Below are 176969 nucleotides of genomic sequence, written 5' to 3'. Positions count from 1 at the left end.
GCGGCAGGGCCCACCGGATCGGGCGGGCCCTGCCGCACACCCATGCGCTCCTCAGCCCCGGAATACGTCCTTGGCCTTCTCCTTCGCCTGACGGGCGTCTCCCTTCGACTTCTCGGCCTGCCCCTTGGCAGCCATCGTCTCGTTGCCCACCGCGCGGCCGACCGTCTCCTTCGCCTTGCCCTTGAGCTGCTCCTTCTTGGCCTTGGCCTTCTGTTCTCGAGCCACTGTCACTCACCTCAAACCGCTGTCGACAAGCGATTCCACAGCACCGGGTGACCCTTGTCGCGGCGCCTAAACCCGAAGATCCGCTGTCCCAGGAGTCGGCCGACGGCGACTGTCAGTGCTTGGCCCTAGAGTGCTCGGCATGACCACCTGGATACAGGGATCCTTCCCCGGCCACGAGGTGAATGTCGTCTTCGCCCGGGGCCTGCCCCTCGAAGTTCTCACCCAAGGGCTCCGCGAGCGGCTTCGGGAACCCCTCGCGTTCGGCGAGGCGGACGGCTGGGCGTGGGCGGTGCACGACATGCTCAACTGGGAGGCCGACGACTACGACACCGTCAACTACAACAGCATGTGCGCGGACGGCGCGGAGATCGTCGTGTTCGTCACCGAGCCGTGCAGCGCGAAGGCTTTCCCGCCCGACTTCGCGTACCACCGTGGTGGCCGCATGATCCTGGGCTTCAGCTTCGATGGCCCCCAGTATCGGGTCGGCGAGAACCCCGACTACCTGTCCCCTGAACTCCTGGCCGCCCGCCTCATCGGCCCCGACGCGGCCTGCCCACAAGAAGGGGCCGACACCCACGACTGTTTCGACCACCACTACGACGATCACGAACGTCTCGTGAAGGCGATCGCCGACTTCTTCGCCCTGCCCTCACCACCGCTGTCTGTGCCGCTGTCTCCGTCCCCGGAGGTGACGGCGAAATGACCTGGCTCGCACCGAACACGTTCGTCACCTTCTGCAAGGGCATGACCCTGTCCACCCTGACCGCCGTCTTCACCGAAGCGGGGCGCCCTCCCCGTACCGCCGGTGAACTGTCCGGCTGGACCTGGGCAACACAGGACGCGTACACGGCCGACCACGGGCACAGTGCCTGGGAGCTGGCGCGCAACATCACGGGTTTCCGGTACGCGGACCGCGTGAGCGATCCGGATCATGTCGAGACCGTGTTCCTGGCCTCCACTCCCGCATGCACGTGCCCGCACGGTCAGAACTACATGGTCCCGCACTGCGCCGAGCACCCGTTCCAGTTCGCGTACAACCGCGGCGGGTTCGAGAAGTCGTACTTCAACTTCGGTGCACGACGCGAGTCACGGCGCAGCGGAAGCATGGCCGACCTGCTGGTACGCGAACTCCTGGACGCGGGGATCGTCGGCCGGGACACCCCGGCGTACGACACCGATCCCCACTTCAACGCCGACGGCGCCCACACCGTACGGATCATCGCCGACCATTTCGGCCTTCCGTCACCGCCGCTCGGCCGCCCCGGTGGCCGGCCGTCCGCGCCCTTTGCGGAGCGCTGACGGCCGACCGCTCGGCTCAGCCGCCCAGCGCCGCCAGAACCACGAGCTTGGCCTCGTCCTGGACCTGGCTGAGGTGGTCGGGGCCGAGGAACGACTCCCCGTAGATCTTGTAGACGTCCTCGGTGCCCGAGGGGCGGGCCGCGAACCAGGCGTTCTCCGTGGTCACCTTGATGCCGCCGATGGGCGCGCCGTTGCCGGGCGCCTGGGTGAGCACCGAGGTGACCGGCTCCCCGGCGAGGGTGTCAGCGCGGACCTGCGCCGGGGACAGCTTGGCGAGCAGGGCCTTCTCCTCACGGGTCGCCGGGGCGTCGATGCGTGCGTACGCGGGTTCGCCGAAGCGGGCGGTCAGCGCGGCGTAGTGCTCCGACGGCGTCAGTTCCGTGACCGCGGTGATCTCGGAGGCCAGCAGGGCCAGGATGATCCCGTCCTTGTCGGTGGTCCACACCGAGCCGTCCCGGCGCAGGAAGGACGCGCCGGCCGACTCCTCGCCGCCGAAGCCGAGCGATCCGCCGACCAGCCCGTCGACGAACCACTTGAACCCCACGGGAACCTCGACCAGTTGACGGCCACTGTCTGCTGCGACCCGGTCGATCATCCCGGACGACACCAGCGTCTTGCCCACCCCTGCGGCGGCGGGCCACTGCTCGCGGTGGGAGAACAGGTAGGAGATGGCGACGGCGAGGTAGTGGTTGGGGTTCATCAGCCCGGCGTCCGGGGTGACGATGCCGTGCCGGTCCGCGTCGGCGTCGTTGCCCGTGGCGATCTGGAAGCGGTCGCGGCGCTCGATGAGCGAGGCCATCGCGTACGGCGACGAGCAGTCCATACGGATCTTGCCGTCCCAGTCCAGTGTCATGAACCGCCACGTGGGGTCGGTGAGCGGGTTCACCACGGTCAGATCGAGCCCGTGCTGCTCGGCGATGCGGCCCCAGTAGGCGACCGAGGCCCCGCCCAACGGGTCGGCGCCGATGCGCACGCCGGCCGCGCGGATCGCGTCCAGGTCCAGCACGCTGGGCAGATCGGCGACGTAGGTGCCCAGGAAGTCGTAGCGGCCGGTGCCGGGGGCAGCGAGCGCCTTGGTGTAGGGAACGCGCCGTACGTCCTTGAGACCGCCGGCGATGATCTCGTTGGCCCGGTCCTGGATCCAGGAGGTCGCGTCGGAGCCTGCCGGGCCGCCGCTGGGCGGGTTGTACTTGAAGCCGCCGTCGGCGGGCGGGTTGTGCGAGGGGGTGACCACGACCCCGTCCGCGAGGCCGGAGGTGCGGCCCCGGTTGTGGGTGAGGATGGCGTGCGAGACCGCCGGAGTGGGCGTGTAGCCGTCTCCGCTGTCGATGAGCACGGTGACGTCGTTCGCCGCGAACACCTCGAGGGCGGTGACCCTGGCGGGCTCCGACAGGGCGTGGGTGTCGGCGCCCAGGAACAGGGGACCGTCGGTGCCCTGGGAGTCGCGGTACTCGCAGATGGCCTGGCTGGTGGCGGCGATGTGGTCCTCGTTGAACGCCGTCGACAGTGAGGATCCGCGGTGCCCGGAGGTACCGAACGCCACGCGTTGCCCCGGGTCGGCCGGGTCGGGGTGCAGCGCGTAGTACGCCGTGACCAGCCGGGCGACGTCGATGAGGTCCTCGGGTCCGGCCGGCCTGCCCGCTCGCTCGTGCGGCATCTGCCCGTTCCTCCGTATCGGTTGACCATGGGTTACGGGCCTCATCTTCCCCCGGCACGGCAGTGGTCCGCGAGTGCCGCACCGGCCGCGGGTGGGACGCCGCTGCCCGCCTTCGCTGACCCGGACGGCTCGGCTTCGGGCCCGTCCCGGTGTGGGAGCGTGTCATAAGTGGACATCGGAGAGTATCTGAGGGTCCTCAGGCGTCCCGGAGGGCTCGCGGCGTGGCACACGCACGCGAACCGACCTCACCTCACCGAGGTCACCTCTTGAACCAGCCGAAGGAGAGCCGGTCATGAGTACATTCCGCACCGCGCAGGCCGTCAGGACGACCCCGGAGGGCCTGCTGTGGGAGCCCAGCGAGCGCTGGGTGCGCGGCCGCAAGGGCAGCGTCACCGTTGTCGACAGCCGCCACCCCGTCCTCGTCTGGGAGCCCGAACTACCCGTCCCGCAGTACGCCTTCCCCCGCGAGGAGGTCCGCGAGGACCTCCTCCGCCCCGCGAAGAGCCCTCCGACGGGCCGGCACACCGGGTCGCGGATCTTCTACGACCTCGAGGTGGGTGGCGAACTCCTGGAGAACGCCGCCTGGACGTACCCCGCCGCCGACCTGGCCGGTCACATCGCCTTCGAGTGGTTCCGGCGATCGGGCCACGGCCTCGACCACTGGTACGAGGAGGAGGAAGAGATCTTCGTCCACCCCCGTGACCCGCACAAGCGGGTGGACGCCCTGCCCAGCAGCCGGCACGTCCAGGTGGAGATCGACGGCACGGTCGTCGCGGACTCCCGCCGTCCGGTGCTGCTGTTCGAGACCGGTCTGCCGGTGCGCTACTACCTGCCGCGCGAGGACGTCCGCCTGGACCTGTTCGAGGCCACCGACCACAGCACCGGCTGCCCGTACAAGGGCACCGCCCAGTACTGGTCGTGGCGTTCCGGCGGCGACGTACCGCCGAACATCGTCTGGAGCTACCCGCAGCCGCTGCCCGCGGTGGCGGCCGTCGCGGGACTTCTCGCCTTCTTCAACGAGGCGGTGGACATCACGGTGGACGGCGCACGCCTGGAGCGCCCGGTCACCCCGTTCACGGCGACTCTCGGCCCGCGCTCGTCGACGTAGCGAAGGGACTGGGCGGCTTGCGGACCGGTCCGCGGCACAGCGCCCGGCCAGGTCGCGAGACTCGGCCGGGCGTCGTCGGACGATGCGCAGGTCAGTCCGCGGACCGCACGGTGGGCAGGGCGAGGTCGACGGGACCGGTGGCCGAGCCGCTCTTGCAGGAGTCGTGGCAGTCCTTCTCCAGGCTGCAGCACAGCGAGCAGATCGCACCCGCGTGGAACGGGCAGTTCGCCATGTCGGGCCGCTCGAAGGTGTCCGCGCACACCGAGCAGGTCAGGGTGGCCGCCGACGGCAGGCCGTCCGCGGCGAGCAGCGGCTCTTCGAGGTCGTCGATGCGGGCGATGTAGTACTTGCCCTTGGTGAGCACCGCGAACAGCGGGGAGAGCACCATGGCCAGGACGAGCGCGATGAACGGCGAGTAGGCCTTGCCGTAGTCGCCGAACGCCTCGAAGTAGGCGGCGATGGAGACCGCCGAGGCGATGAGCATCGAGCCGAAGCCGACCGGGTTGAAGTTGTACAGGTGGGCCCGCTTGAACTCGATGTACGAGGGGCTGAGCTTCAGCGGCTTGTTGATGACCAGGTCGGCGACGACCGCGCCGATCCAGGCGATGGCGACGTTGGAGTAGAAGCCGAGGACCGTGTTGAGGAAGCCGAACACGCCGCCTTCCATCAGGGCCAGCGCGATGCCGACGTTGAGGAAGATGTAGACGACCCGGCCGGGGTGATGGTGGGTCAGGCGGGAGAAGAAGTTCGACCAGGACAGCGAACCGGAGTACGCGTTCGTCGAGTTGATCTTTATTTGGGAGAGGATGACGAAGAAGGTGGCCAGGCCCAGCGCGACAGGGGCGGCGAAGGTCTTGAACCCGGAGACGTACTGCTGAATCGGCTCGTTCGCCTTCGCGAGCCCCACGCTGCCCGCGATGTAGAAGGCGAGGAACGCGCCGCCGATCTGCTTCGCCGCGCCCAGCACCACCCAGCCGGGGCCCGCGGAAAGTACCGCGCCCCACCACTTCCTGGCGTTCTGCGGCGTCTTGTCCGGCATGAAGCGCAGGTAGTCGACCTGCTCACCGATCTGCGCGATCAGCGACAGGGCCACGCCCGCGCCCGCCCCGACGCCGAGCATGCTGATGCTCGACCCGGTCGGCGAGTTGCCCGCGAAGTGGGTGAACTCCGAGAACTTCCCGGGCTCCTGGATCGCGATGGACACGAACGGGGCGACCATCAGGACCAGCCAGATCGGCTGGGTCCACACCTGCATCTTCGACAGCGCCGTCATGCCGTAGACCACCAGCGGCAGGATGATCAGCGAGCAGATGATGTAGCCCACGGCCAGCGGTATGTGCAGGCCCAGCTCCAGGGCCTGGGCCATGATCGAACCTTCGAGGGCGAAGAAGATGAAGGTGAAGCTGGCGTAGATGACCGAGGTCAGCGTCGAGCCGAGATAGCCGAAGCCCGCGCCCCGGGTCAGCAGGTCCATGTCGATGGAGTACTTCGCCGAGTAGTACGAGATCGGGATGCCGGTCAGGAAGATGGTCACGGCGGCGGCGAGGATGGCCACCAGGGCGCTGGAGAACCCGTTGGATATGGCGATCGAGCCGCCGATGGCGAAGTCCGCCAGATAGGCGATGCCGCCCAGGGCCGTGGTCGCCACGACGTAGGGCGTCCAGCGGCGGAAGGACTTGGGCGCGTAGCGCAGCGAGTAGTCCTCCAGGGTGTCGTTCTGCGTCCAGCCGTTGTACTTCCGGCCGCTCGTACCGGACTCCCGGACGGATGCGTCCGCCACTCCCGGCGGTGCCTGGTTGTCGACAATCTCCGTCACGGTGCTTCCCTCTTCCGTAGACAGGGCCGCCGCCCCGGACGACCCGGGGCGGTCCACGGAAGATTCCAGCCGCATTGTTTCTCGACGGTTTCGCGTTCTTTAAATGGAGACTTCTTTTCAAACCCTTCCATGACGCGCGTAGAAAAGTGGCTGAGCTGGACTTTTGACGAATTGGACGGGCGATTCCTTCATTTCTGGAAGCCAGTCCGGCCACACTCGATCCGCCTCCAATACTTCCCCTGGAAAATATTTCTGCGGCGGGTTAATGTCAACGGGTGTGTGGGAGGGGAGGTCAGAGTTGGGCCACGATGTCGAACGCGAAGGCGTCCGCCCGCGCCAGATAGAGCCGCTGGTCGAGATGGTTGCCGCGCAGCCGCAGCGCTCCCCGCGGCCCCTCGTAGGAGACCGTGTCGCCGGCCGCGCACATCGCCCGTACGTCCAGCGACCGGGCCCCTTCCACCAGCGCCGCGAGCAGCCGCAGGCCCTCGAAACACGACTCGCCGAGACTGCCCACGACGGGCGCCTCGATCCCGAACCGCGCCGCGTACCGACCGCCGAAGTCCAGGCTCTCGGCGGTGGCCAGCGTCTCGAAGAACCCGGCCGTCGCCCAGAGTCCGTCAGTCGCCTCCGCGCCGGTGGCCAGCAGGATGTTCTCGTCCATGTGCGTACTCAGCCGCAGGCACCGCTGGTGCAGTCCGCACGCGGCGAACGCCCGGTTGAAGCGCACGGCGTCGTCCCCGACCAGCAGCATCAGCACGGCGTCCGCCTCGCACCGTTCGATCCGCCGCAGCACCGGCCCGAACTCGTGCGTCCCCAGCGGCACGAACACCTCGTCGCGCACCCGGCCACCGCAGGCGCGGGCGTACCGGCGGGCCGCGTGTGCGGTGACTCGTGGCCAGACGTAGTCGTTGCCGACCGTGCACCAGCGCCGCACGCCGGCGGACTCGGCCAACAGCCGCATCGCCGGGAGCAGTTGCGCCGCGTCGGTCTCCCCGGTGAGGAACACGCCCGGAGCGTGCTCGCCGCCCTCGTACTGGGCGGTGTACACGTACGGCACCCGGCCCGCGAGGCGCGGGACCAGCGCCTGGCGCACCGCCGAGGTGTGCCAGCCCACCACCGCGTCCACCGCGCCCAGCGACACCAGGGCCGTGACCTCGGCCGCCACCCGCTCCGGCGGCGCCCCGCCGTCGACCACCGCCAGCCGGACCTCGCGCCCCAGTACCCCGCCCGCGGCGTTGAGCTCCTCCGCCGCCAACTGCGCGGCCAGCTCACAGGCCGGCCCGAAGACCCCCGCCGGGCCCTGCAAGGGCACGACCAGGGCCACGGCCAGCGTCTCGCCCGCGCTGCCGTTGCGTACGGGCGGCCCCAGATGCACAGCCCACCTCCATGAGGGCAAGGGGGACGCGGATCCCGCTCTCGGCCCCGGCGCCCTCGCGGAGGCCCTTTAACCTGTCGGACAGTAGACCTACCGGAAGGACACCGGCAATGCGGTCCGTACCGTCGCAGGATCTCGCCCACCTCCTCAGCCACGCCGAGCGGCGCCTTGTCCAGCGCCTCGCCGCCGTGCTGGCCGAAGAGGGATGCTCCGTCGAGCAGTGGCGCGTCCTGTCGATCACGTCCGACGGCCGGGGCCACCCGATGACCGAGATCGCCGACTACGCGCTCATGCCCGCGCCGAGCCTCACCAAGCTCGTCGACCGCATGGTCGCCGGCAACCTCGTCTACCGCCGCCCCGATCCCGCCGACCGCCGCCGTGTCCTGCTCTACCTCTCCGCCCGCGGCCGCACCCTGCACGAGCGCGCCGCCGACCGCGTCCACGCCGAACAGACCGGCCTCCTCGAGGCCATCGACGACCACGGCGAACTCGCCCGGGCACTGCCCTTGCTGGCCGCCACCCTCGATGTGCGGACCGCGGCAGCGAACGCCCGGGGAGCCGCCCGGCCGACATCGGCCTGAGGGCCCCGGGCAACCTCGGCGCAGTCGGTCCCCCGCCTTGTAGTAGGCAGCATGGTGGCCAACACCTGCGCACCATCGAGCGCCTCCTCGACCGCGGCCTCGAGGCCAGTGAGCAGCGCACGACGCTGGACGTGACGCTCACCGCTCTCGACGTGCCGCGAGCCCGCTGACCGCACCCGTGGTCAGTCGTCCGTCTCGCGGCGCACGAACCAGCAGCCGAGGAGCAGCAACGCGCCCCAGACGGCTCCCACGATGACCGGTCCGCCGGACGTGGAGCCGTAGGCGACTGCCGGGATCGCGGCGACCATGGCGAACCATGTCATCAGTCCCCACATGGTGAGCGACTCGGGCAACTCCTCGCGCGCCCGGCGCAGGACGACGACGCCCACGCACACGCCGTAGACACCCGGCGCCAGCAAGGCGAGCGCGACTCCCACGGACAGCTCCGGATTGTCCCCCGGCGCGCGCAGTGTCATCGCCCCGAACACCATGAGTACGACGCCGAGGAGCGCGGCGAGCGATCCCCACACCCGCCGCCTCAGGGCACGACTGCGGCGGCGGACTTCCGCAGACGTTCCCGGCGTACGGCGCCTGCGCTCCGCCCGTTTCCGAGAGCGGCGGGCGGCCCGCACCCGAGCGTCTCGCCTGCGAACCTCACGCCGCCGGTCCACGCCGCGCGGCCCTTCCCTGGTACCGGTCATCACCGTGGCCCCCGGCCTCTTGGACAAGTCCCCCTCTGCTTGGACGCGGCGACGGCGTCGGTGATGCAGGTCGACCGCCCCGTACATCGCGATGTCCTCGTCGCGGATGTTCTGTTCGCCGGTGCCGCCGGGGTGCCGCTTGTGGACTGGACGATGCCGATGCCGGGTCCGACGAGTTCCAGGAACCGCAGCGGATAGGGTCGGGTGCCGTGAAGATACAACTGTGCGTGCTGCTGTGGGCGCGGCCGGGCGCGGCCGAGGCCCTGGTCGCCTATGAGGACAAGGTTCTGGCGCTCCTGAGCGAGCACGGCGGCCGGATTGTGCAGCGGGCCCGCACCGACGGCCAGGATCCGGCCCCGACCGAGATCCAGTTGATCGAGTTCGCCTCACAGGCCGGCTACGACGGCTACATGTGCGACGAGCGCCGCACGGCACTGGCCGCCGAGCGTGACGCGGCCGTCGCGCGCACGGACATCCATCCCGTCAGGTTGGTGTGAAAGACCGGAGTCGTCACCGTCTTCGCCCCTGCCTGCCCGTGGATCGGCATGCTCGCGATGGTCCTGGCCCCTGCCGCCATCGGCCTCGACGGTCACCTCGTTCCTGGACTCTCCGACCTGATCAGGTGAGATGGGCGAAGACCACCAGGTTCTCGGTGTAGTCCTTCACCTCACGGTCGTAGTCCCCCGCACAGGTGATGAGCCGCACCTGGGCCTGCGGGGTGTCGGCGTAGACACGCCGGTCGGGGAAGTCGTCCTTCTCGAACGTCTCGACGTCGTCGACCACGAACGACGCCCTGCGCCCATCTGCCCGTGCGATGTAGAACTTGTCACCCTTCTCCAGTTCGGAGAGGTCCGCGAACACGGCCGCGGACGTCGCCGTGTCGACGTGCCCGGCGATGATCGCGGTGCCCGCCTCTCCGGGGGACGCCCCCTCGGCGTACCAGCCGACGAGGTTGACGTCGGCGGCGGCCGGGGGTTGCAGGTGCCCCGAACTCCCGATGGCAAGATCGGTGAAGGGGGCGTCGACAGAGATCTTGGGGATGAGCAGGCGTTTCGGTCTGGATCTCGGCAGATGCTTTCCCACCGGATGCGCGGCCGACGAGGCCGACGCGCCGGCTTGTGTGGTGCGCGGTGGGTAAGCGGGATCGGACGACTCGTTCCGGCCGCTGATCATGAGCACCGCCAGGACCATGACAGCCGCGCCCCACAGCCACGTGGTGGTGGAACGGGTTCCCTCATCGGACAGCGCCGGCTGGGTTCCGGTAGGGGGAGGAGGACTGGCTGCCATGGGGACCACCTCACTCTGGCTCGGCAGCTGAGCGGGCACGACATGCGGAAAGCAGGCCGGGCCACCACGGAAGGCAACCGGTGGCGACCCGGCTGCTATCACGTCAGGCATGGTCAGGCCACACCCTCGCCCGCCTTCTTTCGACGCAACGCGTACACGCCGGTCGCTGCGACACCCAGGACGGCCAGCCCGCCGGCGGTGACGCCCGGTGCGGCCAGCGCGCCCCCTCCGGTGTGCATGCCGCCGCTGGGCTTGTCGCGCTCGTCGCTCCCGTCGTCCTTGCCGTACCCGCTGTCCTTCTCCTCGTCGTACCCGCTGTCCTTGTCCTGGTCCTTGCCGTACCCGCTGTCCTTGTCCTGGTCCTTGTCCTGGTCCTTGTCCTTGGAGGTCTCCGAGTCCTGCTTCGAGTCCGACCCGGAGCCCCAGTCGTCGCTGCTCAGCGCGGTCAGCGCACCGCCACCGGCGTGAATTCCACCGCGCGGCGAGTCGTCGCTGCTGTCCTTGTCCTGCTCCTTGCTGTAGGACGAGTCTTGGTCACTGTCCTTGTCCTGCTCCTTGCTGTAAGACGAGTCCTCGTTGTCCCAGTCGTCGCCGGCCGCGTGAGCCCCGGGTGTGGCGACCGCTAGGGCAGCCGTGGCCGCTGCCGTGGCGAGCAGCATGCGGGCAGATCGCATGTGAGGGTCCTTCCATCGCAGCCGGGCAGCTGGCGCTTCATCAGCTGACTTGACCCGGCCTTGACGTGATCTACCGTCAGTCACGCCGGTCGATCCCACCATTCAGGGCGCTCAGTCGGGTTACGCACCTGCCGCCCTGGTACTCGACCGCCTCCTCGCCCGATCCGTCGGGCCGGCCGGGTCAAAAAGCGCCGCCGTCGGCCTGCGCGGCGTACAGGAGTTTCGCCGTCAGGGCTGGGATCCGGGTGTGGTCGGTGGCCGTGAATGACGAGGTCAGCGCGATGATCTGACGATCGGCCTCGGCAGCGCACCCGTCGGTGAGCTGCCGTCCGAGCAGGGTGAGGCCGACCAGCACGCCGCGGCCGTCATGGGGCGAGGGAAGCCGCTGGACCAGCTCGCGTTTCTCGGCGCGGGCGACCAGGCCGGTCATGGACGACTCGTCAGGCCCAGGTGGCGGGCGAGGTCGCCGACCGGCGCCGCGCCATCACCCTGCCGGACGGCACCGACCCGGTCACGGTGGCCGCCGCGACGAACCCGGGGATATCCTCCTGGGTCGCCCTGCGCCGCCGTGTCGTCCTGCGGACCGCGGCGAGCGTGTTGGTCCTGCGCGCGACCGGCAGCGCCGGCCGGCTCGCCGTGCAGATCGCCAAGCACCTCGGTGCCGCCCATGTGGTGACCGCCGGCCGCGATCCCGAGCGCCTGCACCTCCTGCCCGGCCCGGGGCACGGACGAGACCGTCTCCTTGCCGGGCGAGCCGAAGCGCAGCTTGGAGCGCTCCCGTCACTCCCGGCCGGCGCGTCGTACTGACGCCCCGATAGCCGGTCCGCCCTCTCCCCTCCTCCTCCCTGGTTCCAAGCGAGCCGGATCCGCCGTCGCGTCACCACGGCGGATCCGGCAGGCGGGCCCGACTGCCCGGATTCCCCCGGCAGGAGTCAGCGGGCCGCCAGCAGCGCCTCCAGCGCTGTCGCCGTAGCTGGATGACGGGCCACCAGCGCCACGCCCTGCGGGCCGGGATCCGCCGTCTCCCAGGTCCCGTCGCAGCCCAGCAGGCTCGCCACGGCCTCGCACGTCGCGGGGTGGGCGGCGAGGAGCGCGACGCCCCGGCCAAAGTCCGCGCGCCGAGCCGACCGCACGGCTCGCGGCTCCTGCCGGTCCCGCCACGGCGGCACCCACTCGTCCAGCGCCGCGAGCCGGCCGGGGAAGATCCGGCCCGCCTCACGGATCAGCAGCGGGGCCAGCTCGGCGCCGCCGGACCGCAGGGTGGTGATCAGGGTCGGCAGCCACGGCAGGAGCACGGGATCCGGCAACCGTGCGAACGCGTTGGACACTGCTTCCACGACGAAGTCCGTAAGGCCCGGCACCGGCTCCAGGGCGTGCACGAAGCCGCTGAGGTAGCGCGGATAGGCCGGCACCACCAGGGGGTTGCCCAGCAGTTCGTCGCACCGTGTCCGCAGGTCCGCGCGAGACAGGTGCCCGAGCTGCGCCTGGGCCGCCCACAGCAGCGCCGTCTTCGACGGGTCCTGCGGATGCGACTGCGCGACCGCCAGCTCCAGCTGGGTCCGGTCGCAGCCCAGCGACAGCGCCAGGCTCTCCATGCTGAACAGGAAGCCGAGCATCGCGGCGACCTGCCGGACAGTCGCGTCCTCGTCGGTGAACGCCGTCGGCAACAGGGTGCAGTAGTGCGCGTATCCCGCCTTGACGAAGGACTCGATCCACGGCGGCAGCACGGGCTCGCTGGTGCGGTAGTACGCCAGCAGTCGGCGTACCCGGCGCAGCACCTCCGGCGCGCCGTCGACACTGCGTTCGGCCCCCAGGACCTCCAGGGCGCGGGTGCCCAGCTCGTCGGCGAGGCGGCGGCTGCGCAGGTACAGCGTCGCGTCCTCGACGGCCTCCAGGACGGTCGCCGCGGTCGCCTGCGGGCCGTACGCCGTGCGCCGAAGGCGCTGCTCCAGCACCTGCTCGATGCTCACGCCCTCATAGCCGAGTTCGATGAGGGCACGCTGATGGGTGCCCAGCGCCAGGTCCCACGACTCCTGGATCGGCCGCTCGCCGAGGCGCCGCTCCCCCATGATCGGGCGTGCGGCGCCCTGTGGCATCAGGTACCGCAGCATCCACAGCACGTCGGAGCACCGCTCCAGTTCCGGCCGGGAGGCGATGTCCAGCAACGCCCGCTGCACGCCGCGCTGCTGGAGCTTCAGATTCAGCGCCGTGAGCCGGTCGTGCACGTCGCGGGCCAGGGGTGGCAGCGCGTCGTAGCCGACCTGGCCGATCCGGTCGCCACCCATCATGATCTCCACGAGGCGGCGTACGTCGCGCCGGCCCGGCACGGTGTCCTTCTCGATGCAGGTGACGGCCGCGTCCTGGAAGTCGTACGGCGTGGGCTTGGCCCGGTCACGCATCCCCGCGAGCAGGATCGACGTCTCGAACACCGCGATGGCGTCGGCGGTGGAGGCGAGGTAACCGTTGCGGCGCGCGGCACGCACGATCTCCACCGACCAGCCGAGCAGCTCGGTCTCGTCGAGGCGGTCGAGGACGGGCGGTCTCTGCAGGAAGCCTGACAACCGGTCCGAGGGCGGAGCCATCGGCACCAAAGCGGCGACGGCCTTCTTGGCCCTGGACTTCTTCGTGCCCGCCTGTCCCGCCAGGCGGAACGGCTCCACGCGCGTGCGCCGCACGTTCTTCGCCCACACCGTGGCGGCGATGGAGACCGAGCCGGCGGCGAGGCCGAACTGCGCCTCGATCGCGGCGTGGCTGGACGGGATCAGGCCGTGCTGCCACTTGGTCGCGGTGCGAGGGCCGATCTCGAAGGTGTCGGCGCCCTGGACGCCGAACTCCGCGACGCGGCTGGCCGCGTGGAACGCGCCGCAGACGTAGAGGCAGTCCGCCGGATCCGTGCCGGTCGCGGTCAGGTGCTCGCGCATCCTGGTCCACATGAAGCGCTCGCGGTCCTCATCCACTCGCACTCGATGGTCGTCACCGGGAGCGAGGCGCCGGAAGAGGCTGCCGATCAGGAGCATGACCTGGCGGTAGGTGTCGTGGTCACTGTCGCCGAGCGGCAGCTCGACGTACTGGTGCCACCATTCCGACCAGTGCCGCACCCGGCCGTGGCGCAGCAGGTGCTCCTCCAGTTCGGCGAAGCGCGGCCGCAGGTCGCCGATCTCCACGCCGACCGCGTCGCCGTGCAGCGCGGCCTCCTCCTCGGCCGGCGGGGCGTCCGACCCCCCTGGATCGGCGCCGAGCTCGGCGGACTGCGTTCCGCGTGCGTCCCACTGGAACACGTGGTCCGAGGAGCGGTCGACGAGGACCAGCTCCACGCCCGGCGTGTCGAGTGCGTAGGCGATCGCCTGGTATTCGGCCGACGCCTCGGTGATCGGCGCGACCACCGACAGCGGCGACCACTCGGCCGGGAAGCCGTCGGTCTCGGTGGCGAACGCCTGCACCGCCACCGGGAGCCGGCAGTTGCGCAGTTCGGTGAGCAGCGGTGCCATGTCCTCGCACAGTTCGAGGTACACGACCTTCGGCTGCTTCTCGCGCAGTCTGCGGGCCATCGCTATCGCCGAGGCGGGCGAGTGGTGACAGACCGGGAAGATCTCCAGCGGCTCGCGCACCGCGCGGTCGACGTCGTCGACGATGCCGAGGAGGATGCCTTCCAGCGCGCCGGGCCCGTCGGCGAACGCCGTGGCAGCTTCTTGGAGTTGGGTGCGCAGCGCGGTGAACGTCCCCTCGTTCGGGCCGCTCATGACAGGGTGGCGATCGCGTCGCGGCCGCCCTCCAGGAACTCCGGCCAGGACCCGCCCTCCTCCTTGCTGCGCGGCTCGACGACGCCGTGCAGGTATTTGTTCAGGATGGCCAGGTCCTCCGGCTCGCGGCGCGCCAGCGACCCCACGAGCGAGGAGGCGAGCGTGTGGGCGGTCAGCGCGCGCTCGCCGAAGAAGTTGCTGTGCAGGATCGCGTCCTCGAGCACGCCGATCTGCTCGGCAGTGGACAGCGCGGACTCGAGCTTCTCGTCGTCGCTGCCGGCCGCGGCCGCGGAGGCGCGCAGGTCGGCGAAGCTCTGCAGCAACACGTCCAGCAGCGTCGGCGGCACGTCCAGCTCGATCTGGTGACGGCGCAGCAGCTCCTCGGTGCGGAACCGGACGATCTCCGCCTCGCTCTTCTTGTTGGTCACCACCGGGATGCGTACGAAGTTGAAGCGTCGCTTGAGCGCCGAGGACAGGTCGTTGACACCCCGGTCGCGGCTGTTGGCAGTGGCGATGACGGAGAACCCGGGCTTGGCGAAGACGATGTTGTCGCTGTCCAGCTCCGGGACGGAGATGTACTTCTCGGACAGGATCGAGATCAGCGCGTCCTGGACATCGCTGGTGGAGCGGGTGAGTTCCTCGAAGCGGCCGATCGCGCCGGATTCCATCGCGGTCATGATCGGTGAGGGGATCATCGACTCCCTCGACTGCCCCTTGGCGATCACCATGGACACGTTCCACGAGTACTTGATGTGGTCCTCGGTGGTGCCGGCCGTGCCCTGCACGACGAGCGTGGAGTTGCGGCTGATCGCGGCGGACAGCAGCTCGGCCAGCCAGCTCTTGCCGGTGCCGGGGTCACCGATGAGCAGCAGGCCGCGGTCGGAGGCCAGGGTGACGATGGAACGCTCGACGAAGCTGCGGTCGCCGAACCACTTCTGCGAGATCTCCCGGTCGAGGCCGTCCGAGCGCTCGGAGCCGAGGACGAACAGGCGGACCATCTTCGGGGACAGGCGCCAGGAGAAGGGCTTGGGGCCGTCGTCGACCGACTCCAGCCAGTCCAGTTCCTCGGCGTACTTGAGCTCGGCGGGGGCGCGCAACAGGTCGGACATGTCAGTGCCTTTCTGAAAAATTCTTAAGCGAGGAACGTCTTGAGCTCGTGGACGAGCTTGCGGATGTGGCCGGAGATGACGGGTGTGCCGAGGTCCTTGAAGCGCTCCCGGAACCACGGGTTGACGCTGGCGCGGCCGGAGCTGGTCACCGAGCCGACAGGGATGAACTTGGCCCCGGAGCGGTGAATGGCGGCCATGCTTTCGAACAGCGGCTCGGTCCGCCATTCGTAGAAGTCGGAGATCCACACCACGACGGTGTTGCGTGGCTCGGCGATCTTCGGCTGGGCCAGCGCCATGGCAACCGTGCCGTCGGTGCCGCCGCCGAGGTTGGTGCGCAGCAGGGTCTCGAAGGGGTCGTGCACCCACGGCGTGAGGTCGAGGGCCTGGGTGTCGTACGCGATGAGGTGGACGTCCACCTTCGGCAGCCCGGCGAAGATCGACGCCAGGATGGTGCAGTTCACCATCGAGTCGACCATCGAGCCCGACTGGTCCACGACCACGATCAGCCGCTGGGGTGTGGTCTTGCGGGCGGTGTGCCGGTAGTAGAGGCGGTCGACGTACAACCGCTCCTCCTCCGGGCTCCAGTTGGTGAGGTTCTTCCAGATCGTGCGGTCGAGGTCGAGGTTGCGGAACACCCGCTTGGGCGGGACCGAGCGGTCCAGGGCGCCGACCGACGCCTTCTCCACCTGGGTGCGCAGCACGTCGGCGACTTCGTCGACGAAGCGGCGGATCAGGTCCTTGGCGTTGGCCAGGGCCACGCCGGACAGGTTGTTCTTGTCCCGCAGCAACTGCTCTATCAGCGACATGCTGGGCGTCAGCTGAGCCGCCAGCTTGGGATCGGCGAGCACCTCGCGCAGGTGCATCCGCTTGACGAGGTCGGCCTCGATGGCGCCGAGTTCCGGCCCGATCGCCGGAATCAACCGGCTGAGGTCGGGCGTCGTACCGCCACCGCCGGAGCCGGTCGGGCTCACGCCCGAACCCCTGCCCCCTCCCCCGGGGCGGCCGCCGCGCAGCTCGCCGGGCTTGCAGCCGAGGGCACGCTCCAGCCAGCCCGCGTCGGACTGCCAGCGCGACAACTGCCCCGCGGTGACCGTCCCGGAGGCGGAGGCGAAGACGTTGAGCAACACCTTCGACACCAGCGCGGCGCGCCGCACCTCGGCGGCACGATCGCGTGAGCCGTCACCTTCTTCCGTCTCGGTCTCAGGCTCGGTCTCGGGGACCATCAGGCCGTCGAACTCGGCGGCCAGTTCCGGGTGGCGCTGCACGATCGAGTCGACGGAGGCCTGCGGGTCGAGGACCGCGGGCGGCAGGCCGATGTCCTCGACGACGGCGAGGCTCGACGACTCCAGGGTCGCCTGCTCCTCGTGGTCGAAGAGACGGGCGAGCAGCCGCCAGTACAGGACTTGACGGCGGTTGTCGTGCGGGGCCGCTTCCGAATTCTGTTCGCTCGTCCGCTCGGTCATTTCCGCAGCAGCCTTCCGGCGCGCTCGCGCAGCACCACCACGGCGTCGGCGGCGGCCTTCTCCGCCTTGGCGCCGGCCTTGTCCGTCGTGCCGCCGGCCCATCCCCCGGCGTGGATCGCGACGGCCTTCTTCCGTACGGTCGTCTCGACGGCGAGGGGCTGGACGCCGAACGTCCCGGCGTCCCAGCGGAGCAGCCCGATGCACGCGCTCGAAGCCGCGACGGCCTCGGGTGTGAGCGGGCCGGCGGTCGGGATGCGGTCGGTGTCGACAGCGAGAGGGCGCCCAGCGACAGTGAACGTCAGTACGCCGTCGGCCTGTTGGCCGTCCGGTGCGGCGTGCTTCTGCTCGGTCTTGTGGACTGTGTAGCCCTCCAGGAACACGGGGACGGCGATGCGCGCCGGGTGCCGGTCCAGCGGTGCGGTCGCCGAGGCCGCCGCGGTGGGCAGGGCGACACGAGCGGCGGCGAAGGCGTCGGTGGGCTCGCCCGGACGCGCGTGCTCGTCGCTCCAGATCAGGTCTCCCTCGGCGGTGATCGGCATGTCGGCGATGTCCATCGAGCGGCCTTCGCCGGCGGCGGCCAGCAACGACATGTGTGTGCGGAGCAGTTGCCACACGCCCGCGCCGACGACCGTGTCCGGCTTCGGCACCGCGACACCAGCGCGCACCAGACGGGGCGGGGCGCCGTCGGCGGGCTCGAACACGGCGTGGACCTGCGCCTGTGCGGCGGTCGCGTGTTCGTGCACGTCGACGCCGAGGGGCAGCAGGCGGCCGGTGGCCGTACCGACGGCGGGCGCGTCAGCGGCACCGGGCAGCGTCAGGAGCATCGCCCGTGACCACAGGTCGGCCCAGCGGCGTACCGGGATCCGTTCCAGGGCCGCGCCGGGACAGGATGCGGCGAGTTCGGCGGCGAACCCGTCGAGGAGGGTCGCCAGGCGGCGCAGGGACGGGTCCGGGAGCATGGCGGAGACGACCTGTGCCGATCCGGAGACCACGTCGTGGTCGATTGCCTGCCATCCGGTGCGTGCCAGGTCGGAGAGCCAGGAGCGGGCGGCGGCAAGCAGGTTCGCGGCCTGCTGCTCGCCGAAGGTCGGGGCTGACTCCTCACCACGCGGCCGGCCGGTCGCCTCCTCGACGCGGGTCACCAGGGCGTCGTGGACGGAGCCCAGGAGTGCGGTGCGCGCGGCGGCGAGGGCGACGAAGTGGTCCTCGCCCGCGGCTCCGGTCGCCGCCTTCTCGGCGGCTTCGGCGACCCTGGAGGCCAGGGGCGTGCCCGCGACCGCCTGCGCGAGTTCCGTCAGTTCGGCGGCCTGGGCGGGCCGGGGGCGGAGCAGACCGCCGACGAGAGCCCGGTCGAAGGCGTCGACGGCGGCCAGGGCTTCGTCGACCCCTGGGATCGGTTCGGCGAGCAGGTCCGTGTGCTCCCCCACGCTCGCACCGAGCTCGCGCGGGGACACCCCCATCGCCACCGCCCTGGTCGGCGGGAACCACTGCATCTCCGGCAACGGGGCGGTGGTCGGCACGAGTTCCAGGTAGGCCAGGTGGCGCAGGAACCGGCTGAAGACGGGGGCGGCGGCCGTGCTGTCCGCCTGTGCGGGGCGGGTGCCGATCATGTCGGCGGCGAGGCTCTGTGCGCTGGGCTCCCCGTCCACGGACTCGACCCGCAGATAGCGGGCGACGCGCTCGGCGCCGTACTGCAGCACCGCCTCGTTGATCAGGGCGCGGATGTGGTTGCAGAACGAGCCGCGCGCTCCGCCACAGGGCCGGTTGTTGTTGGTGCTGCAGGCGAACGCGTACGTCCGGGCCGCGACCGACGAGACGTAGACCCGCTCGATGTCCGAGCCGCTGGACACCACGCCCTGCAGGCGTCCGTCGGCCAGTTCGACGAACGGGACCTTGGCGAGCTTGCGCGGCCGGGCGGGTGGGATCACCCGTGCCGTGCTGGACCTCTCCCAATCTGACAACGCGCCATCTCCTTTGCGCCCAGGGGACTGTCACCCCGGATCGGCGGGACACGGCTGAACATACTTGCGACCACTGACAATGCCGATCACGGACCGGATCGGGGCCACTGGGAAGGAGTTCGAAAGCGTCGGTACGAGACCGGAGCCGCCGCTGGTGGGCCCGCCCCCTCATGCCTCCGGATACAGGGCCTGCGCGATCCGTTGGTGGAGGTCGTGCTGCCCGTGCCCGGGAGGCGTGGGTGTGGCCTCGACGACCGCGTGGGCGAGCGCTCGGAGTTTCACGTTCGTCTGCTGGGAGTGACGACGCAGCACGCGCAGGGCGACGTCCTCGTTCACGCCGTACAGCGCCATCAGGACACCGCGCGCCACGTCCACGTCCTCCTGCGAGGCGCGGGCGCGCGCGATGTCCGCGTCGGCCGACTTCTGGGCCTGTTTCTGGACCGGTTCGGTGACGTCCACGACGAACCCCCGCAGCACGACCACCGAGCCGTCGTCGACGCGGCCGTCGCCCACCAGCACGGCGTGCCGTTCCTCCCCGTCACGGGTCAGGAGCCGGTAGTACGTGCTGAACGGCAGCCCCGTGCTCAGCCCCTGGTCCCACACCCGGCGGATGCTCTTCCGGTCGTCGGGGTGCACGTGCCGGTCCAGCATGTCGCCGGTCGCCGTCACCTCGTCGGGGTCGTAGCCGAGCATGCGGTACATCTCGTCGGACCACCACCAGGCGCTCTCGGGCACGCGGAAGAGGAACACGCCGGTGAGAGCCTCGGCCTCGTCCGGCGCGTCGTCCGGTTCCTCCATCACCGCGAAACCTCCTCCAGGGCGGCGGTCCGGCCCAGCCGCGTTCCGAGACCGGAACTCCGGACCGTACGGGGAGTCTCGCATCACCGCTCCTCGGACGCCGCCGGAACACGACGCCGGCCGACGCGAAGGGGAAGCCATGAACCTGCCATGATTGGCGCATGACACGGATACGGCCCCGGCTCGTCGCCGCCCCGCTCCTTGTACTGATCGCCGTCGCGGCCACCGGATGCGCCGATCCGTCGGCGGATCCCCGCGCGAATGGTCCGGGGGCTTCGGCATCGTCGTCGACTGCGGCGAAGGGCTACTGTCCGCTTCCCGAGGAAAAAGGGCCGACGCCGACCCCGTGCATCACGTTCGACTGGAACCAGCGGGTGGCGGAGAACCACGCGTACCGCTCGCCGATGCCCATCACCACCCAGCAGAAGGCGCAGGCCGCACCGCGTGCCGAGCGGCTGGCCTCGGCCCTGAAGAAGCTCGCGGCCACCGGGACCACGAAGGAAGGCCTGCGCACCGCGGCCGCCGACGCCCTCGGGATGCGGTCGGAGGAGATCGAGGTGCAGGGCGACAAGTTCGACCCGCTGCGGGACATGCTCGTCGGCGGCGGCGAAGGCCGAGTGTGCGTCAACGGCACGGTCGACAGCGCGGGCCAGGCAACCGCGGAGGTCATCGGCCGCACAGCCGACGGGACCTGCCTGCCGGGCCTGGGCGGACACTGACCTGCGGGGGCTCGACGGCCGGTAGCCGACCCGCCCGCAACCACCGCCCGGGCCGGCGCCGACCGACCCCCGGAAGCCGGTGGCCGGTAGACCGCCCGCCATCTCCCCCTGCACGGGCACCCACCCGCGACGGCTCGGTGGCCGGCAGCCGGTCCGGTCGTCACCGACTCCCGCTCGAAAACTGCCCCCGGGAGTCGGGCGGGTCCCGGCCTCGGTGGCGTGGTGGACGAGATGCAGGGCGGCTGCCGTAGCCGTGCGGGTCAGGTGTGGTGGGGCGTGGCGGGTGGCCAGTGGGTGGCGAGCCAGGTGGCCAGTGCGTCCGGCTCCGGCGGTTCTCCCAGGGCACGCAGTCGCCGGTGGACGGCCTGGACGAGGGCCGGACGCCGGAGCTCCGCGCCCGGCGTAGGGCCGAGCGAGGACCAGGCGAGGGCGAAGCCGGTCCAGGAAGCCGTGGAGTCGGGGGTGGCCGCGAGTTCGGAGCGGTACACGGTGCCGTACGTCAACACCCCGGATGCGCCTGTCACCACCGCCGCGTCGTTCGTGACCGAGGTGGGCGATCAGGGGCTCAAGCCGGCGTAGAACGGGACGGACTCTCAGCGCCTTGGAGGGGCGGATCGAGCGCCGACTGCCCCCGCCCTTCCGGGCGTTCCTCGAGGTGAGCCACGGGTGGCGGCACGCGGGCGGTCGCCGCCAGGTGGCACGAGGAGATGCGCCCGGTGATGAAGGACGTCAGTCCATCAGTCCGGCGGCCAGCGTCGCTCCGAGCTCCCAGCACGCCTCCACGTCGGCCTTGCCCGGCTCCCCGGTCACGGTCACCGGTTCGGCGGCGCGCCGCCAGCCGAGGCCCGTCGTGATCGACTCGATGCCGCGCACCGCTCCCGTGACGTCGTTGCCGCCGTGCACGTAGAAGCCGAACGGCCGGCCCCGGGTAGCGTCCAGGCAGGGGTAGTAGACCTGGTCGAAGAAATGCTTCAGGGCGCCGGACATGTAGCCGAGGTTCGCCGGGGTGCCCAGCAGATATGCGTCGGCGGACAGCACGTCCGACGCCGTGGCGGACAGCGCCGCCCTGCGTACGACGTCGACGTTCTCGATCTCCGGGTCCGTCGCGCCGGAGACGACGGCTTCGAACATGGCCTGGCAGTTGGGCGAGGGTGTGTGATGCACGATCAGCAGAGTGGGCACATCCCCGAACCCTGCCGTCCCGGCCTCCCGACCGCAAGCCGAGCCGGAAGACCGGACGCCGCGCCACGATCGCAACCGACGACGCGACAGTGCCCGGCGGGCCCGGCGTAAGGGCGGGCCAGGACGCAAAGGCCTCCTTCGGCTCCCCGTGCCGGCCCGAACGCGGACCGCCGGGCCGGTCCTTGACGGTCCTGGTGACGGCATGGCTCGCCATGTCGAGTCGTAGCGCGGGTTGTCGGGGCGAGGCGGGGCGTCCGGCGTGACGAACTCGCGCGCCGTCACTGCGTGCAGGCCCCTCGCGTCTCGCCGTCCACCACGATGTGGACGACGCCCCGGTGCCTCAGTCGCCGCCCACCCTGCCCATCTGTGACACCGGGATCCGTTCCAGGACGCCGCCCGCGAACACGTCGTACAACGGCAGCGTCTCCAGGTGGACGTAGCCGATGTGGCAGTCGCAGACGGTGAGGGGGCAGGGGCGCGGGCGGAGGGCCGTACGGTAGGAGCCGTCGTAGAGGTTGCCCAGTTCGGCTCGGACGAAGTGGCAGCGGCGGACCGTGCCGTCGCCGTCGACGGAGATCACGGACTCGCCGGTGCGGCAGGGCAGGCCCGCGCTGGCGTGCGGGTGGCGGCTGTAGGGAAAGAGCGGGTCCAGGGCGGTCCAGAGGTCGGCCTGTGCGTCGTCGTAGGTGTGGCCTTCCGCGGCGTTGACCCACAGGTACACGTGCTCGGGCAGCTCGGCGCGCAGGCGCCGGGCCGACTCCAGGTGTTCGGGCAGCCCGACGATGCCGACGCTGAAGCGGACCCCGTGGCGGACCAGTTCGTGGCACTTGGCCAGGAAGCGGTCGTACGGCGTCTGGCCCGGGTGGTACGTGCACCACAGGGCCAGCGTGTCCGGATCGGCGTCCGCCAGCCAGTCGGTGCGGCAGCTGAGGTTGGTCTGGATGGCCACGCGGCGGATGTGGGGCTGGTGGGAGAGTTCGGTCAGGGTGCGCCGGTACCAGGAGCGCACCAGTCCCTCGCCCCAGGGGGTGAAGAGGACCGAGAGGCGGTCGGTGGACTGGGCCATGGCCCAGTCGGCGAACCGTTCGAGGCAGGCGCGGTCCGCGCGGAGCTGCTCCCGGCTGTCGCGGCGCTTGGCGAAGGGGCAGTACGGGCAGTCGTAGTCGCAGGAGGACAGCGGGCCGCGGTAGAGGAGGGTCAGGTCCATCGGGTGCGGGCTCACTTCCTCTCGTAGGCGGCCATGGCGGCCCGCACGGCCGGTGAGAACAGCTCGGGGCCGATGGCGTCGGAGTGGGCCAGGCCCTCCGGGGTCAGGCGCAGGGTCGCCTGCGCCCGCGGGTCGCCGTGTTCCAGCCAGCTCAGGGCTGCGAATCGCTCCAGTTCGGTCGCGAAGTCGTCCGCGGGGGTGCGGCCGCCGAAACGGGCACGGTAGTCGGCGATCTGGAGTCCCTCGGCCTGCAGGAGCGACTGCAGCAGGTGGCGTCGGCGGGCCTCGTCGGAGTCGATGGGGCGGCCGTACTCGGCGTAGGCGAAGTCGGCGGCGGGGCGGGAGACGTAGTCGTCGATGATCGAGCGGATCTCGTGCATGCCGACGGCGTAGTCGAAGGAATAGTGCAGGCCCGCGGTGTAGGAGCGGGCCCCGCAGCCCAGTCCGATCATGCCGTCGGTCTGGCAGGCGTAGTCGTCCGCGCCCTGGGGCGGTGCGTCCGCGCGGCGGAACATGCGCATCGACTGCTGTTCGTAGCCGTGGGCGAGGAGGTGGTCGCGACCGAGGCGGTACAGGCGCAGGCGCTGCTCGTCCCAGGCGGGGTCGGCGTCGCCGACGCGGCGGCCCAGGCCGGTCAACGGGCGGATGTAGAGCGGGTAGAGGTAGAGCTCCTCGGGGCGCCAGGCCAGGGCCGCGTTCAGGGAGCGCAGCCAGGTCTCGTCCGTCTGCCCGTCGATGCCGTAGATCAGGTCGATGTTGAGCACCGGTATCCGGGCGTCGCGGACACGGCCGAGTGCCGTCTCGACGTCGGCCCGGCGCTGCGGGCGTACGGCCGCCCGGGCCTCGGTGTCGTCGAAGCTCTGCACGCCCAGGCTCAGGCGGGTGGTGCCGCGCGCGGCCAGGACCTCCAGTCGGTCGGCGGTCGCCGTGGCGGGCGAGGCCTCCACCGAGAGCGGTACGGCCCGCAGGTCGGCGCCCATGCGGCATTCGGCGATGTCGCACAGCCGCTCCAGCTCGGCGGCGGTGAGGAAGGTGGGGGTGCCACCGCCGAAGGCCGCGGTGGCGAACCTGACGGGTTCCTTCTCCCCCAGCGCTTCCCGCACGGCGGTCGCCTGCCGGTCGAGGGCGTCGAGATAGGCACCGGTCAGGCCGTCCGGGGCGCCGATGCGGGTGAACAGGTTGCAGAAGCCGCAACGGACCTCGCAGAAGGGGATGTGGAGGTAGAGGGAGAGGGTGTCCTTCGGTTCCGCTTCCCACAGCGTGCGCAGTCGGGGGCGGTCCTTCAGTCTTCTGTAGGCCGTCTTGTGCGGGTAGGCGTAGACGTAGCTCTGGTACGGGCTCACGTGGTGCGGGCGCTCGCTGCGGGGGCGCGGGCCGGTCACGGGGGTCACGGTCGTCATCGAGCGGCCTCCGCGGGGGCGGGCGTGGAGTCGAGCAGGAAGTGGGCGTAAGGCACGGTCCACACGGACTCGTGGCCGATGCGGTGACCGGTGTAGCCGTCGTCGCCGTACGCGGTGCCATGGTCGGAGCAGACGATCGCGAAGCAGGGGCGCCTGCTGCTCACGGCGGCGAACAGGCGGCCGATGTGCCGGTCCACGTACTCCAGGGCGGCGGCATGCGTCTCGCGGGTGTCCCCCGCCTCCCGGGTGGCGCCGGGCAGGTGGAACCAGTTGGGCTGGTGCAGGGCGGCCACGTTGACGAAGAGGAACAGACGCTTTTCGTGGGGCAGTTGGCAGATCAGCTGCTCAGCACGGGCCACCTGTGACTCGAACGATGTGGGTGAGGTGACCCCGAACTCCGGCTCCCAGTGGGACTCCTGGAACAGTCCCGGCAGCACCGAGCCGAGCGGGCCCTGCTTGTTGAAGAAGCCGACTCCCCCGATGCACACCGTGTGGTAGCCCGCCTTGGCGAGGCCGGACACGAGGTCCGGGGTGTCGTAGACGAAGGTGCGCTGCGCGGTGGTCTCGCTGCCCGCGAAGCTCGCCGCGAACAGGCGCGGGTGCGGTCCGGGGGCGGCAGGCGTCGGCAGGAAGCCGGCGAAGATCGCCTGGTGGGAGGCGTAGGTGAAGCTGCCCGGGGCGTGCCGCTGCTGCCAGCGGCCGTCGGGGAGGTGGCGGACCAGGTTGGGCATGCGGCCGGCCGCGGCCAGTTCGGCGGCGACGTCGTAGCGCAGGGTGTCGAGCGTGACGAGCAGGATGTCGTGGCTGCCGACGATCTCATTCATGTCGGGTTCGTCCGGGGCGGCAGCGGGGTTCGGCGGGGGTGCGCCGGGCCCGGTGGGCGGGTCGTGCGGGTCGTGCGGGTCGTGCGGGTCGTGCGGGTCGTGCGGTGCGGGCTTCGGTTCAGGCGCTGGCATGGGTGTTTCCTGTTCTGTGCTGGAGGTGCGGGCCGGCCTGCCGCGTGTGCGGGACGTCGGTATGCGAGACGTCGGTGTGCGGGGCGGACGGCGGGCGGCGCAGGACCGCGGCCACCTGGGCCGCATAAGTGTCGCGGCCCTCCGCTCCGCTCCCCGGCAGCCCCGTCAGCCGTGGCAGCAGGTCGCCGAAGGCGTTGACCTCGCCGACCGCGAACCGGCGCCAGCCGACGGCCGGCAGGAGGTCGACGCCCACGCACAGGGTGTTCGGGAAGCAGGCGGCGGCCCGTTCACAGACGGCCAGGGCCTCGGACCAGCGGGCTCCGGCCGCCTCGACGGCCTGCCGGGCCGCGTCGAGGTCGCCACGGCTGCCGCCGAGGTGCAGGTTGGTCAGGGGCGAGGTGCTGGTGCGCACCACGGCGTGGGTGGCCCGGCCGTCCACGACGACGACCCTGAGGTCGGCGGCGCGGCCCTGCTGGGATGCCTTGGGCAGCCAGCGTTCGAGGTGCAGTCCGTCAGGGGCCAGCGCGTCCACAATGGCGGCGATGTCCGGCTCCCGTTCGTAGCGGCGCACTTTGAGGGAGTTGAACAACCGTCCGTCCGGGGTGAGTTCGACGGATGTGGTGGCCCTGATCCGGCCGGTGCCCGACGCCTCGACGGCGAGGACACCGGACGCCGACGAGCCGTGCGCGGGCTTGATGAAGAGCCGCTGCATCCGGTGCTCGCGCATCAGCGCCCGTACGTCGCGCCAGCCGCGCACCGCCGCACCGGCCGCGCCTGCGGGTCCCGACGTGGGTGAGGGGGGAACCGGGACTCCCGCCGCGGCGAGGACAGCGTGGCAGCGCCGCTTGTCGAACAGGACCGCAAGCTCGTCCGGGTCGTCGAGGCGGATGCCGCCCCGCAGGCTGCGCACCGCGGTCATGAAGTGCGCGTACCAACGCGCCGAGCCCTCGACCCGGGTGGGGTCCTCGGTGCCTCGCAGCAGACGGTCGACGGCCGTGTTCTCACCGGGTGAGTCGATCCGTACGATTTCGTCGACGGCGAAGTCGGCTCCGCCCGAGCGCAGCACCTCCTCCCAGGACACGATGCGCGGGCCGGACAGCCCGGCCGCGCGCACCGCCTCGCCGAACAGCGTGACCCGGCGGTTCTCGGGGTTGCCGACGACCGCGAAGCGTGGCCGCGTGGCCTTCGCCGGGATCGCCTCATTCGCCGACGGCGACATAGCGCCCCTCCGCGCTGTGCGTTCGGCGCCGGGCCGGGGTGAGGTCGAGGTCCACTCCGTGCGGCTCCAGTGCCTCGCGCACGCGCTGGACCAGTTCGTCGCTCATGAAGTGGTGCCGGAGGTTCAGCGAGCGAAGGTGGGTGAGTGGTTGTCCCGACAGGAGTGCGGCGCCTCCCTCGTCGCTCAGCGCGCCCATGCTGAGGTCGAGGGACTCCAGTCCCGCGACGACGGGAGCGGCGGCCACCGCTGCGGCGATCTCGTCCTGGATGTCGCTGTTCTGCAGTCCCAGGTGGCGTAGTTCGGGGCAGCGTCCCAGGGCGCCGAGGAGCGGTTCGATGTCCTCCACGGTGCAGTCGCCGCCGTACCAGGTGGTACCGAGCCAGAGTTCCAGGCGGCGCAGGGCCGGGAACTCGCAGGCACTCAGGGCGCGTACGGGGGCCGGGGCCAGGCCGCCGGACTCGATCCGCAGGGTACGCAGCCCGTCGTGGCGCAGCGGCTCGATCACCAGGTCCTCGGAACCGCGCACGCCCAGCTCTTCCAGCTGGGGCCAGGCGCGCAGCACGCGGGTGACATCGCCCTGCTTGATCCAGGAGATCTCCGACTCCTCGGACTCCAGGTCCGCGAGGAACACCGCCCGCAGCCGCGGGAACCGGTGTGCCTCGGCCGTGAGCAGTTCCAGGACCGGGTCGATGCCGCGCTCGTCCCGCTTCCCCCACCAGGCTCCGACGACGAGCGCGGTGACCTCGTCGGTGCGGACCTCGTCGAGGAAGCGGCGCCAGAGCTGTTCGAAGGGCTCCTCCCAGTCGGCGATGAACTTCCAGGCGACGGATGCGGGTTCCGGCAATGGGGTGCGTCGGTCGTCCGTGGCGAAGGGAAAGACGTGCACGGGCAGACCGTGAAAACGTGTCAGGTGCGAGGGGTAGTAGCTCATGGGCGTGCGTCCTCACTCACCGACGGCGACATAGCGGTACACCGTGCCGTCGTCGTCCCGTTCCTCGTCGGCGTCGTCGCTGTCCAGGTTCAGCTCGACGCCCGCCGGTTCGAGCGTCTCCCGTATCCGCTGCTGGACGGGCTCGCTGATGTAGTGGTGGTGCAGGTCGAGTTTCTTCAGATGGGTGAGCGGCTGGCCGCCGAGCAGCGCGGCGGCGCCGTCGTCGCTCAGGGTGCCCATGGACAGGTCCAGCACCTCCAGTTGGGCGACCACCGGGGCGGACGCCACGGCCGCGGCGACCTCGTCCTGGATCTCGCTGTTGTGCACGGCCAGGTGACGCAGGCGCGGCAGGCGTGCCCCGGACAGGATCGGCTCCAGGTCGGAGGCCTCGCTGTCAGCGCCGTACCAGGACGTGCCCAGCCACACGTCGAGGTGCTCCAGCGCGGGCAGTTCGCTGCCGCCGATACCGCGCACGACGTCGACGGGAAGTCCGCCGGTCTCCACGTTCAGTTTGCGCAGCCCGGTGTGGCGCAGTGCCTCGAAGCGCAGGCCCGTTCCGCCCCGTACGCCGAACTCCTCCAGATCGGGGAAGCCGGTCAGCAGTCCGGTGACGTCCGTCTGGTGGATCCAGGAGATCTCGCACTCCTCGAAGACGATGTCACCCAGGAACAGCGCGCGCAGGGCGGGCAGCCGGTCGCGGGCGGCCAGCAGTGCCTCGACGACGGCGGTGGGGGCGCAGTCGTAGGCGTCCTCCCAGGCGCCGACGATCAGGGCGCGTACGCGGGTCGTGTCCACCGCGGAGCAGAAGCGGGCGAAGACCGATTCCCACTCCTCGTCGGCGTCGTAGGCGCCGCTGGTGATCCGCCAGGCGACGGACTCGGGTTCGGGCAGCTCCGTCGTCGCGTCGGGCCCGGGGAAGGTGAAGGCGGGGAGACGGTACAACTCCTGCAGGTGGTCACCGATGGGCATGCGGGCTGCTCCTGACGTGCAACGGTTGCGGTGTGCGGTGCGCAGCAGTTCTACCAACAGGCAGTGACAACGGCCCTCGCCAGGGTCGGTCGCGGCCCGTTGTCAGTGCCGGCTCGTACTGTCTGGGCATGGAGTCCGGTGCGCCGAGCACCGGGCGGGAGGGGAGATCCATGTACCGGCAGGGAGACGTGCTGATCGTGCCCGTCGCGGACGGTGCCGTGCCGGCCCATGTCCCGCACGCGCCGAAGGAACCGCGGGACGCGCGGGGCCGGCTCGTGCTCGCCCTGGGCGAGGTCACCGGCCATGCCCACGCCGTGGTCGGTCCGGGCGAACTGATATGTGAATTGGGGCAGTTCGGGCCGCTTCTGCTGCATCTTCCCGAGGGCGGACGGGTCGTCCACGAGGAGCATGCGGCGATCACTCTGCCCAAGGGGTGGTTCCGAGTGATCCGGCAGCGGGAGTACGTGCCCGGGTCCGTACGCATCGTGGCCGACTGAGGAGCGAGGTGAGGGACGGGGGCAGGACGGAGTGAGTGACGGAGTGAGTGACGGACTCAGGGCGGCGGAGAAGGCATTGACGACTCGACAGATGGCCACGGCCGGGACGATCGACAGCTCGGACAACTCGCTCGATGAACCGGGTGGGGCGGTGGCGGACGAGATCCAGCGCTGGCGCGAGTGCGCCGCGGCGTCCGTGCCCGCCGACCGCGCGCGGGCGGAGTCGGGCATCCTGCTGGCGTACCGGCGGGCCGGGCTGCGGGCGCCGGAACGGGTGGTGTGGGCCGGCTCCCCGCGTGAGGCTGTGACGCTGATACGGGCCCTGTCCGGCACGGACACGGGGGCGAGCGTGCGGGAAGCGGTGCGCACCGCGCCCTGGGCGGCGGAACGTCGCCGCGCGCACGAGCAGTTGGGTGCGGCAGGCTGGTCGGCACGCTGGTCGGCGACCGGGGGCCGCCTGTGGGACACGACGCAGGCGCTCGTCGAGCGGATCCGCAGGGGCGTGTTGGACGAATTCGCCGCCGACGATCCGGGCGCGGAGACGGAGATACGGCTGGTGCTGCTCGACGCCGTGCTCGGCCAGCACGACGCGCCGTGGCTCGCTGCCCTCAGCACGGACCAGTCGCCGCTCGACGGGCTGGTCCAGGTGTGCCGCAGCGCCGGCTGGTGGTGGCCGTTCGAGAAGGTCGCGGTGGTGTGCGAGCGCCCCGTCGCCCTGCACCGGGACGAGGCCGGCCGGCTCGACCGCGGTGACGGCCCGGCACTCGCCTTCCCCGACGGTTTCGCCCTGCACGCCTGGCGCGGGATGCCGGTACCGGCCGCCTTCCTGGCGGAGCTGCGTACGCTGACGCCGGAACGGATCCGCGCCGAGGAGAACGCAGAGCTGCGCCGGGTCATGCTCGAGCACTACGGCTACGACCGCTACCTGAGCGACTCCGGAGCCCGTCCCGTGCACCGGGATGAGACCGGCACGCTCTGGCGCATCGAACTCGATGGTGACGAGCCGGTCGTGATGGTGGAGGTCCTCAACTCCACACCGGAGCCGGACGGCACGCACCGTACCTACTGGCTGCGGGTACCGCCGACGACGAGGCAGGCCAAGGAAGGAGTCGCCTGGACGTTCGGCCTGGGGGCGGAGGTGTACGCGCCGCTGCGGGAGACGTGACGGGGCCGGCCGGCTCTCGCGGTCCGGCCGAGGTGTGCCACCCCAGATGATCTGGTGGCATGCTGCGGGACACCTGGGACCTGGAGCGAGGAGATGCAACGTGGGCAAAGACGGGATGGCCGGCGTTCTGGTCACCGGCGGGAGCGGGTTCGTCGGGAGCCATCTCGTGCGGCGGCTCCTGGAGCACGGCTACCGGGTGCACACGACGGTGCGCACCACCGCTGACGCCGCCAAAGTGGGACCACTGGCGGATATGCGGGACGTCTTCCCGGGACGACTTGAGCTGTTCGAGGCGGACTTGCTCGTGCGGGGCTCGTTCGACGAGGCGATGCAGGGCTGCCGGGTGGTCTTCCATGTGGCGTCGCCGTTCCTCATGCCGGAGAAGATCAAGGACGGCCGCCGGGACATGGTCGACCCGGCCCTGCTGGGCACGCGCAACGTGCTCGGGAGCGTGGAGCGGACACCGGAGGTCGAACGCCTGGTCTTCACCTCCACCGTCGGCGCGATCTTCGGCGACTACATCGACGTACGAGGCATGGACGACCAGGTGCTGGCGGAGAAGTACTTCAACACCACGAGCACGGTCGACAACAACCCCTACCACTACGCGAAGACCCTCGCCGAACGCGCGGCGTGGGACGCGGAGGCGGCGCAGGACCGCTGGCGCATGGTGTCGGTCAACCCCGGCCTGATCCTCGGCCCGTCCCTCACCCCCGCGTCACAGTCCGGCAGCCTGTTCCTGCTCGACGAGCTGTTCAAGGGCTACTTCTTCTACGGCGCGCCGGACTTCAGCTTCACAACCGCCGATGTGCGTGACGTGGCCGACGCGCACATCGCGGCGGCGGAGAACCCCGACGCGAAGGGCCGTTACATCGTCGCGGCGGAGACGATGACGTCGTTCCACGAGATGTCCCGCATCATCCGGAGACGGTACCCCCGCAGCCTCCGCCTCCCCCGTACGGCGCTGCCGCACTGGCCGGTCCGCGTCCTCGGCCCGGCCTTCGGGCTGACGCAGGACTACATCCGCAAGCACCTCGGCATACGGTTCCGGGTCGACAACGGCCGCAGCGTGCACGAACTGGGCATCACCTACCGCCCGATCGAGGAGACGCTGCTGGAGCACTACGAGACGTGGCGCCGCCAACGGCGCGCGTGACGCGGGCAGCGGGGCTGGTTGTCACAGCAGATGCCCTTCCCGCAGACACACCACCGTTCCGCTCGCCGCCGCCGCGTGCAGCGCGGCGAGCGTCGGCAGCTGGGCGGCGAGCGGCGTGTCGTGCAGCTCGCCGAGGGCGAACCAGTCGTGCCGGTCGTGTTCGGAGCTGAGCCGTACGGGTACGTCGTCGGCGAGGGTGCCGCCGTGGAAGAAGCAGTCGAGGACCGGGCCCGTGCCCAGCACGTCGACCCGGTGGTCGATGCCGATCAGGGCGGGTTCGGGCCCGAGTTCGATGCCGGTCTCCTCGCGCATCTCGCGGCGGGCCGCCGTCCACGGGTCCTCGCCGTGGTCGAGCATCCCGCCCGGCAGCCACCAGTTCCCGCTGTTGGGTTGGCCCGGCCCGTAACGCAACAGCAGGATGCGGCCGTCCCCGTCCAGCACCAGGACGCAAGCAGCAATGAGCGCCTGCGGCTGTGTCCTCACCCAGTCCTCGCGCGGCATCCAGTCAGCCACCTGCGCCTCCCTTTCACCGACGTCAACGACCTCAACGCCCCCGCCGGGCCCGCCGGGCCCGCCGGATGGACCCAGGACAGCACCGCCATTCCACCAGATAACGGTCGAAGTCAAGGGTCCGCTGTCCGTGCGCCGCGCCTACCCCGATCATGATCCCTATGTCTCACACCTCTCGACGAAGACTTCTCGCCGCTCTCGCGGCCTCTGCCGCGTCCGTGCCGCTCGCCGGAGCGGCCTCGGCTCCGGCCCGTGCCGCCGGGGACACCGCCGCCGTGGAGCCGTTCACGGGTCCGGCCGGTCTGTCCTCGGCCCGTTCCTCGGTGACCCTGCCCCCGCTGGACGCCTCCTACTTCACCCCGGTGACGCTGAGCACCCCACTCACCGCCACCGTGCTCGCGGGGACCCCGGCCCGCACCGAGGTCACCTCCGGCGGCAGGCGCGTCGCGCTGCTGACGCACGGTGCGCGGACCGTCGTACTGCCCGGCCCGCAGCGCACGTTCGCGGAGAACAAGCGGCCCTTCGTGGACGACTTCCAGCGCACTCTGCCCGACCTCTCGCTCGACGTGGCGGACCGGAAGTACTGGGGCACCTCTCCCGGCGGTGGCAGCTGGTCCACGCTCGGGCCGGCGGACACCGACTACTCGGTCGTGCCCGGCAGCGGCGTCGTCAGCCTCACCACCGAGAACTACAGCCGGCACGCCAGCCTGCGCGACGACGAGATCACCGACGTCGACGCCCGCTGCACAGCCCGGTTCGACAAGGTGCCCACCGGCCAGGCGTGTTCGTTCGGGCTGACCTTCGGCTACCAGACCACCCACAGCAACTACCGGGCCCGGCTGTCCTTCCTGACCTCGGGCGCGGTCGAGCTGCGCGTCGAGAAGGAGGTCGACGACACGGTGACCCAGCTGGCCTCCGCCCTCACGCTCGACACGAGTGTGCCCGCGGGGACCGACTGGACGATCCGGGTGCGTCGGGAGGGCACCCGGATCCAGGCCAAGGCATGGCGGTCGGCGTCGGCCGAGCCGACCGCGTGGGCCATCGACGTCACCGACTCCACCTTCGCCAAGGGCCGGGTGGGCCTGCGCGCCCTGGCCAACAAGGGCTGTACGAACCTGCCGGTCACGCTGTCCGTCAGCCGCTACGAGGTGGACGCCGCGAACTGGGAGACCCCGCCGACCGTCACGCACGGCGACTGGGTGCGGGTGCTGCCCGAGCCGTTCGACGGGACGTGGACGACGCAGCTGGAGCAGACGATCCGCGACTGGGCGGGCTCCACCGTCCCCGACGTCCTCGCCTACGCCGCGATGTTCCTCGGCGACGCTCCGGCGGTGACGGCCGGCGCCGGACCGGCCCAGGGCAAGCAGGTGCTGGGCGAGGCCGGGTACGGCTACCTCGACCCTCAGGGTTACCGCTACGAGGGTGCCGACTTCCACGAGTACATGAACGTGGGCTGGACCTTCCCCGACGGGACCTACACCGGACCGTCCAGCAAGCAGGTCGGCAACCTCGACTGCTCGGGCTACACGCGGATGGTCTACGGCTACCACATGGGCGTGCCCCTGGCCGCCGGCGAGGACACCTCCGGAAACCGGATTCCGCGCAAGTCGCGAGACATCGTCGACTACGCGCCCGGGGTGGTCATCGACCGCACCGACGGCACCAACCCGCCCGCGGCTGCGCTGCTCCAGCCCGGCGACCTGGTGCTGTTCAACGCCGACTCGGGCGACGACGACCCCGAAACGGACACCGTGACCGTCGACCACGTCGGCATCTACCTGGGCACGGACGCGACCGGCAAGCGCCGCTTCCTCTCCAGCCGCAAGACGGTCAACGGGCCCACCATGTCCGACCTGGGCGGCGCGTCGCTGCTCGACGGCACGGGCACGTACGCCACGAAGCTGCACACCGTGCGCCGTATCTGAAACCTGCCGCAGAGTCAGCCGATCTCCCAGAGGAACCGGTGGGTGTGAATCCCGAAGTACGGCGTAGACCACCTCTGGGCGATCGGCCAGGGCTGCGGCGAACAGCCCGGTGTGGGTGTCCACGTCCAGCTCGATGGTGTCGGGGAACATGAACGCCATGTTGCCGACGCCGCCCATGTCCACCAGCTCGGCGAACAGTTCCAGCGGCGGCCACCCGCCCCGGAAGAGGCCATAGGGAAATGAAGGTCACAATTACGTATCGGACATTCCGCTCTTCAACCTTCACACGAGCCGCACAAATTAGCTAAGTTGGCGTCAGGCCGCTCGGATCCCTCCGGCGAATCCCGCCGGGCCGTGCAGCCTCCGCCGAGTCCGGTGAACCACTGCGGCCGCCGGAGCCGGGGACCCAACCGATCTTTGGGGTGAATCGGCCCAACTGCCCTATGGGGCAAGGGCTGTAGGGCACGCCTTCCGGAACCCCCGCCCGAACCCGACAGCTAACTCGGTAGGCGGTGCACGGAAGGAGTACGTCGCCGATGGCGCCGGAACGCGACACGCGCCCCGAAGGTCTCGGCCTCCCCGGAACGGACGCGGTCAGCCGCGAGGAGATCCGGCGGCGGATCAACACCCTCTACGACCGCGCCGAGACCGACACGGGGAACTACAACGCCACCCGCGCGATGACGACGGGGACACGCAGGCCCGCCGCACCGCTGCGCGCCACTGAGCGCAGGCAGGCCGACCCCGCCCTCGACACTGTCGCCCGGCAGTGGTTCGACGTGGCGCGCGCCAAGTTGGGCCCGACGGTTGCGGCGGTGCTGCCGGCCGACAGGATGCCCGACCCTCCGGCCGCGGCCCGACCCGCTCGCCCGGCGGAACTCCCGGCCGCGGTTCCGGCGCCCCGTCTCGAACTGGAGGCACCCGTCAAACGCGTCCCGGAGCTCACCGCCGGGCCCATCGCCGCGCTGTCGGCCACGCCAGGAAGCCGGCGGGACGCCCTCCCTGCCCTCACGGCGCCCTACGCTCCTCCGGCTCTCCCGGCCGCGCTGCCCGCATCCGCGCCCGCGCCCGCCACCAAGTCACGGCAGTCCGCGCTGCGGACGACGAAGGAACAGATCCGGGAAAAGCTCACCACGGCGCGGGAGTTGTTGTCCCGGCAGATCACCCTGCGCAACACACCGCCCGCCGCGCTCGAAGCCGCGCCGACGGCCGAAGCCCTGTGGTCGGCCCCTGCGCAGCAGGATCCTCTGCGCGGCGAGGGAGGCGCGGGAGCCGGCTGGCTCACACAACCGGCGATCAGCCTCGACACCATCCCCGTCGACAGCGGGTACACGAACGCACCTGTCGACACCGGGCAGTTCAGCGTCCCCCTCGACAGCGCCCTCCTCGGCACCGAGTACACAACCGGACAGTTCAGCCTCCCTGCCGACACGGCGTACACGAACAGTCCTGTCGAAACCGGGCAGTTCAGCCTCCCCGTCGACACGCCATACACGAACAGCCCTGTCGACACCGGACAGTTCAGCCTCCCCCTCGGCACCGGATACGCGAACACCCCCGTCGACACCGGCCTGTTCAGCGTCGCCACCGTCCCCGTCGGCGTGCCGGAAGCGACGTACAGCGGCAAGGCCGCGAAGGCTCTCGATTTCGCCCGCGCCCAGATCGGCAGACCGTGCCTGTGGGGTGCGACCGGACCGGAGTCGTACGACTGCTCCAGCCTGACCCAGGCCGCCTGGAAGGCCGCCGGGGTCGCGCTCCCCCGCACGGCGATCGACCAGGCCCGCACCGTCGCGGCGATTCCGCTCACCGAGCTCCAGCCAGGCGACCTCATCTTCTTCTACGGCGATGTCAGCCACGTCGGCCTCTGCACGGGCAACGGCACGATGATCCACGCACCGGGCCCGGGCGCTTCCGTGCGCGAGGAGTCGATCTTCTTCGCCGGGCAGACGGCGATCCACAGCGCGGCACGGCCCGCGTGAACTTCGGGTTCGCGACAAGGGATTTGGGTGAGCTGGTCACGGTCCCGGCCGAGCAGGTCACCCTGTCCGACCTGCGAACGCGGCGCAGCTGGGTGGTCGAGCTCGCGCCCTACCAGCTGGCGACCGTATCGGTAACCCAGGCGTTGCGCGGGTGACGGGTCGGCGCCCGAGCGCGGGAACGGCGGAGGTAACGGCGGCGAGGACGTCGCGTGGGACACGTCTGCGGACAGCTATCGGCTGCCGACCGAGGCGGAGTGGGAGCGCGCCTGCCGCGCCGGTACGGCGGGCCCCCGCTACGGCCCCCTCGACGAGATCGCCTGGCACCGGGGCAACTCACGGGAGCGGATCCACCACGTGGGCGCCAGGCGGCACTGGAGCTGCCGGGCCTGCGTGCGACGGCGCAGCCACCCCACCTTCCGGGTCGACGTCGTCGGATTCCGCGTCGCGCGTTCCCTGGCGCGGGCGTGGACGGTCAGGGCTCCGACAGGTGCGTGCGCGAGCACATCCGGTAGCGGTTGATCGCCTTCTTCAGTTCGTCCAGCTCCGGCTCCGGCAGTGCGCCGTACTGAACGAACTCCAGAAGATGTTCGGCGACCGTGCGCAGCTTGGTGTTCGTGCGCTGTGAGACGTCCCGCAGGACCCGCCAGGCCTCTTCGGGCGGGATCTGCCCCAGGACGACGACGGCGCCTATGGCCTGGTCGATGACGGCGTGCGAGGCCACGGCCTGCCGGAGCTGCTCGTTCTCCTCCTCGAGCCGTTCGTTGTCCTGGGCGAGGTCGGTGACGGACAGCAGTCGCAGCGGATCTCGCCGTGAGGTCGCGAAGAAGGCCATGATCCCCCCTTGGTGAGCGAGCGGCCACGTTTACAGCTTCCCTCAGTCGGGCCCTTCACACGACCCGGCTCGCGTCACAGCCAGTCCTTGCGACGGAAGGCACGGTGGAGCAGGAACACCACCGAGATGAAGACCGCGCCGACGGCCGGGAGGCCGTACGTCCGGTCGAGCCTCGTGCACGGTCGTCCGTGGGTGTCCGCCGCTGGCCTTCCGCCGTCGCCCGATGCATCGTGGAGCCATGATTTTCATCGCCGTACGCTTCACCGTCCGTCCCGAGCGTGCCGACGAGTGGCTGTCGCTGGTGGGTCCCTTCACCGAGGCCACCCGCGCGGAGCCGGGCAACCTGTTCTTCGACTGGTCGCGCAGTGTCGACGACCCGAACAGTTTCACGCTGCTGGAGGCGTTCGCGGACGAGGACGCCGGGGCCGCCCATGTGCAGTCCGAGCACTTCAAGGCGGGGCTTGCCGCGATGGCCGGCGCGGTCGCCGAGACGCCCGAGATCATCAACGTGAACGTGCCCGACCAGCACGGCTGGGGCCCGATGGCCGAGCTCGCCCCGCAGGCGTGAGGGCGGTCAGCGTTCGGCCGAGACCGGCAGGTCCCATGACTCCAGGCTGATCAGCTCGTCCGCTGTGGGGTCGGTTCGCTGCAGAAGTGGCGCAGGGGCCGGCTGACAGAGCGCGGCGCCCGGATCGCTGGTACTGGTCCGGGCGCCGCCCCTGGTGGTCGTGAGGGCGTCACATGGAGCGCCGCCGGGTGCGGGTGAGCAGGACGACACCGGCGACCGCGAGGACGGCACCGACAGCCGCGGGCCACAGCTGCGCGCCGGTCTCGGCGAGGCCGCCCTGGACTGCCTGCGGTTCGGTCTGCGGTTCGGTCTGGGGTGGCGTCTGCGCGGCGGCGGACGTGTCCTGCCCGCTCTCGCCCGTGTCCTGCGCCTGCTCGGAGGCGGTCGTCTTGTCGGGGGCGGTGGTGACGAGGTTGCCGCCCTTGTCGTCCGAACCCGCCTGCGCCGACGCGTCCTTCGGGCGTGCGGTGGCCGAGGGGGACGAGTAGACCTTGGGCTGGGCCTCGCCGGGGTCGGTGGCGGTGGCGGTGAGGTCGGTGCTCGGCGTGTCGGTGGGAGGCGCCGAGGTCTCGTCTCCTCCGGTGTCTCCGGGCTGCTCCTCTCCGCCGTCCCCGCCCTTCGTGGGCTCCGGGGCCTGTGTCTGCTGCCCCTGGTCGCCGTTCCCGTTGCCGCTCCCGGTGCCATCCCCGTTCCCGGTGCCCGGCGCGGCGCCGGCACCGCACTGCCGGCCGCCGTTGATGCAGTCGACCATCTCCCGCATCAGGCCCTCGTCGAAGACGTTGATGAAGTCGCCGTGGTCCGTGACCGGCTTGTGCAGCTGCTCGGGGAAGGAGTCCACCGCGAACAGCGGGGTCGTCCGGCCGCCGTCCTGGACGCTCGGCGCGTCCACGTCGTACACGATGCGCTGCACCAGCTGCGGGATGGCCTGGAAGCCCTCCGGGCACGAGCCGTCGGCGGTGGCGAACGCCACGTGGGTGCGGTGGTTGGCGCTGTCGATGTTCCGGCCGTCCCAGCAGCTCTGGAACTTGAAGGTGCGCACGACGTCGCTGCCGTCCGGGCAGAGCGGGTACTTGTCCTTCAACTGCCGGTCCTCGAAGCCGGTGCAGCTCCACGACGCGTTGGCGTTCGCGGGGCCGTTGACGAACGCCTTGGCATCGCCGGTGATGATGCGCAGCAGCCGCGGCATGGCCGTGACCTGGCTGCGGGGGTTGCCCACGAACGTCAGCGTGACCTCATTCGGCGTGACGATCTCACCGGCGTTGCCCTCGGTGCCGCCCCCGGGAGCGCCGGCGTCTCGCTCCTGCGTGCCGTTCTGCAGGCGCAGCACGGGCCAGTAGTACGAGGACTTGTCGCCGTCGTCCTGGCAGCTGGTGTCGGCGTTCGCCAGGTCGTCGTCGCTGGCGAAGGCGTTGTTGGACTGGTTGCCGACGTAGTCGTGGAAGTGGTGGGCTCCATTGGTGACGCCCGGGGCGACGATGACGTTGTCGGAGTTGAACAGTCCCTCCGCGTTCACCCCGCACCTGGTGGTGAAGGTGCCACGGGAGGCGTCCGCCTGGGGGCTCGGGCCCGGCGCGTTGGGCTGGACGGTGGTGATGTCCGCGAAGTCGTCGACGACGGGGCCGTTTCCGGCCTGACCGCCGTTGCCGTCCTGGTTCTGATCAGGCCCCTGGCCTTGCCCCTGGTCCTGGTCCTGGTCCTGGTTCTTGTCCTGATCCTGCGTCTGGTCGCGCAGGGTGCAGGCCGCCAGGGTCTCCAGGCCCTCCGGACGGTCCCCCACCCGGTCGATGGCGATCGCGATGCGCTCGATCGTCGCGGTCCGCTTCTCCTTCAGCGGATTCATGATCGCGCTGTCGGCGAAGCCGCTGTCCTCCTGTACCGCGCGCGCCGATTGCTGCAGCCGCTGGTAGGCGTCGGCGATCTGCTGGTCCAGCAGCGCGAGTTCCTTGTCGACCTCCGCGCGCGCCGGGTCCGGCACCGCCGTCAGACGGTCACCGACGTCGGGGCAGTCGATCGTGCCGGGCCCCCACGCACCCTCCCCGGCACCGCCGTTGGCATCCGACTGCTGCGTGTCGCCGCCGAGGCCGCCTTCGGTCGCGGAGGCGTACACGTTCGCCGCGACCAGTCCTCCGCCGCCCAGTATCAGAGCGGCGGCTGCAAAGGTCGCGCGGCGTGCGCCTGTTGGGCGTCTGCGCGTGCTACGTCCCACGGAAGTACTCCTACGCGTCGTGGCCAGGCTCCGGGTATGGAAATCCCCCGTCCCATACGCAGTCCGATCCCGATGCGTTCAAGCGCCTCATGAATTCACAGCAACCTCATATGCCGTACAGGTGGCACTACCGGGAGTAACTGAAGGGGAACCCGCCATTCCAAGGTCCTGGTCTGCCGCATGCTTCCGGCCCGGGTGGGAACCCGGCCGGTGCTGTCCGCACCGACACGTCTGGAGAGCGCCATGAGTCTGTTGCGCCGGGTCGGCCGCCCGATGCTGGCCTCGATGTTCGTCGCGGGCGGTCTGGACTCCGTCCGGCGGCCCGAGCCGCTGGCGCCGATCGCCGAGCCGATCGTCCGGCCCGTCACCGCGCACGTGGCCGCCCTTCCGGACCGCACCGAACAGGTCGTACGGCTCAACGGCGCCGTACAGGTGGCCGCGGGTCTCCTGCTGGCCACCGGCCGGGTGCCGCGGCCGGCCGCCCTGGTCATCGCGGCCACACTCGTGCCCACCACATTGGCCGGCCACCGTTTCTGGGAGGCGGAGGACCCCGCCGAGCGGGCCCAGCAGCGCATCCACTTCCTCAAGAACCTCTCGATGCTCGGCGGGCTGTTGATCGCGGCCGACGACACCGCGGGCGCCCCCTCGCTGCTGTGGCGCGGCCGTCACGCGGCCCACGATCTGCGGCGCGAGGCGCATCTGGTGCGCGGCACGGCTCGTGCCACCGCCCGCCCGGCCGCCGCAGTGGGCGGCATGAGGGCCAAACTGCACGCCTGAGGTTCTACAGGGACAGGAAGAACAGGCGACACGGGCCAGGGAGACAGAGGGGCCAGGGCGACAGAGGCAGGGCGACAGAGGCGGTACGCACGAACTGCGATCATGTGCGATAACCGCTGAGTACGAGCGGGATGCAGGTCCCTCGCACCCCTTGCCCCTGGAGTTGACATGGCCCTCGACGTCGACGCGCTCCGCGCTCGGATCCCCGCCCTGAAGTCCGGCTCCGCCCGCTTCGACGCGCCCGGCGGTACCCAGACGCCGCAGCCCGTCATCGACGCCGTCGCGGAAGCGCTGGCCAGTCCGCTGGCCAACCGGGGGCACACCACCGAGGGCGAGCGGAACGCCGAGGCCATCGTCAACGCCGGTCGCGCCGCCCTGGCCGACCTGACCGGCGCCGAGCCGCGCGGCATCGTCTTCGGCCGCAGCGCCACCCAGCTCACGTACGACCTGGCCCGCACCCTCGCCAAGACCTGGGCGACGGGCGACGAGGTGGTCGTCACGCGGCTCGACCACGACTCCAACATCCGTCCCTGGATACAGGCGGCGGAAGCGGTCGGTGCCCGCGTCCGGGAGGCGGACTTCGATGCCGGCACGGGCGAGCTGCGGCCCGAACACATCGAGGCGGTGCTGTCGTCACGCACCCGGCTGGTCGCCGTCACCGCCGCGTCCAACCTCATCGGCACCCGGCCCGACATCCCCGCCATCGCCGAGCTGGCTCACCGCGGCGGTGCGCTTCTGCACGTGGACGCGGTGCACTATGCCGCGCACGCCGCCGTTGACCTGGCCGAACTCGGTGCCGACACCTTGGTGTGCTCCCCGTACAAGTTCCTCGGCCCGCACGTGGGCGTGCTGGCGAGCCGGCCCGAGCTGCTGGAGACGCTGCGGCCCGACAAGCTGCTGCCGTCGACCGATGCCGTGCCGGAACGCTTCGAACTGGGCACACTGCCCTATGAGTTGCTCGCCGGCGCCCGCGCGGCAGTTGACTTCCTGGCCGATCTGGCGCCCGGCCCGGAAGGGACGCGCCGGGAACGCCTGCTGGCCGCCTTCGCGGCGATCGAGTACCACGAGGACGCCCTTCGGGAGCGGATCGAGCGCGGGGTGGCGGACCTCGGCGGCATCACGGTGTACTCCCGTGCCGCGCACCGCACCCCGACCCTGCTGTTCTCCGTGGACGGCCATCGGTCGGCGGATGTGTCGCGGCATCTCGCGGACCACGGAGTCGACGCGCCGGCCGGCTCCTTCTACGCGCTGGAGGCCTCTGTTCGACTCGGGCTCGGCAGCGAGGGCGCGGTGCGTGTCGGCCTGGCCCCGTACTCCAGCGACGACGACGTCGACCGACTGCTCGCGGCACTGGCCACACTCGGCGCGTAGCCGTGTCGCGCGTAACGGGAGTACGGAGCGGGTGAGAACGTAGGAAAACAGGCCGCTCCGCGTCATGGTCGCTGGAGGTGGAAGGTGACCGTCCCGGAACCGCTGCCGACGTCGCAGTCGGTGCGACTGGGCGTGCTCCTGGCGATGGTCGGCGGCGCGCTCGACGCGTACACCTTCGTGAGCCGGGGCGGCGTCTTCGCCTGCGCGCAGACGGCGAACGTGGTCCTGCTGGGCATCGAGGCGGCGCACGGGCAGTGGTGGCGAGGGTTGACGCACGTGCCGCCGATCCTGGCCTTCGTCGCCGGTGTCCTGGCCGCGGAGTCGCTCAAGCATCCCCGGATGGCCCATGTCGTGCGCCGGCCCACCCGGGCGGCGCTGGCGCTGGAGGTCGTGGTGCTGGCGGGAGTGGGGCTGGTTCCCGCCGGCGCCCCGGACATGGTGGTCACCGTGTTGATCGCGTTCACCGCATCCGTGCAGATCACCACGTTCCGCAAACTCGTGGACACCGCCTACAACAGCACGATGACGACGGGGAACCTCCGGACCGCGACGCAGAGTGCCTACGAGGCCTTCGTGGGCCACGACGGGGAATCGGCGCGCCGGGGCCGCCAGTTCACGGCCGTGATCGTGGCGTTCATGGCCGGTGCTCTCGGCGGTGCCGCGCTCACCACGACCGTGGGTGTGCGCGCGGTGTGGGCGGCGGCCGTCCTGCTGTTCTGCGGGCTGGCGCTGTTCGTGCACGACGAGCGCACGGCCCGCAGGAAGAGCGTGGCGGCCGCCCCCACCGACGGCTCGGAATGAGACCGGGTCAGCCCTGGCGGGCCTTGAAACGCGGGTTCTTCTTGTTGACGACGAACGTCACGCCCCGTCGCCTTACGACCTGCGCCCCGGGCTTGGACTTCAGCGAGCGCAGGGACTTGCGCACCTTCATGGCTGCGTTCTCCTTCGGTTCGGTCGAGGCTCGGTGGTCAGCGGTGCCCCGCAGCAAAGGCTCGGGTCATCGCTCCTCACGGAAGGGGACGTGCGCCCCCGCCACCGGGTCGTACTTGCGCAGAACCAGCCGATCGGGGTCGTTGCGCCGGTTCTTGCGCGTCACGTAGGTCACACCTGTCCCGGCCGTCGACTTCAGCGTCACGACGGGACGGACCTCGTTGCGGGCCATGGGGTCCTCCTTTCACCGACATCGCACCCACTGATCGGTGCATGTCAGTCACGTGCGCTACAACAGCGGACCTCCCCGGGGCATTCCCGCCCGGGACGCGAGCCGCGCGGATGCGCGCCGGTGCCGGTGTGGCGCATTCTTTTCTGTGTCGCCGATCTGTGTCGCCGACGCGAGCGGCGCCAGGACGAGGTAGGGCCGATGACTGGGAGCGCCGGGCACGGGACAGGGACCCCCGGACGCCTGGCCGCGCTGCTGACCGAGGCCGCGACAGAGGCGATCCGCACGACCGCCGGGCGCATCTCGGGTGTCTACCTGCGAGCCGGCACACCCGGGCTGCTGCGGCTCGCCGTGCTCGCGGGGTTGCCGGCACCGCTGTTCCACCCCTGGTGGCGACTGCACGTGGCCCGGCCGTTCCCGGTGGCGGACGCCTACCGGCTCGGTGTCCAGGTGGACCTGCCCAACGCCACGGAGGCGATGCGCCGCTACCCGCAGTTCGCGGCGGGTCTGCCCTTCCAGTTCGGCTCCCTCTACATTCCCGTCGTGGGCGGGTCCAGCACGTTCGGCGTCCTCACGCTGCTGCGCCCCGCCGCCGCGGACGCCACCGAGCTGCTGGCGGACCAGGACCGCCTGGCGCGCCTGGCCGCCCGGCTGGGGGTGGCGCTGCGCCGCCTGGAGGGCGATGGACCACCTCTGACCTGGGACGACCGTCCACTGTCCGTACGGCCGCCGACCACGCGCCCGTTCTCGGGCCGCACGGCACACTTCTCCTGGGACCCGGTGACGGACCTGGTCACCCCGGACCGCGACGTGCACGCCCTCCTGAGCCTCCCCCCGGGAGAGTTCCCCGCCACCCTGCGCGACCTGGCCCGCACCCTCGCCCCCACCGACTCCCCCCAGCTCCTGGCCCTCCTACGGGAAACCGCCAAGGGCAGACCACCACCGCTGCCGGTGCCGGTACGGGCAGCGGACGGCGCACTACGACTGCTGGATCTGCGACCCCCGAGTCCGGGGCCTGGTTCGCAGGCCGGTTCGGGAGCTGGCCCGGGGCCCGATTCCGCAAGCGGTCCGGCCCCCCGTCCCGCGACCGATGCCGCGGCGCGTTCCCCGTCCGATGCCAGGCCCGGTCCCCCGTCCGCCTCCACCCCCGCCACCGCCCTCGCCAAAGGCGTCTTGCGCGACCCGAATGCCGACTCGCCCGCCGACGCGGCGGCCGGGCTGCTCCCCGAGGGTGTGTTCTGTCTGGACCGGCTGGGGCTGGTCGTGTACGCGAATCCGCGTGCCGCGCACCTGCTGGGGATGTCCAGGGCCCGGCTGCTCGGCCGCGCGGTGTGGGAGGGCGTGCCCTGGCTGCATCAGCCCGCGTTCGAGGACCATCTGCGGGGAGCCCTGCTGTCGCCGGACCCGGTGCACTTCCAGGTCCGGCGGCCTGCCACGGACGAGGGCCAGGAGTACGAGGGGGACTGGCTCGCCCTGTCCGTCTACCCCGGCCCGGACATCCTGACCTGCACCGTCGTGCCGTCGAACCGTATGGCCGAGCCCAGCGACCCGCTCCTGGAGGCACCGGGCGGCCCCTCGACCGACGACGGTCGCACGTCCGACGCCGCCCCCACGGCCCCGCAGTACCGGCCCATCGTGCTGGCGATCGCGCTGACCGAGGCGGTGACCGCCCGGCAGGTGTCCGCAGTGGTGACGCAGGAACTGCTGCCCGCGTTCGGCGGCCGTCGGCTCGCCATCTACCTGTTGCAGGACCGGCACCTCTACCTGGCCTGGGAGAACGGCTTCCCCGAGGGGTTCCTCGCCGCCTTCGAGGGCGTGGGGCTCGACGCCCGGCTGCCGGGCGTCGAGACGCTCACCACCGGCCGTCCGCTGTTCTTCGACTCGATCGAGCAGATGCAGGCCGCCTATCCCGGCATGGCGATCGACGCCACGCGGGGCGCACGCGCCTTCCTGCCGCTGATCGCCTCCGGGCGCCCGGTCGGCTCCTGCATCCTCGGCTTCGACGGTCCCCGCAGCTTCAGCACCGAGGAGCGCACCGTGCTGACCGCCCTCGCCGGGCTGATCGCCCACGCGATGGAGAAGGCACAGCGCTACGACACCGAGGCCGCCCTCGCCCGCGGGCTCCAGCAGGCCCTCCTCCCCCGACGCCTGTCATCGCATCCGCAGGTGGAGACCGCCGGACGGTATCTGCCCGGCACCCAGGGAATGGACGTAGGGGGCGACTGGTACGACGTCGTCGAGGCAGGGGACGGGCTGGCCCTGGTGATCGGGGACGTGCAGGGGCACGGCGTCCAGGCGGCCGCAACCATGGGGCAGCTGCGCAGCGCCGTCCGTGCCTTCGCGCTCGGCGACCGTCCGCCCGACGAGGTGATGAGCGGTACCAACCGGCTGCTCATCGACCTCGATCCCGGCCAGTTCGCCAGCTGCTGCTACCTGCGGCTGGATCCCGCCACCGGCTGGCTCCGGGTCGCCCGGGCGGGGCACCCGCCTCCCCTGGTGCGCGGCGCCGACGGCCGTACGCACGCCTTGGACATCCCTGGCGGTGTCGTCCTCGGGGTGACCCCGGACGCCCACTACCCCGTGATGGAGCTGCTGCTGGAGCCCGGCGCGATCCTGGCCCTCTACACGGACGGGCTGGTCGAGCAGCCCGGCTTCGACATCGACGACGGCATCGGTGCGCTGCGCGTGGCCCTGGACAACGCCGGTTCCTCCGTCGGCCGCCACGGAGAGCATTCGCTGGCGGATCTCGCGGACCGGCTCACCGCGACGGCCCGGCACGCCGCCGACCGGCCCGACGACATCGCGATCCTGCTGGCCACCCGCCATGTCATGCCCCGGCCGCCCGGCTGACACCACGACCGACCGGGACAGGTCAAGGAACGGAGGCGTCCCCTGCTGACGCCACGGACCAGCCAGGCCGGTACGCGGACAGCGGCCTCCGCAACGCACCCCCGCCCAGACAGCCCGCCGCACAGACAACAACCTCCACAAACTCACCCCCGCCCAGACAGCCCGCCGCACAAACAGCAACCTCCACAGCTCGCCCCACCCACCAGACAGCCCGCCGTACGGACGCGGTGGCTTCCACAGCGGCCTCGCGGACCGGCCCGTAGGCCCCGCCCGGCGGGGATGCGGCCTGTAACAGGGGGTGCCCCTCGCCACCCGGGGCCCGGCAGTGTAGACATGGCACATGGTTCGACTCCTGGGTCGAGCGGAGCCTCGGTCAACCCGTCCCGGCGGTCAGCGCACACAGCGCGCTCCAGACCGCGCCGGCCGCACGCGCGAGCGGCAGCGGCAGACGCGGTCGGCCCCGGTGGACCGTACGTCGGCCGGGCACCGGGACGGCGGGAGCCGATCGCGGTGGGAAAAAGTCGCGGGACTGCGGTCCACGCTGGGCGGACGCAGCCTCGCCGCGCAGGTGTTCGTACTCAACGTGGTCATCGTGCTGCTGCTGGTCGTGGCCGCGGTGGTGGCGCTGGTGCTCCAGGTGCGGCACGACAGCACGACGGAGGCGCGCAATCGTTCGCTCGCCGTGGCCGAGACCTTCGCCAACTCCCCCGGGATCAGCGAGGCGCTGCGCAGCCCCGACCCCACGGCCGTGCTCCAGCCACGCGCCGAGGCGGCCCGCAAGGCGGCGAAGGTCGACTTCATCGTGGTGATGAACACCGACGGGGTCCGCTACACCCACCCCAAGCCGGACCGTATAGGCAAGAAGTTCGTCGGGACGCTCCAGCCCGCGCTGGCCGGCGGCACCGTGGTCGAGGAGATCGACGGAACCATCGGCCGGCTGGTGCAGGCCGTGGTGCCGGTCAAGGGGACCGACGGCTCGGTCGTGGGCCTGGTGTCGGCCGGCATCACCACGGCACACGTCGGCGGTGCCGCGAACCGGCAGCTGCCGCTCGTGCTGGGCGCCGCGGGCGTGGGCCTCGCCCTGGCCACGGCAGGCACCGCGTTGGCGAGCAGGCGGCTGCTGCGGCAGACCCATGGCCTGGGACCGCACGAGATGACCCGGATGTACGAGCACCACGACGCGGTGCTGCACTCCGTACGGGAAGGGGTGATCATCGTCAGCGGCGAGGGCGATCTACTGCTCGCCAACGACGAGGCACGCCGGCTGCTGGACCTGCCCGACGACGCCGAGGGGCGCCACGTGCTCGACCTCGGCCTCGATCCGGACACCGCAGGCCTGCTCGCTTCCGGCCGGGTCGCGACGGACGAGGTGCATCTGGTCGGCGACCGGCTGCTGGCGATCAACCAGCGGCCCACGGACCTCGAGGGCGGCCCGCCCGGCAGCGTGGCCACACTGCGCGACTCCACCGAACTGCGCGCCCTGTCCGGCCGGGCGGAGGCGGCGCGGGAACGCCTCGACCTGCTCTACGCCGCCGGAGTGGGTATCGGCACGAGCCTGAACGTGACCCGGACCGCGGAGGAGCTGGCCGAGCTGGCTGCCCCCCGGTTCGCGGACTTCGTCACCGTTGACCTGTTCGACGCCGTCCTCGGGGGCGAGGAGCCGGAGGCGGGCGACGCGCTGCGCCGTACGGCGTCGAGCGGCATCCGCAAGGACGCCCCTCTCTACTCGGTCGGCGAGCAGATCCGGTTCGTCGCGTCCTCGCCGCAGGCGCGCAGCCTCACCATCGGCCGGGCCGTCAACGAACCCCGGCTGGATCAGGCACCGGGCTGGCGCGCGCAGGATCTCGAACGCACCGAGCAGGTCGTGGAGTACGGCATCCACTCGCTGATCACCGTGCCCGTGCGGGCGGGGGCCCTGGTCCTGGGTGTGGTCAGCTTCTGGCGCTCGGAGCAGCCGGAGCCGTTCCACGAGGACGAGGTGGCCCTCGCGGAGGAGCTGGTCGCCCGCGCCGCGGTCTCCATCGACAACGCCCGCCGCTACACGCGCGAGCACAGCATGGCCGAAACGTTGCAGCGCAGCCTGCTGCCCCGCAGTCTGCCCGAACAGGGCGCCTTGGACCTCGCCTACCGCTATCTGCCCGCGCAGGCGGGGGTCGGCGGCGACTGGTTCGACGTACTGCCGCTGTCCGGCGCCCGGGTGGCGCTTGTGGTGGGCGACGTGGTGGGCCACGGTCTGCACGCGGCGGCCACGATGGGCCGGCTGCGTACGGCGGTGCACAACTTCTCCGCCCTCGACCTGTCGCCCGACGAACTCCTCGCCCGGCTCGACGAACTCGTCGGCCGTATCGACCAGGACGAGGCGGAGGAGGGGGCCGGCGCGCCCGTCGCCGGTGCGACCTGCCTGTACGCCGTCTACGACCCCGTCTCCCGGCGCTGCACCCTCGCCCGCGCCGGCCATCCGCCGCCGGCCGTGGTCCAGCCCGACGGCGCTGTCACCTTCCTCGACGTCCCGGCCGGACCGCCGCTGGGTGTCGGTGGCATGCCGTTCGAGACGGCGGAGGTGGAGCTGGCGGAGGGCAGCCGGCTCGTGCTGTACACGGACGGGCTGGTCGAGGACCGGGAGCGGGACATCGACACCGGTCTGGAGATGCTGCGCACCGCCCTGACACGGGCCGAGGCATCGCCCGAGGACACCTGCCGGGTGGTGCTCGACGACCTGCTTCCGGCCCGGCCGAGCGACGACATCGCCCTGATCGTGGCCCGCACCAGGGCACTCGGCGCCGACCGCGTCTCCGAGTGGGAGGTGCCGATGGACCCGGCGGCGGTGCAGGACGTACGGGCCCGGGTCACGCGCCGGCTGGCGGAATGGGACCTGGACGAGCTGACCTTCACCACGGAGCTGATCCTCAGCGAGCTGGTCACCAACGCGATCCGCTACGGCGGTGCCCCCGTCCGCGTCCGCCTGCTGCGCGACCGCAGTCTGATCTGCGAGGTCTTCGACAGCAGCAACACCTCGCCCCATATGCGCCACGCGGCCATGACCGACGAGGGCGGCCGCGGCCTGTTCCTCGTCGCACAGCTGGCCGACCGCTGGGGCACCCGGTACACGCCCAACGGCAAGTTCATCTGGGCGGAGCAGCCGCTGCCCTGACACCCGCCACCGACCCATAAACAGCGCTTATGAGCCCATAGACCGGACCCGCGTACCTACTAAGGTTTGCCTTAGTTTAGGCTTCCCGTCGAGTAGCTTGTCACCGCTCGAAGGGAACCTGATCATGCCCCGCCCCCTGCGGGTAGCCATCGTCGGAGCCGGCCCCGCCGGGATCTACGCCGCCGACGCGCTGCTGAAGTCCGAAGTGGCCGCCGACCCCGGTGTCTCGATCGACCTCTTCGAGCGCATGCCCGCCCCATTCGGCCTGATCCGCTACGGCGTCGCCCCCGACCACCCCCGCATCAAGGGCATCATCACGGCCCTGCACCAGGTGCTCGACAAGCCGCAGATCCGCCTCTTCGGCAACGTCGACTACCCCACCGACATCAGCCTGGACGACCTGCGCGCGTTCTACGACGCCGTGATCTTCTCCACCGGCGCCACCGCCGACCGGGAGCTGCGCATACCCGGCATCGACCTCGAGGGCTCGTACGGCGCCGCTGACTTCGTCTCCTGGTACGACGGCCACCCCGACGTGCCGCGCACCTGGCCGCTGGAGGCCGAGAAGGTCGCCGTCCTCGGCGTGGGCAACGTCGCGCTCGACGTGGCGCGCATCCTGGCCAAGACGGCGGACGAGCTGCTGCCGACGGAGATCCCGCCGAACGTCTACGACGGCCTGAAGGCCAACAAGGCGCTGGAGGTCCACGTCTTCGGCCGCCGTGGCCCGGCGCAGGCAAAGTTCAGCCCGATGGAGCTGCGGGAGCTGGACCACTCCCCCAACATCGAGGTCATCGTCGACCCCGAGGACATCGACTACGACGAGGGCTCCATCGCCACCCGGCGCGGCAACAAGCAGGCCGACATGGTCGCCAAGACCCTGGAGAACTGGGCGATCCGCGACATCGGCGACCGGCCGCACAAGCTGTTCCTGCACTTCTTCGAGTCGCCGGCGGAGGTCCTCGGCGAGGACGGCAAGGTCGTCGGCCTGCGCACCGAGCGCACCGCCCTCGACGGCACCGGCAACGTCAAGGGCACCGGCGAGTTCAAGGACTGGGACGTCACCGGGATCTACCGCGCCGTGGGCTACCTGTCCGACAAGCTGCCCAAGCTGCCCTGGGACATCGACTCGGGCACGGTCCCGGACGAGGGCGGCCGGGTCATCGAGGAGAGCGGCGCGCACCTGCAGTCCGTCTACGTCACCGGCTGGATCCGGCGCGGTCCCGTGGGCCTGATCGGCCACACCAAGGGTGACGCGAACGAGACGGTGTCCAACCTTCTGGACGACCACGCGAACGGCCGCCTGCACGCACCGGCTTCGCCCGAGCCCGAGGCCGTGGACGCGTTCCTCTCCGAGCGCGACGTCCGCTTCACCACCTGGGAGGGCTGGTACAAGCTGGACGCCGCCGAGAAGGCGCTGGGCGAGCCCCAGGGCCGGGAGCGCGTGAAGCTCGTCGAGCGTGAGGACATGCTCAGGGAGAGCGGCGCGTGAATCGCTTCACGCCGGCCGGCCGCGGGTGACCGCAGCCGGCCGACACCGACGGGTCCGGAGGCAGTTCTGCCGCCGGGCCCGTCGTTTTTGCCGCCCGCCCACCGAACGGCTGTTGCCGTCCGCCCGCCGACGGCTGTCGCTGCCCGCCCGTCAGACGGCGTCCAGCGCCGGGGCGAGGACGGCGAAGGCCCGGTCGGTCAGGTCGGCCGGGTCCTCGGTGCCGTCGCTTCCGCTCCAGCGTTCGAGCACCGCGTCGAAGGCGGTGAGCGCCATTCCGGCGGCGAGCCGCGGGTACAGATCGCGAGCGGGGTCGCGGTCCAGGCGGTGCGCCAGCTCCGCCGCCAGGTCGTCACGCCACTGCGCCTGGCGCTCCAGGAAGCGCGCGTACAGGGCGGGGGTGCGCAGGATCAACCGCACCACGCGCAGGGCCCGTTCGGCATGGTCGGGATGGTCGGCGCAGGCCTCGACGGGAGCCAGGACAGCATGCCTGAGCGCCACGGAGGGCCGCTCGTCGCGCGGGCGGGCACAGAACTCGGCGTGAATGTCGGCGCCCATGCCGGCCAGGAACTGGACGACCACATCCTCCTTGGACGCGAAGTACCGGAAGAACGTCCGCTTGGACACGCCCGCGGCGGCCACGATCTCGTCGACAGTGACCGCGTCGAACCCCCTCAACGCCAGCAACTGCAAGGCCGATTCGGTGAGTTCGTTCGCAACGAGCTGCCGCTTGCGCTCGGCCAGGCTGATGTCGGGGCGAGAGGTCACCGGACCACAATACCTGGATGCCACACATGACGTCGAGTGCCATCTTGACACTTGGTGTCATGCGCGGCAGCGTATGCCGCATGACGAAGCAGCAGCAACGCTGGACCGCCGACCAGATTCCGGACCAGACCGGGCGGGTGTCCGTCATCACCGGGGCCAACAGCGGCCTCGGTCTGGCCACCGCCCGGGCGCTCGCCCGCAAGGGCGGGCGGGTGATCCTCGCGGTACGCGACGAGGACAGGGGCCGTCGAACGGTCGCGGAGATCACCGCCGAACAACCGCACGCGCAGCTCGAGACACGCCGCCTCGACCTCGCCGACCTCGACTCGGTGCACGCCTTCGCCGACCGGGTGCGCTCCGATCACCGGCGTCTGGACGTCCTCGTCAACAACGCGGGGGTGATGGCACCGCCGCGCACGCTCAGCGCACAGGGCCACGAACTGCAGTTCGCCTGCAACCACCTGGGCCATTTCGCGCTCACTGGCCTGCTGCTCGACCTGCTGGGCGCGGGGCGCGAGCCTCGTGTGGTCACCGTGAGTTCGCTCAACCACCGGCAGGGACGCCTGCGTTTCGACGACCTCACCGGCGAACGCGGCTACTCTCCCATGGCCTTCTACAACCAGTCGAAGTTCGCCAACGCCGTCTTCGGCCGGGAACTCCACCGCCGCCTGGCCGAGGCAGGCAGCCCGGTGCGCAGCGTGCTCGCGCACCCCGGGTACACCTCGACGAACCTCCAGACGAGCGCACCGGTCGGCCTCGTGCGCGTGCTGTACGGCCGCGTCCTCGCCCCGCTCGCGCAGTCCCCGGACCGGGGCGCGCTGCCCCAGCTGTACGCAGCGACCGCCACGGACGTCGCGAGCGGCGACTTCATCGGGCCGGACGGCAGAGGCGAGCTGCGCGGCGCACCGAAGCGGGTACGGCTGTCCGACGCCGCGGCCGACGCCGGGACGGGGCGCCGCCTGTGGGAGGTGTCGGAGCGGCTGACCGACGTCCGGTTCGCGTTCTCGGCACCGGTCTGAGCACCGGCCCGCCGAACTCGAACAGCCATCCCCGAAAACTGGTGGGTCCCGTACCGCAGTCCTGCTAACTTCCCCCGGTGTTCACCCTCCAAGAGCCTCCCTTCTTCACCCGTCTGCGTGACGCACGGCGGATCCTCGTCGCCGGTGCGGGCGGCGGCTTCGACGTCTACGCCGGGCTTCCGCTGGCCCTCGCCCTGCGGTCGGCCGGCAAGGAGGTCCACCTGGCCAACCTGTCCTTCGCCGACCTGTACGGCCTGGATCCGGACGTGTGGCTGGAGCAGGACGTCGCCGCCGTCCGCCCGGACACGTCGGCGCGCGGCGACTACTTCCCCGAGCGCACCCTGGCACGGTGGCTGGAGCAGCAGGGCCTGCCGGCCACGGTGTACGCCTTCTCCCGTACCGGCGTGACTCCGTTGCGAGCCGCGTACCGCGCGCTGTTGCAGCACCTGGGGGGCGTCGACGCGATCGTGCTGGTGGACGGCGGCACCGACATACTGATGCGCGGGGACGAGCACGGACTGGGCACGCCCGAGGAGGACATGGCCAGCCTGGGCGCGGTCGCCGGACTCAACGAGGTCGAGCACCGGCTGGTGGCGTGCCTCGGCTTCGGCGTGGACGCCTACCACGGGGTCAACCACTCCCTGGTGCTGGAGAACCTGGCCGCTCTCCAGCGCGAGGGCGCCTATCTGGGGGCGTTCTCCCTGCCGTACGACAGCCGCGAGGGCGCCCTCTACGTCGATGCGGTGGCTCACGCCCAGCAGTGCACGCCGGACCACCCCAGCATCGTCAACGGGTCCATCGCCGCCGCCGTACGAGGCGAGTTCGGCGACGTCCGCTTCACCGAGCGGACGAGGAACAGCCAGTTGTTCGTCAACCCGCTCATGGCCCTGTACTTCTGCGTCGACGCCCTCGGCCTGGCCGGCCGCCACCTCTACCTGGACCGGCTCGAGAACACCGCCCTCACCCGGCAGGTCAGCTCGGCCATCGAGGAGTTCCGCGACGCACTGCCGAGGCAGCGCCCGCCACGCGCCTTTCCTCACTGAACGGGACCGCCGTCCGGGCCAGGCCCGGACAGCTGGTCTACGGTGGTGGAGTTCCGGGCGGTTTCCGCATGCGCGGAGCTACGAAGCCGTCGAGGTGGCCGGGGACGCGGCCGGGCGCATGCTGGGAGCCGTCCGCTTGAGGAGTTCGCGGGCGTGCATGACGCGCAGGCTCACCACGGTCGTCGCGGCGAACGCCATGACTCCGCAGCCGATGGACACCCCGCCGGCGAGCGCCGTGTGCGGGTCGAGTCCCATGCCCCGCTCGAAGAGCGGTGTCGTGCCGGCCGGCAACACTGGGGCCAGGCACAGGGTGCGGCGACCGTATCGCCCCGGAACTCGGCCGCGGGCGGTGGTGCGACGAGTTCGAAGCGGCCGTCGACGACCCGTCTGCCGGAATGCGCCGGTGCGGGAAATCTGACGTCTCGCGCATGCTGTGAGTGACCTGAGTCCGGGTAGATCTCCTTCAGCGGCTCTTCCGCACGACACCTCCCGACCTCCCGCGAAGGACATGTGGTCTTGGCTCTCACGTACCCTGACGCACCCTCAGCTCGTCGCCCCGGTCGGTCCTGGACGATCCGGGTGACGGGTCATCGCGACCGCACCGCCTCTGTCAGCTGCTCCTCGCCTTGCAGCATGCCTCCTCGTTCCCGCGACGTCGCCGCCCTGCGCCGGTTCGCGGAAGCCCATGCCGCCGCCCATGCCAGGGCGGCGGCGGTACGTCCCGACGCCGCCTGCTCGTGCCGTCAGCAGCGGTGCGTGCTGCACGAGGGCACCCGGGTCACCTGTGGGGGCGTGGTCGTCCTCGTCCTGCGCCACGATCCGTCGGTGGGCCAGGTGTGGACGCTCAGCGAGGTCTGCTCCGTGTGTGCCCCGCTGATGCCCCACACCCGGGTGCTGGGCCGGGCGGCACCGCTCGGGCAGCCGCCCGAGCAGCGCTCCGCGCCCGTGGCCCCGGCGCCTCGGGCGGCGCCGCCGCGCCTCGTTCCCGGCGGATTCAGCGGGCCGCCCGTCGGCGACAGCGCCGACCGAGAGACGCGCGGCCGGCGCGGCCGGCGCTGATCCGGGGCGACACGCTCAGAGTTCCAGGTCACTCTCGATCTTGCGCAGTTGGTGCCGGGCCATCGCCAGGTTGGCACGGCCGGAGTCCAGCACGAGGTAGAGGAACAGCCCTGCGCCATCACGGCCCTTGAGCAGGCGGATCAGGTGGTACTGGGTGCTGAGGGTGATCAGGATGTCCTCGATCTCGCCCTGGAGACCGAGGTGTTCCATCGTGCGCAGCTTGGCCCGGACGACGTCGGTGTTGCCCGCCGCGGCGACCTCCAGGTCGAAGTCCTTGCCGCCGCCGATCGTGCCCAACGCCATGCCGCTCGTGTGGTCGACGAGGGCTGCCGCGGTCGCGCCGTCGATGGAACTCAGGCATTCCTTGAGCGAGGTCTCCAAGTTGGCCATGCGTCATGTCCTTCCAGATCAGACAGTGGTCAAAGGGGTGAAGGAGTGGGATCGGGCGTGCAGTGCTCTCAGCCACCGGTGTCCGGCCGGAGCCGGTGCCGGGACTGCTGCGGTACGCGCAGCGGCAGTGTGCCGAGGGTGCGGCCCGGATCGGCGGGTGCCGTCGCGTCGCTCGCCGCGAGCGTCCGCCCGGGGGTGTGCGCGACTGGGTCGGCATCGGCCTGGGCCGCGACGAGTTCCGCGATGCGCGCACCGCTGCGCCGGCCCTCCAGATGGAGCCGGCCGACGTTGGCGCGGTCGTCGGCGAGCAGCGTGAGCACGGCGGACGGACCCGCCGCGTATGTCGCGACGTAGCCGTCGGCGCCGCGTACCAGCAGCTCGCAGAACTCGCCGCGCCTGGCGGTGTCCACCATGCGGTGGGCGACGCCGAGGGCTGCCGCGGTGAGGGCCGCCAGTCCTTCCGATTCGGCGTCCGGCAGGTCCTGGGCGAGAACGAGTCCGTCGGCGCTGGCCGCCAGGGACCCCGTCAGCTGGGGTATCCGGGTGCGCAGTCGGCGCAGTTCGCTCAGGACGTCGGCCTCGACGGCCATGAACAGTCTCCTTTCGGCACGCTGTCGGCGCGCGCGGATCACAGTGCCTCCAAGGCGTCTCGGAGCCGGCGCAGCAGGGCTGTGTCGACCTCGTCCTGGGTCGCCGTGTGCCAGGGAAGGCTCGGGTCGGGTGGCACGGGCTGGGCGGATACGGCCGTGACGAGTCCGTCGGCGGCGAGGCGGCGCAGTTCGACGAGGGTGGGGAACGTCCGCCAGGCCAGCGCCGACGCGATCTCGGCGGCCGTACGCACTCCGTCGACCTGTGCCAGCGTGCGGCCGCGCCGGGTGGGCAGCGCCTCCGCGCGGGCTCCGGGGACCCGCACGAGGGGGGCGCTGTCGATGTCGGGCTCGGGCCAGATGCGTTGGAGTTGCTCACGCCGCCGCTGCGATTCGCGTACGACGGTGTCCACCGGTACGGGACGCACCGCACCGAGCCAGTGCGCGATGCCGGGCCGGAAGCGCGGGGTGCGGCCGACGTGGCCGAGGGCGAAGTAAGCGGCGTCGAACAGCACCCCGAGGTGGCACAGCTCCAGCGCCCCGGCGGCGAGCCGTCCGTTGTCGACGAGCTGACGGCCGACGCGCCCGCGCGTGCCGCCCTGGTCGAGTGCCTCCCGCCAGCCGTCGGGGTCGACGGCGCCGCTGCCGGTGAGCAGCAGGCCCAGGTCGGGGGCGAAGGGGGAGTCGACGTGCGCGACGTCTCCGGCCAGGAGGTAGAAGGTGCCGCGATCGCCGGTGAGGGCACCGGTCGCGCGGTCGGCGGCGAGGGTCTCGAGGGAGTTCAGGACCGTGGCGTCCGTCAGCAGTGACAGGCTCATCCGAGCACCAGTCGATCCGCCGTCTCGGCCAGCCGAATGCGGGCCAGGGCCAGGTTTCCGGCGGTGCGGTCCAGCCACAGGTGCAGGAAGACGCTGCTGTCGAAGGGTGTGACGACGAACCGGAGCACGTGGTAGGAGTCGGCGGTCGTGACGATCACGTCCTCCACGGGCGGTGCCAGGCCCGGGTCCGGCTCCGGCCGGTCACCGCCGCCCGCCCGGACGAAGGCACGGCCTTCCAGGGCGGCGCGGGCGAACTCCGCCGTCTCGACGGCCGTCGCCTCGTGGTCTCCGCCCGATGCCTCACCGACCACGCCCAGGGCGAGCCCGCTGATCCAGTCGACCACCGACGCTCCCCGAGCGCCCGGCACACGCATGGCGTCCAGCAGACTCTCGTCGATTCCGGGCATGCAGGAACCCCCTCCCCGCACGGATGTACCGCGAACGTGATGCCGAGACTACGGAATGTGTCGGCTCCGGGGAGGTCTTTTGGCATTTTCCAGTGGAACATGCGCCGCGGCTTCCCTCGCGTCCACGGACCCGTCACCACGCCGGCGGCGACCGGGCCACCGGCCAGTCTTCGCCAACCGTCGCCGCTTCCGCCACCGACCGCCCGGCAACCACCGGAGCTCCCACATCCCACTCCGTCGGCGCGACGTCTTCGGCGACATTCTCCGCCCGGTGGGTCGGTGCGAGCGGCTGCCGCCGAGCCCGGGTCCCCGGCACGCCCGGTCACGGGCGGCGGGAGGGGCCGCGTACTGAGGGTGAATTCAGCCGTTTGCCCGCCACCGACGAGCAGGTGGCAGCAAACCCAGCCGGGGCCGAGGTGCGCGAGGCCGTGTGCTCCTCCATGCCGGAACGGTCCGGTGTGCCGACGCGGGCCGGGCCCGAGGCGGAGGCCGTCTTCAGCTCTCCTCCCCCGTGGAATGCCCGGGGAGCACTGCTGCTTCGGGATCGATGACGGTGGCCGCGTTGTTCACCGCGGTGGCAGCCTCGCCGAAGCCCACGGAGATGAGTCGCGCCTTGCCCGGGTAGTCGGTGATGTCCCCGGCGGCGAACACGCGGGGAACGCCGGCGGCCATCCGGCTGTCCACGGCGATCCTTTGGGCGCGCAGGGTGAGCCCCCAGTGCTTGAACGGACCGAGGTCGGCAGCGAGACCGAGAGCGGCGACGACGGTCTGGGCCGGCAGCAGCCGGGGGGCCTTGGTGGTGACGTGCCGGATCTCCACCTGTTCCAGGTGCGTGGCACCGTGCAGCGCGCTCACCTCGAAGTCGGTGATGATCCCGATGCCGAGGGCGCGGACTTTCTCGACCATCGCGCGGTGGACCCGGAAGCGGTCCGTGCGATGGACGAGCGTCACGGAGCGGGCGAACGGAGCAAGGGCCGCCGCCCGGTCGAACGCGCTGCGGCCGCCGCCGACGACCACCACGTCCCGGCGTCCGTACGCCCCCACGACACCGCCGCCGTCCTGTTCACCTCGGGCACCACGGGTATGACGCGAGGCGTCCGCTGCCCGCAGGCCCAGTTCGTCTGGTGGGGCCGCAACGTCTCGGCCGCTCTGCGGCTCACTGACGACGACGTGCTCTACACCTGTCTGCCGCTGTTCCACACCAACGCCCTGAACACCCTGGCGCAGGCCATGACCGTGGGCGCGACGTGCGCCGTCGACGGGCGTTTCTCCGCCACCCGTTACTGGTCGCGGGTGGCCGACACGGGTGCCACCGTCGTGTATCTCCTCGGGGCGATGGTGCCGATGCTGCTGGCGCAGCCTCCCGGCCGCCAGGACCGCGGGCACCGGGCATGGCGGGGCCTGTCACCGGCGACCCCGGCCTCCGCTTGGGAGCCCTTCCGGGAACGCTTCGGTGTCACCCTCGTCGACGGCTTCGGCTCGACGGAGACGAACCTCGTCATCGGGGCCACGCCCGACGAGTACCGCCCCGGCTACATCGGCACCGTGCGGAAGGGATTCGCCGCCCAGGTGGTCGACGAGAACCTCGCTCCGGTCGCGGACGGGACCGCGGGCGAACTCGTCGTACGCAGCCATCAGCCGTACGCCTTCTCCCCCGGCTACCTGGGGGATCCGGAACAGCAGCGCGACTCCTGGCGCCGTACCGGCGATCGCGTGGTCCGCGAACCCGACGGCTGGTTCCGCTTCGTCGACCGGATCAAGGACGTCATCCGGCGCCGCGGCGAGAACATCTCCTCGTACGAGGTCGAATCGGTGGTCCAGCGGCATCCGGCGGTCGCCGCGGCCGCCGCCTTCCCGGTTCCCTCGGAGCTGGCCGAGGACGAGGTGATGGTCGCGGTGGTCGTCCGGCCGGGCGGTGTGCTGGATCCGGAGGAACTGGCCCGGCACTGCGCCTCTCAGCTCCCCGAGTTCGCCGTGCCGCGGTACATCGAGACGGTGCCGGCGCTGCCGCTCACCGAAACCGGCAAGGTCCGCAAAGCCGTACTGCGGGAACGCGGCGTCACACCCCGCACCTGGGCTCGCGCCGCCCGCAGGGCCCACGGAGCTTCGGCCGGATCGTGACCGGCGTCGACGGCGCGCGACCGTCAGCGCATGTACAGGCCGCCGTTGGCGCCCCAGCACGCTCCGGTGACCGCGTCCGCGTGCTCGGCGGCGAGCAGCACGGCCATGTCGACGATGAACGCCGGGCGCCCGAGCCGGCCCACCGGCATCGATGCCTCGATCCCGGCGAGCTGGTCGGGGTCGACCGTGTCACGGACCACCGGAAGGTCCTGCGGTCCCGGGGAGATGGCGTTACCGTCACTCCCTGCGGGCCGAGTTCGCGGGCGAAGACCTTGGCGGGTCAGAGATGCGGCCCGGTCCCTGAGGAGCGTGCGAGGGCGCCCGGTTGCGACAGCAGCGCCGCCTGAGCGCTCCGCTGGAAGCGCGGTGACGAACCCGCGGGCCGGTGGGGGCTGGCCGCGCCCACGCGGCGGAGCCGCATATCGACACAGCCCCGCGCCCCTTACCGGGGCGCGATACCGCACCGGACTTCGTCAAGGCTGCTTAGTGCTCACCCGGTTCGGCGACCGGTGAGCAGTCAGGCGGCCCTGATGTCCGCTCAGACGCTGATCCGGTGCAGCAGGACGTCCCGTACCAGGGTCCCGAGACTCTCGGATTCGGTCTTGGCCTTGATCCGGGCCCGGTGCACGTCGACGGTCTTGACGCTCGTGCCCAGGCTGCGCGCGATCGTCTGGCTCGGCATGCCGTCGACCACCAGTCGCAGCACCTCGCGTTCCCGTGGCGTCAGGGATTGCAGCCGCTCCTGTACACCTCTGCGACTGGTCTGCTGGGCGAAGGCGCGTTCGGCTTCCTGCAACTGCGCCTGCACCACCTCCAGCATCCGCTGCGACTGGTAGGGCTTCTCCAGGAAGTCCACGGCGCCCGCGCGCATGGCACGCACCGACATCGGGATGTCGCCGTGGGCCGAGCAGAAGATGAGGGGGGCCGGGTAGCCCCGCTCGGTCAGTCGCTCCTGGAGCTGGAAGCCGCTGAGTCCGGGCATCCGGACGTCGACGATGACGACAGCCGGCTCGTCCGGGTCGAACTCCTGCAGGAAGGCCGTGGCGCTCGGGTAGGTGAGCGCCAGGATGTCCACGCTCTGCAGGAGGAAGACCAGGGACTGCCGCAGGTCCTCGTCATCATCGATGATGTGGACCGCGGGGTAGGTTGCACACTGCATCGCTGTTCATCCCTCGATCGGTGAGAGCATCCGCCCGGATGCGGCCGGCTAGGGCCGCATCAGCACCGAAGCCGACGGGTAGCTCTCGGCGAAGTTCTTCGGCAGCGGAGTGATGAAGACGTTCTCCGTACGGGTCCGGGTGATCTTCCAGACTCCGTCGATCTTCCGGAACGCGTTGTTGAGCCGGCTCGACCGCAGCAGGGACGTTCCGTCCGAGAAGAGCCACGGCTGCATGTGGATCCACTGGCCGGTGGCCTCGTCGCCGTCGACGTGGATCTGCTCCGAGGTGAGGTAGTGCGCGTTCAGCAGCAGCGCGGGGTCCTGCTTCTCCCCCCAGAAGCCCTCGAAGTGGCGCCGGATCGCGGCGGCGCCCTCGGCGCGGCCGAACTGGTTGTCGTAGTACTCGCCGACGCCCTCCCACACGGCGTCGGCGGAGTAGAGGTCCATGATCAGATCGATGCGGTGGGCGTCGTCCCGGACACCGAACTCGGGGCACGGTGTGTCGCACAGGAACATGTACCGGGCCTGGATCCGGCGGATCTCGGCCTCGGCCTCCAATACCTCGATGCGCTGGGCCAGTTGGGCGATCGTGGCCTCTACAGTCATTGCGTTCTCCTTGCAGTACAACAGCCCGCCGGCAAGGTCTGTGGGGGCTGGCTCCATATGGCCGAAGAGTCGGCTTCGGTCGGGTGTGTGTGTAGGGGGGCGGACAGGTGGGTGTGGGTGTGCGGCCGGGGGCCGTCCTCAAGCGCCTGCGGGCGCGAGGACGATGTCGAACCGCACCTTCGACCACGTACCGTCGACGACAGGCCCGTCCGGGGTGGCCGTGCCGACGGGCTGCTGCTCGAAGTCCTTCACCAACGACTCCTTGACCCCGAACACGGCGTCGGAGTCGAGCAGTTCGTCGCCCCGCACGAAGATGTGGGTCACCAGAGTGCGGCAGGCCTGATGGCTCACCATGAAGTGCAGGTGAGAGGCCCGCATCGGTGAGCGCCCCGCCGCTTGCAGCATCTCCCCCACCGGCCCGTCGTGCGGGATGGGGTACGGCGTCGGCGTGATCGCCCAGAAGCGGTAGCGCCCCTCGTCGTCGGTGTGCAGGTGCGCCCGCGCGGCCGTTCGGTCGTCGTCGTACTGGACGTCGTACATCCCCTCCTCGTCGGCCTCCCACACCTCGATCCGCGCGCCCGCGAGCGACTTGCCGTCAGTGTCGGTGACCGTTCCCTCGACCCGGCAAGGCTGGCCGACCGCGCCGCCCGAGGTGTCTCCGCCGAGCGGCACCTCAGGCGCCCCCTCCACGAAGAACGGTCCGAAGACGGTGGCCTCGGTGGCGTCGCCGTACGCCTGGTTGTTGACCGTGATCGTCTGCATGGAGGCGCCGAGGACATCGGAGAGCAGGATGAACTCCTGCCGCTTGTCGTCGGTGATGTGGCCGCAGCGGGTGAGGAAGCGGATCGCCTGGTCCCACTCCTCCTCGGTCAGCCGGACGTCGCGGATGTAGGCGTGCAGATGGCGCACCAGGCCGGTCATGAGCTGCCGCAGCCGCGGGTTCTCGCACGAGTCGAAGGAGCGCACGACGCGCTCGACCAGCTCCTCCTCGCGGGCCTGCTGCTCTGGGCTCACGGTGCGTTCGTCGGAGCGGGTCATCGGGGTACGTCTCCTTCCCAGGCCGCACGCAGCAGTGCGGTGAGGTTGTCGGGCGTGACGGGCGTGGGGTTGTTCGCGGGGGCGGCGGCCAGGATCGGTTCGACCGCCTCGGCGATGCCGTCCTCGGGCATGCCGTAGTCCTTCAGGGCGCTCGGCGCGTCAACTCGTGCGCGCAGGGCGGCCAGCCCCTCGATCGCGCTGGGGGAGCCGAACGCCTCCGCGATCCTGCGTTCCGCTTCGGGGGCGTTGGCGGCGTTGAGGGCCAGTACGTGCGGCAGGACGACGGCGTGGGTCTGCGCGTGCGGCAGGTCGAACATCCCGCCGAGCACGTGGCAGATCTTGTGGTGCAGGCCCGAGCCGGCCGAGGCGAAAGCGACGGCGGCGAGGTAGGCGCCGTAGAGCGTCTGCTCGGCCCCCTCCAGCCGGCCCAAGTCGGCCTTGACCTCGGGGAGTCCCTGGCCGAGCCCGCGGATCGCCTCGCCGGCCAGGACGCGGTCGATCGCGTCGGCGCGCGGGCCCCACATCGCGTCAATGCCGTGCGCCAGGGCGTTGAGCCCGCTCGCCACCGCCAACTCGGCGGGCAGCGTGAGCATGAGCGAGGCGTCGTACACGACCGCCCGCGGGAGCACCCTGGCGTCGACGCCGGTCGTCTTGGTCGTCCCCCGGGTGAGTCCCCAGACGTTCGTGGCCTCGGAGCCGGCGTACGTCGTGGGGACGGCGACGATCGGCAGGCCGGTGGTGAGCGCGACCGCCTTCGCCAGGCCGGTGGCGGAGCCGCCGCCGATGGACACGAGGGCGTCGGCGGAGCACTTCTCCGCGGCTTCACGGGCCCGTTCGGCCACCTCGACGGGCACGTGCATCACCACCTCGTCATGGACGTGCGCCACCGGCAGCCCGTCGGTGAGCGCGTCGGTGAGCGGCGCCGACGACGGAGCGGCGACGACCATGATGCGTGCGGCGCCGAGTCGGGCGACCTCGTCGCCGATCGCACGGGCCGCTTCGTGGGGGGCGAAGACGACTCGCTGCGGCAGGGTCTCGTGAGCGAATCTCATTCGGCTGATCCTTCCGTGAGTGAGCACGGGCGGCACCACCGTTCGGTCCGCTCAGCGGACCGTGGAGGAGGCTGTTCGCTGTGGCCGTCCATTTCGTCCTTTCTTGCACCGTCGTGTTTCGCGAGCAGTGCCCGCTGCTCCGGCAGGCCACGTCAACCGCCGACGCGCTCCAGGAAGTCCAGCACCACCGTCGCTATTTCGGGCGCCTTCAGCTCCATGAGCGGGATCATGCCGCCTTCGACCTCGTACACCTCGACGGACTGTGCGTTGATGTACGCCTTGGCCACCTTCTCCGTGTGCGGGTAGGAAACCGAGTCTTCGGTCGCGGCCAGAAGGAGCACCGGCGCCGTGACCCTTTCGACCCGGTCCTCCATGACGTAGCGGGCGCAGGCCAGGTGGCCCTCTCGTGGATCGATGCCTGGAGCGAGCGTGTCCCGGATGCAACGGTTCAACAGGTCGGGCCGGTCCGCGGGGTAGAGGCACTGACGCGAGGCCCACAGCTGGAGGAGGTGGCTGCCGTCCCCCTGGGTCTGTGCCGTGTCGACCTTCGGATCGGTGTGGGTCGCACGGAACTCCGCGTCGGCGTACTGTGCCGCCGACAGGATCGCCGCAGTGACGCGGTCCGGTACCGAGGAAGCGATCTCGGAGGCGACGAACATGCCGGTGTGGTGCCCGAGGACGGCGAAGGCGCCCAGGTCCAACGCGTCGGCGAGCGCAAGCACCCCGGCCGCGTACTGCTCGATCGTCTGGGGCGCCGACGGCTTCGCGGACTGGCCGAAGCCGTACATGTCCATCGCGATCACGCGGCGTCTGCCGGCGAGCAACGGCTGCAGTTCGGCGAACTCGTCGAGGGAGCGCGGCGTCTGGTGCAGCAGGACGATCGGCTCTCCCTCTCCGGCTTCGGCGTAGTGCAACTGCCCGAGCGGTGTGTCGGCGTATCGGTAGCGGACGGTGATATCGGACATGGGGCTCCTTCCTCAGGGCAGGCTCGCGGTTTCTCAGGGCAGGCGCGCGGTCAGCCGGTCCATGTCCGGCCGGTGCGTGCGGCACGCGCCCCTCGGCGAGCTCAGGACAGTGCGCTCTCGATCCAGCCGCCCGTCGCGAGCAGGACGTCCTCGCCGCGCCACCGGCCGACCGTCTGGATGCCCAGCGGCAGACCCGCCGCGTTGCGCAGGCCGGGCACCGTCACCACCGGAAGTCCCAGAGCCTGCCAGGCCCTGCTCAGCGCGGGATCGCCGGTCGCCGACAGACCGGCCGGGGCCGCGCCGGGTGCGGCCGGACCGACGATGGCGTCGTACGACATCAGCAGGTCGGTGATACGGGCGGATGCGGCGGCGATGGTCCGCCGCGCGGTCGCGTAGTCGCCGTCCGCTGTCGCGGCGCCGGTGCGCAGGAGCTGTGCGAGCGGCTCACTCAGCCGGCCCGCCGCGGAGAGCTCCTCCGCGCGCTCCCGCGCCGCTTCGTAGGCCATCACCACGGGCTGGGCGGCCGTCACCTCGGCGACGAGCTGCTCCTCGGGGAAGTCATCGACCACGGCTCCCGCCTCGGTCAGCCGCTTGCGGACGGTCTCGACCGCCTCGCCCATGTCGTCGTCCACCACGCCGATCGGCTCCGCCGTCCACAGCAGGACTCTGCCCGGACGTGCCTTTTCGAGGGCGGCGGACGGGGTCGCGGTCAGTGCTGACCAGGCCACGGCCAGATCGGAGACGCCTGCCGCGTAGTAGCCGTGGCTGTCGAGGTTCGGGCTGAGGCCGACCACCCCGTCGACGGGGTACCGGCCATGGCTCATCACCAGCGACGCGACAGCGCAGTACGACGCCGGACGGGTGACCGAACCGGCCGTCTGCGAACCGACCGCGAGGGGGACCTGCCCGGCGGCGACGGCGGCGGCCGATCCGCTGGACGAGCCGCCGGGGGTGTGTCCGGGTACGGCCGGGTTGGTGGTCGGGCCCGGGGAGAAGTAGGCGAACTCGGTGGTGACGGTCTTCCCGGCGGGGACGGCGCCGGCGGCCCGCCAGGCGTTCACGATCGCCGCGTCCGCACCGGCAGCGGCGGCGTCGGCGCGCAACTGCGATCCGCAGCGCGTGGGGAAGCCCGCGACGTCGATGATGTCCTTCACACCGAGCGGCACCCCGCCCAGCGGTCCGGTCGCCGACGCGACGTCAGGTGCGGGGTCCTGGACCACCCAGGCCCGCACCTCCGGCTCGGTCTCACGGATCCGGGCCCGAGACCGCTCCAGCGCGGCCGCCGCGGTGGTGCGGCCGGTGGCGAGCTCTTCGACCAGCTCCCTCAGCGACCAGGGCTGCCACGGGCTCATGCTTCCTCCCAGGCCGCGTCGGCCTCCCAGTAGTCCATTCCGCCGGCGCTGACCCCGTGGCGCCACGGTGAGGTGCGGCGGAGCCTGGGCTCGATCTCGGCGGTGACCTCGTCGGCGGCGCCGGGGCCGTCGGCGGGTACGGACCAGTGGACCCAGTTGAGTTCTCGGCCGTCGGCGTCGTGGGTGAACAGGTCCACGTGGCGCCAGCCGTAGCCGAAGGTGTCGTTGTAACAGGTCAAGGTCATCCGGTTGTCGTCCGGCATGTGTGCCCTCGTCATCAGGCGCTCAGCGGCGCGTTGATCGGGTGGAACCGGCGCTGGAAGTAGACCAGGCCGCCACCGTTGTCGTCTCCGACGATCACCCGGTTCGCCTCGACGAACATCACCGAGTGGGAGCCGCGTGCGGTGATGCTGGTGATGCGGCCGACGATCGAGGCGGCAGACCCCTTGAGCACGGGCACGTCGGCGATCGAGTGGTCCCACACGTCACCGGAGACGGAGAACCGCTGGTCGGCCGGCGTGCCGCCCGCGAAGGCCAGGGCCACCTCCTGGTGCTCCGGGGCGAGCACGTTGATGCACAGGCGCTCGTTCGCCTTGAGGATGTCGTGGATGTAAGTGGACTGGTTGATGCACACCAGCATGGTCGGCGGCGTGTCGGTGACGGAGCAGGCCGCGCTCACAGTGATGCCCGCGCGGCCACGGGGCCCGTCCGTGGTGACGACGTTGACACCCGCGGAGAGATTCGCCATCGCTGCGCGGAACTGCCGTTGCGTCGGGGTCGGTTGGGTGGTGCTCCTAGCCACTGTTCCTCCTAACGGGACCGGGGCACCCGAGCGAACCCGGGTACTGCGACGTTAGGGCGGAGCGGCCTTGCCGGGATATCAAGAGTTCCTCTGCCGTCGCTGAGGATTTCCCCTACGCCTCGGGGACGAGAGGCAGCGTGAAACCGAAGACGGAGCCGCCTTTCTCGCGATGTTCACTCCAGATGCTGCCGTGTTGGCGGGTGATGATCCGGTGGCTGAGCGCGAGCCCGATCCCGCTGCCGTGCGCCTTCCCGCTGAAGGACTCCGTGAACGGGTCGCGGCGCAGGCCCCGCCCCCGGTCGGCGACCGTGAGCACACCGTCGTCCGCACCCTTCTCCGTCACGAGCAGCACCTGTCGGGTCGCAGGCTCGCACTCCGCCATCTCGTCGATCGCGTTGAAGCAGAGATTGAGGACGACCTGGCCGGTGAGGACGCGCTCGCAGCGGACGGGCACGGTCTCCTCCGACAGGCCGAGCTCGATGCGCACGCCGACGGGTTCGGCCCGCAGCCGGATGAAGGGAAGGCACTCCCGGACGATGTCGTTGAGGTCGACGACCTGCTCGACGTGCTCCAGGTGGCCGACGAACGCCCGCAGGGTGTTGACGATCGTCGCCGCCCGGTCGATCTGCCGGCTCGCGCTCTCCAGGCCGTACTCCATCTGGGCGCCGAGCTGCCCGTCGAGTTCGCCGCTTGCCCGCAGGGCACCGGTACGGGCACGTATACCGGCGAGGAAGTTACCCGCTGCGGCGAGTGGCTGGCCCAGTTCGTGGGCGATGGCCATCGCCATGTCACCCATCGCGTTGTACCGGGCCAGATAGTTCTCGCGGTGCTGCTCCAGCTCACGCAGCGCCTCGTCGCGGACCCGGCCGGACACGTCGTGCAGGATCATCAGGTAGACGTCGGCCGCCGGCTGCGGCAGCCGCTCGACGCTTCCCTCCAGCCACACCGGCTGCGCGTCGGGCTGGGCGACCTCCAGGCGCACCGGGAGGATCGGGACGGCTCCCGCCACGATGTCGTCCCACGTCGCCGGCCCGGCGCCGGTGCGGATCACGGCGAACGCCGTCAGGCGGTGTCTGACCGGGGATCCCCGGTGGCCGGTGAGGCCGAGGTAGCCGAGTGCCGTGTCGGTGGCCGACACGATCACACCGGACGCGTCCAGCATGAAGGCGACGGTCGAGGTGTGGCGCGTGAGCGTCTCGACGTACGACTCGGCGAGCCGCTGCTCCGCGTCGGTCCGCTGCTCACGCTCGATGTCCCGGTACTGCACCATCACCGCAGGACCCCGCGCCAGCTCGACGCGGACCGCGAAGGCGTCGGTGGGGATGACACGGCCGGACCTGGATCGCAGGTGCCACTCGACCCGGCTGGCGCCGTGGTCGATCGCCTCCTGCAGCATGGCCCGCGCGACGACCCGGTCGTACTGCCGCGCCGCGCTGCTGATGTGGTTGGCGCGAAGGTGGATCATCTCGTCGAGGCTGAACTCCAGCAGCGCGCAGGCGGCCGGGTTCGCCCAGAGAATCTCCTTGGTCTGCGCGTCATGGAGCAGGACGCAGATGTCCGAGGCGCTCATCATCGCGACGAAGTCGGAGTCGGCCAGCTCCGGTGCCCTCGAGTCGACGTTCATGGGGGTCAGCGTAGGTCGGCCCGCTCCCCCGCCGCATCGGGGTCTACCTGCGGCCGCCTGAAGAAATCCCCTACGCCCGGCGAAGTCATTACCAATTGGCTGACTCCCGGCGGCTCCTTAGCGTCGTGGGCACCGACCACAGAGGAGCACAGCAACCATGCCACAGACGTCGGCCCCCGTGACCTGGGAGTCGGTACTCGCCGAACTGGCCGAGCGCCGCGGCGAGTTCCACGCCCAAGGCTACGTGCCGCGCGACTTCGTCGAGAAGCTCATGGCGCTCGGCGTCTACCGCGCCTCGGCCCCCGAGCGGTTCGGCGGCGAACCACTGCCCCCGGCGGAGTTCATCCAGATCGTCGAGCGGGTCGCCAAGGTCGACGGCTCCACGGGCTGGGTGGTCGCCTTCGGCTCCGCCCTCACCTACTTCGGGTCGCTGCCGCTGGAGACCCAGGCCGAGATCTACAAGAACGGCCCCGACGTCGTCTACGCCGGCGGCCTCTTCCCCGTCCAGCCGGCCACACCGACCGACCGCGGCTATCTGATCGACGGCCACTGGAAGTTCGCCAGCGGTTGCATGGGCGCGGAGCTCATCGGTGTCGGCATCCCCGGTGACGACGACAGCGGCAAGCCTCGGGCCGCGCTGCTGCGGCCGGAACAGGTCGAGATCGTCCAGGACTGGGACGTCACCGGTATGCGGGCCTCGGGCTCTTTCGACGTCGTGGTCCGCGGCATCGAGGTGCCGCGGGAGTGGACCTTCATCCGAGGCGGCACGTCCAACATCGACGAGCCGCTCTACCGTTACCCTCTCATCGGCTTCCAGGCCCAGGTCCACTCGGCCGTCGGCCTCGGTGTCGCCCAGGCAGCCCTCGCGTTCGTCCAGCAGGCCGGCGCCCGCACCGGCATCACCGGCGCGCCGCCGCTCGCCGCCCGCGCGTACTACCGCACCACGTTCGCCAAGGCGTACGCCGCCCTGAACTCCGCGCGAGCCTTCTACCTCGACGTCGCCGACGAGGTGTGGCAGACCGTCCTGAAGGGCGACGAGGCGAGCCCCGGGCAACTGGCCCGCATCCGGCTGTCCTCGGCGAACATCGCCGACGTCTCGGCCCAGGTCGTACACGACCTCTGCGCGATCTCCGGGGCCGGGATCATCAACAACAGCCACCCCCTGCAAGTACTGCGTCAGGACGCCCAGGTCCCGCAACTCCACGCGACCCTCGGCCAGGCCATGTACGACGGCGCCGGTGCGGTTCTCATGGGGCAGCCGCCCACCATCCCGGGCTTCCTGCGAGCCGCTCCCTTCCCCTCGATCCTGGAGGAAACACTTCGATGACTGCTGAGTTCACCGCGGAGAACGTCTACGACCTCGCGCCGCCCGATCTGGTTCTCGAGGACCGGGTGGCGGGCCGGATGTACACCGATCCGGAGCTCTTCGAGCTGGAGATGACGAAGATCTTCGAGCGGACCTGGGTGTGGGTGGCGCACGAGAGCGAGCTGCCGAAGGCCGGCAGCTTCAAGTCGACGTACGTAGGCCGCCAGCCGGTCATCGTGGCCAAGGACCGCAAGGGCAACGTCAACACCCTCCTCAACCGCTGCCGCCACCGCGGAGCGAGCCTCTGCGAGAAGAGGACAGGCCAGGTCAACGGGTTCACCTGCCCTTACCACGCCTGGTCCTACGGCCTCGACGGCAAGCTTCGCGGCATCCCGTACCCGGAGGGCTACGAGGGCGTCATGGAGAAGGGCGACATGGGGCTGAGGAAGCTCCGCACTGAGTCCTACGGCGGCATGATCTTCGCGACCTTCGACGACGGCATCGAACCGCTGGAGGACTTCCTCGGCGATGTGAAGCTGTGGCTCGACCGGTTCATGAAGCAGGGCGGCGGCTATCCGCTCAAGGTCCTGGGCACCCACCAGTTCAAGTTCCGGGGCAACTGGAAGATCCAGCTCGAGAACACCACGGACGGCTACCACTTCCCGATCGTGCACCGTTCCTGGATGGCGTCGGTGGACTCCGAGACCGCGGACATGATGTCGTTCATGACCGACCCGACGGCGACCACCCACAATCTGGGCAACGGGCACAGCGTCATGCAGATGGTGCCCGAGCACTCCGACCTCGACGCCGACGACGGCACCGAGCCGCTGCAGCCGCGCTTCGCGGGCCTGGTCGCCGAACTCGGCTCGGCCGGTCTCGACGACGCGGCGGTCCGCAAGCTGGTCCGCGCCATGCACGGCACCGGCTTCAACCTGAACCTGTTCCCGAACGTGTCGATGTCGAACTCGTTCCTGCGCGTGCTGCGCCCGATCTCGGTCGACGAGACCCTCATCGAACACGTCGCCCTGGGGCCGGCCGGCCCCGCCGAGATCGTGGACCCGGTCAACCGGGAACGGCTGCGCATCCACGAGCACTTCCAGGGCCCGTTCGGGTTCGGCACCCCCGACGACGCCGAGGGCTGGGACCGGGTCCAGCGAGGAGCCCAGGCGGCACCCGAGATGCCGATCATGGTCAACCGCGGTCTGGCCCGCGAGACCAAGAGCCCGGAGGGCTGGGTGACCTCCCACGTCACCGACGAGAGCGGTATGCGCACGGCCTACACCAAGTGGAAGCAGATGATGAGCGATGACTGAGACCCTCGAGACCCCCGCGAAGCGCCTGGGCCTCCTGCTGGCCGACCCCCGCGTGATCCGCGCGATCGAACTGGTCTGGCACGAGGCCGACCTGCTCGACCGCAAGGAGTACGACACCTGGCAGGGCCTGTACGCCGAGGACGGCCACTACGTCATCCCGATCGATCCGGAGACCGAGGACTTCGCGAACACCCTCAACATGGTCTACGACGACGCCCGGATGCGGCAGATGCGTGTCACGCGGATGACCGAGGGCTACGCCATCGCCGCGGTCGACTCCGCCCGCACCGTGCGCACCGTGTCCCGTTTCGTCGTGGAACAGGTCGCGGACGAGAAGGTCGTGCTGCGCTCCTCGCAGGTCCTCGTCGCCTACAAGCGTGGCCATCACGACCTGTGGGCCGCCGAGGTCACCCACACGATCCGGCTCTCGGAGACCGGCGACAGGATCGCCCTCAAGGTCGTCCGGCTGGTCGACGGCGAGGACGCCGTCCCGGCGGCAGGGTTCCTGCTGTGAGTCTGGGTGTCCGGGTCGCCGAGGTCACCGAGGTGACCCCGCAGATCCGCACCCTCCGGCTGATCCGTGAGGACGGGGCGGCGTTCGCCCCGTACGAGGCCGGTGCGCACATCGACGTGACCGGACCGACCGGCGTGCTGCGCCAGTACTCCCTGTGCAGTCCCCCGGACGAACCCTCGTCGCTGCTGATCGCGGTGAAGCGGGAGCCGGACTCCCGTGGCGGCTCGGCCGCGCTGCACGAGGTGAGCGCGGGCGACCGCGTCGAGATCGGAGAGCCCCGCAACCTGCTCTCGCTGGCCGCGGGCGCGGACCGGCACATCCTGGTGGCCGGAGGCATCGGCATCACCCCGCTGCTGAGCATGGCCTACGAACTGCACGCCCGGAGCTCGGACTTCGAGCTGCACTACTTCGCCCGCTCGCGGGAGGATGCGGCGTTCGTCGACCTTCTGGAGAGACGGGCCGAGTTCCGCGACCGGGTCCGCCTCCGCTTCGGCGTACCCCGCGCGGACCAGCCGGCGCTGCTGGCCGGGGTGGCGCAGGGACTGACACCGGTCAGCCACGTCTACACCTGTGGCCCGCAGGGCTTCATGGACCAGGTCACCTCCGTCTTCGCGGCCGTGGTCGGTGCGGAACACGTCCACGTGGAGCACTTCGTCGCCACCGAGGTCGACACCAGCGGTGACCGGCCCTTCACCGTCGAACTCGACACCGGCGAGGTCTTCGAGGTCCCGGTCGGCAAGTCGATCCTCGCGGTCCTTGAGGAGAACGGTCTGGAGGTCTTCAAGTCCTGCGAGGAGGGTATCTGCGGCTCGTGCGTCTCCGGAGTCCTCGACGGGACTCCGGACCACCGCGACCACTGCCTCTCCGTCGCTGACAAGGCCTCCGGCACCCAGATCGCCCTGTGTGTGTCGCGGGCCCTGTCCGAAAAGCTGGTCGTCGAGCTGTACTGACGCCCCCTCTCCTTCAGGCGACCGTGTCAGTCGATCACGCCGCATGTCCGTCGTCATACCGCCGCCACGGGCCCAGTGCGCGGATGGCCGGGCTGCCTTCGCAGCCCGGCCATCCGCGTACCGGTCATCGCCCGTCTCTGATCCAAGGACATCTCATGGCTTCAACTCGGGACACCACTCGCTCTTCGACCATGCTCAGGCTCGGCATGGCAGCCGGTGTCGGCACATCGCTGGAACTCTACGACTTCACCATCTACGGCACCGCCGCCGCGCTCGTCTTCGGGGAGGTCTTCTTCAAGACCGACGACGCCTGGTTCGGCACCTTCATGAGCCTCGCCACCTTCGCCATCGGTTTCCTGATGGCGCCGATCGGTGCCGCGATCTTCGGGGCGATCGGTGACCGCCGAGGGCGCCGGGTCGCGCTCTTCGCGGCGTTCGTCCTGATGGGGCTGGCGACGCTGGGCATGGGCGTCCTGCCGTCATATGCCTCCGTCGGCATCGCCGCTCCCATCCTGCTCGTCCTGTTGAGGCTGTGTCACGGGGCGGCACGCGGCGGGGAGAACTCCGGCGCCGCGGTCTTCGCGATCGAGCACGCGCCCGAGAGCCGCCGGGGCTTCTACGGATCCTTCGTCGCGATCGGCTCTCCGATCGGCACGATCCTCGCCAACCTGGCCTTCACCCTGGTACTGCTCCTGCCGGACGACTCCGTGACCAGCTGGGGCTGGCGCATCCCCTTCCTGGTGGGCGGTCTGGTCATGGTCGTCGGACTGTGGATCCGTCAGGGGGTCGCGGAGAGCCCCGTCTTCGAGGAGATGGCAGCCGGCAAAGAAGGCGAGGGGAAACAGGACAGCGCCGCGCAGATGCCTCTGTTTGCGGTGCTCAAGACCAACTGGCGCCGCGTCGCGCTGACCGCCGGCGTCAACATCGGCCTCAACGCCACGACCTTCGCCCTGGTCACCTTCATGCTCTCCTACGCCACCGCGGACGCTCCCGAGGGCCTCGGCCTGCCGCGTCAGCCGATCGTCAACGGCAGCCTCGTCGCGCTGGCCTGCCACGCCCTGGTGAACGTGGGCGCCGCCTGGGTGTCCGACCGCATCGGCCGCAAGCCGGTCATGATCACCGGTGCGGCACTGTCCGTCGTCGCCGTGCTCGTCATGTTCCACATCACCTCGGCGGGCACCGTCGCCGCCGTCAACACTGCCGTCATCACCGGCTTCTGCACCACAGGCCTCCTGTTCGGCCCCCTGTACACCTTCTTCGCCGAGCTCTACCCCGGTGAGCAGCGCCAGTCCGGCCTCGGGGTCGGCTTCCATGTCGGCGCCGTTCTCGGGGGAGGGATCTCGCCGCTGATCGCGAACAGGATCATCGCCGCGACAGGCAACGCACTCAACATCGGTTACTACTTGGCAGCCCTGCTGGTCATCTCCCTGATCTGCCTGTTCCGCCTCCCCGAGACAGCACCCGCCCGGGCACACAAGCGCCTGGCTCAGGCGCCCTCCGACCCTGTCCCGGCCGTCGCCGACAGGGTGGATGTGACACGGTGACGCTGCCGGCCGGTGCGGCTGACTCAGCGACCGGCTGACATCGCGACTGTCCTGTCGGGGATGTGTCGGCTCGCCGACCGAGGGCTCGCCCCCGCGCGCCGTTCACGGCCCGACGGCATACGCCTGCGACCAGTTGGGCGGAGAGGAACGCCCGATCGGGCGGCGCCGTGCCGGCTCCTGCCTGCGGTAGTGGCACAGCAGCCATTGCGCCCAGGTCCTTCCTCTCCAGATCAGCCCGGGCGGCTCGACCCCGGTCTGCGGCTCTCGCCGAGTCGCCGGCCGGGGTCCAGTCGTAACGAGAGGTCACGTGGCCGCCTGAAGGATGAGCCGGCCCTGCCTACTTGAGGAGGAGGGTGACGGCTCGATTGTGTTCTTGCGACCCGCCGCTTGCAGGAAGGCCGTACCGGCTGGGCGGTCTGCCTGTTCGACCGGATGTCCCACGAACCCAGCGAGCGTGCGTGGGGGCAGTACTCGGCGTCAGCGAACGACGGCGTGAACGGGACCACGGAATTCCGGCCGAAATTCCGACCCGAATCCCGAATCCCGAATCCTGGAGGGTTATTCGCCCATTCACGGATGACGGGCCGACCAAGGGGCGCGATGCCGTAATCCACGAGGGGCTTGCTGCCCAACGCACTCGCAGCATAAACCGCGATATCGGAAATAACGATTCGCCAGACAGGATGCCTTGCGAAATGTAAATCCTACTTCATGATTTACTGGAACCCCTTGACTCTCCGTGCACATCCCGAGACCATGGGTGACGAACCGGCTGCGATCGGTGAGGAATTACCCGGTTTCGGGTCACCGTCCGTAGCGCCACCACAGGGCGTACTCATGACGCCCCGGCAGAGACGGGTGTGGACGCGTTCAGTCTGACACCTTCTCAGAAATTCACTGGTTTCCGTGGTCGCGGAACTCAATTGCCGAATTCACTGCCGTTCTTCAATCGAATTCGGCTGGGAAATTCACTGGGGTGGGGATGAAATATGCCGGGCGGTACACCTCCGCAGGAAAGGTGCGGGACGTGCCGCGTCGTACGTTCAGTTGTTTTCTGATCGGCGAGAACTCGATGGTCGCCGCGTGCGCCGAGCTGCTGGTGGAGCGCGGCCACCGGGTGCTCGGCGTCGTCACCTCCGATGACAGCGTCCGGGAGTGGGCCGAGCGCGATGGCCTGCCCGCGACCGGCTTCGGCCCGGATCTGGCCTCGCGTGTGGCCGCCGCGGGGCCGTTCGACTACCTCTTCAGCATCGCCAATCTGCGCATGCTCCCGGAACAAGTACTCGCCCTGCCAAGGAAGTTGGCGATCAACTTCCACGACGGCCCCCTTCCCCGGCACGCCGGACTCCATGCGACAACGTGGGCGATCCGCGAACGGGCGACCTCCCACGGCATCACCTGGCACGTCATGACCGCCCGGGCCGACACCGGCGACATCCTCCTGCAGCGGCCGGTCCCGGTGAGCGAGGAGGACACCAGCCACACGCTCAACGTCACGTGCTTCGAGGCGGGTGTCGAGTCCTTCGGCGAGTTGATCGACGCCCTGGCCGAGGGGCGGGCCGAGCGGCGGCCCCAGGACCTGTCCCGATTCACCTACCACGGCCGCTTCGACCGGCCGGTGGGCGGCGGGTTCCTCTCCTGGGAGCGGCCCGCACGCGAACTGGACGCCGCCGTGCGTGCCACCGACTTCGGGCCGCACCCCAACGCCTTCGGCACCGCCAAGGCCGCACTCCCCGCGGGACCGGTCGTGGTGCGCGGCCTCGAGGTGCTGCCGACGGGCTCGGGGCGGCCCCCCGGGACCGTGGTGGAGGCGGGCGGCGACGGCGTCGTGGTCACGACTACCGATCACGACGTCCGCCTGACCGGGCTCGCCTCTTCCCGGGGCGAACCGCTCACCGCCTCGGACCTGGCCGACCTCGGCTGTCTGCCGGGGTGCCGACTGCCCGCGGCCGATCCGGTGCTGCTCGACGCGGCGACCGGAGCCGAGGCGGCCCGGCTGCGGGCCGAACCGTTCTGGGTACGACGCCTCACTGATCTCTTACCCGCCGACCTGCCGTACCCCGACACATCGTCGGCCCGCGCGGTCGTCCCGCGCACCGCGTACCGGATCGCCCTCCCCGACCAGGTGGAGCACGCGGCGGCAACCGCCGGGCTGGGCCGTCAGCAGTGGCTGCTCACCGCTTTCCTGGCCTTCCTCGCCCGCATCGGGGTGGAGACCGGGACCGATGTACATCTGCGCCTCCCGGACGGGAAGACCGGGCATCCCGCGGTCGAGGCGCTGTACAGCGCATACGCTCCGCTGCGCCTCCCGGACCCGGAGGGGCGCACCATGGCCGACCTCGGTGCGGAGGTGGGGCGGCGACTGGCCGAGGCGACCCGGCGCGGTCGGTACCCGCACGACCTGTGGATCCGGTACCCGCGGCTGCGGGACCGCCGGCCGGCGCAGCCGGGGCTGCCCATCGCCGTCGAGTTCGTCCGGGACACCGCAGGCCCCGCCGCGCCGCCCGATGGCACGGCACTGCTGATCCGCATCCCGCTCGGCGACGGGCCGTGCCAGTGGGTGGTCGCCGAGGGCGCGTTCAGCCAGGGCACGGCAGGACCGACCGCGGAGTACGCCGCCGCGTTCCTGCGGGCCGCCGCGGCGGCGGGTGATCGCGAGGTGACCGCGATCGAGCTGGGCGGACAGCAGGCGCGACGGGTGGTCGCGGCGGCCAACGACACTGCCGCCGACTTCCCGTTGCACTGTTGCGTCCACCAGTTGGTCGCCCGGCAGGCCGCGGCGCGCCCCGACGCCCCGGCAGTGATCTTCGGGGACACAGCCCTGGGCTTCGGCGAGCTCGACCGCCGGTCGTCGCTGCTCGCCGGTCATCTGCGCGCGCGGGGCATCGGGCCCGGCCGGATGGTCGGGGTGTACCTGAAGCGTTCCGCCGACCTCGTGGTGGCGCTGCTGGCCGTGATGAAATCCGGTGCCGCGTATGTGCCGTTGGACCCCGTCTACCCGCTCGACCGCATCGCCTACATCATCGGGGATACCGCACTGGGCCTGCTGGTCACCGAGTCGGACCTGGCCGGCGAACTGCCCCCCGGTGGCGCCGACGTCCTCGTCCTCGACCGGGCGTGGCCCGAAGCGCTCGCGGGCACCCCGGAGCCAGGGGCGGACGTCGACTCCACCACGGACGCCTACGTCATCTACACCTCCGGCTCCACCGGACGCCCCAAGGGCGTGCGGGTGAGCCACCGGGCGCTGACCAACTTCGTGTGCGCAATGGCGCGCGAGCCCGGCTTCACCGAACGGGACCGGCTGCTCGCGGTCACCACGGTCTGCTTCGACATCGCGGGCCTGGAGCTGTACGTGCCGTTGGTCACCGGAGGGCGCGTCGAACTGGCGTCGGCCGAGACCGCGGCGGACGGCTTCCTCCTGCGCAAGCTGCTGGAGGCGAGCCGGCCCACCGTCATGCAGGCCACCCCCGCCACCTGGCGGATGCTCCTCGACGCCGGGTGGCGCGGCCGGCCCGGCGGCGAGGTGCTGCGGATGCTCTGTGGCGGCGAGCCACTGCCGGCCGATCTCGCCGACGCGCTCCTGGCCCGGGGCACGCGGCTGTCGAACATGTACGGGCCCACGGAGACCACGATCTGGTCCTCGGTGGCCGAGGTGACCTCGGCCCGCCGGATCACCATCGGCCGACCGATCGCCAACACCCGGTTCCACGTGCTGGACCGGTGGCGCCGGCCACTGCCACCCGGCCTGCCGGGGGAGCTGTACATCGGCGGCGCCGGGGTCGCCTCGGGATACCTGAACCGGCCGGAACTCACCGCCGAGCGCTTCGTACCCGACACCCTCGGCCCGGACGGCGGGGCGCTGTACCGTACGGGGGATCTCGTCCGCCAACTCCCCGACGGGCAGCTGGAATGCCTCGGCCGCGTCGACGACCAGGTCAAACTGCACGGCTACCGGATCGAGCCCGGTGAGATCGAGGCCGTGCTTCGCGGCCACCCGGCGGTGGCCGAGGCCGTGGTCGTCGTCCGCGAGGACGCACCGGGGGACCGGCGGCTCGTGGGCTACGTCGTACCACGCGAACCCGGGGTCGCGGCGGGCCTGTTGCGGGCGCACCTGGCCGCCCTGCTCCCCAGCTACATGATCCCCGCCGCTTTCGTCGAACTCGGCCGGCTGCCGCTCACCGCCAACGGCAAGACCGACCGCAGGGCACTCCCCCGACCATCCTGTCCTGCCGGATCCGACGGGCCGGACGGGGACGCCGGCGACCGCGCCCAACGTGCCGTCGCCGAGATCTGGCGGGAGGTGCTACGGCTGGACCGGGTGGGCATGGACGACAACTTCTTCGAGGTGGGCGGCGATTCACTGCTGCTGATGCGCGTCATGGCCCGCCTGAAGGACCTGAAGGACATCTGCCCGCGGCCGCCGACCCGGGTGGAGATGTTCCGGTACCCGACCGTCCGCTCGCTCGCCCGGCACCTGGCGGGTACGGACGGCCCACCGGGACCGGTCGAGGCGTCACGGGGAAGGTCGGGGCGAGGCGCGCTGGGCGAGCTGCGCGGGCACCGCCGAGGACAGCCGGTGCATCGCCCGGCCGTCGGCTGAGGCTCTCGGGCGGGCCGGACGACAGGGCTCGGGCGACCTGGCGGACGACGCCCGAGCCGCCGGCCGACAGATCGTCCGGATCACCGCAGAGTCCCACGGCCGCGCGCACCTACCGGACCCGGACCACACGAGGAGGATTCCATGCGCATGTGCACCATCTGTGCCCTGAAGGACGGCCATCCCGGTATCACGCTGGGCGACGACGGGGTGTGCAGCCTGTGCAAGCTGGACATCGCCGGCGACCTGGTGGAGAACTTCGCCTACACCAAGAGGGTCTTCGAGGAGTTCACCCGCAGCGGTCCCAACCCGCACGGGGAGCACGACTGCCTGTTCATGTACAGCGGCGGCAAGGACAGCACCTACATGCTGGACAAGTTCGTCAACGAGTACGGCAAACGCGTGCTCTCCTACACCTTCGACGTGCCCTTCGAGAGCGCGCACGCCGCCGACAACATCCGACTCGCCCGGGAGCGGATCCCGGCGACCTTCGTCCTGGACTCGGACGACGACACCATCAAGAAGATGATGCGGGAGGTCTTCAACCGGCCGGCCGCGAAACCCGGCAAGTATCTGGACGAGAAGCTGCCGTGCGTCTCGTGCCGGTCCTTCTTCGTCATCCGCGCGATCCTCTACGCATTCCGGCACAAGATCCCGTACATCGCCCTGTGCGCCGATCCGCAGCAGATCCTCACCATGGAGTCCGACGCGCGTGAGGTGATCCGGGGGTTCTACCGGGCCTTCGGGGCGCGGCTGACGGACGAGTTCTTCCGAGGCGAGGTCGAGCAGCTGCTCTTCGCCGATGAGGCCGACATCCCGAAGATCGTCTTCCCGTTCATCGCCATGCGCTACGCCTACGACCCGGATCGCATCGTCGCGGAACTGAAGGCCAAGGGGCTGTACGCCTCCTCGCCGATGGAGACGCACTGCACGCTCTTCCCGCTGCTCAACTACTACGCGTTCAAGAATTGGGACTGCATGTTCTACAAGCTCAACGCGGCCACTCAGCGGCGCGCGGTGCACCGTGACGAGACCTACGACCGCTCCACCTTCAGCATCGCCTTCCCACCCGGTGCCGATCTCCCGCGGATCGAGGAGCGGATGAAACGCGTCGTGATGGAGATCGCGGAGGGCCGGGGAGACCCCACCGAGCACGAGCGTGAACTGATCGGGATCTTTCGGGAGTTGGAGGCTCCCGAGGAGGCCGCACGGTTCGTTGCACACGAATTCCTCGGCATGCGGGACGTCGCCGCCGAGCTGGACATCGCGCTCTAGGGCCGTTGGGGGAGAGATGACGCACAGGGCCGACGACATCAAGGACTGCGACGTGGCGATCGTCGGGATGGCCTGCCGGTTACCCGGCGCCGACTCGGTGGACGCCTTCTGGCGGAACCTGCGGGGAGGGCGGGAGAGCACGACGTTCTTCTCCGACGAGGAACTGCTGGCCGCCGGTCTCACCGAAGAGGAACTGTCCCGTCCCGGTTACGTCAAGGCGGGGCAGATCCTACCGGACATCGAACTGTTCGACGCCGAGCACTTCCGGATCCCGGCGGACGAGGCCGAGATCCTGGACCCGCAACACCGCCACTTCCTGGAGTGCTCGCTGACCGCCCTGGAGGACGCCGGCTACGCCCCGGCCACCTACCCCGGCGAGATCGGGGTCTTCGCCGGGGCGGGTATGAACACCTATCTGCTGGACAACCTCGCCGACCGGTACGCCGACGGGTCCTCCGTCAACCGCTACCGGCTCATGCTCGCCAACGACAAGGACTTCCTGGCCACCCGCGTCTCGTACAAACTCGATCTGCGCGGCCCGAGCCTCAGTGTCAACACCGCGTGCTCCACGTCGCTGGTCGCGGTGCACCTGGCCTGCCTCAGCCTGCTGGCCGGGGAGTGCGGGCTCGCCCTCGCGGGCGCCGTTCACCTGCGGGTTCCGCAGTACGAGGGGTATCTCCACCAGGAGGGGATGATCTTCTCCCCGGACGGCCACTGCCGCGCCTTCGACGCCGACGCCCAGGGCACGGTGATCGGCAGCGGGGTCGGTGTCGTCGTCCTGAAGCGGCTGAGTGACGCGGTGGCCGACGGCGACACGATTCACGCCGTGATCAAGGGCACGGCGATCAACAACGACGGTTCCACCAAGCCGGGTTACACCGCCCCGAGCGTCGAGCGCCAGGCGGCGGTGATCAGGGAGGCGCAGCGCGTCGCGGACTGCCCGCCGGAGACGATCTCGTACGTCGAGGCACACGGCACCGGCACCCCGCTGGGCGACCCCATCGAAGTCGCCGCACTCACCGAGGCGTTCGGCGGCGGCCGGACAAAGGAAGACAGTCCGCGTACCCTGCTCGGCTCGGTCAAGACCAACATCGGCCACCTGGACACGGCCGCCGGTATGGCGGGACTGATCAAGACGGCCCTGATGCTGCGCCACCGCACGCTCGTGCCGAGCCTCCACTTCAGGACCCCGAACCCCGACATCGACTTCACCGCCGGGCCATTCACCGTCGGCACCGGGACCGCGACATGGCCGGCCGGTCCCGGGCCCCGGCGGGCCGGGGTGAGTTCGTTCGGCGTCGGCGGTACCAACGCCCACGCCGTTCTGCAGGAGCCGCCCCCGGCACCCGCGGCAGCGCCGGGCCGCGCCGCCGAACTGCTGGTGCTCTCGGCCCGTACCCCCGAGGCACTCTCCCGCGCCACCGGCGAACTCGCCCGCCACCTCAGGCACCACCCTGGACTGGACCTCACCGCGGTCGCCCACACGCTGGCCGTGGGACGCGGCCACCATGTCCACCGGCGGGCGGTGGTCTGCACGGATCTCAAGGACGCCGCGCTCTCCCTGGCGGTCCTCGACCCCGGCCGGGTGCGGACCGGGTCGGGCGAAGAGGGCACCGCACGGTTCGCCTTGGTCTTTCCCGGCGGCGGGAGCGAGCCGGTGCCCGGCGCGCTGGACCTCTACCGCGAACTCGCCGTCTTCCGCGACGCGGTGGCCTCGTGCGCCACCGCCCTGGACACCGGGCGCGCCCCCGATCCCGAGGCGCTGCTGACGGGCGGGGAGGGCGCGCACATCGCAGCGTTCACCACCCAGTACGCGCTGGCCAGGGTGTGCCGGGAGTGGAACGTGCGGCCGGGCGCCCTGGTGGGCTCGGGGCCGGGGCAGGCCGTCGCGGGATGCCTGGCCGGAGTCCTCGACCTGCGTGCCGCGCTCACGCTCGTCGCAGGCGGCGAACTCGGCTCCCGCCGCCTGCCCGAACCGGGGCTCCCGCTCAGCCTGGGTTCCGGCCGGGACTGGTTGCCTTCACACCAGGCCGCCGCGCCACGGACCTGGTCCCGGTCGTCTGCGGCCGGGATCGACCACCAGGCGACCGCCGCCCTGCTGAAGGACGCGGGGCTGGTCGCGATCGACCTCGACGTCTTCGGCCGGGCCGGGACGTGCGTCACCGAGGTCCTGCTGCACGCCCTGGCGGAGGCCTGGACCTGCGGCGCCCAGGTCGACTGGTCCGCCTGGTACGCCCCGGGCAGGCGCCGCCGAGTGGGACTGCCCACATACCCGTTCGAACGACGTCGGCACTGGGCCGAGCCGATCGCCCGCCGGAGTGCCACAACTCCGCGGGCCCCGGAGCCGGACTCCGGCACGCTGCGCCGACGGATCGAGACAGTCGCGGGCCCCGAACGCAGCGCGCTGCTCCAGGAGTTCCTGCGCCTCCAGGTCGCCGACATCCTCGAACAGGACGACGGCGAGCTGCCCGGCGTGGACGAGAACCTTTTCCACCTCGGTGTCGACTCACTGATCCTCATCGACGTCATCGCCCGGCTCGGCACCGAACTGGGCTCGGCGGTGAACCCGTCGTTCGACGACGCCCCGACGATCCGTGGGCTCGCCGACCAGGTGGCCCGGGCTCTGTCCACGGAGGCGACAACAACGGGGCGGAACGGATGACCACCGCACACGCGAAGCCGACATCACCGGCGCAGTCGTCCGACGGCCCGGGGACGGCCTGGGCGATCGCCGGTACGGGCCTGGTGACCAGCGTCGGCGCGAACACCCGGGAGGTCTTCGAGGCGCTGTGCGCCGCCCGGACCGGCTTGGGCGAGCTGCGGGCCTTCGACACCACGCGGCTGCGGACCCGGCACGCCTTCGAGATCGGCGACCGCCCCGGGCCCGACACCCCGCGGCTGGCCACCCAGTGGCTCTGCCGGGCGGTGGCCGAAGCGGCGCGGGACGCCGGTCTGACCGAGGACCTGTCCGACGTGCCGATCCTGATCGGCACGGGCCTGCGGGAACTGCGTTCGGTGGAGCTGGCCTGGCTCGGCCGGGCCTCGTTCGACCTGGAAGACCTGCACTTCGGCCGGGCGCTGCGGGAGCGGTTCGGCGCCTGCGACACCCACACCTTCGCCGGGGCCTGCTCCGCGTCGCTGTACACACTGGGGCTCGCCGCCGACCTGCTCGCCGCCGATCGGGCCGACACGGTGGTGGTGGCCGCCGCCGACACGATCACGGCCAGCATGTACGGCCTGCTGGACCGGGTACAGACCGCGGCCCCGCGAGCCGTGCGGCCCTTCGACCGGGACCGCCAGGGTCAGCTGCTGGGCGACGGCGCCGTCGCGCTGGTGCTGCGCCGCAACGGGCCGGGGCGCGCCGTACTGCGCTCCGTCGGCCTGCATTGCGATGCCCGCCACGTCACCGCACCGGACGTAGAGGGGATGCTGACCACGCTCCGGCAGGCGCACGAACGGGCCGGGATCGGACCGGCCGACGTCAACCTCGTCTGCGCCCAGGGCACCGGAACTCTCGCCAACGACGCGGCCGAAGCGGAGGCGCTGGCGCGCGTGTTCGAACCGTGCGGCCATGGCGGGGGCCCGCTGGTGACCGCGGTCGAGGCGATGACCGGGCACACCTCCGGCTGCTCGGGGCTGCTCGGCACAGTGATCGCGGTGGAGAGCCTGCGGACCGGTCGGGTGCCGCCCACCGTCGGTCTGCGCGACCCGATCGGCCCGGCGTCGGTTCTGCGGTTCACCACGGAAGGGCCGGTCGAGGCACCGGGGTTGACGACCGCCCAGGTCAACGCGTTCGGCTTCGGTGGCCTCAACGCAGCCGCGATCGTCGGGAAGGCGGCCTGAGATGGGGCCTGAGCAGCGGACTGGGACGCGACGCGGGACGGCGACCGCGCTGGTGACCGGGGCCGGTGTCGTACTCCCCGGTGTCAAGCACGCGGCGGACCTGCTGGCGCCCGAACCCCTCGAAGGTGCCGGACGCGTCGGCCCGGAGCGGCTGCCGAGCGGCAGAGGTGCACGGAACAAGGACCGCGCGACCATGCTCGCCTTCGCCGCCGCGACCTTGGCGCTGGCAGATGCCGGGCTCCTGGACGACGAAGGGCTGTGCGTGCCGGGGGAGACGGTCGGCACAGTGGTCAGCTCCAACCTCGGCAATCTGGACACGGTGTGCCGAGTAGCCGAAAGACTCTCCCGCGATGGCACCGCGGGCATCTCCGCGCTGGACCTCCCCAACGCGTCCAGCAACGTCATCGCCTCCAGCGTGGCCATCCGGTTCGGGCTGCGCGGCGCCAACTTCACGCTGTGCAACGGCGCCACGTCGGGGCTGGACGCCGTCGGCTGGGCCACGCTCGCCGTGGAGACGGGCCGAGTGGCACGGGTGCTGGTCATCGGCGTGGAACCCGCCAACGCGGTGGTCGAGCAACTGGCCGGGGGTGACGCCCCAGCCCGGTTGCTGGACGGCGCGGGCGCTCTCGTACTGGAGTCGTCCGCCTCCGCCGAAGCCCGCGAACGCGGGGCACGTGCGGCGGTCGCCGGATATGCCAGGCGGCGGGATCTGACGACCACGGTCGGCGTGGCGACGAACGGCCGCGCCCGGGTCGGCCTCTGGCTGCCCCCGCAGGGTGGGGCTCGGGCCGAAAGAGCCCCGGCCGGCGTGGGGTTCGGCGACGTCTGCGATCTCGGCCGGACGCTGCCGTCCGCCTCGGGCGCCCTCGGGGTGCTGCAGTGTGCCGCGGCCACGGCCTGGCTCGCCGATCCGGGGCGCCATCGCGACGCCGAGCCCACCGCACTGGCCGCGGCGGGGGGCGGCGCGACGGACGACGCGGCCGCCGCGGTCCTGCTCACCACCACTTGAGCGGCCGTGGCGCCCATCGCCACCGGGCCACCGATACGGACCGGCCCAGCTCTGAAGCACCGACGTCGGGCGTCATGGGAGGAAGCGTCGTGGGAGGAAGCGTCGTGAGAGGAAGAGGAGCACGATGACAGAGGTACTGATCACCGGAGCCGGAGCCGTCTCCTGCCTCGGCCTGGGCGTAGAGGCCATGTGGCAGGCGCTGTGCGCCGCACCGGACAGCCGCCCGCAGCGCGTCGGCGACCCCGGTGCCCGGGTTCGGGTGCCGCTCTTCCACCTCGCCGAGACCGGCCCGCCGCCCGGCCCTGCCCCGGACCGGGACACGGACCCGGACGCGGACGTCTACGGCCGGGCCTCCCGCCTCGCCCTGACCGCGGCCCGCGAGGCCGTCGCCGACGCCGGGCTCACCCTCGAGGAGACCGCCCGCAGCACCGTGGTCATCGGCACCGGAGGCGGGAACACCGAACGAACCCGGCGTCCCCTCGACCCCGACCTGCCCTACGCCTCGAGCCACACGGTCGCCTCCGCGGTGGCCACCGCGCTGGGCTCGACCGGCGGCGCGGCGAGCGTCGCCAACGCCTGTTCGGCCAGTGGCTACGGCCTGGGCATGGCGATGGACATGATCCGCGCCGGGGAAGCCGAGGTGGTGGTGGCCGGGGGCGCGGAGGCGTACGCCAGGGTGACCCTGGGGTGCTTCGACCGCATGGGCGCCGTCGACCCGCATGCCTGCCGTCCCTTCCACCGCGACCGCAAGGGGACCGTCTTCGGTGAGGGCGCCGCGGTCCTGGTGCTGGAGTCGGCCGACCACGCCCGCCGCCGAGGCGCCCGGCGCCACTACGCCAAGCTGGCGGGCGCCGGCTGGAGTTGCGACGCCCACCACCTGACGGCGCCCGAACCGCAGGGCGAGGAGATCCGGCGGGCGATGGCCGAGGCGCTGGCCGACGCCGGCGCGTCGGCGGAGTCGGTCGGCTGCGTCGTACCGCACGGCACTGGGACCCGGCTGAACGACGTGGTGGAGAGCAGGGTTCTCGGCGCCGTCTTCGGCGAGCGCGTCGCCCGGCTGCCCGTCTTCAGCCTCAAGGCGCTGACCGGCCACACCGCCGGTGCGGCCGGGGCATTGGGGGCCCTCACCGCCGCGCTCGTCCTGGATCGCGGGACCGTTCCGCCCAACGTGGCGCTCGGCGACGGCCAGGATCCCGACTGCCGGCTCAGCTTGCCGCAGGGCACACCCGTGAGGCTCACGGGTCGCCACGTACTCGTCAACGCCTTCGCGTTCGGCGGCAACAACATCTCCCTGGTCCTGGAAGGAGCCACGCCATGAGCGCAGCGGAACTCGTCGTGACCGGGATCGGCACCACCTCCCCGTGGGGCCGGGACCCCGCCCGGCTCGCCCTCGACGCGGTCCGCCCGCCCATCACCGGCGAACCCTGGTTCGACCTCGCGGCCGAGCTGGGCGGGCGCGGCTACAAGTACCTGCCGCCGTCGTGCCGTTACCTGCTGGCCGCAACCCGTCGGGCGCTCGCGGACGCGGACGACCCGCTCTCCCCGGTGCCGGAGAGCCGGCGGGGGATGGCGGTCGGCACCAACAACGCGGTCACCGCCCTGCTCGACGCCATGGACGAGACGATGACCACCTCCGGGGCCGAGAAGCTCAGCCCGGCGACCGCCCCGTTCTTCGCCACGAACACCATCCCCAGCCGGGTCGCCATGGAGCATGGTCTCAAGGGCTGGAACCTCACCGTCACCACACCGCAGACGGCAGGTCTGGAGGCCGTGCTCGCCGGGACCCGGGCCGTGACCGCCGGACGGTCCACCATGTTCCTGGCCGGAGCCGTGGAGGAGGCCCTGCCGCCGCACCAACCGGGCCACGACATCTCGGAGGCGGGCGCCGCCGTCCTCGTCCTCGAACCCCGGGCCGCGGCCGCCGCGCGCGGCAGGACCGGCCACGGAACCTGTCGTGTGGTCACCTTCTTCCTCCCCCACGCCTCCCCGACCGCCCCCGTGGCATCGCACACCGCCAGGCAGGCCGTCGGCGATGCGTTCGCCCGTCTGCTCCCCGATCCCGAGGCGGCCCCGCCCACCCGCCTCATCGCCGACGACTCCCCGGTGGGCACCGCCGTCGCCGAGCAGATCCGCTCGCTCGGTGCCGAGGTCGATGTGGTCCCGCCGGGCGCCGGGGCGCTGCTGCCGATGCTCCACGTCTCCCGCGGCCTGGCCCGCCCCGGCCCCCCGCACCTGGTGGCCACCGCATGCCGTGACGGCTCCTGCGCGCTGGCTCTGGTGAGCCCGGAACGGGCGGCGTAAAGGGAGGCGCCGCGGGTCCGCCCGCTGCCCGCTGCCCGCAGACAACACCCGAGAACCATCATGACGAGGAGAGACAGATGACCAATGACACCGCGATCAATGCCACCGCCGTCGACATGGAGCAGCTGCGAGCGATCATCGCCGAGGTCCTCGATCTCGACGTGGCCGAGGTGACCGACGACGCCGAGTACGTCAAGGACCTGGGCCTCGACTCCCTGCTGGCGCTGGAGATGCAGCTCGCCCTTGAGGAGCGGTACGGCGTCTCCATCACCGAGGAGGAGCTACGAGGGGCCAAGTCACCTCGTATGACGCACGAATTGCTCACCGAGAAGACAGCTGCGAAGTGATGCCGAGGTGACCGCCTACGTCGTCGCCCACGTACAGGACGTCACGATGAGCCTCGGATTCATCAGGTACCTCAAGCGGGTCGGCACCACGCTCACCCCCTATGACGGCCGATTCCTCGCCCAAGGGGGGACGGCCGAAGAGCTGGAAGGCCGCTGGCCGGGGCGCACCGTCGTCATCGAGTTCCCGGACCGCGAATCCGCCAGGAAATGGTTTTACTCGGCCGAGTACCAGGAGCTCGCAGAGCTGCGCAGGGCCGACTCCGTCAGCGACATCGTCGCCGTCGACGGCGTGTGAGCCCACCTTGTCGCGCGGCTCCGATTCCCCGGGGCCGCCGAACCCTCAACCCGGAAGGACCATGACCCATGGGAACCGCAGACACGATCAAGGACTTCATCGGCAACATGGCCGATGACTACAAGACGGCGTGGGACGAACTCCTCGACCGCGACGATGACGACGACAACGACAACGACAACGACGGCCTCCTCGGCCTCCCGGTCCACTCCCTGGCCGCCCTGCCTCCGGCGGCGCTGCAGAGCGTAGCGGCGATGGCGGCGTTGCAGGGCCTGGGCGGAAGCGGCAAGAAGAAGGACAAGGACAAGAACAAGAACTCGAACCCGTTGGCACAACTGGCCCTGCTCTCCGCGATCAACCCCGGGGCCGGGGCAGCGGCCGCGGCCAACCCGCTGGCGGCACTGGGGGGTGTGGCCAACCCGCTGGCGCTGGGGGGGGTGGCCAACCCCCTGGGTGCCGTCGGCGGGTTCACCGCACCGGTCCAGGCGACCGCCGGGGCCGCGGAGGGCCTGGCCGCGCTTCCTCAGCAGCTCCAGCAGCTCACCGAATTGCTGAACACGCTGGTCGGCGCGTTGAAGAGCATGCAGCCGCTGCTGGGAGCCGCGGGGGCCGCCGGAGGAGTCCTCTCCCAGGTCGTGCCGGGGGCGAAGGGCAGCTGACCGCCCCCTGCGCGGAGGACGGACGCCACGACAGGGCCCGAGTGTGCCAGGCCGGTAACCCTCCCCGTACCGGCCTGGTACCACCGCGCACCCGGCCGACACCGGGCACGCGGACATCAGCGGACTTCTATGGACATGGTCTGGCGGACGAGGAAGGGGGCCCGCGGTGGCCCGTATGGTTGGCAACCGGCTGCGGACCGTGGCCAAAGTGCTCGGACACCTGATCGCCGAGGACGTGGGGTGGTCCCGCGCCCACCGTTCCGAAGCCCACAGCGGCCTGGAGCGCGAGCAGCGGCGCGCCAAGGCCGTGCGGCAGGCGCTGGAGAGCCTCGGGCCCTTCTACGTGAAGATCGGCCAGATCCTCTCCACCCGGCCCGACATGGTGTCACCGACGATGATCGCCGAGTTCGAGAACATGCACGACGAGGTCGACGTGCAGCCGTTCCACGAGTTCGAGCCGGTGCTGGCGGAGAACCTCGGGCCCAACTGGAAGCGGTTGTTCGACGACATCGACACGCTCCGTCCGCTCGGCGCAGCCTCGCTCGCCCAGGTGCACCGGGTCACGCTGAGCGGAGGGCGCCTCGGAGTGATCAAGCTGCAGCGCCCCGGCATCCGCGAGACGGTCCTCGCCGACATGGCGCTGCTGCGCCGGGCGGCCCGCATGGTCGCCCGCGGGGCACCGCGGTTCAGCTCGGTCGTCGACCTGGAATCCATGCTCGGGAACATCTTCGACGCGATGGAACCGGAGTTGGACTTCACCAAGGAAGCCGCCAACATGGACCAGGCCCGCGCCTCGGTGGGCAAGTTCCGCTACCTGGCCGTTCCGGAGGTCGTCGCGGCCACCCCGGGCGTGCTGGTGCAGTCGATGGCACCCGGGACCTCGGTGGGACGGATCGACCCTGCCACCCTGGGCGACCGGGAACGCATGGCCATCGGCCGGGAACTGTTGGCCTTCATGTACCGCGGCTACTTCATCGACCGCTTCTACCACGCCGATCCGCACCCCGGGAACGTCTTCGTGGCCCCGGGAGGGCCGGCCACCCTGATCGACTGGGGCATGGTCGGACGGATCGACCAGCGGACCAGCATGCGCCTGCTGCTCGCGCTGGCGGCCGTGGGGCAGAACGACGGGCACGGCCTGGCGAAGGCCTGGACCGAGATGGGCCGCACCACCCCTTGGTCCGACATCCCCGGCTTCTCGTCGGACATGGCGGCGCTGGTCCCGAAGGTCGCCTTCGCCTCACTGGCCGACCTCAACTTCGGCGTCGTGCTGACCTCGTGCCTGGAGAAGGCCTCTCGTCGCGGCATCGCCTCCAGCCCGTCCATCTCCCTGCTCGGCAAGTCCTTCGCCAACCTGGAGGGATCGGTCCGCCGCATCGCCCCCGAGCTGGTGATCCGCGACGTGTTCGAGAAGGAGATCTACGGCATCATCCTGAACCTCATCAGGGAGACGCTCTCCCCGCAGCAGATGGCCCGCCGATCCCTGGAGGGCCTGCTGGCCTGCACCACCGCCGGTGAGCAACTGCGCGCCCTCGCCGACGACATGTCGAACCGTCAGATTTCGGTCCAGGTCAGTCAGGTGCGCCGCGGCCGCGCTCTGGGCGGCGAGAATCCCTCCTCGCAGTACCGCGGCCTGCTTGTGCTGGGCGCCCTCGCGCTCTACGTGAGCCGCCGCACCTCGGGGCGCTCGTGACGGTGCCGACCCGCGTTGCCGCGCCCGGTGACCAGGGTCCGAGGCGGGGCCGAACAGTACGTGGCGCATGGCTGATCCCCGGTGCCGCGGCCTTTACGAGGCTCGTAGCACCGTCGAACATCGCAGGGCACGTGGCACCAACGTGGCGCGGTCGCCCCCGGACGCCCGCCGCCGCGGCCGACGACGCATGGAAGGACACGCTTGTGGACACAGTTCACCCGGGGAGTTCACCTGGGGAGCGGCCGGAGGGTTCCGGTGCCGGGCCGCCCTACGGGTGCCGGCCTCACGGCATTGTGCACGGCCAGGGAACGGGCTCGTCTCCGACCGCGCCGGCCTGCTGAGTCACCCGCCGACAGACGTGACCTGTCGGCCCCGTTCCCGCTCGGAAGGGCACAGAGACCCCGACGCGGATGGTGGGCGGGCCCCGATCGCCTGACGATTGTCGGGGCCGGGACGTACCACGGACACGAGTGAACGCCGGTGGGATGGAGTGAACACCGCGCGCCCCGTGTGCGGCACGTGCCGCGCCGTGCCGCGCCCATCTTCGCCGCGGCCGTCAGCCGTACCTGGGACGGCCCGCTCGGGGAGCGCTACGGCAGGATCGAGTCGACGTATCCCCCGTCGACGCGGACGGCCCCGCCAGTGGTGGCGGACGCGAGGGGCGAGCTCAGGTACACGACGAGGTTCGCGATCTCCTCGGGCTCGATGAGCCGCTGGAGCAGCGACTGCGGGCGGTGGTCGCGCATGAAGACACGCTGTGCCTCGTCCCAGGGCAGGTCGCGGTCCACCAGCTGGTATACGAAGTCCTCGACGCCCTCGGTGTGCGTCGGCCCGGCGATGACGGAGTTCACCGTGACGCCGGTACCGGCCGCCTCCTTGGCGAAGCCGCGGCCCACCGCGAGCAGGGCGGTCTTCGACATGCCGTAGTGGATCATCTCGGCGGGAATGACGACGGCCGAGTCGCTCGCGATGTACAGCACGCGGCCCCAGCCGCGCTCGGTCATCCGGGGGAGGTAGGCGCGCGTCAGCCGGACGCCCGCCAGGACGTTGATCTCGAAGTAGCGGCGCCACTCGTCGTCGCTGATCTCCAGCGCGGGGCGGGGGCCGAAGATGCCGAGGTTGTTCACGAGGATGTCGACGTCGGGCAGTGCGTCGACCGCGCGGGCGGCGCCCTCTTCCGTGCCGACGTCCGCCGCGACGGGCACGAACGCCCCGTCCGGCACCTCGGCCCGCAGGCCCTCGACGCTCTTCGCCAGCCGGCCGGGGTCGCGGCCGTTGACGCCCACCCGGGCTCCGGCGCGGGCCAGGCCCGCTGCGATCGCCGCTCCGATGCCCTGGGAGGAGCCCGTCACCAGCGCGGTCCGTCCCTCGAGGTCCAGCTTCATGGGTCACTCCTTCGGATGTGCGGCCGACCGGTGTGCTCCTGCCCACCTTCTCCGACGATTCACGTCTTCGCAGGACGACCCCCGCCTGATCGTGCGCGACCCGCGGCGACATACTGGCAGTCGCACGTCGTCCCCGCCCCAAAATGGACTTATGCCGACCTCTCCCACCGCGCACCCCACCACTCCCCCCACGGTCTGGCTCGTCCGCGGCCGCCATCTCGGACCGGCCGCGGCCGACGTCCTGCGCAAGAACCTCCAGCTGCTGAAGGACACCGAGGTGATCCTCGACTTCCTGGAGGTGCCGGAGTCCGAGAGCCGTGCGGACGAGCGGATCTTCGAAGCCCGCTGGCTGACCACGCCGGACGTGACCGTGCGGGCCCGGCTGACGCTCACGGAGGACTCCGCCTTCGGGCAGGACTGGACGCTGGTCGCGGAGGCGGAGCAGCCGTGGGACCAGCGCTGGCCCTCCCCCGCCACCATGTTCTGGCCCCAGGAGCGCGACACCGCCTGGGACCACGAGGCGGCAACGCGCCTGAGGTTCCTCGACAACAATCCGCTCCCCGAGGACGACAAGGAGCTACGGCGCCTGCTGCGCACCGCGGTGCGCGGCAGCTGGGCCGTCCACGTCGTCGTCCACGAGGCCATGACCCCCGACCAGCGCGGGCGCCGCCCGCTGACACCGCTGCTCGGGCCCGGCCTGCACCATCGCGTGGTGGAGCACCGCGCCGCGCCGCACCAGCTGCGCGCCGTGAACTGGGCCCTGCGCGAGTTCGGTGTGGAGCTGCCTCGCGGCGGCGCCGTGGTGCTGCCCGGAACCCCGGCCGCGCCCGAGTACGACGCCGCCGGCTTCGCCGTACGCAGTGTCTTCCTGGACGGCTCGGAGCCGACCGACCTCCTCGACGCGGTGACACGTTTCGTTGCGTTGCCGAGGCCGCTGCCGACCGGTGCCGACGCTGCCCTCACCGCGCTGCGGGAGGACTGGCGGCTGCTGACGCTGGAGGAGGAGCTCGACCGCGAACGCAAGCTCGTGGCGATGTACGCCGAGGCGCTCGATGCCATGACGAAGTCCCGCGACCTGTACCGGGAGGCCGCCGAGCGGGCCAACGAGGCGCTGGCCGTCTACCGCGAGTCCGCGGGCGGGGTACGGCCCGTGCCCGGCAGGCAGGGCGGTTCCCCGCTCCAGCAACTGACCCGCACCCTGGAACGCTTCAAGGGCGGCCCGAAGGGCCTGCGCCCGGCGAAGACCGCCGACGCCACGCACGAGGGAGCCGGGACGGAGCCTCCGGCCGACCGCTAGGGCGGGTCAGCGGAACAGCGGGAAGGCGACTTCGCGCGCCATGCCTGGGCACTGACCGAAGGTGCAACTCGACGCCTCCTTCGGCGACTTCGCGGAGTCCGACCTGGCGGCCTACCACGTGCCTCGCACGGCGGTCGCCATCGGCAACGCCGTCCACCACGCCACCGGCGTCCGCCACCGCGAACTGCCGCTGACCCCCGACCGGGTGTTGAAGGGCCTCACCGGTGCCCCCTGAGCGCGCAGCAGACGCGGTGTCGACCGTCGATCGCCCCTGCTCCCCGTAGCGCGTCTCGCCACTCGGGTGAAGCAGCCGGGTGAAACGCCTGCCGGAAACGGGCTTTCCTCCAACAAAAACGGGCATTCGACTAGCAAAGAGGGGGAAACAAAAGCGGGGGAAAGAAACGGGGAAGACCAGACGCGGCGCGGTACACCGCGCGAGGGAGGGTCCGTGGATTCGACCACCACGTACGTCACCGTCGCCGTGGTAGCGGCAGTGGCCCTGTTCGCCGTGGCCGTCGGCGTACTGGTGCGGCTGGTCCGTGCCCGCCGGGGCCTGCGGCGCGCGGGACTTCCGACCGGACCGCGCTGGGTCTTCTGGGGCGCGATCCTGTATTTCGTACTGCCGACCGACGTGCTGCCCGATCCCGTCTATCTCGACGACATCGGCGTGCTCCTGCTCGCCCTTCGCACCCTGCACCGTTCTCCCGACCGCACCGGTGCCGAGGGCTGACACACCGGCGCTCCAAGCGCCGATCGTCACACAGAGTAAGGAAACCAATCACTCGTTCGATTCGTATAAGTACCTGGGGGGTCGCTGGAGGACAGCGGGCCGAGTGATGTGGCCGGGCGACACCGCTTGATCGAGGCAGTACCGAAGAGGGAGAGACCATGCAACCGTTCGCGCTCAACTACGCACGCCCGGCGGCGGAGCTGGAGTTCGCAATCCCGTATGCCTACGACTCCGGACGGCAGTTGAACGTACTCTTCGACGGCCGGATAGCTGCTCGCGACCACGCCCTGCTGAGAGAACTGGGGACCACGACCTCGACGGCGGGCTCCAAGACCCACTTCGACGACTGAACACGAGCCGCCGACAATGACCGTACTGATCCTGACCTGTGAAGAGGACGTCACAGCGGACATGGTGGTCGTCCACCTGAACGCGACCGGCGTCCCCGTGGTCCGGCTCGATCCGGCCGACCTCACCAACGGCGTCGCGCTCTCCGGCGAGTACGTCCACGGCGCCTTTCGCGGCCATCTGTCCTCCGCGGGCCGCCTCGTGAGCATCGACGGCCTGCGCTCCGTCTGGGTGCGCAGGCCCGGCGCCCCGGCCTCGCGCGCCACCGGAGCCTCCGCCTGGCTGACCGAGGAGTCCTCGCAAGCGCTCTACGGCCTGCTCCGCGGCAGCGGAGCACGCTGGATGAACCACCCCGACGCGGCCGTTCGCGCCCGGCACAAGCCCTGGCAGCTGCGGCTCGCCCAGCACACCGGGCTGCCCGTCCCGGCCACACTGATCACGACTTTCCCGCAGGCCGCCCGCGAGTTCGCGGACCGCTACCCGGACCTGGTGGTCAAGCCCGTCTCGGGCGCGCACCCGCAGGATCCGCCCAGGGCGGTACCGACCAGCCGGGTGGCTCCGGACGCCGACTTCACCGCCGTCGCCTACGGCCCTACGCTGCTGCAGCGCCGGGTCGCCAAGCGTGCCGACATCCGGCTCACCGTCGTGGGCGACCGGATGCTGGCCGCCGGCAAGGCCGCCGACGCGGACGCCGACCCCGACCAGGTGGACGTCCGCTACGCCTCGTCCGCCGTGCCGTGGCGTCCCGTCGAGGTGCCGCCGCGCATCGCCACCGGTGTGCGCGCCTACCTCCGCGAGGCGGAACTGGCCTACGGCGCTTTCGACTTCGCCGAGGACGCCGACGGGACCTGGTGGTTCCTGGAGTGCAACCAGTCGGGCCAGTTCGGCTTCGTCGAGGTGGACACGGGCCAACCCATCGCCCGCGGCATCGCGGAGTGGCTTGCCCAGCCCGTGCCGGAGCCGCGCCCGGAGCACGTGAACTGCTCCGGTATGGCGAACGGTTGAATGGTTCGACGATTGATCAGTGCGGCAGTTGGCCGGGCAGCAGGGCCGTCCGCTGCCACCCGGCACCGGGCGAAGACCGGCGCGAAGACGGGTCGGGGTAACCGAGCGCGTGCGTGGGCCGCAGCACGAGTTCCAGTTCCCTGCTGACGCGTTCGGCCTCCCGGCGCACCTGGGTGGGCACATCGCCGCGTTCCGCGATGAGTCGGTCGTAGATGGGGGAATCGTGGAACACCCGGCAACGCGCCTTTCGTCTGCTACGCCTCGTGCGCTGCTGCGCCTCGGCCTGGCTGCCGAGTCTAGGCGCCCGCGCCCACCTGGGTGTTAATTCCGGGAGAGAACTGGACAGTCGCCGACAGACCGGGCTTCCGACCGGGCCGGCAGCCTTCTGACGACCTTCGGGTCCGGAACGAACCCGGAACCCTCTCTCTCGGTTTTCGCTCCGGATGCCCGGGCCGGCACCGGGCATGCACGACGCCCGAAACCAACCGCTTCCAAATGCCCAGAAAGCAGTTGAACAAGGGCATGCTCCTCTGAACGAACGGTGTACGCCATGCCCCGCTCCAGCCGCTTCCTCTGCGCCCTCTACCTCGCCACCAGCGCCGGGCTGGCCTGGGCCGCCGTCCTTGAGTTCCGGTACGGGTCCGCGTGGGCCGGGTGCCTGTTCGCGGCCGCGAGTCTCGTGCCGGTCATCGCCGTGCTACGTGAGAGCGTCCTGTGCGACCACCGCCGGGCCACGGCCCGGCTGCGCCGGCTGAACGCGGCGCCGGCCGCGCACGCCGGCACGGCCCTCGACATCGCGGTCCGGTCGCAGCTGGACGCCGCGTGCTGCGAACGCTGGTGGACCAGCCTGGGCACCGACCACGACTCGGCATGCCGGGACCGGACCCGCAGGAGCAGCGCGGCGTGACCGGCGTTCGGCCGTGCCGTCAGGCAGCGGGTGTCTCACTCCCCCAGCGCGCGGGCGAGCTCCGTCGTGGCGCGGGCGACCTCGGCGTCGTCCTCGGCCAGCAGGCGGCGCAGCTCACCGCGGCGCGCGCGAACGGCCTGCCGTGCCTTGCGCTCCCACACGACGTGGTTCTCGCGGTGGTTGAGCAGTTTGGGGTAGACGGCGGCCGTGCTCTCCCACTGCCGGGCATCGGCGATGTTCTTCAGCAACTGGATGATCTGTGCGCGGCATGTGACGTGCGGCAGTTGGGCGAGTTCCCACAGGAAGGGGACCGTGGCGGCGGTGGCCTGCTCGACGACGAAGCCGTACTGGCAGATGCGTTTCCGCAACTCGTCGAGCGCGCTCCGAGCCGTGTTGGCGTCGCCCCAGGCGACGCTGTTGAGGAGCAGCGGGATCGCGGCAGCAGAGCCGGAGGAGTCCTTGATCTCGTGCCAGGGCACCTGTCCCAGCGCCATCAGGGGCGCGGCCCTGGCCACTCCCTGTGCGGGCGTGTCGCGATCTGCGCGCTTCGTACTCGGCTGTCCGGTCGGAGCGGGGCGCATGGCAGGGGGCCTTTCCACGGCAGTCGTGTCAGGTGAGGAGACGGGTGGACAACTTGGCCCAGACGGTCTTGCCCGCGGGGGGTCTGGCGGTCCAGCCCCAGTCCTCGGACAAGGCATCGACGATGCTCAGGCCGCGTCCGCTCTCCGCGAGAGCGAAGTCGTCGGCGGGCGGGTGCACGGGCGGGTTGTCGGCGTGGTCGGAGACGGTCAGCAGCAGGTGCGCGGGGGCGAGGTCCAGCCCGAGCCGGACGTCCGGGTCGCCGTCCACCGCCTGGGGCACCGCGTGCTCGGCGGCGTTGGTGGCGAGTTCACTCATCACCAGCAGCACTTCGTCGGCGCAGTGGTCGAGTGACCAGTCGTGCAGCGTGCCCCGGGTGAAGGCGCGGGCGCGGGCGAATCCCTCGCTGTCGCAGGTGATGTGCAGCGCGGCCGAGACACGGGAACCGCTCGGTGAGCCGACTCCCGGAAGCGGCCGTTCTCCGGGGTGCGCGCAGTGGACCGTTCGCACCGGCGCCTCGGTGATGCCGGTCCCGCCTGACCGTATGGCGGCCTCGCGCAGCGGCCGGACCACTCTGGGCGCAGGTGACGACACGACATCCCCCTGAGGTGAGGTCAGGTTCACGGCATCCACATCCACACAGGGGTTGACGCCGCAGCAGCTATTATCCACGCTTACGGCGCCCGCGTGCAATTGCACGAGAAATTGCGCGAAAGTCAGCCGGGCGGACGTGAAGCACGGCGAAGAACGTGAACAGCAAGGAGACTTCGGTGCCAGGAGTGCGGAACGGGGTGCGCGCCAGTTCGCTGGACGCCTACTGGATCAAGAGCCGGCACAGCAACGCCGAGGGCAACTGTGTCGAAGTCGCCGCACTGACCGAGGGAGGCATCGCGGTGCGCAACTCCCGTGATCCTGACGGCCCCGCGCTCGTGTACACGCCGTCCGAGCTGGCGGCGTTCCTGGCGGGGGCGAAGGAGGGGGAGTTCGACCATCTGCTGTGAGCCACGCTGCTGTGAGCCACGGCAACTGCCGGGGGCGCACCGGAGCGGAACCCAACTCCCTTACTTTCGCGTTCGATACGAAGGGGACCGGAGGATTGCGATAGGGTAATCGCCACGTCTGCCGGTCCACTGGGAGCCAGGATGTCCGCCGAGTCGCATCGCATCTCCCGCCTCGAACCCTATCTGGACAGACCGGAACCCGCGCCGACTCTGCTGAAGATGCTGGTCGGTGTCCAGCTGGCCGGCTTCCGTGAGGACGCGGGCCTCGCCCAGGACCAGGCGGCACGCGCCCTGGGGTTCAGTGGGGCGAAGCTCTCACGCATCGAGTCGGGCAAGGGCCGCAGGCCGCCGACGGAACGGGACGTCCGCGCGCTGCTGGAGCTGTACGGCACGGACGCCTACGAGGCCTCGGTGCTGCTCAAGCTGCTTCAACGGGCGGGTGAGCCGGGGTGGTGGCAGCGCTACGACAAGCGCCTGATGCCGGAGTGGTTCGACCGTCTGGTCGGGCTGCAGGAGGCGGCCGCCACCATCCGGACCTTCGAGATCCAGTACGTGCCCGGCCTGTTGCAGACGCCCGCCTATACCCGGGCGGTGGTGGAGCGGGGTCTGCCGAACGTGCCGGCCGGCGAGGTGCAGCGCCGGGTCGAGCTCCGTATGCGCCGGGCGCAGCTGCTGTCACGGGCGGACGCCCCGCAGCTGTGGGCCATCGTCGACGAATCGGTCCTGCTGCGGGTGCTGGGCGACCGCGCGGTGATGCGCGAGCAGCTCGCCCACCTCCTCGAGATGGCTCAGCGGCCCCATGTGACGGTCCAGGTCGTCCCCCTCGACGTGACGCACGCGTCGGCACCCGCCATACCGATCACGTATCTCCGTTTCGGCGGCCTGGACCTGCCCGATGTCGTCTACCTCGAGCACATAAGGAGCGCGAACTTCCTCGAGGACCGCGACGAGACGGAGGAGTACCGGCTCGCGCTGGACCGGCTGGCGGACGAAGCCCTTGACCCGCGCGATTCACTGAGGCTGCTGCGCGACACGATGGAGGGGCGCTACCCGCGCCCGTGACGGTGGTCGGCGCCCGGGCCGCGCGCCTCACTTCCGACGTCGCGCGCGGCCGCGGGTCGCAGTGCGTTCCGGTTCGTTGTGGTCGGTCGTGGCTCAGCGGAGCCGGGCCACGCCGCCGAACTCGATCCACTCCTGGGTGAGCTGGCGGGGAGCGACCTCGCTGTCCGGCCGCCAGGTGGACACCTCGACGAGCCCCGGCTCAAGGATGTCCATGCCCTCGAACAACTCGGCGACGTCCTTCTCCTGACGGACCCGGCCCCAGTGTCCCTGGGTGGCCTTGTCCATGAAGTCGGTGACGAACTCCCGGACCTGGGCATCCTCGCTGACCAGCTGGCACATCAACAGATAGCTTCCCGGCGCGAGCCGTTCGGTCACGCGGCGGACGACCGCCTGCGGACCGTCGGTCTCACTGTCCGGGATGCAGTGGAAGACCGAGTTGAACAGCACGGCCACCGGCTGCGAGAAGTCGATCAGGCGCTGGGTGTCCGGGTGGGAGCAGATCTCCTCGGTGGCGCGCATGTCGGCGTGGATGACGGTGGTGCGCTCGTCCTGCTCCAGCAGCGCCCGGCCGTGGACCAGCACCATCGGGTCGTTGTCGACGTAGACGACATGCGTGCTGGGTTCGATGCGCTGGGCGACCTGGTGCACGTTGTCCTGGGTGGGCAGGCCTGAGCCGTGGTCGAGGAACTGGCGGATCCCGTAGTCGGTCGCCAGCGTCTTGACGACCCGTTGCAGGAAGCGCCGGTTGTTCACGGCCAGCCGGCGGGTGCTGGGGACGACCTTGTCGAGCTCTTCGCACGCGGCCCGGTCCGCCGCGTAGTTGTCCTTGCCGCCCAGGTAGTGGTCGTACATCCGCGCGGCTGTCGGCACATTGGCGTCGATCTTCGTGGACAGCTGATTTTCGGTGTTCATCGCTCCCCCAGCTCCGTGCCGCGCCAACTGGACCGGCCTGACAGACAGTACATCTTAGGGACTTGACCTTCGGCGGTTCCAGCCCACGACGTAAAGACCCTGCACTGGTGGTGGGTTGCTCGCACAAAAGGTCAACAGGCCATCGCGAACTCATGTGTTGGGGCGGCGGCTCGGACCGTCACTGATTCTTCACCTGCCGGGCACGCATCAGCGGTCGCGATCGGAGCACCCGCATGGTGTCGCCTGGTCGAGGGGATGCCATGGTCCTGGTCGCCGTACTGTTGTTGCCGCTCCTGTCCGTCCTGCTGATCGTGCTGGACCGCGTGGAGGACCACCTGTTCGATCCCGCTCCCTCAAGGCGGCGGCATCTGCGCCTGGTGCGGGGCGGCCACCGCGACGCGGCACCCGGCCCGGCGCCCGATGCCGACGCCGAGACTCCCCCGGCACCTCGCGCGGCCTGAGCCACGGGGTCGGCGGGCGGGGTGCGCGGCAGCGGTCTCGTGTGCGAGGCTCGCTCACGACCGGCCGCCGCGACGGCACCGGTCGGCACCTCGTCCGGCACCGTGGAAAGGCGACGGCATGCGCATCGGACTGCTCGGCACCGGCCCCTGGGCACACATGGTCCACGCCCCCGCTCTCAGCGCACACGCCGAGGTCGACTTCGCGGGCGTGTGGGGCCGTCGCCCCGACGCGGCGAAGGAACTGGCCGACCTTCACGGCACGCAGGCCTACGACGACGTCGACGCCCTCTTCGCCGATGTCGACGCCGTGGCCGTGGCCCTTCCTCCGGACGTCCAGGCGGCCCTGGCGGCGCGGGCCGCGCGGGCCGGCTGTCATCTGCTGCTCGACAAGCCCATCGCCACGACCGTCGAACAGGGACGGGCCGTGGTCGAGGCGGCGGGCGAAGCCGGTGTCGCCTCGGTGGTCTTCTTCACCACCCGCTTCCGGTCCGACTCCGAGGCCTGGATCACCGAACAGGCACGCGCGGGCGGCTGGTTCACCGGCAGGGCGCAGTGGCTCGGCTCGCTGTACACCGGCGACAGCCCGTTCGCGGCCTCGCCGTGGCGGCGGGAGAAGGGCGCTCTGTGGGACGTGGGCCCGCACGCCCTGTCCGTGCTGCTCCCGGTACTCGGCGACGTCCGGCACGTGGCGGCAGCGGCTCACGGGCCCGGGGACACCGTCCACGCGGTCCTCCAGCACGTCGGCGGCGCCTCGAGCACCCTGACCCTCAGCCTCACCGCACCGCGCGCCGCGGCAGGGGCGGCCGTCGAATTCCGGGGCGAGAACGGGGTGACCCTCCTCCCGGAGAGCCCCGAAGGCCCTCTCCCCGCCTTCACCCGCGCCATCGACGCCCTCCGCGAAGCCGCCCGCACGCGCGGCCCGCACCCGTGCGACGCCGCGTTCGCCCTCCGGGTCACCGAGATCCTCGCAGCGACCGAGGCGCTGCTGACCGCCCACGGCGACTGAACGGGCTGTCCACCAGGTCCGGCGAGGGGGCGTCGGCTGCGTCCCGTACGAGCAGGGGCCTGCCTGCCGCAGACCTCCTCCCACCGCGCCCGGTGCTCGTCGTCGTCCACGTCCGCGAGGGGCAGCTCGCACACGAACAGTTCCCGGACGGGACCGTACGCGGGACCTGCGGTGAACCTGCCGGGCAGCCAGGGGAAGTCTGTCTCGTCGATCAGCATCTCCCCGGCCGGAGCGGTGCCCGGACGTGCGGCTCGCGGCCCGCCGTAGGAGCGTGGTGGTGTGGGAAGCCTGCGCGCCATGTCACCCCATCGGGACCGGCGGGGCTGGCTGCGGGGTGCGCCGCCGCCCCAGTGGGTGCGGGTGCTCCCTCCCGCCCTGATCGCCGGCGTGGTGGCCGCCACGCTGCTGAGCCCCGATCCACTCGACATCGGTTTTCTCCTGGGCGCCATCCCGCCGCTGGCCGTGCTGTCGTACGGGCCGACGGCGACCGCTCTCCTCGGCCTCGTCTCGGTCGCGGTGCTGATCGTCCCCGCGTTCCGGCTGGACCGTCCGGGCAACGCCGACCTGCTCACCATCTGCTTCGTCGCCCTGCTGAGCATCTTCGTGTCGTTCGTGCGCAGCCGCCGGGACACCCAGCTGGATCTGGAGCACACGGTCGCCGAGGCGGCGCAGCGCGCGGTCGTGCCGGCGGTTCCCGAACGGGTCGGGCCGGTGCGCTGCGCGGCCCTGTACCGGGCGGCGCAGCGCGGCACACTCGTCGGCGGGGACTTCTTCGACGTACGGGAGGGTCCGCACGGCGTACGGGCCGTCCTGGGCGACGTGCAGGGGCACGGGCTGGCGGCCGTGGCGACGGTGGCGCTGCTGATGGGGGCGTTCCGGGAGGCGGTGCTGGACCACCCGGACCTCGAGGCGGTCGCCGGCCGCCTGGACCGCCGGCTGCTGCTGGACGCGGCGCAGGACCGCCGGGACGAGCTGTTCGCGACCGCCGTGCTGCTGGACTTCTCGCCCGGCGCGGGGGCCGTGCGGATCGTGACCTGCGGCCATCCGCCACCCCTGCTGCTGCGCGACGGGACGGCCGCGGAGATCGGGTGCACGGCGTGGCCGCCGCTCGGTCTCGGGCTGCCCGACACGACCGCGCACGACGCGATCACGGTGCGCCTGCTGCCCGGAGACCGGCTGGTCCTCGCCTCCGACGGCGTCTGGGAGGCCCGGGACGCCACCGGCGCCTTCTATCCGCTGCCCGAGCGGCTGGGCGCCCTCGCCGCCGAACACGCCAAGGACCTGGCGGCCCTGGCGGACCGGGTCTGGGCCGACGTCCTGCGGTTCTGCGGTGCGACGACCGCACGCGACGACGTCACGATGCTCGTTCTCGCTCCCGAGCCGCCGCGCGGTCGCTGAGGCCGGCGGGCGGCGCCTCCTGCTCCCCTCGGCGTCGGGTGCGGCAGCTGCCGGTCCAGCCACCGCGGTGTCCACCGGGCCCTGCTCATCATCCATGGGACGCCACTTCGATCACCCAGGCATGCCGGGCCCGTGACAGGGCACTCGTGCCTCCGGATGCGCACCGGGCCCGCACGATGAATGGTGATAGTGGACCCGGTGCCGGCACCGGGCCGAAGCAGTCCCCACCGGACCCGAGGAGCAGAGATCATGGAGACGTCACAGCCCGACGCGTCCCGGCCGTCCGAGGACCGCGTCACCCCGGACAGCCTGCTCCACACCCGCACCGGCACGGAGGTGGCACCGGAGGACCTGGTGCTCGCCACGGGCCGGGACCTGACCCCCCGCAATCTGGAATGGGCCCAGCGGAAGCTGGACCGGGAGGGCCCCGCCGCCATGGAGAAGCTGCTGCCCTAGAAGCCCGGTACCCAAGCCCGGGTACACCCTTTCGAAAGGCGCCTCCGGGCTGACAGACTCCTGAGGGTGCCCGACTTCGACATGCTCGTCCTCGGTTCAGGACCCGGCGGCCAGAAGGCCGCCATCGCCGCCGCCAAGCTCGGCCGCCGGGTCGCCGTCGTCGACCTCCCCGACATGGTCGGCGGGGTCTCCATCCACACCGGCACCATTCCTTCAAAGACGCTGCGGGAGGCGGTGCTGTACCTCACCGGGCTCACCCAGCGCGATCTGTACGGGCAGAGCTACCGGCTGAAGGACGACATAACCGTCGGTGACCTGACCGCGCGTACCCAGCACGTGGTCGGCCGCGAGGTCGACGTCATCCGCAACCAGCTCTCCCGCAACCACGTCGCCCTGTACGCGGGTACCGGCCGCTTCGTCGACGACCACACGGTCGCCGTGCGCGAAGTGACCGGGCAGGAACGGCTGCTGAGCGCCGAGCACATCGTCATCGCGACCGGCACCCGGCCCGCGCGGCCCGACACGGTGGAGTTCGACGGGCGGACGATCCTCGACTCGGACAACGTCCTGACCGTGGAACGGGTCCCGCGGTCCATGGTGATCGTCGGCGCGGGCGTGATCGGCATGGAGTACGCCTCCATGTTCGCCGCGCTCGGCAGCAAGGTCACCGTGGTCGAGAAGCGGGCCGGGATGCTCGACATGTGCGACGTCGAGGTCATCGAGTCACTCAAGTACCACCTCCGGGACCTCGCGGTCGCCTTCCGGTTCGGGGAGACCGTCGCGGCCGTCGAGCGTCATCCGCGCGGCACCCTCACGGTCCTGGAGAGCGGCAAGAAGATCCCCGCGGACGCGGTGATGTACTCGGCGGGCCGGCAGGGTCTCACCGACGAACTCGACCTGGACAAGGCGGGACTGGCCGCCGACGCGCGCGGCCGGATCACGGTCGACGAGCACTACCGCACCCAGGTGCCGCACATCTACGCCGTCGGCGACGTCATCGGCTTCCCGGCGCTGGCCGCCACGTCGATGGAGCAGGGGCGTTCGGCGGCCTACCACGCCTGCGGGGAGCCCGTCGGGCAGATGCACCACCTCCAGCCGATCGGTATCTACACCATTCCGGAGATCAGTTTCGTGGGCCGGACCGAGGACCAGCTCACCGAGGACCGCGTGCCGTTCGAGGTCGGCATCGCCCGCTACCGCGAGCTGGCCCGCGGACAGATCATCGGCGACGCGCACGGCATGCTGAAGCTGCTGGTCTCCCCGGAGGACCGCACGCTGCTCGGCGTGCACTGCTTCGGCACCGGCGCGACCGAGCTGATCCACATCGGACAGTCCGTCATGGGGTGCGGCGGCACGGTCGACTACCTGGTCGACGCGGTGTTCAACTACCCGACGCTCGCGGAGTCCTACAAGGTCGCGGCCCTGGACGCCACCAACAAGCTGCGCCAACTCGACCGGATCGGGGACTGACCGGGCGACTCGTCCTTCCTTCCCCGAACCGGGCCACGTCTGCCGCCGTCTTGCCAAGGCGACCGCGGGGGCTATCATCACTCGCACACTCGGTGTGACCGTCCGCCGACGCAGCGGCTGAACGGTAACCACCGGCTCTTTCGCCGCCCCTGACCCGAGGCCAACCCTCTCCGGTTCAGGGCGGCCGCAACCCCCCACCCCTCATACGTCGTCGGGGCCAGGTCGCCTCGCCCTCGCGTCGTGCACGACGGAAAGCAGCACAACCATGAGCAACAGCAGGGGCAGAGGGCTGCAGGCCAACGCTCTCGGTACGTTCGACACGGTGGTGATGGCGGTCGCGGGCAGCGCTCCGGCGTACTCGCTGGCCGCGACCACCGCGGTGCTGGTCGGCGCGGTCGGTCTCGCCAGCCCCGCGGCGCTGCTGTACTGCGCGATACCCATGCTGGGCATCGCGCTGGCCTTCAGCTACCTCGGTCGCATCGACGTGAACGCGGGCGCCAGTTACTCGTGGGTGGGGCGAACGCTCCATCCCTTTCTGGGTTTCATCAGCGGCTGGGCCCTGGTGATCTCGGCGACCATCTTCATGGTGGCCGGCTCGCTGCCCGCGGGGTCGATGACGCTCGCGCTCTTCGACGAGAGCCTCGCCGACAACACCGCGCTGTCGACGGTCGTCGGCGCGGCCTGGTTCCTGGTGATGCTGGGCGTGGTGCTGGGCGGCGCCCGGCTCACGGTCCGCGCACAGCTCGTCATGTCGGGCGTGGAGCTCGCCATCCTGGCCCTGTTCGCGGTGCTCGCGCTCTTCCACTCGGGCAACGCCCGCGCCTTCGACTGGTCCTGGCTGGGCTTCGGCCACTTCGACGGGGTGGCGGGGTTCGCGTCGGGCGCGCTGGTGGCCGCGTTCTACTACTGGGGCTGGGACGTCACCAGCAACCTGAGCGAGGAGACCCGCAACAGCCGTCGTACGACGGGACTCGCGGGCCTCATCGGCGTGGGCATCGTCTTCCTGCTCTTCGAGGTGTTCACCATCGCGGTGAACGTGATCCTGTCCGCCGAGCAGATCGAGGACAACGGCGCCAACGTGCTGGGCGCGCTCGGCGAGGAGATCTGGCCGGGCTGGGGCGGCAAGCTGCTGATCGTGTCGGTGATGCTGTCCACCATCGCCACGCTGGAGACCACGCTCATCCAGGTCACGCGCTCCCTGTTCGCGATGGGCCGGGACCGTACGATGCCGGCTGCGCTGGGCCGGGTGCACCGCACATGGAACACCCCCTGGGTCGCGATCGCGGTGGTCGGCGGGGTGGCGCTGGCGATGTTCGTCGTCTCCAACGCGCTGGGCTCGGTGGGCGAGATCCTCTCGGACGCCATCTCCGCGATCGGTCTCCAGATCGCTGTGTACTACGGTCTCGCGGGCCTCTCGGTAGTCGTCGCCTACCGCAAGATGCTGCTGAGGTCGCCGGCCAACTTCCTGCTCGGCGGGGTGTGGCCGCTGTTCGGCGCCCTGTTCATGTTCTGGATCTTCGTAGAGTCGCTGGGCGACCTGAGCGGTGCGGCCGTCGCGATCGGCATCGGCGGGCTGGCCGTCGGGCTGGTCCCGATGTTCTGGTACTGGAAGCAGGGCAGCGACTACTACCGGCCCGCCCGGCTGGACGCCACCCGCACCGTCGAGACGGAGTACGTCCCCGACGGCCGTGCTACCGCAGGATCGGTCGCCCATGAGGGTCTCCCCACCGACTTCTGAGGGGGAACCCGATGGCGCGAGACCGCTTCGCTCCCGACTTCGACCCCGACTGCGGGGACGCGCCCCTCACCTCCGCCCGGCACGACATCGTCATCGGCCGCTGGCAGGGCCTGCGGGACCTGCTGCGGGCCACCGGGTCCGACTGGCAGGCACGGGGTCACCGGGTCCGGCTGCTCGCGCAGGCCTGCGCGGGGAGTTCGACGGTGGAGACCTGGCTGGCCGCCGAGCCGCACAGCGTCGACGCGCTGGTGCTGCGGGCGGCGACGGAGACGGCCCGGGCGTTCAACCTGGCCATCGCCGCGGGCCGGGGCGTGCCCATCGACCAGCAGCGGGTCGACGCCGCGGTGCTGGCGTGCCTGCGGGCGGCGGAGGCCTGTCCGCAGGACCCGACGCCGTGGATTTCCCTGATCTCTGTGGCCCGGCTGTATCCGTCGGGCGTGCGGCGCCAGGAACTGGCGCGCTGGTGGGACGAGTTGCACCGGCGCGACCGGTACAGCGTGGAGGGGCACCTCCAGGTGCTGCATTACTACTCCTCGCGCTGGCACGGCACGCACGGCCTCATGTACGACTTCGCCCGTGACGCGGCCGGTGCGGCGCCGCCCGGCTGTGCGCTGCCGGTCCTGGTGCAGTACGCCCGGGTCGAGGAGTACCGCTACGCTCTGGACGCCGCGAAGGGCAGGCAGGCCGCGGTGGGTCTCGGGCAGCACTGGAGCCACGACGGCGCCGTGAGCGACGTACGGCGCACCTGGCAGCGCTGGATCGCGGCCCGCGCGGACGGTCCGATCGAGCCGGGTGAGCTGCGCGACCTCAACTACCTGGCGCACGCGGCCTGTCTGGCGGGCACCGAGGATGTCGCTGCCGCGCTGCTGCGGATGCTCGGCCGGCGCGCGACGCGCACGCCGTGGTCGTACACCGGGGATCCGCGGCAGCAGATCCTCAAGTGGCGCAAGGAGCTGGAGCTGCGGGTGTGACGGCGGGGACGGTCCTTCGGCCGGCACACCGGCGGCCTCCAGGAGCCGCCTCCACCAAGTCGTCCGGCACCACCTGGAGTTGACCCGCGAACCGGTCAGGAACAGAACCGGACAGAAACTCACGGCGCGGCGTTCGGCCCGTCCGGCCTGCTCCGGCGCTGTTCGACCATCTCGCGGCTGAGCTCCTCCGTCTCCGGCTCCGGCAGCCGCTCGAAGCCCTCCCCGGTGATCACCGAGACGATGGGGAAGATCCGCCGGTTGATGTCGGGGCCGCCGGTCGCGGAGTCGTCGTCCGCCGCGTCGTAGAGCGCCTGGAGCGCGGCCAGGGCGGCCTCACGCCGGGTCATGCCCGCGTGGAACAGCTTCTTGAGCGCGCCCCGGGCGTAGGGGGAGCCGGAGCCCTCGGCGTGGAAGTCCGACTTCTCGTACGCGCCGCCGGCGACGTCGAAGCCGAAGATGCGGCCCCGTCCGCCGTCGCGGGCACCGATGTCGTAGCCGGCGAGCAGCGGGACGACGGCGAGGCCCTGCATGGCCTGGCCGAGGTTCTGCCGGATCATCCCCGCCAGCCGGGTCGCCTTCGCGCCGAACGTCATGGGAATGCCCTCGATCTTCTCGAAGTGCTTCAGCTCGACCTGGTACAGCTTCACCATGTCCAGCGCGAGTCCGACGGTGCCGGCGAAGGCGACGGCGGTGTGGTCGTCGGCCGGGTGCACCTTTTCCAGGTCGCGCTGGGCGATCATGTTGCCCATCGTGGCCCTGCGGTCGCCGGCGATCATCACGCCGTCGCGGTAGGCGAGGGCCAGCACGGTGGTGCCGTGCGGGAACCGGTCCGGCGCGGCGCGGACGCCGTCGGGGAACGGGCGGCGGGTGGGCAGCAGTTCCGGCCGGTGCGCCGCCAGGAACTCACTGAACGACGAGCTCCCCGGGGTGAAGAAGTCCGCTCCTAAACGGCCGCCGCTGTCATTCGATGCCATGCCACTCCCCCTCGCCTCCGGACCTTCCGACACCCCACTACTACCTGACACGGCCCGGCGGGAAACTCCTGCCCTGTCGAGGTCGAAGAGGCGGGCCAGGATTTCTTCGGGTTCATCGGTGACACACTCTGCTGTGTGCCCCTGACTTTCGACGACCTGCTCATCCGCGCCCGCGCGCTGGCACAGAACGGCGGCCGCCGGGCGATTCTCGGTATCGCGGGGAGTCCGGGCGCGGGCAAGAGCACGCTTGCCGAGTGCCTGGTCCGGGAGTTGAACGGGGACGGTCCCGGCTGGGTCGCGCATGTCCCCATGGACGGTTTTCATCTCGCCGACGTCGAGTTGGAGCGGCTCGGCCGCCGGGACCGCAAGGGCGCGCCGGACACCTTCGACGCGGCGGGCTACGCGGCGCTGCTGCGGCGGCTGCGGGAGGAGCCGGACGGGGACGAGATCGTGTACGCCCCCGGGTTCGAGCGCGTCCTGGAGCAGCCGCTCGCGGGGGCGATCCCGGTACCGTCGACGGCCCGGCTGGTCGTGACGGAGGGGAACTACCTGCTGCTGGAGACAGGTGCGTGGGCGCGGGTGCGGCCGCAGTTGGACGCGGTGTGGTTCTGCGAAGTATACGAGCAGGAGCGGATCCGGCGGCTGATCGCCCGGCACGAGGAGTTCGGCAAGGAGCACGAGGAGGCCGTGGCGTGGGTGCTGGGGACGGACCAGCGCAACGCCGACCTGGTGACGGAGACCCGGGGGCGAGCGGACCTGGTGGTGCCCATGGCTGCGCTGCCGGCCGCGGGGGCGAGGGGCTGAACGCATGGGCTTGGACATCACCGTCCTCGCGGTCGACTGGGAACAGCTGGCCCGGACCCCGGTCGGCGGCAGGGAAGAAGTGCTGTGGGAAGCGGCTTGCCCCGACACCGACCGGGACGCGGAGCCCGAGGTCGGCTGGGTGTTCCCCGCGTCGCCCGAGGTGCCCTGGTGCGGCCGGTACGAGTTCCACAGCACCACCGGCTCCTACAAGCCGCACTTCTGGGCCGGGGAGGCCTGGGACGACGTACGTGGGTTCGCCGATCCCGCGCTGCGGGAAGCGCTGGACGGTTTTCTCCTGGACCTGAGCTGGGACGGGGAAGGCGTGGACGACATCCCGCTCTACCCGGAGGAGGGCTTCTTCCCCGGGGATGCCGAACCCTGGCGGCCGCGGCTGCTGGTCGCCTGTCCGCCGCCGACGGTGTCGGCGCTCGCCACGCGCTGGGCTCGGGCCGAGCCCCTGTTGGAGCGGTTGCGTGAGGCGTACGGAGTCCATGCCGCGTCCCCGGGGCGCTGGATCGCGGACTTCGACGAGTTCACGGTGCTGCTGCGCGAGTGGGCCGTGGTTGTGGGTGAGACCGAGCGGCGGGGATGGGGGCTCCTCGGCCTGCCCGTCTGAGGAAGCCGATCGCGAGCGCTTTTCTCACGCGCGCAACGTCAGCTCCGGTTCCCCGGACGCGTCGCCCGCCACCTCGCCGATCACCGCGGTGAAGGCTTCCGTCCGCACGGTCAGACCGTCCTCGTCGAGCTCGAAGGCGGGCGTGAACGGGCCCTGCGGGCCGTAGCGCACCGCGAACACGTGCAGCTCCTCCGGCGCGCCGGGGGCCGGGTCGGCCTCCAGGGCAGTGGAGGACACCAGGTGCCGCCAGCCCTCGTCGGGGTTGCCGTAGCCGCGTGGATCGGCGGCCAGGGCGAAGGCGGCCTGCTGCTGGGTGGTTTCCGTACGGGCGTCGAAGTGGTCGACGCCCTCGGACCGCGGGTGCGTGAGCCGCAGGGCACCCGCGCTCGTCACCTGCGCCTGCGCGGTCCTGCGTACCCGGTCCCCGTCGTCCGTGGCGTACGGCAGGCCGGCCAGCAGGTACGGCGTCCCGGCCAGCCGTTCCACGGCGACCGTCAGCCACAGGCTCGTGCCGTCCGTGACGTACAGGGACCGCACGTGCCGCAGGACGTGGTCGCGGCCCACGACCGGCTTGGTGACCAGCTTGGCCGTCAGGCCGTCCGCGCGGACGTCGCGGACGCGGACCTCGCCCATGGGGCGGCACATCAGGAAGCCGTCGAGTACCGGGCCGAAGCCGTGCTGTCGGTTCACGGCCGCGGCGAGGTAGTACGTGCCCGCGGCCTCGACCACGGCCGGGGTCATCCGGTCGTCGAAGGCCACCGAGACCGTGCCCGCGCGCAGGTGGTGCCGCGCCGTCGACGCGGACGGCGTCCGGTGCCAGCGCGTGCTGTCCTGGATCTGCCAGACCAGCATGAAGGCGAAGTGGCCGTCGATGCCGCCGTCGGCCTTCACCGCGTGGCGGCTCCAGCGGCTGTCGCCCCGGTAGCGGCCCAGGTCGGAGCCGACGCGCCGGCCGAAGTAGCGCAGGCCGAGGACCGACTCGAAGGCGGAGTGCTGTTCGCTGTAGCGGGGGCCGCCGTTGTCGAAGCCGCCGTTGGTCAGCCGCGCGTCGATGTAGCGGGCCAGCGCGTCGCCGTCCTCGGCGAACATCTCCGCGCCGCTGACCCGGTGCGCCTGGGCGAGGAAGGAGAGGGAGATCGGGCCGTAGTTGTTGTCGTACGCTCCGCCGTGCTCGGGGGGCAGCAGTGCGCCCCGGTCGCGTACGCGGTGGGCGCGGATCTCGTCCGCGTAGAGGGTGAGCGCGCGCGAGCGCACCGGCTCCCCCTGCTCGGGCGGGAGGTGGCGGGCCAGCATCAGGCCGCCCACGATGCAGCCGATGGCCTGGTTGCCCGCCTCCTGCGGATTGAAGAAGGTCGCCTCGGTGAGCCAGCGCCAGTAGCCGTGCGCCACCGCCAGCAGTTCCGCGCGCTGGGCGTCGTCGACGAGTCCGTCCGCCGTGTCCAGGACGTTCACCGCCTGGAGCAGCGCCCACACCGTGCTCGGCCAGTCCCCGATGGGGTGCGCGCCGGCCTCGAGGACGTAGCGGGCGTACGGCAGGCCCGTGCCCCGCGCCCTCAGGTTCGGGTAGCCGGGGTTGTCCTCCCGGTACACCCGCTCCCGGAGGTGGAAGGCGAGGCTGCGGCGGACCGCCTCCGGCAGGCGCGGGTCCTTGGAACGCTGCCAGGCGAGCGCCAGCAGCGAGGTGACGCCGAGCGAGGTGTCGCCGATGTCATCGCCGCAGTCGGGGTGTTCGAGGTTGCCTTCCGAGGTCAGGCGGGCCAGCGCCTGCTCGGTGATGTCGGCGAGGACGGCGTCGTAGGCCTGCGGGGTGTCGGGCAGGTCGTGCAGGGGGCCGCGCTGGTGGAGGAGGTGCACGGGAGGGGGTGTGAGGTGCACGGGGATCAACCCTTCATGCCTGGGGTGGCCATGGCGTGGTTCGTCGGGGTCACACGACAGGTGCGGGCCGGCGGGCGTGCAGTGCGACGGTCAGTGTGTGCGGGCCATGTCCACCGATGTAGACGCGGTTCCCGGTCGTCGCATCGGTGCCGCCCACCACGGTGTAGTCCTGACCCGGGTCGTACCGCAGTACGTCGCTCCGGTCCGGCCCGGCGAGCGGTCCGCCCGCCTCGACGTCGGCCTCGATCCGGATCTCGTCGTCCCCGACCCGGTAGGTCATCGGCCCGCCCGTCAGGCACCAGCGTCCGTCGCCGATCGGCACGGCGCCCTCTGGCACCCCGCCCGGCCTGAAGGTCAGTTCGAGGGCCCAGGGCACCGGTGGTCCGCTGATGTCGATCCGCAGGTCGGCACCGTCTTCCCGCAGGTCCACCTCGACGCGGGTCGTGTGGGAGACCTCGTCCTGAGGGCGGTCCGGGAAGGCCATCGAGGCCGAGAAGCGTCCGTCGTCCACCAGTCGGTAGACGCCGTCGTCCCGCCTCTCGTCCTTGGGGAGCGGCTGGTAGTAGGCGGCCGTGAGGGTCTGGGTGAGCCGGTAGCTGTTGTCGGCGGGCTGTTCCATGTCGGCGGCGCGGAAGGGGCCCAGGTCGAAGAACCCGCGCGAGAGGCGGACCGCGTCGAGGACGGCGGCGCCGGCGAACAGGCGCAGGAAGGTGGGGTTGCAGGCGAGGCCCGAGCGGATGCGCCGGTGCTCGGGCACGTCGGAACCGCCGTACAGCACCGTGTGCGCGGTGGCCGAGGCGCGTGCGGCGAGGCGTGCGGTGGTGAGGTACCGGTCGCGCGGGAGTGTCTCCGCGGCCGGGGCCGGCAGGACACGGCACAGGTCCGGGGTGAGGAGGGTCTCGGCGAGCAGGTCGGGGTCGTCGATGCCGCCGGCGGCCGCCAGCCGCGCCACCCGGGCGAAGTCGCCCCGGCCGGTGCGGATCGCGAGGAGCCGGTAGTGCGGCAGGTAGGGCGCCAGCGGGAACGGGTGGTTCTGGTCCTGTCGTCGCGAGTGGACGGTCTCCACCGTGCCGTCCGGCCTGATCAGGTCCAGGGTGGTGGCGAGGTTGCGTTCGACGGCGTACAGCAGGTCGGCGCGGCCGAGGACCTCGGCCAGCAGGAGCAGCGACGGGTTCGACACGTAGGCCGCGTAGTTGGCGCTGCGTTCCGAGTACAGGCCGTCCTCGTCGATGTCGACGCCCTCGGCGAGCCACTCCTCGACGCGGTCGAGCAGCCGGTCGTCCGGGAACGACCGGTGCAGCCGGGCCAGCGCCGCGGACAGCTCCCAGCGGTGGTTCGGGGTGTGCACCCCACCGGTGAGGAGACTGCCGGTGGCGGCGCCGGCGATCTCGGCGAGCGCCGCCGTGACGTCGCGCAGTTCCGGGCCCGCGCCTGCGGCGAGGACGTGCGCGTCGCACACGTCGTTGACGGTGAAGCCGGAGTCCGGCGGCGACTGCACGTTGTCGCCGCCGGCGAAGAGGCCGGTGCCGGTCTGTGTGGCCCGCAGGGCACGCAGGTGGGTCGTCGCGGCGGCGACGGCCTGTCCGCTGCCGTGCAGTTCCGAGTCCGGGGACCGGTATGCCGCGATCAGGGTCTTCACCCGCCGCGCCAGACCACGGTGCGGCACACCGGCGGGTTCCTCGTCGGGGCGGGCCGCCAGCGGGGCGGCCGGCCGGTCGGCGGCGCGGGCCGCCGCGCGGACGAACTCGTGGTCGAGCGGGGTGGGCACGGTCAGTCCTTCAGTCCGGCGTTGATGTCGGCGCCCATGACGTAGCGCTGGAAGACCAGGAAGACGAGGATCAGCGGGATCATGGAGATGACCGAGGCGCCGAGCAGTACCGACCAGTTGATGTTCTGCGCGCCGACGATGCTCTGGATGCCGATCTGCACGGTGAACTTGTTCGGGTCGTTGAGCATCAGCAGCGGCCAGATGTAGTCGTTCCAGCGCCACTGGAAGGACAGGATGGCGAGGGTCAGCATGATGGGCCGGGAGAGCGGCACCATGATCCGCGCGAAGATCGCCAGCTCACGCGCGCCGTCGATGCGTGCGGCTTCCACGAGTTCGTCGGGAACCGTCAGGAAGAACTGGCGGAACATGAAGCATCCGGTCGCGGTGAGCACGGCCGGGAGGATGATGCCGGCGAACGAGTTGTAGAGGCCGAGGTTGCGGACCACCAGGAACTCGGGGGCGAGCATGACCTCGGACGGCAGCATCGTGGTGGCCAGGATGCAGATGAAGAACGCCTTGAGCCATCTGTTGTCGTACTTGGCCAGCGCGTACCCGGTGCAGCAGCTGACGCCCACCGTGAGGATCGTCGTGATCACGCACACGATGGCCGTGTTGATGAAGTACTGGGAGAAGTTGGCGCTGTCCCACGCTGCCTTGAAACCCGACAGGGTGGGGTTGTGCGGAACCAGCGTCAGCGGATAGGAGAACAGGTCGCTGGACGGCTTGAGGGAGCTGAGGATGAACCACAGCACCGGAAACCCGTACAGGCAGGCCAGGATCCACAGCAGTGTCGTCGGGGCCACCGCCCGCCGGAGCCCGCCGCTGGCCGCCCCACGGGGCCGCTTCTTGGAGACGGCTCGTTTGGGATCGGCGTCGACCGGACGTGGCAAATCTGTGGTTGTCATCGGTTCTCCACCCGCCGGTTGACGATCAGCTGGATGATCGCGACGGCCATCAGGATGAGCATGAGCACGAACGACGCGGCGCTCGCGTAGCCGATCTGGCCCCGTTTGAAGCCGGTCTCGTAGATGTACTGGACGAGCAGGTTGTTCGACGTGCCGGGTCCGCCGTTGTTGAGGGCGACGAACACCGGGTATTCCTTCATCGCGTTGATCGTGTTGAGCAGGATGACGATGAAGGAGGTCGGCGCGATGCTCGGCAGCGTGATGCTGAGGAACTGGCGCCAGGGGCCGGCGCCGTCGAGCGAGGCCGCCTCGTAGTAGGACACCGGCACGTTCTTGATCGCCGCGATGAACAGCAGCATCGAGAATCCGGTCCACGCCCAGGAGGCCGCCATCACGACCACTATCAGCGAGAGGTCCGCGTTCGACTGCCACGGAACGGCGCTGCCGCCGAACTTCTCGATGACGTAGTTGACCAGTCCGAAGTTCTCACCGAACATCCACCGCCACAGGACACCCACGACGATGGGCGACAGAAGCCAGGGGATGAAGAAGATGACGCGCGCGACCGACCCGCCCTTGGCGTTCTTGCTCACCACCAGGTTGGCGGCGAGCAGCGAGACCACGAAGTTCAGCGGTACGAAGAGCACGGCGTACAGCAGCGTCCGGCTCAGCGCGTCGTAGAACGTGGAGTCCCCGAACAGGTTGTTGTAGTTGTCCAGTCCGATGAACTGGAACGCCCCCACTCCCGTGTAGTTCGTGAACGAGTAGACGAGCCCGATCACCGCCGGCCAGACGAAGAACAGTGCGAAGAGCACGACATTGGCCGCGATGAGGACGAGCGGCGCAAGCGTGTACTTGCTGCGTCTCCTGGACGGGCTCGGCGGGCTCGCGGACACGTCCGAGGCGCGTTTTGTCATCTTCCTGACTCCGTGCTGGTGGAATGGATTCCTGGGGCTCACGCCATGAGCCCGGCCTTGGCTGGGCGGCCGGGCCGGGCGGCGGTGTCGAGACCCCGCCGCCCGGCCCGTCGGCCTACGATCAGCCGCCGACCTGCTGGTTGTAGCCGGCGACGATGTTCTCCAGGGCCTTGTCGGCCGACTGCTGGCCGTTGATCGCCTTGCCGAGCTCCGTCTTGGTCGGGTCCTCTGTGAGGCTCTTGCCCTTCAGCACCCAGTTCGTCTGCGCGCCGTTGAAGTAGCCGGAGATCGGGGCGTAGAGCGGGATCGACTCGTTGTACAGCTTGAACGCCGCCTGCGCCGCCTCGGACTTGAAGGGGTACGTCGGGTTCAGACCGCTCTCGACCGGCAGGAACCCGGACGCCTCGCACAGCGCCTGGTAGTGGGCCGGCTCGTACAGCCAGGACAGGAACTTCTTCGCGGCGGCGGACGCGTCGGCGTTGTTGTTGAAGCCCACCGTCATGCCGCCGCTGTTGACGTCACTGGCCTGCACCGGCTGGGCCGGAGTCGGGACGCTCGCCCACTCGAACTTCTTGATGCTCTCCGCGAAGGCGGGAACCTGCCACACGCCGGACCAGTAGGCGACGACGTCACCGCTCTGGAACATGGCCGACGGGTCGGCGCCGCTGGTCCACACCGACTTCGGCATGGTCTTGTCGTCGTTCCATCCGACGAAGGTGTTCACGGCCTTCTTGGTCGCGTCGTCCACCGAGAACTTGCCGGAGTCGTCCGCGTGGACGTACTGCCCGCCCATCTCGTAGACCATGGCGCGGAGCCGGGACGGCGACTGGTCGAACGTCAGGGAGTACTTGGCCTTGGTCTTCTCGCGGACCTCGTCCGCCGCCTTGATGAAGTCGGTCCAGGTCCAGGTATTCTGAGGCGAGGTCGGGAAGGAGACGCCGGCCTTCTCGAAGAGCGACTTGTTGATGTACAGGCCGGACGCGGTGACGTCCGAGGGGATGGACAGCACCTTTCCGGACGAGTCCTTGGCGAGGAAGTTGGCGTTGATCTTGTTGGTCTTGTTGTTGGCGATGGAGCTGAGGTCGATCAGCTTGCTCGACCAGATCGGGTCCAGCGCCGGCACGGCCGCCACGTCGGGCAGGGAGTTCGCCTGCGCGGCGTTGTGCAGCTTCGTCGCGTAGCCGTCGTAGGGGATGTTGACGAGCTTGACGTTGACGCCGGTTTCCTTCTTGTACTGCGCCACCATCTTCTTCCAGCCCGCGTCCTGCCCCGGCACCGTGGAGATCCAGAACGTCAGCGACTTGGAGGTCCCGCCCGAGTCGGATCCCGACCCGCAGGCGGAGAGCAGCAGGGCACCTGCCGTGGCCACGGCAGCGAGGGGAACCAGGCGGCCTATGCCGCCGCCGAGTCGGCGGGAGCGCCGCACACCCACATTGGTCATCTTCGATCCCTTGTTTCGTCATAGGGGACGGAGCACGGCGCCGACCGAGGCGGCACGGGTGCGGTTTGCAGAAACTCGCTTTCCGAGGGCGCGGCCTCGCCCGGCCGCGTCATCCTGACGGGAGAGGGTCCCCGGCCGCTGTGGCCGTCGCCGCACAAGCACGCCCTGGTGCGGTTGCCGTACGTCGAGTACGGGCGGGAAGCTCACCCCAAGCCGGTGTCCCGACCGGCTTAGAAAGCGCTTGTCCGGACATTGGCAGACCGAGCCGGAGCCCGTCAATCCTTGGCTCCCGCGGCCTGGGTCACGGTTTGGATTCCCCCGGCCACCGCCAGGCGGGCCGCACCGGCCACGGTGCCGTTGCCGCCGACCTCGCTGCCGACCACCTCGGTGGGCCAGCTCAGGCGGGCGAGCTCGGCGCGGACGCCGGGCAGAAGCTGTGGGTTCGCGCCGATGCCGCCGCCCAGGACGATCAGGCCGGGGTCCAGGACCGCCGTGGTCGCGGCGGCCAGGCGGCCGACCTCGCGGGCGTGCGTGTCGACGTAGCGGCGGGCCGTGGCATGCCCGTCGCCGGCCAGGGCGAACAGTTCGGCGGCGTCCCGCGGCGCCGGGCCGTCCTCGTCGGTCCAGCCGGCGGCCACGCGGCGCATGAGAGAGCCGGCACCGGCGTACTCCTCCATGCCCTCCAGTACGGCGTCCTGCCCCTGCGCCCACGGGTAGGGCAACCGCGCGATCTCACCGGCCGCGCCGCCCGCACCGCGCAGCACCTGCCCGCCGACCACGATGCCGAGGCCTATGCCGTGGCCGACCTGGAGGTAGCCGAAGGTGTGCCGGCCACGGGCCGCGCCCTCGTGGAGCTCGGCGAGGGCGGCGCAGTTGACGTTGTTCTCGATGTGGACGGCGGCGCCCGGCGGAAGGTCGAGGGCGGCCACGGCGGCGGCGATCGCGGGTGTGGCGGGTAGGGCGATCGCGGGAGGGACAGGGGCGGCGGAACAGGGGCCCGTGCCGGCGACGTCGCGGACCACGTCCGGCACGGCGATGACGACAGCCCGTACCGAGCCCGGTTCCAGCCCGTCGAGGACGGCGCGGACGGTGTCGCGGGGGCGGGCGTCGGTGGGGGCGGTGATGTCGGTGGGCGAGCTGTCGCCGCCGTACGTGGTGCGGGCGGCGATGACCGTGCCGTCGAGGGCACAGGCGCGGACCGCCGTGTGGGTGGAGCCGAGGTCGACGGCCAGGACGCTGCCCGCGGCGGGGCCCAGGCGGTAGAGGGCGGCCGAGCGGCCTGTGGCGCCGTGTGCGGTGCCGGAGCGGGTGGCGAGCCTGGCGCGCTCCAGTTCGGCGACGGCCGCCGACACGGTCGGCTTGGACAGGCCCGCCAGGGCGGCCAGCTGCGGACGGGTCGCGTGGCCCGCCCCGGCCAGCACCGCGAACACCGCGCCCGCGCTCTCGCTCAGGCGCGGCCCTGCCACCATGTCGCGTTCCACAGCACCCCCATCAGATGGTCGGCAGCGCACTCCGACGGATTGTGTCCGCCAAGTTACGAATGATTGAATGTCCTGACAGCACGCGGTCACCACCGCGTGGAGCTCCTCGGGGCGCACGCCGCCCCTGGGCCGGGTGTTGGCCACCCCTTGACGCACCCTACTTCGTTAGTTAACTTCCTAACGAACTTCACGGTACTCGCCTGCCGTGGTCCGTCAGAGGCCCGTCCCGGGGCTTCCCGACTTCTTCGACTCCCTTTCATCCAGGCACGGTTCGCCCGCCGTCGCAGCGCAAGGCAGCACAGCGCATCGCAACGACGAAAGAGGATCCGTGCAGGACTCCACGCCCCTTGCGGTCGGCATCGACGTGGGCGGCACCAAGACGCACCTCCGCGCGCTCGTGGGGGACGACCTGGTCGCCGACCACGTCCGCACGAGCGGTGGCTGGCGGCCCCACGACCCCGGGGCGGCCGCCGGCTGGCTGGCCGAACTGGTCGGCGAGGCCCTCCCGGCAGGTGCGGTTCCGGCCGCCGTCGCCGTGGGGGGACACGCCTGCGAGACCCCGCGCCAGTGCGCCGGGATCCGTACCGCACTGACGGGCCTGCTCGGCGTACCCGCCCTGGTCGTGGGCGACGCGGAACTCCTCGTCCCCGCCGCCGGGTTGGACAAGGGCGTCGGCCTGGTCGCCGGCACCGGTTCCGTCGCGGTGGGCCGACTGCCCGACGGAAGCCCCGTTCAGGTCGGTGGCTGGGGTGCGGTGCTCGGTGACGAGGGCGGCGCGGCCGGCCTCGTCCGCGAGGCGGCGCGGGCCGCGTGGGCGGCGCACGACCGCGGTGAGCAGCCCGACGCGCTCGCGCTCGGGCTCGTCGCCGCGCTCGGCGTACCCGAAGTACCGGGGCTCGGCGCGGCCTTGGAGAGCGCCACGGACGTCTCCGCCGAGTGGGGCCGGCACGCTCCGGTCGTGTTCGCGGCCGCCGCCGGGGGTTCGGCACTGGCCCGCACGGTGATAGCCGAGGCCGGCCGGTCGCTGGCCGCGCTCGTCGCCCGGCTCGCCGACCGCGGGGTCTTCGTGGACGACGTGGTGGTCGCGGGCAGCACGGTGCTCTCCCAACCCTCGCTGTACGACGCCTTCACCGCCGCCCTCGCCGACGCCGTGCCCTCGGCCCGGCCGACACCGTTGCGGGTGCCGCCGGTCGACGGGGCGGTGGCGCTGGCCCGTTCGCTGCGGTGAGTCCCCCTCAGATGGCGCCCGTCCGGCGGTATTTCGTGTTCGTTCCTGTGCGACGCGGACGGCTCGTTCACCCGCAGGACGCGTCGCGGCCGCCGGGCCACCTCCGACGGGACACGCCCCGGCCGTAGATCTTCGCTCGTACGCATCACCCGACTCATCTGTCACCGGCCGGAGCACGCATCGGTCACCGCACAGAACTCCCCACGAGTCACCTCGATCGCACGATCGCACGACCTCCCCAGGCCGCCCGGCCGAAGAACTCAAGAGAGGCACACGCATGCCGACATCCGCCGTGAACCGCAGACAGTTCCTCAGGACCTCCCTGGGCGGGTCGGCGGCGCTGCTGGCCGCCCCCACCTTCACCACCTGGCTGGCCGCCGCCGACGCGAAGGCCGCCACGGCCCCGGCGGCGTTCGTCGACGACTACAAGACGAACGTCCTGACCAACCTCACCCCCGAGACCAACGCGGTGGTGCGGATCCTCGGCGGCATGTCCGAGGTGTGGAAGACCGGCTCCGCCTGGAACACCGGCACCCCGCTCCAGCCCGAGGTGCTGCGCGCCAACATGCGCTACTGCGCCCGGATCACCGGCGCCCGCACCGAGGCCCAGGCGAAGGAGGCCTTCCTCTACGACCGGCAGCACCAGAGCTACGCGATGATCGGCGGCCTGGGCCCGCTGGCCGAGCTGTACCGGTCGGGTGCCAAGGCGGTCACCTCGATCACCAGCGCGCCGGACTCCACCCCCGCGACCACGATCAGCGACGCCGTACCGGCCGACGCGCCCGCCGGTTCCGCGCTGGGTGCGGGCTCGTACACCTCGGACCTCGGCCAGGTGGCCAAGCTGGTCGACACCGTGCGCGGCCCGTACGCCTCGGGCAACCCCGGCAAGTACGCCTTCCAGTACCCGCGTCCGTGGCGCATGAACGAGGACAGCGAGGTCGTCGACACCGGGAAGACCGACGCGCTCGGCTACCCGGTCTACGACTCGAAGGTGGTCGTCGCCCCGCAGCTGCTGCGGCAGCGCAGCACCGCCCCGGTCGACGACGGCGGCTTCCCCAGCGGCCACACCAACGCCTTCCACCTGGCGGGCCTGGCCTACGCGTACGCGGTGCCCGAGCGCTTCCAGGAGCTCGTGGCGCGGGCGTTCGAGCTCAGCCACACCCGGATCATGGCCGGGATGCACTCCACCGTCGACGTCCTGAGCGGCCGCATCATGGCCACCGCGCTGGCCGCCGCCACGCTGGCCGACCCGGCGAACGCGGACCTCAAGGCCGCGGCGCGCGCCCAGGCCCTCGCGTACTTCCAGCAGAAGACGGGCACGACGGCGGACACGCTGTACGCCTACGCCCACGCGGCCGGAACGGACACCGACCCGTACGCCGACCGGGACGCCAACGCCCGGGCGCTGGAGCCCAGGCTGACGTACGTGCTCACCCGGCACGGGCGGGACGTGCCGCTGACCGTACCCAAGGGCGCGGAGGTGCTGCTGGAGACGCGGCTGCCGTACCTGGACGCGGCGCAGCGGCGCGAGGTGCTGCGCACGACCGCGCTGCCCTCCGGGTACGTCCTCCTCGACGGCTTCGAGCAGTGGGGGCGGCTCAACCTGTTCGCGGCGGCCGACGGTTACGGCTCCTTCGACTCCGACGTGACCGTCACGCTGGACGCGGCGGCCGGCGGCTTCCTCGCGGCCGACAGCTGGCGCAACGACATCGACGGGCGCGGCGGGCTCGTCAAGCGCGGCACCGGAACGCTGACGCTGACCGGCGCGAACCAGTACACGGGCGGCACCGTGGTGGCGGACGGCACGTTGGTCGCCGGTTCGGCGAAGGCACTGGGGCACGGGGAGGTCCGGGTCCTGGACGGGACGCTGCGGGCGAGCGGGCCGGTGCGGGTGCGCGGGGCGTACGTCCAGGAGTCCGGCGCGGTGCTGGATCTGACGCTGCGCAAGAACCACGGGCCCGTCCTCACGGTGGCCGGGCGCGTGCTCCTCGGCCGGGGCAGCGTACTGTCGCTGCGCCTGGACGCCGAGCGTCCGCCGGTCGCGGGCACCACCGTTCCCGTGATCGGTGCCCAGGTGCTGCGCGGCCAGTTCGACCGCGTGGAGCTGAACTCCGACACGCTGCGGGCCGTACCTGTCTACACGACGGAAGGTCTGTCGGTACGTCTCCTGAAGCGGTGACGCCCGCAGTGGCGGGAGCTGGTGCAGAGTAGGCCCATGAGGCGGCTCCGGATCACTCCCGCCACCGCGCGGCCGGCGGGGCCGCGGGGCGGATGATGGCGAGCGAACAGCAGGCGGTCGTTCTCGACCGTGACGAACACTCCGCCACGGTGACCAGCCGCGAGCCGGCCGGCCGGTTGCGGCGACACCGGCGGTGGCTGCGACGGCACCGGCGGTGGCTGCTGCCGCTCGTCGTGGCCGTGCTCCTCGCCCAGATGGCCGTGGCGATGGTCACGACGGCCGTACGGCAGACCCCGACCATCGACGAACCAGTGTACGTCGGCACGGCCGCCGTCTATCTGCGCGAGCACAGCCTGCGCTACAACCCCGAGCATCCGCCGCTGGGAAAGCTGGTGATCGCGGTCGGTGTGGCGCTCGCCGACCCGCACGTCGACACATCCTTCGCCGGCGACCAGGGCCAGGTCGGGCGCCATCTGCTGTACGAGTCCGGCAACGACCCATGGCGACTGATGCTGTGGGCCCGGCTGCCGGTGATCGCGCTGACGCTGCTGTTCGGCCTGGCCGTGTTCGGCTTCGCCCGGGACCTCGTCGGCGCGGCGGGCGGGGTGGCGGCGCTCGCCCAGTACGCCTTCTCCCCCGATGTGATCGCGCACGGCTCCCTGGCCACGCTCGACGCCCCGGCGACCGGGTTTCTGCTCACCTCGGTCTGGCTGCTGTGGCGGGCCCGGCGACGCGCGCTGCCGTATCTGCCGCTCGCCGGGGTGGCGCTGGGCGCGGCCCTGGCCACGAAGATGACCGCGCTGCCCGCGGTTCCGGTACTGCTGGCGCTGGCCGCCGTGTCCCTGTGTCACGGACGTCCCGCGGAACGGCGCAGAGCGCTGCTGCGGGCTGCCGCAGCCGCGGGCGTGGTGGCGCTGGCCGCGGTCGCCGTCGTATGGGCGGCCTATCTGGTGGTCGATCCCCGGCTGCGGTGGACGTCCCAGCAGCACATCCCGGCCGTGCACGGCCTGCGCGGACTCCTGGTGCACCTGTTGCCCTTCCCGGAGGCCTACCGGGACGGCATGCGCATCCAGTTCGGTTTCGAGAACGAGCCCTGGCAGGGCTTCCTGTTCGGCCGGCTCTACACGGGCTCGCTCTGGTACTACCTGCCGGTCGCGCTGCTGGTGAAGACGCCTTTGGGCATGCTCGCCCTGTGGGCGGCGGGTGGGGTCGCGCTCGTGACGGTACGGCGGCTGCGGCCCGCCGCACCGTATCTGCTCGCTCCCACGGCCGTGCTGCTGGCTGCGGCCGTGCAGGGCTCGCGGAACTTCGGTACGCGCTACGCGCTCTTCATGCCGGTGTTCCTGGCGGTGGCGGCGGGCTGTGTCCTGGCGGTGCGGTGGCGGTGGGGGCCGGCGGTGACAGGGGCGCTGGTGCTGTTCGTGGCGGTCAGCTCGCTGCGGACGTATCCCTTCTATCTGCCGTACTCCAACGAGGCGTTCGGCGGGCCGGCCAGGACGCATCTGCGGCTGCACGACTCCAACGTGGACTGGGGCCAGGACCTGGGCAGGCTGGCGGACCGGCTGCGCGAGCGGTACCCGGGCGAGCGGATCTGGCTGGTGTACAAGGGCAGCGGTGTGCCGTCCTTCTACGGCATCCACGCGTCCGATCCGCGCACGGTGCCCGCCCGGGACGTGCACGGGCTGCTGGTCGTGTCCGACTCCGCGGTGGCGAAGGCGAAGGGGCGGCTGGCGGAGCTGGTCGACGGCAGTCGTGCGGTCGACCAGGTCGGTCACTCGATCACGATCTACCGGCGATGACGCTCCTGGTGTGCCGCATGCTCGAATGGCTCGAACAGGGGGCACCCCCATCGGCGTGGTCGTCGCACTCGCGGCGCAGCGCGGCGAGGAGTTCGACGGGCTCCTTGCCGACGATGCGGACCCACAGGGCCGCCCAGTGGTGTTCCAGGATCAGTTCCAGTGCGCTGAGTGCACCCATGTGCGGTCACCTGCCTGCTCCGGCGTCGCTGTTCCTCGGCGTCGGGTGCCCGGGCCGGGCCCGGACATCCCCCGCGCGTCCCGGTCGGCGGGACCTGCGCCACAAGCCCTGGTCACCACGGTGAGTGAGCTATGTTGAGTCCCTGTGGGAGACAAAGAAGACACGCCGGTGCCCTCGTTGCAGCAGGCACGCGCACAGGCCTCAGCGATCACGTCGGGGAAGACGGCCCCCACGGCGGAGGCCTCCCCCACCTCCCAGCTCAGAACGCTCTTCGACGGGCCCCATCTGTCCCCCGGGCAGCGGCGCATCGCGCAGTACCTGATCGAGCACATCACCGAGGCGGCCTTCCTTTCGATCACCGATCTCGCGGAGCGCGTCGGCGTCAGCCAGCCCTCGGTGACGCGCTTCGCCGCCGCGGTGGGCTTCAGCGGTTACCCGTCGCTACGGGAGAAGCTCCAGGCGATCGCGCTCGGCACCCTGGCCGGCGGACCCGGAACGGCCGAGGTGAACCGGAGCAACGAACTCCAGGCGGCGGTCGACGCGGAGATCGAGAACCTGGAGAACCTGCGCCGCGACTTCGCGGACCCCGACCAGGTCATCGAGATCGGCCGCGAGTTGTCGGAGTCGACGCCGCTCACGGTCCTCGGGCTGCGCATCTCCGTCTCGCTGGCCGAGTACTTCGCGTACGCGGCGCGCCGCATCCATCCGGACGTCCGGCTGGTGACGCGGGGTGGCAGCGTCGCCTACGACGCGCTGCTGCAGTCCCGCGAGGCGGGCGGCACCTGGGTGCTGGCGTTCTCCATGCCCCGGCACGCCCACGAGACCCTCGCCGCGGTCCGGGTGGCGCGCAGCGCCGGGCTGCGCGTCGCGCTGATCACCGACCTGGCACTGGGGGAGCTCGCCGACGAGGCCGACGTCACCTTCGCCACGGGCACCGGCTCCCGGCTGGTCTTCGACTCCTACGCAGCGCCCGGCGTGTTGGCCGCCGCGCTGCTCCAGGCCATGACGGACGCCGGACCCGAGCGTACGCAGGCGCGGCTGGAGGAGTACGAGCAGATCTCCGAGCAGCACCAGTTCTTCCTGCGGGAGTGACGACGGCGCCCGACGGCACGCACTCGGCCCTGGTCAAACAGCATCAAGATGCGGATCATTCAACACATATCGCGCATGAAAATTTTCATGCGCCTTGCAAAGCCCACGGCATATATAAATACTGCTCACGGCCGCACCCGCCCCGAGGCCGCCGTCCCCTACCCACGTCGGCGCCGGGGCGCCCGGTCGGGCGCCGCCTGCGCGAGCGCCCGTGGCGGCCCCGGTCATCCCCTAGACCGGGGCCGCCCCACAACGTCGGACCACCCGCCCCGACGCCGCACACCCGGAAGCGATGATCATGACTCTCACGACGACGCACATCAGCCCGGACTGGCCGTGCCAGGTCAAGATGCCCGGCAGCTACGACTGGGAACGCTCTGCGGCCAAGTGGCTTCGGGAACTGGTGCCGACGCGCTACGCGAGCTACCCGGTGCTGCTCCGTCACCCCGTACTCCTGGCCCGGCACGCGCAGCTCCAGGTCCAGCAGGAGATCCGCGTCGCCCGCACCGCCCTGCAGACCGCGCGCGCCGACCTGCCGCGGCTGGGCCTGCCCGAGTCGGTCATCGAGCACACGATCAAGTTGTACGCGGCCGAGGTTCTGCAACTCCAGCACATCGCGCGCAGTGTCCGGACGGTCACCGAGGCGCTCGCCGACCACAGCACCGCCCGCTGACCGCCGGAGCCGGGTCCGGCCGCATGAGCGGCGCCCTGCGTGGCACCCGTGGGGACCAGGAGCACCACCCACACGAGCACCACCCGCGCACGACGGCGCGAGCCGGTGACGACCGTCCTCACCTGGACGGTGCGCCCCGGCCGTGCTGTATCCACCGCCCGGCCACGGATCCGGAGCCGGGAGAGCGGCGGTCGCGCCGCGCCACGGGTTTGATCATCTGCCAGGCCTTCGATTCGCCCGCCTCAGCCGCCGCCCGTACGTGACTCCAGGTCACGACGGGTGTCGTCACCGTAGACGCCGGACTCGTCGCCGCGGATGCCGTACCAGAGCTGGAAGCGGGCCACCGCCGCGGTGAGGTCGGTGCCGTAACGGCCGTCGGTGGCTCCGTGGTCGTAGACGTTCGGGATGCGCAACAGGCGTTCCTGGAGGTCGGTCACCTCGGAGCCGGTGTCGCCCTCGCGGAGGGTTCCGGCGCCGTCAGGGTCGGTGGACACCGACGGGACCGGCGCGGAGGCGGAGGCGGACGGGCTCGTCGCGGCGGCGGTGTCGTCGTTCATGCGGGGCAGCAGGAGGGCGCAGCCGAAGCCGACGAGGGCCGCCGCCGTCACGCCGACGGCGGCGCGGCGCAGTCCCGGCCCGCTGCCGCGCGACTGCCGGTCGCGGACGGGCGGCAGTTCCTGTGTCTCCTCCTCCGCCGCGGGCGACGCACCGCGCAGCGGCACGGAATCGTAGGCGGCGTCCTGTGTCGTCTCCCGGAACAGCTCCGCGAGCGCATCGGTGCGGCGGGGGCGCAGCACCCGGATGGGTTCGAGGACCGGGCGGTCGTACGGCTCCCCCGGTTCGGGCGGTGTCGGCACGCTGCTCTCCTTCGGTACCTCGGATCCCCCGGGGAGAGATACGCGCGTACCGCCGCCCGGGTTCAGCCGGTGAGGAAGCGGCGCAGGGATTGCGTCAGCGCGGCCACGAAGGCGTCCCGTCGGGTCTCGTCGAGGGCGTCGAGGGACAGGTAGGGGTTGAGGTCCTCCAGCTCGACCAGCAGCAGTCGGCCGTCGGGAGCGCGGCAGGCGTCGACCCGCTGGATGCCGTGCCCGATGGTGTTCCACGCGATGAAGCCGCGGGCGAACTCCAGGTCCTCGTGGGTGGGCTCGTACGGCTGGAGCTGCCAGCGCCGGTCGGGGTCCGGCGCGTACAGGGCGTACTGGAAGTCGTCGTCGACGAAGTAGAACGAGACCTCGTACGTGAAGTCGATACAGGGCTGGACCAGGACCGTCCCGTCGGTGAGGCCGGGCAGGCGGTCGGCGGTGACCGTGCGCAGACCTATGGAGTCGGCGCCGAGCTTGGGCTTGACGACGTACTGGTCGGCCTCGGGCAGCAGGTGCAGGTCGTCCGGGCGGTCGACGGTGGGGATGACGGGGAGACCGGCGGCGCTCAGGTCGAGGAGGTACTGCTTGCCTGCCATGTCCGCCCTGCCGGTGAGCGGGTTGTAGACGCGGGTCCCGCTGCGCAGCGCCCGCTCGCGGAAGGCGTCGTACTGCTCCTGGTACTCCAGGACGGGGCCGCTGTTGCGGACGACGACGGCGTCGAAGGCGTCCATCAGGGCGGCGGCGTCCCGCGGATGGCACAGGGCGAGGTCGAAGTCCGCGCGGAGCCGGGAGGTGAGGAAGATGTCCTCGTCGCAGTAGCGGCGTCCGCGGGCCGGGTACGCCAGATCGGTGACGTAGAGGACTCGGGGGCGGGCGGCGGGCATGCGGGGTCTCCTCGGGGGCGGGCGTCGGGCCGTGCAGGAAGGTTACGCCGGTCTGCCGGGAGGTTTCACGGGGAGCACTCAGTTCCCTCACGACAGGGAACTGAGTGCCATCATCGCCGACTGAATGCTACGTTCCCCTCCATGAGCTCCAGCAGCAAGGCAGCGGCCGCGGCCGCGAAGCCGCCCATGCGGGACGCCCTGATCGCGGCGGCCTTTCAGCTGTTCCTGGAGCGGGGCTACGAGCAGACCACGGTCGACGACATCGTGGCGCTGGCCGGGGTGGGACGGCGGTCGTTCTTCCGCTACTTCCCCTCCAAGGAGGATGTGGTCTTCCCCGACCACGAGCGGTGCCTGGCCGACATGACGGCCTTCCTCGCGGCGAGCGGCGACGAGCAGGAACCGGTGCGGCGGGTCTGCGACGCGGCCCGGCTCGTGCTGCGGATGTACGCCGAGAACCCGGCCTTCTCCGTGCAGCGTTACCGCCTCACCAAGAAGGTGCCGGGACTGCGGGCGTACGAGCTGTCGGTGGTGTGGCGCTACGAGCGCGCCCTCGCCGCATACCTGCGAGGGCGCTTCGCCGACCGGCGTGACGGCACCCTGCAGGCCGACGTGATCGCGGCCGCCGTGGTCGCCGCGCACAACAACGCGCTGCGCTCCTGGCTGCGTTCGGACGGGCAGGGCGACGCCGGCGCCGCGGTGGACCACGCGCTCGGCCATGTGCAGTCCGCCTTCGGCAGCCCGCCGGGACTGCCCGCCGGCCGGCAGCCGGGGACCCCCGAGGACGTCGTCGTGGTCGTCTCCCGACGCGGGACACCCCTGTGGCGGGTGGTGCAGGAGATCGAGACGGCGCTGGGCGGCGGCTGACCCGCCCGGATTCGGGGTACGGAGTGCCTTTACGTGTGGCACTGAGTGCCATACGCTGTGGCTGTGCACGGTGGCACGGTGAACCGGGCACGTGCGTGCTCGGGCGATCCGCGCACGCGGGATTCCGGCCTAGCGCAGGGAGTTGACCAGCGTGTACCACCACTCAGGAAGCGCAGTTCAGCAGGGAGCCGGCTCCGCCACGGGCGTGCTCGAACCGGCGACCGCTAGCTCGGAGACGATCCTCTTCCAGCGCTGCACCTGGTGCGCCACCACCATGTACCACCGGCTGCTGTGTCCGGCATGCCAGGGCGGTGACCTGCGGACCGAGCGCAGCGAGGGCATGGGGACGGTCCGCCACACCACGGTGGTGCACCGCAACACCCCCGCCGCGCGCAATGTGTCGCTGATCGAGATGGCCGAGGGGTTCGTCGTCCGGGGCCGGGTCATGGGCCCGCTCATCGGCATCCACAGCGGCGACCGCGTGCGACTGTCCACGGCCAAGGACCCGGTCCGGGGCGAGCCGGTCTTCCAACTGCTCGACGAGCCCTTCCGGGCTTGGCACTGACGGGCCGTCAGATCCTGGCGGAGTCGAGGCCCGGGATCACGTCCCGCGTGCGTACCGGCCGCCCGGTCTCGAAGCACCGGTTGGCGGCGAGCCCGACGGCCAGGGCGAGCGCACCGTCCCGTTCGGTGGCCGGGTGCTGGGCCGGCTCGGCGTCGGCCTCTGGTCCGAAGGGCACGTCGAGCATGCGGCTGTCGCCGGCGGCATCTGCTCCGGAGGGCCCGTCGAGCATGCGGCCGGCGTCGGCCTCGGGCCCGAACAGCACGTCGAGCATCCGCCGGTCTCCGCCGCCGTGGGCCTCGTGGTCGACCGCGACCGGGATGTCGACCGGGGGCTGCCACAGCGGACGGAGGGCGAGCCGGACGCCGCCCCCGTGCAGCGCACCCGTGTGGGACCCGGCCCGGATCAGGGGCGGCTGCCAGCGACTCTCCTCGACCTCCAGTTCCAGGCGGCCGGCGCTGCCGTTGAACATCACCCGGTAGCCCTCCCACGGGGAGTAGGCCGTGAGGTGGTACGTCATCGTCGCGCCCCGGGCGTAGCGGACCAGGACCGCCATGTCGTCCTCGATGGTGACGGGGCCGCCGAAGACGTTGCGGTCGCGGAGGTAGCCGTCGTCCTGTTCGGCGTCCAGGTAGAGGGCGCGCAGGGTGTCGTCCGCCGCCAGGTCCAGCGCGAAGGGATCCTCGGCCGCCGCACCGGCGCCGTGAGCGCGCTCGTAGTCCCGGCGCAGTCCGTGGCGTACGCCGGCGTCGGGGCCGTAGAAGGCGAGCCGTCCGTAGCCGAAGACCTCGCTCGGCCGGTCGCCGAGCCACCAGTTGACGAGGTCGAAGTGGTGGCTCGACTTGTGCACCATCAGCCCGCCGCTGTTGCGCTTCTCCCGGTGCCAGCGGCGGAAGTAGTCCGCGCCGTGGCGCACGTCGAGCAGCCATTCGAAGTGGACCGACAGGACCTCTCCGACCGCGCCGTCGGCGAGCAGGGCGCGGACCTGCTCGTGGACGGGATTGAAGCGGTAGTTGAAGGCGACGGTCAGTGAGTTGCCGGTCTCCCGGACGGTGTCGAGGATGCGGGCGCAGCGCTCGGCGTCGACGGTCATCGGCTTCTCGGTGACCACACGGCAGCCCGCTCGGAGGGCGGGGACGATGTAGCGGTCGTGCTCGGCGTCGACGGTGGTGACGATCACCTCGTCGATGCCCTCCTTGGCGAGCATCGCGGTGAACCGCTCCGGCTCCCACTCGGTGGCAGCGGGTTCGCCGGCCGCTGTCAGCAGCCGGTTGTGGAAGGCCATCCGGGTGGGGTTGGGGTCGCACAGGGCGGCGACGCGGTGGGCGGGGCGTTCGGCCAGGGCCTGGGTGAAGGTTCGGGCGCGGTGGCCGGTGCCGACGACGGCGGCTCGGAGAAAGCGATTTCGGCTCATGCAGGTGCCCTGTCCCCTCGGACGGCGGGTCATTCATCGGTGGCCGATTCCTTGCCCTCGTCCAACCGAATCACCCGCCACAGACAACCTCCAGATTCCGTCTGCCCTCCTTCGGCAGGCGAGGGTCCCCGGTTCGGACGGGGTGCCCGCGCCCAGGTTGGAGGAGGGGAACATCGCTCCGTGTCCGGCGAATCAGCCGCTGACGTGGCGGGTGTCCCTGTCGGAGGCCGCCGACACGGAACTGAAAGCCTCCTTCATGGTGAGGCCGGGGCCGGAGGGCGCGGAGCTGTCCACGAAGGACGTCGACCCGAACTGGCTCAGCGACACCTCCGGCGAGTCCCCCGACCCGGAGCGCCCGCTGTCCAAGGTGGACTACCTCTACCTCTGGGTCTCGATCCCGGCGGGGCAGACCAGCGCCGAGCTGAGCCTGCCCACGGTGAAGGACCAGCTGACCGAGCCCGCCGAGTCGGTGCGGTTCCAGTGGGTCGACGACTCCGGTGAACCGGGCGACGGGCCGGTGCTGACCCGCACGGTGCTGGACACTCCGTAGTACGGAGATCCGGAGAGGGCCGGCCGCCTCACGCGGTCGGCCCTCTGTCATGGTGTGAGGGTGACCCGGATGCCGACCGTGCCGTCGAGTCCGCGGCGCAGGCGACTGCCCAGGAGGGTGAGGCGGCCGAGGAGCCCGTACTTGCGGGCGATGAGCTTGCGGTAGCGGGCGGTCGTCTCGGCGTCGCAGATCTCGGCGGTGGCCGGGACCGGGTCGCCGGTCGGGTTGCCGCGCAGGTCGCACGGGCCGACGAGGACGTCGCCGCGGGCGCGGATCCGCTTCACCTTCCAGGAGTCCGCGGTCGTCCAGGCGCCGAGGGCGTGCTCCCCGTCCCGCACGACCCACACCGGCGTCGGGACGCCGGTGCCGTTCTTGCGGTAGCTGGTGATCAGCAGATACTTGCCCGCGCCGAGCCGGGCCACCGACGAGTCGTCCATGCCCGGCAGTCTAGGCACCTGCCATGCTCACCACCTAGGCAGAACCGGGCGGGATTTTCAGCGGGCCCGGTGAAGAAGTTCGAGGTAGCGCCGGGCGAAGAGGTAGGCATCACCCGGCCAGCGCGCGGATACGTAGGTGCCGTCCTGAACGACGAAGGCGTGGGTGTCGTCGGCGGAGGTGCCCCGCCGGGTGAGGACGCGTGGGCCTCGCTCGAACTGCGCGGCCGGGTCGGCCAGGGCGGAGCGCACCTCGTCCTCCACGTAGGCCGGGTAGGTGCGGTAGTAACGGCCGAGGCGCCAGGCGGTGCTCAGGTAGGCGGAGCGTTCCAGGTACTTGGGCAGGCAGGTCGTGCGCCGGTCGGCCAGCACGCCGCGGCCCGTCGCCGGGTCCTGCGACCGGGCCAGGACCAGCACGCCGTGACAGATCGCGCCGACCGGCCGCCCGAGCGTCCAAAAGCGCGCGACCTGTCGTCGCAGCTCCGGCGAGCCGAGGTACTGCCGCATGCCGGGCGCGTGGCCGCCCGGCAGGAGCAGCCCGTCGAAGGCCGTCACGTCCAGGTCCGCCCAGGCGGCCGTGGCGGTGAACTCCGGTGCCGCGGTGAGCTGCTGGTAGAACCGCTTGGGTTCGTCCGCCGCGCCGAGCTGCCCGAGGATCACCCCGGTCAGCAGGCGCGGGTCCGCCGCGGGTCGGGTGCCGGCCTGTTCGGTGGCGAAGACGACCTCATGTCCCGCGTCGGTGAGCAGCCGCCAGGGCACGGCCACCTCGGTGACGTCGAAGTCGCGGTCCGGGAGCGGGATCAGCACGCGCATGCCGCCATGATGACAGCATGCGCGCGTGTCCATGACAGAGACGGTCGGGCGGTCGGCAGTCGGACGGCGAGACAGTCGGACGGTCAGCCGTCAGAGGGCGAGACGCTCAGGCCAGTGCCGCCGCCATCCGCCGTACCGCTTCCGTGATCACCTCGGGTGACGTGCCCAGATTCAGGCGTACGTGGCCGGCGCCGCCCGTCCCGAAGGGAATCCCGGAGTTGAGCGCCACCCGGCCGCGGTCCAGGAACACGTCCGCCGGATCGTCCCCGAGGCGGAGCGGCCGGCAGTCGAGCCAGGCGAGGAAGGTGGCCTCGCTCGGTCGGTACGTGATCGCGGGCAGGTGCTCGGCCAGCAGCTCGGCGAGCAGGCTGCGGTTGTCGTCGAGGCCGGCCAGCAGGGCGTCCAGCCAGGCGGTGCCGTCACGCAGGGCGGCGGTGTGGGCGATGACGCCGACGTGGCTCGGGCCGTGGCTCACCTCCTCGGGCAGCCGGGCCAGGTCGGCGACGGCCGCCGGACCCGCCACGGCCAAGGCGGCCTTGAGCCCGGCGAGGTTCCAGCCCTTGGACGCCGACATCAGGGACAGACCGCTCTGCGCACCCCGCACACTCAGGTACGGCACGAAGTCCACACCCCCGGCCACCAGCGGAGCGTGGATCTCGTCGGCGACCACGCGCACGCCGTACCGCTCGGCGAGGGCCGCGACGGCGGTGAGCTCGTCGGCGGTGTGCACGGTGCCGGTCGGGTTGTGCGGGCTGCACAGCAGGTAGGCGGCGCGCCGTCCACCGGCTACGACCCGCCGGAAGACCTCCTCCAGCCTGCCGAAGTCGATGCGCAGGTCCGCGCCGAGGGGGGCCTCGCACAGCCGCCGGTCCATGTTCCCGACGAACTGGAAGAACGGCGGATACACGGGCGGATTGACGACGACGGCGTCCCCGGGCCCGGTCACCAGCTTCAGCATCTCGACGACGCCCAGCATCACGTCCGGCACGATCGCGGTGCGCTCCACGGCGAGCCCGTCCCAGCCCCACCGCCCGGCGGCGAAGGCGGCCAGCGCCTCGGCGTAGGCGGTGCCCGCGGGGTAGCCGGTGTCCCCCAGCGCCATCGCGTCGGTGACGGCGCGCACGACCGGTTCGGCGAGCGGCACGTCCATCTCGGCCACCCACAGCGGCAGCACGTTCTCGGGGTAGGTGCGCCATTTCATGCTCGTACGGCATCGGAGGCGGTCGAGGGTGAGTGCGCGCAGGGGATTCGGTTCACCGGGCGTGACGTGCGGGATGCTTGTCATGGGGCACAAGATAGGGGGCTGCGCGGTGAGCTGGAACGAAGCGGTCGAGGAGCGGGCGGAAGGCGCGGGGGCGTTTCTCGAGGCGGCCTGTGACGAGTCGGGCTCGGACGGCGAGAACCTCACCGGCGGGAACACCGATGTGTTCGCGCACGCCAGTGTGGGGATTTCCGTGGAATCCGCCGCCGCGTACGTGCAGGAGATACGGGACCGGATTCGCTCACCCGCCGAGGAGTACAAGGCGAACCATCTGCTGCGGGAGAAACACCGGGCGGTGCTGGAATGGCTGCTCGCGCCCTCGGGGCCGATTCACGGTCATGCCCATGTACACCTCACCGAGAAGGCGTTCTTCGTCGTGGACCGGACCGTCGGCCTGCTGCTGGACGAGGGCAGCGGAGAAAGTAAGGGCGCGAGCGACGAGGCTGTCGCCCTGTTCCGGGCGGGGGCGCGGGCCTTCGGGAGCGCGGGGTGGCGGGAATTCCTGGAATCGGCCAACCAGTTGCTGCGGGTACGGAACGACAGTGCCCCCGGCGTGCCGGTCGAGGTGTTCTTCCGTACGGTCGGCGCCTTGCGCGACGCTTGTCCGAGCGGGGATTCGGCGCGCGTTCTGGAGCGGCTCGCGCAATCCCGGTCCCGTGCGGAGTCGTATCGGGCGCAGATCCTCGACGGACCGCCACTGGTTCCCCTGCTGAATCCCCTGCTTCCCGCCATCGTCCGAACCGCCGCGTACTGGACTGCCGGGGGACAGTCCGTCCGTCTCGTGCACGACCGGCAGAACATGCTGACACCGGAACGCATCGCCTGGATCGAGGAGACGGCCCGGCGCGACGGCATCGGCCTCGGCGGACTGCGGCTCGTCCACTCACGGCTGGACCCGCGGGTGCAGCTCGCCGACTTCCTCGCCGGTATCGCCCGCAGGATCGCCTCCGACGAGCTGAACGGGCACGGCGACCCGGTGCTCACCGCGCTGTTGCGGCCGTACGTCGGCGCGACCTCCGTGTGGGGCGACGAGCGGAGCTGGGCGCGGCTCGGTCCGGCCGCCGCGGACGCCGTGCTCCCGGCGCTGTCCGAACCCTGATCTTTCACGCGTCGACGGCCTGCTCACCCTCGTGGCGAGAACGTGATCCCCCTCGCCGCGAGGACGTGATCGCCTTCGTGGCCAGGACCTGAACAACCTCGCGGCGACGACCTGATCGACCTCGCGGTGAACACGGCCCGTCCAGCGCACGTATGGAAGTCAGGGCGCTCAACGACCGGAGGGCCCCGTGGTGTTGAAGCCGCGCGTTCGGGGTTCGGGAGCCATGCATGAGGCACGCACGACGACGGGTCGTCCGGCGAGTGACGAAGGTGGCGGCCGTCGGCGGACTCCTTCTCGGAGGGGTGATGGTGACGCAGGCCGTGGCGAGCGAGACCCCCGCCACGTCCGCCGTCCCGCGCAGCTCCGCGGACTCCGTCGCGGAGACCGGGGCGCAGCTCGTGTCGCGCCTGGGCACCTCCCGTACGGCGGGCAGCTGGATCGGCGCCGACGGGAAGCCGGTCGTCGCCGTCACCGACGAGGGCGCGGCCACCGAGGTCCGCAAGGCGGGTGCCGAGGCCAAGATGGTGGGGCACAGCATGAACGAGCTCAAGTCGGCGACGACGACGCTGCGTTCGGCGCCCCGGGTGGCCGGCACGGCGTGGTCCGTGGACTACCGGACCAACAGGGTCGTGGTGCAGGCCGACCGCACCGTCTCCGCCGCCGACTGGTCCGCGTTGACCAGGGTCGCGGACGGCATCGGCAGTTTCGTCCGCATGGAGCGCACCACCGGCGAGTTCACCACGCGCCTCAACGGCGCCCAGCCGATCCTGTCGACCGGAGGACGCTGCTCGGCGGGCTTCAACGTGACCAACGGGCAGAGCGACTTCATCCTCACGGCCGGCCACTGCGGGCCCACCGGTTCGCTCTGGTTCGCGGACAACCAGGCCACCCAGCAGGTGGGCAAGACGGTCAGCGGGTCCTTCCCCGGCGGCGACTTCTCGCTGGTGCAGTACGCGAGCGGCCGGGCGGGCGACGGCGCCGACGTCGTGGCCATCGGCAACGGCAACGGGGTGCGGATCACGGGTGCGGGTGATCCGTCCGTCGGGCAGCGGGTGTTCCGCAGCGGCAGCACGAGCGGACTGCACGACGGGCAGGTGACCGCGCTCAACGCCACGGTCAACTACCCCGAGGGGACCGTCACCGGCCTGATCGAGACGAACGTGTGTGCCGAACCCGGGGACAGCGGCGGGCCGATGTTCTCCGAGGGGATCGCTCTCGGGGTGACCTCGGGCGGCAGCGGGGACTGCACGACGGGCGGTACGACGTTCTTCCAGCCGGTGACGAAGGCGCTGTCGACGCTCGGGGTGCAACTGATCGTGTCGGCGCAGACCGCCGGCGGCCAGAGCGCCACGCCCTCGTCCTCCCCCACCCCGGCCCCGTCCGCCTCCGCCACGCACAGCGCGATCGCCCCGGGCGCCGCCTCGCCGGGGTCGTCGGCTCCGGTGACAGGCGGCGCGGAGGCGTCGACGCTGCTGTCACGGCTCACGGACCCGAAGAACGTCGGCCCCGGCCTGCTGGTGATCGCGGGGAGCCTGGTCGCACTGGTCGCGACCCGGTACATCCGCGCGGAGCAGGACCGCAAGGCCTATCAGCGCTACTACTCGGCGACGTGGGGCTGAGAGTCGGCCGATGGCCGGCAGGACGGTGGCCACCTCGGCGACCGTCCCGCCACGCGAGCGTGCCGGGAGAGGAGACATCGCCTGCAAAGTCGACGATGCCGTAGTCGACGGTGGAGGACAGTGCGAGAAGGGCACCTGTTCAGTCAGGCGTTCCCCGGGGTGGCGCTCCGATTCTCGGCGGACAGTTCCGGAGAGGCGGCGGTCAGGCCGCCCGTACCGACTGCGGGGCCACGGCGGCCCACTCCGAGACGAGCCGCTGGTACTCCTCGCGCTGCTCGCCGCTCAGTGTCCCGCCCGACCGGAGCCACAGGGCCCGGATCTCCTCGTTGACCTCCGCCGCCGATCGCTCGGATACGGGTTCAACAGTGGTGGACATGCTGTGAAGCATACGGCTCCCGACGTGAAGGCCATGTGAGTAATCGGGAATGATTCGGGCATTTCGGACCGTGTTGCTGATCACGTACATCTGCCGGGAGCGGCGAGGACCAGATCGGCGCGCTCGGCCTGGTCCTCAACGCACTTGTGCTGTTCAACACCCGCTACTCAGCGCAGTACGGCCGCCAGTAGGTCGACCCCCAGCGCCGTCAGATCGGGCAGATTGACGGTGTAACGGACGTAACGACCGTGCCGCCGGGCCGTGAGCAGGCCAGCGCGGCGCAGGACAGCAAGGTGGCGGGAAACCTCCGGGGGTGAAAGTTCCCAGGCGTGGGCCAGCTCACCGGTGGTGTGCGGGCCGCGGGCCAGGGTGCGCAGCAGCCGCAGCCGTACCGGATGCGCGAGTGCCTCCAGCCGTAGCGTGACCGTTTCCAGCGATACCGGCTCCGGTGGACTCGGCTCGGCGACGGGGTACTGCACCACCGGCTGCCACCCGGGTGCGTGGACCGCCACCAGGTGTGGGCGGCCGAAGACGCTGGGGAGGAAGGTGACCCCGGTGCCGTGGGCGGCGGTCGCGTTGTCCTGCAGCTTGTCCACGATGATGCAGGTGCCGTCCGGCGCCAGGGTCACGGCGCTGGAGACCGATGCGAGTGCCGCGCCGATGCCCTGGCGCTTCAGCAGGTCGTTCTTCAGGCGCAGGTCGGTGGCGAGTTGCACGGCGACGCCCGTCCAGGCAGCGTCGAAGAAGGCCTCGGCGCACTGTTCGAGGGTGTGACGCACCCGTGCCCGCACGGCGGCCGGATCCGCGAGCAGCCGTTCCGCGAAGGCCTCTTGGAGCGCGCCGCGGGCCTGGGCCAGGTCCAGGGCACGGTCGCGCGCCGTCGCGTCGGTGAGCGGCGACGGCGCGGCGAAGTGGACCCGGTTGCTGCCGCACGTGGTGATGAGCGCGGCGGTCACATAGGTTTCATCGTCGATCCGGTCCACATCGTCCAACTCCTCGGCGAGGGTCGGCCGGGGACGAGCGGGGACCAGGAAGTCGGCTCGTGAGGAACGCCAGAGGAACTCCGCCTCCCTGAGCCGCTCGGCCAGCTCCGGCCGCAGCCCGGCCCAGACGTCCCCGGCCCAGCCGGCGAGCTGCGGGTGATGCGCGGGTTCGGCCAGCACGTGCAGCATCGCGGTCAGCTCGGCCAGCGGGGAGGCAGCGAACCGCAGTCGCCCGGACGGCAGGCCGCCGATGTCGATCCTCAACGTCATCCCCTCATCATCGATGCTCGGATGGCCGACGGCCGCGTCGATTGACGGTGTCCGTCAACCGACGTGGCCGGCCCGGCGGCCGAACGCACCGTTGGCGCCATGGCAACCACCACCAAGCTCCAGCCGCGCGCCCTCGTCCGTGCCTCCGGAGGCCCCCGCTATGCCGTCGCCCTGGCCGTGGATGCCCTCGGCACCGGCATGCTGCGGCCCTTTCTGCTGCTCTACGGGGTGACGGTGCTGAGGCTGTCCCCGTCGGCCACCGGCATCGCCATGACGGTCGGCATCGTCGTGGGTCTGGTGTGCATGCCCGCGGTCGGCCGATGGCTTGACCGGGGCGCACGCAGCGCGGTCGTGGCAGCGTCGATGCTGGTGCGGGTGCTGGGGGTGGCGCTGCTGCTGGCCGCCCCGGCGGGGCACGTCCGGCTGTTCGCGACGGCGGCACTCTTCCTCGGCATCGGCAACCAGGCATGGCCGGCCGCCCATGCGGCCCTCGTGGCCACGGTCGCCCACGGCCGCGAACGCGACGCCGCTCTCGCGGCAGGCCGCGCCCTGCGCAACGCCGGCCTGGGCGCGGGCGGTCTCCTCGCCGCCGCGTGCCTGGCGGGCGGCACCGCCGCATTGCAGGCGCTGGCAGCCGTCACCGGGCTCGCCTATCTCGCCGCGGCAGCCTTGGCCTGGTCGGTCCACCTGCACACGCATCCGGCCGCTGCTCCGGCCGAGGACAGGGCCGACGGGCCCGCACCTCGGATGCGCGCGCTGCTGGCCGCCAACGTGGTCTACGTCTTCTGCCTCAACGTCCCCGAAATCGCGCTCCCCCTGGTCCTGGTGACACAGTTGCACGCATCCCAGGTGTGGTCGGCAGCCATCTTCGTGGCGAACACGGTGCTGGTGGTCACCCTGCAGGTGCCAGTCACCGTCCTGATGTCCCGCTTCTCCCGGCGGACCGTGCTGGCTCTCGCCGGCGTGGTACTCGCCGCGTCCTACCTCGGCTTCCTCGCGGCCACCTCACTGGGACACGGCTGGAGTGCCCCGGCCGTCGCCACGGTGTCCGTGGTCTGCACCATCGGCGAGATCATCTATGCCGGCAGCGCCACCGCGCTCGTCACCGCCCTCGCCCCGGCCCATGTCCTGGGACGCGCCCTCGCCCGCTTCCAGCTCTCCACGGGCTTCGGTCTCGCCGTCTCCCCGGCGGCCATCACCGCTCTCGCCTCCCGCGGCGAGGCCGCCCTCTGGGGCAGCCTCGCCGCCGCGACGCTTCTGTCCGCCTCCGCCGTTGCCACCGAGAAGGATCAAGGAACGGGGCTCAGCGGTTGCTGCCGCCAGGCGCGAGCAGGCTCGTGAGCTCGGCGATCGCCTCGGGGGACGGCTTGAAGCAGCGGCGGACGTTCTCCGGCTTCTTGTGGCGGGACTTCGCCATCAGCATCAACAGCGAGGCGCCCTGTTCGCCGAGGTGGGTCAGGGCGGAGTGGCGGTACTCGTGCAGGTCCCAGCCCGTGCCCGGTCCGCGCCGGGCGGTGTGCTCGTCGAGCAGGGCGCGGGCCTGCCCGTAGGAGAGACGAGCCAGGCCGGTGTCCGGGCACACGTCGCGGGGGCGGACGACCTTGCCCGGCCCCGGGCGGCGGTGGGTGACGAACACCGGCCCGCGGGTGCGGCCTTTCAGCAAACGGGGCAGCAGCCGAGCGGTACCGGCATCCCAGTACACGGGCTCCAGCACGTAGTCCTCGCGAGCCTGGCCCCGGCGGCGGGCGCGCCTTCCCCGACCCGTCCCACCAGCACATCGCGCCGGAGCTGCGGGCCGCCTTCACGTCCGGTTCGGCTCCGGTGCACGACCCGATCCCGGCTGCCGCGGGAGTTCGACGACCTGCACAACGGGCACGAGGACGGCCACCACTTCCTGGTGGACGACTTCGTGACCGTCGTCAACACCCGCACCCTGCCGTCCGTGAACGCGTGGGTGGCCGCCCGCTACACCCTGCCGGGCATCGTCGCGCACGAATCCGCGCGGCACGGCGGAGTACGGCTGGAGATCCCGGACTTCGGGGACGCGCCCGAGGCGTGAGCCGCCCGGACGGGCCGGGTGCCGTCAGGTGCCCGGCTTGCGGCCGTACACGAAGACGTCGTCGCCCTTCTTCAGCAGCGACCAGTACTTCTTGGCGTCGGTCTTGGTCATGTTGACGCAGCCGTGCGAGCCGGGCGGGTTCCACATGCTGACGCCGACCGAGTGGAAGGCCTGGCCGCCGTCGAAGAACTGGCTGTAGGGCATCGGCACGTTGTAGAGGCTGGAGACGTGGTCGATGTCACGCCAGTAGATCTTCTTCAGGCCGGTGCGGGTCTCGTAGCCGTTGCGGCCGGTGCGGACCGGGACGGGGCCGTAGACGAGCTTGGTGCCGTCCTGGACCCAGCTGAGCTGGAGCGTGAGGTTGACACAGGCGATGCGGCCCTTGTTGGTCGGGCACTTGCCGTCCTTGTCGGGCTTCTTTCCGACGGCCTTCTGCTTGTTCATGAGGTCCATCACGCCCCAGGTGACGGACCCGGCGTAGCCGATGTTCGGCGTGATGCCGTGCTTGGTCTGGAAGGCCTGGATGGCCTTGCAGTCGGCGGACGACTGCTTGCCGTCGACCGGCCGGCCGAGGAACTTCTCCACCTGCTTCTGGTACGGACCGGTCTGCGTCGTACAGCTCGCGGCCTGTGCCGGTGCGGCGGTGAGCGCGAGTGTGAGCGGGGCCACCAGTCCGGTGATCCCGAGTGCGACGGCGCCCCGTCTGCGTATGTCCCCCATGGCGGACCTCTCCCCTGCGTGTTTCCGGTGATTCCTGCCTGCTAGACCGGTGTGCGGGGGTGTCGGTTGTACGGCCGTTCGAGCTGTGACGAAACGGTGAACTTCGGCAGCTCCAGGACACCGAACGAGTGCCGCGCGCCCTCACTGCGGTGCGGCTTTCCTGACCGGCGACGGTGCCGGTGCCTGCTGCTGCGGCAGTTCGCGACGCGTGCGGACCGGCGAGAGGAAGACCGGCAGGAAGGACACCGCCAGCAGGGCGCCGCCGACCCACAGGGTGGCCCGTACGCCGGCCAGTTCACCGATGAGGCCGGAGACGGCGGCGCCGACCGCCAGCGCTCCCGTCAGGACAAAACGGAACGTGGCGTTCATACGGCCGAGGAGGTCGTCCGCCGTCATCCGCTGGCGCAGGCTCACGCCGAGGACGTTGTCCATGCCGGTCTTGAACATCGCCAGTATCCAGCCCGCCCCGGCGATCCACAGCCAGGGGCCGCGGCCGATCAGCGGCACCAGCAGCCCGGCCGGCGCGAGCACCGCACCGGCCAGGCCCAGGATCCGACCGTGTCCGATGCGCCGGGCGAGGGGGCGGGCGCATCGGGCGCCGAGCAGGAGGCCGACGCCGCCGGCCGCCCAGTACAGACCCAACACGCCTGCGGACAGGCGGAGTTCGCGAACGAACAGGATCGGCAGCATGGTGTTGACGATCTGCGAGCCGAGGTTGGTGAGGGCGGCGGTGGACGCGAGGGCGCGCAGCTCCGGGTTGCCGAAGACGTGCCGCAGGCCTTCGGCGACCTGCCTGCGCAGTGAGCTCCGCCCACGGAAGCCGGGCGAAGCCTCCTTGTGGCGGATCGCGGTGAGCTGGAGCGCCGAGGCGAGGTATCCGGCCGCCGCGCAGAGCACGGCCACCGGCGCGCCGAGCAGTTGCACAAGGCCGCCGCCCGCGCCGCGCCCGGCGACGTTGCTCACCGCCTGCAGGCTGACGACGGCGGCGTTCGCCTGCACCAGGGCCTCGCGGCCGACGAGTTGGGGCAGTGTGCTCTGCGAGGCGACGTCGAAGAACACGGACGCGCAGCCGTTGAGCAGGACGACCGCGTACAGCTGGCCGAGAGTCAGTGCGTCGAGCCACCAGGCGAGCGGCACGGAGGCGAACGACAGCGCGCGGGCCAGGTCGGCCAGGACGAGCAGCCGGCGGTGCCGCATCCGGTCCACCCAGGCTCCGGCCGGCAGCCCGATGAGCAGGAACGCCAGCGTGCTGAGCGTGGCGAGGGCGCCGACCTGGCCGGGGCTCGCGTCGAGCGCGGCCACGGCGATCAGGGGTACGGCGACATAGCTGACGTTCGTGCCGAGCTGGCTGAGCGCGGTCGCGGCGAACAGGGTGCGGAAGTCGGCGGTACGCCAAGGGGATTCGAGCAGCACATGAGAACGCTGCCCGAGCCCGACATCGCAGCACAAGTGAAAAGATCTACATGAACTGTTAAGTGTCTCTACGGCGTCGGATTGCCGCGTGGAATCCGGTGTTGACCGCGGTGAGGCCCCCGTCGACCGTCAGGGCCGTGCCCGTGATCCAGGCCGCGTCACGCGAGGCGAGGAAGGCGACGGCGGCGGCGATGTCCTCCGGCTCGCCGACGCGGCCCAGGGGGTACAACTCGCCGATCGCGTCCAGTTCGGCGTCTCGCCCCTCCCACGCCGTGGTGCGCACGGTGCCGGGTACGACCATGTTGACGCGGACCCCGCGGGCGGCGGCGCGTCCCGCGAGGGTGCGGGTCAGGGAGCCGAGGCCGGCCTTGGCGGCGCTGTATGCGTGGTTGCCGAAGTCCTGGAGGCCGTTGACCGAGCCGATGCTGACGACGGCACCGCGTCCGGAGGCGACGAGGTGCGGAAGGGCGGCGCGGCAGCAGCGGTAGGCGCCGGTCAGGGTGAGGTCGAGGTCGCGGGCCCACACGTCGTCCGGTTCGTCCTCGAAGAGGGGCGCGTCCGGGGTACAGCCGTAGGCGTTGTTGACCAGCACGTCGAGCGAGCCGAAGGCGTCGACGGCATAGGCGACCGCGGCCTCGACGGAGGCCCGGTCCGCCACGTCGCAGGCGAACGCCTCGGCACCGAGCCCCTGTTCACGCAGAGCCGCCGCGGTCCGGTCCGCCGCGGGCAGGTCGACGTCGGTCAACAGCACCCGCGCCCCCTCCCGGGCGAGCCGGCCGGCGGTGGTGGCGCCGATGCCACGGGCGGCGCCGGTGACCAGTACCGCGTACCCCTCGAAACGCGTCATGTCCGTCATGGAGCCGACGGTAGTGCCGTGACGATCAGCCGGGCAGATCTCGTGCGGAACGAGATCCGCCGTCACTGACCGGGACCGACCTCACCGATACCCGGTCACGTCCGCCGGCTTCCCCCGGTCCTGCACCTCCACGAGGTAGCGCCAGGCGTCCGGGCGGCTGCCGTCGAGGTCGGTGAAGCCGTACTCCCGGGCGAGGCCGCCGCTGGAGAGGGAGCGGCCGTTGAAGCGGGCCACGTCGGGGTCGGCGGCGAGGGCGGCGACGGCGCGGCCCACGTAGCGCGGTGTCTCGGAGATCGCGAAGTGGGGGGCGCGGTCGAGGGCGTCGCGCCAGTTCTCCTCCCGCACGCCGTAGTTGTCGAGCATCATCTCGGAGCGCAGCCAGCCGGGGGTGAGCGCGACAGCGGTGGCGCCGCGGGGTCCGAGTTCGTGGCCGAGGGCGAAGGCCATGCGCAGGACGGAGGCCTTGGCGAGGTCGTAGAAGAAGTTGACGCGGTAGGTGTCGCGGTTGTACTCAGCGGTTCCGTCCGTCATCTCGACCACCAGGCCGCCGGGCCCGCGCAGCAGCAGGGGCAGGGCGTGGTGGCTGGTGATCGCGTGTGTCTCGACGGCGAGGCGGAGCAGCCTGAGCCCGTTGTCGAGGTCGTGCTCCCAGACCGGGGTGTCCCACTCGAAGAGTTTCTCGCCGCCCCAGATGTCGTTGACGAGGACGTCGAGGCGGCCCTGCTCGGCCTCGACGCGGTCCACGACGGTGCGGACCTGCGCCGGGTCGAGGTGGTCGGTGGGTACGGCGATGCCGTGGCCGCCGGCCGCGGTGACCAGGTCGGCGGTGTCCTCGAGGGTCTCGGGGCGGTCGTACTCGGAGCGCCGGGCGCGGGTGCTGCGTCCGGTCACGTAGACCGTGGCGCCCGCCGCGCCGAGTTCCACCGCGATCCCGCGTCCCGCTCCGCGCGTGGCCCCGGCGACCAGGGCGACCTTGCCTTCCAGCGGTCCGGACATGTCCGACCTCCCGTGCTCGTACGACCGGTGTCGGGTACGAGCGTGGCGGGTAAGCCGGACATCTCCCGTCGCCTTTTACGGGTTTTACGGGCGGTCCCCCGGCCGGGCGTGCACCAGGCGAGCGCTGTCCCGGGTCAGTGCCCCCGGGCGATCCACTCGTCCAGGTGCGGGGCTTCGCCGCCGATGGTCGTCGGGTCACCGTGGCCGGTGAGGACCTTCGTCTCCGGTGGGAGGGTGAGGAGGCGGTCGCGGACGGAGTCGATGATCGTCGGGAAGTGGGAGTAGGAGCGACCGGTCGCGCCGGGGCCGCCCTTGAAGAGGGTGTCGCCGGTGAAGACCACGGCCAGCCCGGGGTCGTAGAGGCAGACCGCGCCGGGCGCGTGGCCGGGGGTGTGCAGAACGGTCAGGTCGGCGCCCGCGGCCTCGATCACCTGGCCGTCGGCCAGGTGGGCGTCGGGCTCGCGGTCCGGGTGGGTCAGCTTCCACAGCGGCAGGTCGTCGGGGTGCAGCCAGATCGTGGCGCCGGTCAGGTCCGCGAGGGCGGGCGCGGCGTCGATGTGGTCGTTGTGGGCGTGGGTACAGATGATGGCCTTGAGGCGGCGGTCGCCGACGGCCTCGGCGATGGCCTCGGCGTCGTGGGCGGCGTCGATGACGACGACCTCGTGCTCGTCGCCGACGATCCACACGTTGTTGTCGACGTCCCAGGTGCCGCCGTCGAGCGTGAACTGCCCGGAGGTAACGAGTCGTTCGATGCGGGCGGTCATCACAGCACCACCACCGAGCGCAGGACGTCGCCCTGGTGCATACGCTCGAAGGCCTTCTCCACCTCGTCGAGCTGGATGGTCTCGGTCACGAACGCCTCCAGGTTCAGGCGGCCTTGCAGGTGCAGGTCGATCAGCATGGGGAAGTCACGGGAGGGCAGGCAGTCGCCGTACCAGGAGGACTTCAGCGCGCCGCCGCGGCCGAAGACGTCCAGCAGCGGCAGTTCCAGCTTCATCTCCGGGGTCGGTACGCCGACCAGGACGACCGTGCCGGCCAGATCGCGGGCGTAGAAGGCCTGCTTGTACGTCTCCGGGCGGCCGACCGCCTCGATGACGACGTCGGCGCCGAAGCCGCCGGTCAGCTCGCGGATCGCCTCGACCGGGTCGGTGTCCTTGGAGTTGACCGTGTGGGTGGCGCCCATCGTGCGGGCGGTCTCCAGTTTGCGGTCGTCGATGTCGACGGCGATGATCTTCGCTGCGCCGGCCAGGTTCGCCCCGGCGACGGCCGCGTCGCCGACCCCGCCGCAGCCGATGACGGCGACGGTGTCGCCGCGACCGACGTTGCCGGTGTTGATCGCGGCGCCGAGACCGGCCATCACGCCGCAGCCCAGCAGCCCGGCCACCGCCGGGGAGACCGACGGGTCGACCTTGGTGCACTGACCGGCCGCGACCAGGGTCTTCTCGGCGAAGGCGCCGATGCCCAGGGCCGGGGAGAGCTCCTGGCCGGTCGAGGCGAGGGTCATCTTCTGCTTCGCGTTGTGGGTGTCGAAGCAGTACCAGGGGCGGCCTCGCAGACAGGCGCGGCAACGGCCGCACACGGCACGCCAGTTGAGGATCACGAAGTCGCCGGGCTCGACGTCGGTGACGCCCTCGCCGACCGACTCCACGACGCCGGCCGCCTCGTGACCCAGCAGGAAGGGGAACTCGTCGTTGATGCCGCCCTGCTTGTAGTGCAGGTCGGTATGACAGACGCCGCAGGCCTGGACGCGTACGACGGCTTCTCCGGGTCCCGGATCCGGCATGACGATCGTCTCGATCCGCACCGGCTCGTCCTTGCCCGGTGCGATCACACCGCGTACTTCCTGCGCCATGGTGCTCAGCCCTTCCGTCGTCGGATGTCCGTCCCTCTCCGACCCTACGCGTGACTGATCAGTAAGGGCCTGCCCGGGGGCCGTCACGCCACCTCCGGCCATCACCTATCAATACCCCCCGGGGTACCTCTGCTACGGTGGCAAACATACCCCTGGGGGTAATTGGTCAGCGTGTTTCACGAGGAGAGGAGTGCTGCCGTGTACTTCGTCGACACGATCGACGTGCCGGGACTCGGCAACCGCGGCTACCTGGCGGGCGGGGCGCACAGCGCCGTGGTGGTCGATCCGCCGAGGGACATCGACCGGGTGATCGCGGCCGCTGCGCGGCGGGGCGTGCGGGTGACGCACGTCGTCGAGACCCACGTGCACAACGACTACGTGACCGGGGGTCTCGAGCTGGCGCGGACGACCGGTGCCGCGTACCTCGTGCCCGCCGGTGCGGGGGTCGCGTACGCGCACACGCCGGTCGCGGACGGGGACGCCGTGGAGGTCGCGGACGGTCTGACGCTCCGCGCACTCGCCACGCCGGGACACACCCCGCACCACACGTCGTACGTCCTGGAGGAGGCCGGACACGCGGTGGCCGTCTTCACCGGCGGTTCCCTGCTGATCGGCACGGTGGGCCGCCCCGACCTGGTCGAGCCCCGGCTGACCGCGCGGCTGGCGCGAGCCCAGTACGACTCCGCGCACCGGCTGGCCGACGGGCTGCCGGACGACACCGCGGTCCTGCCCACGCACGGCTTCGGCAGCTTCTGCTCCGCCACGCAGGCCGCGGGCGGGGCGACGACCACCATCGGCCAAGAGCGCGGCGTCAACGAGGCGCTCGTCAAGGACGTCGACACCTTCGTCGCCGACCTGCTCGCGGGGCTGGACGACGTACCCGCGTACTACGCGCACATGGGTCCCGTGAACGCGCGGGGCCCCGCTCCTGTGGACCTGACCCCGCCGCGCCCCGCCGACGCGGACGAGATCGCGGCGCGGCTGGCCGCCGGGGAGTGGGTGGTCGACCTGCGCAACCGGATCGCGTTCGCCGAGGGACACGTCGCCGGGTCGCTGAACTTCGCGGCCGAGGGACAGCTCGCCACGTATCTGGCCTGGCTGCTCCCCTGGGGCAGGCCGGTCACCCTGCTCGCCGAGTCGGCCGAGCAGCTCGCCGCCGCTCAGCGCGAACTCGTCCGGGTCGGCATCGACCGACCGGCCGCGGCAGCGACCGGCTCCCCCACAGACTGGGTGCGCACGGGTGAGCGGTCGCGCTCCTTCCCGCGCGCCGACTTCGCGGACCTCGCGGCACGCGGGAACGACTCGATCGTGATCCTCGACGTGCGCCGCGACTCCGAACGCCGGGACGGGCACATCAGGGGCTCACTGCACATACCCCTGCACCGGCTGCGTGACCGGCTCGCGGAGATACCGGACGGCACGGTGTGGGTGCACTGCGCCGGCGGCATGCGGGCCGCGATCGCGGCCTCACTCCTCGACGCGGCGGGGCGCGACGTCGTCGCCGTCGACGACAGCTTCGACGCGGCGCGCGCGGCCGGGCTCCCGATGGCCCGGATCACTCCGGCCGAGGCTCAGGAGCGGGCGGCCGCGGGTGCCGCCGTACTCCTCGATGTCCGGGAGCAGGACGAATGGGCGTCCGGACACGCTCCCGGTGCCGTCCACACCCCGCTGTCCGCCCTGACCACGGGCAGCGACCTGCCCCCGGCCGCCCACGGCCGCCCCCTCGTCGTGCTCTGCCGCTCCGGCAGGCGCTCCCGCGAGGCGACGGCCCTGCTCACGGCTCGCGGAGCCGACGCGGTGGACGTCGTCGGCGGCATGGTGGCGTGGGCCGGGGCGGGACTGCCGGTGGTGGGTGGCGGGACCGACGGCAGCCGGCCGACCCCGTGACCGCACTCGTTCTCGCCCTTGTCGCCGGTGCCGTCACCGGCATCTCGCTGGGTGCGCTGGGTGGCGGCGGCAGCATGCTGGCCGTACCGGCGCTGATCTACCTGCTCGGTTTCACCCCGGCCGCGGCCACCACCGCGAGCCTCGTCGTCGTCACCGTCACCTCCGCCACGGCGCTGGCCGCGCACGCTCGGGCGGGCGCCGTGCACTGGCGGGGCGGCGCGATCTTCGCGGCGGCGGGGCTCGTCCCCGCCGCGCTCGGCGGGGCGCTCTCCGCGCGTCTGCCGTCCGCCTTGCTCACCGGGGCGTTCGCCGTGATCGCCGGCGTCGCGGCGCTGCGTATGCTGCGCCCCTCGGCCTCCGAGCAGGACGGCATACCGGTACGCCCGGTCCGGGTCGCCGGAGCCGGGGCCGGGCTCGGCGCCGTGACCGGGGTGCTGGGCGTGGGCGGCGGCTTCCTCGCCGTACCCGCCCTGGTGAACGTGGTCGGCCTGCGCATGCGGGTCGCCGTCGGCACGAGCCTGCTGGTCATCACCGTCAACTCGCTCGCCGCGCTCGCGGCTCGCACGGGATCGGCGGTGACCGTCGACTGGACGCACGTCGCGCCGTTCGCCGCGGCCGCGGTGCTCGGCGCCTGGGACGGCAGGCGGCTCGCGGCCCGGATCTCCTCGGACCTGCTCCGCCGGCTCTTCGCCTGGGCGCTCCTGCTGGTGGCCGCGCTGATGCTGGCCGACGCAGTGGTGTGACCCGCGCCCCGGCCGAGGGCGGCCCTACGCCAACGACAGGAACAGCTTCTCCAGCCGCGCCTTCATCTGCTCCGTCGTCTCCGCTCCGCCCCCGCCGTTCCCGGATTCGGTCAGGCACTGCTGGAGTCCGGTCGCGATGATCGCGAAGCCGGCCCGGTCGAGGGCGCGGGAGGCCGCGGCGAGCTGGGTGACGACGTCCTCGCAGTCGCGCCCCTCCTCGATCATCTTGATCACTCCGGAGATCTGCCCCTGCGCCCGGCGCAGCCGGTTCAGCACCGACTTGAGCTCATCGCCCTCGAACTGCAGCTCCACGACTACTCCTCTACATACCCGTGGGGGTATTCTACCTCCCCCTCGGATTTCCCAGCCCCGCTCACTTCACCCAGGAAGGATCCCACTGTGACCACTCCCTCCGCCCTCGACGCCGACGAGGCCCGCGCCCGCCTGCCCCAGTTGACCGTCATCGACGTCCGTACACCGGGCGAATTCGCCGCCGGGCATCTGCCCGGCGCCCTCAACATCCCCCTGGACCAGATCGGGCGCGCCGTTCCCACGCTCCGCGAGGTCCGCGGCGAGCTGCTCGTGGTCTGCGCCTCCGGGGCGCGTTCGGAGAACGCTTGCCGCGTCCTCGCCGAGCACGGGGTACGGGCCCTGACCCTGACCGGCGGCACGCAGGGCTGGGCGGAGGGCGGTCACGAACTGCACCGCCCGGCGCCGGGCACCCGCACCACCTGGTCCATGGAACGGCAGGTCCGCCTCACCGCGGGCGGCCTGGTGCTGGCCGGTCTGGGCCTCGGACTCCTGCATCCCGCCTGGCAGTTGGTCTCCGCGGGCATCGCGGGAGGCCTGGTCTTCTCTGCGCTCACCAACACCTGCGGCATGGCCGCGCTGCTGGCCAAGCTGCCGCACAACCGGCCGCGTCCGGCCGACCTCGACGCGACCCTGGCCGCAGTGGCGCGGCGGTAGTCGGATCGGGGCCCCGATCAGGGTCGCGGCCCCGATCAAGGTCAGGGACCCTATCAAGGTCAGGGCCCCGGCCACTGCCGGCCAGGCAGCGGTCACGGCCGGCCCGACGGGCGGTCACTGCCCCGCCCCCCGCACCCGCGCGCGGAATCCGGCCGGGGTCTCGCCCGCCCGATGCCGGAAGAACTTGGTGAACACTGTCGCGTCGGGGAAACCGAGCCGGTCGCCGACGGCGGCGGCCGGCAGATCGGTGTGCCACAGGAGCCGCCGGGCCTCCAGCATGACCCGGTCGTCGATGAAGCCCTTGGCCCCGCTGCCGACGGCGGCCCGGGTCACCCGGGTGAGGGTACGGACGCTGTAGCCGAGCATCTGGGCGTAGTCCTCCACACGGTGGGTCCGCGCGAAGTCCCGCTCGACGGCCTGCTGGAAGCGGCGGAACGGCTCGCTGCCGGCGCCGGCGGCCTCCTGCGCGCCCTGTGCGTGGGTCAGGCGCAGGACGAGGACGGAGAGCAGATGGCGCAGCACGTCGATGTGCACCTCCAGCGGCAGGCCGGCCAGCCGCCGGTACTCGCTCTCCAGCAGGTCCAGGACGCCGCGCAGGGCCACCGCATCGGCGCCGGCGGGCCTGAGTGGCGTCCGCCAGGTGGGCTGGTCGACCCGCGCTGACTCCACCGTCGCGGGACTGAGGAAGCCCGGCGTGAACAGGACGACGGTGCCCTCGGCAGCCGTGAGGTCGGAGTCGTACTGGTGGATCTGGCCGGGGCGCAGCCACAGCCAGTCACCCTCGGTCAGCTCGTACTCGCTGAAGTCCAAGGAACAGCGCAAAGTGCCGGCGTGCACGGTGAGCAGCTCGTGAAAGGCCAGCCGCTTCGGCGGGTACAGGTCCAGGCCGTGACCGTGGGCGCGGTCGAGCAGGCCGGGAAAGTCGAGGACCTCGGCCCCAGGCGGCGCTCCGGCGGTGGCGCGATAGGGCACCGACGTGACGTCGGCCCGCGCCGCTTCTCCCCTGCCACCCCACGGGTGTCCGTTTCTGTCCATGGCTTGTCCTCACGATACGCCGCTGGGCTCGTAGGACGGCCCTAGCGTGAAGGAGCGGTGACCGAAACAGTCGCCGCGACCGTCCCGCCGTACGAGCCGAGGGAGCTGACCACCGTGCGTCTGATCGTGGGCATGACGGGAGCGACGGGTGCCGTGTTCGGCGTCCGGCTCCTGCAGAACCTGGCCGAGCTGCCGGGGGTCGAGACGCATCTGGTGCTGAGCCGCTGGGCTCGGACCACGATCGAGCTGGAGACCGGGCTGTCCGTCACCGACGTCGCCGCGCTCGCCGATGTCACGCACCGGCCCGAGGACCAGGGCGCCGGCATCTCGTCCGGATCGTTCCGCACGGACGGCATGGTCGTCGTGCCGTGCTCGATGAAGACCCTGGCCGGCATCCGCGCCGGATACGCGGACGGGCTGATCGGCCGGGCGGCGGACGTGGTCCTCAAGGAGCGGCGCCGGCTCGTCCTGGTGCCGCGCGAGACGCCGCTGAGCGAGATCCATCTGGAGAACATGCTCGATCTCGCCCGCAAGGGCGTGCAGTTGGTGCCCCCGATGCCCGCCTTCTACAACCACCCCAGCTCCGTGGACGACATCGTCGACCACGTCGTGGCCCGCGTCCTCGACCAGTTCGACCTGCCCGCCCCGGCCGCCCGTCGCTGGGAGGGCATGCGTGCCGCCCGCGACCTGCGGCCCGCCGTCTGAGCCCCCAAACACACACGAGAGGACTACCCCATGGCCTACGACGATCTACGCGACTTCCTCGACGCCCTCGACAAGGAGGGTCAACTGCTGCGTGTCACCGATGAGGTGCTGCCGGAGCCGGACGTCGCGGCGGCCGCGAACGCGGCGCCGCGCCTCGGCGACTCGGCTCCCGCCCTCTACTTCGACAACGTCAAAGGCTTCACGAACGCGCGCATCGCCATGAACGTGCACGGCTCCTGGGCCAATCACGCGCTCGCGCTCGGTCTGCCGAAGGAGACGACCACGAAGGAGCAGGTGGAGGAGTTCGTCCGCCGCTGGGAGAAGTTCCCGGTCGCGCCCGAGTGGCGGGCCGATCCGCCGTGGGCGCAGAACACCCTGGAGGGCGACGACGTCGACCTCTTCCGCGTACTGCCCCTGATCCGGCTCAACGACGGCGACGGCGGCTTCTACATCGACAAGGCCGCTGTCGTCTCGAAGGACCCGGACGACCCCGAGCACAGCGGCAAGCAGAACGTCGGCATCTACCGCATGGAGGTCAAGGGCAGGCGCAGGCTGGCGATCCAGCCGGTGCCGGTGCACGACATCGCCCTGCACCTGCGCACGGCCGAGGAGCGTGGCGAGGACCTCCCGGTCGCCATCACGCTCGGCAACGACCCGGTGATCACGATCGCGGCGTCGACCCCGATGAAGTACGAGGAGAACGAGTACGAGCTCGCCGGCGCCCTGCGCGGTGCGCCCGCGCCGATCGCGAAGGCCCCGCTGACCGGGCTGCCGGTGCCGTGGGGCAGCGAGGTCGTGATCGAGGGAGTCATCGAGGGCCGCAAGCGGGAGATCGAGGGCCCCTTCGGCGAGTTCACGGGTCACTATTCGGGCGGCCGCAGCATGCCGGTGATCCGGATCGACCGGATCTCGTACCGCACGGATCCCGTCTTCGAGCACCTCTACCTCGGCATGCCGTGGACGGAGTGCGACTACCTGATCGCGGCAAACACGTGCGTACCGCTGTACCAGCAGCTCAAGGCCGACTTCCCCGAGGTTCAGGCGGTCAACGCGTCGTACACGCACGGCCTGGTCGTCATCGTCTCCACGAAGAAGCGGTACGGCGGCTTCGCCAAGGCGGTCGGGATGCGGACCCTGACCACACCGCACGGGCTCGGGTATGCCACGACCGTGATCGTCGTGGACGAGGACGTCGATCCCTTCAACCTGCCGCAGGTCATGTGGGCGCTGTCCACCAAGATGAACCCGGACGGCGACCTGGTCGTCGTGCCCAACCTGCCCGTCGTGGAGCTCGCCCCGCAGGCCCGGACCCCGGGCATCGTCGACAAGCTCGTCATCGACGCCACGACACCCGTCGAGCCGGACCGCCGCGGCAATTACGGCACCCCCGTCAGTGACCTGCCCGAGGCCGCCGAGTGGCTCACCCGGCTCCGGCTGCTCGCTGCCCGCCGCTGATGCTCCGTCATCTCCAGTAAAGGACAACCGACATGGCCGACATGGCCGACACGACCAGCTGCCCGCGGTGCGCGTACAACACCGTCGAGCACGTCTTCGCCTCACCCGTACCCGGCGTCTGGGACGTCCTCCAGTGCGCCCGGTGCCTCTACATGTGGCGCACCAGCGAGCCCGCCCGCCGTACCCGGCGCGACACCTACCCCGACAGCTTCAGGATGACCGTCGAGGACATCGGGAACGCCATCGAGATGCCGACCGTACCGCCCCTGCGGCCCGCTCCCGTCACCTGACGAACTGCCGCACGGCCCGGGCGAAGGGCCGCCCACTCGGGGCGGCGTCGCTCCGCTCACCCGTCAGGCGGAGCGCTCCGGCAGCGCTTGCCGTGCCCGCTGGGACGGAGGAGGCTCGAAGATGAGGTCCTTTGCGGCCCGTTCTTCCTCGGGCCGCGGCCCTCGAAGGAGGTCACCATGGGCACCGCGGCGGCAGGCTCCGCCTTCGACACCGACACCCTGCGCCAGGGCATAGAAGGAACCACGCCGGCGACGCTTCTGTCGCTCTACGCGGACGACGCCGAGATACGCGTCATCGACCGCAACAGCCAGCCCAGCCACCCCAAGGTTCTGCACGGCCGTGACGAGATAGGCGCGATGCTCAACGACGTCTACAGCCGCGACATGTCCCACAAGCTGGAGAACTGCGTGGTCCAGGGGGACCGCGCGGCCTACAGCGAGTCCTGTCAGTACGCCGACGGGGTTCGCGTCCTCGCCGAGTCGATGATCACGCTGCGCGACGGCAAGATCAGCGAACAGATCATGATCCAGGCATGGGACGAGTAGGCAGGAGATCGGCGAGGGTCCAGGTCAGCGCCCGGCTGACCTGGACCTTCTCGGCCCGGGCGGGGCTGGGGACAGCTCGGTCCGCCCAGTCTCGGCGGCCACGACCAGTTTCCGCAGCAGGTCTGCGAGTGTCCGCTTCTCTGCTTCGCTCAGTACTGCGAGCAGCGCGTGCTCGCCCGCGTCCTCCGACACCGCGTGCTCTTCGAAGGCGGCGTGACCGGTGTCGGTGAGCCGGACCTTCACCCGCCACCGGTCTCCGTCTCGTGGGTACGGGTCAGCCAGTGCCTCGGCTGTCGCCGCTCACTGGCCGCCACTCTGCTCGATGTGCAGATGGAGCGGACCGCGAAGGACGGGGCTGCGCCGGTACGGCGGTGGGTCGGCGACCAGGCTGGGCCGGTCGAGCCGGCGTACCAGCTCGGTCAGCGCGATCTGGGTTTCCAGCCGGGCCATCGGGCCGCCGAAGCACAGGTGGATGCCGCTGCCGAACCCGAGGTGCTGGTTGTCGCGCCGATCGGGGTCGAAGCGGTCGGGATCGTGGAAGCGGTTCGGATCGCGGCTGCCCGAGGCCAGCATGAGCATGATCTGCGAGCCCTTGGGGATGACGGTGTCGGCGACGGTGATGTCGCTGTACGCCGCCCGCCAGGGAATGATGTGCACGGGGGGTTCGTAGCGCAGCAGTTCCTCGACCAGCGGCACGACCAGGTCGGGTTCGTCGCGCAGTCGCTGCAACACTTCCGGGTGGCGCAGCAGCGTCAGCATGCCGTTGGTGATGAGGTTGACGGTGGTCTCGTGGCCGGCGATCAGCAGCAGGTTGGCGGTGCTGACGATTTCTTCGTCGGTCATCCGCCCGTCGGGCCCGTCATCGTTGGCCAGCCGTGACAACAGGTCCTCACCCGGCCGGCCGTGGCGCTGCTCCAGCAGCCCACCGAGGTACTGGCGCAAGTCCTTGGTGGCCTGTACGCCGTTGTCCAGCTTTTCCTTCGGGTCGGTCTTGGGGTTGTAGTCGATCGAGTCGATGATGGCGTTCACCCACAGGCGGAACTTCGGTTCGTCCTCACGTGGCACGCCGAGCAGGTGGCAGATCACGGTGACGGGGAACGGGTAGGCGAAGTCGTCGACGATGTCGATCTGCTCTTTGCCCGCGAAGCCGTCGATCAGACTGCTGACGATGGCGGTCAGGTCGTCTTCCATGCCGGCCACCAGCCCCGGGGTGTGCGGGGGGCCGAAGTGCCGCATCGCCATACGCCGCAGGCGGTCGTGCTCGGGCGGGTCGAGGTTGATGAACGCCGGCGTGGCACGTGCCTCCATTCCGGGCATCGGACGCGACAGATTGCGGACGTCGGAGCTCAGGTGCGGGTTGTGCAGGATGTCCGTGAGCTCGCGATAGGTGCTGATGACGTAGCTGCCGTCCTCCTGCCGGGCCACCGGCGTCTTGCGCAACTCGGCGTACAGCGGGTACGGATCGGCCCGGGAGGAATAATCGAGGATCCGCTGCAGCATGTCGGGCGTCTCGGTCGTCGTCATCTCGCTCTCCCTCCTACCGGTGCTGCTGCACGGACGTGACGCGCCGCTCACTCGGGTCATGGCCGGTGACGACCACAGTGGCGCCCTGGGCGAGCAGCATGGGGCCGGGGAAGTCGACGGGCACCGGTTTCATGTCGACGGGCTGGTCGGGCGTGGGGCTGGGCGGCGGGAAGGGTGCGGCCGTCTCGATCAGCTGCCGGTAGTGGTCCAGCCACTTCGCGTTGTTGAAGCTGACCGCTGCGGTGACGCGGCCCCGGTAGCCGTACGCGGCGACAAACCGGCGGTCTGACACCGAGCCCTGGGAGACGACCACCTCGTCGGCGAAGGTCGGCACCCCGACGGTCTTGATGTTGACGCCGAACTGGATCGACCAGAACACCGGGATGGACAGGTGGGGCCAGCGGTCCGCCTGGGCACTGACCATGTTGTGCGCCGCGACCTCGGCCTGCTCCACGGCATTGGCCCAGTGCTCCAGCGAGATGAGCCGGTACTCGTAGATAGGGTTCGGGCAGCGTGCCACGTCTCCGGCGACGAAGACGTCGTCAGTGATCAGGCCGTTGAGGTCGAGGGCGCGGCAGCCCGTGTCACAGGCGATTCCCCAGACACCTGCCGCCAGCCCCGAGCCCCGCAACCACTCGGTGTTGCGGATGCCCCCGAGTGCCACCACCGCCACGTCGGCGTCGATCGTGCTGCCGTCGTCGAAGTGAGCGCGGCGAAGCCGCCCCTGCGCGTCGCCCTCCAACTGCGTGACCTTGACACCGCACCGCAGGTCGACGCCGTGAGCGCGCTGCAGGTCCGCCGCGACGTCACCGATCAGGGCGCCGAGCGCCCCGACCAGCGGGGCCGGCGCGAGTTCGGCGACGGTCACCGGGATGTCCCGCTCGCGGCAGATGGAAGCGATCTCGGAGCCGGTGAATCCCGCACCGATGACCAGGACGCGGGAGGGCCCGGCGGCGAGGGCTCGCTGCAGGCCCTCGGCGTGCTCGCGCGTGCGCAGCACGAACACTCCGTCCAGGGCCGCCTCGGTCTCGACGAACCAAGGCCGGGCCCGTACCCCGGTAGAGATCAACACCCGGTCGAAGGGAACCTCGCGTCCGTCGGCGAGACGCACCTGGTTGGCCGCCAGGTCCAGCCCGCTGGCGGGCACGCCCAGCAACCACTCCGCATCGATGTCACGACGTCGCGGCAGCGTGGTATCCCCGGCCGACACCCACCCGGTCAGGACCTGCTTGGACAGGGGAGGCCGGTCGTAGGGCTCGCCCAACTCGTCACCGATCATGGTCAACGATCCGGTGAAACCCTCGTTGCGCAGCGCCTCCGCGGCCCGCAGTCCCGCCAATGACGCCCCGACGACCACGATGCGGCCATCACGCTTGAACGCTCGCAGGGTGTCGGCGGTACTCATGACGGCGACGCCTCCACCGGTGCGTCCCGTCCCTCCAACTGGTCGACCAGAATCGCCTGGACCGGGCAGGCCGCCGCGGCGCGCAGCACCCGGTCGCGTAGGGCGTCGTCGGGCTTCGGGTCGTACATCAGCGCCTCCTCGCCGTGCATCCGGAACGCGTCCGGAGCCAGGAACGCGCACTGCGCATACCCTTCGCACCGGGAAAGATCAACGACGATTCTCATCCCGACCTCCACGCCAGGGACTGCAGAACTGCGGGCCCTCAAGCCGGTGCCGATCCGGCGCGCACAACGCGAGACAGGCTTGAGAGAAGGGATTTCGGCCGTTGCCGACCTGTGCGAGGTGCGAGAAGTGCGAGGGGGTGGACCGCGCTTGTCGGGTCTCCGCAGAAAGAATGGATCATCGCGACGAGGGCGACCGGCGTCTGCACAACCGCCTCGAGAACTTGACCTTGATGTAAAGAGGCTATCCCGCGCGCACATCACCCGCATCCTGGCAGAGGGATGCCCTACCGATCTGGTGCCGGAGTCGCATTGCTCCCGGCCCCGGCGGCGGGTGAGGCAGATCAGGGCGGCGTGGTGGAGTTCAGCTTCCACGCATTTCTTGCCGTCATCGCAATAGGCTCGCAACTCAGGGCTGCTCAGCGAGGCGAACGAGCCAGAAGCAGGGCGTGTTCGACCGCGCATCAGCGATGCGCGCTGCCGGCACATGTCGCGTGGGCCGAAGCAGGGTCCGCAGCCTACGCTGGTCGAGGGGGTGCATTCGGGTGAAGGGCACACCGAGAGGAGCCCCCCGATGGACGACTACCCACTGATCGAGAACCACGGCCTGCTGGGTGATCTGCAGACCGCGGCGCTGGTGACCACCGATGGGTCCGTCGACTGGCTGTGCCTGCCCCGGTTCGACTCACCCAGTGTGTTCGGCGCGCTTTTGGACAAGGACAAGGGCGGCCACTGCACGGTCCGCCCGAGCCACGAAACCTACGCCACCAAGCAGTTGTACCTGCCCGACACCGCGATCCTGGTGACCCGGTTCATGACCGAGGCGGGCGCCGGTGAGGTCGTCGACTTCATGCCCGTGACCGGTAGGACGATCACGCCCCGCCACCGACTGGTCCGCATGCTCCGCTGCGTGCGCGGCAGCATGACGTTCGAGGTGGCGATCGCCCCGCGGTTCGACTACGGACGCAAGCCCCACCAGTTGGACATCACCGAGCACGGCGCGGTGTTCGTCGCGCAGGACGGCGAGAAACTGACCGTGCACCCCATCCGCGAACCGGAGGACGAACGCCTGGTGGACGTCCTCACGGCCCGGCGCGACGACCTGTACTGCTCGCTGACCCTGCAGGCGGGCCAGGAGCGCGGGCTGGTCCTGGAGTCGGCCGCCGACGGGCCGCCCAGGGAGATCCGCGTGGCCGAATACCGGCAGCTCTTCGACGACACCGTCACGTTCTGGCGCTCCTGGCTGAACCAGTCGCGATACTCGGGGCGTTGGCGGGAGACGGTGGAGCGTTCCGCGATCGCGCTCAAACTCATGACCTATGCCCCCAGCGGCGCCGTGGTGGCCGCCCCGACGGCGGCGCTCCCCGAGCAACTGGGCGGCGAGCGCAACTGGGACTACCGCTTCACCTGGGTCCGGGACGCCTCCTTCTCCGTGTACGCCCTGCTGGGACTGGGCTTCACCGACGAGGCCAGGGGGTTCATCCAGTGGCTGGGCGACCGGGTCAGGGAGAGTGCCGGCGGCGGCGACTCCGGCCCCCTCAACATCATGTACAAGGTCGACGGCTCCGCCGACCTGGACGAACAAATCCTCGACCACTGGGAGGGCTATGCCGGTTCCGCGCCGGTGCGGATCGGCAACGGCGCTGCCACACAGCTCCAACTGGACATCTATGGCGAGGCACTGGACAGCATCTACTACGCGCATCGGCACGGGTTCCACGCGGGGTACCAGGGCTGGAGGAAGTTGGTGGAGAACCTGGACTGGCTGGCCGACCACTGGAACCAGGCGGAAGAGGGCCTGTGGGAGACCCGTGGCGGCCGCCAGGACTTCACGTACGGCCGCGTGATGTCATGGGTGGCCTTCGACCGCGCGCTGCGGCTCGCCGAGTCGAAAGGCTGGCCGGCCGCGGTCCCGCGCTGGAGTGCCGCTCGGGACGAGATCTACGAGCAGGTCATGGCCAAGGGATGGAACGAAAGCCGGCATGCCTTCGTCCAGCACTACGGCAGCGACGTGCTCGACTCCTCGCTGCTCCGCATGGCGACAGTCGGGTTCGTCACCCCCGGGGATCCGATGTGGGCGTCGACCCTCGACGCCATGGAGCAGGAACTCGTCAGCGACAGCCTGGTCTACCGCTACAACCCCGAGGCGTCCCCCGACGGCCTGCGTGGCTCGGAGGGAACCTTCTCGCTGTGCACGTTCATGTATGTCGACGCCCTGGCCCGCGCGGGGCGAATCGACCAGGCGAGGCTGGTGTTCGAGAAGATGATGGGCTACGCCAACCATCTCGGCCTGTTCTCCGAGGAGATCGACCCCACGGGCCGTCAACTGGGCAACTTTCCACAGGCGTTCACCCATCTCGCCCTGATCGACGCGGCCATCACCCTGAACGCGTCCCTCGATCGCCGGTAGCCGATTCGGTTCAGCCGGCCGGACCCGCGCCGGTCATCGGCAGAGGGCCCAGGAGCACGAGCGACAGGACCGTGGTGTGCATGCGCGTCTCTTGGGGCCCACGCGAGTGAGGCGGGTCAGCCACCGGTGGCGAAGCCCGGGAAGAGTGTCATCCCGCCGTCCACGTAGAGAGTGGTGCCCACGACGTAGTCCATGAGGTCGGAGGCAAGGCCGACGGCCGCGTGGGCGATGTCCTCGGGTTCGCCGACGCGGCCGTAGGGGATCAGCCGCAGGAGATCCTGCTGGGCCTCCGGTGTCTCCCAGGCACTGCGGTTGATGGGGGTCTTGATGGCCCCCGGGGCGACCGCGTTCACACGGATCTTCTTCGGAGCGAGCTCCTGGGCCAGCGTCTGCATCATCATCTGCACCCCGCCCTTGGAGGAGGCGTAGTTGACGTGCCCGGCCCACGGGATGATCTGGTGCACCGAGCTCATGCAGATGATCTTCCCCGCCGCGCGCGAGACTTCGGGGACGACACCCCGCCGCAGGAACTCCTTGGTCGCCTCACGGGCACAGAGGAACTGCCCGGTGAGGTTGACGTCCAGGACCTTCTGCCACTGGGCGAGCGTCATGTCGGTGAACGGGGCGTCGCGCTGCAGTCCGGCGTTGGCGACCAGGATGTCGATCGTGCCGAACTCCTCGACCATCCGGTTCACCATGGCGACGACCTGGCCCTCGTCGGACACGTCGGCCTCGTAGGCCGCCGCCCGCACGCCGAAGGACGTGATCTCCTCGACCACCTTGTCGGCTTCCTCGCGGCCGGCGACGTAGTTCACGACCACGTCGGCCCCGGCCCGGCCCAGAGCAACGGCCGTGGCCATGCCGATTCCGGAGTTCGCGCCTGTGACCAGCGCCTTCTGGCCTTTGAGCAGGTGCGCGGGGATCACCCCCCGCGGTGCGCCCTCGGTGGAACTCACGATGAATCTCTCCTCCACTGCTTGGCCCGGGTCAGCCGGGCCGTGGCCCGGAGGTTCAGGCGCCACACAATCACCGTGGCAGAGCACCGGCACGCCGAGTGCGCCTGTGTTGCGCTGACCGACTTAACATCTTCGCCCGGTCGGAGGCGAGGTCGTCGGCGGGTTCAGCCCAGCCGCTCCACCGGGTGATCACCCACGCTGGGCGCCCTGTGGAAACAGGAGGATGTGGACGGCGGCGGCAATACCGAGACTGATCACCTGTTGAACAGCCCGCACCGTGAAAGGACGCGCGACCGCGACCGCTGCACTGCTTTACGTGGGCGGGCTACGGCTCGGGCTGCGGATCCAGCGCGCGCCCGGGTCAGAAACCGATCCGCGTTTCGCAGGATGTCGCACCCCCAGGCCGGCTTGAGAGGCGGTTCGCGAGTCCGCGGTCACAGTCTCTCGGCCCGCGGCGTGAGGGAGGCGCAACTGAACTTCCCACACGGCCTTACGGGTCGGAAACCGCCCGGCTCGGCGGTCGGACTAGCGTCGTGACGTATGAGGGTGTGGAAGCCACTACGGCCGCTGCTCGGCAGGCTTGGCGCAGTATGCAAGGGCAGGCTGGACAAGGGCGGTTCAGTTCGTCGGCACGATGACCGAACGGCTCCCGGCCGTCGGCCGATGCCTGGCTGGCGCAGCATCAGGGGCCGTGTGGCGGTGGTCATCACGGTCCCGATCTGCCTGCTGCTGACGGTGGCCGGGCTCGCCGTCAACGGCCGCGCCGAGGCCCTCGGCGACGCCCGGACGACGCGTACCGAGGTCGGTCTCAGCCTGCGGGTCCAGGCCCTGGTGCACCAGCTGCAACGCGAACGCGGCCTGACCAACGGACTGTTGGGCGGCGAGGTGGAGTTCCGCCCAACGCTGGCCGGTACGCGCAAGCGCGTTGACACGGCGCTGCGCGGAATGCGTCATGACAGCGCCGTCGAGGGGGTCATCCGGCAGCGCTTGGGGCGCCTCACCGACATCCGCGCCAGTGCCGACAGAGGCACCGCCGACAGGGCTGCGACCCTCACCTTCTACACCACCGCCATCGACGCCCTCAATGCCGTCGACCCGATGACGGAGGCAGCAATGCGCGCCGACCGTCAACTGAGCGACGGACTCGCGGCGTTGAAGGAGCTGGCCGCAGCCAAGGAATCCGTCGCTCTCGAACGCGGGCTCCTCAACGGCGTGTTCGCCGACGGCGCCTTTCACGGCCACGAGTACCTCACCTTCACCGAGGTGCGCGCCACGCGCGTCGCCGCCCTGGCCCGCTTCCAGCAGGTCGCCACCGCACCCCAGCGCGCGGCCCTGAAGCATGCCTTCTCAACCAAGGACGCACAACGCGCCACCGCCTACGAGAGCCGGGCGGAAGGCGCCGCCGACGGCTCCGTGCTGCGTGCCGACGCCGGCACCTGGTGGGACGCGATGACCGTACTCGTCGACGATCTGTACGCCGCCCAGCAGTCGGTCGGTGATGACGTACGGGACCGGGCCGACCGGCTCAGCCACGACGCCGAGACGGGCCTCGCCGCCTGTCTCGTCGCGGGAACGCTCATGGCCGCCCTCGTCGCGGGCCTCGCCGCCTTTGCCTCCCGTTCCCTCACGCGCCCGCTCGGCGCGCTCGCCGAGGCAGCCCACGACGTGGCGCGGCACCGGCTGCCGGCGACCATGGCCCGTATCCAACAGTCACCCCCGGACCATGTGGAGCTCCTCCCGCCGGCGGATGCCCCGGACAACCCCGACGCGCAACTGCTGGGCGGTGCAGCGGAGATCGCCGAGGTCGCGGCGTCCCTGCGACAGGTGGAACACACCGCCCTCCACCTGGCCGCCCAGCAGGCCGGCCTGCGTCGCAACACCACCGAATCGCTCGCCAACCTCGGCCGCCGCAACCAGAACCTCGTGCGTCGTCAGCTCGGCCTCATCACCCGCCTGGAACAGCAGGAACTCGACCCGGACGCCCTGGCCGAGCTCTTCGAGCTCGACCACCTCGCCACCCGTATGCGGCGCAACGCCGAGAGCCTGCTGGTCCTGGCCGGGCAGAATCCGCCGCGGCCCACCGCAGCACCGGCCGACGGCCTGGAAGTGGTCCAGTCCGCCGTCGCCGAGGTGGAGCAGTACCGGCGAGTCCTGATCGCGACCGTGGAGCCGGTGCGGGTGCGCGGGCACGCCGTCGCCGATGTCGCCCACCTCCTTGCCGAACTCATCGAGAACGGGCTGACTTTCTCGCCGCCGACCGAGCCGGTCGAGGTGCACGGCTGGTACGACACCGAGGACGACACGTACTGCTTCGCTGTCGTCGACCACGGCGTCGGCATGTCCGAAGCCGACAAGGAACGTGCCCACGCCCGCTTCGCCGACTCCAGGGAGGAGGCCCTCCTCTCCGCACCCACCCGGTTCCTCGGCCATCTCGTCGTCGGCCGACTCACCCACCGCCTCGGCGAAGGCACCCAGGTCAACCTCTTCGACACCACCGGCGGCGGCCTGTCCGCACTCCTCGCCCTCCCCGGGCGCCTGCTCGCCCCCGCCCAGGACCCCTCCACCGCACCTCCGTCCGCCCGACCCACCGCTGTCTCCTCCCTGCTCAACGGCTTCAGAGCAGGTGTCGCTCGTGCCGAAGCCCGACCCACTCAAGGAGCGTCATCGTGACCACCGCCGTCCAGAGTTTCGGCTGGCTCATCTCGGAGTTCGTACGCACCGCCGACGGTGTCACCGACGCCGTCGCCGTCTCCTCCGACGGCCTGCTCATGGCCGCCTCGGACAGTCTCGGCCGGGATCGCGCCGACCACCTCGCCGCCGTCGTCTCCGGCATCACCAGCCTCGCCCAGAACGCGGCGACGGCACACGGTTTCCACGGCATGAAGCTCGTCATGATCGAAATGCTCGGGGGCTTCCTCATGGTCGGTCGCATCCGCGACGGAAGCTGCCTCGGCGTCCTGGCCGCCGAGGGATGCGATGTCGGCCTGGTCGGCTACGAAATGGCCGTCCTCGCCGACCGCGCCGGCGAACTGCTCACCCCGCAGCTGGTACGCGAACTCCACTCCGCGCCCGTGGCGGCGCGATAGTCGCGGCACGCTCGGGCTCAGGCAGAACAGCACCACGCGGCAAGGCTCAGCACCGCCCGTCCAGGATTCGATTGCACTCCGGGAGCGGGTCCTGAGCCTCGTACGGCCTCGGTTAGGCTGGTGGCGGGCCGTGACTGGCGCTGAGGTGGAGCACCACCGGGGAGCGGCTCCGAAGAAGTCGATGCCGTGCGCCTGGGCGATGAGGTCAACCTGCTCAGGAGTGGATCATGACTCAGGCCCGGCTCATGGACGGCACCGCGCTCGCCCGGCGCATCGTGGAGGAGACCGCCGAGCGCGCGGCCGATCTCACCGAGCGCACCGGTTCGGCGCCCTGTCTGGCGACGGTGCTGGTCGGCGCGGACCCCGCGTCCGTCACGTACGTCCGGATGAAGCAGAACCGCTGCCGCAAGGCCGGCATCGACTCGCGGCACGTGGAACTGCCCGCGGAGACGACCACCGAGGAACTGGTCGGTACACTCCGGGCGCTCTCCGCCGACCCCTCCGTGCACGGCATCCTGCTCCAGCACCCGGTCGGCGACCACATCGACGAGCGGGCCGCTTTCGAGGCGATCGCGCCGGAGAAGGACGTCGACGGCGTGACCTTCGCGTCGTTCGCCACGATGAGCTTCGGTCTGCCGGGCTTCGTGTCCTGCACGCCCGGCGGGATCATGCGCCTGCTCGACGAGTATGACGTCGATCCCGCCGGGAAGCGGGCCGTCGTGGTGGGCCGCAGCGCCATCCTCGGCAAGCCGGCCGGCATGCTGCTGCTCGCCCGGAACGCGACGGTGACGTACGCCCACTCCCGCACCCGGAACCTCTCGGCGGTCGTCCGCGAGGCGGACATCGTGGTCGCCGCCGTCGGCCGGCCGCAGCTGATCAAGGGCACCGACATCAAGCCTGGCGCCGTCGTCATCGACGCGGGCTACAACGCCGGGAACGTCGGCGACGTCGACTTCGACTCGGCCCTGGAGCAAGCCTCGCTCATCACCCCGGTGCCGGGCGGCGTCGGTCCGATGACCATCGCCACGCTGCTGGAGCAGACCGTGGACGCGGCCGCCCGGCAGCTCGGGGTGTGATCAGCGCGTCCAGGCGCGGTACTCCATGACGTCGCCCGCCGTCACGCCGTACTCGGGCTGGTCGGTGGTGAAGGTGGCCTCCAGTCCGAGGACGGTGCCGGTGGCGGGGTCCATGATCAGCATCTGTCTGACGCCGGCGGCCTCGTACACGTACGCCTGACCGCTTCGCCCGAGCCGGTCCGTCACCTGTCCGACGGGCCGCAGCCCCTCCATGTCCGCCGGGACCCAGGTGAGGGCCGCCGAGCGTCCATGGTCGAGCAACTCGGCCACGGCACCGGGGAATTCAGCAGCACTTCGAGGCGGAGTACCTCGCCCTGGCCCACGGCTCGTGGCAGCGAGTCGCGCGGAGCGAGTACGAGCGTGACGTACCGCGGGGGGGCGGCGCCGTCTGCTCGCCGCCTACCTGCTCGGGTGCGCTCTTGCCCCGGCGACAGGTCTGCCGGCCCTGGCCTGGCACACCCCGGCCGGTGATCACGTGCCAGTTCCGGGTCACGCCGTTCGTCTCGGCGGGCTGGGCGTCGCCGGTGAACGTGTAGAGGGGGGAGCCGTCGTAGGTGACCTGATCGCCACTGCCGTGGGGGCGGGCGACCGTAGAGAGCGCGCCGATGCCCGGGGGCAGAGCGAGTACGGCGCCCGGCTCGGTGAGCAGCGGCTTGCGGGTGTCCGTGCACGGGCCGAGACACACCACGGTGCCCGTCCCCGTCTCCGGGTCGTAGCGGTAGAGGGTGGCCGTCGAGGTCGGTGAGAACCCGAGACCTGGTCGGGGGCGAGGCCGGGTTCGTTGGTGTCCCAGCCGCAGGCCCCGTCGACGCCCGCCTCCGACCGCCGCGAACCTGCTGAGCATGCGTCACTCCGCCCGGGTGTCCATCGGCGGTGACCGGCCTGTCCCGCCGGCCCTCATGGCCGGCGGGACGGTGTGATGTCCGGATGATCCATGCGCGTTGCCGCGCGTGGTCCACCCGGACGGGGCAAGCCGGGCTGGGTCAGGACCAAGCAGCCTTGACGAAGTCCAGTGCGGTATCGCGCCCCGTAAGGGGCGCGGGGCTGTGTCGACATGCGGCTACGCCGCGTGCGCGCGACCAGCCCCCACCGGCCCACGGGTTCGTCATCGCGCTTCCAGCGGAGCGCTTAGGTCAGGGTCCACTGCTGGTTGGTGCCGCCGGTGCAGGACCACAGCACCATCTGGGTGCCGTTGGCCGTGCCCGCGCCGTAGGCGTCGAGGCAGAGGCCCGCGTTGACGTTGGTGAGGGTGCCGTCGCTGTTGACGTTCCACTTCTGGTTGTTCTGGCCGTTGCAGTCCCAGATGACGACCTTGGTGCCGTTGGTGGTGCCGAGGTTGTAGGCGTCCAGGCACTTGTTGCCGTACAGGACGAGCTCCTTGCGGGAGGTGTACGTCCAGGCCTGGTTCTGGCCGCCGTTGCAGGACCACAGCTCGGCCTGGGTGCCGTTGGTGATCGTGTTGTTGTAGACGTCGAGGCAGCGGCCGGACTGCTTGCCGACGGCGAGGGCGCCGTTCGTGCCCGGCAGGGGGCGGACCGTGAGGTCGGCGAGCGTGGGGGCGTTGGCGAAGGAGAGCGTGTTCGAGGAGCCCTTGGACAGGGACACCGCGACGGAGACCGTGCCCTGCGCGGAGCCTGTCGGCGGGAAGGAGACCGCCGTCGCCGTCTGGCCGTTGACCTGGAGGGTCGCGGTACGGGCGGTGGAGGCGGTGTTGGTGTAGGCGACGTCGACGACGTTCAGCCCGGTGCTCGCCGCGCTCACGCCGGTGAAGCTGGAGCTGCCGGTGTACGTGCTGCTCGCCGCCTCGGTACCGCCGGTGACGGTGAGCATCACCGAGCCGCCGGCCGGGACGCTGGTGGTGTAGCCCGTGCCGTATGTGCCCACGTTGCTCTGGGCCCACAGATCTCGGACGGTCGCGGAGGCATTGGTGAGGCCCAGGTCGGACCAGCGGACGGTGATGTTCTGTGCGGCGGAGGTGCGGTTGAGCAGGACGACGGCACGTTTGCCGGTCCCGGACAGGACCTTGCCGTACACCTGGAGTCCGGTGGTGTCCTCGGCGACCTTGACGCCCTGGAGGCCGCGCGCGTCCTGGTCCACGGCGATGACCTCGGGGTTCTTGAGGATGGCGGCGGTCTCGGACGTCATCGTCGTCAGGTCGTTGCCGGCGAGGAGGGGCGCGCCGGAGATCGCCCACAGGTTCATGTGGGTGCGGTTCTGGGCGGCGGTGAAACCGTCCATGCCGACCATCAGCATGTCCGGGTCGTTGTAGTAGCCGGTGTGCTGGGCGGTGGGGTGCAGGGTCTGGTCGAAGTTGGACAACAGGTTCGTCATGGACGGCTTGTTGCCGTAGTAGATGATGTCGGTACTGGTGCGCCACATCGGGGCCTGGCCGGGCGCCCAGTTCCAGGGGTTCTCGTTGCCCCAGTTGCAGATGGAGAGGGTGAGCGGGCGCCCCGTGGTGGCGGTGGCCTGGGTGACCGCGTCGCTGATCGACTTGTACGTCGTCGCCGCGTCGAGCCCCTCGGCGTTGCCGCCGCACCAGTCGACCTTCACGAAGTCGAAGCCCCACTGCGAGAACTGGAGCATGTCCTGGTCGTAGTGGCCCTCGCTGCCGCTGCCGGGCGCGGCGGGGCGGCCGGTCGGGTAGTAGTAGCCGCAGCCGTCCTTGCCGGCGTCGGTGTAGATGCCGGCCTTGAGGCCCTTGCTGTGGATGTAGTCGGCGATGGCGCTCATGCCGCCGGGCCACTCCGTCTCGTCGACGGTGATGTTGCCGGCGCTGTCACGGGTGCCCTGCCACCAGCCCTCGTCGATGTTGATGTACTTGTACCCGGCTGCCGGGAGGCCGGCCGCGACGAACGCGTCGACCTGCTGCTTGATCACGCTGTAGTCGATCTTGGCGGCGAAGCTGTTCCAGGAGGCCCAGCCCATCGGGGCGGTGGCGACCGGTATCTGACGGGTCGTCGCGGCCTGGGCGGTGCCGGGCTGGGCGAACAGGAGTGCGGCGGTCACGGTCAGCGCCAGGACGAGGGCGCGTACGACGGCGTCCCTGCAACGCCGTACGCGACTCGATCGCGGTGGGGGATACATGCGGCTCCTTCGGCCGGGAGGGGGTCCAGCCCTTCGAAATATCGAACAAGGATCGGGGGTCCGAACATATTGGCGCGCCGAACGTAGAGCCGCGAGAGGTCGAAGTCAACGGGTGTGACAGGCGTGAAGTCGCCGTTGTACACGGGACGTTCGTGCCACCGGCGCGTAGCGGACCCATAGGCCCTCCAGGCCCCATACTGGCCGTCGTGCGAGTGGCGATCATGACAGCGGGGTCCCCCAGGGCGACGTGGCCCCCTACACCGGGCTGGGGCACGGGCTGATGCGTGCCGGGCACCAGGTCACCCTGGTCACGCACGGTTGCTTCGAGCCGCTGGTGGCAGGCTCGGGGCTCGGGTTCCACGCCCTTCCCGTGGACCCCCGGGCGGAGTTGGAGTCCGCGCGCGGCCGGGGGCTGCACCGCAGTGCGACGGGCATGGGCAAGCTGGTGCGGGTGGCCCGGATGGCGCGGGCGCTGGTCGGGGCGATGACCGACGACCTGGCGTCGGCCGCCCGGACGAGCGACGTACTCCTGCTGTCCAGTTCGCTGGCACCGCTCGGCCACGCCCTCGCCGAGGGACTGTCGCTGCCGAGCGTGGGCGTGTACCTGCAACCACTGGCCCCGACACGGGAGTTCGCGCCCACGGTGCTCGGCGGCGACTCCTGGGGCCCCATCGGAAATCGGCTCGCCGGGCACGGTGTCACCGCGGCCGTCGAGCGGGTCTTCGCGGCCACGGTGCCCGCCGTACGTACCCGGCTGGGGCTGCCCGCCGCCCGCCGCGCTGCGGGCCCGGGAGCGGCAGGGCTGGCCGGTGTTGCACGGCTTCAGCCCGCTGGTGGTACCCCGCCCGCGCGACTGGCGCCCGGGTCTCACCGTGACCGGTTACTGGTGGCCGTACGACCCCCAGGACCAACTCCCGTCGAAACTACGGGACTTCCTGGACGCGGGGCCGCCGCCGGTCTTCGTCGGCCTGGGCAGCGCCACCGTCCCCGACCCCGGCCGACTGAGCACCGAGGTCGTGCGCGCGCTGCGCCGGGCTGGGCTGCGCGGGGTGATCCAGCGGGGCTGGGGCGGCCTCGAGAACGCGTCCCACGACGCACGCTCTGCCGACGTCAGTTCCTCATACAGGTGCACGCGCGAAGGTCAACGTGCCGGGCTCCACCCCACTGACCTGAGGATCCCCAGCAACTGCCGGACCAGCTCGTCGACCACCTCGTCCAGGGTCGCCTCCACCCATCCCGCGCTCCAGTCGTGCAGCAGTCCGTTGACGCTGCCGATGAAGGCCGTCGCGGCGAGCCGGTAGTCGCGGGGGGCCGCCTCTCCGCGTGCCGCGGCGGCCGTCGCCTCGGCGCAGATGAGGTCGACCCAGCGGGCCCGGCGGGCCAGACGCTGTTCCTCCAGGCGGGCGCTGACGCCGATGATCTCGACGAAGGTGATGCGGATGCGGCGTGGGTCGGCGGTGACGTTCGCGGCGTAGGCGCGGAAGATCACGGTGACGCGTTCGGCGAGCGGGCGGTCCTCGGCTCCGGCGACGGCGGTCAGGACCGCTTCCTCCGCCCAGCCGTTGACCTGGAGGTGCAGCGCGGCCAGGACGTCCTCGAGTGTACGGAACTCCTCGTAGAACTGGCGGGTGGACAGCCCGGCGGCCTCGCTGAGCGCCGCCACGGTCGTGGCCCGGTAGCCGGGGGTGCCGCCGAACAGCTGGAGCGCGGCGTCCAGGAATCTGCGACGGCGCTCGGCCTGCCGTTCCTCGGCGGACCTGCCTCCGTAACGGCCGGTCGGCGCCTTGAGCCTGCCCGCCACTGAGCCTCCTTCGTCGAACCCCGGTCAATTTTGTCGTGTACGCAGTCTTGTGGCCAACGGCACCTCTTCCTTACTTTCCAGTAAGTCAAATCTGAACGTGTCCGTTTTCAGATCTGGTTCCAGATTCCCCCACAGAGGAGAGAGCAGTCATGCCGGTCCTCAGACCTCGGCACCTTTGCTCCGTAGCCGCCGCCCTCGTCCTGACCGTCACCGCTCCAGCGACCGCCGCCACCGCCGACAACTCCGCCGCCGCCCTGCGCGAGGTGCTGTTCGTCGGCAACAACTGGGACGGCACCGCGGACGTCATCAAGTCCACCGGCGACTTCGCGAAGATCGGCCGGATCAACGTCATCCCGGACAAGGACGCCAGGATGGCGGAGATCAACGCCGATCCCATCAAGTGGATCTACTTCACGGCGATCCGCAACGGCGTCGGCGAGGGCCACGACCAGTTCGTCGACGACATGTACACCACGCCGGACGGGAAGTCGGTCGTCGTTTCCCGTCCCAGCTTCGCCGACGTCGTCTCCATCGACCTCGCCACCGGCAACATCAACTGGCGATTCCCGGTGTCCGGTTACCGCTCCGACCACATGGCCGTCTCCCCCGACGGCACCCGCGTCGCGGTGTCCGCCTCGATCTCCAACACCGTGCACGTCCTGGACATCAACACCGGCAAACAGCTCGGCTCGTTCGCCACGGGCGACAAGCCGCACGAGAACATCTTCACCAAGGACGGCAAGTACATCTGGAACATGGCCATCGGCGACGTCAACACCGCACTCGACGACCCGGCCTGGGACTGGACGAAGGGCGACCGCCACATCACGGTCGTGGACGCGACGACGTACAAGCAGGTCAAGGTCATCGACGTGCGGCAGCGGCTGGACGCGATCGGCCTGACGAACTACTCGGACGCGGTCCGCCCCGCCGTCTTCTCCCCCGACGAGTCCAAGCTGTACTTCCAGGTCTCGTTCTTCAACGGCTTCTTCGAGTACGACGTCGCCACGGACCGGATCACCCGCACGAAGACCCTGCCGAAGAACCCCGCGACCAGCGAGGACCGCACCACCTGGGTCAACGACTCGCGCCACCACGGCATTTCGATGAGCCCGGACGGCGCCAAGCTCTGCGTCGCGGGCACGATGGACGACTACGCGACGGTCGTCGACCGCACCACTCTCCAGGAGGGCCCGCTCGTCACCGCGTCCAAGCCCTACTGGGCCACGGTCAGCGGCGACGGCAAGGACTGCGTCATCTCCGAGAGCGGCGCCGACCAGGTCACGGCCATCGACTTCGCCACGGGCCAGAAGACGGTGTCGGTACCGGTCGGCGACCACCCGCAGCGCGTGCGGCTCGGGCACGTGGGCGCCGACTGGACCTCACCGAGCAGCTGAGCCGGCCCTCCACCGCCGTCGAAAGGTCCCGCCCGTTCCGTCCCGGGTCCGCCGTGCCGCAGCGCGGCGGGCCCGAAACTGTTCCTGGAGTCGCGTCCTAGCCGACCGTCCGCGCCGCCCACGCCGTGAGTTCGGTGCGGGCCGCGGTCAGCAGGGTCGTGGACGGGGATGTCGCCCCGTTGGTCACGAGGGCGTAGTGCAGGACGCCCGTGTCCGACGCGGTGAGCAGGAGGCGGCGGCTTGCGGTGCCGCCGGGCTCGGCGGCCACGGCGACGGGGGTGGTCTGCGTGTACGCGGGCGGGGCGTATACCGCGCCTAGGTCGGAGACCACCGTCGTCGACGCGGTCGGGAACGACGCCGGGAGGTGCAGTTCGGTCGGCGCGGAACTGCCCTTGGAGCGCCACACCAGAAGCCCGTACTGCCCGGAGCCCACCAGTTGCGCCACGTTCGGCAGCGAACTCGGCACCGGGTTCCAGGTCAGCGTCGTCGAGCCGTCGCGGGAGCGGTCCTCGTAGGTGAAGGCGACCGTGGAACCGGATGTGGCGCTCGGGTAGATGCGGTCCAGGAGCCGGGCGTCCTGACGTAGTGTCACGGTGCCCGAGTCGTCCATGCGTACGGCGGACAGGTCCTCGTCGTTCCAGGCGTCGCCGGAGGTGAGCACCTTGTCGGGGTTGCCGTTCATCAGCTCGTGGTGGCGACCGTTGTAGATGTCCCACTGCCACTGGGAGCCGGAGAGGACCGGACCGGACGTCGCCGGGCTCGACCACCAACTGGCGCCCGGGAGGCGGGAGTCGAGGGCCTGGTACATCGCCTTCAGGACCGTCGGTGCCTTGTCCGACACCGTCCCCGACAGCGGGTGGCCGAACTCGCTGACCACGGCCGTCGTCCCGGCGGCCGAGGCGCGGTCACGGATCGTCCCGAAGTCGGTCGCGTACTGGCCGTCCCCCGCCTTGCCCCACATCAGGATCCCGGAGATGGCCTTCTGATCGTAGAAGTGGGTGTTGAAGACATACCGGGAGCCGAGCGTGCCCGCGTCCAGCAGGCCGCCCTCCTGCTTCTGGGAGTCGATGTTGGCGTTCCAGAAGAGGTTGGGCTCGACGAAAGCGGGCTTGCCCTGCCAGCCGGCCGCGTCCATACCGGCGCGGAACTTCACGTAGAACGGCCAGAGGACGTTCTTCTCCCAGGTGCGGCTGGTCTGGCCCGAGTCGTACGTGCCCGCGTACGGCTCGTTGTAGGGGTCGAAGCCGACGACGCCCGCGAACTCCTCGGCGGAGAGGTGCTGTCTGACGTACGTCATCGTCTGCTGGGCAGTAGTGAGGAAGGCGTCCTGAAGGCCGTAGGTGTTGTGCCAGAAGTCGTAGGACGCGGCCTTGACCGCGCCGTTCTGGGTGATGTTCTGGCCCCAGAAGAGGCAGATCCCGCAGGATTCGTCCGGGTAAGTGCCCGCGTCCACTGCCCACTTGGGAGCGCCGTCGCCCGTGTACCAGCTGTCGTCGTCGAAGAGGTAGCGGGAGTAGAGGTCCTGGTGGAAGTCGGGGTAGACGCGGATGCCGGCGTCGAGGAAGGCGCGCATCTGGTCGGTGGCGGCGGCCAGGTACGCGGTGTCCACCTGGCCGCGGGCCGGTTCGGCGTGGGCCCAGGAGAGCAGGAAGCGGACCGAGTTGCCGCCGCCGAGGGCGCGCAGCGCGGTCGCCGACTTCTTCGCGTCGGCGACCGAGGCGAAGGGGAGGCCGCCGTTCTCCTCCAGTTTGGTCTCGCCGGAGACGTTGTAGCCGCGCAGTACGACCTCGCGGCCCAGGCTGTCGGTGAACCGGCCGTTCGACACGGTCAGTGAGGTGCCGTCGAACCAGAGGGAGTCGGGGACGGTGGCGGCGGTGGCGGACGGGGAGCCCGCCACCGTCAGGAATCCGCAGAGGACAACCAGAACAACGAGCAGACGTGCCCGGATATTCGGCATGTCCACTACAGTCCGATGATTTCAGGACACAGTCAACACCTCTGACTCTGGAGTAAGTTCACTCTCGGCCACCACGAAGGCCTCATCCGCCGACTCTCCGCGTCACGTTCAACAGGTACTCCTTCCGGTTCAGCGGGTTGTGGTCGGTGCGCGTCCGCTCGGGGACCGCGCCGCGCGCGACCGGCGCGTAGTGATCGAAGGCGCTCTCCAGCTCGCCCTCGCCGCGCGTCAGCCCCGGCAGCCGCTGCTCCAGACCGTGCACCTGGGCGGCCGGCACCGCACCCTCCAGGACGCACGAGCCGCCCCGGGTGTCGGTCGTCTGCGGTACGGCCCGCAGCGCGGCCAGCACCGGCAGCAGCGCGCCCAGGGTGTCCACCGGTGCCTTGAGGCGGAAGCGGTGCATCGGCTCGTACACGTGCGTGCCCGCCCGCCGCAGCGCCTCGATCAGGACCAGCGGGGTCAGTCCGCGGAAGTCCGCGCCGGTGCTCGACATACTCTTGTCGAAGCCCTGGTGGGCGTGGCTCTGCCGGGGCGAATAGCCGGAGTGGGTCATGGTGACGGTGCAGTCGGTGACCTGCCAGCCATGCAGACCCTGGCCGAGCGTCTCGCGCACCGTGTCCTCGACCGCCTTGAAGAAGGCGTACGGCATCGCGCCCAGCTCCACCTCCAGCCCGAAGGCGACGCCCGCGCCGACGGGGGCCGGGTCGACGCGCAGGCCGACGGTCGCGAGGAACGGGTTGGCGTCCTACTTGTTGAACTCGACGGCCTCGCCCGTACCGGCCGGCCGCTCGACGCACAGGGGGGTCGTCTCGCGGAAGGCGACGTCGAGTCCGTACTCGTCGGCGAGGGTCGCCTGGACGACCTCCTTCTGCACCTCTCCGTACAGGGACACGGAGATCTCCCGGCGCACCTCGTCGTACCGCAGGTCGATCAGCGGGTCCTGCTCGGCGAGCTGGGTGAGCGCGACGTGCAGGGCCCTGGTGTCCGTGCCCCGCCCCGGGACGACGACGGTTTCGAGGGTGGGCGGGGCGAAGAAGTGCCCGTACGGCTTGCGGGGTACGCCGATCGGGTCGCCGATCCTGATGTCGGCGAGGCCCCACAGCCGGGCGATCCGGCCCGCGGCGACGGCGTCGTCCCGGGAGTGCGTGCCGCGGTCGAAGACGCTGATGCCGGTGACCGTGTCCTCCCGGCCGTCTTCGCCGAAGGCGATCCGGTCGCGGGTGCGCAGCGTGCCGGAGAACATCCGCGCGTAGGCGATCTTCTCCCCCGCCGGGCCCCGCTCGACCTTGAAGACGGTGCCGGAGACGGGCCCGTCGGGGTCCCCGTCGGCGGCGGGCAGCAGTTCCCTGATGCCGGAGATCAGCGCGGGCACGCCCGCTCCGGTCATGGCCGAGCCGAAGTACACCGGGTGTACGTGGGCCTGCCGGGTCTGGGCGACAAGGGCCGCGCGCAGGAGGTCGTGACCGACGGCGTCCTCGATGTACGCGGAGAGCAGGGCGTCGTCGTGGTCGGCGAGGACGTCGAGCGCACCCGGGTCGAGGCCGGGCGTGAAGCCGGCCTCGCGGGTGCCGAGCCCGGTGGTGCGTCCCATCGGTACGACCGCTGCCGAGAGGCGTTCGGACAGGGCTCGTACGACGTCCGTGTCGCGGGCCCCACGTCGGTCGATCTTGTTGACGAACACCAGCGTGGGGATGCGCAGCCGGCGCAGGGTCCGCATCAGCACGCGCGTCTGCGCCTGGACGCCCTCGACGGCCGAGACGACGAGCACGGCGCCGTCGAGGACGCCGAGCACCCGTTCCACCTCGGCGATGAAGTCGGGGTGGCCGGGAGTGTCGATGAGGTTGACGGTCACGTCGTCGACCGGGAAGGAGACGACGGCGGACTTGATGGTGATGCCGCGCTGCCGCTCCAGCGCGAGCGTGTCGGTCTGTGTGCTGCCGGCGTCGACGCTGCCGATCTCGTCGATGACCCCGACCGTGTGCAGCAGTCGTTCGGTCAGACTGGTCTTACCCGCGTCGACGTGCGCGAGAATGCCGAGATTGAGCAAGTGCACGAGGCGTCATGTCCTTTGAAGAGTGGGTCATTCCTTCCGGGATGGACATGAACGGTGCGCGCATTGCTGCTCCTGGATCTTCCGGTGACGGGTCCCTCGCAGTGCAGCAGACCGGCGGGCGGCACGGCAACGGATTAACGCTCGACAAGGGGAGCGTGGCGATTCGAAAGCGCCCGCCAGACGGGTGCGACGCTTGCGGCGGCGGTGAGAGGAGCCGACGATGCGTGACATTCTCCCGGTGCTGAACGGCTGGTACACGGCCGGTGCGCCGTTCGGTCTCGCCACCGTGGTCGCGGTCAGCCGCAGCGCGCCGCGCGATCCGGGCGCCGCCATGGCCGTCGGGCCGGACGACGAGATCGTGGGCAGTGTGTCGGGGGGCTGTGTGGAGAGCGCGGTGTTCGAACTCGCCCAGGAGGTCGTGGCGAGCGGGAAGGCACGGCTGGAGACCTTCGGCTACAGCGACGAGGACGCGTTCGCGGTCGGGCTGACCTGCGGCGGTGAGATCACCGTGCTGGTGCGGCCCGTCTCCCGCGCGCTCGACCCGGCCTTCGGCGAGGTCGCCGAGTCCGTCGCAGCGGGACGCCCGGTGACCGTGGCGACGGTGACCGACGGACCCGCACCGCGCGGGGCCACCCTCGCCGTCTGGCCGGACCGCGTCTCCGGCACGCTGGGCACGCCGGGCCTGGACGTGGCGATCACCGCCGACGCGCGCGGCGAACTCGCGCTCGGCGCCACCGGCGTACGGCACTACGGGCCGCGCGGGGAGCGGCGCGAGGACGCCGTCTCCGTGTTCCTGCACTCCTTCGCGCCGCCGCCGCGCATGCTGGTCTTTGGCGCGATCGACTACGCGGCGGCCGTCGCCCGTATCGGCGACTTCCTCGGCTACCGGGTCACGGTGTGCGACGCCCGCCCCGCCTTCGCCACACCCAGGCGCTTCCCCGCGGGCGTCGAGGTGGTCGTGGACTGGCCGCACCGCTATCTGCGGGGCACCGACACCGACGAGCGCACGGTGATCTGCGTCCTGACCCACGACCCGAAGTTCGACGTACCGCTGCTGGAGGAGGCGCTGCGCCGGCCGGCCGCGTACATCGGGGCGATGGGCAGCCGCCGTACGCACGACGACCGGATGAAGCGGCTCGTCGAGGCGGGCCTCACGGAGCGCGAACTGTCCCGGCTGCGCTCGCCCGTCGGGCTCGACCTCGGGGCCCGTACGCCCGAGGAGGTGGCGGTGTCCGTCGCCGCCGAGATCGTCTCGGTGCGCTGGGGCGGCAGCGGCGCTCCGCTGACGACGACGGCGGGAGCCGTCCACCCACCCGTGTCACTGTGAGGGCGTACGGCGCTGTCAGGCGCCGCGCCGGGGCGCGAGTGCTCAGGCCCGGCCGCTGCTCCCCGCGAAGAGGGTCTTGCCGAGCTCGTGGTCCAGGGACGGACGGATCTTGCGGCCCAGGGCTCCCGCGGTGGCCTCCTCGGCGACCTCGATCACGCACCGGGCCTCGTGGACCGCCTTCGGATACGTCGTGCCGGCCCGCTTCGCGACTCGGGTGAAGAAGGCGTGCTGGTTCATGTGGTGGCCGTTGGCGGGTTCGTCGGGGGCGTGGGCCACCCGGCGCAGATGCTCGCCGATCTCGTGGGGCAACTGGGAGGCCGCCTTGTCGGCCACGGTGGGCGGCACCCGCTCCGCCAGGGTCTCCAGGCTGGCCCGGGTGGCCCGTTCGGCGGCTCCACGGCTGTCCAGCCGGGCCCGGGCCTGCACCTGGCCGATAAATGCGTCGTGCTGCATGACTCGCTCCCAGGGGATGGTCGCGTCGGGCAGGCCGGGTGCCCCGCCGTCGCGGTGCCCAAACGGGGTCAGCGCGGTGGCAGCCGGTGCAGGACCACATCCGTGAGGCGGCCGTCGGCCACGGTGGCGGTCATGTAGGTGCAGTGCGGCTGGCGGCGGCGGTCGGTCGGGGAGCCGGGGTTGAGCAGGCGCAGTCCCGTAGGGGTGGTGGTGTCCCAGGGGATGTGGCTGTGGCCGAAGACCAGGACGTCGAGGTCGGGGAAGCGGGCGGCGCACCGTGCCTCCCGGCCCTGGGCGGGGCCGGTCTCGTGGACGGCGCCGAAGCGCAGGCCGCCGAGTTCGGCGTACGCCACCTCGGGGAGCCGGGCGCGCAGGTCCGGGCCGTCGTTGTTGCCGTACACGCCGATGAGGTCTCGGCAGCGGCTCTCCAGCAGGTCGAGGGTGGCTGTGTCGACCCAGTCCCCGGCGTGGAACACGACGTCGGCGCGCGGGAGTTCCGCGAGGAGCTGCGCGGGCAGCTCCCTGGCGCGCTTGGGGAGGTGGGTGTCGGAGGTCAGGAGCAGGCGCACGGGTGCAGCGTACGGCGACCACTCCTCAGGTGATCTACAGGTAAAGGCGACCACCCCCCAGGTGATCTACAGGTAAAGCTGTTCAGCTCAAACTGGACAGTCTTACCTGACGATTTTAGGGTGGCCGCATGGAGCAGCAACCCGCCGAGGCCCTCGAGCCTCCCGACGGCGTCTCCGAGTCCGCCGCCCGCGCGGCCCGCGATCTGCGGGTCGTGTTCAGTCGGCTGCGCCGGCGGATCAGGGAGGTCGCCGACGACGAGGAGCTCACGCCCTCCCAGGAGTCGGCGCTCACCCTGGTCGGCAAGCACGGAGCCGCCACGGCGAGCGCCCTGGCGTCCGCCGAGGGCGTCCGGCCGCAGTCGATGGCCACCACGCTCGCCGCCCTCGACCGGCACGGTCTGATCCGGCGCAACCCCGACCCCGACGACGGCCGCCGCCAGCTGGTCACGCTGACCGACACGGGCCGCGAGCGCGTCGAGGGCAACCGGCAGGTCCGGGCCGAGTGGCTGGCCCGCGCGTTCGAGGACCGGTTCACGGAGGACGAGCGCCGGACGGTTCTGGCGGCGTTCGCCCTGATGGACCGGCTGACCCAGCCGTGATGCCGAAGCTCACCCGGCGCGGCGCGACGAGAGCTGCCCGCCCCTCCCCCACCGCCTTCAACCGTCGCCTCATCGCGCCGATGGTCCTGGGTTCCGTACTGAACCCGATCAACTCCTCGATGATCGCCGTCGCGCTGGTGCCGATCGGGAGCGCCTTCGGGGCGCCGCCGTCGCGGACGGTGTGGCTCGTGTCGGCGCTCTATCTGGCCACGGCTGTCGGGCAGCCGGTCGTCGGACGGCTGGTCGACATGTTCGGACCCCGCCGCCTCTATCTCCTGGGTACGGCGCTGGTCGGGACCGCCGGTCTCCTCGGCGCCCTCGCGCCGTCGCTGGGCGCGCTGATCGCCGCCCGGGTGCTGCTGGGGTTCGGGACGTCGGCCGCGTATCCGGCGGCCATGCAGCTGACGCGCCGCGAGGCCGAGCGCACCGGGCGGGACAGCCCGGCCGGGGTGCTGACCGCGCTGGCCGTCGCCAACCAGACGGTCGCTGTCGTCGGTCCGGCCCTCGGCGGGTTCCTGATCGGTGTGGGCGGCTGGCGGGCCGTGTTCACCGTCAACGTGCCCCTGTCGGTGGCCTGTCTGGTCCTCGGTGCGCTGCGGCTGCCGCGGACGCAGCGGCCGAGCGGCAACCGGCGCGACGTCGACCTGCCCGGCATGGCCCTGTTCGCCGTCACGCTGGTCGCGCTGATGTTGTTCCTGATGGGCCCGCGGCTCGACCGCTGGTACCTGCCGATGCTCTGCGCCGTCGCCGCCGTCGCCTTCGCGGTACGCGAACTGCGGGTGCCGGAGCCGTTCGTCGACCTACGCGTCCTCGGCGGCAACGTGCCACTGGTCGTCACGTACCTGCGCCAGTCCCTCGGCTACACGACGTCCTACGCCTACCTGTACGGCTTCACCCAGTGGCTGGAGGAGGGCCGCGGCCTGGACGCGTCCACCGCCGGGCTCGTGCTGCTGCCGCTGTCGGCGAGCGCGCTCGCCGTGTCCACCCTGACGGGGCGCCGCGAGGCCGTACGGAGCAAGCTGGTCGTGGGCTCGCTCGTGCAGATCACCGGGTGTGTGACGCTGCTCCTGGTGGGCGCCGGCAGCGCAGTGTGGGTCCTGCTCGTGGCGGGCGCCGTGATGGGCATACCGCAGGGCCTGATCGGACTCGCCAACCAGACCGCCCTGTACCGGCAGGCCGAGCCCGCGCGGATCGCCTCCGCCGCCGGACTGCTGCGCACCTTCATGTACCTCGGCGCGCTGGGCGCATCCGCCGCCGACGCGGGCTTCTTCGCCCACCGCGCCGACACCGCCGGACTGCACGACCTGGCCCTCTTCATGCTCGCCGGGTCCGTACTGCTGCTGGTGACCACCCTGGCCGACCGCTCTTTGAGCACACTCACCCCCCGAAGAACCGAAATCACCGAAAACACCCGAAATACCCGAAACACTCGAAAGGCCTGACCCCGTGGCACTCACCGCCCTCGACCCGCGCACCGCCCTCGTCGTCATCGACCTCCAGGCCGGCATCGCCGGCGCGCCCACCCAGCCGTACTCCGGCGCCGACGTCGTCGCCCGCAGCGTGGAGCTCGCCGACGCGTTCCGCGCCCACGGCCTGCCCGTCGTCCTGGTCCGGGTGTCCTTCGCCGCCGACGGCGCGGACGCCGCCCCGGGCCGCACCGAGGCCGCGCACCCCGGCGGCGCCCGGCCGGAGGGCTGGGACGTCATCGTCCCCGAACTGGCCGGACACCCCGGCGACATCACCGTCACCAAGCACAACTGGGGCGCCTTCCACGGCACCGACCTCGACGTCCAGCTGCGCCGTCGCGGGGTCACCCAGATCGTGCTGACGGGCATCGCCACCAGCATCGGCGTCGAGTCCACCGCCCGTGCCGCGCACGAGCACGGCTACCACGTCAGCCTGGTCACCGACGCGATGAGCGACATGAACGCCGAGGCCCACCGCGGCAGCATCGAGCGGATCTTCCCGCGGCTCGGCGAGACGGGCACGACGGCTGAGGTCCTCGAACTCCTGGCCAAGACGCACGGCTGACGCACCGGGTGAACGGCGCGAGCGGCGGGGCCGGCATCCGATCACGCCCACCTCGCCGCCGCGAGTCGGTTCACCAACGCCGAGGAGACGTACGTGGTCGTCGACCGCAACGTGGTCACGGGCCGGCATCCGGCGTCCTCCGGGCCGGTCGCCGAGGAGTTGTTGAGGAAGCCGGCCTGAGCGCCGCTGTTCAGTCCGCCAGTCCGATCTCGCTCCACACCTGCTTGCCCCCGCTGACGGGCACCGTCCCCCAGGCGTCCGACACGGCCTCGACGAGCAGGATGCCGCGGCCGCCCGTGGCCTCCCAGCCGATGCTGGTGGGCTTCGCGGGCGTACGGGGTGACACGTCGAAGACGGCGACGCGCAGGCGATGGTTGA

168 protein-coding genes, 9 pseudogenes and 2 riboswitches (1 of these 179 cut by a window edge) are annotated in these 176969 nt (G+C 71.1%); of the genes and pseudogenes, 88 read left to right on the top strand and 89 right to left on the bottom strand.

Translation table 11 applies throughout. The features are described 5' to 3' along the window. Window positions 1–51 precede the first annotated feature (51 nt). Entirely contained in the window at window positions 52–225 is a 174-nt protein-coding gene (locus tag ABT114_RS03765) for a CsbD family protein (protein WP_351138144.1), read from the bottom strand. A gap of 139 nt (window positions 226–364) precedes the next feature. On the opposite strand from ABT114_RS03765, the gene ABT114_RS03760 reads away from it, so the two are divergent. Next, window positions 365–928: a hypothetical protein gene (locus ABT114_RS03760; RefSeq protein ID WP_351138142.1), complete on the top strand. Its 564-nt coding sequence runs from the start codon at window positions 365–367 to the stop codon at window positions 926–928. Continuing rightward, window positions 925–1524, top strand: coding sequence for a hypothetical protein (locus ABT114_RS03755; RefSeq protein ID WP_351138140.1), 600 nt, complete (start codon window positions 925–927; stop codon window positions 1522–1524). The genes ABT114_RS03760 and ABT114_RS03755 overlap by 4 nt, the downstream gene beginning before the upstream one ends. 16 nt (window positions 1525–1540) lie before the next feature. Here the strand turns inward: ABT114_RS03755 and pgm are convergent, their stop codons facing one another. Beyond that, window positions 1541–3181, bottom strand: coding sequence for a phosphoglucomutase (alpha-D-glucose-1,6-bisphosphate-dependent) (pgm, locus tag ABT114_RS03750; protein ID WP_351138137.1), 1641 nt, complete (start codon window positions 3179–3181; stop codon window positions 1541–1543). Window positions 3182–3473: 292 nt separating this feature from the next. Here pgm and ABT114_RS03745 point away from each other — a divergent pair, with 292 nt between their 5' ends. After that, window positions 3474–4289, top strand: coding sequence for a DUF427 domain-containing protein (locus ABT114_RS03745; protein ID WP_351138135.1), 816 nt, complete (start codon window positions 3474–3476; stop codon window positions 4287–4289). Between the two features lie 91 nt (window positions 4290–4380). Here the strand turns inward: ABT114_RS03745 and ABT114_RS03740 are convergent, their stop codons facing one another. After that, window positions 4381–6105, bottom strand: coding sequence for a purine-cytosine permease family protein (locus ABT114_RS03740; RefSeq protein WP_351138133.1), 1725 nt, complete (start codon window positions 6103–6105; stop codon window positions 4381–4383). Window positions 6106–6397: 292 nt separating this feature from the next. Next, on the bottom strand, window positions 6398–7480 hold the full coding sequence (locus ABT114_RS03735; RefSeq protein ID WP_351138131.1) for a substrate-binding domain-containing protein: 1083 nt from the start codon (window positions 7478–7480) through the stop codon (window positions 6398–6400). Window positions 7481–7590: 110 nt separating this feature from the next. Between ABT114_RS03735 and ABT114_RS03730 the strand changes: the two genes are divergently transcribed. Continuing rightward, window positions 7591–8061, top strand: a complete 471-nt coding sequence (locus ABT114_RS03730; RefSeq protein WP_351138129.1) for a MarR family winged helix-turn-helix transcriptional regulator — start codon at window positions 7591–7593, stop codon at window positions 8059–8061. A 182-nt stretch (window positions 8062–8243) separates the two neighbouring features. Here ABT114_RS03730 and ABT114_RS03725 read toward each other — a convergent pair whose 3' ends face one another. Both ABT114_RS03725 and ABT114_RS50540 read right to left on the bottom strand, forming a co-directional pair. Next, window positions 8244–8591, bottom strand: coding sequence for a hypothetical protein (locus ABT114_RS03725; protein ID WP_351138226.1), 348 nt, complete (start codon window positions 8589–8591; stop codon window positions 8244–8246). Between the two features lie 243 nt (window positions 8592–8834). After that, a pseudogene (locus ABT114_RS50540) lies at window positions 8835–8944 on the bottom strand (SAM-dependent methyltransferase); the annotation flags it as partial. A 27-nt stretch (window positions 8945–8971) separates the two neighbouring features. Between ABT114_RS50540 and ABT114_RS03720 the strand changes: the two are divergent. Then, window positions 8972–9259 carry a hypothetical protein gene (locus ABT114_RS03720; protein WP_351138127.1) on the top strand — a complete coding sequence of 96 codons (288 nt, stop codon included), beginning with the start codon at window positions 8972–8974 and terminating at the stop codon, window positions 9257–9259. Between the two features lie 121 nt (window positions 9260–9380). On the opposite strand, the gene ABT114_RS03715 is transcribed toward ABT114_RS03720, so the two are convergent. From ABT114_RS03715 to ABT114_RS03705, 3 genes are all read right to left on the bottom strand, one after another. After that, window positions 9381–10049 (bottom strand): class F sortase, encoded by a 669-nt coding sequence (locus tag ABT114_RS03715; protein WP_351138125.1) that lies wholly within the window; start codon window positions 10047–10049, stop codon window positions 9381–9383. Between the two features lie 113 nt (window positions 10050–10162). Then, window positions 10163–10723, bottom strand: a complete 561-nt coding sequence (locus ABT114_RS03710) for a hypothetical protein (protein ID WP_351138123.1) — start codon at window positions 10721–10723, stop codon at window positions 10163–10165. A 181-nt stretch (window positions 10724–10904) separates the two neighbouring features. After that, complete coding sequence (locus ABT114_RS03705; RefSeq protein ID WP_351138121.1) at window positions 10905–11153, bottom strand: winged helix DNA-binding protein; 249 nt, start codon at window positions 11151–11153, stop codon at window positions 10905–10907. Window positions 11154–11173: 20 nt separating this feature from the next. On the opposite strand from ABT114_RS03705, the gene ABT114_RS03700 reads away from it, so the two are divergent. After that, window positions 11174–11530, top strand: coding sequence for a hypothetical protein (locus tag ABT114_RS03700; RefSeq protein ID WP_351138119.1), 357 nt, complete (start codon window positions 11174–11176; stop codon window positions 11528–11530). Between the two features lie 125 nt (window positions 11531–11655). Here ABT114_RS03700 and ABT114_RS03695 read toward each other — a convergent pair whose 3' ends face one another. From ABT114_RS03695 to ABT114_RS03670, 6 genes and pseudogenes are all read right to left on the bottom strand, one after another. Then, window positions 11656–14463, bottom strand: a complete 2808-nt coding sequence (locus ABT114_RS03695; RefSeq protein ID WP_351138117.1) for a hypothetical protein — start codon at window positions 14461–14463, stop codon at window positions 11656–11658. Next, window positions 14460–15572 (bottom strand): ATP-binding protein, encoded by a 1113-nt coding sequence (locus ABT114_RS03690; RefSeq protein WP_351138115.1) that lies wholly within the window; start codon window positions 15570–15572, stop codon window positions 14460–14462. Before ABT114_RS03690 ends, ABT114_RS03695 begins: the two co-directional genes overlap by 4 nt. A gap of 23 nt (window positions 15573–15595) precedes the next feature. Then, window positions 15596–17035: a vWA domain-containing protein gene (locus ABT114_RS03685; protein ID WP_351138113.1), complete on the bottom strand. Its 1440-nt coding sequence runs from the start codon at window positions 17033–17035 to the stop codon at window positions 15596–15598. Beyond that, complete coding sequence (locus tag ABT114_RS03680) at window positions 17032–18495, bottom strand: hypothetical protein (protein ID WP_351138222.1); 1464 nt, start codon at window positions 18493–18495, stop codon at window positions 17032–17034. Before ABT114_RS03680 ends, ABT114_RS03685 begins: the two co-directional genes overlap by 4 nt. Continuing rightward, window positions 18496–18996: pseudogene (locus tag ABT114_RS03675) on the bottom strand (hypothetical protein); the annotation flags it as partial. A 168-nt stretch (window positions 18997–19164) separates the two neighbouring features. After that, entirely contained in the window at window positions 19165–19794 is a 630-nt protein-coding gene (locus tag ABT114_RS03670; protein ID WP_351138111.1) for a PAS and ANTAR domain-containing protein, read from the bottom strand. A gap of 161 nt (window positions 19795–19955) precedes the next feature. Here ABT114_RS03670 and ABT114_RS03665 point away from each other — a divergent pair, with 161 nt between their 5' ends. After that, a complete protein-coding gene (locus ABT114_RS03665) occupies window positions 19956–20513 on the top strand; it encodes a precorrin-3B C(17)-methyltransferase (protein WP_351138109.1) in 558 nt (185 codons plus the stop codon). A 260-nt stretch (window positions 20514–20773) separates the two neighbouring features. On the opposite strand, the gene ABT114_RS03660 is transcribed toward ABT114_RS03665, so the two are convergent. The 8 genes from ABT114_RS03660 to ABT114_RS03625 form a co-directional block, all read right to left on the bottom strand. Next, a complete protein-coding gene (locus tag ABT114_RS03660; RefSeq protein ID WP_351138224.1) occupies window positions 20774–21037 on the bottom strand; it encodes a hypothetical protein in 264 nt (87 codons plus the stop codon). 205 nt (window positions 21038–21242) lie between these two features. Continuing rightward, window positions 21243–21695: a flavodoxin family protein gene (locus ABT114_RS03655; RefSeq protein ID WP_351138107.1), complete on the bottom strand. Its 453-nt coding sequence runs from the start codon at window positions 21693–21695 to the stop codon at window positions 21243–21245. A 340-nt stretch (window positions 21696–22035) separates the two neighbouring features. Beyond that, the gene (locus tag ABT114_RS03650) at window positions 22036–22902 is read right to left on the bottom strand and encodes an STM4011 family radical SAM protein (protein ID WP_351138105.1); all 867 of its coding nucleotides are present in this window, start codon (window positions 22900–22902) and stop codon (window positions 22036–22038) included. Between the two features lie 11 nt (window positions 22903–22913). Then, window positions 22914–24302: an STM4012 family radical SAM protein gene (locus tag ABT114_RS03645; protein ID WP_351138103.1), complete on the bottom strand. Its 1389-nt coding sequence runs from the start codon at window positions 24300–24302 to the stop codon at window positions 22914–22916. Continuing rightward, window positions 24299–25126, bottom strand: coding sequence for an STM4013/SEN3800 family hydrolase (locus ABT114_RS03640; RefSeq protein ID WP_351138220.1), 828 nt, complete (start codon window positions 25124–25126; stop codon window positions 24299–24301). Before ABT114_RS03640 ends, ABT114_RS03645 begins: the two co-directional genes overlap by 4 nt. 118 nt (window positions 25127–25244) lie before the next feature. Next, window positions 25245–26477 carry an STM4014 family protein gene (locus ABT114_RS03635; protein WP_351138101.1) on the bottom strand — a complete coding sequence of 411 codons (1233 nt, stop codon included), beginning with the start codon at window positions 26475–26477 and terminating at the stop codon, window positions 25245–25247. Then, window positions 26458–27408 (bottom strand): STM4015 family protein, encoded by a 951-nt coding sequence (locus ABT114_RS03630; protein WP_351138099.1) that lies wholly within the window; start codon window positions 27406–27408, stop codon window positions 26458–26460. Before ABT114_RS03630 ends, ABT114_RS03635 begins: the two co-directional genes overlap by 20 nt. 12 nt (window positions 27409–27420) lie before the next feature. Beyond that, the gene (locus tag ABT114_RS03625; protein WP_351138097.1) at window positions 27421–28377 is read right to left on the bottom strand and encodes an STM4015 family protein; all 957 of its coding nucleotides are present in this window, start codon (window positions 28375–28377) and stop codon (window positions 27421–27423) included. A gap of 170 nt (window positions 28378–28547) precedes the next feature. Here ABT114_RS03625 and ABT114_RS03620 point away from each other — a divergent pair, with 170 nt between their 5' ends. From ABT114_RS03620 to ABT114_RS03610, 3 genes are all read left to right on the top strand, one after another. Further along, complete coding sequence (locus ABT114_RS03620) at window positions 28548–28874, top strand: DUF8820 family protein (protein ID WP_351138095.1); 327 nt, start codon at window positions 28548–28550, stop codon at window positions 28872–28874. Between the two features lie 91 nt (window positions 28875–28965). After that, complete coding sequence (locus ABT114_RS03615) at window positions 28966–30039, top strand: DUF6745 domain-containing protein (RefSeq protein WP_351138218.1); 1074 nt, start codon at window positions 28966–28968, stop codon at window positions 30037–30039. A 115-nt stretch (window positions 30040–30154) separates the two neighbouring features. Then, on the top strand, window positions 30155–31195 hold the full coding sequence (locus ABT114_RS03610) for an NAD-dependent epimerase/dehydratase family protein (protein WP_351138216.1): 1041 nt from the start codon (window positions 30155–30157) through the stop codon (window positions 31193–31195). A gap of 21 nt (window positions 31196–31216) precedes the next feature. Here the strand turns inward: ABT114_RS03610 and ABT114_RS03605 are convergent, their stop codons facing one another. After that, window positions 31217–31708: an NUDIX hydrolase gene (locus tag ABT114_RS03605; RefSeq protein WP_351138093.1), complete on the bottom strand. Its 492-nt coding sequence runs from the start codon at window positions 31706–31708 to the stop codon at window positions 31217–31219. A gap of 158 nt (window positions 31709–31866) precedes the next feature. On the opposite strand from ABT114_RS03605, the gene ABT114_RS03600 reads away from it, so the two are divergent. The 4 genes from ABT114_RS03600 (at window position 31867) to ABT114_RS03585 (ending at window position 36128) form a co-directional block, all read left to right on the top strand. Then, the gene (locus ABT114_RS03600) at window positions 31867–33630 is read left to right on the top strand and encodes an NlpC/P60 family protein (RefSeq protein WP_351138090.1); all 1764 of its coding nucleotides are present in this window, start codon (window positions 31867–31869) and stop codon (window positions 33628–33630) included. 354 nt (window positions 33631–33984) lie between these two features. Beyond that, window positions 33985–34158: riboswitch (cyclic di-AMP (ydaO/yuaA leader) on the top strand. An 8-nt stretch (window positions 34159–34166) separates the two neighbouring features. After that, window positions 34167–35609: a C40 family peptidase gene (locus ABT114_RS03595; protein WP_351138088.1), complete on the top strand. Its 1443-nt coding sequence runs from the start codon at window positions 34167–34169 to the stop codon at window positions 35607–35609. Continuing rightward, window positions 35606–35764: a hypothetical protein gene (locus tag ABT114_RS03590; protein ID WP_351138086.1), complete on the top strand. Its 159-nt coding sequence runs from the start codon at window positions 35606–35608 to the stop codon at window positions 35762–35764. The genes ABT114_RS03595 and ABT114_RS03590 overlap by 4 nt, the downstream gene beginning before the upstream one ends. Window positions 35765–35846: 82 nt before the next feature. Then, the gene (locus ABT114_RS03585) at window positions 35847–36128 is read left to right on the top strand and encodes an SUMF1/EgtB/PvdO family nonheme iron enzyme (protein WP_351138214.1); all 282 of its coding nucleotides are present in this window, start codon (window positions 35847–35849) and stop codon (window positions 36126–36128) included. On the opposite strand, the gene ABT114_RS03580 is transcribed toward ABT114_RS03585, so the two are convergent. Next, window positions 36082–36441, bottom strand: a complete 360-nt coding sequence (locus ABT114_RS03580; protein WP_351138083.1) for an ANTAR domain-containing protein — start codon at window positions 36439–36441, stop codon at window positions 36082–36084. The genes ABT114_RS03585 and ABT114_RS03580 overlap by 47 nt on opposite strands. 238 nt (window positions 36442–36679) lie before the next feature. On the opposite strand from ABT114_RS03580, the gene ABT114_RS03575 reads away from it, so the two are divergent. Then, the gene (locus ABT114_RS03575) at window positions 36680–37009 is read left to right on the top strand and encodes a putative quinol monooxygenase (RefSeq protein ID WP_351138081.1); all 330 of its coding nucleotides are present in this window, start codon (window positions 36680–36682) and stop codon (window positions 37007–37009) included. Window positions 37010–37178: 169 nt separating this feature from the next. Here the strand turns inward: ABT114_RS03575 and ABT114_RS03570 are convergent, their stop codons facing one another. After that, window positions 37179–39215 (bottom strand): DUF1996 domain-containing protein, encoded by a 2037-nt coding sequence (locus tag ABT114_RS03570; protein WP_351138079.1) that lies wholly within the window; start codon window positions 39213–39215, stop codon window positions 37179–37181. A 243-nt stretch (window positions 39216–39458) separates the two neighbouring features. On the opposite strand from ABT114_RS03570, the gene ABT114_RS03565 reads away from it, so the two are divergent. The 3 genes from ABT114_RS03565 (at window position 39459) to ABT114_RS03555 (ending at window position 42164) form a co-directional block, all read left to right on the top strand. After that, window positions 39459–39992 carry a DoxX family protein gene (locus ABT114_RS03565; RefSeq protein ID WP_351138077.1) on the top strand — a complete coding sequence of 178 codons (534 nt, stop codon included), beginning with the start codon at window positions 39459–39461 and terminating at the stop codon, window positions 39990–39992. Between the two features lie 168 nt (window positions 39993–40160). Further along, the gene (locus ABT114_RS03560; RefSeq protein ID WP_351138075.1) at window positions 40161–41363 is read left to right on the top strand and encodes a cysteine desulfurase-like protein; all 1203 of its coding nucleotides are present in this window, start codon (window positions 40161–40163) and stop codon (window positions 41361–41363) included. Window positions 41364–41447: 84 nt separating this feature from the next. Next, window positions 41448–42164: a YoaK family protein gene (locus ABT114_RS03555; protein ID WP_351138073.1), complete on the top strand. Its 717-nt coding sequence runs from the start codon at window positions 41448–41450 to the stop codon at window positions 42162–42164. Between the two features lie 7 nt (window positions 42165–42171). Here the strand turns inward: ABT114_RS03555 and ykgO are convergent, their stop codons facing one another. Further along, window positions 42172–42294 (bottom strand): type B 50S ribosomal protein L36, encoded by a 123-nt coding sequence (ykgO, locus tag ABT114_RS03550; RefSeq protein ID WP_046586208.1) that lies wholly within the window; start codon window positions 42292–42294, stop codon window positions 42172–42174. Window positions 42295–42360: 66 nt separating this feature from the next. Next, window positions 42361–42525 (bottom strand): 50S ribosomal protein L33, encoded by a 165-nt coding sequence (gene rpmG / locus ABT114_RS03545; RefSeq protein ID WP_152889071.1) that lies wholly within the window; start codon window positions 42523–42525, stop codon window positions 42361–42363. A 198-nt stretch (window positions 42526–42723) separates the two neighbouring features. Here rpmG and ABT114_RS03540 point away from each other — a divergent pair, with 198 nt between their 5' ends. From ABT114_RS03540 to ABT114_RS03530, 3 genes are all read left to right on the top strand, one after another. Beyond that, window positions 42724–45372: a SpoIIE family protein phosphatase gene (locus ABT114_RS03540; RefSeq protein WP_351138070.1), complete on the top strand. Its 2649-nt coding sequence runs from the start codon at window positions 42724–42726 to the stop codon at window positions 45370–45372. Window positions 45373–45712: 340 nt separating this feature from the next. After that, window positions 45713–48523, top strand: coding sequence for a SpoIIE family protein phosphatase (locus ABT114_RS03535; RefSeq protein ID WP_351138067.1), 2811 nt, complete (start codon window positions 45713–45715; stop codon window positions 48521–48523). Between the two features lie 124 nt (window positions 48524–48647). Further along, the gene (locus ABT114_RS03530; protein ID WP_351138065.1) at window positions 48648–50012 is read left to right on the top strand and encodes an FAD-dependent oxidoreductase; all 1365 of its coding nucleotides are present in this window, start codon (window positions 48648–48650) and stop codon (window positions 50010–50012) included. Between the two features lie 150 nt (window positions 50013–50162). Here ABT114_RS03530 and ABT114_RS03525 read toward each other — a convergent pair whose 3' ends face one another. Next, the gene (locus tag ABT114_RS03525) at window positions 50163–50777 is read right to left on the bottom strand and encodes an acyl-CoA-like ligand-binding transcription factor (protein WP_351138063.1); all 615 of its coding nucleotides are present in this window, start codon (window positions 50775–50777) and stop codon (window positions 50163–50165) included. Window positions 50778–50857: 80 nt separating this feature from the next. Here ABT114_RS03525 and ABT114_RS03520 point away from each other — a divergent pair, with 80 nt between their 5' ends. Both ABT114_RS03520 and ABT114_RS03515 read left to right on the top strand, forming a co-directional pair. Continuing rightward, the gene (locus ABT114_RS03520; protein ID WP_351138061.1) at window positions 50858–51796 is read left to right on the top strand and encodes an oxidoreductase; all 939 of its coding nucleotides are present in this window, start codon (window positions 50858–50860) and stop codon (window positions 51794–51796) included. 77 nt (window positions 51797–51873) lie between these two features. Then, window positions 51874–52839, top strand: coding sequence for a DUF1152 domain-containing protein (locus ABT114_RS03515; RefSeq protein ID WP_351138059.1), 966 nt, complete (start codon window positions 51874–51876; stop codon window positions 52837–52839). Window positions 52840–52917: 78 nt separating this feature from the next. Here the strand turns inward: ABT114_RS03515 and ABT114_RS03510 are convergent, their stop codons facing one another. Next, window positions 52918–53133 (bottom strand): hypothetical protein, encoded by a 216-nt coding sequence (locus ABT114_RS03510; RefSeq protein ID WP_351138057.1) that lies wholly within the window; start codon window positions 53131–53133, stop codon window positions 52918–52920. 339 nt (window positions 53134–53472) lie between these two features. On the opposite strand from ABT114_RS03510, the gene ABT114_RS03505 reads away from it, so the two are divergent. Further along, a complete protein-coding gene (locus tag ABT114_RS03505) occupies window positions 53473–53898 on the top strand; it encodes a hypothetical protein (protein ID WP_351138055.1) in 426 nt (141 codons plus the stop codon). A gap of 15 nt (window positions 53899–53913) precedes the next feature. On the opposite strand, the gene ABT114_RS03500 is transcribed toward ABT114_RS03505, so the two are convergent. The 5 genes and pseudogenes from ABT114_RS03500 to ABT114_RS03480 form a co-directional block, all read right to left on the bottom strand. Then, window positions 53914–54288 (bottom strand): roadblock/LC7 domain-containing protein, encoded by a 375-nt coding sequence (locus tag ABT114_RS03500; protein WP_351138053.1) that lies wholly within the window; start codon window positions 54286–54288, stop codon window positions 53914–53916. A 68-nt stretch (window positions 54289–54356) separates the two neighbouring features. Beyond that, window positions 54357–54878 carry a roadblock/LC7 domain-containing protein gene (locus ABT114_RS03495; RefSeq protein ID WP_351138051.1) on the bottom strand — a complete coding sequence of 174 codons (522 nt, stop codon included), beginning with the start codon at window positions 54876–54878 and terminating at the stop codon, window positions 54357–54359. A 38-nt stretch (window positions 54879–54916) separates the two neighbouring features. After that, the gene (locus tag ABT114_RS03490; protein ID WP_351138049.1) at window positions 54917–55693 is read right to left on the bottom strand and encodes a hypothetical protein; all 777 of its coding nucleotides are present in this window, start codon (window positions 55691–55693) and stop codon (window positions 54917–54919) included. Further along, window positions 55690–56100: a roadblock/LC7 domain-containing protein gene (locus ABT114_RS03485; protein ID WP_351138047.1), complete on the bottom strand. Its 411-nt coding sequence runs from the start codon at window positions 56098–56100 to the stop codon at window positions 55690–55692. The genes ABT114_RS03490 and ABT114_RS03485 overlap by 4 nt, the downstream gene beginning before the upstream one ends. 495 nt (window positions 56101–56595) lie before the next feature. After that, window positions 56596–57237, bottom strand: a pseudogene (locus tag ABT114_RS03480) (NAD(P)/FAD-dependent oxidoreductase); the annotation flags it as partial. Between ABT114_RS03480 and ABT114_RS03475 the strand changes: the two are divergent. Continuing rightward, a pseudogene (locus ABT114_RS03475) lies at window positions 57145–57678 on the top strand (AMP-binding protein); the annotation flags it as partial. The pseudogenes ABT114_RS03480 and ABT114_RS03475 overlap by 93 nt on opposite strands. Beyond that, window positions 57670–58221, top strand: a complete 552-nt coding sequence (locus tag ABT114_RS03470; protein WP_351138212.1) for an AMP-binding enzyme — start codon at window positions 57670–57672, stop codon at window positions 58219–58221. The pseudogene ABT114_RS03475 and the gene ABT114_RS03470, both read left to right, overlap by 9 nt. 23 nt (window positions 58222–58244) lie before the next feature. Here ABT114_RS03470 and ABT114_RS03465 read toward each other — a convergent pair whose 3' ends face one another. The 10 genes from ABT114_RS03465 to ABT114_RS03420 all read right to left on the bottom strand — a co-directional run bounded on the left by ABT114_RS03465 (window position 58245) and on the right by ABT114_RS03420 (window position 66819). Beyond that, window positions 58245–58421: an SDR family oxidoreductase gene (locus ABT114_RS03465; protein WP_351138045.1), complete on the bottom strand. Its 177-nt coding sequence runs from the start codon at window positions 58419–58421 to the stop codon at window positions 58245–58247. Between the two features lie 338 nt (window positions 58422–58759). Further along, on the bottom strand, window positions 58760–59380 hold the full coding sequence (locus tag ABT114_RS03460) for a response regulator transcription factor (protein WP_351138043.1): 621 nt from the start codon (window positions 59378–59380) through the stop codon (window positions 58760–58762). A gap of 48 nt (window positions 59381–59428) precedes the next feature. Beyond that, window positions 59429–59986: a nuclear transport factor 2 family protein gene (locus ABT114_RS03455; protein ID WP_351138041.1), complete on the bottom strand. Its 558-nt coding sequence runs from the start codon at window positions 59984–59986 to the stop codon at window positions 59429–59431. Window positions 59987–60124: 138 nt separating this feature from the next. Next, the gene (locus ABT114_RS03450; RefSeq protein ID WP_351138039.1) at window positions 60125–61024 is read right to left on the bottom strand and encodes a hydroxyquinol 1,2-dioxygenase; all 900 of its coding nucleotides are present in this window, start codon (window positions 61022–61024) and stop codon (window positions 60125–60127) included. Next, window positions 61021–62076, bottom strand: a complete 1056-nt coding sequence (locus ABT114_RS03445) for a maleylacetate reductase (RefSeq protein WP_351138037.1) — start codon at window positions 62074–62076, stop codon at window positions 61021–61023. Before ABT114_RS03445 ends, ABT114_RS03450 begins: the two co-directional genes overlap by 4 nt. Before the next feature lie 152 nt (window positions 62077–62228). Beyond that, a complete protein-coding gene (locus ABT114_RS03440) occupies window positions 62229–63041 on the bottom strand; it encodes an alpha/beta fold hydrolase (protein WP_351138035.1) in 813 nt (270 codons plus the stop codon). A 101-nt stretch (window positions 63042–63142) separates the two neighbouring features. Then, window positions 63143–64393, bottom strand: a complete 1251-nt coding sequence (locus ABT114_RS03435) for an amidase family protein (RefSeq protein WP_351138033.1) — start codon at window positions 64391–64393, stop codon at window positions 63143–63145. Further along, complete coding sequence (locus ABT114_RS03430; protein WP_351138031.1) at window positions 64390–64656, bottom strand: hypothetical protein; 267 nt, start codon at window positions 64654–64656, stop codon at window positions 64390–64392. The genes ABT114_RS03435 and ABT114_RS03430 overlap by 4 nt, the downstream gene beginning before the upstream one ends. Before the next feature lie 14 nt (window positions 64657–64670). Further along, on the bottom strand, window positions 64671–65141 hold the full coding sequence (locus tag ABT114_RS03425) for a flavin reductase (RefSeq protein ID WP_351138029.1): 471 nt from the start codon (window positions 65139–65141) through the stop codon (window positions 64671–64673). Window positions 65142–65307: 166 nt separating this feature from the next. After that, window positions 65308–66819: a PAS domain-containing sensor histidine kinase gene (locus ABT114_RS03420; RefSeq protein ID WP_351138027.1), complete on the bottom strand. Its 1512-nt coding sequence runs from the start codon at window positions 66817–66819 to the stop codon at window positions 65308–65310. A 157-nt stretch (window positions 66820–66976) separates the two neighbouring features. Here ABT114_RS03420 and ABT114_RS03415 point away from each other — a divergent pair, with 157 nt between their 5' ends. The 16 genes from ABT114_RS03415 to ABT114_RS03340 all read left to right on the top strand — a co-directional run bounded on the left by ABT114_RS03415 (window position 66977) and on the right by ABT114_RS03340 (window position 88468). Then, the gene (locus tag ABT114_RS03415) at window positions 66977–68146 is read left to right on the top strand and encodes an acyl-CoA dehydrogenase family protein (RefSeq protein WP_351138025.1); all 1170 of its coding nucleotides are present in this window, start codon (window positions 66977–66979) and stop codon (window positions 68144–68146) included. Next, window positions 68143–69441, top strand: a complete 1299-nt coding sequence (locus ABT114_RS03410) for an aromatic ring-hydroxylating oxygenase subunit alpha (protein WP_351138023.1) — start codon at window positions 68143–68145, stop codon at window positions 69439–69441. Before ABT114_RS03415 ends, ABT114_RS03410 begins: the two co-directional genes overlap by 4 nt. Then, entirely contained in the window at window positions 69434–69955 is a 522-nt protein-coding gene (locus ABT114_RS03405) for an aromatic-ring-hydroxylating dioxygenase subunit beta (RefSeq protein ID WP_351138021.1), read from the top strand. The genes ABT114_RS03410 and ABT114_RS03405 overlap by 8 nt, the downstream gene beginning before the upstream one ends. Then, window positions 69952–70905, top strand: a complete 954-nt coding sequence (locus ABT114_RS03400; protein ID WP_351138019.1) for a PDR/VanB family oxidoreductase — start codon at window positions 69952–69954, stop codon at window positions 70903–70905. Before ABT114_RS03405 ends, ABT114_RS03400 begins: the two co-directional genes overlap by 4 nt. A gap of 155 nt (window positions 70906–71060) precedes the next feature. Then, the gene (locus ABT114_RS03395) at window positions 71061–72449 is read left to right on the top strand and encodes an MFS transporter (protein WP_351138017.1); all 1389 of its coding nucleotides are present in this window, start codon (window positions 71061–71063) and stop codon (window positions 72447–72449) included. Window positions 72450–73476: 1027 nt separating this feature from the next. After that, on the top strand, window positions 73477–77049 hold the full coding sequence (locus ABT114_RS03390; RefSeq protein WP_351138015.1) for an amino acid adenylation domain-containing protein: 3573 nt from the start codon (window positions 73477–73479) through the stop codon (window positions 77047–77049). A gap of 141 nt (window positions 77050–77190) precedes the next feature. Then, on the top strand, window positions 77191–78321 hold the full coding sequence (locus ABT114_RS03385) for an adenine nucleotide alpha hydrolase family protein (RefSeq protein ID WP_351138013.1): 1131 nt from the start codon (window positions 77191–77193) through the stop codon (window positions 78319–78321). A 16-nt stretch (window positions 78322–78337) separates the two neighbouring features. Beyond that, window positions 78338–80983 (top strand): type I polyketide synthase, encoded by a 2646-nt coding sequence (locus ABT114_RS03380; protein WP_351138012.1) that lies wholly within the window; start codon window positions 78338–78340, stop codon window positions 80981–80983. Beyond that, window positions 80980–82164: a beta-ketoacyl synthase N-terminal-like domain-containing protein gene (locus ABT114_RS03375; RefSeq protein WP_351138011.1), complete on the top strand. Its 1185-nt coding sequence runs from the start codon at window positions 80980–80982 to the stop codon at window positions 82162–82164. The genes ABT114_RS03380 and ABT114_RS03375 overlap by 4 nt, the downstream gene beginning before the upstream one ends. 1 nt (window position 82165) lies before the next feature. Continuing rightward, window positions 82166–83173, top strand: coding sequence for a beta-ketoacyl synthase N-terminal-like domain-containing protein (locus ABT114_RS03370; RefSeq protein WP_351138009.1), 1008 nt, complete (start codon window positions 82166–82168; stop codon window positions 83171–83173). A 124-nt stretch (window positions 83174–83297) separates the two neighbouring features. Continuing rightward, a complete protein-coding gene (locus ABT114_RS03365) occupies window positions 83298–84491 on the top strand; it encodes a beta-ketoacyl-[acyl-carrier-protein] synthase family protein (RefSeq protein ID WP_351138008.1) in 1194 nt (397 codons plus the stop codon). Next, the gene (locus ABT114_RS03360) at window positions 84488–85474 is read left to right on the top strand and encodes a beta-ketoacyl synthase N-terminal-like domain-containing protein (RefSeq protein WP_351138006.1); all 987 of its coding nucleotides are present in this window, start codon (window positions 84488–84490) and stop codon (window positions 85472–85474) included. The genes ABT114_RS03365 and ABT114_RS03360 overlap by 4 nt, the downstream gene beginning before the upstream one ends. A gap of 77 nt (window positions 85475–85551) precedes the next feature. Further along, the gene (locus ABT114_RS03355) at window positions 85552–85821 is read left to right on the top strand and encodes an acyl carrier protein (protein WP_351138004.1); all 270 of its coding nucleotides are present in this window, start codon (window positions 85552–85554) and stop codon (window positions 85819–85821) included. A 7-nt stretch (window positions 85822–85828) separates the two neighbouring features. Further along, window positions 85829–86116: a DUF1330 domain-containing protein gene (locus ABT114_RS03350; RefSeq protein ID WP_351138002.1), complete on the top strand. Its 288-nt coding sequence runs from the start codon at window positions 85829–85831 to the stop codon at window positions 86114–86116. 68 nt (window positions 86117–86184) lie between these two features. Then, a complete protein-coding gene (locus tag ABT114_RS03345; protein WP_351138000.1) occupies window positions 86185–86775 on the top strand; it encodes a hypothetical protein in 591 nt (196 codons plus the stop codon). A 175-nt stretch (window positions 86776–86950) separates the two neighbouring features. Then, entirely contained in the window at window positions 86951–88468 is a 1518-nt protein-coding gene (locus ABT114_RS03340; RefSeq protein ID WP_502987277.1) for an ABC1 kinase family protein, read from the top strand. Window positions 88469–89058: 590 nt separating this feature from the next. Here the strand turns inward: ABT114_RS03340 and ABT114_RS03335 are convergent. Then, window positions 89059–89853 (bottom strand): SDR family NAD(P)-dependent oxidoreductase, encoded by a 795-nt coding sequence (locus ABT114_RS03335; RefSeq protein ID WP_351137996.1) that lies wholly within the window; start codon window positions 89851–89853, stop codon window positions 89059–89061. Window positions 89854–90004: 151 nt separating this feature from the next. Between ABT114_RS03335 and ABT114_RS03330 the strand changes: the two genes are divergently transcribed. The 5 genes and pseudogenes from ABT114_RS03330 (at window position 90005) to tgmB (ending at window position 93233) form a co-directional block, all read left to right on the top strand. Further along, entirely contained in the window at window positions 90005–91150 is a 1146-nt protein-coding gene (locus ABT114_RS03330) for a hypothetical protein (RefSeq protein ID WP_351137994.1), read from the top strand. Between the two features lie 48 nt (window positions 91151–91198). Next, window positions 91199–91385: pseudogene (locus ABT114_RS03325) on the top strand (xanthine dehydrogenase family protein molybdopterin-binding subunit); the annotation flags it as partial. Window positions 91386–91598: 213 nt separating this feature from the next. Then, a complete protein-coding gene (locus tag ABT114_RS03320; protein ID WP_351137992.1) occupies window positions 91599–91880 on the top strand; it encodes a DUF1232 domain-containing protein in 282 nt (93 codons plus the stop codon). Between the two features lie 158 nt (window positions 91881–92038). Then, complete coding sequence (tgmA, locus tag ABT114_RS03315) at window positions 92039–92230, top strand: putative ATP-grasp-modified RiPP (protein WP_351137990.1); 192 nt, start codon at window positions 92039–92041, stop codon at window positions 92228–92230. Window positions 92231–92246: 16 nt separating this feature from the next. After that, window positions 92247–93233 (top strand): ATP-grasp ribosomal peptide maturase, encoded by a 987-nt coding sequence (gene tgmB, locus ABT114_RS03310; protein WP_351137988.1) that lies wholly within the window; start codon window positions 92247–92249, stop codon window positions 93231–93233. Between the two features lie 16 nt (window positions 93234–93249). Here tgmB and ABT114_RS03305 read toward each other — a convergent pair whose 3' ends face one another. Continuing rightward, window positions 93250–93465 carry a hypothetical protein gene (locus tag ABT114_RS03305; RefSeq protein ID WP_351137986.1) on the bottom strand — a complete coding sequence of 72 codons (216 nt, stop codon included), beginning with the start codon at window positions 93463–93465 and terminating at the stop codon, window positions 93250–93252. 318 nt (window positions 93466–93783) lie between these two features. On the opposite strand from ABT114_RS03305, the gene ABT114_RS03300 reads away from it, so the two are divergent. Further along, window positions 93784–94140: a hypothetical protein gene (locus ABT114_RS03300; protein WP_351137984.1), complete on the top strand. Its 357-nt coding sequence runs from the start codon at window positions 93784–93786 to the stop codon at window positions 94138–94140. A 35-nt stretch (window positions 94141–94175) separates the two neighbouring features. Here ABT114_RS03300 and ABT114_RS03295 read toward each other — a convergent pair whose 3' ends face one another. Both ABT114_RS03295 and ABT114_RS03290 read right to left on the bottom strand, forming a co-directional pair. Further along, window positions 94176–94721, bottom strand: a complete 546-nt coding sequence (locus ABT114_RS03295; protein ID WP_351137982.1) for a hypothetical protein — start codon at window positions 94719–94721, stop codon at window positions 94176–94178. Between the two features lie 28 nt (window positions 94722–94749). Beyond that, the gene (locus ABT114_RS03290) at window positions 94750–95313 is read right to left on the bottom strand and encodes an ATP-binding protein (RefSeq protein WP_351137980.1); all 564 of its coding nucleotides are present in this window, start codon (window positions 95311–95313) and stop codon (window positions 94750–94752) included. Between the two features lie 176 nt (window positions 95314–95489). On the opposite strand from ABT114_RS03290, the gene ABT114_RS03285 reads away from it, so the two are divergent. Together ABT114_RS03285 and ABT114_RS03280 are read left to right on the top strand one after the other, a co-directional pair. Then, window positions 95490–95720 carry a DUF397 domain-containing protein gene (locus ABT114_RS03285; RefSeq protein WP_351137978.1) on the top strand — a complete coding sequence of 77 codons (231 nt, stop codon included), beginning with the start codon at window positions 95490–95492 and terminating at the stop codon, window positions 95718–95720. A 141-nt stretch (window positions 95721–95861) separates the two neighbouring features. Further along, the gene (locus ABT114_RS03280) at window positions 95862–96782 is read left to right on the top strand and encodes a helix-turn-helix domain-containing protein (protein ID WP_351137976.1); all 921 of its coding nucleotides are present in this window, start codon (window positions 95862–95864) and stop codon (window positions 96780–96782) included. 93 nt (window positions 96783–96875) lie between these two features. Here the strand turns inward: ABT114_RS03280 and ABT114_RS03275 are convergent, their stop codons facing one another. Then, complete coding sequence (locus tag ABT114_RS03275) at window positions 96876–97694, bottom strand: SAM-dependent methyltransferase (protein ID WP_351137974.1); 819 nt, start codon at window positions 97692–97694, stop codon at window positions 96876–96878. Window positions 97695–97954: 260 nt separating this feature from the next. Here ABT114_RS03275 and ABT114_RS03270 point away from each other — a divergent pair, with 260 nt between their 5' ends. From ABT114_RS03270 to ABT114_RS03235, 7 genes are all read left to right on the top strand, one after another. Continuing rightward, window positions 97955–98155: a hypothetical protein gene (locus tag ABT114_RS03270; protein WP_351137972.1), complete on the top strand. Its 201-nt coding sequence runs from the start codon at window positions 97955–97957 to the stop codon at window positions 98153–98155. Between the two features lie 118 nt (window positions 98156–98273). After that, window positions 98274–99161, top strand: coding sequence for a Gfo/Idh/MocA family protein (locus tag ABT114_RS03265; RefSeq protein ID WP_351137970.1), 888 nt, complete (start codon window positions 98274–98276; stop codon window positions 99159–99161). A 297-nt stretch (window positions 99162–99458) separates the two neighbouring features. Then, entirely contained in the window at window positions 99459–100559 is a 1101-nt protein-coding gene (locus tag ABT114_RS03255) for a PP2C family protein-serine/threonine phosphatase (protein ID WP_351137968.1), read from the top strand. A gap of 249 nt (window positions 100560–100808) precedes the next feature. Further along, window positions 100809–101015 carry a hypothetical protein gene (locus ABT114_RS03250; protein WP_351137966.1) on the top strand — a complete coding sequence of 69 codons (207 nt, stop codon included), beginning with the start codon at window positions 100809–100811 and terminating at the stop codon, window positions 101013–101015. A gap of 66 nt (window positions 101016–101081) precedes the next feature. Continuing rightward, entirely contained in the window at window positions 101082–102485 is a 1404-nt protein-coding gene (sthA, locus tag ABT114_RS03245) for a Si-specific NAD(P)(+) transhydrogenase (protein ID WP_351137964.1), read from the top strand. 265 nt (window positions 102486–102750) lie between these two features. Then, window positions 102751–104223 (top strand): APC family permease, encoded by a 1473-nt coding sequence (locus ABT114_RS03240; RefSeq protein WP_351137962.1) that lies wholly within the window; start codon window positions 102751–102753, stop codon window positions 104221–104223. Window positions 104224–104234: 11 nt separating this feature from the next. After that, window positions 104235–105194: a hypothetical protein gene (locus ABT114_RS03235; protein WP_351137960.1), complete on the top strand. Its 960-nt coding sequence runs from the start codon at window positions 104235–104237 to the stop codon at window positions 105192–105194. A gap of 119 nt (window positions 105195–105313) precedes the next feature. Here the strand turns inward: ABT114_RS03235 and prcB are convergent, their stop codons facing one another. Next, window positions 105314–106168 carry a proteasome subunit beta gene (prcB, locus tag ABT114_RS03230; RefSeq protein ID WP_351137958.1) on the bottom strand — a complete coding sequence of 285 codons (855 nt, stop codon included), beginning with the start codon at window positions 106166–106168 and terminating at the stop codon, window positions 105314–105316. A gap of 135 nt (window positions 106169–106303) precedes the next feature. Between prcB and ABT114_RS03225 the strand changes: the two genes are divergently transcribed. Together ABT114_RS03225 and ABT114_RS03220 are read left to right on the top strand one after the other, a co-directional pair. Then, the gene (locus ABT114_RS03225) at window positions 106304–106972 is read left to right on the top strand and encodes a nucleoside/nucleotide kinase family protein (protein ID WP_351137956.1); all 669 of its coding nucleotides are present in this window, start codon (window positions 106304–106306) and stop codon (window positions 106970–106972) included. Window positions 106973–106976: 4 nt separating this feature from the next. Beyond that, window positions 106977–107588, top strand: a complete 612-nt coding sequence (locus ABT114_RS03220; protein WP_351137954.1) for a hypothetical protein — start codon at window positions 106977–106979, stop codon at window positions 107586–107588. 24 nt (window positions 107589–107612) lie between these two features. Here ABT114_RS03220 and ABT114_RS03215 read toward each other — a convergent pair whose 3' ends face one another. From ABT114_RS03215 to ABT114_RS03190, 6 genes are all read right to left on the bottom strand, one after another. After that, complete coding sequence (locus ABT114_RS03215) at window positions 107613–109442, bottom strand: hypothetical protein (protein ID WP_351138210.1); 1830 nt, start codon at window positions 109440–109442, stop codon at window positions 107613–107615. Between the two features lie 70 nt (window positions 109443–109512). After that, the gene (locus ABT114_RS03210; protein WP_351137952.1) at window positions 109513–111231 is read right to left on the bottom strand and encodes a hypothetical protein; all 1719 of its coding nucleotides are present in this window, start codon (window positions 111229–111231) and stop codon (window positions 109513–109515) included. A 2-nt stretch (window positions 111232–111233) separates the two neighbouring features. After that, window positions 111234–112136 carry a carbohydrate ABC transporter permease gene (locus ABT114_RS03205; protein ID WP_351137950.1) on the bottom strand — a complete coding sequence of 301 codons (903 nt, stop codon included), beginning with the start codon at window positions 112134–112136 and terminating at the stop codon, window positions 111234–111236. After that, a complete protein-coding gene (locus ABT114_RS03200; RefSeq protein WP_351137948.1) occupies window positions 112133–113053 on the bottom strand; it encodes a carbohydrate ABC transporter permease in 921 nt (306 codons plus the stop codon). Before ABT114_RS03200 ends, ABT114_RS03205 begins: the two co-directional genes overlap by 4 nt. 121 nt (window positions 113054–113174) lie before the next feature. Further along, window positions 113175–114494 carry an extracellular solute-binding protein gene (locus ABT114_RS03195; protein ID WP_351137946.1) on the bottom strand — a complete coding sequence of 440 codons (1320 nt, stop codon included), beginning with the start codon at window positions 114492–114494 and terminating at the stop codon, window positions 113175–113177. A gap of 275 nt (window positions 114495–114769) precedes the next feature. Then, entirely contained in the window at window positions 114770–115963 is a 1194-nt protein-coding gene (locus ABT114_RS03190) for an ROK family transcriptional regulator (RefSeq protein ID WP_351137944.1), read from the bottom strand. A 340-nt stretch (window positions 115964–116303) separates the two neighbouring features. Between ABT114_RS03190 and ABT114_RS03185 the strand changes: the two genes are divergently transcribed. The 3 genes from ABT114_RS03185 (at window position 116304) to ABT114_RS03175 (ending at window position 121181) form a co-directional block, all read left to right on the top strand. After that, entirely contained in the window at window positions 116304–117203 is a 900-nt protein-coding gene (locus ABT114_RS03185) for a BadF/BadG/BcrA/BcrD ATPase family protein (protein ID WP_351137942.1), read from the top strand. A gap of 277 nt (window positions 117204–117480) precedes the next feature. Further along, complete coding sequence (locus tag ABT114_RS03180) at window positions 117481–119382, top strand: phosphatase PAP2 family protein (RefSeq protein WP_351137940.1); 1902 nt, start codon at window positions 117481–117483, stop codon at window positions 119380–119382. A gap of 92 nt (window positions 119383–119474) precedes the next feature. After that, window positions 119475–121181, top strand: a complete 1707-nt coding sequence (locus tag ABT114_RS03175) for a phospholipid carrier-dependent glycosyltransferase (protein WP_351137938.1) — start codon at window positions 119475–119477, stop codon at window positions 121179–121181. Here ABT114_RS03175 and ABT114_RS50535 read toward each other — a convergent pair. Next, entirely contained in the window at window positions 121162–121359 is a 198-nt protein-coding gene (locus tag ABT114_RS50535) for a hypothetical protein (RefSeq protein ID WP_502987103.1), read from the bottom strand. The two genes, ABT114_RS03175 and ABT114_RS50535, sit on opposite strands and share 20 nt — an antisense overlap. Window positions 121360–121527: 168 nt before the next feature. Between ABT114_RS50535 and ABT114_RS03165 the strand changes: the two genes are divergently transcribed. Together ABT114_RS03165 and ABT114_RS03160 are read left to right on the top strand one after the other, a co-directional pair. Further along, complete coding sequence (locus ABT114_RS03165) at window positions 121528–122451, top strand: MurR/RpiR family transcriptional regulator (protein WP_351137936.1); 924 nt, start codon at window positions 121528–121530, stop codon at window positions 122449–122451. Between the two features lie 292 nt (window positions 122452–122743). Further along, the gene (locus ABT114_RS03160; RefSeq protein WP_351137934.1) at window positions 122744–123124 is read left to right on the top strand and encodes a hypothetical protein; all 381 of its coding nucleotides are present in this window, start codon (window positions 122744–122746) and stop codon (window positions 123122–123124) included. Between the two features lie 242 nt (window positions 123125–123366). On the opposite strand, the gene ABT114_RS03155 is transcribed toward ABT114_RS03160, so the two are convergent. Together ABT114_RS03155 and ABT114_RS03150 are read right to left on the bottom strand one after the other, a co-directional pair. Continuing rightward, on the bottom strand, window positions 123367–123981 hold the full coding sequence (locus ABT114_RS03155) for a peptidoglycan-binding domain-containing protein (protein ID WP_351137932.1): 615 nt from the start codon (window positions 123979–123981) through the stop codon (window positions 123367–123369). Window positions 123982–124043: 62 nt separating this feature from the next. Next, entirely contained in the window at window positions 124044–124871 is an 828-nt protein-coding gene (locus ABT114_RS03150) for an ATP-grasp domain-containing protein (RefSeq protein WP_351137930.1), read from the bottom strand. Between the two features lie 141 nt (window positions 124872–125012). Between ABT114_RS03150 and ABT114_RS03145 the strand changes: the two genes are divergently transcribed. Both ABT114_RS03145 and ABT114_RS03140 read left to right on the top strand, forming a co-directional pair. Further along, entirely contained in the window at window positions 125013–125735 is a 723-nt protein-coding gene (locus ABT114_RS03145) for a TetR family transcriptional regulator (RefSeq protein ID WP_351137928.1), read from the top strand. A 151-nt stretch (window positions 125736–125886) separates the two neighbouring features. After that, window positions 125887–126300 carry a Zn-ribbon domain-containing OB-fold protein gene (locus ABT114_RS03140; RefSeq protein ID WP_351137926.1) on the top strand — a complete coding sequence of 138 codons (414 nt, stop codon included), beginning with the start codon at window positions 125887–125889 and terminating at the stop codon, window positions 126298–126300. 7 nt (window positions 126301–126307) lie between these two features. On the opposite strand, the gene ABT114_RS03135 is transcribed toward ABT114_RS03140, so the two are convergent. Continuing rightward, window positions 126308–127711, bottom strand: coding sequence for a Gfo/Idh/MocA family protein (locus ABT114_RS03135; protein ID WP_351137924.1), 1404 nt, complete (start codon window positions 127709–127711; stop codon window positions 126308–126310). A gap of 211 nt (window positions 127712–127922) precedes the next feature. Here ABT114_RS03135 and ABT114_RS03130 point away from each other — a divergent pair, with 211 nt between their 5' ends. Next, a complete protein-coding gene (locus ABT114_RS03130; protein ID WP_351137922.1) occupies window positions 127923–128261 on the top strand; it encodes a hypothetical protein in 339 nt (112 codons plus the stop codon). Between the two features lie 47 nt (window positions 128262–128308). Here ABT114_RS03130 and ABT114_RS03125 read toward each other — a convergent pair whose 3' ends face one another. From ABT114_RS03125 to ABT114_RS03115, 3 genes are all read right to left on the bottom strand, one after another. Then, the gene (locus ABT114_RS03125) at window positions 128309–128698 is read right to left on the bottom strand and encodes a PPOX class F420-dependent oxidoreductase (protein ID WP_351137920.1); all 390 of its coding nucleotides are present in this window, start codon (window positions 128696–128698) and stop codon (window positions 128309–128311) included. 57 nt (window positions 128699–128755) lie between these two features. Continuing rightward, complete coding sequence (locus tag ABT114_RS03120) at window positions 128756–129508, bottom strand: type 1 glutamine amidotransferase domain-containing protein (RefSeq protein WP_351137918.1); 753 nt, start codon at window positions 129506–129508, stop codon at window positions 128756–128758. A 106-nt stretch (window positions 129509–129614) separates the two neighbouring features. After that, entirely contained in the window at window positions 129615–130793 is a 1179-nt protein-coding gene (locus ABT114_RS03115; protein ID WP_351137916.1) for a MalY/PatB family protein, read from the bottom strand. A 25-nt stretch (window positions 130794–130818) separates the two neighbouring features. Between ABT114_RS03115 and ABT114_RS03110 the strand changes: the two genes are divergently transcribed. Together ABT114_RS03110 and ABT114_RS03105 are read left to right on the top strand one after the other, a co-directional pair. Further along, a complete protein-coding gene (locus tag ABT114_RS03110) occupies window positions 130819–131868 on the top strand; it encodes a DUF3800 domain-containing protein (RefSeq protein ID WP_351137914.1) in 1050 nt (349 codons plus the stop codon). A gap of 227 nt (window positions 131869–132095) precedes the next feature. Beyond that, complete coding sequence (locus ABT114_RS03105) at window positions 132096–133487, top strand: S1 family peptidase (RefSeq protein WP_351137912.1); 1392 nt, start codon at window positions 132096–132098, stop codon at window positions 133485–133487. A gap of 202 nt (window positions 133488–133689) precedes the next feature. On the opposite strand, the gene ABT114_RS03100 is transcribed toward ABT114_RS03105, so the two are convergent. After that, window positions 133690–133875 carry a hypothetical protein gene (locus ABT114_RS03100; protein ID WP_351137910.1) on the bottom strand — a complete coding sequence of 62 codons (186 nt, stop codon included), beginning with the start codon at window positions 133873–133875 and terminating at the stop codon, window positions 133690–133692. Between the two features lie 155 nt (window positions 133876–134030). After that, complete coding sequence (locus ABT114_RS03095; RefSeq protein ID WP_351137908.1) at window positions 134031–135116, bottom strand: DUF5937 family protein; 1086 nt, start codon at window positions 135114–135116, stop codon at window positions 134031–134033. A 99-nt stretch (window positions 135117–135215) separates the two neighbouring features. On the opposite strand from ABT114_RS03095, the gene ABT114_RS03090 reads away from it, so the two are divergent. Continuing rightward, window positions 135216–136457, top strand: coding sequence for an MFS transporter (locus ABT114_RS03090; protein WP_351137905.1), 1242 nt, complete (start codon window positions 135216–135218; stop codon window positions 136455–136457). Here the strand turns inward: ABT114_RS03090 and ABT114_RS03085 are convergent. Next, window positions 136420–136869: pseudogene (locus ABT114_RS03085) on the bottom strand (site-specific integrase); the annotation flags it as partial. The gene ABT114_RS03090 and the pseudogene ABT114_RS03085 sit on opposite strands and share 38 nt — an antisense overlap. Window positions 136870–136874: 5 nt before the next feature. On the opposite strand from ABT114_RS03085, the pseudogene ABT114_RS03080 reads away from it, so the two are divergent. After that, window positions 136875–137175 (top strand): annotated as a pseudogene (locus tag ABT114_RS03080) (gfo/Idh/MocA family oxidoreductase); the annotation flags it as partial. 24 nt (window positions 137176–137199) lie between these two features. Here ABT114_RS03080 and ABT114_RS03075 read toward each other — a convergent pair. The 6 genes from ABT114_RS03075 to ABT114_RS03050 all read right to left on the bottom strand — a co-directional run bounded on the left by ABT114_RS03075 (window position 137200) and on the right by ABT114_RS03050 (window position 143012). Beyond that, window positions 137200–137895, bottom strand: a complete 696-nt coding sequence (locus ABT114_RS03075) for a L,D-transpeptidase family protein (RefSeq protein WP_351137903.1) — start codon at window positions 137893–137895, stop codon at window positions 137200–137202. A gap of 141 nt (window positions 137896–138036) precedes the next feature. Then, the gene (locus ABT114_RS03070; protein ID WP_351137901.1) at window positions 138037–139308 is read right to left on the bottom strand and encodes an MFS transporter; all 1272 of its coding nucleotides are present in this window, start codon (window positions 139306–139308) and stop codon (window positions 138037–138039) included. Between the two features lie 58 nt (window positions 139309–139366). Continuing rightward, on the bottom strand, window positions 139367–140164 hold the full coding sequence (locus ABT114_RS03065; protein WP_351137899.1) for an SDR family NAD(P)-dependent oxidoreductase: 798 nt from the start codon (window positions 140162–140164) through the stop codon (window positions 139367–139369). A gap of 81 nt (window positions 140165–140245) precedes the next feature. Continuing rightward, the gene (locus ABT114_RS03060; protein WP_351137897.1) at window positions 140246–141160 is read right to left on the bottom strand and encodes an SDR family oxidoreductase; all 915 of its coding nucleotides are present in this window, start codon (window positions 141158–141160) and stop codon (window positions 140246–140248) included. Window positions 141161–141294: 134 nt separating this feature from the next. Then, entirely contained in the window at window positions 141295–141924 is a 630-nt protein-coding gene (locus tag ABT114_RS03055; protein ID WP_351137895.1) for an MBL fold metallo-hydrolase, read from the bottom strand. Beyond that, on the bottom strand, window positions 141924–143012 hold the full coding sequence (locus ABT114_RS03050) for an S-(hydroxymethyl)mycothiol dehydrogenase (RefSeq protein ID WP_351137893.1): 1089 nt from the start codon (window positions 143010–143012) through the stop codon (window positions 141924–141926). The genes ABT114_RS03055 and ABT114_RS03050 overlap by 1 nt, the downstream gene beginning before the upstream one ends. Window positions 143013–143210: 198 nt before the next feature. On the opposite strand from ABT114_RS03050, the gene ABT114_RS03045 reads away from it, so the two are divergent. Both ABT114_RS03045 and ABT114_RS03035 read left to right on the top strand, forming a co-directional pair. Next, window positions 143211–144899 carry an MBL fold metallo-hydrolase gene (locus tag ABT114_RS03045; protein ID WP_502987077.1) on the top strand — a complete coding sequence of 563 codons (1689 nt, stop codon included), beginning with the start codon at window positions 143211–143213 and terminating at the stop codon, window positions 144897–144899. Then, entirely contained in the window at window positions 144896–145642 is a 747-nt protein-coding gene (locus ABT114_RS03035; protein ID WP_351137891.1) for a sulfite exporter TauE/SafE family protein, read from the top strand. The genes ABT114_RS03045 and ABT114_RS03035 overlap by 4 nt, the downstream gene beginning before the upstream one ends. Before the next feature lie 24 nt (window positions 145643–145666). Here the strand turns inward: ABT114_RS03035 and ABT114_RS03030 are convergent, their stop codons facing one another. After that, on the bottom strand, window positions 145667–145954 hold the full coding sequence (locus ABT114_RS03030) for a metal-sensitive transcriptional regulator (protein WP_351137889.1): 288 nt from the start codon (window positions 145952–145954) through the stop codon (window positions 145667–145669). A gap of 87 nt (window positions 145955–146041) precedes the next feature. On the opposite strand from ABT114_RS03030, the gene ABT114_RS03025 reads away from it, so the two are divergent. Further along, complete coding sequence (locus ABT114_RS03025) at window positions 146042–146608, top strand: rhodanese-like domain-containing protein (protein ID WP_351137887.1); 567 nt, start codon at window positions 146042–146044, stop codon at window positions 146606–146608. A 114-nt stretch (window positions 146609–146722) separates the two neighbouring features. Here the strand turns inward: ABT114_RS03025 and ABT114_RS03020 are convergent, their stop codons facing one another. Next, a complete protein-coding gene (locus ABT114_RS03020) occupies window positions 146723–147643 on the bottom strand; it encodes a helix-turn-helix domain-containing protein (protein ID WP_351137885.1) in 921 nt (306 codons plus the stop codon). A gap of 105 nt (window positions 147644–147748) precedes the next feature. On the opposite strand from ABT114_RS03020, the gene ABT114_RS03015 reads away from it, so the two are divergent. From ABT114_RS03015 to ABT114_RS03000, 4 genes are all read left to right on the top strand, one after another. Then, window positions 147749–148348 carry a non-oxidative hydroxyarylic acid decarboxylases subunit B gene (locus tag ABT114_RS03015; protein ID WP_502987273.1) on the top strand — a complete coding sequence of 200 codons (600 nt, stop codon included), beginning with the start codon at window positions 147749–147751 and terminating at the stop codon, window positions 148346–148348. 30 nt (window positions 148349–148378) lie between these two features. Further along, the gene (locus ABT114_RS03010; protein ID WP_351137883.1) at window positions 148379–149803 is read left to right on the top strand and encodes a non-oxidative hydroxyarylic acid decarboxylases subunit C; all 1425 of its coding nucleotides are present in this window, start codon (window positions 148379–148381) and stop codon (window positions 149801–149803) included. Between the two features lie 41 nt (window positions 149804–149844). Continuing rightward, on the top strand, window positions 149845–150093 hold the full coding sequence (locus ABT114_RS03005; RefSeq protein WP_351138204.1) for a non-oxidative hydroxyarylic acid decarboxylases subunit D: 249 nt from the start codon (window positions 149845–149847) through the stop codon (window positions 150091–150093). Window positions 150094–150270: 177 nt separating this feature from the next. Then, the gene (locus tag ABT114_RS03000; RefSeq protein WP_351137881.1) at window positions 150271–150639 is read left to right on the top strand and encodes a nuclear transport factor 2 family protein; all 369 of its coding nucleotides are present in this window, start codon (window positions 150271–150273) and stop codon (window positions 150637–150639) included. A gap of 24 nt (window positions 150640–150663) precedes the next feature. Here ABT114_RS03000 and ABT114_RS02995 read toward each other — a convergent pair whose 3' ends face one another. The 4 genes from ABT114_RS02995 to ABT114_RS02980 are packed head-to-tail and all read right to left on the bottom strand — an operon-like array spanning window position 150664 to window position 153792. Next, a complete protein-coding gene (locus tag ABT114_RS02995) occupies window positions 150664–150882 on the bottom strand; it encodes a winged helix DNA-binding protein (protein ID WP_351137879.1) in 219 nt (72 codons plus the stop codon). A 57-nt stretch (window positions 150883–150939) separates the two neighbouring features. Beyond that, the gene (locus ABT114_RS02990) at window positions 150940–152163 is read right to left on the bottom strand and encodes a cytochrome P450 (protein ID WP_351137877.1); all 1224 of its coding nucleotides are present in this window, start codon (window positions 152161–152163) and stop codon (window positions 150940–150942) included. Between the two features lie 13 nt (window positions 152164–152176). Next, on the bottom strand, window positions 152177–153568 hold the full coding sequence (locus ABT114_RS02985; RefSeq protein WP_351137875.1) for an NAD(P)/FAD-dependent oxidoreductase: 1392 nt from the start codon (window positions 153566–153568) through the stop codon (window positions 152177–152179). After that, window positions 153565–153792 carry a ferredoxin gene (locus tag ABT114_RS02980; protein WP_351137873.1) on the bottom strand — a complete coding sequence of 76 codons (228 nt, stop codon included), beginning with the start codon at window positions 153790–153792 and terminating at the stop codon, window positions 153565–153567. The genes ABT114_RS02985 and ABT114_RS02980 overlap by 4 nt, the downstream gene beginning before the upstream one ends. Before the next feature lie 571 nt (window positions 153793–154363). On the opposite strand from ABT114_RS02980, the gene ABT114_RS02975 reads away from it, so the two are divergent. Then, the gene (locus ABT114_RS02975) at window positions 154364–156199 is read left to right on the top strand and encodes a glycoside hydrolase family 15 protein (protein WP_351137870.1); all 1836 of its coding nucleotides are present in this window, start codon (window positions 154364–154366) and stop codon (window positions 156197–156199) included. A 116-nt stretch (window positions 156200–156315) separates the two neighbouring features. Here the strand turns inward: ABT114_RS02975 and ABT114_RS02970 are convergent, their stop codons facing one another. After that, window positions 156316–157155: an SDR family oxidoreductase gene (locus tag ABT114_RS02970; RefSeq protein ID WP_351137868.1), complete on the bottom strand. Its 840-nt coding sequence runs from the start codon at window positions 157153–157155 to the stop codon at window positions 156316–156318. A gap of 693 nt (window positions 157156–157848) precedes the next feature. Here ABT114_RS02970 and ABT114_RS02965 point away from each other — a divergent pair. The 3 genes from ABT114_RS02965 to ABT114_RS02955 all read left to right on the top strand — a co-directional run bounded on the left by ABT114_RS02965 (window position 157849) and on the right by ABT114_RS02955 (window position 161317). Then, the gene (locus ABT114_RS02965) at window positions 157849–159825 is read left to right on the top strand and encodes a sensor histidine kinase (protein ID WP_351137866.1); all 1977 of its coding nucleotides are present in this window, start codon (window positions 157849–157851) and stop codon (window positions 159823–159825) included. Next, window positions 159822–160241 (top strand): roadblock/LC7 domain-containing protein, encoded by a 420-nt coding sequence (locus tag ABT114_RS02960; RefSeq protein WP_351137864.1) that lies wholly within the window; start codon window positions 159822–159824, stop codon window positions 160239–160241. The genes ABT114_RS02965 and ABT114_RS02960 overlap by 4 nt, the downstream gene beginning before the upstream one ends. A 120-nt stretch (window positions 160242–160361) precedes the next feature. Next, a riboswitch (ZMP/ZTP riboswitch) is annotated at window positions 160362–160446 on the top strand. Window positions 160447–160468: 22 nt separating this feature from the next. Further along, complete coding sequence (locus ABT114_RS02955; RefSeq protein WP_351137862.1) at window positions 160469–161317, top strand: bifunctional 5,10-methylenetetrahydrofolate dehydrogenase/5,10-methenyltetrahydrofolate cyclohydrolase; 849 nt, start codon at window positions 160469–160471, stop codon at window positions 161315–161317. Here ABT114_RS02955 and ABT114_RS02950 read toward each other — a convergent pair whose 3' ends face one another. The 3 genes from ABT114_RS02950 to ABT114_RS02940 all read right to left on the bottom strand — a co-directional run bounded on the left by ABT114_RS02950 (window position 161318) and on the right by ABT114_RS02940 (window position 164404). Next, window positions 161318–161587: a hypothetical protein gene (locus ABT114_RS02950; RefSeq protein ID WP_502987043.1), complete on the bottom strand. Its 270-nt coding sequence runs from the start codon at window positions 161585–161587 to the stop codon at window positions 161318–161320. It abuts the gene before it with no gap. A 13-nt stretch (window positions 161588–161600) separates the two neighbouring features. Continuing rightward, entirely contained in the window at window positions 161601–162161 is a 561-nt protein-coding gene (locus ABT114_RS02945) for a COG4315 family predicted lipoprotein (RefSeq protein WP_351137860.1), read from the bottom strand. 284 nt (window positions 162162–162445) lie between these two features. After that, entirely contained in the window at window positions 162446–164404 is a 1959-nt protein-coding gene (locus ABT114_RS02940) for an RICIN domain-containing protein (RefSeq protein ID WP_351137858.1), read from the bottom strand. Window positions 164405–164625: 221 nt separating this feature from the next. Here ABT114_RS02940 and ABT114_RS02935 point away from each other — a divergent pair. Beyond that, window positions 164626–165507: pseudogene (locus tag ABT114_RS02935) on the top strand (glycosyltransferase); the annotation flags it as partial. A gap of 38 nt (window positions 165508–165545) precedes the next feature. Here ABT114_RS02935 and ABT114_RS02930 read toward each other — a convergent pair. Next, complete coding sequence (locus tag ABT114_RS02930; RefSeq protein ID WP_351137856.1) at window positions 165546–166205, bottom strand: TetR/AcrR family transcriptional regulator; 660 nt, start codon at window positions 166203–166205, stop codon at window positions 165546–165548. A gap of 149 nt (window positions 166206–166354) precedes the next feature. Between ABT114_RS02930 and ABT114_RS02925 the strand changes: the two genes are divergently transcribed. Then, window positions 166355–167602 carry a YncE family protein gene (locus ABT114_RS02925; RefSeq protein WP_351137854.1) on the top strand — a complete coding sequence of 416 codons (1248 nt, stop codon included), beginning with the start codon at window positions 166355–166357 and terminating at the stop codon, window positions 167600–167602. Between the two features lie 97 nt (window positions 167603–167699). Here the strand turns inward: ABT114_RS02925 and ABT114_RS02920 are convergent, their stop codons facing one another. Further along, a complete protein-coding gene (locus ABT114_RS02920; protein WP_351137852.1) occupies window positions 167700–169559 on the bottom strand; it encodes a cellulase family glycosylhydrolase in 1860 nt (619 codons plus the stop codon). 82 nt (window positions 169560–169641) lie between these two features. Next, a pseudogene (locus ABT114_RS02915) lies at window positions 169642–171612 on the bottom strand (GTP-binding protein). A gap of 220 nt (window positions 171613–171832) precedes the next feature. Between ABT114_RS02915 and ABT114_RS02910 the strand changes: the two are divergent. Next, window positions 171833–172939, top strand: a complete 1107-nt coding sequence (locus tag ABT114_RS02910; protein ID WP_351137850.1) for an XdhC family protein — start codon at window positions 171833–171835, stop codon at window positions 172937–172939. 42 nt (window positions 172940–172981) lie between these two features. On the opposite strand, the gene ABT114_RS02905 is transcribed toward ABT114_RS02910, so the two are convergent. Next, complete coding sequence (locus ABT114_RS02905; protein ID WP_351137848.1) at window positions 172982–173392, bottom strand: DUF2267 domain-containing protein; 411 nt, start codon at window positions 173390–173392, stop codon at window positions 172982–172984. A 68-nt stretch (window positions 173393–173460) separates the two neighbouring features. Further along, window positions 173461–173961: a metallophosphoesterase family protein gene (locus tag ABT114_RS02900; RefSeq protein ID WP_351137845.1), complete on the bottom strand. Its 501-nt coding sequence runs from the start codon at window positions 173959–173961 to the stop codon at window positions 173461–173463. A 128-nt stretch (window positions 173962–174089) separates the two neighbouring features. Between ABT114_RS02900 and ABT114_RS02895 the strand changes: the two genes are divergently transcribed. Genes ABT114_RS02895 through ABT114_RS02885 form a run of 3 tightly spaced genes read left to right on the top strand, consistent with a single transcriptional unit; the run spans window position 174090 to window position 176591 of the window. Continuing rightward, window positions 174090–174560 (top strand): MarR family winged helix-turn-helix transcriptional regulator, encoded by a 471-nt coding sequence (locus ABT114_RS02895; RefSeq protein WP_351137843.1) that lies wholly within the window; start codon window positions 174090–174092, stop codon window positions 174558–174560. Next, entirely contained in the window at window positions 174557–176002 is a 1446-nt protein-coding gene (locus ABT114_RS02890; RefSeq protein WP_502987035.1) for an MFS transporter, read from the top strand. The genes ABT114_RS02895 and ABT114_RS02890 overlap by 4 nt, the downstream gene beginning before the upstream one ends. 4 nt (window positions 176003–176006) lie before the next feature. Beyond that, window positions 176007–176591, top strand: coding sequence for a hydrolase (locus tag ABT114_RS02885; protein ID WP_351137837.1), 585 nt, complete (start codon window positions 176007–176009; stop codon window positions 176589–176591). A 190-nt stretch (window positions 176592–176781) separates the two neighbouring features. Here the strand turns inward: ABT114_RS02885 and ABT114_RS02880 are convergent, their stop codons facing one another. Beyond that, window positions 176782–176969, bottom strand: the final stretch of a protein-coding gene (locus ABT114_RS02880; protein ID WP_351137834.1) for a SpoIIE family protein phosphatase. The gene runs 2257 nt beyond the window's last position; only the last 188 of its 2445 coding nucleotides appear in the window; its start codon lies off the right edge, out of view — the gene reads right to left on this strand; it ends in the stop codon at window positions 176782–176784.

This window comes from Streptomyces sp. NPDC002088 (assembly GCF_040296605.1).
Taxonomy (GTDB): Bacteria; Actinomycetota; Actinomycetes; order Streptomycetales; family Streptomycetaceae; genus Streptomyces.
This window is presented reverse-complemented; position numbering and strand designations above follow the sequence as displayed.

Bases quoted from the DNA above. Each gene is read 5' to 3' on its own strand.
- ABT114_RS03760 (WP_351138142.1), top strand. From the start codon at position 365: ATGACCACCTGGATACAGGGATCCTTCCCCGGCCACGAGGTGAATGTC.
- ABT114_RS03755 (WP_351138140.1), top strand. From the start codon at position 925: ATGACCTGGCTCGCACCGAACACGTTCGTCACCTTCTGCAAGGGCATG.
- pgm (WP_351138137.1), bottom strand. From the start codon at position 3,181: ATGCCGCACGAGCGAGCGGGCAGGCCGGCCGGACCCGAGGACCTCATC.
- ABT114_RS03745 (WP_351138135.1), top strand. From the start codon at position 3,474: ATGAGTACATTCCGCACCGCGCAGGCCGTCAGGACGACCCCGGAGGGC.
- ABT114_RS03730 (WP_351138129.1), top strand. From the start codon at position 7,591: ATGCGGTCCGTACCGTCGCAGGATCTCGCCCACCTCCTCAGCCACGCC.
- ABT114_RS03715 (WP_351138125.1), bottom strand. From the start codon at position 10,049: ATGGCAGCCAGTCCTCCTCCCCCTACCGGAACCCAGCCGGCGCTGTCC.
- ABT114_RS03710 (WP_351138123.1), bottom strand. From the start codon at position 10,723: ATGCGATCTGCCCGCATGCTGCTCGCCACGGCAGCGGCCACGGCTGCC.
- ABT114_RS03705 (WP_351138121.1), bottom strand. From the start codon at position 11,153: ATGACCGGCCTGGTCGCCCGCGCCGAGAAACGCGAGCTGGTCCAGCGG.
- ABT114_RS03695 (WP_351138117.1), bottom strand. From the start codon at position 14,463: ATGAGCGGCCCGAACGAGGGGACGTTCACCGCGCTGCGCACCCAACTC.
- ABT114_RS03690 (WP_351138115.1), bottom strand. From the start codon at position 15,572: ATGTCCGACCTGTTGCGCGCCCCCGCCGAGCTCAAGTACGCCGAGGAA.
- ABT114_RS03685 (WP_351138113.1), bottom strand. From the start codon at position 17,035: ATGACCGAGCGGACGAGCGAACAGAATTCGGAAGCGGCCCCGCACGAC.
- ABT114_RS03680 (WP_351138222.1), bottom strand. From the start codon at position 18,495: ATGGGGGTGTCCCCGCGCGAGCTCGGTGCGAGCGTGGGGGAGCACACG.
- ABT114_RS03670 (WP_351138111.1), bottom strand. From the start codon at position 19,794: ATGGAGGAACCGGACGACGCGCCGGACGAGGCCGAGGCTCTCACCGGC.
- ABT114_RS03665 (WP_351138109.1), top strand. From the start codon at position 19,956: ATGACACGGATACGGCCCCGGCTCGTCGCCGCCCCGCTCCTTGTACTG.
- ABT114_RS03650 (WP_351138105.1), bottom strand. From the start codon at position 22,902: ATGGACCTGACCCTCCTCTACCGCGGCCCGCTGTCCTCCTGCGACTAC.
- ABT114_RS03645 (WP_351138103.1), bottom strand. From the start codon at position 24,302: ATGACGACCGTGACCCCCGTGACCGGCCCGCGCCCCCGCAGCGAGCGC.
- ABT114_RS03640 (WP_351138220.1), bottom strand. From the start codon at position 25,126: ATGAATGAGATCGTCGGCAGCCACGACATCCTGCTCGTCACGCTCGAC.
- ABT114_RS03635 (WP_351138101.1), bottom strand. From the start codon at position 26,477: ATGTCGCCGTCGGCGAATGAGGCGATCCCGGCGAAGGCCACGCGGCCA.
- ABT114_RS03630 (WP_351138099.1), bottom strand. From the start codon at position 27,408: ATGAGCTACTACCCCTCGCACCTGACACGTTTTCACGGTCTGCCCGTG.
- ABT114_RS03625 (WP_351138097.1), bottom strand. From the start codon at position 28,377: ATGCCCATCGGTGACCACCTGCAGGAGTTGTACCGTCTCCCCGCCTTC.
- ABT114_RS03620 (WP_351138095.1), top strand. From the start codon at position 28,548: ATGTACCGGCAGGGAGACGTGCTGATCGTGCCCGTCGCGGACGGTGCC.
- ABT114_RS03615 (WP_351138218.1), top strand. From the start codon at position 28,966: ATGGCCACGGCCGGGACGATCGACAGCTCGGACAACTCGCTCGATGAA.
- ABT114_RS03610 (WP_351138216.1), top strand. From the start codon at position 30,155: ATGGCCGGCGTTCTGGTCACCGGCGGGAGCGGGTTCGTCGGGAGCCAT.
- ABT114_RS03600 (WP_351138090.1), top strand. From the start codon at position 31,867: ATGTCTCACACCTCTCGACGAAGACTTCTCGCCGCTCTCGCGGCCTCT.
- ABT114_RS03595 (WP_351138088.1), top strand. From the start codon at position 34,167: ATGGCGCCGGAACGCGACACGCGCCCCGAAGGTCTCGGCCTCCCCGGA.
- ABT114_RS03580 (WP_351138083.1), bottom strand. From the start codon at position 36,441: ATGGCCTTCTTCGCGACCTCACGGCGAGATCCGCTGCGACTGCTGTCC.
- ABT114_RS03575 (WP_351138081.1), top strand. From the start codon at position 36,680: ATGATTTTCATCGCCGTACGCTTCACCGTCCGTCCCGAGCGTGCCGAC.
- ABT114_RS03565 (WP_351138077.1), top strand. From the start codon at position 39,459: ATGAGTCTGTTGCGCCGGGTCGGCCGCCCGATGCTGGCCTCGATGTTC.
- ABT114_RS03560 (WP_351138075.1), top strand. From the start codon at position 40,161: ATGGCCCTCGACGTCGACGCGCTCCGCGCTCGGATCCCCGCCCTGAAG.
- ykgO (WP_046586208.1), bottom strand. From the start codon at position 42,294: ATGAAGGTGCGCAAGTCCCTGCGCTCGCTGAAGTCCAAGCCCGGGGCG.
- rpmG (WP_152889071.1), bottom strand. From the start codon at position 42,525: ATGGCCCGCAACGAGGTCCGTCCCGTCGTGACGCTGAAGTCGACGGCC.
- ABT114_RS03540 (WP_351138070.1), top strand. From the start codon at position 42,724: ATGACTGGGAGCGCCGGGCACGGGACAGGGACCCCCGGACGCCTGGCC.
- ABT114_RS03535 (WP_351138067.1), top strand. From the start codon at position 45,713: ATGGTTCGACTCCTGGGTCGAGCGGAGCCTCGGTCAACCCGTCCCGGC.
- ABT114_RS03530 (WP_351138065.1), top strand. From the start codon at position 48,648: ATGCCCCGCCCCCTGCGGGTAGCCATCGTCGGAGCCGGCCCCGCCGGG.
- ABT114_RS03520 (WP_351138061.1), top strand. From the start codon at position 50,858: ATGACGAAGCAGCAGCAACGCTGGACCGCCGACCAGATTCCGGACCAG.
- ABT114_RS03505 (WP_351138055.1), top strand. From the start codon at position 53,473: ATGCCTCCTCGTTCCCGCGACGTCGCCGCCCTGCGCCGGTTCGCGGAA.
- ABT114_RS03500 (WP_351138053.1), bottom strand. From the start codon at position 54,288: ATGGCCAACTTGGAGACCTCGCTCAAGGAATGCCTGAGTTCCATCGAC.
- ABT114_RS03495 (WP_351138051.1), bottom strand. From the start codon at position 54,878: ATGGCCGTCGAGGCCGACGTCCTGAGCGAACTGCGCCGACTGCGCACC.
- ABT114_RS03490 (WP_351138049.1), bottom strand. From the start codon at position 55,693: ATGAGCCTGTCACTGCTGACGGACGCCACGGTCCTGAACTCCCTCGAG.
- ABT114_RS03485 (WP_351138047.1), bottom strand. From the start codon at position 56,100: ATGCCCGGAATCGACGAGAGTCTGCTGGACGCCATGCGTGTGCCGGGC.
- ABT114_RS03460 (WP_351138043.1), bottom strand. From the start codon at position 59,380: ATGCAGTGTGCAACCTACCCCGCGGTCCACATCATCGATGATGACGAG.
- ABT114_RS03455 (WP_351138041.1), bottom strand. From the start codon at position 59,986: ATGACTGTAGAGGCCACGATCGCCCAACTGGCCCAGCGCATCGAGGTA.
- ABT114_RS03450 (WP_351138039.1), bottom strand. From the start codon at position 61,024: ATGACCCGCTCCGACGAACGCACCGTGAGCCCAGAGCAGCAGGCCCGC.
- ABT114_RS03445 (WP_351138037.1), bottom strand. From the start codon at position 62,076: ATGAGATTCGCTCACGAGACCCTGCCGCAGCGAGTCGTCTTCGCCCCC.
- ABT114_RS03440 (WP_351138035.1), bottom strand. From the start codon at position 63,041: ATGTCCGATATCACCGTCCGCTACCGATACGCCGACACACCGCTCGGG.
- ABT114_RS03435 (WP_351138033.1), bottom strand. From the start codon at position 64,393: ATGAGCCCGTGGCAGCCCTGGTCGCTGAGGGAGCTGGTCGAAGAGCTC.
- ABT114_RS03430 (WP_351138031.1), bottom strand. From the start codon at position 64,656: ATGCCGGACGACAACCGGATGACCTTGACCTGTTACAACGACACCTTC.
- ABT114_RS03425 (WP_351138029.1), bottom strand. From the start codon at position 65,141: ATGGCGAATCTCTCCGCGGGTGTCAACGTCGTCACCACGGACGGGCCC.
- ABT114_RS03420 (WP_351138027.1), bottom strand. From the start codon at position 66,819: ATGAACGTCGACTCGAGGGCACCGGAGCTGGCCGACTCCGACTTCGTC.
- ABT114_RS03415 (WP_351138025.1), top strand. From the start codon at position 66,977: ATGCCACAGACGTCGGCCCCCGTGACCTGGGAGTCGGTACTCGCCGAA.
- ABT114_RS03410 (WP_351138023.1), top strand. From the start codon at position 68,143: ATGACTGCTGAGTTCACCGCGGAGAACGTCTACGACCTCGCGCCGCCC.
- ABT114_RS03405 (WP_351138021.1), top strand. From the start codon at position 69,434: ATGACTGAGACCCTCGAGACCCCCGCGAAGCGCCTGGGCCTCCTGCTG.
- ABT114_RS03395 (WP_351138017.1), top strand. From the start codon at position 71,061: ATGGCTTCAACTCGGGACACCACTCGCTCTTCGACCATGCTCAGGCTC.
- ABT114_RS03385 (WP_351138013.1), top strand. From the start codon at position 77,191: ATGCGCATGTGCACCATCTGTGCCCTGAAGGACGGCCATCCCGGTATC.
- ABT114_RS03380 (WP_351138012.1), top strand. From the start codon at position 78,338: ATGACGCACAGGGCCGACGACATCAAGGACTGCGACGTGGCGATCGTC.
- ABT114_RS03375 (WP_351138011.1), top strand. From the start codon at position 80,980: ATGACCACCGCACACGCGAAGCCGACATCACCGGCGCAGTCGTCCGAC.
- ABT114_RS03370 (WP_351138009.1), top strand. From the start codon at position 82,166: ATGGGGCCTGAGCAGCGGACTGGGACGCGACGCGGGACGGCGACCGCG.
- ABT114_RS03365 (WP_351138008.1), top strand. From the start codon at position 83,298: ATGACAGAGGTACTGATCACCGGAGCCGGAGCCGTCTCCTGCCTCGGC.
- ABT114_RS03360 (WP_351138006.1), top strand. From the start codon at position 84,488: ATGAGCGCAGCGGAACTCGTCGTGACCGGGATCGGCACCACCTCCCCG.
- ABT114_RS03355 (WP_351138004.1), top strand. From the start codon at position 85,552: ATGACCAATGACACCGCGATCAATGCCACCGCCGTCGACATGGAGCAG.
- ABT114_RS03345 (WP_351138000.1), top strand. From the start codon at position 86,185: ATGGGAACCGCAGACACGATCAAGGACTTCATCGGCAACATGGCCGAT.
- ABT114_RS03340 (WP_502987277.1), top strand. From the start codon at position 86,951: ATGGTTGGCAACCGGCTGCGGACCGTGGCCAAAGTGCTCGGACACCTG.
- ABT114_RS03335 (WP_351137996.1), bottom strand. From the start codon at position 89,853: ATGAAGCTGGACCTCGAGGGACGGACCGCGCTGGTGACGGGCTCCTCC.
- ABT114_RS03330 (WP_351137994.1), top strand. From the start codon at position 90,005: ATGCCGACCTCTCCCACCGCGCACCCCACCACTCCCCCCACGGTCTGG.
- tgmA (WP_351137990.1), top strand. From the start codon at position 92,039: ATGCAACCGTTCGCGCTCAACTACGCACGCCCGGCGGCGGAGCTGGAG.
- tgmB (WP_351137988.1), top strand. From the start codon at position 92,247: ATGACCGTACTGATCCTGACCTGTGAAGAGGACGTCACAGCGGACATG.
- ABT114_RS03300 (WP_351137984.1), top strand. From the start codon at position 93,784: ATGCCCCGCTCCAGCCGCTTCCTCTGCGCCCTCTACCTCGCCACCAGC.
- ABT114_RS03295 (WP_351137982.1), bottom strand. From the start codon at position 94,721: ATGCGCCCCGCTCCGACCGGACAGCCGAGTACGAAGCGCGCAGATCGC.
- ABT114_RS03280 (WP_351137976.1), top strand. From the start codon at position 95,862: ATGTCCGCCGAGTCGCATCGCATCTCCCGCCTCGAACCCTATCTGGAC.
- ABT114_RS03275 (WP_351137974.1), bottom strand. From the start codon at position 97,694: ATGAACACCGAAAATCAGCTGTCCACGAAGATCGACGCCAATGTGCCG.
- ABT114_RS03270 (WP_351137972.1), top strand. From the start codon at position 97,955: ATGGTCCTGGTCGCCGTACTGTTGTTGCCGCTCCTGTCCGTCCTGCTG.
- ABT114_RS03265 (WP_351137970.1), top strand. From the start codon at position 98,274: ATGCGCATCGGACTGCTCGGCACCGGCCCCTGGGCACACATGGTCCAC.
- ABT114_RS03255 (WP_351137968.1), top strand. From the start codon at position 99,459: ATGTCACCCCATCGGGACCGGCGGGGCTGGCTGCGGGGTGCGCCGCCG.
- ABT114_RS03250 (WP_351137966.1), top strand. From the start codon at position 100,809: ATGGAGACGTCACAGCCCGACGCGTCCCGGCCGTCCGAGGACCGCGTC.
- ABT114_RS03240 (WP_351137962.1), top strand. From the start codon at position 102,751: ATGAGCAACAGCAGGGGCAGAGGGCTGCAGGCCAACGCTCTCGGTACG.
- ABT114_RS03235 (WP_351137960.1), top strand. From the start codon at position 104,235: ATGGCGCGAGACCGCTTCGCTCCCGACTTCGACCCCGACTGCGGGGAC.
- prcB (WP_351137958.1), bottom strand. From the start codon at position 106,168: ATGGCATCGAATGACAGCGGCGGCCGTTTAGGAGCGGACTTCTTCACC.
- ABT114_RS03220 (WP_351137954.1), top strand. From the start codon at position 106,977: ATGGGCTTGGACATCACCGTCCTCGCGGTCGACTGGGAACAGCTGGCC.
- ABT114_RS03205 (WP_351137950.1), bottom strand. From the start codon at position 112,136: ATGACAACCACAGATTTGCCACGTCCGGTCGACGCCGATCCCAAACGA.
- ABT114_RS03200 (WP_351137948.1), bottom strand. From the start codon at position 113,053: ATGACAAAACGCGCCTCGGACGTGTCCGCGAGCCCGCCGAGCCCGTCC.
- ABT114_RS03195 (WP_351137946.1), bottom strand. From the start codon at position 114,494: ATGACCAATGTGGGTGTGCGGCGCTCCCGCCGACTCGGCGGCGGCATA.
- ABT114_RS03190 (WP_351137944.1), bottom strand. From the start codon at position 115,963: ATGGTGGCAGGGCCGCGCCTGAGCGAGAGCGCGGGCGCGGTGTTCGCG.
- ABT114_RS03180 (WP_351137940.1), top strand. From the start codon at position 117,481: ATGCCGACATCCGCCGTGAACCGCAGACAGTTCCTCAGGACCTCCCTG.
- ABT114_RS03175 (WP_351137938.1), top strand. From the start codon at position 119,475: ATGATGGCGAGCGAACAGCAGGCGGTCGTTCTCGACCGTGACGAACAC.
- ABT114_RS50535 (WP_502987103.1), bottom strand. From the start codon at position 121,359: ATGGGTGCACTCAGCGCACTGGAACTGATCCTGGAACACCACTGGGCG.
- ABT114_RS03160 (WP_351137934.1), top strand. From the start codon at position 122,744: ATGATCATGACTCTCACGACGACGCACATCAGCCCGGACTGGCCGTGC.
- ABT114_RS03150 (WP_351137930.1), bottom strand. From the start codon at position 124,871: ATGCCCGCCGCCCGCCCCCGAGTCCTCTACGTCACCGATCTGGCGTAC.
- ABT114_RS03145 (WP_351137928.1), top strand. From the start codon at position 125,013: ATGAGCTCCAGCAGCAAGGCAGCGGCCGCGGCCGCGAAGCCGCCCATG.
- ABT114_RS03135 (WP_351137924.1), bottom strand. From the start codon at position 127,711: ATGAGCCGAAATCGCTTTCTCCGAGCCGCCGTCGTCGGCACCGGCCAC.
- ABT114_RS03125 (WP_351137920.1), bottom strand. From the start codon at position 128,698: ATGGACGACTCGTCGGTGGCCCGGCTCGGCGCGGGCAAGTATCTGCTG.
- ABT114_RS03120 (WP_351137918.1), bottom strand. From the start codon at position 129,508: ATGCGCGTGCTGATCCCGCTCCCGGACCGCGACTTCGACGTCACCGAG.
- ABT114_RS03115 (WP_351137916.1), bottom strand. From the start codon at position 130,793: ATGACAAGCATCCCGCACGTCACGCCCGGTGAACCGAATCCCCTGCGC.
- ABT114_RS03105 (WP_351137912.1), top strand. From the start codon at position 132,096: ATGAGGCACGCACGACGACGGGTCGTCCGGCGAGTGACGAAGGTGGCG.
- ABT114_RS03100 (WP_351137910.1), bottom strand. From the start codon at position 133,875: ATGCTTCACAGCATGTCCACCACTGTTGAACCCGTATCCGAGCGATCG.
- ABT114_RS03095 (WP_351137908.1), bottom strand. From the start codon at position 135,116: ATGACGTTGAGGATCGACATCGGCGGCCTGCCGTCCGGGCGACTGCGG.
- ABT114_RS03090 (WP_351137905.1), top strand. From the start codon at position 135,216: ATGGCAACCACCACCAAGCTCCAGCCGCGCGCCCTCGTCCGTGCCTCC.
- ABT114_RS03075 (WP_351137903.1), bottom strand. From the start codon at position 137,895: ATGGGGGACATACGCAGACGGGGCGCCGTCGCACTCGGGATCACCGGA.
- ABT114_RS03065 (WP_351137899.1), bottom strand. From the start codon at position 140,164: ATGACGGACATGACGCGTTTCGAGGGGTACGCGGTACTGGTCACCGGC.
- ABT114_RS03060 (WP_351137897.1), bottom strand. From the start codon at position 141,160: ATGTCCGGACCGCTGGAAGGCAAGGTCGCCCTGGTCGCCGGGGCCACG.
- ABT114_RS03055 (WP_351137895.1), bottom strand. From the start codon at position 141,924: ATGACCGCCCGCATCGAACGACTCGTTACCTCCGGGCAGTTCACGCTC.
- ABT114_RS03050 (WP_351137893.1), bottom strand. From the start codon at position 143,012: ATGGCGCAGGAAGTACGCGGTGTGATCGCACCGGGCAAGGACGAGCCG.
- ABT114_RS03020 (WP_351137885.1), bottom strand. From the start codon at position 147,643: ATGGACAGAAACGGACACCCGTGGGGTGGCAGGGGAGAAGCGGCGCGG.
- ABT114_RS03010 (WP_351137883.1), top strand. From the start codon at position 148,379: ATGGCCTACGACGATCTACGCGACTTCCTCGACGCCCTCGACAAGGAG.
- ABT114_RS03005 (WP_351138204.1), top strand. From the start codon at position 149,845: ATGGCCGACACGACCAGCTGCCCGCGGTGCGCGTACAACACCGTCGAG.
- ABT114_RS03000 (WP_351137881.1), top strand. From the start codon at position 150,271: ATGGGCACCGCGGCGGCAGGCTCCGCCTTCGACACCGACACCCTGCGC.
- ABT114_RS02990 (WP_351137877.1), bottom strand. From the start codon at position 152,163: ATGACGACGACCGAGACGCCCGACATGCTGCAGCGGATCCTCGATTAT.
- ABT114_RS02985 (WP_351137875.1), bottom strand. From the start codon at position 153,568: ATGAGTACCGCCGACACCCTGCGAGCGTTCAAGCGTGATGGCCGCATC.
- ABT114_RS02980 (WP_351137873.1), bottom strand. From the start codon at position 153,792: ATGAGAATCGTCGTTGATCTTTCCCGGTGCGAAGGGTATGCGCAGTGC.
- ABT114_RS02975 (WP_351137870.1), top strand. From the start codon at position 154,364: ATGGACGACTACCCACTGATCGAGAACCACGGCCTGCTGGGTGATCTG.
- ABT114_RS02955 (WP_351137862.1), top strand. From the start codon at position 160,469: ATGACTCAGGCCCGGCTCATGGACGGCACCGCGCTCGCCCGGCGCATC.
- ABT114_RS02945 (WP_351137860.1), bottom strand. From the start codon at position 162,161: ATGCTCAGCAGGTTCGCGGCGGTCGGAGGCGGGCGTCGACGGGGCCTG.
- ABT114_RS02940 (WP_351137858.1), bottom strand. From the start codon at position 164,404: ATGTATCCCCCACCGCGATCGAGTCGCGTACGGCGTTGCAGGGACGCC.
- ABT114_RS02925 (WP_351137854.1), top strand. From the start codon at position 166,355: ATGCCGGTCCTCAGACCTCGGCACCTTTGCTCCGTAGCCGCCGCCCTC.
- ABT114_RS02920 (WP_351137852.1), bottom strand. From the start codon at position 169,559: ATGCCGAATATCCGGGCACGTCTGCTCGTTGTTCTGGTTGTCCTCTGC.
- ABT114_RS02910 (WP_351137850.1), top strand. From the start codon at position 171,833: ATGCGTGACATTCTCCCGGTGCTGAACGGCTGGTACACGGCCGGTGCG.
- ABT114_RS02905 (WP_351137848.1), bottom strand. From the start codon at position 173,392: ATGCAGCACGACGCATTTATCGGCCAGGTGCAGGCCCGGGCCCGGCTG.
- ABT114_RS02895 (WP_351137843.1), top strand. From the start codon at position 174,090: ATGGAGCAGCAACCCGCCGAGGCCCTCGAGCCTCCCGACGGCGTCTCC.